Origin of the sequence: Pedobacter gandavensis (genome assembly GCF_032678745.1) — a bacterium.
GTDB lineage: Bacteria > Bacteroidota > Bacteroidia > Sphingobacteriales > Sphingobacteriaceae > Pedobacter > Pedobacter gandavensis_C.
Genome location: NZ_JAVTST010000002.1, coordinates 634386 through 865071, shown reverse-complemented (window position 1 = coordinate 865071; position 230686 = coordinate 634386). Strand labels below are relative to the sequence as shown.

At 39.5% G+C, this 230686-nt stretch carries 181 protein-coding genes and 4 tRNA genes (2 of these 185 only partly in view); 102 read left to right on the top strand and 83 right to left on the bottom strand.

The window, feature by feature from the left end; genetic code table 11:
• Nucleotides 1-3364 carry the 5' portion of a translocation/assembly module TamB domain-containing protein gene (locus R2S10_RS11405; protein ID WP_316840566.1) on the bottom strand. It extends 908 nt beyond the left edge of the window, so 3364 of the gene's 4272 nt are visible here — the first part of the coding sequence; the start codon lies at nucleotides 3362-3364; its stop codon lies beyond the left edge, outside the window.
• A gap of 224 nt (nucleotides 3365-3588) precedes the next feature.
• Between R2S10_RS11405 and tsaD the strand changes: the two genes are divergently transcribed.
• On the top strand, nucleotides 3589-4590 hold the full coding sequence (gene tsaD / locus R2S10_RS11400) for a tRNA (adenosine(37)-N6)-threonylcarbamoyltransferase complex transferase subunit TsaD (protein ID WP_316840565.1): 1002 nt from the start codon (nucleotides 3589-3591) through the stop codon (nucleotides 4588-4590).
• 17 nt (nucleotides 4591-4607) lie between these two features.
• Nucleotides 4608-4790, top strand: coding sequence for a hypothetical protein (locus R2S10_RS11395; RefSeq protein ID WP_182961856.1), 183 nt, complete (start codon nucleotides 4608-4610; stop codon nucleotides 4788-4790).
• Nucleotides 4791-4898: 108 nt separating this feature from the next.
• Here the strand turns inward: R2S10_RS11395 and recA are convergent, their stop codons facing one another.
• The 3 genes from recA to R2S10_RS11380 all read right to left on the bottom strand — a co-directional run bounded on the left by recA (nucleotide 4899) and on the right by R2S10_RS11380 (nucleotide 8164).
• Complete coding sequence (gene recA / locus R2S10_RS11390; RefSeq protein ID WP_316840564.1) at nucleotides 4899-5921, bottom strand: recombinase RecA; 1023 nt, start codon at nucleotides 5919-5921, stop codon at nucleotides 4899-4901.
• 137 nt (nucleotides 5922-6058) lie between these two features.
• Complete coding sequence (gene nth / locus R2S10_RS11385; protein WP_316840563.1) at nucleotides 6059-6721, bottom strand: endonuclease III; 663 nt, start codon at nucleotides 6719-6721, stop codon at nucleotides 6059-6061.
• 867 nt (nucleotides 6722-7588) lie between these two features.
• A complete protein-coding gene (locus tag R2S10_RS11380; RefSeq protein WP_316840562.1) occupies nucleotides 7589-8164 on the bottom strand; it encodes an RNA polymerase sigma factor in 576 nt (191 codons plus the stop codon).
• A gap of 258 nt (nucleotides 8165-8422) precedes the next feature.
• On the opposite strand from R2S10_RS11380, the gene uvrA reads away from it, so the two are divergent.
• Together uvrA and R2S10_RS11370 are read left to right on the top strand one after the other, a co-directional pair.
• The gene (uvrA, locus tag R2S10_RS11375) at nucleotides 8423-11224 is read left to right on the top strand and encodes an excinuclease ABC subunit UvrA (protein ID WP_316840561.1); all 2802 of its coding nucleotides are present in this window, start codon (nucleotides 8423-8425) and stop codon (nucleotides 11222-11224) included.
• Nucleotides 11225-11277: 53 nt separating this feature from the next.
• The gene (locus R2S10_RS11370) at nucleotides 11278-11859 is read left to right on the top strand and encodes a lysine transporter LysE (RefSeq protein ID WP_316840560.1); all 582 of its coding nucleotides are present in this window, start codon (nucleotides 11278-11280) and stop codon (nucleotides 11857-11859) included.
• A 158-nt stretch (nucleotides 11860-12017) separates the two neighbouring features.
• On the opposite strand, the gene R2S10_RS11365 is transcribed toward R2S10_RS11370, so the two are convergent.
• The 8 genes from R2S10_RS11365 to R2S10_RS11330 all read right to left on the bottom strand — a co-directional run bounded on the left by R2S10_RS11365 (nucleotide 12018) and on the right by R2S10_RS11330 (nucleotide 20896).
• A complete protein-coding gene (locus R2S10_RS11365) occupies nucleotides 12018-13187 on the bottom strand; it encodes a DUF2157 domain-containing protein (protein ID WP_316840559.1) in 1170 nt (389 codons plus the stop codon).
• A gap of 284 nt (nucleotides 13188-13471) precedes the next feature.
• Nucleotides 13472-15697 carry a cation:proton antiporter gene (locus tag R2S10_RS11360; RefSeq protein WP_316840558.1) on the bottom strand — a complete coding sequence of 742 codons (2226 nt, stop codon included), beginning with the start codon at nucleotides 15695-15697 and terminating at the stop codon, nucleotides 13472-13474.
• Between the two features lie 482 nt (nucleotides 15698-16179).
• Nucleotides 16180-17115, bottom strand: coding sequence for a bifunctional riboflavin kinase/FAD synthetase (locus R2S10_RS11355; protein WP_316840557.1), 936 nt, complete (start codon nucleotides 17113-17115; stop codon nucleotides 16180-16182).
• 74 nt (nucleotides 17116-17189) lie between these two features.
• Nucleotides 17190-18056, bottom strand: a complete 867-nt coding sequence (locus R2S10_RS11350; protein ID WP_316840556.1) for a YitT family protein — start codon at nucleotides 18054-18056, stop codon at nucleotides 17190-17192.
• A gap of 6 nt (nucleotides 18057-18062) precedes the next feature.
• Nucleotides 18063-18815 carry a tRNA pseudouridine(55) synthase TruB gene (gene truB / locus R2S10_RS11345; protein ID WP_316840555.1) on the bottom strand — a complete coding sequence of 251 codons (753 nt, stop codon included), beginning with the start codon at nucleotides 18813-18815 and terminating at the stop codon, nucleotides 18063-18065.
• A gap of 174 nt (nucleotides 18816-18989) precedes the next feature.
• The gene (locus R2S10_RS11340; RefSeq protein ID WP_316840554.1) at nucleotides 18990-19784 is read right to left on the bottom strand and encodes an undecaprenyl-diphosphate phosphatase; all 795 of its coding nucleotides are present in this window, start codon (nucleotides 19782-19784) and stop codon (nucleotides 18990-18992) included.
• 9 nt (nucleotides 19785-19793) lie between these two features.
• On the bottom strand, nucleotides 19794-20018 hold the full coding sequence (locus tag R2S10_RS11335) for a DUF3098 domain-containing protein (RefSeq protein ID WP_187667648.1): 225 nt from the start codon (nucleotides 20016-20018) through the stop codon (nucleotides 19794-19796).
• Nucleotides 20018-20896, bottom strand: a complete 879-nt coding sequence (locus tag R2S10_RS11330; RefSeq protein WP_316840553.1) for a cell division protein FtsX — start codon at nucleotides 20894-20896, stop codon at nucleotides 20018-20020. Before R2S10_RS11330 ends, R2S10_RS11335 begins: the two co-directional genes overlap by 1 nt.
• 340 nt (nucleotides 20897-21236) lie before the next feature.
• On the opposite strand from R2S10_RS11330, the gene R2S10_RS11325 reads away from it, so the two are divergent.
• The 4 genes from R2S10_RS11325 (at nucleotide 21237) to R2S10_RS11310 (ending at nucleotide 28912) form a co-directional block, all read left to right on the top strand.
• Nucleotides 21237-21653: a lipocalin family protein gene (locus tag R2S10_RS11325; protein WP_316840552.1), complete on the top strand. Its 417-nt coding sequence runs from the start codon at nucleotides 21237-21239 to the stop codon at nucleotides 21651-21653.
• A gap of 179 nt (nucleotides 21654-21832) precedes the next feature.
• Complete coding sequence (locus R2S10_RS11320; protein WP_316840551.1) at nucleotides 21833-23104, top strand: chloride channel protein; 1272 nt, start codon at nucleotides 21833-21835, stop codon at nucleotides 23102-23104.
• A gap of 103 nt (nucleotides 23105-23207) precedes the next feature.
• Nucleotides 23208-26015, top strand: a complete 2808-nt coding sequence (leuS, locus tag R2S10_RS11315) for a leucine--tRNA ligase (protein WP_316840550.1) — start codon at nucleotides 23208-23210, stop codon at nucleotides 26013-26015.
• A gap of 443 nt (nucleotides 26016-26458) precedes the next feature.
• Nucleotides 26459-28912 (top strand): outer membrane beta-barrel family protein, encoded by a 2454-nt coding sequence (locus tag R2S10_RS11310; RefSeq protein ID WP_316840549.1) that lies wholly within the window; start codon nucleotides 26459-26461, stop codon nucleotides 28910-28912.
• Nucleotides 28913-29009: 97 nt separating this feature from the next.
• Here R2S10_RS11310 and R2S10_RS11305 read toward each other — a convergent pair whose 3' ends face one another.
• A complete protein-coding gene (locus tag R2S10_RS11305) occupies nucleotides 29010-30668 on the bottom strand; it encodes an ABC transporter substrate-binding protein (protein WP_316840548.1) in 1659 nt (552 codons plus the stop codon).
• An 18-nt stretch (nucleotides 30669-30686) separates the two neighbouring features.
• On the opposite strand from R2S10_RS11305, the gene R2S10_RS11300 reads away from it, so the two are divergent.
• Nucleotides 30687-31142 (top strand): hypothetical protein, encoded by a 456-nt coding sequence (locus R2S10_RS11300; RefSeq protein ID WP_316840547.1) that lies wholly within the window; start codon nucleotides 30687-30689, stop codon nucleotides 31140-31142.
• Between the two features lie 3 nt (nucleotides 31143-31145).
• Here R2S10_RS11300 and R2S10_RS11295 read toward each other — a convergent pair whose 3' ends face one another.
• Nucleotides 31146-31667 (bottom strand): NAD(P)H-dependent oxidoreductase, encoded by a 522-nt coding sequence (locus R2S10_RS11295; RefSeq protein WP_316840546.1) that lies wholly within the window; start codon nucleotides 31665-31667, stop codon nucleotides 31146-31148.
• A 184-nt stretch (nucleotides 31668-31851) separates the two neighbouring features.
• Here R2S10_RS11295 and R2S10_RS11290 point away from each other — a divergent pair, with 184 nt between their 5' ends.
• From R2S10_RS11290 to R2S10_RS11255, 8 genes are all read left to right on the top strand, one after another.
• Nucleotides 31852-32655, top strand: a complete 804-nt coding sequence (locus R2S10_RS11290) for an AAA family ATPase (RefSeq protein ID WP_316840545.1) — start codon at nucleotides 31852-31854, stop codon at nucleotides 32653-32655.
• Nucleotides 32656-32665: 10 nt separating this feature from the next.
• On the top strand, nucleotides 32666-33586 hold the full coding sequence (locus R2S10_RS11285; RefSeq protein ID WP_316840544.1) for a ParB/RepB/Spo0J family partition protein: 921 nt from the start codon (nucleotides 32666-32668) through the stop codon (nucleotides 33584-33586).
• Nucleotides 33586-34266, top strand: a complete 681-nt coding sequence (locus tag R2S10_RS11280) for a DUF5683 domain-containing protein (RefSeq protein ID WP_316840543.1) — start codon at nucleotides 33586-33588, stop codon at nucleotides 34264-34266. Before R2S10_RS11285 ends, R2S10_RS11280 begins: the two co-directional genes overlap by 1 nt.
• Nucleotides 34267-34310: 44 nt before the next feature.
• Nucleotides 34311-35051, top strand: coding sequence for a 4-hydroxy-tetrahydrodipicolinate reductase (dapB, locus tag R2S10_RS11275; RefSeq protein ID WP_316840542.1), 741 nt, complete (start codon nucleotides 34311-34313; stop codon nucleotides 35049-35051).
• 6 nt (nucleotides 35052-35057) lie between these two features.
• Nucleotides 35058-36260: a signal peptidase I gene (gene lepB / locus R2S10_RS11270; protein ID WP_316840541.1), complete on the top strand. Its 1203-nt coding sequence runs from the start codon at nucleotides 35058-35060 to the stop codon at nucleotides 36258-36260.
• Between the two features lie 211 nt (nucleotides 36261-36471).
• Nucleotides 36472-37662, top strand: coding sequence for an ROK family protein (locus tag R2S10_RS11265; protein ID WP_316840540.1), 1191 nt, complete (start codon nucleotides 36472-36474; stop codon nucleotides 37660-37662).
• 101 nt (nucleotides 37663-37763) lie between these two features.
• Complete coding sequence (locus tag R2S10_RS11260) at nucleotides 37764-40874, top strand: SusC/RagA family TonB-linked outer membrane protein (protein WP_316840539.1); 3111 nt, start codon at nucleotides 37764-37766, stop codon at nucleotides 40872-40874.
• A gap of 69 nt (nucleotides 40875-40943) precedes the next feature.
• Nucleotides 40944-42827, top strand: coding sequence for a SusD/RagB family nutrient-binding outer membrane lipoprotein (locus R2S10_RS11255; protein ID WP_316840538.1), 1884 nt, complete (start codon nucleotides 40944-40946; stop codon nucleotides 42825-42827).
• Nucleotides 42828-42908: 81 nt separating this feature from the next.
• Here R2S10_RS11255 and R2S10_RS11250 read toward each other — a convergent pair whose 3' ends face one another.
• From R2S10_RS11250 to R2S10_RS11215, 8 genes are all read right to left on the bottom strand, one after another.
• On the bottom strand, nucleotides 42909-43994 hold the full coding sequence (locus tag R2S10_RS11250; protein WP_316840537.1) for an Ldh family oxidoreductase: 1086 nt from the start codon (nucleotides 43992-43994) through the stop codon (nucleotides 42909-42911).
• Nucleotides 43995-43997: 3 nt separating this feature from the next.
• Nucleotides 43998-45587: a bacillithiol biosynthesis cysteine-adding enzyme BshC gene (gene bshC / locus R2S10_RS11245; protein ID WP_316840536.1), complete on the bottom strand. Its 1590-nt coding sequence runs from the start codon at nucleotides 45585-45587 to the stop codon at nucleotides 43998-44000.
• Between the two features lie 46 nt (nucleotides 45588-45633).
• Nucleotides 45634-46968 (bottom strand): 30S ribosomal protein S12 methylthiotransferase RimO, encoded by a 1335-nt coding sequence (rimO, locus tag R2S10_RS11240; RefSeq protein WP_316840535.1) that lies wholly within the window; start codon nucleotides 46966-46968, stop codon nucleotides 45634-45636.
• 40 nt (nucleotides 46969-47008) lie between these two features.
• Nucleotides 47009-47971, bottom strand: coding sequence for a signal recognition particle-docking protein FtsY (ftsY, locus tag R2S10_RS11235; RefSeq protein WP_316840534.1), 963 nt, complete (start codon nucleotides 47969-47971; stop codon nucleotides 47009-47011).
• 71 nt (nucleotides 47972-48042) lie between these two features.
• Nucleotides 48043-48201, bottom strand: a complete 159-nt coding sequence (locus tag R2S10_RS11230) for a DUF4295 domain-containing protein (RefSeq protein ID WP_082461406.1) — start codon at nucleotides 48199-48201, stop codon at nucleotides 48043-48045.
• 38 nt (nucleotides 48202-48239) lie between these two features.
• Nucleotides 48240-48422: a 50S ribosomal protein L33 gene (gene rpmG / locus R2S10_RS11225; protein ID WP_008242799.1), complete on the bottom strand. Its 183-nt coding sequence runs from the start codon at nucleotides 48420-48422 to the stop codon at nucleotides 48240-48242.
• Nucleotides 48423-48462: 40 nt separating this feature from the next.
• A complete protein-coding gene (gene rpmB, locus R2S10_RS11220) occupies nucleotides 48463-48696 on the bottom strand; it encodes a 50S ribosomal protein L28 (RefSeq protein WP_039866682.1) in 234 nt (77 codons plus the stop codon).
• Nucleotides 48697-48882: 186 nt separating this feature from the next.
• Entirely contained in the window at nucleotides 48883-49320 is a 438-nt protein-coding gene (locus tag R2S10_RS11215) for a hypothetical protein (protein WP_316840533.1), read from the bottom strand.
• A 143-nt stretch (nucleotides 49321-49463) separates the two neighbouring features.
• On the opposite strand from R2S10_RS11215, the gene R2S10_RS11210 reads away from it, so the two are divergent.
• The 8 genes from R2S10_RS11210 (at nucleotide 49464) to acs (ending at nucleotide 64643) form a co-directional block, all read left to right on the top strand.
• Nucleotides 49464-50060 (top strand): RNA polymerase sigma factor, encoded by a 597-nt coding sequence (locus R2S10_RS11210; protein WP_316840574.1) that lies wholly within the window; start codon nucleotides 49464-49466, stop codon nucleotides 50058-50060.
• Between the two features lie 89 nt (nucleotides 50061-50149).
• Entirely contained in the window at nucleotides 50150-51361 is a 1212-nt protein-coding gene (locus tag R2S10_RS11205) for a FecR family protein (RefSeq protein WP_316840532.1), read from the top strand.
• Between the two features lie 230 nt (nucleotides 51362-51591).
• Complete coding sequence (locus R2S10_RS11200) at nucleotides 51592-54960, top strand: TonB-dependent receptor (protein WP_316840531.1); 3369 nt, start codon at nucleotides 51592-51594, stop codon at nucleotides 54958-54960.
• Nucleotides 54961-54967: 7 nt separating this feature from the next.
• Nucleotides 54968-56716 (top strand): RagB/SusD family nutrient uptake outer membrane protein, encoded by a 1749-nt coding sequence (locus tag R2S10_RS11195; protein ID WP_316840530.1) that lies wholly within the window; start codon nucleotides 54968-54970, stop codon nucleotides 56714-56716.
• A gap of 46 nt (nucleotides 56717-56762) precedes the next feature.
• Nucleotides 56763-59492 carry a SusC/RagA family TonB-linked outer membrane protein gene (locus R2S10_RS11190; RefSeq protein ID WP_316840529.1) on the top strand — a complete coding sequence of 910 codons (2730 nt, stop codon included), beginning with the start codon at nucleotides 56763-56765 and terminating at the stop codon, nucleotides 59490-59492.
• A gap of 56 nt (nucleotides 59493-59548) precedes the next feature.
• Entirely contained in the window at nucleotides 59549-61162 is a 1614-nt protein-coding gene (locus R2S10_RS11185) for a RagB/SusD family nutrient uptake outer membrane protein (RefSeq protein WP_316840528.1), read from the top strand.
• A gap of 52 nt (nucleotides 61163-61214) precedes the next feature.
• Complete coding sequence (locus R2S10_RS11180) at nucleotides 61215-62618, top strand: arylsulfatase (RefSeq protein ID WP_316840527.1); 1404 nt, start codon at nucleotides 61215-61217, stop codon at nucleotides 62616-62618.
• Between the two features lie 132 nt (nucleotides 62619-62750).
• Complete coding sequence (gene acs / locus R2S10_RS11175) at nucleotides 62751-64643, top strand: acetate--CoA ligase (protein WP_316840526.1); 1893 nt, start codon at nucleotides 62751-62753, stop codon at nucleotides 64641-64643.
• A gap of 100 nt (nucleotides 64644-64743) precedes the next feature.
• Here acs and R2S10_RS11170 read toward each other — a convergent pair whose 3' ends face one another.
• Nucleotides 64744-65430, bottom strand: a complete 687-nt coding sequence (locus tag R2S10_RS11170; protein WP_316840525.1) for a hypothetical protein — start codon at nucleotides 65428-65430, stop codon at nucleotides 64744-64746.
• A 174-nt stretch (nucleotides 65431-65604) separates the two neighbouring features.
• Between R2S10_RS11170 and R2S10_RS11165 the strand changes: the two genes are divergently transcribed.
• Nucleotides 65605-65790: a CsbD family protein gene (locus R2S10_RS11165; protein ID WP_182961655.1), complete on the top strand. Its 186-nt coding sequence runs from the start codon at nucleotides 65605-65607 to the stop codon at nucleotides 65788-65790.
• 115 nt (nucleotides 65791-65905) lie between these two features.
• Here R2S10_RS11165 and R2S10_RS11160 read toward each other — a convergent pair whose 3' ends face one another.
• Nucleotides 65906-68839 carry a M16 family metallopeptidase gene (locus R2S10_RS11160; RefSeq protein ID WP_316840524.1) on the bottom strand — a complete coding sequence of 978 codons (2934 nt, stop codon included), beginning with the start codon at nucleotides 68837-68839 and terminating at the stop codon, nucleotides 65906-65908.
• A gap of 81 nt (nucleotides 68840-68920) precedes the next feature.
• On the opposite strand from R2S10_RS11160, the gene surE reads away from it, so the two are divergent.
• The 5 genes from surE (at nucleotide 68921) to R2S10_RS11135 (ending at nucleotide 76326) form a co-directional block, all read left to right on the top strand.
• Nucleotides 68921-69700 carry a 5'/3'-nucleotidase SurE gene (gene surE / locus R2S10_RS11155; protein ID WP_316840523.1) on the top strand — a complete coding sequence of 260 codons (780 nt, stop codon included), beginning with the start codon at nucleotides 68921-68923 and terminating at the stop codon, nucleotides 69698-69700.
• Nucleotides 69693-69959 (top strand): stationary phase survival protein SurE, encoded by a 267-nt coding sequence (locus R2S10_RS11150; protein ID WP_316840522.1) that lies wholly within the window; start codon nucleotides 69693-69695, stop codon nucleotides 69957-69959. Before surE ends, R2S10_RS11150 begins: the two co-directional genes overlap by 8 nt.
• Nucleotides 69959-71065, top strand: coding sequence for a lipid-A-disaccharide synthase (gene lpxB / locus R2S10_RS11145; RefSeq protein WP_316840521.1), 1107 nt, complete (start codon nucleotides 69959-69961; stop codon nucleotides 71063-71065). The genes R2S10_RS11150 and lpxB overlap by 1 nt, the downstream gene beginning before the upstream one ends.
• A 495-nt stretch (nucleotides 71066-71560) precedes the next feature.
• Nucleotides 71561-74758: a TonB-dependent receptor gene (locus R2S10_RS11140; protein WP_316840520.1), complete on the top strand. Its 3198-nt coding sequence runs from the start codon at nucleotides 71561-71563 to the stop codon at nucleotides 74756-74758.
• A 32-nt stretch (nucleotides 74759-74790) separates the two neighbouring features.
• On the top strand, nucleotides 74791-76326 hold the full coding sequence (locus R2S10_RS11135) for a RagB/SusD family nutrient uptake outer membrane protein (protein WP_316840519.1): 1536 nt from the start codon (nucleotides 74791-74793) through the stop codon (nucleotides 76324-76326).
• Nucleotides 76327-76400: 74 nt separating this feature from the next.
• Here the strand turns inward: R2S10_RS11135 and R2S10_RS11130 are convergent, their stop codons facing one another.
• The 5 genes from R2S10_RS11130 to R2S10_RS11110 all read right to left on the bottom strand — a co-directional run bounded on the left by R2S10_RS11130 (nucleotide 76401) and on the right by R2S10_RS11110 (nucleotide 81777).
• On the bottom strand, nucleotides 76401-77819 hold the full coding sequence (locus R2S10_RS11130; protein WP_316840518.1) for an amidohydrolase family protein: 1419 nt from the start codon (nucleotides 77817-77819) through the stop codon (nucleotides 76401-76403).
• 3 nt (nucleotides 77820-77822) lie between these two features.
• A complete protein-coding gene (locus tag R2S10_RS11125) occupies nucleotides 77823-78428 on the bottom strand; it encodes an ankyrin repeat domain-containing protein (protein ID WP_316840517.1) in 606 nt (201 codons plus the stop codon).
• Between the two features lie 139 nt (nucleotides 78429-78567).
• Nucleotides 78568-79410 carry a helix-turn-helix domain-containing protein gene (locus R2S10_RS11120; protein WP_316840516.1) on the bottom strand — a complete coding sequence of 281 codons (843 nt, stop codon included), beginning with the start codon at nucleotides 79408-79410 and terminating at the stop codon, nucleotides 78568-78570.
• Nucleotides 79411-79656: 246 nt separating this feature from the next.
• Entirely contained in the window at nucleotides 79657-80508 is an 852-nt protein-coding gene (locus R2S10_RS11115) for a DUF4595 domain-containing protein (RefSeq protein ID WP_316840515.1), read from the bottom strand.
• A 438-nt stretch (nucleotides 80509-80946) separates the two neighbouring features.
• On the bottom strand, nucleotides 80947-81777 hold the full coding sequence (locus R2S10_RS11110; RefSeq protein WP_316840514.1) for a DUF6266 family protein: 831 nt from the start codon (nucleotides 81775-81777) through the stop codon (nucleotides 80947-80949).
• A 1147-nt stretch (nucleotides 81778-82924) separates the two neighbouring features.
• Between R2S10_RS11110 and R2S10_RS11105 the strand changes: the two genes are divergently transcribed.
• Entirely contained in the window at nucleotides 82925-83509 is a 585-nt protein-coding gene (locus R2S10_RS11105) for an SMI1/KNR4 family protein (RefSeq protein ID WP_316840513.1), read from the top strand.
• Between the two features lie 92 nt (nucleotides 83510-83601).
• Here the strand turns inward: R2S10_RS11105 and R2S10_RS11100 are convergent.
• The 3 genes from R2S10_RS11100 to R2S10_RS11090 all read right to left on the bottom strand — a co-directional run bounded on the left by R2S10_RS11100 (nucleotide 83602) and on the right by R2S10_RS11090 (nucleotide 84394).
• Nucleotides 83602-83684, bottom strand: a tRNA-Tyr gene (locus R2S10_RS11100).
• A 93-nt stretch (nucleotides 83685-83777) separates the two neighbouring features.
• Nucleotides 83778-83851: transfer RNA gene (locus R2S10_RS11095), tRNA-Ala, on the bottom strand.
• Nucleotides 83852-84121: 270 nt separating this feature from the next.
• Nucleotides 84122-84394, bottom strand: a complete 273-nt coding sequence (locus R2S10_RS11090) for a hypothetical protein (RefSeq protein ID WP_316840512.1) — start codon at nucleotides 84392-84394, stop codon at nucleotides 84122-84124.
• A gap of 796 nt (nucleotides 84395-85190) precedes the next feature.
• Between R2S10_RS11090 and R2S10_RS11085 the strand changes: the two genes are divergently transcribed.
• The 7 genes from R2S10_RS11085 (at nucleotide 85191) to R2S10_RS11055 (ending at nucleotide 95443) form a co-directional block, all read left to right on the top strand.
• Complete coding sequence (locus R2S10_RS11085) at nucleotides 85191-85985, top strand: DUF4595 domain-containing protein (protein ID WP_316840511.1); 795 nt, start codon at nucleotides 85191-85193, stop codon at nucleotides 85983-85985.
• A gap of 218 nt (nucleotides 85986-86203) precedes the next feature.
• Nucleotides 86204-86506, top strand: coding sequence for a hypothetical protein (locus R2S10_RS11080; protein WP_316840510.1), 303 nt, complete (start codon nucleotides 86204-86206; stop codon nucleotides 86504-86506).
• 67 nt (nucleotides 86507-86573) lie between these two features.
• Nucleotides 86574-87389, top strand: a complete 816-nt coding sequence (locus R2S10_RS11075; protein ID WP_316840509.1) for a DUF4595 domain-containing protein — start codon at nucleotides 86574-86576, stop codon at nucleotides 87387-87389.
• Nucleotides 87390-87547: 158 nt separating this feature from the next.
• Nucleotides 87548-88423, top strand: a complete 876-nt coding sequence (locus tag R2S10_RS11070) for an AraC family transcriptional regulator (RefSeq protein WP_316840508.1) — start codon at nucleotides 87548-87550, stop codon at nucleotides 88421-88423.
• Between the two features lie 509 nt (nucleotides 88424-88932).
• Entirely contained in the window at nucleotides 88933-91953 is a 3021-nt protein-coding gene (locus R2S10_RS11065) for a TonB-dependent receptor (protein ID WP_316840507.1), read from the top strand.
• A 27-nt stretch (nucleotides 91954-91980) separates the two neighbouring features.
• Nucleotides 91981-93606, top strand: a complete 1626-nt coding sequence (locus tag R2S10_RS11060; protein WP_316840506.1) for a RagB/SusD family nutrient uptake outer membrane protein — start codon at nucleotides 91981-91983, stop codon at nucleotides 93604-93606.
• Nucleotides 93607-93628: 22 nt separating this feature from the next.
• Nucleotides 93629-95443: an aryl-sulfate sulfotransferase gene (locus tag R2S10_RS11055; protein WP_316840505.1), complete on the top strand. Its 1815-nt coding sequence runs from the start codon at nucleotides 93629-93631 to the stop codon at nucleotides 95441-95443.
• Nucleotides 95444-95521: 78 nt separating this feature from the next.
• Here R2S10_RS11055 and R2S10_RS11050 read toward each other — a convergent pair whose 3' ends face one another.
• The gene (locus R2S10_RS11050) at nucleotides 95522-96484 is read right to left on the bottom strand and encodes a class I SAM-dependent methyltransferase (RefSeq protein WP_316840504.1); all 963 of its coding nucleotides are present in this window, start codon (nucleotides 96482-96484) and stop codon (nucleotides 95522-95524) included.
• Nucleotides 96485-96553: 69 nt separating this feature from the next.
• Between R2S10_RS11050 and R2S10_RS11045 the strand changes: the two genes are divergently transcribed.
• The 5 genes from R2S10_RS11045 (at nucleotide 96554) to R2S10_RS11025 (ending at nucleotide 104907) form a co-directional block, all read left to right on the top strand.
• A complete protein-coding gene (locus tag R2S10_RS11045) occupies nucleotides 96554-97360 on the top strand; it encodes a glutaminyl-peptide cyclotransferase (protein ID WP_316840503.1) in 807 nt (268 codons plus the stop codon).
• A gap of 10 nt (nucleotides 97361-97370) precedes the next feature.
• The gene (gene blaOXA, locus R2S10_RS11040; RefSeq protein ID WP_316840502.1) at nucleotides 97371-98165 is read left to right on the top strand and encodes a class D beta-lactamase; all 795 of its coding nucleotides are present in this window, start codon (nucleotides 97371-97373) and stop codon (nucleotides 98163-98165) included.
• A gap of 320 nt (nucleotides 98166-98485) precedes the next feature.
• Nucleotides 98486-101719, top strand: coding sequence for a TonB-dependent receptor (locus tag R2S10_RS11035; RefSeq protein WP_316840501.1), 3234 nt, complete (start codon nucleotides 98486-98488; stop codon nucleotides 101717-101719).
• Nucleotides 101720-101737: 18 nt separating this feature from the next.
• A complete protein-coding gene (locus tag R2S10_RS11030; protein WP_316840500.1) occupies nucleotides 101738-103447 on the top strand; it encodes a RagB/SusD family nutrient uptake outer membrane protein in 1710 nt (569 codons plus the stop codon).
• 143 nt (nucleotides 103448-103590) lie between these two features.
• The gene (locus R2S10_RS11025; protein WP_316840499.1) at nucleotides 103591-104907 is read left to right on the top strand and encodes a DUF3887 domain-containing protein; all 1317 of its coding nucleotides are present in this window, start codon (nucleotides 103591-103593) and stop codon (nucleotides 104905-104907) included.
• 13 nt (nucleotides 104908-104920) lie between these two features.
• On the opposite strand, the gene R2S10_RS11020 is transcribed toward R2S10_RS11025, so the two are convergent.
• The 3 genes from R2S10_RS11020 to R2S10_RS11010 all read right to left on the bottom strand — a co-directional run bounded on the left by R2S10_RS11020 (nucleotide 104921) and on the right by R2S10_RS11010 (nucleotide 106803).
• On the bottom strand, nucleotides 104921-105280 hold the full coding sequence (locus R2S10_RS11020) for a hypothetical protein (protein ID WP_316840498.1): 360 nt from the start codon (nucleotides 105278-105280) through the stop codon (nucleotides 104921-104923).
• A gap of 22 nt (nucleotides 105281-105302) precedes the next feature.
• Nucleotides 105303-106046, bottom strand: a complete 744-nt coding sequence (locus R2S10_RS11015) for a hypothetical protein (RefSeq protein ID WP_316840497.1) — start codon at nucleotides 106044-106046, stop codon at nucleotides 105303-105305.
• 100 nt (nucleotides 106047-106146) lie between these two features.
• Entirely contained in the window at nucleotides 106147-106803 is a 657-nt protein-coding gene (locus R2S10_RS11010; RefSeq protein WP_316840496.1) for a hypothetical protein, read from the bottom strand.
• A 144-nt stretch (nucleotides 106804-106947) separates the two neighbouring features.
• Between R2S10_RS11010 and R2S10_RS11005 the strand changes: the two genes are divergently transcribed.
• The 5 genes from R2S10_RS11005 (at nucleotide 106948) to R2S10_RS10985 (ending at nucleotide 110658) form a co-directional block, all read left to right on the top strand.
• On the top strand, nucleotides 106948-107172 hold the full coding sequence (locus R2S10_RS11005) for a helix-turn-helix transcriptional regulator (RefSeq protein ID WP_316840495.1): 225 nt from the start codon (nucleotides 106948-106950) through the stop codon (nucleotides 107170-107172).
• Between the two features lie 100 nt (nucleotides 107173-107272).
• The gene (locus tag R2S10_RS11000) at nucleotides 107273-107635 is read left to right on the top strand and encodes a response regulator transcription factor (protein WP_316840494.1); all 363 of its coding nucleotides are present in this window, start codon (nucleotides 107273-107275) and stop codon (nucleotides 107633-107635) included.
• A gap of 463 nt (nucleotides 107636-108098) precedes the next feature.
• Nucleotides 108099-108596 carry a phosphoheptose isomerase gene (locus tag R2S10_RS10995; RefSeq protein ID WP_316840493.1) on the top strand — a complete coding sequence of 166 codons (498 nt, stop codon included), beginning with the start codon at nucleotides 108099-108101 and terminating at the stop codon, nucleotides 108594-108596.
• Between the two features lie 119 nt (nucleotides 108597-108715).
• Nucleotides 108716-109444 (top strand): acyl-CoA desaturase, encoded by a 729-nt coding sequence (locus R2S10_RS10990; protein WP_316840492.1) that lies wholly within the window; start codon nucleotides 108716-108718, stop codon nucleotides 109442-109444.
• A 182-nt stretch (nucleotides 109445-109626) separates the two neighbouring features.
• Nucleotides 109627-110658, top strand: coding sequence for a cyclopropane-fatty-acyl-phospholipid synthase family protein (locus R2S10_RS10985; RefSeq protein ID WP_316840491.1), 1032 nt, complete (start codon nucleotides 109627-109629; stop codon nucleotides 110656-110658).
• Nucleotides 110659-110788: 130 nt separating this feature from the next.
• On the opposite strand, the gene R2S10_RS10980 is transcribed toward R2S10_RS10985, so the two are convergent.
• The 5 genes from R2S10_RS10980 to R2S10_RS10960 all read right to left on the bottom strand — a co-directional run bounded on the left by R2S10_RS10980 (nucleotide 110789) and on the right by R2S10_RS10960 (nucleotide 116375).
• Nucleotides 110789-111211, bottom strand: coding sequence for an SH3 domain-containing protein (locus tag R2S10_RS10980; protein WP_316840490.1), 423 nt, complete (start codon nucleotides 111209-111211; stop codon nucleotides 110789-110791).
• An 18-nt stretch (nucleotides 111212-111229) separates the two neighbouring features.
• A complete protein-coding gene (locus R2S10_RS10975) occupies nucleotides 111230-111778 on the bottom strand; it encodes a BON domain-containing protein (protein WP_316840489.1) in 549 nt (182 codons plus the stop codon).
• 340 nt (nucleotides 111779-112118) lie between these two features.
• Nucleotides 112119-113456 (bottom strand): DEAD/DEAH box helicase, encoded by a 1338-nt coding sequence (locus tag R2S10_RS10970; protein ID WP_316840488.1) that lies wholly within the window; start codon nucleotides 113454-113456, stop codon nucleotides 112119-112121.
• 110 nt (nucleotides 113457-113566) lie between these two features.
• Nucleotides 113567-114913, bottom strand: coding sequence for an MFS transporter (locus tag R2S10_RS10965; protein WP_316840487.1), 1347 nt, complete (start codon nucleotides 114911-114913; stop codon nucleotides 113567-113569).
• Nucleotides 114914-115013: 100 nt separating this feature from the next.
• A complete protein-coding gene (locus R2S10_RS10960; protein ID WP_316840486.1) occupies nucleotides 115014-116375 on the bottom strand; it encodes an APC family permease in 1362 nt (453 codons plus the stop codon).
• A gap of 110 nt (nucleotides 116376-116485) precedes the next feature.
• On the opposite strand from R2S10_RS10960, the gene R2S10_RS10955 reads away from it, so the two are divergent.
• On the top strand, nucleotides 116486-118423 hold the full coding sequence (locus tag R2S10_RS10955; protein ID WP_316840485.1) for a DNA topoisomerase IV subunit B: 1938 nt from the start codon (nucleotides 116486-116488) through the stop codon (nucleotides 118421-118423).
• A gap of 80 nt (nucleotides 118424-118503) precedes the next feature.
• Here R2S10_RS10955 and R2S10_RS10950 read toward each other — a convergent pair whose 3' ends face one another.
• Genes R2S10_RS10950 through R2S10_RS10940 form a run of 3 tightly spaced genes read right to left on the bottom strand, consistent with a single transcriptional unit; the run spans nucleotide 118504 to nucleotide 126956 of the window.
• A complete protein-coding gene (locus R2S10_RS10950; protein WP_316840484.1) occupies nucleotides 118504-119505 on the bottom strand; it encodes a YihY/virulence factor BrkB family protein in 1002 nt (333 codons plus the stop codon).
• Between the two features lie 7 nt (nucleotides 119506-119512).
• Nucleotides 119513-121798 carry a BamA/TamA family outer membrane protein gene (locus R2S10_RS10945; protein ID WP_316840483.1) on the bottom strand — a complete coding sequence of 762 codons (2286 nt, stop codon included), beginning with the start codon at nucleotides 121796-121798 and terminating at the stop codon, nucleotides 119513-119515.
• Nucleotides 121782-126956 (bottom strand): translocation/assembly module TamB domain-containing protein, encoded by a 5175-nt coding sequence (locus R2S10_RS10940; protein WP_316840482.1) that lies wholly within the window; start codon nucleotides 126954-126956, stop codon nucleotides 121782-121784. The genes R2S10_RS10945 and R2S10_RS10940 overlap by 17 nt, the downstream gene beginning before the upstream one ends.
• A gap of 165 nt (nucleotides 126957-127121) precedes the next feature.
• Here R2S10_RS10940 and R2S10_RS10935 point away from each other — a divergent pair, with 165 nt between their 5' ends.
• Nucleotides 127122-127610: a cytidine deaminase gene (locus tag R2S10_RS10935; RefSeq protein WP_316840481.1), complete on the top strand. Its 489-nt coding sequence runs from the start codon at nucleotides 127122-127124 to the stop codon at nucleotides 127608-127610.
• Nucleotides 127611-127756: 146 nt separating this feature from the next.
• On the top strand, nucleotides 127757-130957 hold the full coding sequence (locus R2S10_RS10930) for a DNA gyrase/topoisomerase IV subunit A (protein WP_410478967.1): 3201 nt from the start codon (nucleotides 127757-127759) through the stop codon (nucleotides 130955-130957).
• Nucleotides 130958-131065: 108 nt separating this feature from the next.
• Here R2S10_RS10930 and R2S10_RS10925 read toward each other — a convergent pair whose 3' ends face one another.
• Both R2S10_RS10925 and R2S10_RS10920 read right to left on the bottom strand, forming a co-directional pair.
• The gene (locus tag R2S10_RS10925) at nucleotides 131066-133393 is read right to left on the bottom strand and encodes a M1 family metallopeptidase (RefSeq protein WP_316840480.1); all 2328 of its coding nucleotides are present in this window, start codon (nucleotides 133391-133393) and stop codon (nucleotides 131066-131068) included.
• 49 nt (nucleotides 133394-133442) lie between these two features.
• Complete coding sequence (locus R2S10_RS10920; RefSeq protein WP_316840479.1) at nucleotides 133443-134027, bottom strand: HupE/UreJ family protein; 585 nt, start codon at nucleotides 134025-134027, stop codon at nucleotides 133443-133445.
• A 71-nt stretch (nucleotides 134028-134098) separates the two neighbouring features.
• Here R2S10_RS10920 and R2S10_RS10915 point away from each other — a divergent pair, with 71 nt between their 5' ends.
• A complete protein-coding gene (locus R2S10_RS10915) occupies nucleotides 134099-134575 on the top strand; it encodes a DUF6702 family protein (protein ID WP_316840478.1) in 477 nt (158 codons plus the stop codon).
• A gap of 523 nt (nucleotides 134576-135098) precedes the next feature.
• Here the strand turns inward: R2S10_RS10915 and R2S10_RS10910 are convergent.
• Nucleotides 135099-136151, bottom strand: coding sequence for a hypothetical protein (locus tag R2S10_RS10910; protein WP_316840477.1), 1053 nt, complete (start codon nucleotides 136149-136151; stop codon nucleotides 135099-135101).
• A 196-nt stretch (nucleotides 136152-136347) separates the two neighbouring features.
• On the opposite strand from R2S10_RS10910, the gene R2S10_RS10905 reads away from it, so the two are divergent.
• The 6 genes from R2S10_RS10905 to R2S10_RS10880 all read left to right on the top strand — a co-directional run bounded on the left by R2S10_RS10905 (nucleotide 136348) and on the right by R2S10_RS10880 (nucleotide 143877).
• The gene (locus tag R2S10_RS10905; protein ID WP_316840476.1) at nucleotides 136348-138624 is read left to right on the top strand and encodes a TonB-dependent receptor; all 2277 of its coding nucleotides are present in this window, start codon (nucleotides 136348-136350) and stop codon (nucleotides 138622-138624) included.
• Between the two features lie 22 nt (nucleotides 138625-138646).
• The gene (locus R2S10_RS10900) at nucleotides 138647-140068 is read left to right on the top strand and encodes an HmuY family protein (protein WP_316840475.1); all 1422 of its coding nucleotides are present in this window, start codon (nucleotides 138647-138649) and stop codon (nucleotides 140066-140068) included.
• 88 nt (nucleotides 140069-140156) lie between these two features.
• Nucleotides 140157-141017, top strand: a complete 861-nt coding sequence (locus R2S10_RS10895; RefSeq protein ID WP_316840474.1) for a hemin ABC transporter substrate-binding protein — start codon at nucleotides 140157-140159, stop codon at nucleotides 141015-141017.
• 53 nt (nucleotides 141018-141070) lie between these two features.
• Nucleotides 141071-142060, top strand: coding sequence for an iron ABC transporter permease (locus R2S10_RS10890; RefSeq protein ID WP_316840473.1), 990 nt, complete (start codon nucleotides 141071-141073; stop codon nucleotides 142058-142060).
• Nucleotides 142061-142843 (top strand): heme ABC transporter ATP-binding protein, encoded by a 783-nt coding sequence (locus tag R2S10_RS10885; protein ID WP_316840472.1) that lies wholly within the window; start codon nucleotides 142061-142063, stop codon nucleotides 142841-142843.
• 5 nt (nucleotides 142844-142848) lie between these two features.
• Nucleotides 142849-143877 (top strand): hemin-degrading factor, encoded by a 1029-nt coding sequence (locus R2S10_RS10880; RefSeq protein ID WP_316840471.1) that lies wholly within the window; start codon nucleotides 142849-142851, stop codon nucleotides 143875-143877.
• Between the two features lie 93 nt (nucleotides 143878-143970).
• Here R2S10_RS10880 and R2S10_RS10875 read toward each other — a convergent pair whose 3' ends face one another.
• From R2S10_RS10875 to R2S10_RS10865, 3 genes are read right to left on the bottom strand one after another with little or no spacing between them, the layout of a single operon-like run.
• A complete protein-coding gene (locus R2S10_RS10875; RefSeq protein ID WP_316840470.1) occupies nucleotides 143971-144858 on the bottom strand; it encodes a class I SAM-dependent methyltransferase in 888 nt (295 codons plus the stop codon).
• Nucleotides 144859-144871: 13 nt separating this feature from the next.
• Entirely contained in the window at nucleotides 144872-145624 is a 753-nt protein-coding gene (locus R2S10_RS10870; RefSeq protein ID WP_316840469.1) for an ABC transporter ATP-binding protein, read from the bottom strand.
• Nucleotides 145621-146355 (bottom strand): MlaE family ABC transporter permease, encoded by a 735-nt coding sequence (locus tag R2S10_RS10865; protein ID WP_062547023.1) that lies wholly within the window; start codon nucleotides 146353-146355, stop codon nucleotides 145621-145623. Before R2S10_RS10865 ends, R2S10_RS10870 begins: the two co-directional genes overlap by 4 nt.
• Before the next feature lie 185 nt (nucleotides 146356-146540).
• On the opposite strand from R2S10_RS10865, the gene R2S10_RS10860 reads away from it, so the two are divergent.
• From R2S10_RS10860 to R2S10_RS10835, 6 genes are all read left to right on the top strand, one after another.
• Nucleotides 146541-147230, top strand: coding sequence for an SDR family oxidoreductase (locus tag R2S10_RS10860; protein ID WP_316840468.1), 690 nt, complete (start codon nucleotides 146541-146543; stop codon nucleotides 147228-147230).
• A gap of 34 nt (nucleotides 147231-147264) precedes the next feature.
• Nucleotides 147265-148053 carry a PspC domain-containing protein gene (locus R2S10_RS10855; RefSeq protein ID WP_316840467.1) on the top strand — a complete coding sequence of 263 codons (789 nt, stop codon included), beginning with the start codon at nucleotides 147265-147267 and terminating at the stop codon, nucleotides 148051-148053.
• A 37-nt stretch (nucleotides 148054-148090) separates the two neighbouring features.
• The gene (locus R2S10_RS10850) at nucleotides 148091-149041 is read left to right on the top strand and encodes a LiaF transmembrane domain-containing protein (protein ID WP_316840466.1); all 951 of its coding nucleotides are present in this window, start codon (nucleotides 148091-148093) and stop codon (nucleotides 149039-149041) included.
• Between the two features lie 45 nt (nucleotides 149042-149086).
• Nucleotides 149087-149707 (top strand): RDD family protein, encoded by a 621-nt coding sequence (locus R2S10_RS10845; protein WP_316840465.1) that lies wholly within the window; start codon nucleotides 149087-149089, stop codon nucleotides 149705-149707.
• A gap of 63 nt (nucleotides 149708-149770) precedes the next feature.
• Nucleotides 149771-151738, top strand: coding sequence for a (E)-4-hydroxy-3-methylbut-2-enyl-diphosphate synthase (ispG, locus tag R2S10_RS10840; protein ID WP_316840464.1), 1968 nt, complete (start codon nucleotides 149771-149773; stop codon nucleotides 151736-151738).
• Between the two features lie 56 nt (nucleotides 151739-151794).
• Nucleotides 151795-152310 carry a DUF2911 domain-containing protein gene (locus R2S10_RS10835; RefSeq protein WP_410478966.1) on the top strand — a complete coding sequence of 172 codons (516 nt, stop codon included), beginning with the start codon at nucleotides 151795-151797 and terminating at the stop codon, nucleotides 152308-152310.
• Between the two features lie 159 nt (nucleotides 152311-152469).
• Here R2S10_RS10835 and R2S10_RS10830 read toward each other — a convergent pair whose 3' ends face one another.
• Complete coding sequence (locus R2S10_RS10830; RefSeq protein WP_316840463.1) at nucleotides 152470-153294, bottom strand: alpha/beta hydrolase family protein; 825 nt, start codon at nucleotides 153292-153294, stop codon at nucleotides 152470-152472.
• Between the two features lie 173 nt (nucleotides 153295-153467).
• On the opposite strand from R2S10_RS10830, the gene hemA reads away from it, so the two are divergent.
• From hemA to R2S10_RS10765, 13 genes are all read left to right on the top strand, one after another.
• Nucleotides 153468-154694, top strand: coding sequence for a glutamyl-tRNA reductase (gene hemA, locus R2S10_RS10825; RefSeq protein ID WP_316840462.1), 1227 nt, complete (start codon nucleotides 153468-153470; stop codon nucleotides 154692-154694).
• 24 nt (nucleotides 154695-154718) lie between these two features.
• Nucleotides 154719-156302, top strand: a complete 1584-nt coding sequence (gene hemC, locus R2S10_RS10820) for a hydroxymethylbilane synthase (protein ID WP_316840461.1) — start codon at nucleotides 154719-154721, stop codon at nucleotides 156300-156302.
• 12 nt (nucleotides 156303-156314) lie between these two features.
• A complete protein-coding gene (hemB, locus tag R2S10_RS10815) occupies nucleotides 156315-157283 on the top strand; it encodes a porphobilinogen synthase (RefSeq protein ID WP_316840460.1) in 969 nt (322 codons plus the stop codon).
• Nucleotides 157284-157294: 11 nt separating this feature from the next.
• Nucleotides 157295-158668 carry a glutamate-1-semialdehyde 2,1-aminomutase gene (gene hemL / locus R2S10_RS10810; RefSeq protein ID WP_316840459.1) on the top strand — a complete coding sequence of 458 codons (1374 nt, stop codon included), beginning with the start codon at nucleotides 157295-157297 and terminating at the stop codon, nucleotides 158666-158668.
• A 29-nt stretch (nucleotides 158669-158697) separates the two neighbouring features.
• Nucleotides 158698-159564, top strand: coding sequence for a sensor histidine kinase (locus R2S10_RS10805; RefSeq protein ID WP_182961740.1), 867 nt, complete (start codon nucleotides 158698-158700; stop codon nucleotides 159562-159564).
• 5 nt (nucleotides 159565-159569) lie between these two features.
• A complete protein-coding gene (locus tag R2S10_RS10800; protein ID WP_015809248.1) occupies nucleotides 159570-160274 on the top strand; it encodes a response regulator transcription factor in 705 nt (234 codons plus the stop codon).
• Nucleotides 160274-160789 (top strand): hypothetical protein, encoded by a 516-nt coding sequence (locus R2S10_RS10795; RefSeq protein ID WP_316840458.1) that lies wholly within the window; start codon nucleotides 160274-160276, stop codon nucleotides 160787-160789. The genes R2S10_RS10800 and R2S10_RS10795 overlap by 1 nt, the downstream gene beginning before the upstream one ends.
• Before the next feature lie 15 nt (nucleotides 160790-160804).
• Entirely contained in the window at nucleotides 160805-161827 is a 1023-nt protein-coding gene (gene hemE / locus R2S10_RS10790) for a uroporphyrinogen decarboxylase (RefSeq protein WP_316840457.1), read from the top strand.
• Between the two features lie 69 nt (nucleotides 161828-161896).
• A complete protein-coding gene (gene hemJ / locus R2S10_RS10785) occupies nucleotides 161897-162442 on the top strand; it encodes a protoporphyrinogen oxidase HemJ (RefSeq protein ID WP_316840456.1) in 546 nt (181 codons plus the stop codon).
• 88 nt (nucleotides 162443-162530) lie between these two features.
• Complete coding sequence (locus R2S10_RS10780; protein WP_316840455.1) at nucleotides 162531-163097, top strand: RNA polymerase sigma factor; 567 nt, start codon at nucleotides 162531-162533, stop codon at nucleotides 163095-163097.
• A complete protein-coding gene (locus R2S10_RS10775; RefSeq protein ID WP_316840454.1) occupies nucleotides 163078-163812 on the top strand; it encodes a hypothetical protein in 735 nt (244 codons plus the stop codon). The genes R2S10_RS10780 and R2S10_RS10775 overlap by 20 nt, the downstream gene beginning before the upstream one ends.
• Nucleotides 163813-163837: 25 nt before the next feature.
• Entirely contained in the window at nucleotides 163838-164632 is a 795-nt protein-coding gene (locus tag R2S10_RS10770; RefSeq protein WP_316840453.1) for an outer membrane beta-barrel protein, read from the top strand.
• An 89-nt stretch (nucleotides 164633-164721) separates the two neighbouring features.
• Complete coding sequence (locus R2S10_RS10765) at nucleotides 164722-165714, top strand: ABC transporter ATP-binding protein (RefSeq protein ID WP_316840452.1); 993 nt, start codon at nucleotides 164722-164724, stop codon at nucleotides 165712-165714.
• A gap of 36 nt (nucleotides 165715-165750) precedes the next feature.
• Here the strand turns inward: R2S10_RS10765 and R2S10_RS10760 are convergent, their stop codons facing one another.
• The 15 genes from R2S10_RS10760 to atpD all read right to left on the bottom strand — a co-directional run bounded on the left by R2S10_RS10760 (nucleotide 165751) and on the right by atpD (nucleotide 183792).
• Entirely contained in the window at nucleotides 165751-166170 is a 420-nt protein-coding gene (locus R2S10_RS10760) for a hypothetical protein (RefSeq protein ID WP_316840451.1), read from the bottom strand.
• 141 nt (nucleotides 166171-166311) lie between these two features.
• On the bottom strand, nucleotides 166312-166806 hold the full coding sequence (locus R2S10_RS10755; RefSeq protein WP_316840450.1) for a YdeI/OmpD-associated family protein: 495 nt from the start codon (nucleotides 166804-166806) through the stop codon (nucleotides 166312-166314).
• Nucleotides 166807-166989: 183 nt separating this feature from the next.
• On the bottom strand, nucleotides 166990-168240 hold the full coding sequence (gene ilvA / locus R2S10_RS10750) for a threonine ammonia-lyase IlvA (RefSeq protein ID WP_316840449.1): 1251 nt from the start codon (nucleotides 168238-168240) through the stop codon (nucleotides 166990-166992).
• A 1-nt stretch (nucleotide 168241) separates the two neighbouring features.
• Nucleotides 168242-169750, bottom strand: a complete 1509-nt coding sequence (locus R2S10_RS10745) for a 2-isopropylmalate synthase (protein ID WP_316840448.1) — start codon at nucleotides 169748-169750, stop codon at nucleotides 168242-168244.
• Nucleotides 169751-169762: 12 nt separating this feature from the next.
• Entirely contained in the window at nucleotides 169763-170854 is a 1092-nt protein-coding gene (leuB, locus tag R2S10_RS10740; RefSeq protein ID WP_316840447.1) for a 3-isopropylmalate dehydrogenase, read from the bottom strand.
• Between the two features lie 3 nt (nucleotides 170855-170857).
• Nucleotides 170858-172369: an ATP-binding cassette domain-containing protein gene (locus tag R2S10_RS10735; RefSeq protein WP_316840446.1), complete on the bottom strand. Its 1512-nt coding sequence runs from the start codon at nucleotides 172367-172369 to the stop codon at nucleotides 170858-170860.
• The gene (gene leuD, locus R2S10_RS10730; RefSeq protein ID WP_316840445.1) at nucleotides 172369-172953 is read right to left on the bottom strand and encodes a 3-isopropylmalate dehydratase small subunit; all 585 of its coding nucleotides are present in this window, start codon (nucleotides 172951-172953) and stop codon (nucleotides 172369-172371) included. Before leuD ends, R2S10_RS10735 begins: the two co-directional genes overlap by 1 nt.
• Before the next feature lie 12 nt (nucleotides 172954-172965).
• On the bottom strand, nucleotides 172966-174381 hold the full coding sequence (gene leuC, locus R2S10_RS10725) for a 3-isopropylmalate dehydratase large subunit (protein WP_316840444.1): 1416 nt from the start codon (nucleotides 174379-174381) through the stop codon (nucleotides 172966-172968).
• Nucleotides 174382-174433: 52 nt separating this feature from the next.
• Nucleotides 174434-175915, bottom strand: a complete 1482-nt coding sequence (ilvC, locus tag R2S10_RS10720) for a ketol-acid reductoisomerase (RefSeq protein WP_316840443.1) — start codon at nucleotides 175913-175915, stop codon at nucleotides 174434-174436.
• 81 nt (nucleotides 175916-175996) lie between these two features.
• The gene (ilvN, locus tag R2S10_RS10715; RefSeq protein WP_316840442.1) at nucleotides 175997-176614 is read right to left on the bottom strand and encodes an acetolactate synthase small subunit; all 618 of its coding nucleotides are present in this window, start codon (nucleotides 176612-176614) and stop codon (nucleotides 175997-175999) included.
• A gap of 9 nt (nucleotides 176615-176623) precedes the next feature.
• Nucleotides 176624-178363, bottom strand: a complete 1740-nt coding sequence (gene ilvB / locus R2S10_RS10710) for a biosynthetic-type acetolactate synthase large subunit (RefSeq protein WP_316840441.1) — start codon at nucleotides 178361-178363, stop codon at nucleotides 176624-176626.
• Nucleotides 178364-178397: 34 nt separating this feature from the next.
• Entirely contained in the window at nucleotides 178398-180095 is a 1698-nt protein-coding gene (gene ilvD, locus R2S10_RS10705; protein WP_316840440.1) for a dihydroxy-acid dehydratase, read from the bottom strand.
• 1 nt (nucleotide 180096) lies between these two features.
• Nucleotides 180097-180987 (bottom strand): branched-chain amino acid transaminase, encoded by an 891-nt coding sequence (locus R2S10_RS10700; RefSeq protein ID WP_316840439.1) that lies wholly within the window; start codon nucleotides 180985-180987, stop codon nucleotides 180097-180099.
• Nucleotides 180988-182021: 1034 nt separating this feature from the next.
• Nucleotides 182022-182264, bottom strand: coding sequence for an ATP synthase F1 subunit epsilon (gene atpC / locus R2S10_RS10695; RefSeq protein WP_316840438.1), 243 nt, complete (start codon nucleotides 182262-182264; stop codon nucleotides 182022-182024).
• A gap of 22 nt (nucleotides 182265-182286) precedes the next feature.
• Complete coding sequence (gene atpD, locus R2S10_RS10690) at nucleotides 182287-183792, bottom strand: F0F1 ATP synthase subunit beta (RefSeq protein ID WP_062547054.1); 1506 nt, start codon at nucleotides 183790-183792, stop codon at nucleotides 182287-182289.
• A 239-nt stretch (nucleotides 183793-184031) separates the two neighbouring features.
• Here atpD and R2S10_RS10685 point away from each other — a divergent pair, with 239 nt between their 5' ends.
• The 4 genes from R2S10_RS10685 to R2S10_RS10670 all read left to right on the top strand — a co-directional run bounded on the left by R2S10_RS10685 (nucleotide 184032) and on the right by R2S10_RS10670 (nucleotide 185775).
• A complete protein-coding gene (locus tag R2S10_RS10685; protein ID WP_316840437.1) occupies nucleotides 184032-184946 on the top strand; it encodes an SDR family oxidoreductase in 915 nt (304 codons plus the stop codon).
• Nucleotides 184947-184965: 19 nt separating this feature from the next.
• Nucleotides 184966-185430, top strand: coding sequence for a redoxin domain-containing protein (locus R2S10_RS10680; protein ID WP_316840436.1), 465 nt, complete (start codon nucleotides 184966-184968; stop codon nucleotides 185428-185430).
• A gap of 109 nt (nucleotides 185431-185539) precedes the next feature.
• Nucleotides 185540-185613 (top strand) — tRNA-Arg (locus R2S10_RS10675).
• Between the two features lie 88 nt (nucleotides 185614-185701).
• Nucleotides 185702-185775 (top strand) — tRNA-Arg (locus tag R2S10_RS10670).
• Between the two features lie 357 nt (nucleotides 185776-186132).
• On the opposite strand, the gene R2S10_RS10665 is transcribed toward R2S10_RS10670, so the two are convergent.
• From R2S10_RS10665 to R2S10_RS10645, 5 genes are all read right to left on the bottom strand, one after another.
• On the bottom strand, nucleotides 186133-186753 hold the full coding sequence (locus R2S10_RS10665; RefSeq protein WP_316840435.1) for a hypothetical protein: 621 nt from the start codon (nucleotides 186751-186753) through the stop codon (nucleotides 186133-186135).
• Nucleotides 186754-187155: 402 nt separating this feature from the next.
• Entirely contained in the window at nucleotides 187156-189099 is a 1944-nt protein-coding gene (locus R2S10_RS10660) for a DUF2207 domain-containing protein (protein WP_316840434.1), read from the bottom strand.
• Between the two features lie 9 nt (nucleotides 189100-189108).
• Nucleotides 189109-189657, bottom strand: a complete 549-nt coding sequence (locus tag R2S10_RS10655) for a LemA family protein (protein ID WP_316840433.1) — start codon at nucleotides 189655-189657, stop codon at nucleotides 189109-189111.
• 83 nt (nucleotides 189658-189740) lie between these two features.
• A complete protein-coding gene (locus tag R2S10_RS10650; RefSeq protein WP_316840432.1) occupies nucleotides 189741-191198 on the bottom strand; it encodes a serine hydrolase domain-containing protein in 1458 nt (485 codons plus the stop codon).
• 155 nt (nucleotides 191199-191353) lie between these two features.
• Complete coding sequence (locus tag R2S10_RS10645; RefSeq protein ID WP_316840431.1) at nucleotides 191354-192493, bottom strand: helix-turn-helix domain-containing protein; 1140 nt, start codon at nucleotides 192491-192493, stop codon at nucleotides 191354-191356.
• 268 nt (nucleotides 192494-192761) lie between these two features.
• On the opposite strand from R2S10_RS10645, the gene R2S10_RS10640 reads away from it, so the two are divergent.
• From R2S10_RS10640 to R2S10_RS10625, 4 genes are all read left to right on the top strand, one after another.
• On the top strand, nucleotides 192762-193061 hold the full coding sequence (locus R2S10_RS10640) for a hypothetical protein (RefSeq protein ID WP_316840430.1): 300 nt from the start codon (nucleotides 192762-192764) through the stop codon (nucleotides 193059-193061).
• 85 nt (nucleotides 193062-193146) lie between these two features.
• Nucleotides 193147-193695 (top strand): RNA 2'-phosphotransferase, encoded by a 549-nt coding sequence (locus R2S10_RS10635; RefSeq protein ID WP_316840429.1) that lies wholly within the window; start codon nucleotides 193147-193149, stop codon nucleotides 193693-193695.
• A 13-nt stretch (nucleotides 193696-193708) separates the two neighbouring features.
• On the top strand, nucleotides 193709-194908 hold the full coding sequence (locus R2S10_RS10630; RefSeq protein ID WP_316840428.1) for a winged helix-turn-helix domain-containing protein: 1200 nt from the start codon (nucleotides 193709-193711) through the stop codon (nucleotides 194906-194908).
• A 97-nt stretch (nucleotides 194909-195005) separates the two neighbouring features.
• Nucleotides 195006-197204 carry a B12-binding domain-containing radical SAM protein gene (locus tag R2S10_RS10625; RefSeq protein WP_316840427.1) on the top strand — a complete coding sequence of 733 codons (2199 nt, stop codon included), beginning with the start codon at nucleotides 195006-195008 and terminating at the stop codon, nucleotides 197202-197204.
• Between the two features lie 24 nt (nucleotides 197205-197228).
• Here the strand turns inward: R2S10_RS10625 and R2S10_RS10620 are convergent, their stop codons facing one another.
• Together R2S10_RS10620 and R2S10_RS10615 are read right to left on the bottom strand one after the other, a co-directional pair.
• A complete protein-coding gene (locus R2S10_RS10620; RefSeq protein ID WP_316840426.1) occupies nucleotides 197229-197417 on the bottom strand; it encodes a hypothetical protein in 189 nt (62 codons plus the stop codon).
• Nucleotides 197417-197590, bottom strand: a complete 174-nt coding sequence (locus tag R2S10_RS10615; RefSeq protein ID WP_316840425.1) for a hypothetical protein — start codon at nucleotides 197588-197590, stop codon at nucleotides 197417-197419. The genes R2S10_RS10620 and R2S10_RS10615 overlap by 1 nt, the downstream gene beginning before the upstream one ends.
• 302 nt (nucleotides 197591-197892) lie before the next feature.
• Here R2S10_RS10615 and R2S10_RS10610 point away from each other — a divergent pair, with 302 nt between their 5' ends.
• From R2S10_RS10610 to R2S10_RS10570, 9 genes are all read left to right on the top strand, one after another.
• Entirely contained in the window at nucleotides 197893-200229 is a 2337-nt protein-coding gene (locus tag R2S10_RS10610; protein WP_316840424.1) for a glycoside hydrolase family 3 N-terminal domain-containing protein, read from the top strand.
• Between the two features lie 117 nt (nucleotides 200230-200346).
• Nucleotides 200347-200928, top strand: coding sequence for an RNA polymerase sigma-70 factor (locus R2S10_RS10605; RefSeq protein ID WP_316840423.1), 582 nt, complete (start codon nucleotides 200347-200349; stop codon nucleotides 200926-200928).
• A 146-nt stretch (nucleotides 200929-201074) separates the two neighbouring features.
• Complete coding sequence (locus tag R2S10_RS10600; RefSeq protein ID WP_316840422.1) at nucleotides 201075-202364, top strand: FecR family protein; 1290 nt, start codon at nucleotides 201075-201077, stop codon at nucleotides 202362-202364.
• 216 nt (nucleotides 202365-202580) lie between these two features.
• A complete protein-coding gene (locus R2S10_RS10595; RefSeq protein ID WP_316840421.1) occupies nucleotides 202581-205970 on the top strand; it encodes a SusC/RagA family TonB-linked outer membrane protein in 3390 nt (1129 codons plus the stop codon).
• Between the two features lie 9 nt (nucleotides 205971-205979).
• On the top strand, nucleotides 205980-207383 hold the full coding sequence (locus R2S10_RS10590) for a RagB/SusD family nutrient uptake outer membrane protein (protein ID WP_316840420.1): 1404 nt from the start codon (nucleotides 205980-205982) through the stop codon (nucleotides 207381-207383).
• Nucleotides 207384-207393: 10 nt separating this feature from the next.
• Complete coding sequence (locus R2S10_RS10585; protein ID WP_316840419.1) at nucleotides 207394-208071, top strand: DUF4843 domain-containing protein; 678 nt, start codon at nucleotides 207394-207396, stop codon at nucleotides 208069-208071.
• A gap of 27 nt (nucleotides 208072-208098) precedes the next feature.
• Complete coding sequence (locus tag R2S10_RS10580) at nucleotides 208099-209532, top strand: PKD-like family lipoprotein (RefSeq protein ID WP_316840418.1); 1434 nt, start codon at nucleotides 208099-208101, stop codon at nucleotides 209530-209532.
• The gene (locus R2S10_RS10575; protein WP_316840417.1) at nucleotides 209532-210797 is read left to right on the top strand and encodes a TlpA disulfide reductase family protein; all 1266 of its coding nucleotides are present in this window, start codon (nucleotides 209532-209534) and stop codon (nucleotides 210795-210797) included. Before R2S10_RS10580 ends, R2S10_RS10575 begins: the two co-directional genes overlap by 1 nt.
• Nucleotides 210798-210918: 121 nt before the next feature.
• Nucleotides 210919-212250: a hypothetical protein gene (locus tag R2S10_RS10570; protein ID WP_316840416.1), complete on the top strand. Its 1332-nt coding sequence runs from the start codon at nucleotides 210919-210921 to the stop codon at nucleotides 212248-212250.
• Between the two features lie 120 nt (nucleotides 212251-212370).
• On the opposite strand, the gene R2S10_RS10565 is transcribed toward R2S10_RS10570, so the two are convergent.
• From R2S10_RS10565 to R2S10_RS10555, 3 genes are all read right to left on the bottom strand, one after another.
• A complete protein-coding gene (locus R2S10_RS10565; protein ID WP_316840415.1) occupies nucleotides 212371-214794 on the bottom strand; it encodes a TonB-dependent receptor domain-containing protein in 2424 nt (807 codons plus the stop codon).
• 85 nt (nucleotides 214795-214879) lie between these two features.
• Nucleotides 214880-215353: a DUF2147 domain-containing protein gene (locus R2S10_RS10560; protein ID WP_316840414.1), complete on the bottom strand. Its 474-nt coding sequence runs from the start codon at nucleotides 215351-215353 to the stop codon at nucleotides 214880-214882.
• Nucleotides 215354-215620: 267 nt separating this feature from the next.
• Entirely contained in the window at nucleotides 215621-216478 is an 858-nt protein-coding gene (locus R2S10_RS10555) for an AraC family transcriptional regulator (RefSeq protein WP_316840413.1), read from the bottom strand.
• A gap of 86 nt (nucleotides 216479-216564) precedes the next feature.
• Between R2S10_RS10555 and R2S10_RS10550 the strand changes: the two genes are divergently transcribed.
• The 3 genes from R2S10_RS10550 to obgE all read left to right on the top strand — a co-directional run bounded on the left by R2S10_RS10550 (nucleotide 216565) and on the right by obgE (nucleotide 219893).
• Complete coding sequence (locus R2S10_RS10550; protein WP_316840412.1) at nucleotides 216565-217767, top strand: MFS transporter; 1203 nt, start codon at nucleotides 216565-216567, stop codon at nucleotides 217765-217767.
• 435 nt (nucleotides 217768-218202) lie between these two features.
• Nucleotides 218203-218772 (top strand): adenylate kinase, encoded by a 570-nt coding sequence (locus R2S10_RS10545; protein WP_316840411.1) that lies wholly within the window; start codon nucleotides 218203-218205, stop codon nucleotides 218770-218772.
• A gap of 116 nt (nucleotides 218773-218888) precedes the next feature.
• Entirely contained in the window at nucleotides 218889-219893 is a 1005-nt protein-coding gene (obgE, locus tag R2S10_RS10540; protein WP_316840410.1) for a GTPase ObgE, read from the top strand.
• A gap of 38 nt (nucleotides 219894-219931) precedes the next feature.
• On the opposite strand, the gene R2S10_RS10535 is transcribed toward obgE, so the two are convergent.
• Both R2S10_RS10535 and R2S10_RS10530 read right to left on the bottom strand, forming a co-directional pair.
• On the bottom strand, nucleotides 219932-220411 hold the full coding sequence (locus R2S10_RS10535; protein WP_316840409.1) for a GNAT family N-acetyltransferase: 480 nt from the start codon (nucleotides 220409-220411) through the stop codon (nucleotides 219932-219934).
• A 70-nt stretch (nucleotides 220412-220481) separates the two neighbouring features.
• Nucleotides 220482-221387, bottom strand: a complete 906-nt coding sequence (locus R2S10_RS10530) for a class I SAM-dependent methyltransferase (RefSeq protein ID WP_316840408.1) — start codon at nucleotides 221385-221387, stop codon at nucleotides 220482-220484.
• A gap of 248 nt (nucleotides 221388-221635) precedes the next feature.
• On the opposite strand from R2S10_RS10530, the gene R2S10_RS10525 reads away from it, so the two are divergent.
• The 3 genes from R2S10_RS10525 (at nucleotide 221636) to R2S10_RS10515 (ending at nucleotide 225474) form a co-directional block, all read left to right on the top strand.
• Entirely contained in the window at nucleotides 221636-223216 is a 1581-nt protein-coding gene (locus R2S10_RS10525; protein WP_316840407.1) for a M1 family metallopeptidase, read from the top strand.
• A gap of 138 nt (nucleotides 223217-223354) precedes the next feature.
• On the top strand, nucleotides 223355-224779 hold the full coding sequence (locus tag R2S10_RS10520) for a PLP-dependent aminotransferase family protein (protein WP_316840406.1): 1425 nt from the start codon (nucleotides 223355-223357) through the stop codon (nucleotides 224777-224779).
• 167 nt (nucleotides 224780-224946) lie between these two features.
• Nucleotides 224947-225474 (top strand): GNAT family N-acetyltransferase, encoded by a 528-nt coding sequence (locus R2S10_RS10515; protein WP_316840405.1) that lies wholly within the window; start codon nucleotides 224947-224949, stop codon nucleotides 225472-225474.
• Nucleotides 225475-225484: 10 nt separating this feature from the next.
• Here R2S10_RS10515 and R2S10_RS10510 read toward each other — a convergent pair whose 3' ends face one another.
• The 5 genes from R2S10_RS10510 to R2S10_RS10490 form a co-directional block, all read right to left on the bottom strand.
• Nucleotides 225485-226711 carry a TCR/Tet family MFS transporter gene (locus R2S10_RS10510; RefSeq protein WP_316840404.1) on the bottom strand — a complete coding sequence of 409 codons (1227 nt, stop codon included), beginning with the start codon at nucleotides 226709-226711 and terminating at the stop codon, nucleotides 225485-225487.
• Nucleotides 226712-226780: 69 nt separating this feature from the next.
• Nucleotides 226781-227221 (bottom strand): SRPBCC domain-containing protein, encoded by a 441-nt coding sequence (locus tag R2S10_RS10505; protein WP_316840403.1) that lies wholly within the window; start codon nucleotides 227219-227221, stop codon nucleotides 226781-226783.
• Between the two features lie 108 nt (nucleotides 227222-227329).
• Nucleotides 227330-228166: a DUF6266 family protein gene (locus R2S10_RS10500; protein ID WP_316840402.1), complete on the bottom strand. Its 837-nt coding sequence runs from the start codon at nucleotides 228164-228166 to the stop codon at nucleotides 227330-227332.
• Between the two features lie 306 nt (nucleotides 228167-228472).
• Nucleotides 228473-229405: a hypothetical protein gene (locus R2S10_RS10495; RefSeq protein ID WP_316840401.1), complete on the bottom strand. Its 933-nt coding sequence runs from the start codon at nucleotides 229403-229405 to the stop codon at nucleotides 228473-228475.
• Between the two features lie 2 nt (nucleotides 229406-229407).
• Nucleotides 229408-230001 (bottom strand): HD domain-containing protein, encoded by a 594-nt coding sequence (locus tag R2S10_RS10490; RefSeq protein ID WP_316840400.1) that lies wholly within the window; start codon nucleotides 229999-230001, stop codon nucleotides 229408-229410.
• A gap of 303 nt (nucleotides 230002-230304) precedes the next feature.
• On the opposite strand from R2S10_RS10490, the gene R2S10_RS10485 reads away from it, so the two are divergent.
• Nucleotides 230305-230686, top strand: the start of a protein-coding gene (locus R2S10_RS10485; RefSeq protein ID WP_316840399.1) for a hypothetical protein. Its footprint extends 953 nt past the window's final position; only the first 382 of its 1335 coding nucleotides appear in the window; it begins with the start codon at nucleotides 230305-230307; its stop codon lies off the right edge, out of view.

Below are 230686 nucleotides of genomic sequence, written 5' to 3'. Positions count from 1 at the left end.
CTTGAGCAGTAAAATCAAAACTACCATTTTCAATAATATAGTCACCAGACATGTCAAAGTCTCCTTGACTATTGATCTTTAAAGTAAGGTCTGTGGCATTTCCTCTACCACTTAGGTTACCCAAGCTTGTAAATATATTTGCTACACTATTAGGATCCACATCTAGTTTCAAATTCATGGTAAGTCCATCAAAACTATTCTCTTTTTTTACTATTTTGGTGGTGTCTTTACTTACAAAAGTGATAAAATCTTTACTGGAAACCGTTTCAGAACTATTTAATGGTAGATTGAAAACTGTACCTTTTTCGGTCTTTGCATCAATATCTATATACATTCTGTTCGTTGGGCCTTTGAAAATAAAAGTCCCGGTACCATATGCCTGTCCGTAATAAACGGGGTTGTCTTTTTCCGTTGTATTTAGCGCCATAAAGTTTTTAGCTTTTATTACTGCGTCTATTGTGGGGTTATCAAGGTTATTTAAGTCCACAGTACCATTGGCGATGGCTTCATTGTTATCAAGGTCTAAGAGCTTCAAATTATGAACTTTTATCACACTATTGTCGATGGTTACTTGATCATTTAAGGTGTAGGCAGTTTGCAAGTAATTAATAGTCATTTTCCCTTTATCGAATGAGATCTCGCCATTAATAGCCGGTTTTTCAAAAGGGCCTTTTACAGCAAGATCTGCAGAGATATTTCCTTTTAATTTCGAAACTAGTTTTTTAACAAATGGCTCCAGTACGGCCATTTCTGTTTCATCCAGTTTAATATGAAGGTCGATTTCTTTTTTCTCCAGATCAAGACTTCCTCTTGCTTTTAATGTTTCTTTATCATGAGCTACAATACTGGTATAGATGTTAGCTACATTCTCAGCTTGGTGGAAAGATGAAGTATCTGTTAGACTTCCAATATAAGTATCATTAAAACTCAAGGAATCTATGGTGATATTATCAGAAATCTTAGGAGATTTTAGAAGGTGATGAAGTTTTGTTTCTCCGTTTAATTTTCCTGCGAGTTTAACGCCTAATGTCTTTACAAAAGGATTGATTGTTTTAAGATCAAATTGGCTAAAGCCAAGGAGTAAGACATCTGCTGGATCATTAGAAAGAATTCCATCTATTGTTAAGATTTGGGGCCCATTGCTGAGATCAAAATTATTGACTTGAGTTTTTCCGTCATGGAAGCTAATCCTGACTTTTTCTTGAATTTTCCAATCTTCATTATTAATTTTTAGAATAGAAGGTAGAATGGTAATACGACCAATAGTATCAGTAGCAAATTCAACCAGTCCATTTAAATCCAAAGAATTGGCATCATCAGCATTAGCCAATTTGACGTTGAGGCTTAAGCTATCATTTCTAAGGATATTTGAAATATTTACATTTTTGATATACAAACTATCGTTAAGGTCCACACGATCCGAAGTAATAATAGCTTGTAATTGGTCTGTAGAGGTGTTTTCATCTACAATAATGTTATTGACTATGATGCCTTTATATTTGAGTTTTTTCACAAAGCCATTGACGGTAGCGACATTCTTTTGGGAGTCAAAATTTCCAAGAAAAACAGCTTGATCTTCTATTTCTAAGCCAGGGACTAGTAGTTGTGCGACAGGTTCAAACTTTTTAATTCTTAGGTCAAATTTAAAAATCTGATCTTTATAATTAATAATGTCAGCTTTTAATGACGGTATATAGGTTTTTGCTAATGCCTTAAAATAGGAGGGCAGTGTGTTTAAGTCATACTGACCTTTGATACTTGCATCTAAGATATCAGAATTGATGGTTAAGTTTCGGTCTTTACCCATTCCACCAGCACTTAATTGTATCGAATCAATATGGTAAATACCTTTAACGTTATTGAGCTGAACATGCTGTACAAGAAGGTTACCCTGGATATTATCCAGATTGTTTCCGCTGAAGTTAGTGCTAAATATGGCATCAATTTGCAGAGAATCTTTGTATAACTTAAGTGCCTTAAGCCTTGCCTTTTTAATGTTAGCTTTAAAATTAAATTCAGGAAGTTTCCCATTTAAGTTTACGCCACCATCAAAAATCATGTTAAGGTTCTTATCATTAACCTTCAGACTACCGTCGAAATATTTCTTTTCAAAAGTTCCATCAATTTTAACGTTTCTATATCTATAATTATTAAAATCAATGTAGTCAATGTCGCCATCTAACCGCTCTGATAGGTTTTTTATTTCTGTGCCTCTACCTTTAATATTTAATGCAGCTGTAATTTTTCCTAAACTTTTTTCATTGATCAGATTACCTAAGTTGAAATCATAGGTTTTGACGTTTCCGGAATAGGAAGGAACTCCTTGCTTGTCAATTTTCATATTGACATCAGATACCAGGCGTCCTATTTTGGTCTTAAATTCCCCAAAGGCGATGAAATCATTTTGGAAGCCAGTAAAGGAACCATTAAAGTTTATATTGCCAAATTTGCTAACGATTTTAGGAATCTTTTTAGCTTTTTTTCCTGTTATACTTGTTAGTAACTGATCCAGATCTTTTTTGTTGGTTCCCGCCATTTCAATTTTAAGATCCATAAAGGTTTCTTTTAGAATAGGAAGGCCCTTAAGGTTAAAATCGCCTTTAATATGGGTTGCTTGACCAGCTTTTATGGAGAGTTTTTTTGCACGAAGGTTATTGACTAAACCAGTAATTTGCCCATCTACATTTAGTTCTAAATTCATTTGATCTAGTTCAGATGTAAAGAAGGATACATCACGGGAAGCAATATGACTATCTTTAAAGTTAGCCTTCATTCGAACTTTATTGACATAGTCTCTAAAGTCTTTGTATCGGTTAAAACTCATTTTGAAATAATCCTTCAACCGGGAATGATTAGTTTCTAATAGTAAGCGCTCTAGCTCTATTTTATTACTATCAATGGTGGCATATGTGCTTAGATTTTTAAGATAAAAGCCACTTTTTTCCTTGAATGTGAGGTTTTTTATTTCGGCTTGAAGGATATGGTCAGTTGTGTTTAACTTTTCGAGAATACCGTTCAGATTACTCAGGTGTACATCTTCAAAATTGACACCTTTCATCACTGTATCGTATTTGTAGTTTTTATACTTAAAGCCGAAATTATTCAGGATAACACGGTCGAAGGTTATTTTATAAGGTTTCTTCTTTTTAACAGTAGGTGGACCAGAATCAAAATAATCAATAATAAAGTCTAGGTTTGTTGATCCATCTTTATAGGTTTTAAGAAAGAAAGCGCCATTATTTAGTTGCACCGTATTGATATCAACAATTCTTCTTTTTATCGAAAGCAGGTTTAGATCTACTAAGAATTTTGGGGTATTTAACAGCGTATCCTTTTGTTGGTCGAGAACCAGTAAGTTCTCCAATACAAGGGATTTAAACGGTTTTATGTATATTCCTGATAAGGATATGGTTGTATTGAGTTCTTTTGATAAATAATCGGCAGTTTTTTTTGCGACAAAAGTCTGCACAGGCTTGAATTGAAGCGCGAATAATAGAATCGCAACTAGTAATAACACTGATGCAACAAACCAAAGAAGTATTTTTAATAGTTTTTTAATAGTTTTGTAGCTTAATAATATTAATCATTGTGCCAATAATCCTCGCTATAGAATCTTCTTGTGATGAAACTTCGGTTGCTATTTGTAACAACGGCAAAATTACTGCCAATGTTATTGCAAACCAAACAATTCATGAAAATTATGGAGGTGTAATCCCTGAACTTGCTTCAAGGGTACATCAACAAAATATCGTCCCTGTTATACAGCAAGCTTTAATTGATGCTAATGTAGACAAAAAGGAGCTAAATGGTGTCGCTTTTACACGTGGACCAGGCTTATTAGGTTCTTTACTGGTAGGTGTTTCATTTGCTAAGTCCTTTGCTTTGGCCTTAGATTTACCCTTAATTGCGGTAAATCATATGCATGCACATATTCTGGCTCATTTTATTGATGATCCTAAGCCTTCTTTTCCATTTTTATGTCTGACCGTTTCTGGTGGCCATACTCAAATTGTATTGGTAAAAGACTATTTTGACATGGAGATTGTAGGGGAGACCCTTGATGACGCAGCGGGTGAAGCATTTGATAAGACTGCAAAGATTTTAAATCTTCCTTATCCAGGTGGACCTTTAATAGATCGTCATGCTAAATCTGGAAATCCATTGGCATTTAAGTTTGGAGAACCTCAGATTAAAGATTTGAATTATAGCTTCAGCGGGTTAAAGACTTCTATCCTTTATTTCATCCGAAAGCAAGAAAAGGAAAATCCGGACTTTATATCGGAACATTTAGATGATATTTGCGCTTCGGTTCAATATAGCATAGTTCAGATTTTATTAAACAAACTGATAAAGGCAGCAAAACAATATGGAATTAAAGAAATTGCAATTGCTGGTGGAGTTTCTGCAAATAGTGGTTTGAGGGATACGTTACAAAGAACGGCTATGGACTTAGGTTGGAATGTTTACATCCCAGCTTTTGAGTATTGTACGGATAACGCAGCAATGATTGCTATTGCGGGTTATCAAAAATATTTAAATGGAGATTTTGTGGGACAAGATGTTGCACCAATATCCAGGATGAATTTTTAATATTAGAACAGCTAATTATGAGTGCTACGAGTTTTATTTTTTTCGGCTTAATGCTGATTCCCTTCATCATTTTTATCATATGGTTGGTAAAGCAAGATAAACAGAGAAATTATCTTGGCTTAGCCGTTTTACTTGCAGCAATTATTGTGGCCATCATTGTAGCGATCTACGTTGATGCAAAATATATGAAGCTTCAGTAACGATTACAAGATAGCATCAGTAGATCCTGAAAATAGAGATAAAAAAAGAAGGCGATCAATTTGATCGCCTTCTTTTTTTATCTCTATTTTACCCTTAATAGGCTAAAATTATGCTTGTGTAGGAAGTTCCTCCAATTTGTCGCCTGTTACTTCAGCTCTGATTTTTGCTTCAATTTCTTCAGACAACTCTGGGTTATCCAATAATAATTGTTTTACCGCATCTCTTCCCTGACCAAGTTTTGTCTCTCCATAAGAGAACCAAGAACCTGCTTTTTTAATGATGTTAAAATCAACACCTAAGTCGATGATCTCACCTACTTTGGAAATACCTTCACCGAACATAATGTCGAATTCAGCAATTCGGAAAGGTGGAGCAACTTTATTTTTTACGATTTTGACTTTTACCCTGTTTCCAGAAACTTCGTCAGAATCTTTAATTTGAGAAGTTCTGCGAATATCTAAACGTACAGATGCGTAGAATTTCAATGCATTACCACCAGTAGTTGTTTCCGGGTTACCGAACATCACACCAATTTTTTCACGTAATTGGTTAATGAAAATACAGCAACATCCTGTTTTAGCAATTGTTCCGGTTAGTTTACGTAATGCCTGAGACATTAAACGTGCTTGTAATCCCATTTTTGAATCACCCATTTCACCTTCAATCTCAGCCTTAGGTACTAATGCAGCTACAGAGTCAATCACAATAACATCAATTGCGCCTGATCTGATTAGGTTGTCAGCAATTTCTAAAGCCTGCTCACCATTGTCTGGTTGAGAGATCAATAGGTTGTCTACGTCAACGCCTAATTTCTTTGCGTAGTTTTTATCAAATGCATGTTCTGCATCGATAAAAGCAGCAATACCACCTTTTTTCTGTGCTTCTGCAATAATATGCGTTGCTAAAGTTGTTTTACCAGAGGATTCAGGACCGTATATTTCTATCACTCTTCCTTTTGGAACACCACCAATGCCTAAAGCAATGTCTAAACTGATTGATCCTGTGGAAATTGATTCAATAGGCTCTACAGCATTGTCGCCTAATTTCATTACGGTACCCTTACCATAAGACTTCTCTAACTTATCTAAAGTAAGTTGTAATGCTTTTAATTTGTCTGCGTTTACGCTCATATTGTTAAATTCTGGGAGTAAGATAAAATATTACCGTTGGAAGAACAAATAACCTTACTTACATGCTAATTATCTTAGCAAAGATAACGATTGTTTAATCTAAAGCAAGAAATAAAATAATTATTATTTGTCCCAGCCTATTTGTCACTAATTATTTTAGTTTTTTTGTTGTTTTGCTGAAAATATTTACAAATATTGGTGATTTCGCAAATGTTACATTTTGGCGATCTTGCCAGGCAAACATACCTTCCGTGTAAAATTAGCCAGTGATGCGCCACATGAATGGTGTGTTCTGGCAAATTTTTAACTAGGTCTTTTTCAACAGCAAGTGGAGTTTTACCTGCAGATAGACCGATTCTCCTGGAAACTCTAAAAACATGGGTGTCAACGGCCATTGCCGGAGCGTTGTAGATTACGGAAGCGATTACATTTGCTGTTTTCCGGCCTACACCAGGCATCTTTTGTAGTTGATCAATATCAGAAGGAACCACATTATTAAAATCATTTAATAACATTTGGGCCATTCCTACAAGATGTTTTGCTTTATTATTTGGGTAGCTGACACTTCTGATATAATCAAAAACAATATCAGGAGTTACCTCAGATAAGGCTTTAGCATTTGGAAAACGTTGAAAAAGTGCAGGAGTAACCTGATTGATTCGCTTATCTGTACATTGAGCGGAGAGAATTACTGCTACTAATAATTGGTATGGATTATTGTAATGTAATTCCGTTTCAGCATCTGGCTGTTTGGCTGCAAAGTGTTCGACAAAAAGTTTGTACCGGTCTTTTTTGAGCATTGGCAAATATAATGAGAAGAACTTAGGAAGGTTTAATAATTATTCAGGAAAAAATAGTGCTGCAGCGAATTTGGCCTCAATATGATAAATGGATTCAAAACCAGTTGAAAAGTATCGAAAATCAGCCGGTCTTTTCAAATTGATCTGAATCAATACTAGATCAGGGAATGGAATAAGTCTAGCTCAGCTCGTAATTGATTTGTTATTGAAAAACTATGAAAGGTCAGGAATTAACAACCCTGAAAGCAAAGAGATCAGTATTGGTGTTAAAATTAGTCTACTGATCTAATGATAAGTCCAGGAAATGAAATGTGGAAATGAAACATGGGAATGAAATCAGCTCATCTTCAGCATAAAAGGAGTAGGAAATCATTAAAAATGAAAAAGCTGCCATTAAATCTGGCAGCTTCAATTCGTTTTTAAATTACTTGGCTCTGGAGTAGGCTAAAATTATCGCGATGGTTTCATCGGAAGGATTTTTTCTTAAACCGTCCAGTTGGGGCCGAATGTGGTCATAGAACATCATGTCGAGCTCTATAACTGCATCTACAGCAGGTTTTTCCTGCTTTTGTATTGAGCAATTTAACTTGTTAAAAGAAGTAAAGGTTTCCATCATAAGCAACAATAAATGTTCGTTCACTAATAGAAACGTTATTGTTATACATTTATTTTAACCTAAACTACATTTTGTGTAACTAGTTTGTTGCATATTTTGTAAGCATTAACGCCTTGATTTAAGAAGGGAAGTATTGCTTGTAAAAAGGGCGAATTCTATATCATTTGACCACTTTTATTCTCAGTGATCAAATGATGTTTTTCTCTTTTAATTGATTTGAAATTTGGGGGATGCCTTTCTTGTCTTAAAAATCAGGAAATTTCTTTCACTTTCATCATTTTTCTAAGATTACTTAACGCATAGCGCATCCTACCTAAAGCGGTATTGATACTGACATCAGTGAGGTCTGCGATCTCTTTAAAGCTGAGGTCGGCATAGTGTCGCATGATGAGTACTTCTTTTTGATCATCTGGAAGCAAGTGGATCATTGCGCGAAGATCAAAATGAGTTTGTTCTCTCAGCATTTTTTCTTCTGCACTTTCTTCATGAATCTGAAGTAGGTTAAAGATATCGGTGCCATCGGCGCTGGTAATAACTGGTGCCCGTTTTTCACGTCTGAAATAATCGATTACCAGATTGTGCGCAATTCGCATTACCCATGGTAAAAATTTACCTTCTTCATTGTAACGACCAGATCTGAGCGTATTGATCACCTTAATAAAAGCATCCTGAAAAATATCCTCAGCGAGGTATTGATCTTTTACTAAAAGATAGATGGAGGTGTATATTTTTGACTTGTGTCTTTTGAGAAGTTCTTCTAAAACCGATTCCTCACCGGTAAGATATGACTTCACCAAGTCCTGATCACTATATAATTCTAATTTCATAGGAGTATCCGTACTAATAAGTTCCCTGCTAATTGCTATAAAATACTTAGTAGATGTTTTAATCGATAATTCTCTCCTGTTAGTTAGTGGTTTAGTTTGTTAGTTAGTTCCCCAAAAGAACCAATTTTTTATTAGAATCCAATAGAAAAACTGTTAAAAAAAAATAAAACCGGATGGAAGGCCTTATTTTTGCATGACTTCAAAAATGGCAATATTGCTTTTTTTGGGTTAACTTAGCAGTATTCTATCCAGAAGTCAATGAATAACGAAATCGATAAAGATCCACATCAACATATAATTATAAAGGGTGCCAGAGTCCATAATCTCAAAAATATAGACGTAGCTATCCCAAAGAATAAGCTGGTGGTAATCACCGGAATGTCTGGTTCAGGCAAATCATCCTTAGCATTTGATACACTATACGCTGAAGGGCAAAGACGTTATGTAGAAAGCCTTTCTTCTTATGCCCGACAATTTATGGGCAGGATGAATAAGCCAGATGTAGATTATATCAAAGGAATTGCACCTGCAATTGCTATTGAACAAAAGGTAATCACTTCAAATCCCAGGTCTACAGTAGGTACTTCAACGGAAATCTACGACTATCTGAAATTATTGTTTTCAAGAATAGGCAAGACATTTTCACCGGTATCTGGCGAAATCGTAAAAAAGGATACGGTTAGTACAGTGGTAGATTTCATCTCTGGTTTAGAGCCAGAAAGTGCAGTGACCATTTTTTGTCCACTATTCCCACACAACAATAGATCTATTAAAGAAGAACTGGCGGTATTACTTCAAAAAGGTTTTCTGAGGATCTTCTATAAAGGAGAGATTTTGAAAATTGAAGCAGTGCTTGAGGATGAATCATTTGAAGATTTTGAACTTTCCGATTCTGAAACAGTTAGAATATTGATCGACAGAATTGTGGTGAGCACGGAAGAGGAGACACTGAGTCGGATTGCTGATTCTGTACAAACTGCGTTTTTTGAAGGAAAGGGTGACCTGTATGTGGAGCATGATGGTAAATCGAATCATTTCTGCGATCGATTTGAACTGGATGGCCTGCGTTTCGATGAACCTACACCTAACTTTTTCAGTTTTAACAACCCTTATGGGGCTTGTAAAAGGTGTGAAGGTTATGGAAATGTAATTGGAATTGATGAAGATCTGGTGATTCCTGATAAGAGCAAGAGTTTATATGACAATGCAATTGCGCCATGGCGTGGAGAAAAAATGCGCGAATGGTTGAACAAACTGATCAAGAACGCCGATAAATTTAACTTTCCAATCCATCGTCCTTTTAATGAGCTGACAGAAGAGCAGCAGCAGTTAATCTGGACAGGGAACAAATATTTTGGAGGATTGGACGATTTCTTTAAAGAGCTGGAAGAGCAGACTTTTAAGATTCAATATCGGGTAATGTTGTCCAGATATCGTGGTAAAACGGTATGTCCGGACTGCAAAGGTTCCAGATTACGTAAAGATGCTTCTTATGTGAAAATCAATGGGCGGTCAATTATAGACGTAGTTTTAATGCCTTTGGCAACCATTCTTGATTTTTTCAATCATTTGGAACTCTCATCGAATGATGCAAAGATTGCGAAAAGACTATTGGCTGAAATTGTCAACCGCGTATTGTTCTTAAACAATGTTGGTTTAGGCTACCTGACCTTAAACAGGTTATCTAACACCCTATCTGGTGGAGAATCTCAAAGAATTAACCTGGCAACCTCTTTAGGAAGTAGTTTGGTGGGATCTATTTATGTTTTAGATGAGCCAAGTATTGGTTTACACCCAAGGGATACAAACAAACTGATCGAAGTACTGATTTCTTTGAGAAACGTTGGCAACACGGTTTTGGTGGTGGAGCATGAAGAAGAAATGATGAAGGCTGCTGATCATATTATAGATATCGGTCCGGAAGCAGGTACACATGGTGGTAACCTGGTTTTCAGTGGTACCTACAAAGAAATTATAAAAGATAAAAACAGCCTTACCGGGCGTTATTTGTCGGGGGTAGAAAAGATCGCGATCCCAGATAGAAGAAGGGCATGGAAAGACCATATCTTAATTAAAGGGGCTAGAGAAAATAACCTGAAAAACATTGATGTTAAATTTCCTTTAGGAGTTTTCACAGTGGTGAGTGGCGTTTCAGGGAGTGGAAAGACTAGTTTAATCAAAAAAATCCTTTACCCGGCCTTACAAAAAGCGATAGGGAATTATGCAGGTGAACAAACCGGTGCTTATGACGGAATTTATGGTGATTACGAATTGGTAAGTCAGGTGGAAATGGTGGATCAGAATCCGATTGGTAGATCATCCCGCTCCAACCCTGTTACCTATGTAAAAGCATGGGATGATGTACGGGCATTGTTTTCAGCCTTACCGGCATCAAAAGCAGCTGGATTAAAACCAGCAGCATTCTCATTCAACGTAGAAGGTGGTCGTTGCGATGTTTGTCAGGGTGAAGGGGAAGTGAAAATCGAAATGCAATTCATGGCTGATATTTATCTTCCATGCGAGGCTTGTGGAGGAAGAAGGTTTAAGCAGCAGGTGCTTGACATCACTTATAATGATAAAAATGTAGCGGATATCCTCGATTTCACCATTGATGAGGCAGTAGCATTTTTCAAAGGAGAGCCTAAGATCTTAACTAAACTACAGCCATTGGTAGATGTTGGTTTAGGGTATGTTCATTTGGGTCAATCTTCAAATACCTTATCCGGTGGAGAAGCACAGCGTATCAAACTAGCTTCGTTTTTGATCAAAGGAAACAATGCAAACAAGACATTATTCATCTTTGATGAACCAACTACCGGTTTGCATTTCCACGACATAAAGAAATTACTGATTGCTTTAAACACATTGATAGAACAAGGCAATACCATTCTAGTGATAGAGCATAATATGGATATGATTAAATCAGCAGATTGGATTATTGACATTGGTCCCGAGGGTGGTGATAAAGGTGGTAATGTTGTTTTTGAAGGTACACCAGAAGATATGGTTTCCGCTAATTCATCATATACTGCGAAGTATTTATTAGCACACATGAAATAATTGTATCTTCGCGCATGCTATTTTTAACACTCTTTTTAGGGATAATTTTGAACATGGTTGGATATATTCCTCCGGGAAATATCAACCTCACAGTAGTTCAGATCACGATTACCCGAGGAATCAGACAAGCACTTTATTTTATTGGGGCCTTTTCTGCGATAGAGATACTTTTCACTTTTGGTGTGATGAGATTTGTGCAATGGCTTTCCAGTGAGATCCAATTGGGGAATATTATTGATGTACTCATGGTCTTTATGTTTGGCATTCTGGGAGTGATCACCTGGAGGTCGAGAAAGGAGATGCCTAAGGCAGATTATTCAAAGAAAGACAGTATAAAATATGGGATGTTACTTGGGGTGGTCAACCCAATGCAGATTCCATATTGGTTATTTGTGGGAACTTATCTAATCTCTCATGAATGGATTGATATTGGTTACCTTTCTTTAACAATTTTCAGTATTGGATCTGGTATTGGTGCTGCACTGGCTTTATATGGTTTTGCGCGCTTTGCAAAGTACATACAGGAGAAATTCACTTTAAGTAGTTATATTGTTAATAAAAGTATAGCCTTGTTGTTTTTTGCATTGTCAGCGTATCATATTATTAAACTCATCTATATTCACTGTTTCAAATAGAATTTTTTTTGAAAAGGAATTGTTCTTCAGAACATACAAGTTGACTCAAAAAAAATGAGCCATAAAGCTTAACAACTTTATGGCTCATTTTTTTGAGTCAAAACCTTGTTTCAAATGAGGTTTTATATTTTTGAACTCCAAATGTTCAATAAGCGGCCTTATTGCTTTAGAAACTCCAGGTTCCATATCTTTTCTGCCTTTCTTCCGATGATCCAGAAGGAGGCTGCAAGAACGCAAAAGAATAATGCTTTATGCCAGCTGTCCCAGAAGTATTCGAAATAACGCGTATATAGGTTAATAAATAGAAAAGTGATGCCAAACTCTCTGGCAATATCATCCCTGTATTTCAACCCAATAAATATACTGATTACGCAGGCTGTAGCGGAGAGGATTGCCCAATAGAACAAGCTGATTTGTTTTACGCCATACCATTCCTCTAAGCTCCCGAAATTTCCAAATACAGAAAGGAACCAGAGGGAGATAAACAGGTACATCATTCCAATGATATAAGTAATCTGGAAAAAATGGGAGATGCTTCTATCAGTACTTGTAGCGGAGGCGGGCTGTTCCTGTAAATCTAGCTCAGCATTGCTTGTTGGGGTAACCTTTTTCTTTTCAACTCCTTTAACGGTCTTTTTGCGAAAAAAAGAAAAGTTTTTGATCGGGGTAGCAGAACCTTTCATTAAGAAAGAGAGTCCGGTGAGTACCAATCCAAAACATACAAAGCGCAATGGGTAATTCATGCCAATAAAATACCAGTTTCCTCTGGAAAGGTAACCACTTTCTGTTCCGAACCAGGCGCCGAGGGATATCAACACAAATGCCCAGATCAGTCTGGATTGAAAAATATAAGCAAGTATGCCATAAATAAATACAGCGATCAGTAATAACAGCGAAAAGTGTGTGCCAGCCGCATGTATGGCCTTCCCTAGATAGGCAATCGCATTTGCGGTGAACATGACCGCTGTAAATACCAATGCTTCATTGCTAAATACCTGTTGTGACTTTGTCTTTTTTCTCTTGAAACTGATGAAATAAAGATATCCTGCAGCAATGGCAGACAAGAGACTGATGATGCCGTCAGAAGTCTCATAAAGGCTTTCCAGATACTTTAGCACAGTATTGTCTACCAATAATGCGCCAAGGGAGATTACCCCACAAGCCATAGCAATCCAAAAAGAGTATTGTGCTAATCGTCTCCAGTCAAAATGTTTCGTTTCATAACTGTTGCGCAACCTTTCGACATCTTCCGGACTTAGCAATTTTTCTTCCTGCCAATGTTCCAGCATCTCTTCTAAAAACTCACTTTTTTCGGAATCTATCTTCATTAAAACGTATGTAGACTTTTAAAATATATTTCTGGTTTATAAAATCTATAAAGCTAAATTAAGCTTATAAATGGGTTGTTCCATTAATCGTTTGATTTAATTTTCAAAGAAATACTTAGCCTAAAGTAATTGTTATTCTATTTATAGACTATAAGCTGCAAAATAAAATCAGTACTTGAGTTGGTGAAATACGGCTATAAAAAATCCCCCAAATCTTAATTTTTGGGGGATTTGCAAAGCAATTTACAGATGCATTGTGATTAAGGTATGCTCATTTTTTCGGGCTAACTGAATAACTCGGGAACTTTTTTGCTGTTACCTACAATCCACACTATATCTTCATTTTCAAAGACCAGGTTAGAATCCGGGTTTAAAATTCTTTCTCCTTTTCTTTCCACGCCGACTACAAGTCCTTGGGTTTTTTCTCTGATACCAGAACTTCGGATACTTTGTCCGTATACAGGTGAACTGCTATTGATAACAATCTTTTGAAGCGTCATGTCTTTTTTAGGGAAATTGGATTCGTCTAGTAATTCCTCTTTTTGTCCCTCAAATAATGGCTTTATTGCGGCCAATTGGTCATCCGTACCGATCACCAGTACCTTATCATTCGGGTATAACCTTTCATCTCTGCCTGGTGTTGGAATCATAATTTTCCCACGTTCAATTAAAGCGATATTGATCCCATATTTTTCTCTAATTGATAAATCGATCAGCGTTTTTCCGACCAGTTCCGATTCCGGAGCCACCATTAATTCGGCAAGGTGGGTATCCCAAGGCAGGATCTCTGGTTGTTCATTTTGTTTTTCACGGGCATTCAGGTTCAATAGGAACCTGCTTTCCATTTTATTATAGAACCCTTGTAGTTTTCTGGAGAAAATAAACATGCCCAGGATGATCAATGCAATGGCCACCACTACCGCGATCCAATTGCTATAGAATTGATAGATTAAGAAGCCAACAAAGAACAAGGCCAATGAGATCCTTAATACCTCTAAAGCCACCAATGGGCCACGTGTATACTTCTTATTCAGCCATAAATGAGAATATGCTTTTTTCTCTATTTTTCTAATCGCCAACGCCCATAAGAAAGGCGTCATAATGATTAATGTCAGGATTAGACTGATGATAATTCCGTTATGGCCATTGATAATATTTTCCGTAATAAAAGGTTGCAGGTATTTAGAACCCAGAAACACAATGGCAATCAGGATTACGGAATGAATGATCGTATTGAAAGTATAAGACTTCAATAATACTTTCCAGTCGCTCATAGTGGTGATACCAGCCGTACTCGAGCTGTATCTATTGATGGCTTCCACCCATTTTTTCGGTAGCGTGCGCTCCAGAAAATTGTAAAACGGTTCAGAAGCCTGAATTAAATAAGGAGTCGTAAAAGTGGTAATTGCAGATACTGCTACTGCAATAGGATAAAGGAAATCACTGGTTACTTTTAGCGTTAAGCCAAGCGTGGCGATAATAAATGAAAACTCTCCGATTTGTGCCAGACTTAAACCTGTTTGTACAGAAGTTTTTAACGGCTGACCAGAAAGCAAAGCTCCCATACCCGAACTCAGGAACTTTCCTAAAATGGTAGCAATAGTAATCACCAGAATTGGAACGGCATAATCAATCAGAATACTTGGGTTGATCATCATCCCTACGGATACAAAAAATATCGCTGCAAATAGATCTTTTACTGATTTTGTTAAGTGTTCTATTCGTTCTGCCTGTGTCGTTTCTGCTAAGATGGACCCCATGATAAATGCACCAAGGGCAGGGGAGAACCCAACTTTGACCGCCAATAATACCATTAATAGACAAAGGGCGATAGAAACGATCAACATCGTCTCATCATTCATCAGTTTTTTTGTGGCCTTTAGGAAAGTAGGCACTAAGAAAATACCACCAATAAACCATAAAACCAGGAAGAAACTAAGTTTCAGAATAGAGATCAGCATATCTGCACCTGCAAACTGCTGACTTACGGCGAGGGTAGATAGCAATACCAATAATAAGATGGCCACTAAATCTTCTACAATCAAGACTCCGAAAACCAGTCCGGCGAACTTCTTATGTTTCACGCCAAGCTCTTCAAAAGCACGTATAATGATCGTTGTAGATGAAACAGAAAGGATACCCCCAAGAAAGATACTGTCCATCGTAGACCAGCCCATGGCCATTCCGGCGGCAAAACCAATCAGTAGCATAAACACAACCTCTACAATGGCGGTTATGGAAGCGGAACCTCCAACCTTGACTAGTTTTTTGAAACTGAATTCCAGTCCTAAGCTAAAAAGTAAAAAGATGACCCCGATTTCCGCCCATATGGTGATGCTGGCATTATCGGTAACGGTAGGAATAAAATTAATATGTGGACCAACCAATAATCCGGCAAGGATATAACCCAATACCAGTGGTTGTTTTATTTTTTTAAATAATAGAGTAGTGATCGCAGCTGCGGCAAGTATTAAACCTAAGTCAGTGATTAATACGGGTAAGTGTATCATATAAAATGTGTTTTTTTAAAGTTATAAAATAATATCGATCAGATTTCGACGATTTGATAACTACCAAAAAACATGTTTAGGATATAGAAAATTGAAAATATAGGAATATCCAAAATTCTGAAATACATGATAAGTCCTGAGAATAACCAGGGGGACATATAGCGTTTTATCCGTTCCTCTTAGAAAGAACCAAGGGTTTATGGATTGCTTTTGCGTTTGATGATGGAGGTAGGTAATGTCCTCTAAAAATGCCTTCTTTAAAGAAGTACGATCTTTAGACAGTGGATTGAGGTAATGCTGCTTGGTACTAAAATTAGATTTGCTAACATATGGGCTTACCTGGGATACCCCTTTTCCTTGTACAGTTTGCCAGGAGATTACCTGACTGAGAAAGAAAAATATAGCAGATAATAAAAGCCTCATTGAGGTAAATATAACAAAAAAAAGCCTTTTTTCCCAGTAAAAAGGCTTTTAAATGCGGATTACTTAATTTTTTCGAAGTAAGCGAGTGTATCTAACTTGTCCTGATGAAGCTGGATTTTAAGAGTTTCTAATCCAGTGAATTTTACATCATGACGTAGAAATTCCAGGAAAGTCATGGTGATATACTGGCCATAGATTTCTTTGTTGAAATCAAAAATATTTACCTCAATATTTCTGGTCATCCCATTGATCGTTGGGCGTTGCCCGATATAGGCCATTCCTTTATAAGATTCGCTGCCCATATCGATCGTTACCGCATAAATACCATCTGAGGGAATCAGTTTGTAAGTTTCTTCCAGGAAGATATTTGCGGTAGGGAAACCAATAGTACGGCCGATTTTGTCGCCTTTAATTACCCTGCCATGGATAGAAAAATTATAGCCTAAATAGTTTGCGGCTAGTGCCACTTCACCATTCAGCAATGCTTTTCTGATTTTTGTAGAGCTTACACCTACATCATCTACATCCTGTTCTGCGATTTCTTCGATTTTATAGTCGAATTGTTTAGACAACATTTCCAGTTCCTGCATTCCACCTTTACGGTCTTTCCCAAATCGATGGTCATAGCCTACAATCAGCTGCTTAATTCCTATCGTATCCACTAAAATATTCTTAATGTAGTCAGTAGGACTAAGGTTGGAAAAGTCTCTGGTAAAAGGAGTGATGATCAAATGATCAACTCCCAATTCCGAAAGTATCTTTATCTTTTCATCTATCGTATTAATCAATTTCAAATCCTGGTTTTCAGGATCAATAATCATCCTTGGATGCGGAAAAAAGGTGAGGATCACACTTTCGCCACCAGTAGATTTTGCCAGTTCACAAAGTCTCTTGATGATTTTCTGATGTCCATAATGTACACCATCAAATGTTCCAATGGTGGCAACGGCATTGTCTAATTTTTTAAACTCAGAAAGATGGTGATATGTTTTCATCAGCTTGTTTTATGGTTTTTGTTTTTGCTGCGGTTCTTATGAGGGTTCATGTTAATGAGGATACTGCGCTATCTCTAATGAAGGGATTGGCGTTTAAGAACCACCCCGCCTTTAATATCTGCAATCTGCTGCTGGACTACAAAAGCATCCGGATCAAGGTTCCTGATTTCTGTTTGAAGCTTTCCTATCTCCAGTTTGGTCAGTACTGTATACAGGATATCGATGTCTTTTTTCTCCCCGTAACCACCTTCGCCCTTATAAACGGTTACTCCCCGCTTCATCGTTTCAATAATGTATTCTTTAATCTCGTCACTTTTATCAGAGATGATCGTTACCCCGGTATATTGCTCCAGGCCATTGACTACAAAATCAATGGTATTGGTGGCCGACAGGTAGGTTAAAATTGCATACATCGCAGTTTCCATCCCTAAGAATATCGCTGCAAAAGAGAATATAATGATGTTTAATACCAGAATGATATTTCCTACAGTGAGCAGACTATTTCGGCTAATATATAACGCCAGTACTTCTGTACCATCGATTACACAACCGCCGCGCATGGCCATACCAATTCCTCCGCCAAGAAAGAACCCCCCAAAAAAGGCAATTAACAAAGGAACGTGAGTAACAGGTTTGAAGGGAAGAATCACCAGAAAAATAGCCAATGCAGCAATGGCAAGGGCAGTTTTTAAGGCAAATGCTTTTCCAATTTGTTTGTAACCGAGGATGATAAAAGGAATATTGATCAGCACAATCAGGTAGGAGAGTTTCCATCCGGTCAATGTGCTGATTAAAAGAGATATACCTGTAACCCCACCATCAATAAAATCATTGGGGATTAAAAAGCTTTTTAAGCCAAAACAGGCAGACACAACGCCACAAGTAATCAATAAGAAGTCTTTTAAAGACCTTGCATTCTTACTTTTTAAATGGCTTTGCATCACATATTAGATTTGAGGCGCTGCTGGAGCGACCGGTAATTCTTTTTTACTACGCAGGTGAGCTACTAAATCAGCCACTTCATACGCGTTTTCAAGTAGGAAGTTCCCACTACGTGTACGTGTTAATACCGATAAGTAAGCGCCATTGTTTAACTGTTTTCCAAAATCAGAGATCAACGAGCGGATATAAGTTCCTTTACTACAAACGATTCTGAAATCAACTTCTGGAAGTGCAATACGGGTAATTTCAAAAGCTGAAACCGTTACAAAACGCAAGCGAAGTTCTGTTTCTTCTCCGCGACGAGCCTTTACATATAAACGTTCGCCGTTTACTTTTACAGCAGAATGTGCTGGTGGATATTGTTGAATATCACCAGTAAAAGGAGCTGTAGCCGCGTAGATTGCTTCTTCTGTTAAGCCATCTAAAGGATATTCCTCATCTACAACCGTCTCCATATCGAAAGAAGGAGTGGAAGCACCCAGGATCATTGTTCCGGTATACTCTTTTTCTTCCGCTTGAAAAGTATCAATTTGCTTGGTTAATTTTCCGGTACACAAGATCAGTAATCCAGTGGCTAGCGGATCCAATGTGCCAGCATGACCTACCTTAACTTTTAAAGGCTTTAGCGAGTTCCTGATTTTTCCAACTACATCAAAGCTGGTCCATTGATATGGCTTATTGATGAGTAACAGTTCACCTTCAGCAAAATTAAAGTCTGGAAAGGTCTTCGTATTTAAGTTATTTTCACTCTCTGTCATTGCAATACACGCTATTTTTAATACGTTTTCTTTGTAATATTTTGTTCGGTTGCTCAGTTTTCACCTATCATTAGAAACACTCTTTGAAAAGCGGAAAACCGATCTTATCAACCTGATTTTGTAATTTATGTACCCTGCTATAAACAAGCAGTCTTAAATTACGGGTAATTATAATTAATGTACAGCCAGATCGATTCCCGAGAAATAAAGCGCGAGAATAACGATTCCTATTACAATCCTATAGTAACCAAAAACACGAAAGCCATGTTTTGATAAAAATCCGATAAATGATTTAATGGCGATAATGGCCACAATAAAAGCAATCAGATTTCCAAAAAGCAAGAGTTTGATGTTTTCTCCATTAAGCAAGTGTGCGCCTTTTAAAAGCTTATAACCTGTTGCAGCACACATGGTCGGTACCGCTAAAAAGAAAGAGAATTCTGCAGCAGCATGTCTGGTTAACTTCTGTTGCATACCACCAATAATAGTGGCTGCACTTCTACTTAAACCTGGGAATACTACGGCTAACACCTGGAAACACCCAATTTTAAATGCAGACATGTTGGTGATTTCTGCTTCATGATGGATCTCCGGGTTTTTAAACATCTTATCGATAAAGAGCAGTACAATACCACCTATTAATAAGATCACGGCAATAAACACCGGACTTCCCAATTTATCATCGATAAAATCATTTAGCAAATACCCGAATCCTAAGGCTGGAATTACTGCAATGAGCAATTTCACATAAAACTGCCATTTACTAAAGTCAAAAAACTTCTTCCAATACAGCACTACAACGGCCAGAATCGCACCTAGTTGTATCGCAATTTCAAATAGTTTAACAAATTCATCATTTCCAATTCCCATGACTGCACTGGCAATCACCATGTGACCAGTAGAAGAAACTGGCAAAAACTCCGTTAACCCCTCTATAATAGCGAGGATAAAAGCCTGTAAATAGTTCATCTAGGCTAATTATTTTTTAAGAATCGCATAAACTCCAAAAGCAAAGCCAAACAGCACAGTCATTGGTGCGAGCGTAGTTTTTCTGAAGTCGTAAATATCAGTAGTACCCATCATTAAGATAAAGCCTAATACTACAATTGCAATGCTGATCAAAAGCAATTGGTAGTTCTTTTTTGTAAAAACAAGTTCAGATTTGCTTTCCTGATTTACAGGAGCTGTTTTTTTCTCTGTCATTAGTTATAAAGGTCGTAAATTTTTAAACGTAAATATTTGCTGACTGCAAAAGCAGTGCTGATGGCCGTAATAAAGATACCAATGCCTACAAGGCTCACTAATACAATACCGAATTCTGTATAATTTCTTAGAATAATGATCTCAGGAATCTCTCTTTGCGCATAATACAAAATACCCAATAGAATTAGGATCGCGATAAATGCAGCGATTAAACCATGTAATGCGGCTAATAAAATGAAAGGCTTGCGGATAAAGTTTCTGGTAGCACCCACCAATTGCATACTTTTTATTAAAAAGCGTTGCGAATAAATGGCCAAACGAATGGTATTGTTGATCAGGGCAATGGATATGATCAATAAAATCGCAGCAAAAGCAAGGATAATCAAGCCAATGGTATTGATGTTTTTATTAACCATATCGATTAATGAGCTTTGATAAATCACCTCTTTAACCACCGGATTCTTTGCAATATTCGCTTTTAGCTCATCAATACTTTTGTTATTGGCATAATCCGCTTTCAAATAAACATCTACAGTAGAAAGCAATGGGTTATATCCTAAAAAGTTGACAAAATCTTCGCCCAGATCTGTGGTCAGGTTCTTTGCAGCCATCTCTTTATTCACATATTGCGTGTTTTTGATCGCCGGATTTGCATTTAACTCCTTTTGGAAAGCTAAAACCTCTGCTTCTTTTGCGCCTTCATCCACAATGATGTTCAATACGATATTTTCTTTAACGTAGTTGGAAAGATTTTTTGCATGTACTAAAATCAAACCCAACATGCCCAGCATCAATAGCACTAAAGCTATACTGAAAATCGTAGAAATATAAATGGTTTTTGTCTTCTTAGAAGCATCGCTAACTTCAAATTCTTCCATGTATGTGTTTTTATGTTGTGCGAAAATAAAAAAATATAAGCAACTAATTTAAAATTATAGCCTTTATCCCTTTTTAATCTTTAAAACTACAACGCCTGATCGGCCAAAATAGTTTAAAACCTTCAGTTTTGCCATAGCTTTTTATAGGGAAAATTTGAACTGAGGAGTAGTCTTGTGTAACATTTTTGTACCAAAAGGATTTTTTTAGCGTTATTTTCCTGTTGATTCCAAGGTAGGAAAAGTGGAGATTCTCTCTGAAGTATCTGATATCCACCTTGAAAATCAAAAGCTTAATCCAACTATTTGTGTCAAATTAAATTGAAAAACAACAACTCAACCTATGAAAAAACAACTTACTTTACTTACTATGCTCTTCCTTGTCATCGCAGGAATCACTGCAGGATGTAAAAAAGAAACCGGAGCAGCCAGACCATTAAAAAAGAAAATTGAAGGTAAATGGCAAGTCACTAAAATAGAGACCTCTATCGGAGGAGTAGCAAGCGCGCCCTATACTGGTTTGCCTGCAGATTATTTTGAATTCCGTAATAACGAAAATGATCAGGTGGAAGTGGAGATCAATGGGCTACGGACACTCGGAACCTATGCTACTTTGGCAAATGACGACCTTAACCTGTCTTTATCCGGCAAAGTATTCAACTGTGTAGTCAATACCATCACTGATAATAGCTTTGAATTTACGGCAACTCAGCAAGAGTCCAACCCGAAAGAGGTTAAAAAATATTACCTGCGCAGGTAAGCAGAAAAACAGGTACGCGAGCTATACGAACTCCTATAAAAGGAACCGTGCCAGATCTGGTAAAAGGCAATAGCATCCCTATTAGCTAAAAGCTGCCCTTTTGTTTTCAAAAGCAATATGGGCAGCTTTTTTTATATTTGCTTTAAGCCTTCCAATTTTGAAACTGGAAAGGCTGCTTTATGACGGAAAACAATCCCAACTTTTCAAACAAAATATTCCGATTTCTTAACCAGGATACCATTCTCAGCTATCTGTTAAAATGGACAATACTCAGTTTGTTGGTTGGAGCTGCTGCGGGGACACTCTCCGCGTTGTTTTTAAGTCTTTTAAATTTAGCAACAGATTTCCGAACCAGCCATCCTCAACTCATTTACCTCTTACCAGTAGCAGGATTTTTTATCGGTCTCCTCTATTACCATAAAGGGAAAACAGTAGAAAGGGGGAATAACCTGATTTTTGATACGATTCACAATCCTAAAGATATCATCCCATTTAAAATGATGCCTTTGGTGTTGTTTGGAACAATCATCACCCATTTGTTTGGGGGCTCGGCCGGGAGGGAGGGAACCGCTTTACAAATGGCTGCGGCTACAGCCGATCAATTACATAAACCTTTTCAACTCCATGCCGCAGACCGGAAAATTTTGCTCATTGCAGGATTAAGTGCAGGATTTGCCTCCGTTTTTGGTACACCATGGGCAGGAGCTATTTTTGGAATTGAAGTGCTATTAATGGGGAAAATTCCACATAAAGCCATCTTACCTGCGGTTTTATCGGCTTTTATTGGGACTTATGTCACCGGATTATGGGGCGTCGGACATACCCATTACCACATCGATCTTGTTCCCCCAATTTCTATGATGGCTGTGGTATATAGCATCCTGGCCGGACTCGCTTTCAGCATAGCCGCAATTTCCTTTGTCAGGATCACCGATTTGTTTTCCCTTGTTTTCAAAAAGATAAAATACGCCCCAATTCGTCCGGTTATAGGAGGTGTTGTTGTACTTGGTATCGTACTGATTCTGGGTAGCTATAAATACATTGGCTTAGGGATTCCGGTAATTGTTGATGCTTTTCAACAGGCTTCTCAGCCACAGGATTTCGCCTTTAAGATTTTGTTAACCGCCATCACACTTGCCGCCGGCTTTAAAGGTGGAGAGGTTACCCCTTTATTTTTTATTGGAGCAACCCTGGGCAGCGCACTGTCTATTTTTCTTCCTTTACCCCTCGGACTCCTTGCAGGAATGGGCTTTGTTGCGGTATTTTCCGGAGCAGCGAAAACACCAATCGCCTGTTGTATCATGGCTTTTGAATTGTTCGGTATTTCCTGCGGATGGTATGTGGCGATTGCTTGTACCGTCGCTTTTCTCGCTTCCGGTCACCATAGTATTTACAATGCAAGAGAAAATAAATTGCCGAAACATATGCTCTTTGGCAGCTTGGGAATTTAAGGTTCTTTATCCTCCCTTTAGCAGCTATTTTAGAAAGGGTTTCTAATCCAACCTTTATTTCCTTATTTTCGCGCTATATATAAGGATATAAGGCAAAGCTGTAATGGATTATCAATTTAAAGAAATAGAACAAAAGTGGCAAGAGTTTTGGGCTCAAAATCAAACGTTTAAAGCAGAAGATCATTCTGCAAAACCTAAGTTTTACGTACTCGATATGTTTCCTTATCCTTCGGGAGCAGGCTTACATGTTGGTCACCCACTCGGTTATATTGCTTCGGATATATTTGCAAGATATAAAAGGTTAAAAGGATACAATGTATTGCACCCGATGGGATACGATTCCTTCGGTTTGCCAGCAGAGCAATATGCCATTCAAACCGGACAACATCCGGCAGTAACAACGGAAGTAAACATCAATACTTACAGAAGACAATTAGATCAAATCGGTTTCTCTTTTGATTGGAGTAAAGAAGTGCGTACCAGTGAGCCTGAATATTATAAATGGACGCAATGGATCTTCATGCAATTGTTCAATTCCTGGTATAACAAGGAAACTGACCGTGCGGAAGACATCACCAGCCTGATCGAGAAATTTAATGCTTCGGGAAGCGCTGATGTAAATGCGGTTTGTGATGAAGATACCAAGTCTTTCCTACCTAGCGACTGGGCTACAATGACCCCGGAAGAAAAACAGGAAGAACTGTTAAAATACCGCTTAACTTACCTTAGAGAAAGTACGGTGAACTGGTGTGCAGCACTAGGAACCGTATTGGCTAATGATGAAGTGATCGGTGGCTACTCAGAACGTGGTGGTCATCCGGTAGAGCAAAAGAAAATGATGCAATGGAGCATGCGTATTTCTGCTTATGCAGAGCGATTGTTGCAAGGCTTAAACACGATCGACTGGCCAGAACCGGTAAAAGAAATGCAACGCAACTGGATCGGTAAAAGTGTTGGCGCAAGCGTTCGCTTTAAAATCGAAGGCGCGGCAGAGCTAAGTGGACTAAGTCAGGATTTCATCGAAGTGTTCACCACCCGTGTAGATACTATTTTTGGAGTATCCTACCTGGTATTGGCACCAGAGCATGAATTAGTAATTGCCCTGACCAAAGCAGAACAATTGGATGGCGTAAATAAATATATCGCTCAAACCAAGAAAAAAACGGAATTAGACCGCATGGCTGATGTAAAAACCGTTTCCGGTGCATTTACAGGTACTTATGTAATCAATCCGGTAAGTGGAGAGCGTGTACAATTATGGATTGCTGATTATGTATTGGCAGGATATGGAACAGGTGCCGTAATGGGCGTGCCTAGCGGTGATCAGCGCGACTGGTTGTTTGCAACGAATTTCAATTTGCCAATCGTACAGATCCTGGATAGTCAAAAAGATATCGAAACTCAGGCCGATTCGACCAAAGAAGGTAAATATATCAACTCTGGTTTCATCAACGGAATGACTTATGCCGAAGCTACTCAAACTTTAAATACCTGGTTGGAAGAGCAGGAAGTAGGAAAAGCAAAAATTAACTACCGTATGCGTGATGCGATCTTTGGTCGCCAGCGTTATTGGGGAGAGCCAATTCCAGTGTATTTCAAAAACGGCTTGCCATACCTGATCAATGAAGAGGAATTGCCTTTATTGCTTCCTGAAATCGATAAATATCTACCAACAGAAAGCGGCGAGCCACCATTGGCAAGAGCCGAAAACTGGAGTTATGACGATCAGTATGAATATGAATTGAGTACAATGCCAGGTTGGGCAGGTTCCAGCTGGTACTGGTACCGCTATATGGATGCCAAAAATAAATCTGCCTTTGCTTCGGAAGAGGCTATTGAATACTGGAAAGATGTAGATTTGTATATCGGTGGTTCAGAACATGCAACCGGACACTTATTATACAGCCGCTTCTGGAATAAATTCCTGAAAGACCTTGGACATGTAAAAGTGGAAGAGCCATTTAAAAAACTGATCAATCAGGGAATGATTCAGGGTAGATCTAACTTCGTATACCGTGTGGTGGATGAAGAAGGTAAAGGAACCAATACTTTAGTTTCTTACGGACTTAAAAAAGATTATAAAACTACGCCATTACACGTTGATGTGAACATCGTAGAAAATGAAATCCTAAATATTCCAGCTTTTAAATTGTTCAGACCTGAATTTGCAGATGCAGAATTTATCCTTGAAAATGGAAAATATATCTGTGGTGTAGAAGTAGAGAAAATGTCTAAATCTAAATTCAATGTTGTTAATCCTGATGTATTGATCGCCAGCTATGGTGCCGATACCTTAAGAATGTACGAAATGTTCTTAGGACCATTGGAGCAAAGTAAACCATGGAATACCAACGGAATTGAAGGCGTATTTAAATTCCTTCGAAAATTCTGGCGTTTATTCCATAATGATGCTTGGATATTCAATGTGAGTGATTCTGTGCCTTCAAAAGCAGAATTAAAAGCATTGCATAAAATCATTAAAAAGGTACAGGATGATGTAGAACGTTTCTCTTTCAACACTTCTGTTTCCAGCTTTATGATTGCTGTAAATGAATTGACCGAGCTGAAATGTAAAAACCGTCAGGTATTAGAAGACTTGGTAGTTGTACTTTCTCCTTATGCACCCCATATCTGTGAAGAACTTTGGGCAAGTCTGGGTCATGATGCAGGAAGTTTATCTTATGCAAAATATCCGGAATTCAACCCTGCATTTATGGTAGAAGATGAGTTCTCTTATCCAGTATCTGTAAATGGAAAAACAAGGTTAAACCTTAATCTAAGCCTGACTTTAGAAGCTAAAGAGATTGAAGAAATCGTATTGGCAGATGAGCAGGTACAAAAATACCTGGAAGGAAAAGCACCTAAAAAGGTGATTATCGTGAAAGGACGTATTGTAAATATTGTGATCTAAACACAGTATAAGAACAAATAATTGAAGGCTCCGGATCATGCGTCCGGAGCCTTTGTTGTTTAAAAGAATCCACTAGGCTGTCACAATAGTAACTTGCTGTTTAAACTAGGCAGAATAGAAAAGCTTAGGGAAAAGAGTGCTGAGATACTGCAAATACAGCAAGGCTTTGGGGAGGCTTTGAAGGGGGATTTTTAAGGTTCTGGGCCTACATAACCCCTAGCAGTACCTGCGTACAACTCCATTAACCCCCTGATCAGTAAGGCTTCATTTCCCCATAAATATTTTTCACCGGTCAAATCATACAATTCACCGTAAAAATATTGCCGGAAGTCTAAAATCTCTGGCCATAAATTGTAACAATATATACCTTCGTTAGACTAATTGAAAAACAGGAAAGTAATCCACGGACTTGTTCGACTATACTATTAAAAACTAAAACTGAAATGAAAAAACTTATACTCTTATTTTTTGGTCTGGTCCTGACGATTGGGGCAAATGCACAGTTTCCAATGGCAGGGGGACCTGCAAAAAAAATGGTGACGGGAAGAATAACAGCCATAATCCTTGACTCAATAAGCAAAAAGCCGATTGACTATGCAACAGTATCCTTAATTAAAAATAAAGACAACAAATCTGTAAACGGAGCAGTAACCGATGAGCGTGGCAAATTGACACTGTCTAACATCAGCCCTGAAGAATATAAACTTTCTATCGGTTTTATGGGCTATAAAACTAAAGTGATTACCCTGAAAACCACTCCTGGGAAACCAGATTTAAATGTGGGAACGATCTACCTTAGCCCAACCGCAAGCAACCTGAAAGAAGTGGAAATTAGTGGTCAGGCTGCATTGATTGAAAACAAAGTGGATAAAATCGTTTACAATGCAGAGCAGGATATCACCAATGCCGGTGGAGATGCAACAGATGTGATGCGTAAAGTTCCTATGCTATCCGTAGATATCAATGGAAACCTTCAAATGAGAGGTGCTGCGGTAAGGGTATTGATCAATGGGAAACCATCAGGAACTATGGCCAACAGCGTGGCTGATGCCTTGAAAATGATCCCTGCTGAGCAGATCAAAAGCGTAGAGGTGATCACCAGTCCATCAGCAAAATATGATGCGGAAGGATCTGGAGGTATCGTTAATATCATCACTAAAAAGAAATCGGCAGAAGGAACAAGTGGAAGTGTGAACACCTCAGTAGGTACACGTTCTAACAATGGCGCTTTCAATCTGAATGCTAAAACCGGTCGTTTATCGCTTACAGGAAGTCTAGGTGTAAACCATGCTTATCCTCAAAATTCATTGGTACGTTCCTTTAATCAATCTGTTTCATCAGACGGTATCTTGAATACCACCTCGCAGGATGGCTATTCAAAATGGTCTCGTTTAGGTTATAATGGTAGCGTTGGACTAGATTATGATTTTAACAATTACCATAACATCAGCAGTAATGTAAAGATCAACCGTTTTTCTAATGGTGGTCCGGGTAGTTCCAATGTGTTAAACAATGGTTTCCCATCCGTAAATATCAGAGATATGGATATGGGATTCAATAACCTGGATTGGAATATCGATTATAGGAAAACAAGTAAAAAAGAAGGTGAGGAGTTCAGTGTTTCTGCACAGCTTACCACCGGAAGAAATACCAGCGATTTCAGCAATAGAATAACATTTCCTGAGCTGTTTATCGAGAAACCGGGCGATCCGGGGATCATGCTTCCCGATATTATTAACAATGGAGCCAATACCGGAAAAAATAATGAATATACGTTGCAGTCGGATTATGTTTATCCGCTGAGTAAAACGACAACTTTAGAAACTGGTGTAAAGGGGATCTTTAGAAACATTCAGAGTAATTACGGAGAGAGTTTGCAGGATTTTGATTACGACCAGAATGTAGCTTCGGTTTATGGGGTTTTAGGTTTCAAAATTGGCAAGAAAATCACCGCTAAAGCTGGATTGAGAGGAGAATATACCGATATCAATTCCTTATCCGGACATAAAGATAAGTTCTCAAAAGATTACGCGAACCTTTTCCCTAGTGCGGTGATTTCTCAGGCATTAAAAGGAGGAGCTAGTGTTAAGCTGAGTTATAACAAAAGAATTCAACGCCCAAGTTTGTTCTATTTGAACCCTTTTGAAAACAAAAGTGATCCATTCAATATTATGCGTGGTAATCCGGGATTAGATCCGGAGATCACTCAAAACATGGAATTGGGCTATTCTACTTTCATTAAAGGATCGGTGATCAATGCTTCAGTTTTTTACCGTACCACAAAAGATGTGATTGAAAGTGCAACCTTACCGATCCCGGTAGAAAATAATGACCCTCAGCGCTTTTTAACCACTTACCTGAATATCGGGAGAAGTCAGTCTTATGGAATGAACGTGTTTGCGAGTTACAATCCTAAACCAAAATGGACTTTAATGACAAATCTTGGCTTGAATACCTATGAGGTCAGCAGTTCTAATAAAAACGTAAATACAGGCACATTTGTAAACTATACGGCCTTTTTACGCTCTGCTTATGCTTTGCCTGGTGGTTGGAATACTGAACTATGGGGAGTAGTCAATTCTCCAAAACGTACTTTCCAGGGTAAAACAGATGCCATGTACTTTTATGGTGCTGCGCTGAAAAAAGAGATCATGAACAAACAAGCAAGTATCGGACTGAATGTCTTGAATCCTTTTAGTCGTGATTTAGTGATCAACACCGTAAATAAAGGACCTAACTACGAGCAATCTACCAATATCCATTATCCATTGCGCTCTTTTGGTATCAATTTTAGCTATAAATTCGGTAAGCTGAAATTTACTCAATCTAAAAAAGGAGTGAAAAATGATGATGTGAAGAAAGAAGAAGAAGGTGGAATGGGAGGCGTTCAAAACTAAGGCTTCCAAAGAGAAAAGACTAAAAAAAGGTCTGAATAAACAACCAGACCTTGATAGCCATAAAAAGACCTTTCCCTTAAAAGAGGAAAGGTCTTTTTTATTGCTTTTTAACGCGCTTTAGAATCATAAGATTTAATGGGTTTAAAGGATAACCGCTAATGTTATTCTGCAACATGATCAAGGATTGATCGTAAAGTATCGGAACAATATTGGCATAGGTCATGACCATACTGTCCATCTTTTGATAAAGTTTAAATCTTTTCTGTGGATCGTTTTCATAATAACTGCTTTCAAATAAGCGGTCGTAGTCTTTGTTGAAATAACCCGTGTAATTTGGACCATTGGGTACTTTGTTTTTAGAGTAAAATACCGCAAGGTAGTTTTCAGCATCACCATAATCGGCAATCCAGGAACCCCGGAAAAAGTTAACCGCGTTTTTAGACATCATATCCCTTAAGCTCGCATTCGGACTAGCATCTACTTTTACTTTAATCCCAATTGCATTCAACTCACCCTGTATAAATTCCATCAGGTCTTTATAAGTAGTAGAGGTACTCAGGGTAATTTGTGGCATCCCTTTTCCATTTGGATAACCTGCCTCAGCCAATAACCGGGCTGCTTTTTCTGGTTCATAATGGTAGCCTTTCACTACGGTGCTATCGAACCCCGGCATCCCTTGAGGTACAAATCCAGCAGTCGCAGGAATACCAATGCTGTTTCTGAGGTATTTGATCAGCTTGGGCTTGTCAATCGCATAATTGATCGCTTGCCTCACTTTTAAATATTTTACCGGAGAGTTTTTGGCAATGCTTTTAGAGGTATCTACTAAAAAGCCCAGGTATTCTGTGCAGAGATAGGGACTTTTGATCAATTGAAAATCCCCTTTGTATTTCTTGGTCATCTTCCCACTCTTGGTCAGGATGTCATCCCGGTAGCTCCCATCCACTTTATCAAAGAAATCAAGGTCTTTTTTGATGAAATTCATGAAAGCACTTTGCTTATCGCTGATAAAAGTGACTTTTACTGCATCCAGGTAAGGCAATTGATGGCCATTGTCTTTTTCCCAGTATTTTTCATTTTTCAGGAATACCAGTACCTCATCTTCTTTCCAGTACTTAAATTTAAAAGGACCGGTGCCAATAGGATGGCTGCGGAAATCTTTACCATAATGCTCCACCACTTCTTTTGGCACTACCGAAGCATATTGGGCGGTCAGCAGACTTAAAAAGGGAGGGAAGGGCTTGATGAGCTTAATTTGAAAAGTAGAATCGTTGATGGCAAGGAAATTATGCTGGTCTTTTACTTTATCACTAAATATCCAACTCCCGGAAGAAGCGACTTTCGGGTCGATTAAGCGATAAAAACTGTAGACAAAATCATCCGCCACTACTTTTCTACCTTTTCCACCAGGAAATGTAGGGTCGTCATGGAAATAGACATCGCCTCTCAAATGAAAAGTATAGTTTAAGCCATCTTCAGATATTTCCCAGCTTTTCGCAATGCAGGGTAAGGTATTCAGGTTACTATCAATTTGTACCAATCCATTGAAAACTTGGTTCACCATCCACAGCGCATTTTGATTGCGCGCGAAGGCTGGATCGAGAGAGGTGAGGTTCTGATCAAGGTTCATATGGAACACTTTCTTTTCCTCCTCTTCGCCCTTTCTGCCGCAGGCTACAAAGACAAACAGTAATAATCCGTAAAAAATATGGGCGATAATACGACGCATCGGTGTAGGAATACTAATTTTGCACAAAGTAATAAATAAATCAATATGTCTTTTTTAAATGCAGTTATAAATAAGGTGGAAGATGAAGCGTTAAATGAAATGCTTCAGGAGCGTGTGGATCTTGTCCAGCATAAAATAAAATTTATGGAAAAGGTGTCTGTCGCTTGTTTGGATACTGAAAACCATTTAAACTGCGATCTGGAAGGTCTTATTAATGACGCTGGTGGTGTTTTGCAAGCCGATCTAAGCCAGGCAAGAGTGATCATCTATGTGGAACAGGGCGCAAGTATGCTGGGAATGATGGGAGTTGTCCCTTCCTTATTACAGAAAGAATGGCCGGCAGTAGAATACAACCGTGTTTATTTGCTGGATGATCAGGCTGCAGCCGCCTCAAGCCCCGAAGAATGGGTAGCCTTACTGGAAGATATCGCAGAAATGCTGTACCCGGGATACTTTGTTTTCGGAAATGAAGGTAAAAGCTGGAGCAGCTTCGGCGTATAAAAACTAAAACGCGATAAATTTGTCCATTTGCTGGTTGGTGAATTTTAAGGTGTCTTCCTTGAAAATCTCATCCAGCTCATTTAGTTCCGTTTTGACAATCGAAATATGAATCCTTAATGGGAGTACATTTAAGTGGAGGTAACTACATACGCCTCCGAAATGATCAATGCCCCTGATATTGCCATATTTTCCGGACGAAATCCCTACTAAAGCAGCCTTCTTATCGTAAAAACTATCTGGAAATTGACAAGCATCAATGAAGGTTTTTAGCACACCAGGGAAACTGCCATTGTATTCCGGAATCACAAACAGAAATTTGCTGGTGTTACTCATCATTTCCTGAATCGGTTCGAACTCCGGACTTCTCTTTCCATATAGATCGGAAGCGATCAAGTTGTCCGGTAACTGCTCCAGACTGAAGAGCTGCGTTTCTAATCCTTTTTCTGCCAGTACTTTTTGATAATATTTTGATATTTTCAGCGTATTACTTCCAGGTCTGTTTGTTCCAGAGATGATGGTGATCATGTAAAAAATTGTTAATAAGATGTGTAAAACACTATATTGGGGCTATGCAGTAAGTGTCAAATTGTTTGTATCTTAGCTAATCGTTAAAATGTGCCTAAATCAATACAAAAATAGCATTTTTTATAGATTTAATACAGGTAACAGCAAGCCTTCAGTAAATAATTGGTAATTATTAAAAAGATAAATGAGTAAAATTATTGCATTGGCAAATCAAAAAGGTGGTGTAGGTAAAACGACTTCATCTATAAACTTAGCCGCAAGTTTAGCCGTACTGGAATACAGAACTTTATTGGTTGACGCAGACCCGCAGGCTAACTCTACCTCAGGTATCGGTTTTGACCCAAGGAGTATCAAAAATAGCATCTACGAGTGTATCATCAATGATATCGAACCGATGGATGCCATCCAAAAAACAGAAACCCCTAATTTAGACCTGCTCCCTGCACATATCGATCTGGTAGGTGCGGAAATTGAGATGATCAATTTGAACAACAGGGAATATAAAATGAAAGCGGTGCTGGAGAAAGTGAAAGATCAATACGATTTTATTATCGTGGATTGTTCCCCATCTCTAGGCTTAATCACCATTAATGCATTGACCGCTGCGGATTCCGTAATCATTCCTGTTCAATGTGAATATTTTGCATTGGAAGGTCTAGGTAAGTTGCTGAACACCATTAAGATCGTGCAAAATCGCCTAAATCCAGAATTGGAAATCGAAGGGATTCTATTGACCATGTATGATGTGCGTTTACGCTTGTCAAACCAGGTAGTAGAAGAAGTAAGAACCCATTTCCAGGACCTGGTTTTTGAAACTATCATACAGAGAAATACACGCCTGAGTGAGGCGCCTAGTTATGGTATATCGGTCATCATGCATGATGCCAACTGTAAAGGGGCGATCAACTATTTGAACCTGGCACGTGAAATCGTTCGTAAAAACGGATTGGTAACAGAAGCGCAGGATGTAAATAAAGCAATTATATAAAACTATTTTAATGACATCTTTTCAGCGAAAAACAGGTTTAGGTAAAGGATTAAGTGCGCTTTTAGATGACAGCGACTCGGTTAATCCACCGAAAAACGGAGTCAATCCTGTAAGCGAAAACAGGCAGGAAAGTAGCAATAATAGTGCTATTGGACATATCAAAATTACTGATATTGATACCAATCCATACCAGCCACGTACGGAATTTGATGAGGTTGCGCTAATTGAACTTTCTGAGTCCATTAAAGTGCAAGGCCTGATTCAGCCAATTACCGTTAGAAAGCAAACAGGAAACAGGTATCAACTGATTTCGGGTGAACGTAGGTTAAGAGCTTCCAAATTGGCAGGGCTTACTGAAATTCCCGCTTATGTGCGCAATGCCAATGACCAGCAAATGCTGGAAATGGCGTTAATCGAGAACATTCAACGTGAAAACCTGAATGCCATCGAAGTCGCATTGTCTTTCCAAAGAATGCTCGAAGAGTGTAACTTAAAACAAGAACAACTCGGCGAACGTGTCGGTAAAAACAGAACTACCGTAACCAATTACCTGCGATTACTGAAATTGCCACCATCGATTCAAATCTCTATCAGAGACCAGAAAATATCTATGGGCCATGCCCGTGCATTAATCAATGTGGAAGATGTAGAGAAACAGCTTTTTATTCACAGAGAAATCATCGATAAAGGCCTATCCGTAAGAAAAGTAGAAGAGCTGGTAAGGAGCATCAATAGCATAGATCTACATGCAAAACGTCCTAAGCAGCCAAATGGCGTGTCTTTTGAATATCAAAAATTGCAGAAAGACCTCGCTACCAAGTTTTCTACGAAAGTGAAACTTAAAGTAGGCGAGAACGGTAAAGGTGCAATTGAAATTCCTTTTATGTCGGAAGATGACTTAAGCAGAATTTTAGAATTATTAGATTGGTAATGTCAAAGGCTTTTCTTTTGTCGGCTTTATTGTTTGGCGCTTCCATCGCAGCCAATGCGCAGGAAGTTACTCCCATTAAAAAAGACAGTGCCGTAGTAAATCCTCCGGTAAAAAATAAAGTAGATACTTTAAAACCTAAATATGTAAATCCTGGTAAAATTGCCGGTAGACGGGCATTGTTTCGCTCTGCGATCGTACCTGGATTGGGCCAGATAAGAAGCGGCCTGAATATTTATCGTGGTTTAAAAGTGGCCGGTCTCTATACCGGTGCAACTTTGCTGACGATCTCCTATATCGACAACAATAAGAACTACCACATCTTTCTGAAAGAATTGCAGGAACGGGAAAAAGCAGCTTTAAAACTTCAATTTCCAAATGATCCTAATTTGCCGGATGGGGACCCCGATGACCGTTATGCAAATGTGAGTACGCCGAATCTGATTACCGCAAAGGATACTTACAGAAGAAATAAGGATGTGATCCTATTCTCTTTTGTTGGGCTCTATCTTTTGAATATCGTAGACGCTTATGTAGATGCACGATTGAAATATTTTGATGTTGGCGATGTGTCGGTTAAAGTCGGGCCTACAATCATCAATAACAACAGCATGTATGGAAATAATACGATGTACGGGTTATATTTGCCAACACCAGGGCTAAAAATCGCAGTCAACTTTTAATCGCCCCGGCGAAACAATATAAATTACTAATTGAACCAACGAAAATGAAAATAGCACTATTGGGTTACGGTAAAATGGGTCAGATCATTGAACGTTTTGCTTTGGAAAGAGGCCATGAAGTGGTCCTGAAAATCAACTCAACTAATCAGGAAGACCTTAACATAGCTAACTTGTCTAAAGCAGATGTAGCCATTGATTTTAGTATTCCTGATGCAGCAATCGGTAACATTTACCTTTGCTTTGAAGCCAATGTGCCTATCGTTGTTGGTTCTACAGGTTGGTATGGACAGCTTCAGGAAGTCAAAAATGAGTGTTTAAGCAGTAACAATACCCTATTGTATGGATCAAACTTCAGCATCGGGGTTAATATCTTTTTCCATATCAATCAGGTCCTGGCAAAAGTAATGAACAATTATCCTGCTTATGATGTGCAAGTAGAGGAAATTCACCACACACAAAAACTGGATTCACCAAGTGGTACCGCAATGACCATCGCCGAAGGCATTATTGAAGAGCTGGACAGTAAAAAAGAATGGGTAAATGAACTGGTGGGTAATCCATTTGATGAAGTCATTAAAAAAGAACAGGTGTTGATTGAATCTCACCGCATTGAAAATGTTCCAGGAACACATACCGTAGTGTATAGTTCTGAAGTGGACGATATTGAGATAAAACATACCGCACATAACCGTGCTGGTTTTGCTTTGGGTGCTATAGTTGCAGCGGAGTGGTTGCAAAATAAACAAGGCTTTTATAACATAGCCGATATATTTAATTTTAAATAGAAAAGTATGAATTGGAAATTCTGGCAAAAGAACAAAGATGCCAAGCCAGGTAAGAAGAAAACCAAAAGCCGCGAATGGTTCGATGCCATTTTGTTTGCGGTTATAGCAGCCACCATTATCCGGGTGTTTTTTATTGAAGCCTATACCATCCCTACCGCCTCCATGGAAAGGTCGTTACTGGTAGGCGATTTCTTATTTGTAAGTAAAGTGAATTATGGTGCAAGGATTCCTATGACACCGGTTGCTTTCCCATTTGCTCACCATACAATGCCAATTACGGGTACTAAAGCATATTGGGATGGCGTACAGTGGAAGTTCCGTAGGTTACCAGGTCTTTCAGATATCAAAAGAAACGATGTTGTAGTATTCAATTATCCGCAAGGAGATACCGTTGCATTAGAATACCAGGATCAGGATTACTACCAAATGGTACGTTCACTGGGATGGAAACAGGTAAACAGTCAGTTTACAATTGTAAGTCGCCCGGTAGATAAAAGAGAAAACTATATCAAAAGATGTATTGGGATTGCCGGTGATACCATCAGCATGAAAAATGGACTGGTGTACCTAAATGGTAAAGCTGATGTTTTGAAAAACACTGGACAGATGACCTACAATGTAGTGTTTAAAACTGCCGATGTGAATTTTCAGGTCATTGAAGATATTGGATTTAAGGTGGCTAACAATGAAGAAGTGGTACCCATCAGTGAAAATACCTACCAATTTACAGGTACTGCTGAAATGTTAGACAAAGTACGCAAATTGAATTTCGTACAATCAGTACAGGAAATTACGGAACCTGCAGGTAAAAAAGATCCGGATATTTTCCCTTTTGATCAGAACAGTGACTGGAACGTAGATAACTTCGGACCAATTATTATCCCTAAAAGAGGCTGGACGGTTAAGTTAGATAGTGCAACTATGCCGCTTTATGAAAGAAGTATCCGCATTTATGAAGGAAACAAACTGGAGAAATCTGGTAAAGGTTGGTTGATCAATGGCGTTCCTGCCGATAGTTATACCTTTAAAATGGATTACTACTGGATGATGGGAGACAATCGTCACAAATCTGCAGATTCCCGTTACTGGGGTTTTGTACCAGAAGACCATATTGTTGGAAAAGCATTGTTTATCTGGATGAGCTATAATACCGACGGTTCTTTCTTTAGTAAAATCAGATGGAATAGATTGTTCAGAGGAATTAACTAAATATAATAACCTTGTAAAAACGGCTGATGCATCGCATCAGCCGTTTTTTTTTAACAAAGAATTTCTGGCTTGTAATCCCACTATCTATACGCTTAAGCCATAAATCTTTATGTGTTTTAAGTTCAAGTGCTGATTACTTAAAAAATAATTTAATAAGTATGATGGTTTTGTGATAAATATATTTTAAGTTTGAACTACTAAACCAAAAACTTTGACAGCCAGTATTAAAAAATATCGCCAGCTAAGGACTGATGTGATAAAGCACTTGTATTACGGGAAGATGTTAACCCTGACCGAATTGAGTAACCTTACACATAAGAGCCTGCCTCTAATCACCACTGTTGTGAATGATCTGGTTGCGGATGGATATGTATTGGAATCTGGTCTTGCCCCATCTACTGGGGGCAGAAGAGCTTTAACCTTTCTTTTAAATAAAAAGAAACAAAGATTTATCATCGCTGTTGCCATGGATCAATTGGTGACTCAGATAGCCATATATGATTTATTGAATCAAGTGCGCATCGAACCTCAACTGTTGCAGTTCAGCCTGAAAGATGATCCGGCTGTTACGCAAACTTTAATCAGCGTCCTTAAAAACTATATTTTAGAATCAGGTATTCCTCTACACCAAATATTAGGTGTAGGTATAGGTATGCCCGGCTTTGTGAATGCTGCAGAAGGGGTTAATCATACTTTCTTTAACGTACAAGGCGATGTGAATTTAAGGAAACATTTAACGGATGAACTGGGATTACCAGTATTCATCGACAATGATTCCAGTTTGATCGCACTCGCAGAACTAAAGTTTGGAGCTGGTAAAGGCTTGAATGATGTGATGGTCGTTAACGTAGGTTGGGGGATTGGCCTGGGGATGATCATCAACGGAAGCTTGTTTAGAGGCCACAGTGGATATGCTGGCGAGTTTAGCCATATTCCATTGTCGCAAAGCAATAAACTATGCTCCTGTGGTAAAAGAGGCTGTCTGGAAGTAGATACTTCTTTATTGGTATTGGTAGAAAGAGCAAAATTGCAAATTGAAGAGGGGATGAGTTCAAGTCTGGAGCAACGCTTCCTTGATACCAGCAAACTTCATGGTGATCACTTCTTGGAAGCAGCCAAAGCAGGAGATCCATTAGCGGTTTCGATCTTGGCAGATGCCGCTTTCCTCATCGGAAAAGGTCTGGCTACCCTAATTCATATCATTAATCCCGAATTAATTGTGTTGGGAGGAAGAGGAACTATCGCAGGAAAAATGATGATGGCGCCAATTCAACAAGCTATTCATGAGTTTTGTATCCCGCGATTAGCAGAACATACAGACGTAAAAGTATCTGAATTAGGTACTGAATCGGGACTTTTGGGTGCCGCGACACTGGTTATCGAGAACTGTAATTTTAATTAAATATATATGAAGTTTTTTAGTCTAGGGATAAGCTAAAAGCTTTTAAATGCAACAGGAGTATCAACAATTAACCTAAATTTTAACAATTAAATCTTTACAAGATGAAACAGATGTACTTAAAGTGTATGGCCGTTTTGTTATTAAGCGTAATAACAATAACTGCTTATGCGCAACAAAAGGTTACCGGAACGGTGACGGAAAAATCAGGGCTGCCCATCCCTGGCGTAAGTGTCACAGAAAAGGGCTCTAAAAATGGAACTTCAACTAACGCAGATGGAAAGTTTAGCATCACAGTAAAAGCAGGTGCAACCTTAGTTTTTTCTTCAGTAGGTTTAAGTTCTAAAGAGGTAAACGTAGGAAATACGACAAATATTAATGTCGTTCTTCAGGATGATGAGAATAAATTAAATGAGGTGGTCGTTACTGCATTAGGTATCAAAAGAGAAAAGAAATCTTTAGGATATGCCATGCAGGAACTTAAAGGTGAATCTCTGGTTGAAGCCAGAGAGCCAAACCTGGTAAACGCATTGTCAGGTAAGGTTGCTGGTTTACAAATTACGCGCTCAAGTAGCGGGCCGGCTGGTTCATCAAAAATTACCTTAAGAGGAAACAACTCACTTACAGGTGATAACCAACCTTTAATTGTGGTAGATGGTATTCCAATGGAAAATTTTACAGGTGCTAAAAATAACGATTTTTCTAATCCAGGTCTTGATATGGGTAACGGTTTAGCTGATATCAACCCGGAAGATATCGAAAGTATGTCGGTGCTTAAGGGACCTTCAGCCTCGGCACTTTATGGATCAAGAGCAGGTAATGGGGTAATCTTAATTACCACAAAATCAGGAAAGGCACAAAATGGCCTTGGTATTACTGTTACCTCTTCTCTGGGAATTGAGAGTATCTTAACAGGTCCTGATTTGCAAAATTCATTCGGACAAGGGGAAAACAGTATTTATAAGAATATCTCAAACGGAAGTTGGGGACCTAAAATTGAAGGTCAAATGGTGACCAAGTGGAACGGTGAGCAAGTACCGCTTCAAAGCTATGATAACATAGGGAATTATTTTCAGAATGGTATTTCCTTAAATAATGGAATTTCATTTCAACAGCAATTCAAAGGAACCTCTATTTATACTTCCTTAAATCGTGCAGACGATAGAAGCATTATTCCTGGCGTCAAACTAACCAGAACAAATATGACAGCTAGAGCTGTAAGTAAATTTGGAAAGGACGACCGTTGGACCACAGATACTAAGGTTCAGTACAGCAATACCAATGCAGAAAACAGACCAATATTAGGGTCAAGAAGCGAGAATGCCTTTTCAGCAATTTATAACTTGCCAAGATCAATCGATATTCGTGATTTTAGTGCGGCGACAAAAGAAGATGGTTCTATGTTATGGTACGGAGGTGGCAATCAGATCAACCCTTATTGGGCACGTCAATATAACTTGAATCAGGATATCAGAGATCGTTTCTTAATGAACGGATCATTAAAGTATCAATTCAATAACTGGTTAACTGCAGAAGTAAAAGGTGGTGCCGATATGTATACAACCAACACAGAGAATAAGGTGTATGGCGGTAGTCCGATTGTATCTACAGGAAGATACAGTACTGGTAAGAATGTCTTCAGTGAAACCAATTTTAGTACTTTAATTACTGCGAAACAAGATAATTTATTCAGTAAAGTTGGTGGTGTAATCACCTTGGGTGGAAACTTAATGTCTAGTAAACGTTCCGGCATAAGTGCAAATTCAGGTGAATTAGTTGTGCCAAACTTTTTCTCATTAAACAACGGTGTAAACAGAGCAACTATCGAGGAAGATTTCAATAGAAAAAAGATCAACTCGGTGTATGGATCAGGACAGCTTAACTGGGATCAGTATTTGTTCCTTGACCTGACCTTTAGAAATGACTGGACTTCTACTTTGAACAACAACAACCGTTCTTATTTTTATCCCTCAATTAGTACCTCTTTCGTGTTTTCTGATATGATTACTAAAACAGGTGGCACATTGCCTTCATGGATGAGCTACGGTAAAGTAAGAGCATCTTATGCTGAAGTAGGTAATGATCTTGGTGCTTATCAGTTGTACAATACTTATACGATCTCTAAGGATCCAAATGGAAATACAACAGCTTCAAGAGATAAAATTTTAAATGATCCTAATGTTAAAAGTGAGCTAATTAAAGCATTCGAAGTAGGTGCAGAGATGAGATTCTTCGATAGTAAATTCGGTTTTGATATTGCTTATTATAAGTCAAACGCAACGAGACAGTTATTAACGATCGGAATGGATCCACTAAGTGGTTATGAAAAAAGGAGAGTAAATGCCGGTGATATTCAAAATACTGGATTCGAAGCAATGGTGGACGCAAAAATGATGTCAAACCAGGATGGTTTGAATTGGAATATGATGCTAAACTTCTCAAGAAATAACAATACAATTAAAGCACTAACTCCTGAGTTAAAAGAGTATGGTCTAGGCGGTTTTGACGATGTATATGTATTAGCCGTGACAGGTCAGAAATTTGGTGAGATCTATGGAAGTAAATACCTTAGAGTAGAAGATGCTTCAAGTCCATTTAATGGCCAATTAATTCTTGATGCAGATGGTTTGCCTCAAAGAGGTTTACAAAAAACGAGACTTGGAAATCAACAGGCAACAGCTTTATTGGGCTTTACCAACAGTTTTGCTTACAAAGGATTTGGATTGTCATTCCTTGTTGACGCACGTTTTGGTGGTCAGATCTTCTCTGGAACCAATGCTGCAATGCAGGAAAATGGAACTGCAGCAATTACAGCTCCTAATGGTTTAAGAGAAAATATGGTAGTGAATGGTGTGATCTTAAATGGTAGCCAATATGTTCAGAATAGCATTCCGGTAACTCCAGAAAGATATTGGGCTAAAGTTCATAGCTATGGAAACCTTGGAATCGGGGAAGAAAACATCTATGATGCAACTAATATTCGCTTAAGAAATGTTCAGTTAAATTATTCTATTCCAACCAAATTCCTTTCTAAAACACCTATTCAACGCGCAAAAATTGGTATTTCCTGTAACAATGTATGGTTAATTTCAGGTGACATGAATGGTGTTGATCCAGAGTCTGTATATGCAACAGGTAGTAATGCTACTGGATTTGAAAACTTCAGCGCACCAACTACACGTACATTCTTATTTAACTTAACGCTAGGCTTCTAATTTTTTTAACAAAGGATATTTCCTTTATAAAACAAGATTCTGATGAAAACAATTATAAAAACCTCATGCATGCTTTTAACAACAACGTTGTTATTGGCATCATGTAAAAAATTCGAACAAATCAATGTCAGTCCTGTAGCCGCTACCGGTGATCAGGTACAAACAGAATATTTCATTAATGGCTCTATCATTGGCGCTCAGATGAACCCAGATGTAGCAGAGCGTTCATTTGTCCTTTATTGGAAAACGGCAGGACACCAGCATAGTAATGGTGGGCTTTCTTCAGGCAGTTATAATGATGGCTGGACTGGTGCTTATTATGATAAGATTGCTGCATGGCTAAATAGTGCAAATACAGCGATTCAAATTGGCGAGGACCAAATAGCTAAGGGAACAGCGAAAGCTTATACGCCTAACCTGATACAGGTAGCTAGAATCTGGAGAGCTTACTTGATGAGTGAATTGTCAGATAATTTTGGACCGATTCCTGCAAAGGCCTTTAATGGAACTAATCCTGAATTTTCAGATGTAAAAACTATTTATTATTACCTTTTGCTTGAATTAACTGAAGCAAGCGCTAAGCTTGATCTGAATGTTGCAAATACTGATGCTTTGAAAAAACTGGATCCGGCATATGCTTATGATTATGCAAAATGGAGAAAGTATGCAAACTCTATGCGTATGCGTTTGGCAATGAGATTATCTGAAGTAGATCCAGCAAAAGCTAAAACTGAGTTTGAACTGGCTGTGGCAGGAAGTGATTTCATTAAAGCAACCGATGAAACTTTCCAGGTTCAGGAGAGACCAGGATGGGATGACTTAACTGGTGTCATGAGTAGAGAATGGAATCCACAATTTATTTCAGCTTCATTAAATAATATTTATTTAGGCCTTGGTGGGATTAAAACAGAAACTCAGCTTGGAGCAAGTTATTTGTCGTCTATTAAGCCAGCAAATTATTTAGGCTTAAAATTTGATGATCACTTCACTTCTAAAACAAATAACCCATCTGCAGGATATTGGTTTGACGGTCTTCCAAATGTAATTGATCCACGTGCTTATAAAACGTTTATCATTCCTGGTGATTTCTCTGATCCTAATTTTAATTCTTATCCTTCATGGACGACTGATGCTAAAACGACTACGAGAAATCTATTGAGTGCAACCAATACAGTTGTAAAAACAATTGACGCGAAAAATACCTGGAATGCTTCTAATACTGGCGACTGGGGTGCAAAGGGAACTAAAAATGAGCTGAGAGCTTATGAAGGTACCATGCCACGTCTGTCTAACCAATTTAGAGCGAGTACAAGCAAACGTATTTTCTTTGCACCGTGGGAAACCTATTTCCTATTGGCTGAAGCAGCTGAGCGTGGATGGTCAACCCCAATGGGTGGAAAACTTGCTTATGAAGCAGGTATCAGAGCTAGTTTTGAATATTGGGGTGTATCCAATTCAGTTGGTAATTATCTGACATCTGAAGACTTCAATAGAGTAGGTACTTCAGTAAGCTGGGATCACGTAACTGAACCAGGTGCTAGCCATGCTATGAATTATATCGACGGATATACCAACGTAGCAGGTGTTGCTAATGTGTTGTACCCTGTTAATAACCTATATAAAAATGGTACGGTTAAAAATGATCGATTAACAAAAATCATCACTCAGAAATTCATTGCTCAGACACCTTGGCTTCCTTTAGAAGCATGGAATGACCAAAGACGTTTGGGATTACCATTCTTTGAGAATCCTGCGATTGAGAATGTATTGCCTAACTTACCGGCATTAAACAACAGTAATTACATGACTAGTAATGTTAAGTTCTTCCCTCAACGTTTGAGATATCCTTCAAGTTTGCAAATTACAAACAACCCAGGTTACCTGCAGGCAGTAAGTGCTTTAAATGGACCTGATGAAGTATTGACACCACTATGGTGGGCTAAAAAGAACTAATTTAGTTTGTCAGATAACAAAAAACCTGCTGATCAGATCTGATCAGCAGGTTTTTTTATTTAAAAACATGAGTCTTGCTATTTATGCAAGGCCTTCAATCCCTAGCTTTTCTGCCAGTTCATTCAGGTCTTTTACCACCACATCAATAATCGGAATCCCCTTAACTTTACGTTCCTGCTCGAAAGCATATTCAGGCTCTCCAGGAATAATCACCCTTTGACCTTCTTTTATCGTCTTTGCGGATTGAAAACGCTCAATCCAATTGTCCAGATGATCTTTAAAATCTGCTGCGGGACGAAAACCATCAATGCGCATGGCACCAAAGAAATGTCCGATGCCTTCGCCAACAGGATTTGCAGAAGGCTCCAGGAAAGCCACAAAAGGAGGGACCCAAGGGCCGTAATTTGCGCCAGAAAGCACAGCTGATAAGATGTCTACCGTTGCGCTTAATCCATAACCTTTATGACTGCCATGGTCTTTATCGCTGCCCAAAGGCAAAAGAGAACCGCCCTCTTTCAATTGATGGGGATTAGTCGAAGTGTTGCCATCTTTATCTTGTACCCATCCTTCAGGAATCGGTAGGTTTGCCCTTTGCGCAATCTCTAGTTTCCCATTTGCCGCCGCTGCGGTAGCCATATCCACCACTACTGGTGGGTATTTCCCAGCAGGAAAAGCATAACACATCGGGTTTGTTCCCAATAACCTTTCATTGGCATAAGTTGGTGCAACCAGCGGACTTGCATTGGTCATGCTCACACCGATCATATCTTGTTCTACCGCCATTAATGCATGGTATCCGGCAATCCCAAAATGATTAGAATTTTTAGCCGCTACCCATCCACTGCCATAAATTTTCGCTTTTTCTATGGCTACTTTCATGGCAAAGGGAGCAACAACTAATCCTAATCCGGCATCCCCATCTACAGTAGCAGTAGTTGGAGTTTCATGTACCACACGTACATTAGGGGTAGCATTGATGCGTTCTTTTTCCCATAACCTAACATAGCCGCTTAACCGGGCTACACCATGGGAATCTATTCCACGTAAGTCGGATTTTAGCAAAACATCTGCTGCTAATTGCGCATCTGCTATTGGACATCCCATTTTTAGGAATACCCTTTCCGTAAACTGACGTAGATTTTGTTCGGTAAAAGTGTGAAAAATCATTATTTATGAAGCAAATAGAACCGTAAACTGATGGTCCAATGGTTTGAAATTTAAAATTAAGGACTCGATGAACTCCTCACCATAGGCTACATATAAAGGGGCAATATTCAACACTCGCTCCTGTAGAACTCCTGTTGGAAAGAGTTTCCCTTTTAAATTGTCAATTTGTGATAAAGAAGTATCATGCTTGCGCTTTTCGGCCCTCAGCATTTTCTTTTCTAAATTAACAATTAGCTTTAATGCCTTTGTTTTAGCGGCATCAGTTGATTGAGAAAGGGTTTTGTCGATCTTGTAAGCATTCAGCTTGATTTGATCAAAAATAGCGCTCAGCGTACGCTGTTCATCAGCTAGAGAAAGCTGTAAATTAACATGAGCTTTGATCCAATCATTTTTAAGCGTTTCAGTTTTTTTAAAGAGATCCTTATGACTAATGCCAAGAATCTCCATCTTCTGCTCAGAACGTTTATCGATCACTAAAGCGGAGTTCCTAAGTAACAAGACAGGGAAATCAATCTTATAGTAGTCGAAATTTGCTTTCAACTGCAACCAGTAAGTTAACTCCGCACCTCCTCCAATATAGGCAAGGTTTGGCAGGATCACTTCCTGATATACCGGACGCATCACTACATTCGGACTAAAACGCTCCGGAAAATCAGTGATCTCCTGTTTCAATTCGGCCTCCGTAAACTGGATGTCAGTATTCATGACCTTATATACTTGATGCTCTTCTACAATCCTTTCTCTCAATTGATCGGTCATGTAAAAGAAATTGATCTCTCTGGGATTTACCTGAGTTTTATAGCCTTTAGCTTCCAGCAAGGCATTGCTTTCTGAAATATGCTCAAAGCTATGCTGGCCAATTATGTCGGCTTCGATAATACCTGCAAACTCCTTTTTTAACTCCTGCTCATCAGCGTCTACGCATACCAATCCATACTTCCCAAATAAGCCGTTAACCAGTTCTCTGGTGGCATCAGAAAGCTTTTCATGTGCTGCATATGCCTTTTCTACCAAGGCCGCCAATTCCAGACCATTCTCGGTAATACCAAGGTAGCCTTTATACGCCAATAAGGTTTCAGTGATGTCTTTGGTGCTTAATCTTCCAGTAGCTCCGGCTGCTTTTTTATTCCAGCTGAGTTTTTTATCCTCGATTTTCACATGGTTGATCTCTTCAAAATCATGATCCTCGGTAGCCATCCAATAAACAGGCACAAAGTTTTGATCAGGAAACTGTTCCTTTAACTCTTTTGCAAGGTTAATGGCAGTAACGATCTTGTAAATGAAATAAAGTGGACCGGTAAAGATATTAAGCTGATGACCGGTGGTAATGGTATAAGTCCGGTCATCAGCTAAAAGATGTATATTTTGTTCCACTAAAGCGGGAGCCTTAACGGTAGCATATTGCTTTTTGAGGATTTCGGTCAGTGTAGACCTGTTTCCTTTAAAATTACGGTTAGCGATGGCTTTAGCAAAGCCTTCAAAATCCGGTGTGTACTTATAAAAAGCACTTAACTGATCCTTTCCGTCGATGTAATCCAGTACAGCGGTGGAGAAGGCATTGGTTTCCTGGTAAGAGATGTATTTGGCCTGCATTGCTACGAATTTAAGTTAATAAACCAGAAGTCAATACATCACAAATTTATTTTACAATTTGTCCATATAGATCGAAATCCTCAGCCCTGTCAATCTTCACATTTACGAAGCTTCCATTGGCAGCATAACCTGTTGTTGCATCAATTAAAACCTCATTATCAACCTCTGGAGAGTCAAACTCAGTTCTTCCAATGAAGAAATCACCCTCTTTTCTATCTACCAATACTTTATAAGTATGACCTATTTTTTCCTGGTTGATCTCATAAGAAATTCCTTGTTGTAATTCCATAATGGCATCCACACGTTCCTGTTTTACTTCAGCAGGTACATCATCAACCAGGTCATGGGCATGAGTTTTTTCTTCATGAGAATAAGTGAAACAACCTAATCTATCGAATCTTGTTTCTTCAACCCAGCTCAACATCTCCTCGAAATCAGCTTCCGTTTCACCTGGGTAACCACAAATTAAAGTAGTACGCATAGCGATATTAGGCACTTTATCTCTGATCTGGTTTACAATATCAATGGTCTTCTGTTTTGTAATACCACGACGCATAGATTTCAACATGTTATCTGTGATGTGCTGTAATGGCATATCCAGATATTTACAGATGTTATCACGCTCGTTCATCGCATCTAAAATTTCCATCGGGAAACCTGAAGGATAAGCATATTGTAACCTGATCCACTCAATTCCATTTACATCAGAAAGACGTCTTAACAATTCATCAAGGTTACGTTTACCGTAAATGTCTAAACCGTAATAAGTCAGATCCTGTGCAATAAGAATTAATTCTTTTGTACCGTTAGCAGCAAGAATTTTTGCTTCATTCACCAATTCATTCATATCTCTGGAAACGTGTTTTCCACGCATCAAAGGAATGGCACAGAAAGAGCATGGGCGGTTACAGCCTTCAGCAATTTTAAAATAAGCAAAATGAGAAGGAGTGGTCAATAACCTTTCTCCAATCAGCTCATGCTTATAATTAGCACCTAATGAATGTAAAATGTTGCTTAAATCGTTGGTGCCAAAGAAAGCATCAACATTGGTGATTTCAGCTTCAAGTTCTGGCTTATATCTTTCAGATAAACAACCGGTCACAATTACTTTCGCAATTTTTCCAGCGTCTTTTAGCTCGCTATACTGTAGTATAGTATCAATTGATTCTTGCTTGGCATTATCGATAAAACCGCAGGTATTGATGACTACAATATCATCTTTTCCCATTTTATCTGATTCATGGACCACATCCATGCTATTGCCACGAAGCTGACCCATCAAAACTTCTGAATCGTAAAGATTTTTGGAACAACCCAAAGTAATTACATTGATTTTAGGTTTTTTAACGGGAATGATTTTAGATGTGGTTTTTGTATTCATGATTTTTTATTTGGAGTAGAATTCTTCGTTCAACTAATGATTAGTTAAACAAGCTGTCTACAAATGCTTTTTTGTCAAATAATTGCAGGTCGTTTACGCTTTCGCCAACACCTATATATTTTACCGGAATTTTAAACTGATCAGAAATTCCGATCACGACACCACCTTTAGCGGTACCATCCAGTTTGGTAATGGCCAATGCATTTACGTCGGTTGCCTCAGTAAACTGTTTGCATTGTTCAAAAGCATTTTGCCCTGTTGAACCATCCAATACCAATAAGATTTCGTGTGGGGCAGAAGGGATTACCTTTTCCATCACACTCTTGATTTTACCCAATTCATTCATCAGGCCAATTTTGTTGTGTAAACGTCCGGCAGTATCAATGATCACTACATCTTCGCCATTGGCGACTGCAGATTGCAAAGTGTCGAAAGCAACAGAAGCAGGATCTGAACCCATGGCTTGCGCGACTACGCGTACACCAACACGTTCTCCCCAAAGTTTGATCTGTTCAACTGCTGCGGCTCTGAAAGTATCAGCAGCACCTAAAACTACGCTCAGTCCTTCAGCTTTTAGTTTATGTGCCAGCTTACCAATGGTAGTCGTTTTACCAACACCATTCACGCCAACTACCATAATTACATAAGGCTTGTGCTGTCCGTATTCAAACTTGCGAAAATCATTACTATTGTTTTCAGAAAGCATCAGTTGTATTTCATCACGCAATAGGCGATGCAATTCTGATGTCGATAGATACTTGTCCTTAGCTACACGAGCTTGTATGCGGTCAATAATTTTTAAAGTGGTGGTCACACCAACATCGGAAGTCACTAATACCTCCTCAAGATTATCGAGCACATCATCATCTACTGTCGATTTACCCGCAACGGCCTTCGTGATTTTACTCAAAAAGCCCTCTTTAGTTTTCTCTAAACCCTTGTCTAGTGCTTCCTGCGCCTCGGGAGCAGTTTCCTTTTTCTTGAAAAAATCAAATAAACCCATACAATGTCTAACTAAACAAAAAAAGCCCTCCCATTTAAAAGGGACGGCTTTAATATAATTAAATATTAAAATTATTTTTTGGATGCAATAGCATCTTGAACGTGATCGTTGTGAACAATAACTTCTTTGAAAGAATAAGCACCAGTTCTTGGTGATTTAGTCATTGTAATAACTTTCGAATATTCTTTACCTTTTCCCGTTTTAAGGGTTGCAACTACCTTTTTTGCCATGATCTAAATAGATTGTATTTAGTTAAATACTAAATGTATTACTTAATTTCTTTATGTACAGTTACCTTTTTCAAAACTGGGTTGAATTTTTTCAATTCTAATCTCTCAGTAGTGTTTTTACGGTTTTTAGTAGAGATATATCTAGACATACCAGGCATGCCACTAGTTTTATGCTCCGTACACTCTAGAATAACTTGTACTCTGTTACCTTTTTTTGCCATTTTATTAATCTTAAGGTCGATTCACATCAACCAATGTTATTTACAAATATCCTTTTTTCATGAAGCGATTGATCGCCTCAGTAATACCAATTTTATTAATGGTTTTGATAGCTGAAGTAGAAACTTTCAGTGTTATCCAACGATCCTCATCAGGAATATAAAATTTCTGAAGTTGTAAGTTGGGATAAAACTTACGCTTAGTTTTAACGTTTGAGTGAGAAACATTAAAACCTGTCATTGCCATTTTTCCGGTTAAATCACAAACTCTAGACATGCCTTTAAATATAGTGTTAATTATGTTTTCTTAATTTTTTTAAGAGTGTGCAAATATCAATAAAATATTTGTAATCATCAAGTAGGTATCTAAAATATTTTGAATTTATTTACAGCGTGTTACGGACTGCTGCCCAGATTCCTACCATGGATGCTCTCGGGGCGCAATATACAACATTTATACGGATTACAAGGCCACAGATTCTTCTAAATCACCCAATAGGTTTTCAAATTGTAAGACAAATCTTCGCAAATCGTTGATATAATGTACCAGTTCCGGCTTTTCTTCGCTTTCTAAACAGGTTAACCAAACTGACTTATATTCTTCCATATGGTATAAAGTTGGTGTAACACCATAGGCCAACTGAAAAGTCTGGAGTTCAGGATGTAATACTTCATGTAAAATTAAATCATTTATTCCTGGAAGTTCAATCACCTGCATCATCAATACAATCGTCAAAGGAAGCCGTACCTCATAGATTTCTTTGAGTTCATTCCTGATTTCCTGATGTTCCGCCTTGTGCGGATCAAGGTTCCATTTTAAGGATTCCGTCTGGTAATGCTGGTTGGCCAGTTCAGCCCTTCTCAGTATTGAAGCAATCTGATCGTATAACTGTATACTCATAGTGTGTAAGCTTGGTATTAAAGGAGACAATCGGTCAGTGCCTAATGTTTAAAATCATACTATATAATATAGTGGGCGTTTGTAACAATCCGAATAAAATGTAACTTAAGCACGTTTTATAGAATGTAATATTATTGTTAATAGTGGGGGCGCAAACGAGTATTGAGAATAAGGAATTATTAGAACAGGTGGCTTCGGGGGACTGGGAGGCATTTGCGACTTTATATAATACCTATGTACCTAAGCTTTATCGTTTCATTTATCCATTCGCCAATCAGAATAAGGAAGATACAGAAGAAGTAATTCAGGATGTATTTCTTAAAGTGTGGATGAGAAAAGAAACGATTCCTGGATTACGGTCTTTTGAAGCTTATCTTTTTAGAATGGCTAAAAATCAATTGTTGGACCAAAGGGGGCGCCAGGATTCACAGCTGCGCTTAATTGATAAGTTCGGGGGGACTTCCAGCACAGAACTCGCTTCTGTCCATGATCAATTGGTGTATGAGGAGTATTATGAAATTGCAAAAGTAGCACTACAGGATTTATCTCCGCAAAGACGCCGGATCTTCGATATGCGCATGGAGCAGGAGATGTCTATAGATGAAATAGCGAAAGCGTTAAACATTTCCTCTTCCGCGGTGAAAAAGCAGCTTTACGAAGCGATTAATGCAATTAAACAGCAATTGCGCCATAAAACCGGCTGGCCTTTATTGTGCTGGTTTATACTTATTCTTTCCTAATCTCTTTTCTGTAGAATTTTATTTTAAGAATCTTCAGAAAAGGAGGTGTACTTTTTTCAAACGGCTCCGTCTTACAAGTAATGAAGGACATGGAAAGGCAGAAAATAGAAATCATCTTAGTTAAATTTGCCAGAGGAGAAGCCTCTGCGGAGGATCATATGGTATTTAATCAATATCTGGAACAATTAGATGATGATGCCTATGAAGATTTACTCTCTGCCTATCAGAAGCGGCTTAGCGATGCCCTGGATTATGACTTACCCGATCCATTATTACTGGCTAAAATAAAAGATAAAGCCTTCCCGGAAATCGCTAAAAGACACAAATTGAAAAGTATTTACCGATATGCAGCAGCAGCGATTGTTCTCATTAGCATGTCTGTTGGGCTATACCAGTACCGGAATTCTTTTGATGAAAGGCCGGTTACTTATGGAAACCACACCGACTATAGTATAAAAACTCCGGGTAATACAGCTGTGCTAACATTGGCTAATGGTACTGAAATTAGTCTTACCGATGCTAAAAACGGTAAAATTGCAGAGCAGTCTGGAATAAAAATCACTAAAACTTCCGATGGGCAATTGGTTTATGAAATAGAGGAGGGACAGCCTGCTAATCCTTCAAAAAAGCTTCTTGCCAGCAAGCCCGTGTTTAACCTTATTTCTACTCCTTTGGGAAGCAAATATCAGATCAACCTTCCCGATGGAACCAAAGTATGGTTGAATGCAGCTTCCAGCCTAAAATATGCACCCCAGTTTATGGGGAAAGAAAGAATAGTTACCCTAACAGGAGAAGCCTATTTTGAAGTGGCAAAACATGATGGTATGCCTTTTAAAGTAATGAGCCGTGGACAAGCAGTAGAAGTTTTGGGAACTCATTTTAACATCAATGCTTATCAAAATGAGTCGGCAGTAAAAACCACCCTGGCAGAGGGAAGTGTTCGGGTAAATGTTGATGCTGTAAATCAAAAACAACCATCCAGCAGCCAGCAAAAAATACTCGTACCTGGTGAACAGGCTATTTTAGAACATGCTGGATTGAGTGTAAAAAAAGTGGATTTGCAAGAAGTAATGGCCTGGAAAGACGGGTACTTCTCGCTTGATGAAGACCTGAAAACGATCATGAGAAAGATAGAACGCGTATACAATGTAGAAGTCGTTTATCAGGATGATATTGAAAATGTGGAACTCGGCGGGATAGTTTCTAAATCTAGAAACCTTGCTGATATCTTGAACATACTCGAATCAACAGAGAAATTTCGATTTAAAGTGGAAGGAAGGAGGATCATCGTTATGAAATAACCTTTACACCTCGAATCGTTGGACTGAATAAAACCAGGAGCGTTGGAGCGCTCCCGGTTTAAATCGTTCAGGCCCGTTCAATAATAAGATTGAGAATCAACTACTGATGAATTGCCGGCGCATTTTATTGTGACGGCTTTTGTCTTAAACCTAAACAAACCAAATGTATGAAATTTTACGATCCTAACTCGTATAGGGCGTCCTATGTCAAGGACAAGATATTACTAACCATGAAATTAACCCTGTTATTGAGTTTTACGGTGCTGCTGCAAGTCAGCGCCTCCACCTATGCTCAAAATAAAATTACGCTTTCCAGAACCAATGCATCCTTAGAGCGGGTATTAAAGGCAATTGGAAAACAAAGTGGATATGATTTGGTTTACATCTCAAATTCCATAAAAAACGCCAACCCTGTAAATATTAATGTCGATAAACTCTCTTTAGAAGAAACGCTGAAAAAAGTTTTTTTAAATCAGCCATTAGTTTATACCATTAAAAACAATATCATCACTGTCAAAGCCGGTAATGTTGTTCCTTCTTTTCCAGCACAAATGATCATCATGAATGATGCTTCCGGAAAAGTATTAGATGAGACTGAACAAGGCATTCCTGGAGCAACGGTAAAAGTAAAGCGCTCCGGACAGGGGGTCATTACAGATAGTCAGGGAAGATTCTCTCTGAAAGGGTTGTTAAATGACGACATCCTGATCATTACCTATGTTGGTTACCATACTCAGGAAGTTAAGGCGGCGAATAATCTGATGATTAAATTGGTTCCTTTTTCCAAAGAATTGGCCGGGGATGTGGTGATTGTTGGTTATGGCAAGCAAAAGAAAGCAAATGTAACTTCTTCCGTCGCCCAGGTAACCAGGGAAGAAATCAATAGCACACCAGGTGCAAGTTTACAGAATATGCTGACTGGCAAAGTGACCGGGCTAACCACCCTGCAACGAACCGGACAACCGGGAAATGATGCCGCACAGATTTATGTGAGGGGAGTGAGTACGCTTTCAGGCTTCTCCACAGCGCCATTGATCCTGGTAGATAACATCGAATATGAACTGAGTCAGTTCGCTATGATTGACCAGAATGAAATTGAAAATGTTTCCATTCTGAAAGACGCCGCTTCTACCTCCATTTATGGGATTAAAGGGGCAAATGGTGTGATTCTTGTAACCACCAGAAGAGGGAAGCTGGGTAAGCCAGTGATCAATGTCAGGTCGGAAATTGGGGCAAATCTAGCCATATCTCCATTTAAAGCGCTAGGGTCATATGATGCAGCGTTATTGCGTAATGAAGCACTGAAAAATGACAATCTTGACCCTCAGTTTACGCAGCAGGATCTGGATCTTTTTCAGTCAGGAGCTGACCCCTACGGGCATCCGGACATCAACTGGTACGATAAAGTTTTCGGGAAATCAGCGCTGCAAACAGACCATAATGTGGATATATCCGGCGGTACCGAAAAGGTGAAGTATTTTACTTCGGTTGGCTATCTGTTTCAGGATGGTTTATTCAATGATATTGAGTATAAAGGAGCAATGCCTGTTCCTGATAAATCGCCAATCAATACCAATTACTATTTTAAACGTTATAAGTTCAGGTCCAATTTAGATATTGATGCTACGCCATCCCTTAAGTTAAGCCTCGATTTAAACGGAACCTTTAGTGAAAAGAATGCGCCTGATGTTGGGAACTTAGGTTTCCAGATGACGCAATACGAATATGTGAACTCCTATGCTTACCCGGTATATAATCCTGATGGGAGCTTTGGCTTTGCCAACCCCGCGGTTTTCTCGCCAAGAGATGGGATGAACAGTGTAGCCGCGATCGTTGCCTTAAGCGGGTACAACAGAAATTTCAATAATTTCCTGAGTTCCAACTTTTCTGCGGTTCAGAAGTTAGATGCCATTACCAAAGGCCTTTCTTTGAAAGGGCTTTTTGCTTATTCAAATAACAATTCAGCCAGACGAACGCTAAGCAGAGGAGCAATCCCTTCATTTTATTACAACCCAGTAGATGGTAGCTATACCCCGAAAGACATTAATGTCTACAGGGTTTCTCCACTTAGCCTAGGCTATGCCGCAGCTGAAACAGATCTTCCAGCTAAAATTATTACTTATCAGGGGATGTTAACCTACCAGCGCACTTTTGGAAATCATGATGTTGCAGGGCTTTTACTTTATAACCGCTCCAGTAAAATTGTTGCCGCAAGGCCACCAAATAACTTCCTTGGCTATACTTTCAGAGGGACCTATAATTTTAAGGAAAAATACCTGTTTGAACTGAGTGGAGCCTATAATGGGTCCTCCAATTTTACCTCCCAAAAGCGATATACCTGGTTCCCTGCAGTCTCTGCCGGCTGGAACATTTCCAAAGAATCTTTTATGGAAAAAGCCTTGCCATTTGTAGAGATGTTTAAGTTCAGAGGATCTTATGGTTATACCGGAAGTGATGATATTGCGGGGTATCAATATGGCTATGAAAGTTTTTATAGCAATGGTCCAAACTACAATCTTGGAGAAACAGCCAATTCATTTCCTACCATATATGAAGGCAAGCTTGGAAATAATGATGTAACCTGGGCAACAGAGCGTAAAGCAAATATCGGATTGGATTTCTCTATGTTCAGTGGGAAACTGAGTGGAAGCTTTGATTACTTTGATAATTTCAGGGACAAGATTTTGATCAACCGCCGTACGGTACCTTCCTCTTTTGGTGTACCAACTTCAACTTTACCCCCGGTAAATTTGGGTGCAGTATCTAATAAAGGGTTTGAAATCGAGTTGACCCATAAATCCAAAATCGGCAACCTGGGCTATAGCATAAAGACAAATTTCAGCTATGCTAAAAATAAAATCGTCTTTATGGATGAGCCTGAGCCGGATGCTTCAAAACCATGGCAAAAGGGAACCGGCTTATCCGTAGGACTAGCTAAAAAATACATCTGGACCGGACAGTTTTATACACAAGATGAAGTGAACGATCCGGCAACACCAAAACCTTCAGGAACCATTAAAGCAGGTTGGCTAAAGTATAAGGATCTCGACGGAAATGGAATCATCAACGTCGAAGATATGGCATTTGTAGGCAATCCAAATGTCCCGAATACGGTTATAGGAACCACCATTGGCTTCGATTACAAAGGCTTTAGCATTTCCATGCTTTTCCAGTCTAACTTAAATGGCGAATCTTATACCGGTTTTGACTCTGCGGTTCCTTTCAAAACACAGTTGCAGGAATTCCACAAAGACAGATGGACCCAGGAAACTGCTACCACCGCAACATTCCCTGCTTTGACCACTACGTTTGCAGGAACTTACATGAATCCACAGGGGAATCTGTCCACTTTCTGGGCTACCAGCACCAATTTCCTGCGTCTGCGTTCTGCTGAGATCGGATATAGAGTCCCAAAAACATTTGCGGATAAATTAGGAATGAGCGCAGTTCGCATTTATGCCAACGGATACAACCTTTTTACCATCTCCGATTTTTACAAACGCTATCAGTTTGACCCTGAAGTGGCCAGTGATGTTTACGGATATGTTTATCCAACCACGCGATTAATAAACATTGGATTATCGGTAACGCTTAAATAGGACAATTATGAAAAAGATATATTATACACTTACGATAGGTATTGCCCTTATTCTGGGGCTCACAACAGGATGTAAAAAAGCAAATAGTTTCTTAGATAGTCAATCCACTAACGACCTGGATGAAGCATCGGTCTTTGCCGATAGTGCCAGAACTTCTTCTTTCCTGCTTGGGATTTATGGACGTATAGGTTTTGAATCGGATCCAGTAGAAGTAAATTCGCTCGGTGCCCCCTTCACTGCAGCAACTGACGAAGCGGAATCCCGTTGGCCAGGTGGACAAAATGTACCCATTCAAATGTTTCAAGGAAGCTTCGGAACAGGTTTTATCAATGCAAATAATCAAAACTGGACTTTTTTATATACCGGAATAAGAATGGTAAATATCTATCTTAAAAATGTAGATAACGCACCTTTATCCGCCAGTTTAAAGGCAAAGTCGAAAATGGAAGCAAGGTTCTTAAGGGCCTATTTTTATCATTTTCTGCTTAAATTTTATGGCGGTGTACAATTGGTTGGAGATCAGGTTAAAGGCCTCTCAGATGAGAATACCGATCCAAGAGCCAGTTTTGAAGCCACTGTCAATTATATTGTTTCTGAACTGGATGCAGTTGCTGCTCAGTTGCCGGAAAGAAATCAAGGTCTTGATTATGGAAGAATCACCAAAGGAGCAGCATTGGCACTTAAAGCAAGGGTGTTACTATCTGCCGCAAGTCCGCTGTTTAACGGAGGAAGCCTTTCTACTCAGGGAGATATTATTCCATTAACTGCCTACCCGAATGCTGATGCCAGCAGATGGCAGAAAGCAATGGACGCCAGCAAGGCCGTAATGGACCTGAATCAATATCAGTTGGTAGAAGACAATGTGACCAGACCTGGAAATGGTTTTTATAAAATGTTTCTGGATAGGGTGAATACCGAGGCGATTCTTCAAAGGATGAACGGGAATAATAAACTGTATGAGAGCAATTGGCTACCACCAACCAGAGGGGGGACGTTTTTAATTTATCCTTCTCAGCAGTTGGTGGATGCTTTCCCAATGAAAAACGGAAAACTCAAAGGAACACCAGGCTCAGGTTTTGATGCCACAAATCCATATGCAAACAGGGATCCTCGTCTGGACTATACGGTGATCTATAACGGAGCAATGTATTTTGATGGCCGCGTAAACGCAATGGCTCCGGTTTTTACCCATGTTGGTGCTGCACAAGATGGAATACAAGCTGCAACGGCTAATACCGCAACAAATACCGGGTATTATTGCCGCAAAATGTGTGATGAACTGGTTTATGGAAATAGTCCAGCCAACACCCAACGTTGTCAACCGCTGATTCGATATGCTGAAATTCTGTTGAACTATGCAGAAGCTGCAAATGAAAGCGGACAAACCAATATTGCCTTAGATCAGTTGATAGCCTTGCGCAAACGAGCAGGAATAGATGCAGGAGCAGACAGTCGTTATGGAATTCCATCCTCATTATCGGTAAATGAGGCCAGACTGCTAATTCAAAATGAACGATTTATTGAGCTGGCTTTCGAAGAGCATCGCTACTTCGATTTAAGAAGATGGAAGCTCGGTGCTGAATACGATGGTAAATTTCTGAAAGGAATGAGAATTACAAAAACAGGTAATACTTATACCTATGCGGAAATCAACGTAAGAACCGCCCGTTACTTCAAAGTAAACAGCTATTTATTCCCTATTCCTACTTCAGAAATTAGTATTAACAGGGAAATGAAACAAAATCCAGGATGGTAGTCCATCCGAATTTTGCTATTTATCAATCAATCTTAAACCCTAACTCATGATCTCATATTTATATCATACCATACAACGCCATAGGCAATCATTATTGCTGCAGACGGGCCTGGTTATTTTTTTAGTCAGCAACTTGAATGCGCAGGAAAAAACAGATAGCCTGAAGTTAAGACAGGTGAGCGCTGTTGCTGTTCTGGAAGGTGGAAAAGTATTCACTGCCAACCCAACGAGTTCAATTTATAATGCTTTATCAGGTAGAATGGCTGGATTGTACACCCTTCAGACGACTGGCCAACCTGGTCTTGATGCAGCAACTCCATTCCTTAGAGGAAGGGTGCCTTTGATAGTCGTGGATGGGATTCCCAGAGAGCTTACCGGGATTAATCCGGAGCAAATCGCTTCTGTAACCTTGTTGAAAGACGCTTTATCCACTGCAGTGTATGGCAATAGAGGCGCCAATGGTGTGCTGTTGATCAGTACAAAAAAAGGACAAAAAGAAGCAGGATATACCTTTGAAGCTAGCGCGCAAACGGGATTGAGTAGTAGTCTGAAAGAACGTAAAGCACTTTCTGCCGGCGACTATGCCACACTTTATAATGAAGCGCTCCGGAATGATGGTCGCCAGCCAATTTTTACGCCGGAAGCGATTGCCGGATATAAAAGCGGTGGCGATCCTTTCCTTTATCCCAATGTGAATTGGAAAGACCAGATTTTTAAAGACAATGCCCCCTTTTCCAGATTCAACCTGAACTCTGAAGGTGCCGATAAAAATGTCAATTACTTTATATCGCTGGACTACCTGAAGCAGGAAGGTCTATTGAGGCCACTTGCCCAAAACACCTATAATACCAATACAGATTATGAACGCTTTGTGTTCAGGACGAATCTGGAGATGCAGTTAACACCACGCCTAAAAGGAAGTCTTAATTTGTACTCCGGCATCGGAGATCAGAATTCACCAGGATCAACTGGCTTTGCAATTTATAACTCGATATTAAATACGCCTTCAAGTGCCTATCCTGTGTTTAATCCAGACGGATCTTTAGGAGGAAATGCCTTGTTCAGCAACAATATCTACGGCCAGTCGGTTTATAAAGGATACATGCGAACCACCAATAGTGATGGATTCGGGGATCTTAGCCTGACCAGGGAAATGGACGATGTACTGAAAGGACTATGGGTAAAAGCCAATGTATCTTTCTTTGCAAAATCAACACAGTTGATTGATCGGAGTAAGGCCTTTCAGACCTTTCAAACGCTGATCGATCCGGTTAGTGGACAAGCCATCTACCAACGCTATGGAACACAAACTTCTCAGGTAAATACTTCTGCTGTGATTTATAGAAGCCAACAGTTCTTTGCTGAAGGATCAGCAGGTTATCGCCACGATGCCAATGGAAATAAACTTGATGTGGTGATGGCTTATAATTTACAGAGTTATAGAAGTAATAGTCAGCTGCCTCAGAACTTTAACACGGGTAGAGTATCTGCAAACTATAGTATAAAAGATAAGTATATATTGGAGGCTACGGCTTCCTACAGTGGAAATAACTGGTATCAGAAAGGTAAACAATATGATTTTTACCCTGCTGCTGGATTTAGCTGGAATGTAAATAAAGAGGATTTCTTTGGTACTGATGGATTTCTGAATACCTTAAAACTGAGAACAACCTATGGTAAAGTGGGGATGATTGATCCACTTTATTACGCCTATTTGTATTCTTACATTAACACCGGAAATGTTTATTATTTCGGAACAGGCCCTTCAGCAGTACAAGGAAGTCAGGAAGTAGGCCTACCTACTTCAGTTACCGCTTCTAAATCAAATAAATTTGACGCCGGTCTGGATATGGAATTTGCCAGTAAAAGAGCTTACCTGCAAGCCGATTATTTCATCAACACCTTTTCAGATCTATTACAGGTCCGCGGACAAGCATCATCCTTGCTGGGGATTACCTATCCCCTGGAAAACCTAGGCAAATCAAAATTGTCAGGCCTGGAACTTACAGCCGGATGGAATGATAAAATTGGGGATTTTGGCTACCATCTGAGCGGTAATCTATCCCTTAACTATAGCAAGATTCTGGAAAATGATGAACCAAAAATGCCTTATAGCTGGATGTCCAGAAAAGGACAGCGAACAGAACAGCTCTATGGCTACCTGGCGGATGGTTACGTAGAAACGGCCGGTTCAGGTCCGGTTGTGGAAGGATACAAGTCTGTTCCCGGCGATATAAAATATAAGGATTTAAATAACGATGGCCTGATCAATCAATACGATGTAACTGCTATCGGAGGAAACAAACCCTTGGTCTATTATGGTTTTAGTTTGGGTTTTGATTTTAAGAATTTTGAGGTATCGGTTTTATTCCAGGGCATCACAAACCGGAATATGATGGTTACTGGTTTAGGAGAATGGGCTTTCCAGAATAATGGAACAGGAAATGCTTTTGAGCAACACCTGAACCGTTGGACAGCTGAAACCGCTACAACAGCTACTTACCCAAGACTATCAGTAGGGCCAAATATTAACAACAATGTCAGCTCTTCTTACTGGATTCAAAAAGCCAACTTTTTAAGATTGAAAAACGCCGAAATCGCGTACAAACTTGAAACTAGCTTCCTGAATAAAATTAAAGTGAAACAGGTTCGCCTGTTTGTAAATGGAGCCAACCTGCTCACTTTCTCTAAGATCAAGCGCTTTGATCCTGAAGGACTAAGTCTGGATTACCCTTTACAAAGGATGATTAACGGAGGTTTAACGGTTAAGTTTTAGTAGTTATAAACTGGAAAAAAATTATGAAAGCGACAAAAATTATAATCCTGTTATGTATGGGAATATTGGTTTCATCTTGCAAGAAATACGAAGAAGAGCCTAATGAATTGGTTAATCCGGATATCATTTACGATCAGTTTGATAAAAATGGTACTTTCGCCCAATGGGTAAGAAATGATCTTTATACCTATCTGCCGGATGGTTTCAATAGAATAGATAACGTAGTGCTGGATGCCGCAACTGACGATGCGGTAGCCTCGAGATACGGAAGTTCTATAGAATTATTGTCAAAATCCGGAATCACCGCCGGGACAAACCCAGACGATCGATGGGCCATTAGTTATGCATCCATTCGAAAAGTGAATATATTCCTGTCCAAGATAGATGTGGTGCCTTTTGATGCCGCATCGATTAAGTTCTGGAAGGCCGAAGCCCGTTTCATCAGAGCAATGAACTACTTTGAATTGCTGAAAAGATATGGTGCAGTTCCACTATTGGGAGATCAGGTGTTTGGATTGCATGATAACCTAAGCAATATTCCTAGAAATACTTTCGACGAATGTGTGCAATATATCCTGACAGAATGCGAAGCTGTTAAACCCCTTTTAAGAACAGAGCCAGTATTGGATACCTTCCTTGGAAGCATCACCAGAGGCGCAGCTTATGCTTTAAAATCAAGGTTATTGCTGTATGTGGCCAGCCCATTGAACAACCCTTCAAATGATCAGACAAAATGGCTCGCTGCGGCAAATGCAGCGAAAGACCTGATCAACCTAAATGTTTATAGCCTTACTCCAGCATTTACCAGTGCTTTTCTAAACAGGAAAAATTCAGAAGTAATTCTGGCTTATCAGAAAGGACAAAACAGAACGCTGGAAACTGCCAATGCACCGATCGGTTTTGCCGAACCAAATGCAAGTAATGGCTATGTAAATCCTTCCCAGAATCTGGTGGATGCATTCCCTATGAGCGACGGTAGGTCGATTGATGCGAGCAGTACAACAGTGCCTTATAACAGTCAGAATCCTTATGCCAATAGAGATCCAAGATTGGGATTAACCGTGTTCCATAATGGTGCAACCTGGTTAAACAGGCCTGTGGAAACATTTGATGGTGGTTTGGACAGACCAGGAGGGATGCGTTTACAAACACGAACAGGTTATTATATGCGTAAATTTCTGGGCGCTTTTGGTACTGCCACTGCCTATCAGGATCAAACGCATAACTTCCCGATTTTCAGATACGCGGAGATTTTGCTTAACTATGCCGAAGCGATTAATGAAACCGGAAATCAGGCTGAAGCATTGACCCAACTGAAGTTGATCAGAAACAGAGCAGGGATACCCTTAGGAACAGTTGTAGGTTATGCCCACGGATTAAGGACCGATCTTTCTCAGACTGAAATGCGCAAGGCGATTCAAAATGAAAGAAGGATTGAAATGGCCTTCGAAGAACAACGTTTCTGGGACATCAGACGATGGAAGATCGTTGATCAGGTAGGCAATGAAACAGTTAGAGGGATGAAGATTGTAAAACAAGGGAATACCTTTACCTATACGCCAATCGTGGTGGATCAGCTGCGGTTTATAGCGCCTAAAATGTATTTATATGCCATTCCATTGAAAGAAATACTGGCGGATCCTGCATTGACGCAGAATCCAGGTTATTAATATATACTAAGGGGGCAGCTTATCGCTGCTCCCTTTTAATGAAATCAAGAACATGAAAAAAGCAATTTTTACAGGACTGCTGACTGCCTTTACCCTGTTTTTACAAGCACAGCAAAAGCCAAATGTGGTGTTTATTCTGGCCGACGATATGGGCTATGGCGATTTGGGCGTATACGGTCAGCGGTTGATTGAAACCCCTAATATTGACCGCCTGGCAGCTGATGGAATGCGTTTCACACAATTTTATGCGGGAACATCTGTATGCGCACCTTCCAGAGCTTCCCTAATGACAGGCCTCCATACCGGACACAGCCCGATTAGAGGGAACTATGAAATTAAACCTGAAGGTCAATTGCCATTGCCTGATGCCACGTTTACCATGCCCGAAATGTTCAAAAAAGCAGGATATGTAACTGGCTGTTTTGGGAAATGGGGGATGGGATTCCCAGGTTCCGAAGGAGATCCTATAAAACAGGGAATTGATCAGTTTTATGGCTATAATTGCCAACGACAGTCCCATAATTTTTTTCCGGATCACCTTTGGGATAATGAAAAACGCGTAGAACTTAACAATACCGCAACACAACAAAATGATTACGCACCGGAAATGATTCAACAACGTGCGATGTCATTTATGGAAGCCAACCAGTCCAAACCGTTTTTTATGTACTTGTCCTATACTTTGCCACATGCGGCATTGCAATTGCCTGATGGTGATCCGTCATTAGAATACTATAAGAAAAAGTTTAATGAGCAGCCAAAGGCAGTAAAAAAAGAATGGGACGGAAAAGGGTACCAGCCGCAAGCTTATCCTCGTGCAGCTTATGCAGCAATGGTAAGCCGCCTGGATAACTATGTAGGCGCAGTAGTAGCTAAACTAAAAAAACTAGGCCTCGATAAAAATACCTTGATCGTCTTTACCAGCGATAATGGACCACATCGCGAAGGTGGAAATGATCCGGAGTTCTTTAACAGCAGTGCCGGATTTAAAGGAATCAAAAGACAATTAACAGAAGGAGGCATTAGGGAGCCAATGATTATTACCTGGCCAGGTAAGATTAAAAGAGGACAAGTATCCGATCATATTGGTGCTTTCTGGGACTTTCTACCCACTTTTTCAGCCCTCAGCGGACAACCAGGCCCCCCACAAACCGACGGCCTTTCTATCTTACCTACCTTACTTAAAAAAGGAAAACAGCAACAACACCCTTTTCTGTATTGGGAATTTCATGAAGATGGCGGCCGACAAGCAGTACGAATGGGAAAATGGAAAGCCATAAAAGAGCAGGTGATCCGGAACCCAAATGCTCAGGTTAAGTTATATGATCTTAACATAGATCCTCAGGAAACCAATGATTTATCGGCAACTTATCCGAATATCGCGAAACAAGCAGTGGAAATTATGCAAAGAGAACATGTAGAGCATAAAGATTTCCCTTTTATACCAAAAAAATAATAACGTAGGTAGGAATCGTAATGATTTTTCGTGAAATTTAAGCTCAAAACAAGAGGAAAACCTTGTATTAAAATTTTGATAGGGGCTGAATAAAGTTATATTTGAGTTTTAGTTGTTGACATAAACCAAATCATGCAAATTAATTCTATTGAAGAGTATCAAGAAACTTATAAGTTGAGCGTGGACCAACCTGAACAATTCTGGGCAGGTATCGCTGATAATTTCTTGTGGAGAAAGAAATGGGATAAAGTATTATCCTGGAACTTCTCAGAGCCAAACATCAAATGGTTCGAAGGCGCTAAGCTAAACATCACGGAAAACTGTCTTGACCGTCATTTAGCAGAAAATGGAGATAAACCAGCCATTATCTGGGAACCTAACGATCCTACAAAAGACAGTATTACCCTAAGTTATAAAATATTACATGAGCAAGTTTGCCGTTTCGCAAATGTGCTGAAGAAAAATGGTGTTAAAAAAGGCGACCGTGTGTGTATTTACATGCCAATGGTTCCTGAACTTGCCGTTGCAGTATTGGCCTGTGCCCGTATTGGTGCGGTACACTCTGTAGTTTTTGGTGGATTTTCTGCCAAATCTATTGCCGATAGGATCAATGATGCCGAATGTAAAGTAGTAATTACTGCCGATGGAGCATTCAGAGGAAACAAACAGATTCAATTGAAAGAAGTAATTGATGATGCCTTGATCGGTTGCCCGACAGTAGAAAGAGTAATCGTTCTAACACATACCAGAACACCGGTTTCCATGCTGAAAGGCCGCGACATTTGGTGGGAAGATGAAATTAAATTAGTAGATACCAATTGTCCGGCAGAAGAAATGGACGCCGAAGACTTGTTATTTATCTTATATACATCCGGTTCTACTGGTAAGCCAAAAGGGGTAGTACATACCATTGGCGGCTATATGGTGTATGCAGGCTATACTTTCTCTAACGTATTCAATTACCAGAAAGATGAAGTATTCTTCTGTACTGCTGATATCGGCTGGATTACCGGTCACTCTTATATCGTGTATGGCCCACTTTCTCAGGGAGCAACTACATTGATGTTCGAAGGTATTCCTACTTATCCTGATGCTTCAAGAATGTGGCAGGTAGTAGAAAAACATAAAGTAAATATCTTGTATACTGCGCCAACGGCAATTCGTTCTCTAATGAGTTTCGGATTAGAGCCTTTAAATGGCATCGATATGAGTTCTCTTCGCGTGTTAGGCTCCGTTGGAGAACCGATAAATGAAGAAGCATGGCACTGGTTTGATGAAAACATCGGAAAAGGAGAATGCCCAATCGTTGATACCTGGTGGCAAACAGAAACCGGTGGAATCATGATTTCTCCAATTGCTTTCGTAACGCCAACAAAACCAAGTTTCGCAACCTTACCTTTACCGGGGATTCAACCAATTCTGGTTGATGAAAAAGGGGTAGAAATTGAAGGTAATGGTGTAAATGGTAACCTTTGTATCAAATTCCCATGGCCAGGAATGCTGCGCACCACTTATGGCGATCATGAGCGTTGCAAGCTAACCTATTTCTCTACTTACGAAAACCTTTACTTTACTGGTGATGGTTGCTTAAGAGATGAAGATGGTTATTATAGAATCACCGGAAGGGTAGATGATGTAATCAATGTATCTGGTCACCGTATCGGTACTGCGGAGGTTGAAAATGCCATTAACATGCACGCAGGTGTAGTGGAAAGTGCAGTAGTAGGTTTCCCGCATGAGGTAAAAGGACAAGGTATTTATGCTTTCGTAATTTTCCCGAACATCCATAACGATGCTGACCTTACCCGCAAGGATATCCTGCAAACGGTAACTCGTGTAATTGGTGCGATCGCTAAACCGGATAAAATTCTTTTTGTAAGCGGATTACCTAAAACACGTTCAGGTAAAATCATGAGACGTATTTTAAGGAAAATCGCCGAAGGCGACATCAGCAATCTTGGTGACATCAGTACGCTGTTGGATCCAGCAGTTGTTGAAGAAATCATTGAGAAGTCTAAGAAATAGAAACCTTATAATTGCATCATACAAAAAGGCAGCTTTAGTAAAATACTAAAGCTGCCTTTTCTTTTAGCATCAAAATGAGTTCCTGTTTTTAGGAATTTGCTTACTGTGTAGAGGAAATACCGAATGATAATTTATCGATCTCCTTTACTTTAAAATGTTTCTTATACCAATCATTCAGCTCTTCTGTTTTGAACTTCTGCGCACTGTTCACACCCTTGATCAGTTTTTTTCCGGAAGCACTTCCATTTACGCCATCTCTAGCCTCATATAAAATGTAATCCACTACGATCTTATCCTGAGGTTTAGGGCCTTTAAAGGACAGGATCTTTCCATCCTTGCCAATAATGAAAGGAACCAGCGTGGAGCCTTCCAATGCATTTAGAAATGGATTGGAAATGTCGTTTTTAACTAAATAGTAGGAAGCTGTACCAGGATGTTTTTTTACAAAATCAAGCCATGATTTTTCATCTGTTCCAATAAATAAATCTGCAAAAACCACATCTGGATAGGCACTAAAGCGGGCCATCAGCTCTTTGTAATTCTTATCATTCGGTGGACGATTAGTAGTATCAGCCCAGGTATATAAATAAACAGTTTTTCCGGCTAGTAAATCCGCATAGGAATGCACCTTCCCATTTTTATCCTTTAACTGGAAATCTGAGACATTCATGTCGCTATGGTCGTCATATTTTTTGACCATTTTCTTAGCGATGCCTTTAATCATCATCGTACAGGATGATTGAGAAAGAAAGGCAGTAAATAATAATAAGTAGAGTAGTTTTTTCATCGGGTTCTGGTTAGTTTCAGGATTTTAATCTTAAGCTGAAGCTCATCCATTTTCCAGGAAAGCTTCCTATTAAAGATGATCAAAAGGGCCAAAACGTTACAGAAAATCAAACAAATAGTTTCAACAGCTGTTCTTTAGGTATCTATTTATTGTTAATCATTTAAAAAAGAAACTATGGATAAGTTGGAATTAAAAGGAAAATGGAATGAGATTAAAGGAAAAGTAAAACAAGCTTATGCCGATTTAACCGACGACGATTTGAAGTACGAAGAAGGTAAAGAAGATGAAATGTATGGTAAATTACAGCAGAAAACAGGAAAGACCCGTGATGAACTGGTGACCTGGATAAAGTCGCTATAGACATCATTAATTATAATTTAAAAAGGCGGATGACCATGGTCATCCGCCTTTTTAAATTAGAGAAAAACCTGATGCCTTTAGGAAAGGCTATTGGATCAGGTAAATTCAGGAATGGTTAATAACCAAAAATCTGTTCTAATGTCAACTTGTTGAACGTTCCGAATTTCTCCATATCTTCTAATTTCACCTTCTTATCAGAAGCAACGATACAGTAATTGTATGGCTTATTAGCCACACGTGCTGTATGGAAAGCTTTGATATCAGTAAATGTCAATGGTTTCAATTCATTGTATTCGTCAATTCTACCATCATGGTCGATACCTAGTTTTTTATTCGCAAAATAGGCTGCAATAATGCCATCCTTTGTGATTCTACTGGTTTCAATAGCATTCATAGCATTTGATTTCGAGGCTTCAAAAGATTTCTCTGATTCAGGAAGTTCATTTAACAACTCATTCATTCCTTTTACCGCATCATTCATTTTATCTGCCTGACTACCTACATAAGCAACCATCGCATATTGTTTGTCGTCGCGATCAGGGGCAGAGAAAACTGCGAAAGTCGAATAAGCCAAAGCTTTAGATTCTCTGATCGTCTGGAACACAATAGATCCCATACCACCACCAAAATAGCTATTGAAAAGGGTCACTTTACCTGCAAGATCTGCCTCATATTTACCGGCATTTCTTACCCAGCGAACCTCAGATTGTACCATGTCGTAATTCGCAAAATAAACCTGATTACCCGCATTATTAGTATAAACGAACTTTTTCGCCGATGGAGTAGCAACGAATGCTGCTGGCAACTGGTGTAACTTACTGATGTTTGTGCTGAAAGTATTCAGGTTCTCCGGACCATAATAAGTGATCGTATGCTGATAGTTTCTCAGGTTGTGTAAAATAGACAATAAATCAGCTGAGGTCATATTATTTACCTCCTGATTCGTCAAAGTAAAGTTGGTAGGATTCGTTGCACCAAATTGTGCATAGCTCATTAAACCACCTAAAATTGCCGCTTTATTTAACTTATTGTTTTCTCTTGATTTAAGGATTCTACTTTTCAATTCCGTTAAAGCTTGCTCATTGGCCTTACAATTGGTTAAAATGTGTTCCACTAAACTCACAGCTTTATCAAAATTCTCCTGTAAACCACTGATGTTAATAGTGGCAACTTCGTTGCTCACATTAAAAGTGTAATTACAAGCAATGTTATAGAATTCCTTGCTGATTTGTTCAGCACTATATTTATCTGTAGCTAAGAATGAAAGATATTGAGCTGCATAAGGCATCAATTGATTGTTATATGCACCCATATCAAAGCGATAGGACATACGGAAAATGCTATTTTCTTTATTCTCTACGCTGATCACTTCTGCAATACCTGCTTTACCGAAATTAAGATCCTTTTGGAAATCCAGGAATTTAGGCGCAATAGCTGCAGAGGGCACTGCTAATAAATTTTTAGCAAATGGAGAAGTCTCTGTGGCATTGGTTTGTACCGGAGTAATGGCCGGTTTTTCCACCTTAGCAATACTCTTATCTTCTCCTTTATGTTTGTAAGTCACCACATAGTTATCTTTGAAAAACTGATTAGCAAAGTCAATTACTTGTTTTTTAGTGATTTTTGCCATCGCATCCTGTCCGTTTAGAGACTTGTCCCATTTAGTCGCACGGTTTAGGATAAACTCATTTGTAACGGCTTCCACACGGAAACCATTGTCATCAAATGATTGCAATAAGCTCAGTTTTTGATTCGCAACAGTTGCTTTAATCAGGCTTTCATCGAATTCTCCTTTTTTAAGGATATTCAATTGATCCAATAACAATTGTTTGGCCTGCTCTAAAGTCTGCCCTTGTTTAGGCTGTGCGGTTAGGAAGAAAATACCATAATCTTTCATCTGTTGATAACCTGCAGATGCACGAAGAACTTTTTGTTGTTTATTTAAGTTGATGTCTAATAAACCTGCTTTACCATTAGAAAGAATGCTGGAAATCAAGTCTAGCAACATGCTTTGTTGCGTATTTTCTGCAAAACCTCTGTAAGATAACCTCACACTCTCCGCACTCGGACCATAAATGTCCAGTTTCTGGATTTTAGTTAATGGCTTTTCTGGAGCTGGTTGATACAATTCTACCGGTTTAGCTTTCATGAAAGAAAAAGCCTGATCAACTTTTTTGATCATCTCATCCGGGTTGAAATCTCCCGCCATGGCGATGGCCATATTATTTGGTACGTAATATTTATTATAATACTTTCTGATTTCTACCAAAGAAGGATTCTTTAAGTGTTCTACCGTACCAATTGTGGTCTGCTGACCATAATTATGCGTTGGGAACAACAACTCTGCAGTTTTCTCATTGATCTTCCAGGAATCATCATCTAAACCTCTGTTTTTCTCCTCATAAACTGCTTCCAGTTCGGTATGGAAAATACGGAAAATAGGGTTGCGGAAGCGCTCAGCTTGTAAAGCAAGGAATTTATCCGTCGCATTTGAAGGGAAATCCTCATTGTAAACTGTTTCTTCATACCAGGTATGTGCATTGGTAGATTGCCCACCAATTGCTTTCATCATCTTATCGTATTCATTTGCGATAGAATAATTGGAAGCTTCACCGGAAGTTTTATCAATCTGTGCATAGATTGCTTTACGCTTAGCCGGATCTGTAGTTTTGTTGTATTGCTCATAAAGCGCATCAATCTTATCCAATAATGGCTTTTCTTTTGCGAAATTCAAGGTGCCAAACTTATCGGTTCCTTTAAATAATAAATGCTCCAGGTAATGTGCTAATCCAGTTGCAGAACGAGGGTCGGTATTACTCCCAGCGCGTACACTCATACGGAATTCAATAGTTGGTTCTTTTGTATTTGGAGACAAAATCACAGTTAAACCATTTTTTAAGGTATAAAAACGTGATTTTGTCGGGTCATTGGTCACATACTTATAAGTATATCCACCCGAACTGGCTGTTTTCCACTGGAAACCGGATTGAGCCATTATACTCGATCCTGCAATTAAGAAGCAGACGAATAGTAGTAGTTTTTTTTTCATATTTAAATAAGTTATAATTCAAATATAGTTGGAATTAGATTAATCCTTAACATTCTATCTAATTCTCGTATTTTTGTACACATGAAGAAGCAAAATTCAAAACCTAACATATTAGTAGTAAATGACGATGGAATCACAGCACCGGGAATTAAGAACCTGATTGAAGTGATGAGAGAGCTGGGGAATGTGGTGGTAGTTGCACCAGATGGTCCGCAATCTGGAATGGGACATGCCATTACCATCGGAAAACCACTGCGTTTTGATCGCGTTGATCTTTATGAAGGCGTAGAAATGTACAAGTGTTCAGGAACTCCTGTAGACTGTGTAAAGCTGGCGGTAAATAAGATCTTTAAAGGTCAGAAACCGGATTTATGTGTGTCGGGGATTAACCATGGTTTGAACAACTCCATCAATGTGATCTATTCAGGAACAATGTCTGCTGCGGTAGAAGGCGCGATTGAAGGAATTCCTTCTATTGGGTTTTCTTTAGATGACTTTTCGGAAGGTGCCGACTTCAGTCACTGTAAGAAATTTATTAAAGTCATCTCTGAAGAAGTATTGAAAAACGGATTGCCACTGGCAACCTTACTCAATGTAAACTTCCCAAAAGGACCGGAATTAAAAGGAATAAAAATCTGCCGTCAGGCAAATGCAAAATGGGCAGAAGATTTCGACGAGCGTAAAGATCCTTACCAACGTCCTTATTACTGGTTAACCGGTGTGTTCCAGAATAACGATAAAGGAGAAGATACTGATGTATGGGCATTGGAACATGGTTTCGTATCCGTTGTCCCTGTACAATTCGATTTAACGGCACACCATGCCATCCCTGTATTGAACAGCTGGACATTTGATGTTTAGAAGAGTTAAAGATTCGGTATTTATAGGACTGGGAGTCGGTATTCTGGCTCCCGGTATTCTTGGTAGCATTTCCTGGTACCTCATGCAGCGTTATGCTTTTTTGGCCAAGGCGGATCTATTACTCATCGCCTCTATTGCCGTTAATGCTTTATTACTCCAATACTTTTTTAAACTTAACAAGGAAAATACCGGTAGGGGTATCATCAGTGCGACCTTCCTTTGGGCATTCCTTTTCTTTTTCTATAAAATCAACCAATAATGAGATACTATTTAGTAGCTGGAGAAGCCTCCGGAGATTTACACGGCGCCAACTTAATGAAAGCCTTAAAAGCCGAAGATTCAGCTGCGGAGTTTCGCTATTATGGGGGTGATAAAATGAAAGCAGAAGGAGGAGAGTTGAAAAAACATTATGCAGAAATGGCCTTTATGGGCTTTACTGAGGTGTTGATGAACTTAAGAACCATTTTCAGGAATATGAAAGCCTGTAAAGCGGATGTATTGGCTTACCAACCAGATGTATTGATTCTGATCGATTTCCCAGGTTTTAACCTGAAAATTGCTGAGTTTGCGAAAGAAAATGGCATTAAGGTCGCTTATTATATCTCTCCTAAAGTATGGGCATGGAACCAGAAAAGGGTGTTGAAAATCAAAAAGATTGTAGATAAACTATTCTGTATCCTTCCTTTTGAAGTCGATTTCTACAAAGAATGGGGCATGGAAGTGGATTATGTGGGCAATCCTTTACTGGATGAAATTGCACAGTTCAAACCAGATCCGGACTTTAAAACAAAATACCAGCTCCATAAAGATATTATCGCCTTATTGCCAGGCAGCAGGAAACAGGAAATCGAAAGATTACTTCCTGATATGTTAAGTGTAACCAGCGCTTTTCCTGATCAGCAGTTTGTAGTGGCTGCAGCACCTAGTTTTGAGGCCGCCTATTACCAGCAATTTATAAATACCGCTAATGTGACCCTTGTTTTCGGACAAACCTATCAGTTGCTTCATGTGGCCAAAGCAGCCATCGTAGCCTCCGGTACAGCAACCCTGGAAACGGCTTTATTTCATGTACCACAGGTAGTCGTATACCGTGGAGGGAAAATCTCAGTCGCCATTGCCCGTATGCTCGTTAAAATCCGCTTTATCTCCCTGGTAAACCTGATTATGGACCGAAAAGTAGTCACCGAATTAATCCAGGAAGACTGTAACACCCAACAAATCACAAGTAATGTAAAAGGCTTGCTCGAAGGGGAGGTTAGAACGACCATGTTGGCCGATTACGCAGAATTATCAGCGAAAATGGGAACAGCAGGTGCTTCCGAACGTACTGCAAAACTCATTATTTCCTACTTAAAAGGGCGTTAAACACCTCAAAAACCTGATTTACATTTAGTTTCACATATTATTTGATATTTAGGAATTATTCTTTATCATTGATTTAGTAAAACGTATTAGTACATTACTATGCTTTTAATAAAACGATCATTAACCAAAATATAACCAAATATGAATGATTCTACTTTTATTGCAGTTCCCGCCGATTATTATTTAAAACGTATTAGCTCAACTTTTTAGCGGAAATCCCACAATTATTAAATTGAATTGATCCCTTTTATCCAAGGGAACCTGATTTCAACATCGGGGAGGGAATCCTATGCTTTTTTAATAAAACGAATTACTAAAACCAAATAGATCAGATTGTTTCAATAAACCAATGTGTATGAATAAATAAGCTAACTAAAAAAAAATGCTAAATCGTTAAAATGATTTGGTTCCCTTCATCCATAAAATGCTTCGGCACTGGAATTTGCATATAGGGAATGCGAAACAACCAAATAACCAACCTAAATATAAATACTAATGAAGATTAAAAACTTAGTTTTTGCAGGGCTTCCTTTGCTCTGTTTAACGGGGATACAAGCGCATGCTACATCAGCAGAGTTCATGATAAGAGCAGCAAAATCCCACTCTACTTTTTTGTTTCCGACCAACACTGCGCAGAAAATATTAATCACCGGAATAGTAGTAGATGAAAATTCTCAGCCTATTCCTGGTGTAGGAGTTAAATCGTCAAAAAATAAATCCACAGTAACTGATGCTTCTGGTAGATTCAGCATTGAAGTAGAAAATGCAACAGATAAACTAACATTCAGCTATATCGGCTATGAGAGCCAAACACGTGAAGCAGGATCTGGTGCCAGCCCAATACAAATAAAACTGAAACCAGCATCTGGAGTAGATCTGGATGATGTAGTTGTAGTAGGATATGGTACAAGAAAAAAATCTGATTTAACAGGTGCAGTAGGTTCTGTAAAAGAAGCACAGCTGAAAGAACGTCCGGCAGCATCACTTAACCAGGCGCTTGCTGGCCGCCTTCCAGGCGTACAGGTGAACTCGAATTCGGGTCGCCCTGGTGGACAAACGAATATCCGTATTCGTGGATTCAGTTCCATCAAAACCACAAACAATCCTTTATATGTAGTGGATGGAGTAATCCTTCCAGTAGGCTCACAAACGCAAAGCAGTAATGCGATCGACTTCCTGAATCCTGGAGATATCGCTTCTGTTGAGGTATTAAAAGATGCTTCTTCAGTCGCTATTTACGGTGCCAGAGGAGCCAATGGTGTAATTATGATCACGACTAAAAAAGGTACGAATACTGGTAGCAGGATCAGCTACGACGTAGATTTTAGTGTCCCTACCATCGGACCCAAACGCGTGAAAATGCTAAATGCTCAGGAGTTTATTGATGTAGAGAATTTAGCCTATGATAATGCTAAAATATATGATCCGGTAGGATGGGCAGAGAATAAATATGAAGACCCAAGAATAAAAAGGAAATCACTGCCACTGCTTTTTGATGGCAATGGAAAACCTTTGTATGATACCGACTGGTTTAAAGAAGCGACTCAAAATAAGCTTTCACAAAATCATCAGCTTGGATTTACAGGTGGAAATGCGGAAAATAGCTATGGCTTATTCCTGAATTACAGAGATGACAACGGATTGCTGAAAAACTCTTATCTGAAACGTTATTCAGGAAGGTTTGTGATGGATAGCCAGATGAAAAAATGGTTAAAAGTAGGAGGTAGTTTAAACTATACCAATCAAACAGAAAACCTGGTAGATATCGGTACAGGTGGATTGAACTCAGTAAGGATGATCACGGAAAGTTTACCTTTCCTACCTATTAAATATCCTGATGGTTCATGGGCAGATAACGTGAATTACCCGGGTGCAGAAGGTGGTTCCAATCCTGTGCATATCCTGACAGATCGTAAATACCTTTTACAAACCCAGAATGTGTTAGGTAATACCTATGCGAATATGAACCTTGCAGAAGGATTAGAATTCCGTTCGGTATTAGGCGCAAACATAGTGACACGTGGCCGTTCAGAATTCAATGGACGTAGCCTTTACGGTATCGCTTATGACCAGAAAGGTACTGCCGTTTTAGACAATAACAGAGAGACTTATTGGTCATTTGAAAATTACCTGACCTATAACAAACGTTTTTCTAAAGACCATGCAATTACTGCATTATTAGGTTTGTCATGGCAGGAAACGAATATCTTTGGCTTTAGTGCAAGTGGAGAGAATTTCTCTACCGACTATTTACAGTACAATAATCTTGGTGCTGCGAGTAAGCCTAATCCTGGAACATCAAGAGCAGAACGCTTTTCATTCAACTCTTACTTCGGACGTTTAAACTATAGCTACAAAGATAAGTACCTGTTTACAGCTACTGGTCGTGCGGATGCTTCCTCTAAATTTGGAGCAAATAATAAATATTCCATCTTCCCTTCTGCAGCTGTGGCATGGAAAGTTTCTGAGGAAAATTTCATTAAAGAAAGCAATGTGGTTTCTAATTTAAAACTGCGTGCCAGTTATGGTGTAACTGGTAACTCGGAAATTCCTAGTTATTTATCATTAGGAGTATTAGGTACGGGTTATGCAGCCATTATTAACGATACCAGAGTAGGTGGTGTAGGTACAAATCGCCTGGCCAACCCGAACTTGAAATGGGAAAAAACAGCCCAATCAGATCTAGGTGTAGAATTAGGATTGTTTAACAACAGAATTAGCATGGAAGCCGATCTTTACTACCGTAAAACCACGGATATGCTCCTGGATGCACCGGTACCATTAAGTAGCGGCTATGGAGCAATTACCAGAAATGTTGGTAGCATGGAGAACAAAGGTCTGGAGTTTGCCATCAATACCATCAACGTTAGCACGGATGATTTTACCTGGAATACTAGCTTTAATATCTCTATGAACAGAAATAAAGTGCTTTCATTGGCTACACCAGCAGATATCTTTGGCGTAGGAAATCCTGGATTTACTAATGAAACAGGGATTATCCGTGTAGGTCAGCCAGTAGGTTCTTTCTGGGGTCTAACCCGCCTGGGTACATGGAGTGAAAGTGAGCGTGTCGAAGCAGCAAAATATAATTATAGAGCTGGTAAGCCAATCCTTCCTGGAGATATTAAATACCTGGATAAAAATGGCGATTACCAGATCAATGATGACGATCGTGGAATCATCGGTAATGGTAGTCCTAAAGCATGGGGTTCTTTCTCCAACACTTTTAAATATAAAAGCTTAGACCTGACCATCGAACTTCAATATTCTGCAGGAAATGATGTATTGGATATGACCAAGCACTCTGCAGAAGATCGCGTTGGAATTGCCAACAGTTATTCTACAGTGTTAAACGCATGGACACCTCAAAACCAAAATACTCCAATCGCAGCAATTCGTGATACTAGAGCAGGTTATGTAACCAATGTGGATAGCCACTGGGTAGAAGATGGTTCATTTATTCGCGGTAGAAACCTTTTATTGGGCTATACTTTCGGAGAAGGCATCACCAAAAAATTGAAAATAAGCAGAATGAGGGTTTATGGTAGTGTGCAAAACTTCTTCCTGGCCACTAAATTCTCTGGAAATGATCCGGAAGTAACCACGTATTCCAATGCTTTTGCACAGGGACAAACGTTCTTCGATTATCCTAAGCCAACCACTTTTATGCTGGGCTTAAATGTGAGTTTATAGTTGTAAAAATTGTCAATACTAATTAAGAAATCATGAAATTAAATATAAAATCTTCAAGTAAAATCCTCCTGATTGCGATGGTCGTATTTGGAACAGGATGTAAAAAATTCCTGGAAGAAAAAGATCTTTCAAACCTGGAGCCAAGTACCTATTATACCATTCCTGAACATGCCGAAGCTTCTATTGCTGCGGGATATGCACAGACACGTTTTATTGGGAATGGTGCAGGTATTTTTGCAGCCAATTTCTCTATGCTGGAATTGGTAACAGGTACTGCAAAGACAGAAACCGGACAAAATTCAGACTTGAATAACCTTGCTGGTTTATCCTTTACAGGAGAAAACCTATTGATCAGAAACTGGTGGGCAGGCTTATACAATGTGATTGCACAAACCAACCTAACCTTACAGAAGGTGCCTGGAATTAACCCAATGAATGAAGCCAGGAAAAAACAAGTACTAGGCGAAGCTAGATTTCTACGCGCATGGGCTTACTTCTATCTGGTAAGGTTATATGGAGATGTGCCTTTGATTCTATTGCCTCAAACTATTGAGTCAAGCGATTTCTATCCTACAAGAACAGGTACAGAAGCCGTTTATGCGCAAATTGTAGAAGATTTAACCGTTGCCGAAGCAGCAGGATTACCTTGGCAACAGGCAAATGGAACAGCAAGTAAAGGTGCTGCAAAAGCATTACTTTCTAAAGTTTATTTAACGATGGCTGGATTCCCTCTAAATAAAGGTGCCGCTTATTATAAACTGGCCGCTGATAAATCACTGGAAGTAATTACTGATGGTGGTTTCGGTTTGTTCGATACTTATGGAGAACTTCATAGTCTGGATACAGAGAACAAAAAAGAACACATGTTCGAAATTCAGTACCTGGCTTCAGTGTCGACAAATCCAATGCAACAGTTGTTATTACCGAACTTTAAAAATGTTTCTGCCTATAGTGATGAGGTAGGAAGTACGGTGCCAACTACTAATTTCTATAACTCTTATGAGGCTGGAGATTTAAGAGCAAAAGATAGAGAAGGATTTTTCTATACTTCTTATTATAATGGTGGTGATGGTGCCTTGAAACCATTAAATGCACCCTACATCTTTAAGCATTTTGATGTGATTGCTAATGGAACTTTTGGTCGTGTTGGTACAGCTCAAAGTAGTTTAAACTGGCCACAAATCCGTTATGCAGAAGTTTTATTAACGTATGCCGAAGCACAAAATCGTGCGGATGGAAGTCCTAATCAAGCGGCTTATGACGCTGTAAATGCCATCAGAAAACGTGCTTTATTAACGCCTCTTTCTGGCCTGGGACAAGCGCAGTTTGAAGAGTCAGTATGGCGTGAACGCTGGCATGAGCTATGCTACGAAGGCATTACCTGGTTCGATATGGTGCGCTTAAGAAAAGTGTACAATGAAACGAACAATGGTTTTAATAATTTCGTAGGACATGCTTTTGTGGCAACACCTAATGTGGTTTTGAAAGAAAAACATTTGTTGTTCCCAATCCCATCAGTGGATTATAAAAACAACCCTAACCTGAGACCTCAGAATCCAGGTTACTAATCGATTCAAACAATAAAAAAAACAGGCTGCCTTTTAAAAGGTAGCCTGTTTTTTTTATTGTTTTTTTGAAGAATTTATAGTTTATTTTTCTTTTCAACAGCTCTTAACATGCTGTCAAGGGTGTTGCGATCTAATACGGTTCCTTTTGCAACCACTGCATATATTTTTTGAGTAGCACTGATGTTTTGCAAAGGATTTTCATTCAGCAAAAGAAGATCTGCCTTTTTTCCTTTTTGAAGACTTCCATAGGCGGTCTTGTTGAGGAATGCAGGGGAGTTGATCACTGAGGCTTGCAATGCCTGCAATGGCGTTAAACCATATTTCACCATCAATTCCAGTTCTTTATGCAAACCAATGCCCGGATAGGTATAAGAATTCAGGTAACCCGCATCTGTTCCAGCCATAATTTTCACCCCTGCTTTCTGTAAAAGAGGCAGTGTTTGTACGGTTTTTTCAAATAGCTGATGTCTGAATGCTATAGCTTCAGCATTGTCCTGTTCTACTCTTTTCACACGCCCTACATACGTTTGCTGTAAGCCCTTACCAATGTATTTTAGGTAATCGTCATTTTTATGATTATCCTGTTCAAAATAAGTAAGAATATAACTTAGTGATAGGGTAGGAGTAAAATACATCCCATGCTTCGCCATGTTTTTATAGGTTGCTAAAGCTGCCTTTTCATCAAAAGTATCCATCACCTTTTGGTTGAACGCTTTTCCTTTTAGCTTGCCTTCGGCTACTTCTTTTGAAATTTCCTGCTCTACTTTAGAACCTGCTTTTAGCGCATAACCAAGGTGTTCTACTGAGCTTAACCCTGCTGCGGCAATTTGTTCCATGGTAATGGCATTTGGAATATGTGCGGATACCTTAAACCCTGCTTTTCGAGCAAGACGGATGCTTTTTAAAAATAGCGGCGGACTTAAGGTATTGTCTGTGATTTTTACAAAATCCACTTTCATTTTTTTCAAGGAATCCAGAGCAGCCAGGATTTCTTTAGTATTTCCTACTTCTATATCGCCAATCCAGCTGGAATTATAGCCTTCCAGCTTGGGGCCAGAAGTCAGGATGGTTGGCCCTTGCAGCTTTCCTTGTGCAATTTCATCTCTCCATAGCAATACACTCGGACTAATGTCTGCGGCTGCATCACGGATCGTAGTAATGCCATGAGCAAGGTATAATGGCAATAGGTTTTTATTCTCTTCAATCAGTTCAGTTCCACCACCAAAATGCATATGGTTGTCCCAAAGACCAGGCATGACAAATTTCCCGGTGGCATCCAGTACTTGTGGAGCCGAATATTTAGACAATTGACTTTCCGGGAATACGGCGGTAATCATCCCATCTTTTATCGCTATCCCTTGTTTTGGAATGAGCTTTCCCGTTTTGATGTCAATAATTGTAGCAGATTTGATTAATAAATCGGCTGTTATTTTTTGTGCAAAGGTGACCTGGGCGAAAACTAAGCCCAAAACGATCAGTTGTAATTTTTTCATGTGTTATTTTTTTGATGCTGCTTTTTCCAATACGTTCACAATCTCTTTAAAGTTTCTGTTTCTGGCATGTGCTAAAGAGGTAACGCCATCTTTGTCTTTAATGGCAATATTGGCACCAGCATCCACCAATAGTTGGATGATTTTTACTTGTTTTGGTCCACCATCACCTAAAATAACGGCTTCTAACAATGCAGTCCAGCCGAGGCGATTGATATGGTCAATAGGGTAAGTTTTATCCTTTAACAGCTCTTCCACAACGGCCACATGGCCTTTCTCGCAAGCAGGAATTAAAGCGGTTCCATTGTACCTATTGAAAACCCGATAATCGGCTCCGGCCTTTAAACACAACTTAACGATATCCAGATATCCGGAAGCGCCAGCGTATAAAAAAGGACTGTTCAACATATTATCCTGAGCATTTACATTGGCTCCGGCAGCAATTAATAGGCTAACCATAGGCATCTGATTAAGGTAGGTTGCCGCCATCAATGGCGTCTCGCCTTTTTTGTTTTTCAGCTCCAGATTTGGTTTCTTAGAAAGCCATAGCTCTAATTCCGGAAGGTTTTGTTTGGCAATAATCTGGAAGATCTCATTTGTAGGTTCGGTCATAGTTTTATCCTGGGAACAGGCGGTTAAAGTGTTTAAGCTGAGAAACAGCGAACACAGCAGTAAAATCATGCGATATTTCATACACAAATTTATCTTTCCAAAAAGAAATGGAGTAGGACAGGTTAGCACATCAAGGGTACTAATTATTCATTTTTCGGAATTCCTGAGGAGAAGTGTCGGTATATTTCTTGAAAAATCTCGAAAAATAGGAAGAATCATTAAAGCCAAGGGTATAGGCAATTTCTTTAATATCCAGTTGTGTTAAGCTGAGCAGCCTTTTTGCTTCCAGTAAAATGCGGTCTCTGATGAAATCACCAGCAGTAATTCCTGCTTTCTTACGACATACCTGATTCAGGTAATTTGCGGTCACGCTCATTTCATTGGCATAAAATCCAACTTCACTGTGTTCTGTGTAATGTTTTTCTAATAAAGCCAGGAAATTGTTGATAATGCGGTGATCAGGAGCGTATTCATGTACATCGAAATTATCAGAATACCATCTTTTTAGCAGTAAAAGTATGACCTGTAGTCTGGTTTGAATCAAGTCAATATGGAGGTCGTCTGCAATTTTCTCTTCCTTTTCTATTTGTTTCAACTCCAGAATTAAAGCCTGATATTGTTCCGTTTTAAGTGGGAGATAAGGTGCCGCCGATAAATTAAAATAGGGAAACCGCTGACTTCCGGATAACAAAAACTTCATGGAAAACATGATTTGATACCCTGAAGTATTTGGCGAAAGATCCCATTGATGGGCTTGTCCCGGAGCAAGGAAAAATAGCATCTGATCCTTTACCTCATGTTCTCTAAAATCTATGGTATGAGAACCACTTCCTTTTTCAATCAATAAGATCATATAGAAATCATGCTTATGCGCATGAGGAATAACAGTCTGATTGATCGGTTGGTGGTGGACAAGCTTAAAATCCTCCTTGGTATAGGGAAGGTTGAAAATTTGTTCAATGCCTACAGTTGGTAATAGCATTTTAAGGGCCAATGAATGGGATCAGGCAATTTAAAGATATAAATAATTGTAATATGCTTTAGAATTTTGCCAAACTATCTTTTTTTTATTCATTTTAAGAGCTCAATGACCTTGAGCTATTGCTTCAGGAATGTGGTCATTATAGGTTCAGGGAGAACCAGAGGCTAAGGAATTCGAAATTTAAATGAGCATCTCCTCTGGCTCAATAAACGCAGGAGGAGATGCTCTGAATCAGAATCCTAAATATTAATCACAATTGTAGGTAAACTTGAATTCTTCCTGGTATGGTGTTTCAACAGGGATTGAAGTCTGTGAAAGCTTTAAGCTGGTTACATTTTCTTTCGCATCTTTTTGGTAAGTAAACTGTATTGTGAAAGTTCTGTTATACTGAGGCATAGGAATGTAGTTTTCTACCGTTACAATTTGGGTAGGTAAATTTTTGGACCTTTTGCCCATGAAAGCAGTTAGGTCATCCATATCGTCAGGTATTACAACGGCATGTACTTTAGAAGAAACGACATCATTGTTAAGGAATTCGTTTGAGTAAGTGATAGTAGATGTATTTGTAAATTCTACCCCTGAAACACCTACTGTTTGATTCACAACTTTTGTTAGATTCCCATTAGTATAAGTGTAGGTTTTGGTATTAACAGTTTTGTCCTCTGGGTCAGTTTCCTTTGCCTCTGATAAAAATCCTTCTGCATTATAGCTGAAAAGAATTGTGGAACTCTGAGAAGCTTCGGTAATACTCACTACTCTTCCTTGTGCGTCAAGTTTATAAGTTAATTCTTCTGTTTCTTTTTCGCCATCTTCCAGGTGTTCGCTGTATTTTATGATTTTATCCTTAGCATAGCTGAAAGTTTGAAAATCCGTTGATTTCTCTATGGCAAAATCTATTCTGGTAACATTCTTATTTTGATCATAAGTGTAAAATCTCTTGTCTTCTGAGTTTCCGTTATTAGGAACGATATTTTCAATGGTTTTTACGGTACATCCTTTTACAATTGGTTCTTCAGGTGTAGGTTCATTTTTACTTTTTGAGCAGGAAGCAATGGTCAATACTCCGACCGCAGAAAGCATTAATAGTACTTTTTTCATGTGTTTGTTTTGTGATTTTTTAATCGAATGTCCCTATTCGATTAGTTTTAAGTTAAATTAGCTAAGGACATAAAGAAATCTGAAAAAATTCTATTCTATGCCAAGGATCGTAAAGCTAAGCTTTAACTCTTTGTGGCAGTCAAGTTTCTTTATTGCAGGGATTCTAGCTAATGTTGTGTGTATTGTAATTAAATATTTGGTATTTACATCAAATGTATGGATATGAAATATATAATAGAAATTTGTTTTCTATTAATTGCGTATTTGTGGTTTCTTTTGGAAAAGAGTTGATAATTTAATACAGAGGAAATAAAACTATAAATAGAATTGTAGGCGCTCATTTTGCATTGCTATCGCATAGCGCTGCGCTCCAAAGAAAAATTTCAATGAAAAATACAATTTGAAACTTCTAAACTGAACCTTAAATTGGTGTTATGGTCAGGAGGGAGGGGAAAAAATACTGTAATTATAAATTGTTGCTGAGGCCTTGAACTGACTGGAGGTCCATTGAATAGATTTGTACTGTGGTATGGGTTTTTGAGGAGCTGATACCTGGCTTGGTCTCGGTTTTTGACGAAGTACCTGATCTTCTCTTTTTTCCGGTTCAGGTATTTGTTGATTTTTTTGTTCCGGAAGGTTTAAGGAGCCAGCATGTATACTATCTGAAATCTCTGTTCCGTCTTCATTGACGAAGGAAATATAGGCTTCTATGCGGCTTCCAGCAAGGCTGGGATCGATAGCGACTACTTCTCCGCCCTCATGTCTTCTAGAGCCACTCATTACCGCAGTAGAGACTTTTGCCTCAGGGAAATGGATTAGTAGCATAGCACGATCGTTTCTATGTTCCCAGAGTAGATCAGCGGGGACTTCCCATTTGAATTCTATCCCATGTTCATGTTTGAAAATCTCAGTTTTACCTGCCGGTAAGAGGCTTCCCATGCTCACCAGCGCTTTAGGGTAGTCCATAGTAATGTTTGGATACGTGCCCTGTAAAGCATATTTTTTGTTATAGGAAACAGCTTCATTGTAGAAGTTTCTATCCGTTCCAGCAGTGATTAATCTAAATCCTGTGCGGATAAAGTTTAGGTGTGCTCTGAGGAACTCGTTCACGACCGTCATTTTCTCACAATTGGCTTTTCTAGCAGGGGTTAGTGCCTTGGTACTATGTCCAATTACCCTGACAACTGGCTTTCCATGTAATATATAACCGACCAGGTTGCCCACACGGCCAGAAAACCCTCCAAATAATCCATTGTTTAATTTTCCCATGATTGCGTTTTTAGTTGATTTACAGTGGTTTGTGATGGTAAGTTAAGTAATCTTTTCGAGGTAAGTCCATGTTGTTGATTAATATAATTAATAGTCAATAGGTCTTCAAGAAATATTTAATAGGTCAATTTGACCTATTAAGGACCTATCAACTACCTATAAAGGACCTAGAAATAATCAAGAGGATTTATCCTCAACTACTACTTATGTAGGAAGGATCAAGGATTGGAGCGCGTCCGATTTTCCTATCTGTGGCTTTGTTATGAACTTACAGGTGGAAGATAGTACGAATACTCGCAATATGGATTGTTGATGTTTTCTATACTACAGTATGCTATGCCTTGTAAAACAAAGACCGGACGTTGTTCTAGTTCTTACTAATAAGTAACCGATTAGTTTTCGTGTTTGCAGTACCCTAGATAGAAATGTGGAATGTTGACTTTCATGATTTTTGCTGACTTACCGATGTTATGTAAATACCCATCTTTGATAAGCAGCAGATCTCCAAAACGCTCAGACTTTTTATTATCATATTTAAGATGTATGGTATCGCCAATTCTATTCCATTGCCCTGTATACCATGTGTTCGCAAAAAAAGCTCCAGTTGAATGAAGTTCAAATGATTTGTCCTTTCTAAACTTTACTGTGGATTGATTCTGAGTGCCCTCGTAACAAGCTTGAAATTCAATATCACTCTCCAAACTTTGAGAGTCCAACCTATATGGACTCAAGACACTGTAGCATAAGGTAAATAGACAGACAATTGTTGATATATAATATTCGGTTGATAAGTTGTTTCGGTGACGAATGGAGTTAATAATACCTTGGGCGACGTAGGTACAAATTGCTATAAAACAAATAGGTATGAGAAGTGTTAAAATGAGGTAGACGGGCCCATTTAAATACTTATCAATATGGTGATAAAAGATAATAAGCATTAGATATGTGAAACACAATAACACCTTGATCTTACTTTGTCTGCTTATTTTATTCCTCATCTTTACTCCCATTACCTTCAATATAAGCAAAGGTATTTTAGATCCTATTATTGCTGGTAAATCTTCTAATATATTAGTATTGATCTCCCCATTCACTGCCTTTTGCTTTTATTCCTATCTTGGTTACAGACAGAAAACTTTAACAAGTTATGAATAGCATTACAGAAAGCTTCAAGATAATTCTTACCAAACAAAAGGATTTAAATTATCATTTTCCAAATATACTTAGGCAATCTGCCAGCTTGCAAGATATGCTAAAGATAGAAACGGCTTTGGGGCTAACATTTAATGCCGAATTGAAGGAGCTTTATTTGTTTGCTGACGGAACTGATATTGATAACGCAACACGATCGGGCCTTACAGGACTGATACCAATACACAACTTCTTATCATTGGAGGATGCTGTTAGCTATTACCATCAAAGTATGGATTTCGAAGAGAGTTTTCATAATTGGACTAAAGATTCTAAGCCGGGTAAACAATTGTTTCCATTCTTAGAGGATGGGGCGGGCAATTGTTATTGGGTTGATCTGAATGAGGAGACACCAAATTATGGCAGGATATTCTGGACAAATACTTTTGGTGCTGATCCTGAATATGTTTATAATTCCTTAACAGCGATGTTTGAGGTAATTGCTGAAGCATATCATACTAATGTTATGTTCTTAGACGACGATGGTTATCTAGACTGTGATTTCAAAGCATTTGACGATCTTTCTCATGCCAAGCTATAATATGGATTTATAAAATTTATGGTAGACACGATTTGATCTGCATTAAACCAAAAAACCTTCCAGGTTTCACTGAAAGGTTTTTGCTATTGGAGTGGGGGGAGAAGGATTCGAACCTTCGAAGTCTTGCGACAACAGAGTTACAGTCTGTCCCATTTGGCCACTCTGGTATCCCCCCATTTTGTCTTTCTGTCAAATAAACGAGAACGTTTATCTTCAGGAACCGACTCAGTATTACTAAAACTTTCAGATCCCTGAACGTTTTTAAGAGTGGAGAATAGCGGAGTCGAACCGCTGACCTCTTGCCTGCCAGGCAAGCGCTCTAGCCAGCTGAGCTAATCCCCCTCGTGGCTTGTGGGTGGCAAAAATAGTAATTAGTTCGTGTAAAGCAAATTAAAACATATAATGAGCTAAAAAACAGTCTGTTATTTTTTAAAGCCATTATCAGACATAAGAAATGTGTGTTAAAACCACTTATTAAACTTCAATTCATTAAGATGAATTTGATTCTCTACAGTGTGAGAACAGTGTGAAATCAGTGTGAGAAACTCATATCGCATCTAGCCATAACCAACAATTGTGATGGTTACGATTAAAGTCTTTTATTTTAAAATGCTATTCCGACTGTCTCCATACTCTATCTGCCCTGAATTTAATATGTTCATGGTCAAAACAATCAATAAGTGCGTTTATTGTTGCATAGCTATAGCCACACGAATCCGCGTCTACCGGGTGATAAGTTCCATCAGTAATTTCAAATGTTAACGGTATGGATTGATTTCTCAGACCAGCAAAATAACCTAGAAAGAAACGGAGTACTTTTTCTACTCCGGGTTTAGCACCCGTATCAAGAGGTAACTGTTTTTCTGTTAAATTCCAGATAATCATACTATTAATGTCTGAAGATGCGTACATTTTAATTCGAATGTGTCCGTACTTTGTGAATCCTAGATGAATGCCTTCCCCTTCAACAGGACTTAAATCCCAATTGGCCAAATAAGTATTTATATGATTAAATGCTTTAGTATTATATATTGACGGATAGATATTAATTATTTCCATTTTTCTCTTGATTATTTAAGGATTCATTAAAGTAGGTTTATTGTTTTGTATCGCAAAATAACGCTATTTATCCGAGCGGTTTTAGGTAATGAAAGGATACTTATAAGTTAGGATCTAAGATGTCCTAAAGTAAGTTGGGTAAACAATGTGGACACAACATGTTTTTTTGAATATATTCGGTTTCAAACTATTACGCTATTCAATGGATATAAAAATTATGTATGACCCTTGGTCATATATCTCGTATGGAACACATGGTATCTCAGCATTAAAATCACGTTGTGGTAAAGAACAGAAAGCCGACTTGACTGGTGCCAGTAAAACAGGGAATTCTGTGGTATTAAAATTAATTACACTATAATTCGATGTGCGTTATTATCTTTACAGGAAACATACAAGAAGCATGGTGTGTAGTTTGAATATACAGAATTAAACATATTAGCGTAAGCTATCGTTCTTGTCCTTGGGAATCGGTATAATTAAACTAAAGCAACAATATTAGGTTTGATTCTTTTCGAAATCCATAGATAGAGATATTGCTCATTTCCCTGCGCTTATTAATTAAAATCCATCGAACTGGGAATTCGATAACAACCTAAACTAAATGAATAAGGCGTTATTAATGCTCTCTGCAATCTCATTGCTGATCGTAGCTTCGTGTAAAAAAGACTTAGCTAAAGAAGAAACAAATGTAACCTGTCAAATGACAAGCTTTACAGTCAAATCTAACAATATTGGATACGAATTCAGTTCCAGCTACAGTCTCAGTTATGATGATAAAGGAAGAATTACAAAAATGAAAGAGAGCGGGGGTTATGAAATGAATTACAGTTACTCAAGCACTCAAATCATCGAAGAATCACCACTTAAAGACTCGTATGCCTACAAGACTATTTACCAGTTAGATGCAAGCGGTAAAATTGTAAGCGCCATTATGAAGTATACCAATGTCGGCACAGATGAGGTATCCAGCCTTAAATATTTTTATAATTCAGATGGTTATCTTTCAGAAATTCAAGATACTTATATGGGGGAGACAGGTACCAATGAAGGCGAGACTGATATTGATAAGTACAATTATACAAATGGTAATTTAACCTCAATCGTAAGAACAGACCCTAACCCTAATGGCGGCGTAAGCATAAGAACTACTCAATTCTCCTATAATAATGATTTAGCCCCAAGTAGTTTCTTTGGTACCTATGACCGCGAGCTGCCTAATGCAGGGGTTTTAAAGGCTTATTTTGGTAAGGCTTCAAAGAACCTGATCTCGGAGATATCAGATACAAAAAATAGTATTACAGCTCCAAGCGTACGATATACCTATCAAAAGAATGAGGAAAGTAACATCATCCACATGACCGAAACTGGAAAGTTAGTCTCAAATGTCTATGGGTTTGCTTATAACTGTAAATAGTACAATAGCATCTTTATGCGGATCTATTGCTCCATCTGCTAAGATAATTTGTAATAACCATTTTTCAAGAGCCATAGTAATGTGGCTCTTTTTTATGATAATATTAAACAACTACAATTCCAGTCATGTCTCAATTATTTACTGCTGGTTGTATTCTAATATTGATCGTTCTCTTAACTTATTTTTTTGTAGTTTTGCTGCTGCTCTAATTACTAAAAATGAAAAATTTTATATTATCGCTTGCTGTTTTACTTCTTGTAAGTTGTGCAGGAACTCACAAGCAAGCTTCTTATGTGTCCAGCAAATCTTATATCGGGATGCCACTCACTGAATTTAAGAAATTAGCAGGTAAAAAGGCAAACCTGGAAGTTTTAAAGTCTCGTTACACTGTCTATCGGATAAATGATTATGATGTTTGGACAGGAGCTTTATTAGATACTAAATTTTACTACTTTGACTCTACCGCTAAATTGGCCAAGATAGACGGGGGCGTAATTTCAAAAAAAGAAGATACCAATTAGAAGTCGTTAAGCAATAAATCTCATTTGAAATCTATCGAATCTTGTTTTCGATAACCACCTAAACTAAATGAATAAAGTTCAATTAATGCTCTCCGTAATCACTTTACTGATCGTAGCTTCATGTAAAAAAGAATCATCTAAAGAAGAAAAAGTAACGTGTCAAATGACAAGTGTGACTGTTGAATTGATCAGTAGTGAATATACTTCCAGTTCAACCAAAAACTACACTTATGATGACAAAGGAAGAATAACAAAGATGAAGGATGACCTCGGTAATGAAATGAGTTATAGCTATTCAAGCAATCAAATCATTGAAGAATCACCCCTTATCGGTTTTAATTCCAATTACTACAAGGGAGTTTACAAATTGGATGCAAGTGGTAAAATTATAAGCGCCCTCAAGACGCGTAGTTTAGATGGAGAAACAGAGAATTCTATTGTTAAATACCTATATGATTCAGATGGCTACCTATCTGAAATTCAGGAGACCAGTAAAGATGTTCCTGTTTTCTATTATTACTCTTATACAAATGGTAACTTAACTTCGATCAAAAGAACCGGTTCTGCAGATACTAGAACAAGATTTACGAAGATCTTGTATTATGCTAAAGACTTAGCCCCAAGTGATTTCTTTGCAAATTATAAACGTGAAATACTAAATACAGGCCTTTTGAAGGCTTACTTCGGTAAAGCATCAAAGAATCTTATCTCAGTAATAGAGGAAATAGGTTCATTAGCAAATTATGGCCCTTCATTACCTTCATTATGGGTATCCTATGATTATAAAAAAAATGCAGAAGGTAACGTTAGTCAAATGATAGAAAACGGGGAGATAGGGGGCATACCTTTAACTATAAACGAGTTTAATTTTAATTGTAAATAGGATTTGAACTCGATAGATCTGTTACCATTTGTTTTGGAAACATAGCCTAAGTCTGGTTGTTGTAGACTTGTTCAAAACACCTGCTTTTTATAAGTTTAATCATGAAAATGCTTGAAAATAGTTAGCTTAGAATCGCTAACCAAATTGAGCTTAAAAGAATGATGATATCAGATATATACAGGGAAAAATCTCCACTGTCAGAGAAAGATTGTTTTGTAGTTTTTGACCGTACCAAATCATCATTTACCTTCCCGGTACACGTTCATCCGGAATATGAATTGAACTTTGTGGAAGGGGCAGCTGGTGCCCAACGCATTGTTGGCGACTCCATAGAAACTATTGGAGATAAAGATCTGGTGTTTATCGCCAACCCGGAATTAAAACATGCCTGGAAAGATGGCGAAGGGATGGCCACGGATATTCACGAAATCACCCTTCAGTTTCACCCTTCTTTAATCGAACAATGTTTAGATAAAAAACAATTTCAAAGTATTCAGCAGCTGTTCAGCCGGGCAGCAAAAGGCGTTATTTTTGGCGCCGATACAATAGAAAAGATTCTCCCTCTTTTGAGAATCATTACGATGGAAAAAGATGGTTTTTATTCGGTAATGAAGTTATTTATCCTCTTGTATGAATTGTCAAAAGGAGAGGATGTAAGAGAACTTTCTAGTGCTTCCTCACCGGAAATGACCACTAATGAAATTATGCTCAACAAATTACATGGTTATATTTCTGGCAATATCTCTAAGATGATTTGTGTTTCCGATGCCGCTGCGGCTTTAAACATGAGCCGCTCTACCTTTGCCCGTTTCATAAAAAGCAATACCCAAATGAATTTTACCGATTACCTGTTCGACTTCAGGATAAATATGGCCATGCAAAAGCTGAAAAAATCTATTCCTATTGCAGATGTGGTGGCACATTGCGGATTCAACAGTATCTCCTATTTCTATCGGGTATTTAAAAAAGCGAAAGGAATTACTCCTGCGGAGTTTCGGGATAGTCATAAGCAACAACAACAACTCATTATCTAAGTGATATCCTCTTTCGGAATCAAATTGTTGTAACTGCCATGTACTTTGGAGTTTAAAAGCCTCTGGTTTGTAAGAATCAGTGGCTTTTTTCTGCAATCAGCAGTTGACAGCAGGTTAAAAAGAGCGCAAAGTTCAAGTCCATTGAGTCAATTGTGCAATTGTATTTGTCTAGTTTTTGATGTAATGTGTTGATTTTTAGCTGATTAATTTTAATTATCCTTTCGTGTTGAATTGCCTTATGGTCTGTTAATTACAGAAAGGATGGCTGCCATTTGACCAATATTGCTGCTTTTAGCCCTGTTTTGAACAATTCTTCCCTAAATAAAGAACGAAAAGTCCAATTCAAATGAGCAAATTATGCAATTTCTCAATTTCGTTTTCGGCTAACTTTATCCTATAAACCAAATCAATATAAACTGTATGAGATAGCGAAGCTTATTGCTTCCTTGCCGAAAGGTAATGGAGTGATTTCATGGCTCTGTTCCTAATAAACCAAATAAAAACCAAATATGAAAAGAATTGTACTAATGCTGTTTCTTGCAACATTAAGCCTGTGTTCATGGGCCCAGCAAGTGATGACTGTGAAAGGCACAGTGAAAGATGCGGATAAGAACCCGCTATCGGGGGTTTCCGTAGTGATAAAAGGATCTCCGGGTGGCACAATGACCAATACGGACGGAAACTTTAGTATTGAAGTCGCCAAGGGAAAGGTGCTTGTATTTTCTTATGTAGGCATGCAAAAAAACGAAGTTACGGTAGGGAACTCAACAACAATTCAGGTGGTATTGTCGGAGGATGACCAGTTGAATGAGGTGGTTGTGATCGGTTATGGTACGGTAAAAAGAAAAGACCTGACCGGTGCCATTGCTTCAATCACCGGTAAAGAAATGCAGGCTGATGTTGCAAAAAGTACTAGTGCTGCATTGCAGGGCCGTGTTGCCGGGGTGAGTGTTTCCAGTGTGAGCGGTCAGCCAGGAGCAGGCATGAGCATTGATATTCGTGGCTTGAGTTCATTAGGCTCAAATACACCTTTATACGTAATTGATGGGGTATATGGCGACATCAATATGGTAGATCCTTCGGATGTTGCGTCTTTAGAAGTTCTAAAAGATGCTGCTGCGGCAGCAATTTACGGTTCAAGAGCTGCTAATGGTGTGGTTTTAATCACCACAAAAGGAGGAAAAAGGAATACAGCTGCAACCATCAACACCAGCGTATATTCTGGTGTTCAGCAGATTCTAAAAAAACTGGATGTACTTGATGCGCAACAATGGAAAACCATCATGAACCAAAGTGGTTATCTGCCTGCAGAAGCGATAAATTTTCAAGGAGACGGAACAAATTGGCAGGATGAAGTTTACCGTACTGCAGCAATCACAAAGGCGAATATAGGCATCAGTGGAGGTTCAGAAACCAGTACCTATAATGTGTCTGCCGGTTACATCAATCAGGATGGTATTTTGATCAACTCAGGATATGAGGCATTCAATGTGCGTACAAAAAACACCTTCTCTTTCTTTAACAATCATTTCCGCATCGGTAATACTTTCTTATTAACCACAGCAGAGAAAAAGGACAATCGCTTAACCATCACCGATCCATTGCGTCAAAACCCTTTACTTCCTGTCTATGATCCAAATCAATTGGGTGGTTATGCTGGTATTTTGCCATGGATGAAAAATATGGACAATCCTGTAGGCTTTTCCAATATCTTCGATAATAAGTTCTATAAAACAGACATCTTATTGAATGCCTATGCAGAAGTAGATTTAGGTATTGAAGGGCTGAAATATAAACTCAATGTAGGTTTCAATAGAAATAATGGTCGTAATTATAATTTTAATTCGCCTTATAACTTCGGTTCAGGAGCAGTTCAATCCAGATTAGATGAATCTGCTTCTTTTAACAACCAGTGGCTAATAGAAAATACTTTACATTTTGACCGTACTTTCGGGAAACATACCATATCGGGATTGTTAGGCTATTCTTCTCAGGAAAATACAAACCGTTCTTTCGGTGCAGGTCGTTCCGACATTCCTTTCGGAACAAATTCTATTGGTGCAGGCTCTACCACTCAACAATCTACTTCCGGGGGCTTACAAGAGAATGCTTTAGTTTCTATGTTCTCCCGTGTGATGTATAGCTATGATTCAAAGTACTTGTTCTCGGCTTCGGTGCGTAGAGACGGTTCTTCCCGCTTTGCAAAAGGCTCCCAATATGGGGTCTTCCCTTCCGTTTCCCTGGGATGGAATGTAATGAATGAGAACTTTTTTGGAGATTTAAAGAATACAGTGAATGAATTGAAAATCCGTGCAAGTTATGGGGTATTAGGAAACCAGGAGATCGGTAACTATACTACCCAAAATATCAGCAGCAGCGGTATTAATTATATTCAAGGTGGACAATGGTGGATGGGTAGCAGTACCGGAATCGTATGGGTTTCTCCAAGAAACCTAACCTGGGAAGAAACTAAAACGAGTAACATCGGATTAGATGGTAGCTTCTTCAAAGGTAAATTATCACTTACAGCAGATTATTATGTTCAGGAAACAGATGATGTGTTGTTGGATATTGCCATGCCTGGTTCAAACGGAATCGATGGCAGTAGAACAATGAACGCTGGTATCATCACAAACAAAGGATTTGAGTTGTTGCTGAACCATAAAAATACTGTTGGGGAAGTCACTTATAGTGTTGGTGTAAATCTATCCACCGTCAAAAATAAAGTAAAAGCAATTACTGTTGGTAGTTCAAAACAAGAGTTCGGTGGTTATAACCCACAAGGGGAAGGAACAGTAACCTGGGCAAAAGTAGGAGATCCGATCGGTGCTTTCTACGCCATTAAAACTGCCGGTTTATTCCAAACTGATGCTGAAGCCCAGGCTTATAAAACTCCAGATGGAAAAGTCATTCAGCCAAAGGCTAAAGCAGGTGATATCCGCTTTATTGACTTTAATGGTGATGGACAAATTACTGACGACGACCGCCAATATGCAGGTAGTCCATTTCCTGATTTTAGCTACGGAATCCGTGGTAATGTTGCCTATAAAGGTTTCGATTTAGGAATTTTCTTTGATGGCTTGCAAGGTAATAAGATCTATAACTTTACCCGTGCCCGCATGGAATCTATGAATGAGTTTACCAATTTCGGTACAAACGTATTGAATGCCTGGACTCCGGATAATAAAAACACAGATGTTCCTCGCTTTACTCAACAAGATGAGAATAATAACAGACGTCGTGTGAGTGACCGTTGGTTAGAAGATGGATCTTTCTTCCGCCTGAAAACCGTAGAACTGGGTTATACTTTCTCTAATAAGCTGACCAGCAAAATCCATGTTAGAGATTTAAGGGTGTTTACTTCAATGGACAATGTATTCATTGCGACTAAATACAAAGGTTATACCCCAGATCTTGGTCAGAATGATGACCAGAATGGTGGTGGATCTAACACGATGACCAGAGGAACAGACCATGGTCGTTTCCCGGCTTCAAGAACACTAATCTTTGGCCTTCAATTAAATTTCTAATCATTAAAAGGAATTAAAAAAATTATTATGAAAACGAACATATGGAAGCAACTGTCTCTGGTTGCAATAATGACGATAGCTTTGGGAGGTTGTAAAAAGTCCTTTTTAGACCGTGTGAACCCAAATCAGGCCGTAGAGAAAACTTTCTGGGTTTCTGAGGCGAATGCACAATCTGCAATGGCTACTGTTTATTCTCCTATCCGCGGACAAATGTATGGCTATTATGGTGGTTTTACAGGCTGGCATACGATGAACCGTGCCGATGATGTCTGGTTCATTTTAGGTGAGGAGATCATGAACTGGGAGCCGGCTACTTATGCCAATACGGCCAATACCGCGGAAAGTGATTTTAGTAGATTATATAAAACGATCAACCGTGCCAATGTCTTCCTTACTAATGTGAAAAAGGTGCCAATGAGCCAGGAAAAAATCAATGAGCTTTCTGCCGAAGCAAGTTTCTTAAGAGGCTTCTCTTATTTTCTTTTGGCTACCAATTTTGGTGATGTGCCCCTTCGCTTAGTTTCAGCTAGTGAAGATCCTGATGAAGTAATGAAAGCATCTGCGCCGGAAGAATTAATCTGGAAACAAATTGAAGCAGATTTTAAAGCGGCGAAAGAATTTTTGCCGGTTACAAGACCTACAAAGGAAACTGGAAGGGTTACTAAAGGTGCTGCAATTGCCTATTTAGGGAAAACGTACAATTATAGAAAGATGTATGTAGAGGCGGAAGCTGAGTTGAGTATCATTATGAAAGCGCCTTATAGCTATGATCTGACCACTAAATTCGAAGATAATTTCACTGAAAACACCGAATTAAATAAAGAGTCTGTGTTTGAATTAATTTATGATGGAAGTTTTGGAAGTGGCTCATGGGGTTCGGAAAGTGCAACGAGTACTCAGGGTTTTGGGATTCCCAATTTTGTAGGTCCGCAAGGTACCGGTGGTTGGTTCAAATGGATGCCAACAGCTTCTATCGTAGCAGATTTTATCAAGGAAGAAAGACCAACAGGCTCCGATACCAGATTTGATAAGCGGATGTACACCAGTTTTTTCTGGAAACATTCGGATTTTGAAACTGCTACACCAGATGGTGCCTGGTTTGGAAATATGACTTTTGATCAGATTTGGGAGGCTTCGGCTACTAAACGCTTGAGAGGTGAACCAGATTTTCCAACCATTAACGGAAAAAAAGGCCGCTTCCTGATCAAGAAGTTTACTAATTTTTATAAAAATGAGGCTGATGCAAATAGTATGTATAGTCAGAAAAACCAAAATAATAACCTGCGTCTGATGCGCTTTTCAGAGGTACTCTTATTGCATGCAGAAGCAGCCATCAAAACAGGTAAGATTGGTGATGCTGCCAATGATTTGAAACGTATCCGCGACCGTGCCGGATTGGCCAACAAAACCTGGAGTGGCGCGGACGACTTATGGAAAGAAGTGATTCATCAGAATGAATTGGAGTTCTTCTTTGAAGGTCACCGTTTCTTCGATCTTAAGCGTTTTTATAACTATGCTCAAATGAAACAAGTGCTGGTAGATAATAAAAAGCAAGGTGCAGAAAACTTCCAGGCAAAACATTTTTACCTGCCTATTCCACAGAATGAACTGAATACCAATACTTCTATTCAGCAACATCCATTGTGGAGATAAGGTGATTTTAATAGATCATAACATGATAGGAAAAAGAAGAGGTTATACTTTAAAAACAGGGATGCTATGCTTAGCATTCCTGTTTTTTATAGCTTGCAAAAAAGATCAGGTACTGCCTTCGGCAGGGACTGAGTTCCAGAATTCACTGGAGAGCATGGTCAATAATGGTATTTTACTACAGCGCTATACCAAAGAAAAGGAAAACTATGTTTTTCATTTTGAAACTGCCGATATCACCGTTCCGGAGGCCTTGTTGTTAAATATTCAAGAGCAGCCTGACCTATGGAAAACAGTGGTCAATTTTAAAGATAAAACCAGCCTTTCCTTGCTTTCAAAGGGGAATTCCCTGGATTTTATCATTAAGGATAAAGCCTTAAATCCATCAGGATATAATCCTTTGTCGGCCACAGTAGAAGTGTTGTTGCCAGGTAGAGGGAGGGTACAGGTGATTGTAGAGGGGAAACCCGGTACAAAAGGTACAATTACACATTTATTAAGTGCATCAAATCCCCGGCAAGTTATTCCCATATTTGGGCTTTATGCCAATTATAATAATCAGGTGGATCTTGTTTTTACAGATATGGAGGGTAAAGAACGTGGTCGTACTCGTGTTCAAATACAAACGGCCGCACTGGATGTAAAGGCTTTCCCTACTTTTGAAACGGTTGTAGCGCAACAGGATCGCATGGAGCCAGGAGTAAATCTGGTGAGCTATCCCGGAGAAAGTGAACTGGATGTTTCTTGTCCGTATATGCTGGATGCTGATGGAGAAGTCCGTTGGATATTGCAGTTAAAAACCTCAGCGAAACTCCAGAGATTGGCCGCTTCAATCGGATTAAAACGAATGAAGAATGGGAATTTCCTAAGTGGAGATGGGCAGGATAGTCGCATTGTGGAAATCGATATGTTCGGTAATTTGGTTAAGGAATGGGATTTAAAGAAACTGGGTTATACTTTTCACCATGAGGTAACGGAAGCTTCAAACGGTAATTTCCTGATTACGGTTTCTAAATCTGCGGCGCGTTTGTTGAATGGAAAATCAAGAATCAACGACCATATTATAGAATTAAATCCCTTATCTGGTATGGTGATCAAAGAATGGGATTTAGTAAATATGTTGGACAGCGCTCGTTATGACCATGGGGGAGATCTTTCAGGACTGAACTTTTCGCAAACAGCGGGTAATTGGGCGCATAATAATTCCATTGCAGAACATGGTGCTAATTTTTTGGCTACGGTACGTTTTCAAGGGATCACATCCTTTACAAGGGGAGGAACCATGAAATGGATAATTTCTCCGCATAAAGGCTGGGCTGCGGCTTATCAGCAAAATTTATTATCGCCTTTAGATGCACAAGGAAATTTAATTACAGATGCGAGGGTGATTTCTGGTGAAATTGCACATCCGGATTTTGATTGGTCATGGGGACCACATACGCCTGTGTTGATGCCTAACGGCAATATCCTGGTTTTTGATAATGGATATAACCGCCATTTTAAGAACGTCACTTTGGGCAGTACGAATGCACATAGTCGGATTGTAGAATATAAGGTTGATGAGCTGAAACGGACGGTACAACAAGTATGGGCTTATGGAGAAAGTAGGGGAGCTAATGGTTTTTCTGCTGCACTTTCCGGGGTTCAGTATTTGTCGAAAACAGGGCATGTGATGTTCTGTCCGGGGATGGGAGTGAAAACGAATAAAGGTTTAGGAGGCCGGGTGGTAGAAATCGATCCGAAGACAAATGAGGTGATTTATGAGCTGGAGATTACTGCGCCAAGTATGTCGGCTTTTCATCGGGTAACCAGGATGTCTGTTTATCCGAATAATATGTAAGTATATAAAGGGTTGTATCAGTTTATTAAATGATACAACCCTTGGTTTATTGTTTTTACTACCAGCCTTGATTTTCTGTTATGGAAGCCAACTGTATTTAAATCCGGGTACTTCCCCCATATGGTAGTCAAAATTGATTTTACGGCCTGCATATTCCTGTGCATTGGCAATCGCTACGGGCATATTCAGGCTACTCTGGTAAATTCCCAGTCGCTCTTCTTCAAAAGTGGTGATCTCGGTTAGGAGCTGAAGCGAGTGCTCTTTAAGGACTTCCTGAGGAATTTGAATACACACTTGCTCATGTATTTTACAATTTGCTCTGCCAATAGAATATACATTCCCCAGATTGATTCTCTCTGGTACCAGATCGAATTGCGTAAGCCTGTCATTTTCCTGGCGCTTATTCAACAATTGTGCTGAAACGGTTATGTTATCAGGAATGAAAATTGCTTTTTCCTGCATTTGAGGAATAAGGTTCAGCATGATTTCTACCTGTGGTTCTTTTCTTAAGGCATTTAACATGGTTTCAGAGATGACCAGATGGATGGCCTGCTCTGTTGGAAATTTATATTGGGTAGCATCTGCACAAATCCATTCTGCTACATAGTCTTCAATGTTTAATGCTTCATATAGTTTCTTTGATGCTGCTATTGAATGTTCGTTGATATCCAGTAGGTGAAACCTGATTTCTTCCGGACTGAATAAAGTGGTAAATGGAGTTACTAAAGTGGCATAGGGACCGCAACCGGCATAAAGTATATGTAACTGCTGATCAGGAAATGACTGTTTAAGCTTTAGGATTGCTTTGTGGATCCCACGGATAAATACAGCCGTTCTCTGTATTTCTAGTAAGCAATGTGCCGCACCAGTAGGCGAAATCGCCTTTCCAGAAGGTAAAAGCAGATCCGTATCATCCATATTTCCTGCCGAAATTGAGGTGTGGGAGGCATAAAGTTGATGTAGCTCATGAAGATCATCATAGATCTCTTTAAAATTGTTGGGTTTGAATAATAGGGTTTCTGTAGACTGTTTTAAAATCATGTGGCGTTATATTTGATTTGAAATTACGTAAAAAGAGTTTACGTTATAAATTATCTATATATTCCTACCATGAAAAGAGCGATTATCTTTAGCTTGTTATTCTATGTCATTGCTGGTTGTCGGAATACCCAACAAGTTACGGTTCCTAAAAGCGAAGGTCTGCCGATCATCAGTCATTATGTAACCAATAACTTCCCTCACGATACGAACTTGTTTACAGAAGGATTTTTGTTTCATGCTGGTCGTTTAATGGAAAGTACAGGTGCGCCGTTAGACCTGGAGAATACACAGTCTTTAATTGGTGTACAGAATCTGGAAACAGGAAAGTTAAGCGTTAAGGTAACACTGGATAAGTCAAAGTATTTCGGAGAAGGAATCGCTGTACTGAATGGTAAGCTGTACCAGCTGACCTATAAGAACCAGTTGGGCTTTATTTATGATGCCAGCACATTTAAAAAGATTTCGGAATTTAAGTATGCTAATTTAGAGGGCTGGGGACTTACTACCGACGACAAGAGCTTAATCATGAGTGATGGGACTGATAATTTAACCTATATCAGTCCAAATACGATGTCGCCATTAAAAACAATTTCAGTAACAGAAAATGGCCAATCCTTAACACGGATCAATGAGCTGGAGTTTATTAAGGGCTATATCTATGCAAATGTTTATGGGACGAATTTCATAGTTAAAATTGATCCTTCCAATGGTGATGTAGTGGGTAAACTGGATTTGAGTAAAGTGTTTGTCACCGAGAAAAATATGAATCCTGCTGCATTGGAAATGAATGGAATTGCCTATGATCCTATTGCTGATAAAGTTTATATCACCGGTAAATTATGGAGCCATATCTATGAAATAGATTTCAATAAATAAATCAGATCACATGAAGATTAATACCTTATTGTTCTTTATGAGTTTTATGGCTGTATTTCAGCTGCAGGCTCAGGAGGAAAGAATAGATTTTAAGCAGTTTTATGACCAGCATCAGGTAAAAGGAACTTTCGTCTTGTACGATCAAAAGAATGACCGTTACCTTTATTATAATAAGGAGGAATCCAATAAAGAATTCCTTCCTGCCTCGACATTTAAAATCTGTAATTCTTTGATTGCCCTGGAAACAGGTGTGATTAAAGATGAGTATGAGGTTTTGAAATGGGATCAGCAACAGCGCAGGGTTCCGGAATGGAATGCAGATACAGATATGAAGCAGGCATTTAAGAATTCTACAGTTTGGTTTTATCAGCATCTGGCGGAAAAAATAGGTGCCGAGAAAATGGAATACTGGTTGCAGAAGCTGAAGTATGGCAATGAAGATATTTCTGGAGGAATTAATGGTTTTTGGCTTTGGGGTGGCTTGAGAATAACAGCCCTGCAACAGATTGATTTTTTAAGAAGGTTACAGGGAAATACACTCCCAGTTTCTCAACGTAGCATGGATAAGGTGAAGGAGATTATGATTTCATCAAATAAAGAGGGTAGGGTACTTCGTGCAAAAACTGGTGCAGCTAAACAAGATGGTCTTTATCTGGGTTGGCATGTAGGTTATGTAACGACTAAGGATAATGTATATTATTTTGCCAATTGTATTCAGTCAGCAAACAGAGCGGAGGGTTTTGAAGCGGCGAGAACTCAAATCAGCTTTCAGATCCTCGAGCAATTGAACATTTTAAAGAAATAGAAAAACACTTTGTAATTGTATCAGAAGGAAAACGGTTGCTCCTTCATAAGAGAATAAACACAGGTTATTAAACCTAATTAGAATAAATTTCCCTACGCCCTTCCTCCAGAAGGGCTTTTTCATTTTAAAGTAAAAATCTTGTAAAATAAATATGCCTAAGTCCTTGTGTATTAATTACACTATGATTATATTGGATTAACGGTATTTTTATAAACGTGCCAAAATACTGTAAGAAAAAGCCAAAATTATTTATTAAACCCTACAGCCTATGTAACGTAAACTAACTAACCTGACTATTAACTATCCTAACCAAATATCTTATGCTTAAAATCACACCAAATCTCAAAAAGAGGTCTCTCTTTTTGCTGGCTTGCTTGTTCCTAACTTTTGGAGCAGCTGCGCAAGTCAAAGTCACCGGTAAGGTTACCAGCAGTGACGACAAACTACCAATTATCGGCGCTACAGTAAAAGTCAAGAACACGGCCCAGGGAACATTGACAGACCCCAATGGAGCTTTTGCCCTCAATGTCAAACCTACAGATATCCTTACCTTCTCTTTTGTAGGGTACATTACCAAAGAAGTCACAGTAGGTAATCAAACCAGTTTAAATGTTGTATTAAATCCGGATGCCAGTAACCTGAACGAAATCGTTGTTACGGGCTATACCAGTCAGCGTAAAAAGGATTTGACCGGTGCAGTTTCCGTAGTTAATATTTCACAATTAAAAGAGCAACCCGCTGCAAGTGCTGTGGAAGCTTTACAAGGTAAAGCACCCGGTGTACAGATTGTGAATGATGGTGCGCCAGGTTCTACGCCACAAATACGTATCCGTGGTACAACTACTGTTGGTAACAATGATCCTTTATATGTGATTGATGGAGTGCCTTATGAAGGGAAATTGAGCTGGTTAAATCAGAATGATATAGAGTCTATGCAGGTGTTGAAAGATGCTTCTTCTGCGTCAATTTATGGTTCACGAGCGAATAATGGGGTTGTGATCATTACCACCAGAAAAGGAGTATTAGGTCCACCACGTATTACTTTTGATACTTATTATGGTTCTCAGGTACCTAGGAGGGGAACGTTCCCGAAAATGTTGAATCCAATGCAATACGCTGAATATATGTTTGCTGCTTATAAAAATGCAAATCTAAAAGTTGATGCGGGTACCAACTATGGTAATGGGCTAACGCCAACACTTCCGGAATACTTAATTGCAGGTACTAAATCTGGACAAATGATTACTCCCGCCGATGCGGATCCTGCTAAATATAATTACAGCAGGGATCCTGGTACCTTTTATCAAATTACCAAAGCCAATCAGGAAGGTACCAATTGGTTTGACGAAATCACTAAAAGCGCACCAATACAAAACTATCAGTTAAGTGCAGCAGGAGGTGGCGAGAATGCTACCTATAGCTTCGCGGCAGGTTACCTTAACCAACAGGGTACGATTAAGCATACTGGTTTTAAACGCTATAATGTACGCTCAAATACCAGTTTTTCTGCGCTTGATAAAAGATTGCGCTTTGGAGAAAATTTGCAATATTCCTACTCTGAAGGTTATGGAGTTGGGGTAAATCCCAATGTTTCCGGAGAGTACCAGGATGAGGGTAGTCCAATTGGATGGGCTTACCGGATGAACACGATTGTTCCTGTTTATGACATCATGGGGAATTTTGCGGGAACGAAAGGCAGTCAGTTGGGCAACTCAGAAAATCCATTGGCTACTTTATTCCGTGGTAAAGATAATGTCAATAAAAGTAACTTCTTCTTCGGAAACCTTTTCGCAGAGTTAGATCTGGTGGAAGGATTGACGGCTAGAACGAGTTTTGGTCTTCGCTATGAGAATTATAACGGACTAAGCATGCGTTATCCCAATCTGGAGTTCTCTGAAGGGAATAATTCCAATAACCTGAACGAGTATCAGGGCTATACCAGCGAGTGGACCTGGACAAATACCTTGGTTTATAACAAAATATTCGCTGAAAAACACCGTTTGAATCTCCTCCTGGGAACAGAAGCGATCAGCAATAGAAACCGACAGTTAAATGCCGGACGTAATGATTTCTTCCTTTTAGGGGATGTAGATTATTATTACCTGAATGTGGGTACCTCTAATATTAACAATGCGAGTACAGGTACAGTGGGTAGTTTATTCTCTCTGTTTGGACGTGCTGATTACTCCTTTAATGATCGTTACATAGCGAGTGTTACCCTTCGTAGAGATGGTTCTTCTAACTTCGGACCTGAAAATAAATACGGTTATTTCCCTGCGGCAAGTGTTGCCTGGAGACTTTCGGAAGAAGAATTTATCAAAGGTAAAGTGAAATGGATTGAAGATTTGAAATTAAGAGTGGGTTACGGGGAAACCGGAAATCAACGCATTACTTCTAATCAATACCTAAACAGATTCCAGTCTTCATTAGTTAGCTCTGCTTATGGCTTGGAGGGTGGTAATAAAGTAAATACAGGGGTATGGCAAAATGCTTATGCAAATCCAAGTATTAAATGGGAGTCTTTAAAGTCTTTAAACATCGGTTTAGATTTTAGTTTATTTAATTCCGCAATTGATGGATCATTAGATTGGTACAATAAGAAAACCAGCGATATGCTTTTCCCCGTACCACTGCCTGCTACGGCGGTTGGAATGGGTGCCTCTCCATTTGTGAATGCTGGAGATATGAGCAACAAAGGTGTGGAGTTTAACCTGGCTTATCATTATGGAAGAGTAGATAACAAGCCTTTTAAATTTGATGTAGGGGTAAATTTCTCTAAAAACACAAATAAAATTGTGAGTCTGGCCCCAGGAATTGATAATCAATTGTACGGTACTTTTAGAAGTATTACCACAAGTATCCTTCAAAAAGGTCAGCCATTTGGTTCTTTTTATGGTTATGATGTATCAGGAATTTATCAGAGTGCTGCCGATATAACCGGAAGTCCATCTTATACAGGTGCCAGAGTTGGGGGCTTGAAATTTAGGGATGTAAATGGCGATAATCAGATCACTCCAGAAGATCGGACGATTATTGGGAATCCAAACCCCGATTTTCTGTATGCCTTGAGCTTCAATGCTTCTTATAAGAATTTCGACATTTCTATGTTCTTCAATGGAGTGCAGGGAATTGATCTTTATGAAGCTACCAGGTATTTTACTGACTTCTCCACTTTTACCGGTGCGAAAAGTATTAGAATGCTCGATGCCTGGAGTCCTACCAATACCGGAAGCAAAATTCCATCACCGAATATCAGTGCTGGAGAATTGGAATATTCATCCTCTAGTTATTATGTGCAGGATGGTAGTTATTTACGTATGAAAAATCTTCAGATCGGCTATACTGTACCTGTTGAAAAAGTATTTGGACCAAAATGGGGTGTAAGTAAACTTAGGATTTATGCAAGTGCAACGAATCTGTTTACTATTACCAAATACAAAGGACTTGACCCAGAAGTAAGTCAGGAGACAGAAACTTATTCTGCAATAGGTGTAGATCGAGGGATTTATCCTAGTCCACGTCAGTTTCTGTTAGGTTTAAGTGTAGGCTTTTAATGATTAAATGAGAAACGTATGAAAAAGATTAACTATATCATATTCGCAATATGCATTCTTGCTGCAACAGGTTGTAGTAAGTCATTTTTAGATAAGAATCCCCAGGCGGAGTTAATTGTCCCTCAACTAACCACACAGGAAGGTGTAGAAGCAACACTGACCGGCGCATATGGGCTTTTAAATGGAAACACGAACGGTACCTGGGGAAACTACGGTGCCGCACCAAGTCAGTGGTTATTGGGTGAGGTGACCTCCGATAATGCGCACAAAGGAAGCGAAAACGGGGATCAACCCAATATGAATTTATTGGAAAGGCACTCGCCAACCAGTACCAACGATAATCTGGAAAACCTTTGGAACCGCTGTTTTGAGGGTATTCAACGTTGCAACAATACCCTGCAAATTCTAGCATTGGTACAGGCGACAGGGAAAAAATTTCCGGATGCAAGAGCCAATGAAATCATTGCAGAGGCCAGAATGCTGCGCGCTCATTATAATTTCTTATTAGTGAGAGCTTTTAAAAACGTGCCACTGATTACTGAGGCCACCACCGAACCTGCAGTAGACAATATGAAGGATATCTATCCTGCAATTGTAGATGACCTGAAATTTGCAGTGGCCAATCTTACGCCTGCTTCTCCTAAAGGACAGAAAGGTCGTGTTAATCAGATCGCCGCAAAGGCTTATTTAGGAAAAGTGTATTTGTATCAAAAGAACTACCTCGGAGCCTTACCTTTATTTGATGACGTAATCGCTTCAAGACCGGGTATTGAAAGTATTCCTTATGCGAATAATTTTGATGTGAACACGGAAGACGGACCGGAAGCCATATTTGCGGTGCAACATTCTGTAGGTACTGATGGGTCTGGTGGCGACAATGGTAATGTGGGGGATATGCTTAATTTCCCTTATAATGGTAGTCTACCTATCTCTTGTTGTGGTTTCTTCCAGCCTTCTATTGATTTGGCGAATTCTTTTAAGGTGAATGCCAATGGTTTACCTTATCTGGATGGGTCTTATATTATAAATCCTTATGTTTCTGATCGTGGATTGGATAGTGCTGGTAAAGCTAATTATCAAGTGGATAAAAGCATTCCTTTTGATCCCCGCATCGATTATACTCTTGGTAGAAGAGGAGTGCCATTTTTGGATTGGGGAGATATGGCAGGTGATGAATGGATCAGGGATTTCTCGAACGGAGGGCCTTTCATTGCCATGAAAAATGTGATTAAGAAGAAGGATATATCTGGTAATACCGGGCCCGGAAATACCAATATAAGCGGATTAAATGTGAATATCATCCGCCTTGCGGATGTATACCTGATGGCTGCGGAATGTGAAATAGAAGTAGGTAGTGTCCCAAAAGCCCTGATCCTGGTAAATAGGGTGAGAGATAGGGCTTCGAAATTACCTCCGATAAAAATAGGTGCTACAGATGCAGCCGCTTATAAAGTGAGTCCTTACCTGAGCTTTCCAGATCAGACTTATGCCAGGAACGCAGTGCGTTTTGAACGTCGATTGGAACTATCCCTGGAAGGTCATCGTTTTTATGATTTAGTGAGGTGGGGAATTGTGAAGCAAAGATTAAATGATTACTTCAGCTTTGAAGGTGGATTCTTCAATTATTTGCAAGGTATTGTGATGGAAGATCGTGATGCATATTTCCCGATTCCTCAAACACAGATCGACCGTAGTAAAGGGATATTAAAGCAAAATCCAGGCTATTAGCCAATATTTTTTACCTATAAACCGGGTGTTCCTTATCTAGGAACACCCGGTTTTTTTTGAATTAGAAATTCAGAAAAGGGAATCAAATAATGCTAACTTTGGTTTAGCACTACCTTAACCATCTATACAATCCATACAATTACATGAAGAAAGTTATTTTATTGTTTTTTGCCTTGTTGATCACGGTATCCGGATATTCACAAGGCGTATTATCGTTGTTTACACGTTCTCAGGAGTTCCTGAAAGCTATGGAACAGGAAAAGTTTCAGGAGGCACAAGGCTTTTTTGATGAAAGTGTAAAGTCTAAAATCTCGCCTGAAAATCTACAAACTATATGGACTACGCTTACCACAAACTATGGAAAGTATGTAGGGATGGATGTTGTGCAAAGTAAAGCCGAAGGTGATTATTTTACAGTAGCTGTAGATGCGGAATTTGAAAAAGACACCCAGGGATTTTTATTGGTTTTCAATAAAGGTGAAAAGTTAATGGGGCTATTCCCAAGACAGGTGAATAAAGTTTCTGCCTATGTAAAGCCGGCATATGTAGATACCACTGCATTTAAGGAAAAAGAAGTCTACATTGTAACCCCTGGTCACAGTTTAGTGGGTTTACTAACTACGCCTGCTAAAGGGACTAATTTCCCGATTGTGGTGTTTTTACATGGTTCAGGTCCAAGTGATATGGACGAAACCGTAGGACCAAATAAACCTTTTAAAGACCTGGCAGCAGGTTTAGCCAGTAAAGGAATTGCGAGCATCCGTTATGTAAAAAGAACATTGGCTTACTCAGGTGATTTTAACAAAGCATTTACAGTAAAAGAAGAGGTGATGGACGATGCATTAGCAGCGGTTGCATTGGCTAAAAATACCCCAGGTGTAGATAAGAGTAAAATCTTTGTATTCGGACACAGTATGGGCGGAATGCTAGCGCCAAAATTAGCGATACAAGCACCGGAAATTAAAGGAATTGTAATTGCTGCAGCTCCAGCAAGGAAATTAACTGACTTGATCGAAGAGCAGAATAAAAATTCAGTAGCGCAAGCCAAGGATACTACAGGTAACCTCCAAAAACAATTGGATGAAGTATTAAAGGAAACGGCAAAAACCAGGTTTACTACGTTAGGAAAAATGAAGCCGGATTCGGTAATATTAGGCTTACCAGCTTCCTATTGGGCAGATTTGAATCAATATGATCAGGTGGCTACCGCGAAGAAACTGGTTAAGCAAAAGATTTTTGTTGTTCAGGGAGCTTTTGATTTTCAAATAGCTCAGCAGGACTTTGACCTTTGGAAAGCAGGCTTAAGCAAGAAAAGCAATGTCAGCTTTAAGTTATATCCTGATTTAAACCATTTGTTTATTCCCCAAAAGGAAAAAGGAGACATGAGCCAGTATGCAATACCAGGCAGTGTTTCAGGAGTACTTGTAGAGGATGTGGCGAATTGGATAAAAGCAAAATAGGAAAAAGGGGGGATCATTCCCCCCTTTTTGCCATTACCTGTTTGTGCCATTGCTTCATCACTTTGCGGCCGGCAATCGCGGCTTTATCCGTGTTTTTTTGGCCAGTCTCCAGGTGTTTAAATACCACCTCTGCTAATTCAGTCATGAAGGGTTCGTGTTCCGCCATCTCCAGTTCATTGTCTTTCCCCTGCTGACCAAGATAGCAAAGGAAAAATAGCGTAGCCCAGCGCTGGTCGCCGTCTGGCTGACTATAATAAAAAGGGAAAGAAACCCGTTCAACAAATTTTTGTAGTAGCTCTTGTGGCTCCACTTTAAACAGGTCGCAGAGGATACTGAAATCTTCCGTGGGATTAATGGTTACATTCATTTTCATTAGCATATAGATTTGGTTAGTTTTAAATGGCGGCAAGAACCCGTTGATAGTACTGGTAATAGACCTCCTGATATTTCTTTACCCGTTTTTCGTAGTCTCTAATGATAAATAACCAGAGGTGGAGTTCCTGTATCTGGTCGATAAATTGTAATTGTAAGTTCTGAAAGGCATAATTGGTAGGATGCTTTATACCTACATCCAATGACTTGTAAAAAAAGCCCATCGCCTGATTTTCTACCACTCTTCCTAGTCCGATATTGGCATGAGTGATGGGTAAGGATATTTGCGACATAAAATATTGCAGGTATTCTTCGGGTGTACAGTTGTGGATCTCACACAACAAGCAATAATCCATAGTCAGTTCCAGGCTGATGTTTTCTTCTAGTAGGAGGCTTGTGTTTTGCGTCTTGGAGCGGTCCATGGCCTCATAGATTTTTTTGACAATAGGCGCACAGCGTTTTCTTTTTTTAGAATGCGCTTGTTCTGGTGTTACTGCAATCCGGATAATTTCCTGAATGTACTTTAAAATCGATTCCCTTTGTTTTAGAAAAGCTTTGGTACTCTCTCTACGTATGGAAATGGAGTAGTTTAACAGCGTATTTGTTGCGGCCCGGTAGAGGTCATCCGATTTCTGACTCAAGGAGTCATAAAAAGAAGCATGGTCTATGAAAAGTTGCAATAATTCTGCGATAGGCAGTTGATAGGTTGCACAGGCAATCTTAAATTCCAGAGGAATAGGTAGTAAACTAGGTGTTTTAGTATTCATGGTTTGAATTGTTCTAGGTCAGCGAGTTTTTTCATTCCGGTGATTTCAATTTCAGAAAGGATGCTTCCCTTCCGGTTTGGTTACCCAATATAGGGACGCATCACTCAAATACTTTTTCATACATACAACCATGATCTTTGGACTTGATTCTTTTCAGCTTTGGAAAATCCTTCTTTTTTGTTAAAGTAAGCAATGCGGTTTGAAGGTGTCTTGGCGCTATGTTTTCTGATAACGTACTGCGACAAGTCTGGTAAATTTGAAGCGGAGATTGTGGGGTATAAAACAAACGGCCTTCAAAAAGTACGTTTAGCATGGCGGCAAGCTCAGTTTCAGTTTCCTTTTCATCGACATTAGGGTTCATCGGGTTATTTTCTATCAGATGGAAGATTTGAGTTTCAGTTCCATCTTTTTCTAAGCGTACCATTTTAAGCTCTGTTTTTCTGGGGCTACCAATTTTTACCAGCTGGTATTCGCCAATGGTTTTTAGGTTTTCAAAGTTCGAAATCAAGCCAACCAGTGATTTTTCTTCTACGGCATGACGGAAACAATGCATGTCCTCAAATGTAAATCCAATGCTGATCAGCTCTTCTTTTTGTTTCATGTAATCATTGGTATATCCCATCAGAAAGGAAAGTTCTGAAGTGCTATAACCTTTAGCTATCCTTTTAATCATAAAGCTGTATAACATGCCTACATTTACTGAGCTAAGCATGGCTTTAGAGATGACTGGGTCTGGGTAATTGTTCTTTTTTTTCATACACAAGAGTCGTAAATTATAATGAACGTATAGATAATCAATACAAACGTATGTATAATATGACAAATTAACCAATTGGTGTATAGATTATCTTTCTCATTTATATATTTATCTGTACTAAGGACCCAAAAAACCATATTTGTCATGACCAAATTAGGAATATATTTAGCAAAAAGATCTGTGAATAAATCGCAGGTGGCTAAAAGAACAGGCTTAACAAAAGCCAGAATGAATGAGTTGACTTTAACGGAAACGTCTAAGTTGAGAGCAGAAGAATTGTATCTTATTGCTTTAGCGATCAATGTAAATCCTTGCGATATGCTGGGTGATATCTGCGAGGGCCTGGTACTACTATCAGAAAGCTATTGATCTTTTCTACGTATTTATAAGGTCATTATTGCTTTTTTTAAATCTGTGGCAAAATTGTTGCTAGTAATCAGCAGAAGTTCAATTTAAAAACAATTTAATTATGATCAAAAGAATACATGTGCTTGAAGATGATGAAGATATCAGGTATATCATTGGCGTTTTACTTAAAGATGAAGGATATGAATTGCAACTATCGTCTACTTTTTCAGAGCTAAAAGGGAAACTGAAAGATTCAGTGCCTGATTTATTCATTTTGGATGTAATGTTGCCTGATGGAGATGGAGCTGAAATCTGTAAAGATTTAAAAACGGATATGTTTACCAAACACATTCCTATTATTGTGATGTCGGCAAACGACCAGAATAAAGAACTAAGTATTACTGCGGGAGCTGATGATTATGTGAGCAAACCTTTTGATATCGATTATATCGTGAAAAGAATTAAAAAGTTACTGGTAAACTAGTACCAGAAACACAGCATAAAAATGGCCCCTGATATTTTTAAATATCAGGGGCCATTTTTTTTATAATCTATCGCAATTAGAACAACTGGCAATGCCTGCTACAATTTGCAAAGGTTATTAAATAGAAACAGGGATAAACCTTGGAGAGGTATCCCTGTTAATTGATAGTTGGCCCACCACAGACCAACCTAAACCAAACAAACTACGACTATAACGGATTTAATTCTGGGAAAGTTTTGAGTATTTGAAATTAAACATTTCTATGACAATAGGCGCTGTTTATCCTAATAAGAACTGATGTATAATAGCGCGCTGGAAAGGCCGTTCAGGCAGTAATTCGTCTAGCCTTTAATAGGGGTTTTTAATTGCTGTGTGTTGATTAACAGCTCTTTATGTTAATCCTTTTCTACAGCACTTATTTTACATCGATATATATTATATTTGGCCTAAATACGAGAATAAAATGTCAGATCAGAAAAAAGAAATATTTGATGGCGTAGCTCAACGCTTAAAGATTGAAGGATTTAATGTGGTTAATCGTGATGAAAGCCGTCCTTGGGGAGGTTTTTTCGTAATTGATGAAGACCAGGCACAACAATTTGCCAATGTTTATTTTGATGGATTAAATGTTGATGAATTGAAAATATCAGGTAAACTGAGCCCTAAAATATTAATCGTTGCGCCTAATACACGTTTATCGTGGCAATATCACCACCGCCGTGCAGAAATATGGAGAGTGGTAAATGGTACGATAGGTGTTTCTACTAGTGATACAGATGAGCAAGGTGAAGTACAACAACTTACTCCAGGCCAAACCATCAAATTGAAACAAGGCGAAAGACACCGTTTAATTGGTTTGGACGATTGGGGAATTGTTTCCGAAATCTGGCAACATACTGATCCAAGCAACCCATCTGATGAAAGCGATATTGTAAGAGTACAAGACGATTTCGGTAGATAAAACCAGATAGACACGATTTAATCCCGTATTGGTAAAACTTATACGGGATTTTTTTTGCTATTTTGCAACCCAAACATCCAGACCTACCAAAGGTCTCGTAAGTACGTACACATACAAATATGATTATTTTAGTTTTTTTTCTTTTACATTGGTTCCTCTCCCTATTTTCACAAACTTTCTTTTTACACCGTTATGCCTCGCATAAAATGTTTAAAATGAACAGCTTTTGGGAGAAGTTTTTTTATGCCATTACTTTCTTGTCTCAGGGATCCTCGTTTTTAAATCCAAGAGCCTATGCGATCCTTCACCGGATGCACCATGCTTTTAGTGATACTGAAAAAGATCCGCACTCTCCACATTTCGTTAAAGACGTATGGGGAATGATGATTAAGACCAAAAACATTTACCTGAATTACTCTAAGCACAACATTGAGCCAGAAGAGCAGTTCAGAGATAAATACCCTTCATGGCCGATCATCGATAAAATCGGTGATTCCTGGATCACAAGGATTGTCTTTATCTGCTTTTATGTATGGTTTTATGTGAGCTTCGCAACTGCCTGGTGGATGTTTCTTTTATTGCCAATCCATTTCTTAATGGGCCCTATTCATGGTGCCATTGTAAACTGGTGTGGCCATAAATACGGTTATTCTAACCATGATAATGACGACCACAGTAAAAACTCTTTGCCTTTGGATTTTCTTATGCTGGGCGAATTGTTTCAAAATAACCACCATAAAAAACCGAATAACCCGAACTTCGCTTCAAGATGGTTTGAGTTTGATCCTACTTATCCAGTGATGAAGGTGATGCACTGGTTGCATATCATCCGAATCAGGAAGGTTTAAAAACACCTTATTATGGCAACACCCTATCTTAATTTTTTTAGTAGCGTGTTGCCATAAAAAAAAACAAGTTTATACAAAAAAATAAAAACCAATAGCTCTTAAATAACGTATAGTTAAACGAGTAGGTTGATGTTCTTGATCAACTATCGCTTCGTTTTCCAAATACTTTAATAAGAGGATTCATGTGGTACGACAGTTTAATTGCACAAAATAGGTTGCCCGATTTTATATTGCGGATGGGGATCCGCAAGTTATTAAAGCAGCGTCTAGAGCATGAAACAGTAGGGGATGTAGAAGCACAGCAACATCGGCTCAATAAGTTAATCGCCAAACTGAAGACCGAACCCATCGCTATCCATACTGCAACAGCAAATCAACAGCATTATGAAGTGCCCAGCGCTTTTTATCAATATTGCCTGGGCAAACATCTAAAATATTCCAGTGGCTATTGGGGGCCGGGTACGACTTCCATCGACATAGCGGAGCAGGATATGCTGGAGCTGACCTGCAAACGCGCAGATTTAAAAAATGGACAGTATATCCTGGAACTCGGCTGCGGTTGGGGGGCTCTGACTTTGTTTATGGCTCAGAAATACCCGGAAAGTCCGATCACAGCACTTTCCAATTCTGCCACGCAGAAGGCTTTTATCGAACAGGCTGCTAAAGAAAGAAACTTAACGAACATTACGGTCATTACTCGGGACATCAATGTTTTCAATAGTACCATTCAGTTTGATCGGGTAGTGTCTGTCGAAATGTTCGAACACATGCGCAATTATGAACTGTTGCTGGCTAAGATCTCTTCCTTCCTGAAAGTAGATGGCCGACTGTTTGTCCACATCTTTAGTCATAAAAAACTGGCCTATAAATTTGAGGTAAAGAATGAAACGGACTGGATAAGCAAGTATTTTTTCACCGGTGGAATCATGCCTTCTAATCATTTACTGCTCTATTTTAACGAGCACCTGCAGACAGAAAAGCATTGGGTGGTTAATGGAACAAACTATGCTAAGACTGCTGAAGCATGGCTTAAAAACATGGATGCCCATAAATCCGAAATCATGCCTATTTTAAAAGAAATGTATGGTGGAGATCAAGCCCTTAAATGGTGGGCATATTGGCGCCTATTTTATATGTCCTGTGCAGAGTTATTTGGCTACAATGAAGGCAATGAATGGATGGTGTGTCATTACCTGTTTAAGAAAAGAGCTTAATTAGTATTGTTCAAAATCTACATCATTATTTTCAGTCTGAAATCTCTTGCCCTGAAGGAGGACAAAATTTTCTAGGTCTAAAAATAACGATATAGATTTTTTTGGGTAAAAAGCTTGGCTGCTTTTTCCTCTATTCTACTGGAGTGAGGTATTGGGTATAAGAATAGCCCTGTTCACCGGCATCCGTTTTGATCATCCACCATTGGTCATTTTCTTTTCCAACGAGTGTGACGATTTCATGGCGGGCAGCTTTACCAACGATGTCATCATTGGTACTTGGTCCTTTGCGAATATTGAGGTTCGAGCTATTGGTGGTTACCTTTAATTTTGCACCTTCAGGAACACCAGCAACACTATTGATATTCATAACGAGATCTCCTGAAGCATAGTTTGGATCAAGGCGTTCGTAAGTATCCCACAACTGTTGTTTTACTGTGCCACTGGTTGCACCATCAATGTACAGCACACCATCTTGTTCACGAACATTTAAATCGTTTACTCCTGCAGCGGTTGCAGCATCAACCAGTTCTTTATATTTTTCTTGTAAAGCCATTTTCTGAGTCCTCCTGAATTATTTAATCACCAATTGATTGTCTACCTTTTTAGGTTTTAACGCATTCAATGCCATCATTAACTTTTGAAGATCACCTTTGTTCAGTTCTCCTTTTAAAGTAACCACACCATCATTTACGGTTGCCGCAACAGTAGGGAAATCTTTTGTTGCATCTTTAACAGCAAGGGCTAATGGGGTATCTGCACTTACTTCAACTTTAGCCAGTTCTACGGTAAGGTTGTTCACTACAGATTTAACGCCTGGAACAGCTGCAGCAGCTTTACCTAAGGCATCTTTGCTGGCTTCATCAGTCACCTGACCGGTAATCGTTACGACTCCTTTATCAACAGCAACACCTGAAGCTGATAGGTTAGGACTGGACTGAATTGCAGTTTCTACCGCAGTTTTTAAGTCAGCATCTTTCGGCGTGCTTTTACATCCGGCAATTGTTGCCACCATAAAGGCGGTCAGCATAACCAGAGCCATCATTTTGCTCATTAGTTTTTTCATTTTCAGATAGATTTCGTTTAAACTATTGTTGCTCACCCGGTTCAGTTGAGGGTGCATATACAATATAGCTAAATTACTTAACGTCTGATGTTAAAAAATGTTTAGCAAAAATGTCTTTTTAAGGCGCTTAATTTTAAGAAGCTATGAGCTGATATCAAATCCAGGGAAAATACTTTAAGCTAATATTCTCTATACGCATAACGCTTCGCTATATGCATAATGTTTCCCTTTAAACCTCCTGTTGATGTTCTCCCCCAGGTATTTTTAGTATGCACAAAAAAAGCAAGCATACTAAGAGAAGACCTAGAAAATTTCAGCCTTTTCAGGCTGAAAGATTTCAGTATTCGAATAGTTGTGCTTGCTTTTTTAGAGGAACCAAAGTGCCCCCTCTTTTATTTTATTTTGAACTCCATCTGCGGCTACCGCTGCTTGGTGTTCTTTTCGCTCCGCTTAAGTTAGGCTCACGTTGACCGCCACCCTGGCCTTTACCGCCAGAAGGTCTGCCACCACCATTACCACCTCTGCTATTTCCACCACGAGAACCGCCACCACCTTTACCTTTAGGTTTTTCAGTAGTTGCGCTCATCAGGCTTTGCCAGCTCATCGCATACGGATGATCTTCCGTTACCGGAATACTCAATGCGATTAATTTCTCAATATCTTTCAAGAAGTCTCTTTCTTCTGCATCGCAGAAAGAAAGTGCCGTTCCGCTTAATCCAGCCCGACCAGTACGACCGATTCTGTGAACATAAGTTTCAGGAATGTTTGGCAATTCATAATTGATCACATGCGCCAATTCATCCACATCAATACCACGTGCTGCGATATCAGTAGCTACAAGAATCCTTGTTGCTTTTGCTTTGAAATTAGTCAATGCCCTTTGTCTGGCATTTTGTGATTTATTACCGTGAATTGCTTCTGCTTTAATACCTACTTTGATCAGGTCTTTAACGATACGGTCAGCACCATGTTTAGTTCTGGTGAAAACCAATGCCGTTTCAATTGCTTTATCTTGTAAGATGTGAATCAATAAGTTTTTCTTATCGTTTTTGCTTACAAAAAACATTTGCTGTTGGATCTTTTCAGCGGTAGATGATACTGGAGTAACTTCTACTTTTAAAGGATTTGTTAAAATCGTATCAGCAAGTTTCTGGATTTCCTGAGGCATAGTAGCCGAGAAAAACAAAGTCTGTCTTTTTACAGGTAGCTTGGCAATTACTTTTTTAACATCATGGATGAATCCCATGTCCAACATTCTGTCGGCCTCATCCAGAACAAAGATTTCAACTTCCTTCAGGTTGATAAACCCTTGGTTCATTAAATCTAATAGTCTACCTGGAGTGGCGATTAAAATATCTACACCACGGTTTAGTGCATCAGTTTGTGCTTTTTGGCCAACACCACCGAAGATCACTAAGTGACGAAGCGGAAGGTTTTTACCATACGCTTTAAAGCTTTCCTCAATCTGGATGGCTAATTCGCGTGTTGGTGTTAAAACCAATGCTTTGATGTGCTTATGAACTTTTGTGTTTTCGTGAGGCTTGCTTAGCAACTGGAGCATAGGGATTGCGAAAGCGGCAGTTTTACCTGTACCGGTTTGCGCGCAGCCTAATAAATCTCTGCCTTGAAGTATAGTTGGAATGGATTGTTCTTGTATAGGGGTAGGTTGTGTATAACCTTCTGTTTGGAGCGCTTTTAAAATTGGCTCAATCAGGTTTAATTCTTCGAATAACAATGTGTTTGTCTTTTAATTTATAATAATGAAACGAAAGAATATCGTTCCAGGCAAAGATACGTATAACTTTTGGCTTTTAGGTAATTCGCTGTTTAATAGGTAACTGGCTGTTAGTTAGTGGGTTTGTTTTCTTTAAAACGGCTGAAAAATAATAAGGCGAGTACACAGAGTACAAAGCCCACCACACCGTTTAATCGTAGGCCATAATCATGTCCGGGATCTTTTCCATAGACCGTCAACATGGCAAAAATTGCTATTCCTAAAGTCTGACCAAGCTTCACAAAGAGGTATTTTACGGCGAAAAACATCCCCTCATGGTTCTCACCGGTTTCCTCAGTGTCTTTTTGGGCGATATCGGCAAGGATGGCATTGGGTAGGATGCCCAAAGCGGCAAGTGGGAAGGAAGCACAGCAGACCAGGATATACATTTGCATGGTTGGAGAGAAGGGGAGTTGCCCAAGGAAAAAGATGGTGACAAATATGACACTCAGCACCCCAAAAGCGACCAGTACCAATGGCTTTTTTCCAAATCTTTTAGCTCCGTAATTGATGAAGGGGTAGAATACCAGGGAGAGTAGCACCATGATGCCCATAAACTTTCCACCGTCCGAATCGGGCAAGCCTAGTAAGACCGTCACAAAGAACAATAATCCACTGGAAATGATGCTTAGCGCGATGTAATAACTGAAATCTGAGATCAGGTAATACTTGAAATTAGCGTTTCTAAAGGTGTTTTTTATCGCAGGGAGCAGGGCAATGTGTGTTGGTTTAGCATTGGTATATTCCTTCTCATTGATGAAAATAATAGGCAGTGTCATGACTAGTCCTGATAAAATACTCAGACCGCATATCGTATGTTGTAAAGCCTCGGCACGTTCCATTCCCGGAAAAATGTCCTGGATCAGGTCGGCATAATTATTACAGAGTGCGGCAAGGATCATCCCCAATACAAAACCCACTTGCTGGTAGGTGGAAAGTCGGACTTTTTGATCGGCACTATGTGTCAGCTCTGCTAGCAAAGCATTGTATGGAATGATGTAGGTGGTGACCGAGATGAAAAATCCGGCCAGAACAATCGTCAGCCACCAGGCATTGGTGATGCTTTCTCCTTTAACCAATGGATAGAAAACCAAGGAACAAAAAACAACTGCAGGAACAATCGCATATTTCATAATGGGAATTCGCCTGCCTTTTGGGTGGGTACTGGCATCACTTAGCGAAGCGATAAAAGGATCGTACAGGGCATCAAACAGTCTGCCGGAAGCCGCAATGAGTGATAAGATGTTAAAAGCGCCAAATACTAAAAGTTGCGGTACCAGCGGATATAGCCCGGAATTGTTTGGTGGCAGGTAAAAGTAAGGTAGCATCACAATAATCAGATTGGTCATGATGCTCCAGCCCATCATTCCGGCAGCATAAGCGATTTCTTTTTTTAAAGGCAGTTGTTTTATCGGCATAATCTATAATTCGGGTTCTGGTTGTAATTTATCGCTTGGGATCATTTTATGGCTTGCTTCATGACAGCTCGGAGCGTAAAAACGAGCTAGGCTCCAGGGATTAGTTGTGGCCATTTTGTTGTTTCCGGACTAAGGTATTCACAAAATAGAGGACAATAAATCCGGCAAAGATGAGGAGACCGTTTCTTCCGGCTTCGGGATCATTGAAGTAAATGCTGACACCTACAAAAGTATAGGCGGCAATGAAAATTATAGGCAGGAGCGGATAAAGTTTCATGCTGTAAATACTGTTCTTATCCAGTCCCGCGGTTTTTTTCCTCAGGAAGAATATCGTTGCGGCCGAGCTGGCCATACCGATACAGTCTAAAAATATGGTGTAATTTAAAATCTTATCGAAGGTTTGAGCATAGAACAAAGTGAAAATAGAAATGATAGAAAACACACTGAGGCTTACAAACATCACATCGTTCTTAGCCGTTTTCTTACTGAATATTGAGGGCAGCGCTTTTTCTTCGCCCATGGCATACATCACTCTTGGGTTACTCAATAAATTCACATTTACATATCCTAGCACAGAGAAATACACCAGGCAGGAGAGGATAGTGAAGCCCATTGGACCGAACAGTTTTCCGGCGAGGATGGCAGCGATGCTTTCTGCAGTTTTCAATTGCTCAAAGCCGATCACTTTAACATAGGCATAATTGATGGCCATATACAAGATGATGATGATGGCCAGCCCGATCATGATTGCGCGGGGAATCACTTTGTTGGGTTCTTTCGTTTCTCCGCCAAAGTTGATGGATTGCTGGTAGCCGCCAAAAGTAAAGGAAATGGCAATCAGGCATATGCCGAGGGCTTTTCCATAGTCCATCCAGTCTGGCGCTACACCGGTGGTGGTTTTAAATTCAGGTAAGCTATGGCTGATGCTTGCTGCCCCCGGACCGGTAAAAATGGCGCAAATTAAAATCAATACCATCCCTATTTTTACCATCGACAAGACATTCTGTGTTTTCGCGCTTACTTTTAATCCGAATAAATTGAGCAGGTAAAACAGGAAAATAGTGACGGCTGCAATCACAATCCTATAAAATTCTGTCTGTAGTTCTACTGGAAGGATGATTTTACTCAGGTATTCTGCACCGATCAGGGAAACCCCGGCAACGGAAGCGGCATTAGAGACCACAACAATACAATTGATCGCAAAGGCAATAGAAGGGTGGTAAAAAGCAGAGAAAATTTTATAATAGCCACCGGTAACAGGAAATCTGGAACCGATCTCCGCATAAGTAAGTGCGCCACACAGCGCAACGAGTCCACCGATGATCCATGCCGAGAAAAACAACTCAGGAACCTGTGCCCCTGCTGCTACATTTACCGGCGTCCGGAAGATACCCATTCCGATCACCAAGCTGACCACAATCATAGATAAGTCGAAGAGGGAGAGCTGTTTCTTCTCAGCCATAAGGTCTCGGTTTTATTCCTTGAATATACACGAAAATGTGTATTTGTTGAAACTTTGTGGTTGATTCCCCGGCATATTAACTTAAATTTGTAATTCTACTCAATTACATCATGGCTGAACCGAATTATAACGAAGATAGTATACGCTCCCTCGATTGGAAGGAACACATCAGACTGCGTCCCGGTATGTATATCGGTAAACTTGGAGATGGTTCTGCTCAGGACGATGGGATTTATGTTTTGCTGAAGGAGATTGTCGACAACTCAATTGATGAGTTTGTAATGGGCGCCGGACGTACCATAGAAATTACCGTTTCTGATCAGAAAGTAAACGTCCGAGATTATGGCCGTGGAATTCCACTAGGTAAAGTGATCGACTGTGTCTCTAAAATTAATACCGGTGGTAAATACGATAGCAATGCCTTTCAGAAATCCGTAGGATTGAATGGGGTAGGTACAAAGGCTGTAAATGCCTTGTCTAATGCTTTCGTAGTACAATCCTACCGCGATAATAAAACGAAAAAGGTAGAGTTTTCAAGAGGAGAGGTGGTGATTGATAATCCAATTATTGATACTACTCAACGCAATGGTACTGCCATTACGTTTTATCCGGATGAAACCATTTTCAGAAACTATCATTACATCACGGATTTTGTGGAAAGCATGATCTGGAACTATGTGTTCCTGAATGCTGGATTGACCATCAACTTCAACGGACAAAAATATTTATCTGAACGCGGACTGTATGACTTGCTGCATAAACACGCAGGAGCAGAAACTATCCGTTATCCGATCATTCACCTGAAAGGGAATGATATTGAGATCGCCATGACTCACGGACAGCAATATGGAGAGGATTATCACTCTTTTGTAAACGGTCAGCATACTACCCAGGGAGGAACGCATCAGGCGGCATTCCGTGAAGCAGTAGTGAAAACCGTAAGAGAGTTTTATAAAAAGGAATACGATGCTGCCGATATCAGGGCATCCATCATTGCCGCCATCTCGATCAGGGTACAGGAACCTGTATTTGAATCGCAGACGAAGACAAAATTGGGTTCTCAGAACATGGGACCGGATGGACCTTCGGTAAGGACTTTTATCAATGATTTCGTAAAGAAAGAATTAGATGATTACCTACACAAACATACCGATGTAGCAGATGCTTTATTGAAAAGAATCTTACAGTCGGAAAGAGAACGTAAAGACATCGCTGGAATTAAAAAGTTGGCCAACGACAGGGCTAAAAAAGCATCGCTGCACAATAAAAAACTGAGAGATTGTAAGGTGCATTTCAACAGCACCCACGAGAAAAGATACGAAACTACACTGTTTATTACAGAGGGAGATTCTGCTTCCGGATCGATTACCAAATCCAGGGATGTGGATTGTCAGGCGGTATTCAGTTTAAAAGGAAAACCTTTAAACTGCTATGAGCTGACTAAAAAAGTAGTGTATGAAAACGAAGAGTTCAACCTGCTGCAACATGCCCTGAATATTGAAGATGGTCTGGATGGTTTACATTACAACAATATTGTTATCGCCACAGATGCCGACGTAGATGGAATGCACATCAGGTTGTTGATGATGACTTTCTTCCTGCAGTTTTTCCCGGATCTGGTACGCTCAGGACACGTATACATCCTGCAAACGCCTTTGTTCCGTGTTCGTAATAAAAAGGAAACCATTTATTGTTATAGCGATGAAGAGCGTAAAGCAGCGATTGCGAAACTGGGTAATAAACCGGAAATCACCCGATTTAAAGGGTTAGGAGAGATTTCTCCAGATGAGTTTGGTTTGTTTATCGGAAAAGACATCAGGTTAGATCCGGTGATCCTGAAAGATCAGACGATCAAAAGTCTATTGGAATACTATATGGGCAAGAACACGCCAGACAGACAACGTCACATCATCAAGAACTTAAGAATTGAAAAAGATACGCTAGAAGAGTTAGTCTCTCCAATTCAGGATGCTGCAACAGCTGCAGTAAGCCATGATTTGGTATCTGATGAACTGGCAGATGAAGAAATGATTGCAGAATCAGCCTAAGGCAAAATGAATACCTAAAAATGCCCCTGGATCAAATGATTCAGGGGCATTTTTTATAAAAAAGGAAGGTGTTCCTGAGGTTAAGGATTTTTCAAACGAACGGTATCTTCCGGATGTTGCGGTGGCAAAGCAGTTACTTCTTTCTCTACGACCACGACCTTGGTATGTACCGCATACTTGCTGGGTTTAATCCCTCCACTATATTTTTCTGCGTAGGCTTGGGTAAATTCTGCGCCGAAATAGAGAATAATCGCCGTATAATAAATCCATAACAGGATTACAATGATCGATCCTGCAGCACCGAATGCGGAGGCTGGATTGCCTACTTCTATATAAATGCCGATCGCATATTTACCAATACCAAATAGTAAAGCCGTAAATAATGCCCCAATAATTGCTGGTTTCCATTTCAGTTCTACATCCGGCAGGACCTTAAATATAATGGTGAAAATACTGGTGACCACCGCCAGCGTCACGGCATTGGTGACAATTAACATCATCAGTTCAGAAACTTCTGCGATGCTGATGTAGGCGGCGATCTTATGCCCGAGACCCACTACCACACTATTGACGACTAAGGATACCAGCATTAAAAAGCCCAGAGAAGCAATCAGTGAAAAAGAAAGCAGTCTGTTGACGATGAGTTTTTTCCAGCCCTTTTTTGGAACCGCTTTTACTTTCCAGATGAGGTTGATGCTGTCTTGGATTTCGATAAATACTGCCGTTGCACCAATGATTAAAGTACTAACTCCAATGATTAAGCCCAATGTGCTTTTTCCGCTATAATTGGCGTTGTTCACAAAGCTTCTCAATTGATTTGCTGCGTCCTTACCTACCATATCTGCGATCTCTGCAAAGAATTTCTCCCTTGGATTGATGGTGCTCAAGTCTCCGCCATCTCCTAAAAACAGACTGGCTGCGGAAAGGACAATGATAATCAAAGGGGTTAAAGAAAAGATCGTATAATAAGCGAGGGCTGCACTTAATTTCATGACCCGGTCTTCCATAAAACCTTTTCCAGCGGCAATAAACAAATGGCCGGTAGCTTTAAGAAAGCGGATGATCTTTTTGATAAAATTCATATTTCGTTTAGAAAGGGTAACCAATACCCAGGTTGAATGTTAAGTTTTGTTTTCTCCAGGCACTACTGCCAAAGTCAATGTCCTTCATGACCCATGCTGGTCCACCTGGTAAATCAGGTCTTCTGATCGGGAAGGCAAGGTCTAAACGAATCACAAAGAAGGAAGCATCAATTCTTAATCCTGCACCGGTACCTACAGCCATCTGATTCAGGAAGCTGTTAAATTTGAATTGCCCACCCGGTTTTAAAGGATCATTTTTCCTCAACCAGATATTCCCTGCATCGATAAAAGCAGCACCGTAAAGTACACTGACAATTTTGAAACGTAATTCCGTATTCAGCATGACCTTAATGTCACCACCCTGATCCTTGAACGTTACCGTGTCAGGAATTACATAGGTACCTGGCCCCAATATCCTGGAACCAAAAGCCCGGATGTCACTGCTTCCTCCTGCAAAAAACTGGCGGACAAAGGGAAGGGCCTTACTATTTCCATAAGCATAGCCGAAACCAACGTTAAACCGGTTTGCCCAGGTTACTTTTTTATTGATTTTATAATAGTTTCTGATGTCACCTTCCAATCTTATAAACTGAGAAAGGGCAGTACCCAATATGGATTTCTTTCCTGTATTGTCTGTTGGCGCCAATAAGCCCAGCACGGTGCCAGATGTTTCCAGGTCTGCGGAGAAGTAAATGTTATTTCTTTTATTCTGATTGACCTGGTCATTATAGGTGAAATTATAGTTTAAACCCACAATAAACTGGTTCTCTAAACTGGTCCTTAAAGAAGGGTTCTCCCTAAATAGTTTGGCAGAATCCATTACATTCGATTTCACATAATTGATGGAAATCGGATTGAAAATGTGCTCCTTATAAACATTTTCCTTCCAGTCGTAACCGAATTCTGCTTTCGCCGCCTTTAAGGTGTAATCTACCCGATCCAGAATCTGATAAGAGGCAAGTATATTTGTTTTAGGAATGAAAGCATTAGTGCTATTGAATTTAAACCATGGAATCAGAAAACGAGGGAAAATTAATTTGGCCTGACCCGTTAAGGAATATGAATTCCCCTGTGCCTGATTTGATCCCCTGATTTGTTTCTCAAAACCACCACTGGCACTGATTTCCAGTTTCTCTGCACCACGGAATACATTCCTGGTAGTCTGGGTTAGTTTCACTTCAGAACCGACAAAATTATTGGATTTACTGGTTCCTAAAACCTGGAATGATAAAGAGTTTTTCTTTAATGGAGTCAGGTAGAAGTTGACGTCCAGCTGGTTGTTTCTAAAGCTATCTACCGGAAGAAAATCTGCCTTTACCACCTTAAATGTTCCAATGTTCACCATTCTGTTTAAAGACTGGTTATGGTCTTTTCTATTGTAAAGTTCCCCTTTATTGAAAAACACCAGTCGGTCAAATACACCCAGCTTAAATGTGTTTTTAGGATCTTTAATGATGAAATCTTTATAAAGTACCGGTTTACTCGCCCGGATAGAAGAATCATTCCTTAGCGAGAAATTCGGGTAAATGGTGATGTTGTTGATGGTGTAAGGCTTCAGTGCAGCAGTAGGGGTAATCTCCTTAATTTTCACATAGACATTGACCTTGTTTTTTCCAATGGTACTGTCTACCTGAAGGATCAGGTAATCCGGGTTAAAATAGAAATAGCCACCTTGTTTCAGGTCGTTGTCTATTCTTTCCCGTTCTGCTTTGAAGGTGTCGAAATCATAAAAATCACCTGTTTTAATTAAAGATTTACCTGAGTTATGATTGATCAGTGAAGCGATCCCTGCACTGTCTTTTGGGAAATTGATCTGATTGATGGTATAACGATCTCCAGTTTCAGCGGTATAGATGGCTTTTGCCTTTCTGTTTTTAACGACGGTATCTCCGGTTACCTTCGCCTGTAAATACCCCTGAGAGATTAAATAACTGGCCAGTACGGCATTGTTATATGGGATTTTCACCTGACTTTGCAATACAGGAGGTTCTCCAACTTTATTGCGCAACCAATGGCGGATGCCTTTTGGCTTCTTAGGTTCTCCGGCAATGTTATAAATGTATAGTTTGATCCTTAATCCTAAAAATGAAGCATTGGGACGAGGTCGGGTTTTATCTTCCAAAATCCCCTTAATATTGCTTTCCTCATCAATCTTCCCTGTTGAGTCCGGATTGATCTTTACTGTTGCTCCAGTATATAGATTCTGTCCTGCGGGCAAATATTTTATATTGCTGCAGGCAGAAAATACCAGGCAAAGACTCATAAAAAATAAAGGTCTAATTCGCTTTCTCATTTTTGGGTTTCTGTTCTTTTTTAATCGTACGTCTGTCTTTAAATTGTCTGAATATCTCACGGAATCTATTGTAATCCACTACCAGGGCGAAACCAATGCCGGTTTCTATAATTTGGCCTTCAATAATTCCTTCTGTCTGATTTCGTCTATAAGCACGCAGACGGTAGCGGCCATCCTTAGATAACAGGTATTCTATATTTACGTTTCCTGCAATATTGCTGGAATTGTTATTGTTCTGACCTGAATTTCCTTCTAATCCGAAAGAACTACCTACAGTTACTGTGAGCCTATCGTCCAGAAGTTTCTTAGACAAACCAATTTCCAGTTCTGTGCGGTTTTCCAGTTTTCCGCTGGAATAATCTTCGGAGGTATTCAATCCGAAATTAATATCGACTCCTTTAACCAGATCTGAAGCCATATTGTTCAGTTGTTCGGTTAATAATTTACTCACACTCTGACGGGCATAATTAGCCACCAGACCATTTCCGCTTCCCGCCAGACTTTGGAAAGGGTTTTCTGCTATAAACCGTTCTAATGCCAATAATGCAAATACCTGTTTGTTCAATTCACTCTCATTTGTATTTATGGTCTGCAATTGGGCATAAACTAGTCCACCAATAATTCCACGTTCATTTTCCGGTAGATCCAGTTTGAAATTGATAATTGGTTTCATGATTTCACCGGTAATCATCAGGTACACCTGGAATGGGAACTTTTGTTTCGATTGGGCTCTGCTCAGTTCGTCGTTAACCTGGTTGGCAACAAGATCGATTGCAGGAGCATTCGCTTCATACAATGCCGTAATGTCTACATTTGCAGAGGTTGGCTCGCCAGTCCAGACAATACTGCTGCCTTGCTGTATCTTAAATTCTCTGGATACAATGCCACCAACGGAAAGTTTGTAAGAACCATCACTAAGTTCATATCGGCCGGTAAGGCTCATCTTCCCACTCGGATCCATCGTTGCATTTAAAGTACCTTCTCCTTTTACTTTCAGCTGGTCTCCATTTGAAGGATCTACCACCACCGTAAACTCTGCTTCTTTATCCATGTTGAGGTCTGCACTCAGATTGATGCCCATGATCGGAGCCTTAGTCACACTATCCGTAGATAAAGCTACTTTACCATTAAATGGTGCTGCATCTGCATCTATAAATTGAACCACACCTTCCTGATCTATGATCGAAGGATCAGAACTTGGCATTGCGAAGAAAAACTTAGTACCCTTATTCACGGTAATGTTCATATTGATCTGTGGCTGGTACATATCTCCACGGATTCTAAAGAAATTGGTGCTGACAAACACTTTACCATAGATCATGTCGTTATCAGCCTCTGTAGAATTCATTAATCTGAAGTTCCTGGCAGAGATATCCAGACCAAAACGGAAGTCTGTATAATTTGTGGTATAGATATTTCCATTCACTTTTAATGGCTGATTTAGGGAATCCAGTACCGTGAAGTTGTCAAATTTGATCCCTTCTTCATTGAAGCTAATGGTTTCATCCGGGATTCTGAAATAAGAGTTGACATAGGTCGCTGTAAATGCAGCCTGGTTAAATTTAACCTCTCCAATTACCTTTGGTGCGGTTAAAGCACCTTTTACCGACATTTGTCCGCTGATAGTTCCTGAGCCATTTTTAATCTGCCCCATGGAAACGCTTTCCAGCTGCTTCAAGTCTATCTTATCGATATTCAACGTTAAATCTAAAGCGCTTTCCGGTGAAGTGTAATAGAAACCATTGGCCCTAAGTTCATGAACACCGGATAGGGAAATATTCGTCTCAAAAGCATTTTCGGTATTGTTGTTTACTGCTACACGTAGTGTCCCCAGCTGATCTTTTTGGTAACGCAATTGATCAATGGTTAGGTTGGCTTCAAATTTTGGCGTTCCCATCAGGTCTTTTGCATCTACCGTTCCATTGATGGAGCCACCCAACAGCGAGCTGTCCTGCTCTGCAAATTTGGTTAAGGTCTCGATCTTAAAGTCCTTAAACAGGACTTTTAATGGGGCATTAGACTCATCACCCACACTGTTGACGCTTAGCAATTGGTTATCCCTGCTGATATCGAAATTCCGGGCCATAATTCCCGATTGGCCGAACTGGATGTAATTGTCGGGAGCTACCACCCATTTCTGATAGTTTAGCAGGAGTTTTTGTGGATCCAGATTAAAGCGGAAATCCTTATTAATCGATTGGAAGGTACCACCAAGCAGGTATTTGTCTTTGAGTTTACTATCTCTTAAATAAATGTTAATGCCTAAATTATTGGCTACCGCATCACCACTTATTTCTGTATTGTAAAGGTTGATCGAAGAACTCTGCAGGCTTTTTACCGTCAGCTTGTAATTGATTTTCTGGTTGGTATTGTCGATGCTCAACTTGGTGCTGTCTACTTTGTAATCGCCATAAACTACATGAGGAACCCATGCTTTCATGGTTAAACTATCTTTCTGGGTATCCAGTAATCCGTAGATGTATGAAGGAGAGAAAGTGGTTAATGAAGGCACGAAATCCTGTAAGAATTTAGGGTTATAAACCTTGGCGAAGAAACGAATCCGCTGATCCGGGATTGGTTTCACTTCTCCAAATTGATAGTATTTATTGAGTTGATTGGTGACTGCGGTAGCCAGATTCGACAATTGGTATTTTCCATCGATTCTAGCACTCATGAGTTCCGATTTTAAAGTCAGCAAGCTTTTCTCAGCTGTAGTTTCTGCATGAAGCTGAATCGTGTCTACATTGATTTTTTTACCTTCTTTTACCACTTGCAAGCCTTTGATAAATACATCGCCGTTTAGGTAATCCATATCTGCGGTACTTAAATCAGCATCAATGATACCGGCAACTTTAAATTCCGTCGGACTAAAGTTTAGGGCTTTCAGGTCTACCTGTGTCAGGTCCATTTTTGCTTTTACGGCCGGATATTTACCTGCTATATTTACAGCTGCAGTTAAGTTGAAATTCAAATTGCTGTCCGCCATATTGCTTTTCAAATCCAACTTTTGCTTTGCGTATGTACCGTTGATGTTTAGATTTTTATAGGTGTATTTATTATAGCCGGCACTCAACACCTGTCCATTGATTTTTAAACTGGCAGTTTTCGGATCTAAACCGGTTCCATTAACAGTCGCTTTGGCTGTTACTCTGCCCAATTGTGCCTGTTGTTTCAACAGTTTTCCTACATTAAAGTTGTTCAGGTTGATATTGGCCGTATACTGTTCTCTTCCTTTAGGCCCTTTCATATTGGCCAGTAATTTGGCCGATCCCATATCGGTATTGATGTTGAAACCAGTATTGAAATTGGTTAATGAACCTGTAAACTTACCATTAGCTTGAATCCTGTTCGGGAGTTCTATGTTTGTGGGTAAGGTGTTCTTAGGAATCACTACCAGCAGATCCGGCTTGGTTAATGAAAACTGCTTAATGTTCAAATCCATATAGAGTTTGTTCATATCCGGTAAGCCTTTGATTTTACCGTTAAGGTCTATATTGGTACTTTTTAAACCAGATATCTGCACACGGGGGATATTCAGGTTATTGAGGTAACCATTTACATTCCCGTTGATCTTTAGTTTTTCATTTCTATAAGCTGCGGGTACAGCATCAGAAAAATAACCAGCATCTTTCAAGCCTATCGTAGAGTTTTTGACCACCATATTGATCTTTACTCTTTCCGGATGTTTCGTCAGGTCATCCATAGAAGTATAAGTCAATGCGGTTGCATTTTCAATAGAAGTATTGGGTGTTTTTAAGATGAAGTTTTTAACATGAATAGCTTTATCTGTATATAAAACGTCTCCCTGTAAGCGCGACAACTGGAAACCGCTTTTCTCTTTCATGAAACCTTTTTTTACGATCACTTTGATGCCCTCCGGACCGTAACCCAGTCCTTCAGCGATGACATCCAGATCGCTTATTTTTAGGTGATTGAAATCCATTCCTTTCGTGGGTTTAGCACTCAGATTATCGTATTGTATGTTGTTTTTTGAAAGGTTTAGTTTGTTTAGCAAGAGAGAGATTGGGGCATCAGCTGTCGCTGCTGCTCCTTTATCCGCTGTCTCGGTTTTGCCGACTGTCCCGGATTTTGTAGCGGGCGCTGCTGCAGGTTTAAAGGCAAAAAGCACATCAGAATTGTTTAAATTGGCTTCTTCTAACTGGTATTTACTTTTAGTAAGGTCGGCCATCAATTTGCTCATGGAAAACTCTTTGAGATTTACTTTTGCCTTCATTTGCGAGGCAGCGGCCAGGTAATTCACCGTAGAATTATTGATTTTTCCTGTGGCAACATTGTATTTGTTGTTGGTTAGGTCGGCCACTAATTGTGTCAATACCACTTCATTTAAATTCAAATCTGCGCTCATTTGCGATAGCTGATCATCAAAATTGACCTTCACATTGTTGAAAGCGAAGTCCTGGATCTCTACCAAAGGCAGTTTTCCGGATTCCGTTTTTGCGGTATCGATGCTTTCTTCCAGGTGTGCTTTTAACTGCGTAAGTGGTTTTTTCTGAGCGTATTTTAAGTCGGTGTTTTTTAAGGAAAGAGATTTGATGACGTACTTTTGCTGGTCCATATCAAAGTCTTTGATATCGGTCTTAAATTCACCAAGGTGTAGGTTTACCTCATTTCCTGCCACATCATCACGATATACAATACCAATATCATCTAAACTGATTTTGCTAACAGAAAATTTAAGTGTTGAAGTCGTATCTTTTTCCACCTGATCTTCTGGTTTCTTTTGATCAGACATAAATGCGTCTACTAAAAAGGAGAAGTTGAAGGTGGTATCCGGATTGATCCGGGTGACATTGGCTCTGATTTTTTCTAAAGAGATGTTATTGATTTCTACTTTATTGTTCAATATTTTGAACAGGTTCAGGTCTACTGCCAATTTCTGCGCATAAAGTAGTGTGTCTCCTTTTTTGTCTTCCAGATAGAATTTGTTGAGGACAATATCTTTTGGAAAGGCGATATGGATGCTTTCCAGGCTAACTTCCGTCTTTGTCTTGTTTTTCAAATAGCTGATCGCCTGATCTTTTACGAAGTTTTGGACGGCAGGAATATTAAGAGAAAGGGCAAGTAGGACAACGAGCATAATGATGCTGGCGATGATCCATAAAAGGACTTTAAAACTTTTGCGTATATATTTATTCAATTGACTTAAATTGATAGTTTGTATGATTATAGGTTAACTAAAACCATGCCACCGGGCTGATTTTGACAGGTTATCCCTATAAGTACAATCAATATAATAAAATTGTTTATGACCTGGGGCAAAATTTGATTTTAAGGGGAACCTCGAAATTTGTATGTTTAGCCCATGGAAGAAAGAAATTTCACAATCAGCTACCAGTCATTTCAGGGGCCGGAAGAATTAAATGAGCAGGATAGGGCATTGTGCTTAAAGGCGGTAGAAGCGTTAAAAACGTCTTATTCTCCTTATTCTGGATTTAAAGTGGGGACGGCTGTACAGTTAAAAGGTGGAAGTGTGGTACTGGGTAGTAACCAGGAGAATGTTGCTTATCCGTCCGGATTATGTGCGGAAAGGGTGGCATTATTTAAGATCGGTTCAGATGATCCGAATGCAGTGATTGAAAGTATGGCAATTACCGCAAAAACTGATAACTTTGTGATTGAAAAACCCGTGACTTGCTGCGGTGCCTGTTTACAGGTGATGGCAGAGTTTGAACAGAAACAAAAACAGGAAATTGAAGTCTTGTTTTATTGTATCAACGGGGAAATTTTAAAAGTTAAAGGGATAAAAAATCTGTTGCCTTTCGTATTTGTGGAATCGCGATTATCAGTATAATTCCTTTTGCTATTCGGGGTATCCCGTTTTAAAAAGCATGCGAATCTCATGGCTCATAAAGCTGGTTCTTAACAGGAACTGTTGGGAAATCGTTGCTTAAAATTTCGTTTTCAACCCTTATATTTACAGAATCCAATCCATTTTTGATGAGCGACGAAATAGAAAAAAACATAAACGAAGAAAGCAAACATACCGTAATTCCTATCAATGGACTTTATGAAAACTGGTTCCTCGATTATGCTTCTTATGTAATCCTAGATCGGGCTGTACCACACATTAACGACGGTTTGAAACCTGTTCAGCGACGTATTTTACACTCGTTGAAAGAGATGGACGATGGACGTTTCAATAAAGCAGCAAACGTTATCGGGAATACCATGAAGTATCACCCACACGGGGATGCTTCCATTGGTGATGCCATGGTGCAAATCGGACAAAAAGATCTGCTGATCGATTGTCAGGGTAACTGGGGAGACCCGATTACCGGTGATAGTGCCGCTGCCCCACGTTATATTGAAGCCCGTTTGTCTAAATTTGCCAATGAAGTGGTATTCAATGGTGATACTACAGTATGGCAGTTGAGTTATGATGGTCGTAACAATGAACCCGTAACTTTACCGGTAAAGTTTCCTTTGCTATTGGCACAAGGTGCAGAAGGTATTGCGGTTGGTTTAGCGACGAAAGTAATGCCCCACAATTTTATCGAATTGCTGGAAGCTTCCATAGAGGTTTTAAAAGGTCAACGCCCAAATATTTTACCTGATTTCTTTACCGGTGGGATGGCAGATTTCTCTGCTTATAACGAAGGTATGCGTGGTGGTAAGATAAGGGTAAGGGCTAAAATCACGGAAAAAGACAAGAAAACTTTAGTCATCACCGAGATTCCTTTCAGTACCACTACCGGTTCTGTAATTGATAGTATCCTTTCTGCAAATGATAAGGGAAAGATCAAAATCAAGAAGATTGAAGACAATACCGCCGCTCATGTGGAGATTGTAGTGCAGCTGGCGCCCGGAATTTCTCCGGATGTGACCATCGATGCATTGTATGCCTTCACTTCCTGCGAGGTATCTATTTCACCAAATACCTGTATCATTAAAGGAGATAAACCTCATTTCCTAAGTGTAAACGATATTCTGATCGAGAATACGAACAACACCAAGGCTTTACTGAAACTGGAATTAGAGATTAAATTGAATGAACTTCAAGAGAAGATTTTCTTCAGCTCATTGCTGAAAATCTTTATTCAGGAGGGAATGTATAAAAATGCAGCATACGAAAACTCGGCAAACTTTGATGGCGTAGTAGAGGTGTTGAACGGTTTGTTCGAACCATTTATGTCGCAATTGTACCGGGCAATCCTTCCGGAAGATTTCAAAAAGCTAATTGATAAACCAATGAGCAGCATCACGCGCTTCGATGTGAAGAAAGCGGATGATCAAATGAAAACACTGGCGGATGAGATCAAAGTGGTGAAAAACCATTTACGCCATTTAACGGATTATGCCATTGCCTGGTTCCAGAGGTTATTGGATAAATACGGTAAAGGAAGAGAAAGAAAAACAGAGATCCGTTTATTTGACAGGGTAGAAGCTTCGAAAGTAGCTTTGGCCAATGTGAAATTATACCTGAACAGAGAAGAAGGTTTTATTGGTACCGGACTTCGTAAAGATGAGTTTATCGCCGATTGTTCGGATATCGATGAAGTGATCGTATTCAGGGAAGATGGAAAATGTATCATCACTAAAGTAGCTGATAAGACATTTGTGGGTAAAGGAATCCTGCACGCACAGGTGTTTAAAAAGGGCGATGAACGGACGATTTATAACTTGATCTATAAAGATGGAGCGAGTGGGATTTCTTACGTAAAACGATTCGCAGTAGTCGGCATTACCCGTGATAAGGAATACGACCTGACTAAAGGAAGTAAAGGCTCTAAAGTTCTTTATTTCACGGCCAACCCTAATGGGGAAGCGGAAATCGTGACGGTTATGTTGAAGCCGCATACTAAATTAAAGAAACTGCAGTTCGACCTGGATTTCGCAGAAATTGCGATTAAAGGACGTGGCTCACAAGGAAATATTGTATCTAAATACCCAATCAAGAAGATCTTACTGAAAAGCAAAGGTGTGTCTACCTTAGCAGGATTGAAAATCTGGTATGATGAATTGTTGAGAAGATTGAATGTAGATGGCAGAGGCAAATATCTTGGTGAATTTGATGGAGACGATAAGATCCTTCAGGTGCATAAAGATGGCTGGTATGAGCTGAGTACCTTTGATTTGACGAACCATTTTGATGCAGACCTGATCCTGATTCAGAAGTTTGATCCTGAAAAACCGTTTACAGTAGTTCAGTATGAAGGTAAAGCGAAAAATCATTTTGTGAAGCGCTTTGTATTTGAACCGATCGGTGTAGGAAAGAAACTAAGTCTGATCTCAGAAGAAAACGGTTCTAAGTTCCTTTATTTAACCAGCAATCCTGAAGCTATGCTAAAGGTAGATGTGTTAAAAGGTAAAACACAGACACCGGAGACGCTGGAAATTCTGCTTTCTGAATTTATTGATGTGAAAGGAATCCGTGCAAATGGAAACCGTTTAACACAACATGATGTGCGACACATCGAAATCTTTAACCATGAAGAGGATGAGTTAGAAGAAGTAGGAAAAGTAGAGCAAAACACTGAAGAAGATGCTGGGGAAGAATCAGAAGATTCGGAATCAACAAATGAAGAAGCTACTGTTGTCGAAGACAGCGATGTAGATGATGATGACGAAAGTTCTGATGATGAAGCTGATTCTACAGATGAAGATGAGGATCCAATTCCACCTGTTCCAGAAAGTCCTGTACAAGATCCGGAAGTAGCAGAACAGCCTGAAGAGGCAATAGAAGCCACTGAAAGCGCCATAGAACCAGCCGTAAAAGAAACAAAAGGGAAAGTTAAGCAGGTTCTGGTGGAAGAACCGGCTCCAACGGAAGCTGTTGTGGAAAAGCTGTTGGTAAAAGAGGATAATGAGGACACTAATGTTGATAACTCTGTTGATAAGGCTGTGGAGAAGAAAGAAAAGGTAATCGTTAAGAAGCCTTTTAATACTACTAAGAAAGAGGTGATTAGTCCTGTTGTTGTTGATGTGGAAAAGCCAAAAGAGGTGATTTCAGCTCCGGTTGTGGAAAAAAGCGCTGAACTGGAGGGAAATACAAATACAGCAACTGAGGAAGCATTTTCGGCAACGCCAGTAGTAAAAGATAAACCTAAAAAGGCCTGGAGTACTTCAAAAGCAGATAAAGAGGCTGCTAAGAAGATCACCTTAGAGATTACCAATCCGGACCAACTGGATTTGTTTTAATGCTCTTGAGATAAAAAGAATACTTAAAATAGCAGGCATAAAAAATGGCCCCATAAAGCATTCACTTTTTGGGGCCATTTTTTATGCCTGCTAAAATAAAGCTAAGCCTTATTTTTGTCGCGCTTGCTGCATTGGGTTGCCACCTGTAGCGCTGCCTCTAGGCGCTTGTTGTTGCTTGAACAGCTCAAACCTTGAAGGTTGGGCTTTCCTTGGCCAGGAGTTATTGCTTTCGTCTATATCAGCAGTTTCGCGATAAGGGTCTAGTTGAACCGAGATGACTTCCTTGTCTTTTGCAAAAACCTTGGTCACCTGGTTTTCATTCTTTCTCCATATGTAAGCCGGAATGCGGTCTATTTCTTTACTGCCATCTTTGAAAGTCCATTCTATGATGATAGGCATCACCAAGCCACCTTCATTAGAGAATTCCAGCTCATAAAAGTTCTTTTTGCTTTCATAAAGCTTTTTCTCGTCATCAGTAAGTGAGCTATAGTATTTTTGGAATTGCTCATCTGCAGTTTTAGTCACCTCAAAACGATCAAACTTATTGTAGAAATCCAATAAGCTGGTGTCCTGTTCTACAGCAAACTTTATCCCTTCTTTTCTGTTGCGGGCCTTGCTGATGTTGTCATTGTTTTTATCATAGGATTTTTGATTTTCCTTATTTTCTATCTTTTGATCCTTGCTGTCTATACGGTAATAGCGAACCTCATTTAAGGCGATATCTACCGGGTCTGTTCCAAAGAACCAGCCTCTCCAAAACCAATCCAGATCAACTGCAGAAGCATCTTCCAGCGTGCGGAACAGATCAGCAGGGGTAGGGTGTTTGAAAGCCCATCTCTTCGCATATTCTTTAAAAGCATAATCGAACAGTTCTCTGCCCATTACGGTTTCTCTCAGTATGTTTAAAGCGGTTGCAGGTTTCGCATAAGCATTTGGGCCAAAGTTGATGATGTTTTCAGAATTCGTCATGATCGGTTCTAACTGATCTTTAGGCATCTTCATATAATCCACTATTTTATGTGCCGGACCACGCTGTGAAGGGTAATTGATGTCCCATTCCTGCTCTGCCAGATATTGACAGAAAGTATTCAATCCTTCATCCATCCATGACCATTGTCTTTCGTCAGAGTTGACAATCATCGGGAAAAAGTTGTGACCAACCTCATGAATGATCACACCAATCATTCCATACTTGGTTGATTCTGTATAAGTGCCGTCTTTTTCTGCACGACCATGGTTGAAACAGATCATTGGATATTCCATTCCATTTGCCGCTTCTACAGAAATGGCTACCGGATAAGGGTAAGGGATGGTGTGTTTTGAGTATACCTTTAAGGTATGGTCAATTACTTTCGTAGAATATTTACTGTAAATCGGGTAGGCTTCTGGTCCATAGTACGACATCGACATGATTTTCTTGCCGTTAATATGAGTGGCCATTGCATCCCATACCAATCTGCGGGAGGATACCCAGGCAAAATCTCTTACGTTTTCTGCAAGGTAGGTCCAGGTTTTGGTACCTGTAGCTTTTTTAGCTAAAGCTGCCTTCGCCTCTTGTAGGTCTACAATCTCTATTGGTGATTTGGCTGTTTGAGCAGCATTCCATCTTTTTAAACTGTTGCCGTTCAATACTTGTGCGTAGTTCTGACATTCGCCGGTGGCGCCCACTACGTGGTCTGCCGGGACAGTCATATTTACTTTATAGTTTCCAAATACCAGTGCAAACTCGCCTCTTCCTTCGAATTGCTTGTTTTGCCAACCCTGGTAATCTGAATAGACAGCCATTCTTGGAAACCATTGAGTGATCGTGAACAGGTAATTGTCGTCCTCTGGAAAGTATTCATAGCCACCTCTGCCATGAACGGTCATTCTGTTGGAAATGTTATAAGTCCAGGAGATGTTCAACTTGTACTTTCCTTTAGGTTGAAGTACCGCAGGAAGGTCGATTCTCATCATGGTATTGTTGATGGTATAAGGAAGGGATTTCCCTTTTTCATCAGTTACCTTAATGATTTTAACACCCAGGTCGTTCGGACTGTTGATGATGCCTGCCAGGTCTTCATAATTCATTTTATTGGAGACTTTACTGGTTTCTGTCAGCTTGTTGTCGCTGGTAGATTTATGTTCATTTTCATCCAGCTGTACCCATAAGTAACTCAATGGATCAGGGGAATTGTTATAATAAGTAATAGATTCCGAACCTTTTAGACGCAGGTTTTTTTCATCTAGTTCAGCATTGATTTCATAATCTGCGCGTTGTTGCCAATATGCTGGCCCAGGGGCACCTGAAGCGGAGCGGTAAATATTAGGATCTGTGATGATGGTTCCCAATTGCTCAAACTTGTTGCCGTGATTAGATCCTGGATTGTTCAGGTATTGTGCCGAACCATGGAAACTGATGAAGAGTAAAGAAAGGAAGAGTAGATTTCTTTTCATTTGATGATTATGTGGTGTGGGTAGTTTGTACAAGGTGTTGTTTTTTCATTTAAAAGGCAGCAGCATATCTTTCAGCAGCCATGATAAAGGATATCCCAAATATAGCGGATGAAACAAAGAAATTCCAGTCCCAGCGTTTAATTTTAAAGACGCCAGTCAGTATAGCGGAAAATATAAGGATACCGACTACAATGATCACTTGTCCGAATTCTAATCCAAGGTTAAAAGCTAAAAGCTCAGGAACGATATTGTTGCTTTTGCCGAGTAGACTCCTTAGATAATTGGAGAATCCCAATCCATGGATCAAGCCAAAAAATAAAGCCAGGAAGTATTTTAAATAGGTTCCTCCTTTTTTAGGTCTTTTATTAAGAATATTACCCGCAGCAGTAATCAGAATGGTTACCGGAATTAAAAATTCGATCAGCGGGGTGTGGATATTGATTAGTTTAAAAACGCTTAAAGCGAGGGTAATGCTGTGACCTACAGTGAATGCGGTAACTAAGATCAGGACTTTTTTCCAGTCGCTGAGGGCGTAGGTTACGCAGAGTACTACTACAAAAAGGATATGATCGTATCCTTGCCAGTCTAAAATGTGTTGCCAGCCTAACTGGAAATAAAGCCAAAAATCTTGCATTGTTAATTGAATTCGTAATTTTGAATTAATTATACAAACATTTTTCTAATTTCGGTTCATTCCGGGCACCTATGTTACATATTCTACTGATTTATCTGCTTCCTATCTTTCATCCTTTTTATGTAAGTGTGACGGAGGTTACGCAAGATCCGAAGTCAAAAACGGTACAAGTAAGTGTGCGTGTTTTCTTTGATGATTTTGAAAAAGCACTGGATCGTCAGTATAAAGAAAAGGTAAATATTCTTAAGCCGGTAGACCGTAAAAAGGTGGATTTGTTAATTGCGGACTACCTCAAAAAACATTTGCAACTGAAGGTCAACCAACAGCTTGTTGTGTATAAATATCTGGGTTATGAAATCGAAGAAGATGCGGCATGGTGTTATTTTGAAACTGCCCCTTTACCAGCCATAAAGAACATCGAAATTAAAAATGATGTGCTATTTGCAGAACATGAATCGCAATCCAATATGATCCATGTAACGGTGAATGGGAAAAGAAAAAGCACCAAACTTGATAATCCTAAGAATACTGCAAGCCTGGCATTTTAAATTCAGGAATGATCCTTTTCTTCTTCTCCTGAACCGCTTAGATTTCTCTTTCTCCTGTATGCAGAAAGGATAGGAAGCAGCATCTTTGGATTTACATGTTAATTAACTGCAGGTTAATTAATGCAGGCGCCATACACGCTCGTTTTCTTTCTTTACTATTGTTTTGACAGAGTTCTGCTTTTGTTTTGCTTGCGCAAAACTGGAGCAAAAGAAAAGCAAAAGAAGAGCAAAACAAGAGCAAAACAGATAGCGTATTTTGGCCTCTTTTTGTGGCCCTGAAATCCGGCAGAATTGCCTGTATTTTACGGTTTTTTTTGAGCGAAAATTTCGGACTTACCCTTAATTTTATTTGAATTTCTTCAAAATTCACCTGGAAAAATAAGTTTCTAATATAGCGTATTTTGTTAAGGATGGTGACATTGTTTAAGGAAAGGTCATGCAGGAAATAGTTGATCGGAGATTGCGGCATAAAAAAAGAGGTCTTTACAGACCTCTTTTAAGAATATTTAGAATAGCAGCGCTATTATTGGTACTGAATATAAAGCGGTACTGGTTTCAGTTTTAATAACTCTTCAGGTGTCATCAGTCTGTTTGGTGCTTTCTTCAAATCATTTTTATAGAATAATTTAAAACCTGTAAACTGAACTGGTTCAGGGAAGATAAAGTGACGGTATGTTCCTTTTTTAAGTTCTGGCTCGCCCCATCCATCCATGTGCATTACCACTTGAACCTCTGGACGAAGTTTAATATTTTGGTAATTGGTCACCATTTTACGGGTGAAACGGTGTACTACAAATACTTTAGGAGGAAGGTTGTGTGTTTTAACTAGTTTAGCCAGGTAATCTGTGCAGTAGTTGATATCTGCTGCATCATAAGTACCGATTCTTTTTCCTGGTTTGCTACCATCTTTCATTGAGAACTCAGGATCAATCCCTAAATGCACTTGTGGCATTTGCAGATATTTCTCTAATCTTGGCAATTCCTTTTGAATCGTGCTTAAGCCTACTTGTATATCTAAGAATACAATCGCATTTTGCATTTTAGCGATTTTCAACACAGAGTCGATTTGTTTATCACCCATGCGGTTGATGTACATTCCGTCTTTTCCTGGCGTACCGCTTGCTACTGAAGCAATGTAGTGTACACCCGCTTGAACAGGCGTACTTGGGTCTGCCTTTTCCCAGTGTTTAATTTCTTTGTTTAATCGGCTCCACATTTCTTTAGGTGCATATTCTCCTAACGCACCCATCTTTTTAGAGTGAAGGTTTCCGTAATAAACTACGATACGTTTAAATGGTAAAATTGCACCTGCCAATGGATATGGTCCTTTTTTAACCGGCCATCTACCTGTAGTGTCACCATTGGCCATCTTAGCCATCAATGCATTATATTTTGCAGTATCCACTGGTTCACGTACGCTACCTACCTCCGGTTCCGGAGTGGCTACTGTATCGCCAGCGGCAGTAACTGTTTTTGTCTTGTCGTTCGTTTTCTTTGCGTCAGAAGTACAACTGATGAATACACCTAGCGATGCCATTCCAATCAATACTCTTCCTGCTAATTGAGGTATTTTCATATAATAGGTAATTGTTTTTTAAAGATAAATATTGTTACAAGTATACCAACTTTAAAGTAAGAAAAAAGCAGTTTAATAGAACAGTATGCTTCTGTTTACTGTCTTTGTTAGAATTATTCTAAATAATATTTGGAATAATTCTAAATAAGTCCTTATACTTGCATCACTATTTGAAATCATTCTAAATAATTAAACAATGAGACAATTGCTGTTGCTGCTTATTTTGCTATTTATTTCCGTAATCACGGCTAATGCACAGGAAAAAGGTGGATTTATCTCAGGAACTGTAAATACAGCAGAGGGCAGGCCGGCAGCAAACGTGCTGGTATTCATCAAAGGACAAAAAAGCATTACTTATACTAACGATAAAGGGGCTTTTAAAATTTTTGCAGCCGAGGGACCACAAATCTTGATTTTTCAATCGGTTACTAAAAAGCAAATAGAAACACCGCTACAGGTAGTCAGCAATCAACATCAGGAACTACCAGCGATCAGATTAAAGGAAAATGCCTACGAATTAAATGAGGTAGTCATCACCGGACAATATGAGCCGCAATCTTTAAGAAATTCAGTTTATAATGTACGAACCATCAGCGCTGAAATGATCCGCCTTCGGGGGGCAACAGAGCTGAAAAACATTTTAAATACGGAATTGGGCATTCGTTTTTCTACCGATAGACCTACCGGGATCACTAGTCCGGAGTTGATGGGGGTATCTGGTGCGGGAATTAAAATTTTACTGGATGGGGTTCCAATGATGGATCGCGGAACAGGAAAAGAGAGCCTCGGACAAATTGATGTGAATACCGTTGAACGTATAGAAATTGTAGAAGGGCCGATGTCTGTGATTTATGGTACCGATGCGATGGCAGGGGTGATCAATATCATTACTAAAAGAGGTGGTCAGGATCAGTTTTCTGTAACGGTAAGGGCTCAGGAAGAGAGTGCAGGAAAAGAATATGATGCCTTTAGTGGCAAAGGAATACATAATGAATTTATTGGGTTGAACTGGCAGAAAAAAGGATGGCAGCTTGCTGCTTCCGGGAGTCGTAATAATTTTGGCGGATGGCAGGGTCTTAAAACCGGTCGCGAGCAAGAATGGTTGCCAAAAGACCAATGGCTGACTTCGGCTACTGCCGGATATAAAAACGGAAAATTCGATATCTGGTACCGATTTAATGGTGCGGATGAAAGTTTAAAACTATTAGGCCCAATCAGCAATTCACCTAGAGTATCAGATAAAGAGTATATTTCTAAGCGCTGGTTCCACCAATTGCAAGGATCAGTATATGTAAATGATCAGCTGAGCATTGATGCCGCAGCAGCTTATACTGATTATAGTCGCCGAACATTATCTACAGATTTGGAACTGGCTACAGGAAAAGAAACGCTATCTACAGAATTAGGGGCACAAGACCTGGATGAACTCGGAACGATATTTTTTAGAAGTACTGTTCAATATAAAATATTACCGGAACTGAGCTTACAGCCAGGAATTGAATTCAATCGCAACTCCGGACAGGGGCAGCGAATCAGTGGGTCACCAGTGATCAATGATTATTCATTTTTCCTGTCTACACAATGGCAGTTGAATGATGCGATTCAATTGAAACCAGGTTTTAGGCTGACTAAAAATTCGGTTTATTCGGCACCGCCAATCATTCCATCCCTACATACTAAAATTAAGCTGAATAAAGATCTTGACCTTCGTTTGTCGTATGCCAGGGGCTTTAGAGCTCCAATGTTAAGGGAGCTGTATTTTTATTACAAAGATACCAACCATGACATTGCAGGTAACCTGGATTTGAAAGCTGAATATTCTAATAGCTTTCACGGATCTCTTGCCTGGGCGGTAAAAACAAGTCCTGATTTACGCTTCAATACCATATTAAGCGGTTTTTTTAATGACTATAAAAACAAGATTGATTTAGGTCTGGTGGAAGGTACGACGAATGTAAATACCTACCTCAACATCGCTAAAAATAAAACTACAGGTGGGGAGTGGAACAATACCCTATACTGGAAAGGTTTACAGGCAAGTGTAGGATTCGCTTATATCGGTCAGTATAATATGTATTCTGAAGATAAAGAAACACTAGGTGACACGCCAAAATTTGTATGGACACCGGAATTGAATTCCAATATTTCTTATCTGGTTCCGAAAATCAACACGAATGTGAGCTTGTTCTACAAATTCACAGGAGAGAAATCAGCCTATATCCTGACGAATGGTAGCCAGGGCACTACAGCAAGATTGAGCAAAGTGGCCGCTTATCACATGGCAGACATGACCTTAAACAAAACCATTAACAAATATTTAAGCATCAATGCTGGCGTAAGAAACCTATTAGATGTAACGAGGGTACGTATTTCCGGCGAAGAAGCCGGTGCGCATACCAATGATGGCAATAGCCCTATGGGCTATGGAAGATCTTATTTCCTGGGATTAACCATGAATTGGGCTAAAAAGTAATCAATTATAAAATCAAAATATTATGAAAAAAGTTTTCCATTTCCTTTTAATGATTTCGCTAATGGCGACGGCTGTTTCCTGCAAAAAGTCGGATCCGCCAATGCCAGACAATACCATCAATTTTGAAGCTGCAAAGCAAGGTCTTGAGGCGGCATCAACAGAAGCGGTATTGAAAATAAACTTAGCGAGAGCAGCAGATGCTGCAGTAGCGGTAACAGTTAATCTTCAGGGAACTGGCTTAACTTACGGAACAGAATATACTACCGAACCTGCTGCAACAGCAAATGCAATTACATTGAGCATTCCAGCTGGAGCAACCAGTGTTTCATTTAAAGTGAAAAAGGTTGCCAATGCAGTGATCAATGGTACAGAAAGCATCGCTTTTAACATTAGCGCTGCCGGAAGTCCGATTGTAATGGGTAGCACGTTAAAAACAGAATTGAGTTTTTCTTCAATTACTTCTGAAGGCTCGCAGCTAACACTAAAAGGAATTTTTGCTGCTGAAGCTGGAAGTAGTGCATTGAATACGGTGTATGTAGATTTAAGCAGTAACTCCACTGTCAATGTAAAGAGAGATAGTTGGGTACTTGGTTTCTCTTCAGGAACAGATTTCAGAGTAAGATTGAACAATACCAATGGAACATCGGCAATTAAACTTGCTGGTAAAACAGATTTAAATACGGTAACTACAGCGGATGTGGTACTGGACGACCTGGCTATTGCTTTAGGTGTTTCGGAATCTGCTACTGACCATCCTTTTGTAAATATTGACAACGTGAATGGTGATGTAAGCAAGGATGTGATTGCCAGTGTTTCTGCTACTGATGCAGACAATAAAGTATTTATTGTGAATCCTTCGGGAGGTAGCCATACTTCAGTATTGTCTTTAGACAACTTATTGAAAATTCGTATCCTGAGAAAAGGAACGGGTTATACTTTACAGTATGCTAAATTAAAAGAAACAACTTTCAAAACTATCGACCTGGTTAAGGATGCAGCAAACAACTATGTGTTTGTCAACTTTAACGATGTGGCAACTGTAGTGAATGTGGAGCCTGCAAAAGCGAAATGGGATCTGGTATGGACCTGGTCTATTTACTATGGTGCAGCAGGCGGAACGACTTATCCTTATGGATTCTCCGACATTGTTTTTGTGAATAATCTAGGTGGTACGCAGGTGGCACAAGTGGCTACAACCACGGTTTCTTTTGCAAACTTTAATGAGAGTAATATTGCTGCAACAGTTTTCAAAGCAGATCGTAATGTAATTGGTTCAGACTGGCGTTCTACTAGTCCGGCAACAGGAGTAAAATCGGATCGTTTTTATGTAGTTAAAGATGGTTCAGGAAATGTATATAAACTGAGATTTATTTCAATGGGTGCTGGTGATGGCGGTAAACGCGGTGAGCCGGTGATTGAGTATGTACTCGTTAAGAAGGGCTAAAATTTGGTTAGTTTAGGTTGTAGGAAGCTTCCGGTGGATGCCGGAAGCTCATCCTTTTTTCCCTCCTTCTGATTTTAAAAAAAGAGATATGAAATATAAAATAATGATTTTGTTATGCGGGGTAATGGCACTAGGGGCCTGTAATTCCAATGCAGACAAAAATAAACAGGATCAATCGCTGGACAGTATCAAAATTGTTTCCCTTAATGGAACGATTTCTGAGATTGTTGCCGGTCTTGGCCTGGAGAAAAATATTGTAGGGACAGATATCACCAGCAATTACCCGGAGAGCCTGAAAAGCAAGCCTAAATTAGGACACAACCGGAGAATTAATGCAGAAGGTGTGTTATCCCTACAACCAAATATCGTTGTCGGTTTGGCGAAAGAAATGAGTCCACAACTGGCTACGCAATTTAAAGCAGCAGGGATCCGCTTGATTCTTTTCGATCAGGAGTTTACTGCGGAGGGAACGAAAAAGCTGATTCATGCGGTGGCAGATAGCCTTCAGTATACTGCTAAAGCAGACTCTTTGTCGAAAGCTTTCGAAACACAATTGGCAGCGGCACAAGCCCATGTTAATAATGTTAAAAAACCTAAAGTACTGTTCATTTATGCACGTGGTACAGGAACAATGATGGTGGGTGGTACAGGTACCCCAGTAGAAAAGGTAATTGAAATGGCGGGTGGCATTAATGCCATCACTGAATTTGAAGAATATAAACCTCTTACCTCTGAAGCGTTGGTGAAAGCAAACCCTGATGTGTTGCTGTTATTTGATGACGGATTGGAAAGTTTAGGTGGGATTCCCGGTTTATTAGAGGTGCAGGGTGTAGCCCAAACCAATGCAGGGAAAAATAAAAGAGTGGTGACCATGCCTGGCGAAATGCTGACCAGTTTTGGTCCGCGATTAGGGCAGGCGGTAACTTCATTAGCAGAAAAGATAAAGTGATCAAAAAAACAGGATATATCCTTTTAAGTTTAACCATCGTTTTGATTTTAACGATGGTTATTTCATCTTGTGTGGGGGCGGTGCCCATCAGTTTTTCGGAACTGATGTCCATCATTGCCTATCAGACCGGTTTATCTGGGGAACAGAATTTTGCCACTCAGCAGGCGGCGGTATTTTTAAACCTGCGTTTGCCGAGGGTGGTATTGGGCGTTTTGATTGGAGCAGCATTAGGGATTTCCGGTGCAGCCATTCAGGGGCTTTTCAGAAACCCATTGGCTGAGCCTGGATTGATCGGTATTTCTTCAGGAGCCACTTTATTTGCGGTTGTAATGATTGTTTTAGAAACTAAAATATTTAAGCAATTAACGGGACTTCTAGGATTTTACGCGTTGTCGGTGGCCGCATTTATTGGGGCTGCGTTAACCACTATGTTGGTTTATCGCATTGCGATGAGAAATGGAAAAACCATCATCACTACTTTATTGCTGGCTGGGATAGCGATTAATGCATTGGCCGGTGCTTTTACCGGACTCTTAACTTATATGGCTACGGACGCGCAACTCCGCAACATTACTTTCTGGAGTTTAGGAAGTTTAGGTGGGGCAAGCTGGCCAACGGTGACTGCTTTATTGCCTTTTGTATTGATTCCGGTGATTGGCTTGCCTTTTTTGTCTAAATCTCTAAATGCATTGGCATTGGGTGAAGCTCAGGCGATGCACATGGGGATAAACGTGAAGGTGGTAAAATTGTTGGTGATTGGTTTGGCTACGATGGCTGTTGGTGCTTCAGTAGCAGTGGCAGGGATTATCGCCTTTATTGGACTGATTATTCCGCATATTTTAAGGATGATGTTTACTGCTGATCATCGTTTGGTTATTCCGGGTTCGGCATTGCTGGGCGCAGCTTTGTTAACCCTGGCAGATTTAATTGCAAGAACAGTAGTGGCGCCGGCAGAATTGCCAATTGGTATTTTAACAGCCATGATTGGTGCGCCTGTGTTTATTTATATCATCATTACGGAAAGAAATAAAACTAACTCATAAATGATCAAGGTAAGAGAATTGAGTTTTAAGGTAGGAGAGAAGAAACTATTGGATAACCTGAGCTTTGACGCCCATAAGGGAGAGTTACTGGCGATATTAGGTGCCAATGGTGCAGGGAAAAGCACGTTGATGAAATTGCTTTGTCGCGAGCTGCGCCCTTCTACTGGAACGATTGCGATCAATGATAAAGCATTGAATGCTTATCGTCTGGATGATCTGGCAAAAACAAGAGCAGTATTGTCGCAACACAATACGCTGTCTGTTTCTTTTCTGGTGAATGAGCTGGTGCTGATGGGGAGGTATCCTCATTTTAAACAAAAACCTACTGAAGAAGATTTTAAGATTGTCCGCGAGGCGATGGAAGAAACGGGGATTACGCACCTGGCATCCAGAGATTACAACACGCTTTCTGGTGGGGAGCAGCAAAGGGTACAGCTGGCAAGGGTGATCGCACAGATTTACGACAGTCCGAATGCTTGTTTATTTTTAGATGAACCCACCAATGGATTGGATTTACTCTACCAGCAACAGATTATGGAGCTGGCCAGGAAACTGGCAGACCGCGGGTATTGCGTGGTTTGTATCCTCCATGATATTAATTTTGCCTCCCGTTTTGCAGACCGCATCATGATGCTGAAGCAGGGGAAAAAGGTGGCCGAAGGCTTACCAATAGAAGTGATCAATTGTGAAAATATACACGAAACCTTCAGTATAAAAGTAAAACTGATGGAATGTGAAGGTTATAACTGTCCGCTGGTAGTACCAGCAACGATATTAAAGTAAGAATTATGGAAAAGACATTAGATTTAAAACAGCAATGGGAAGCTTTCAAAGTAGAGCAGCCTAAACTTAGAATCAGAGATGCAGCCAGAGCACTAGGTACTGCAGAAGCAGCATTGATTGCCACTACGGTAGGAGATACGGCCATTCGTTTAAAGGATGAGTTTCCAGAAATCCTGCAAGGAGTAGAGGCTTTAGGAAAAGTAATGGCTTTAACGCGTAATGACAATTGCGTTCATGAGCGTAAGGGCGTATATAAGAAAGTAACTTTCCGTGGATCCATGGGACTTGCGGTGAATCCTGATATTGACCTGAGGTTGTTCATGAGCCAATGGGCATCCGGCTTTGCCGTAAATGAAAACAATAGGAAAAGTCTGCAGTTCTTCGGAAAAGATGGAGAGGCTGTACATAAAGTTTACCTGACGGAGGATAGCGATGAATCTGCTTACGAAGCTTTAGTGGCTAAATATACTGCAGCAGATCAGAAAGTGCCATTAGAGATGGTTGTGGCTAAACCTGCGACTGAGGAAGTTCCGGATGCAGCAGTGGAGGTAGATAGCTTCCAGAAAGCCTGGTTGGCATTAGAAGATACGCATGATTTCCATGGTCTATTGAAAACTTTTGGTTTAAGTAGAACTCAGGCACTTCGTTTGGCCCCTGAAGGTCATGCCTTCTCTATTACCTTGGATTCATTGAAAGCGATATTGCATAAAGCTTCTGAAACGGATCTGCAGATCATGGTATTTACGAGTAGTGCAGGTTGTATTCAGATCCACACTGGATTGGTGAAAAAATTAGTAGAAACAGGACCTTGGTTTAATGTACTTGATCCGGACTTTAACCTGCATTTGAGAATGGATGCGATTGCCTCCATTTGGTTGGTTAAAAAACCTACAAAAGATGGCATTGTAACCAGTATAGAGGTTTTTGATGATAAAGGCGAGATTATCGTTCAGTTTTTTGGAAAGCGTAAACCAGGCATTCCAGAAGATGAAAACTGGAGATTTATTGCAAATGAATTAGCTGTAGTTAGCTAAAGAACTATCCCCTCCTAATTAGGTTGCTTGGGTTTAGGTGTGTTTAAAGCGTCGGATTAGGCCCCGACGCTTTGTTTTTTTATAGCTGATGTGTTATTTGCCGAAATGATTGAACTTTCCGAATACACCCAATGGCAATTTAATGCCAGAAGTAGCTTGTAAGAACAATTCTCCAGTCTCCAGGTTTTGAACCTGTGGGAAGGAAGTCTTGATCAGGTTTTCTACAATCACAGAAGAGAATCCTAAAGAGTAAGTGTTTAAGATTAAGAAGTGTTCTTCTTCATCCAATAATTGCACTACATCTTGCATCATTTCCTGAATATGGTCTTCCAGTTTCCATTTTTCGCCATTTGGTCCATGACCAAAAGCTGGTGGATCTAAAATGATACCATTGTATTTTTTACCGCGTTTAAGTTCTCTTTTTACGAACTTCAAGGCATCTTCTACTACCCATCGTACATCTTTAAGGTTAGAAAGTTCCTGGTTTTCGTTGGCCCAGTTGACTACCTGTTTGATAGAATCTACGTGAGTGGTGTCTGCACCTGCCGCTTTCGCGATCAGTGATGCGGCGCCGGTATAAGCAAAAAGATTAAGTACTTTCGGTACTGGTGTTTTAAACTTTTTAACGCAGGAAGAGATGTAGTCCCAGTTTACAGCCTGCTCAGGAAATACACCAACGTGTTTGAAGGAAGTTAAACCTAAACGTAGGTTGATGCTTACTTCATCGTTTTTGTAGTTCACATTCCAGCGGTCTGGCAGGTGTGCAGAGCTTTTCGTCCATTCGCCGGTAGTTGCCGAGCGACCTTTGAATCTGATATGGGTTAATTTTTTCCATTCTTGTTCAGACATCATCTTTTTCCATACAGCCTGAGGTTCAGGTCTGCATAAAATCAGGTTTCCAAAGCGTTCTAATTTTTCAAAATCACCACAATCAATCAACTCGTAATCTTTCCAGTGTGTGGGTGTTAACAGGCTTATCATAAAAATATGGGTATTAAAATTTGTCTTTTGCAGCTTTCATAAAACGGCTGGCAAACACAAAATCATTTAGTTCTTGAATGTCAGTATGGGCGATCTCTTTGTTGGATCCTTCCCAGAATTTTTTTCCTTCGTGTAAGAATAGGATGTAATCTCCAATTCCCATTACGGAGTTCATATCGTGGGTAACCACAACAGTAGTTGTATTGTATTCTTCGGTAAGTTCTTTGATCAGCTCATCGATTACGATGGATGTTTTGGGATCTAAACCAGAGTTTGGCTCATCTACGAACAGGTATTTAGGGTTCATAGCGATGGCACGGGCGATACCCACCCGTTTTTTCATCCCTCCGGAAAGTTCCGCAGGAAATAAGGCGTTTTTACCAACCAGGTTTACTCTTTCCAGACAGAAGTTTACGCGATCCAGTTTTTCAGAACGAGGCTGGTCGGTGAACATATTCAAAGGAAACATAATGTTTTCTTCTACCGTCATCGAGTCAAAAAGTGCGGAGCCCTGAAAGAGCATGCCGATTTCTTTTCTAATCTCAATCTTTTCCTCAAAGTTCATGCTGGTGAACTCACGTCCATCATATTCTACACTTCCTTTTTCAGGATGGTGTAAACCAATCATACACTTTAATAAGGTGGTTTTTCCGGAACCGGAACCCCCAATGATCAGGTTGGTTACTCCGGGTTTGAATGTGGCCGAAATCCCTTTTAGAACATCATTGCTGCCGAATGATTTGTAAATATCTTTGATTTCGATCATAGTAATAACTGGGTTACGATGTAATCACATGCCAGAATGGTAATACAACTTACTACTACCGCTCTGGTACTTGCCTGAGCTACTTCCAATGCGCCGCCTTTAACATAAAACCCTTCATAAGCAGGAACCGAGGTAATGATAAAGCCAAATACAAAAGCTTTAACCAGGGCTACTACAATGGTATATGGGTTGAAGTCGGTCGTGATACCTTGAATATATTCAGCTGCAGAAACTGCTCCTGATAAAGTACCACCAATAAATCCACCACCAATACTCAATACCATAGAAATGATCACCAACAGGGGAACCATTGTGATTCCGGCAAGTATTTTTGGTAAGATCAGGTATCCTGGAGAGTTGATGCCCATAATTTCTAAAGCATCGATTTGCTCACTTACACGCATGGTACCAATCTCTGAAGAGATGGCAGAGCCGATTTTTCCTGCCAATACAATTGCGGTAATCGTTGGACTTAATTCCAGAATACTGGAGTCTCTGTTTACAGAACCGATAATGGTTTTAGGAATGAAATCGCTTACTAATTGGAAGGCAATCTGCAAGGTCATTACCGCACCAATAAAGGTAGAAATGATAGAAATCAGACCGAGTGAACCTACGCCGATAAAGTCCATTTGCTTGAAAATGGCCTTCATATATATGCTTAACTTCTCAGGCTTTCTGAATACGGCCTTTAATAAGAGTATGTATCTGCCAAAATTGGTGAAATTCATTTAATGAAAAATTAGCTATGGTAATAATGCAATATTACTACAAAGAAACAACAAAAATTGTTGGGTCATTGCTTTATTTATTAAATAAATATTTCGTTTACTGCTCGTTTAGTGCCGGTTTAAGTATCGATATGGCTATATACTATAGGGCATTTTATGTAATATTGCTGACAAATTTAGAGGAGATGAATGCTGTAATTACAGGAGCTACCAAGGGAATTGGAAGAGCCATTGCCATTAAACTGGCCGAAAGTGGGTATAACGTTGCGATCTGCGCAAGGAATGCCGTTGAATTAGAGGCTTTTAAAACAGAGTTGAGTGTTAGCGGTCTTTCTGTTTTTACTTATGTTGCGGATCTGGAACAAAAAGAAGAGGTCCTTGCTTTTTGTAATGCGGTGACTGGATCCTTCGCCAGGATCGATGTTTTAGTGAACAATGCAGGGGTGTTTTTGCCAGGATCAATGTTCGATGAAGCGGATGAGGCCTTTGAGAAACAGTTGAATTTGAACCTGTTGGCTCCTTATTATCTTTCTAAATACTTCGGTAAAATCATGCGTAATCAGCAATCAGGGCATATTTTCAATATATGCTCCATAGCAAGTAAAGAAATCGTACCAAATGCTGGTGGTTATAGTGTAACTAAATCAGCCTTGCTTAGTCTTAATGATGTATGCCGGGAGGAGTTATCGAAATACAATGTTAAAGTGACCGCAATTTTGCCAGGTTCCACCTTAACGTCTTCATGGGAAGGGACAGAAATCCCTGCGGAGCGTTTTGTACAACCAGAAGATATTGCCAATACAATTCACACTATTTTAAATTTAAGTACCGGTGTAAATGTTGATGAAGTAACCTTAAAACCGTTACAGTTTTAAAGAAAAAAATAAATAAGAAAAGGAGGATATAATTATGGACAAGCGATTATTTAGAAATGAACACGATAAAGTTTTAGCAGGTGTTTCCTCTGGGATTGCGGAGTATATGGAGGTGGATGTAACTATTATCAGATTATTGTTTGTGCTTTCAACTATATTTTTGGTGGGTACAGGAGTACTGGTTTATATAGTGATGTGGATTGTTGTTCCAGTAAATAACGACCCGACATTGAGGTTCTCCAAATTCAACGATTTTTTCAAAGGGCAACAGAATAACCCCTTTGGTACGCCAGGGAGTTTTTCTCAACCAGCATCACCGGCTCAGCCAAAAACAGCGCCATCTGATTCCTGGAGTAACTGGAATGCATCTACTAAGGCTGAAGATCCATTTCAAGCTGCGCCTAATATGGATGAGTTTAACAAACCATTTCCTAAAGCAAATAATGAAACCGGTAGGACGGTAGGTGGTTTATTTCTGCTTGTAATCGGGATTTACTTCCTGATGAATGAGTTTAATATCATTCCATTCTGGTTCAGCCTGCATAAATTATGGCCATTGGTATTTGTTGCGATCGGCGCGAGTTTCATTATGAAAGGCAAGAATAAAACGGCCTGGGACAAATGGAAAGAACAGCAGGGCGATGGTTTTGGTCCAAACCCAGCTAACCCGGTAAACCCGGTTCCGCCAACAGCACCTACAGATGCCCCGGTATCTCCGGTAAGCCCATTGCCAAATGATGCGGCTCAGCCTACAGACAGTTCAACACCTGATGGAGAAGGGACTGTACCACCTGCAGACGACAGGTTTACGAAACGTGATTAATTAAAGGAATAGCTATTTATAATATAAATCTATACAGATGAAGACAGATAGAATAATGTGGGGTATTGTGCTGTTGTTTATCGGCGGCGTATTACTGTTAGAAAACTTTCATTTCATTGAATTTTACTGGCGCAACGTAATCCGTTTTTGGCCAATCTTTCTGATTATTGCAGGTATAAACATCCTATTTAGCAGGAGCAAATCGCAGGTAGGTGGCATGGTTTCCATCGGTGTTTTGGTGATCACTTTATCGATGTTGTTTGTTAAAGGACAACAGAGACCTGAGAACAGAAACAATTGGTTCGGAGACACGCTGAATGAAGAAATGAATACCGACTCAAATAACTCGAATGATAAGGATTATGATGAACTGAATTTCTCTGAACCTTATCAGGATACATTGAGTAAAACGGTGCAACTGAATATCTCTGGTGGAGGAACTTCATTTGAGCTAAAAGGAGAAACGGATAGCTTGTTACAAGCCCATGTAGAACGAAAAGCTGGAGAATTTAGCCTAACTAAAAGCACGACTGATAGCGCTACTGTGGTTAATTTTAAAATGAAAGGTAAGTCTGGCTGGTCGATGAATGAGGGTGGTAATGATGTAGACTTTCATTTGAATAAAAATCCGGAATGGAATGTCCAGATGAATGTAGGAGCAGGTGAAGTAGATTTCGATTTTAGTGACTATAAAGTACGTACATTCAGTTTTGATGGTGGTGCTGCGGCATTAGACATTAAATTGGGTAGCAAGTTGCCGATCACTGATGTGAATGTAAAAACAGGGATTGCTGATGTAAAAATCAATATCCCTACAGAATCTGGTTGCAGAATAAAAACCAAAACCGGACTTTCTGCGAAAGATTTCACTGGATTTACAAAAATGAAAGACGGAACGTATGAGACGCCGAATTACAGTACTTCAACCAACAAGATTTTTATTAATTTTGATGGTGGACTGAGTAATTTTGAAGTAACGCGTTACTAAGGAATGGTTCGCCATTTTATGGAGCGCAGATTAATATATTAAAGCATGGAAAACGGGGTTAGCCCAAAATATACCGTTGTGATCAATGGAAAACCAACGGGACCTTATCCCTTAGAAGTGTTGAAGACCTTAACGATCCTCCCGGGAACATTTGTTCGAAAGCCCGGAATGGACGATTATAAAGAAGCTCATGAGTTCCCGGAACTGCGTGAGCTTCTTGGTTTTACTTACCTCAAAACCGCACCCCAGTATTTTGCTTCTTTCGACCAGAGGTTGCTGGCCAGCGTAATTGATTATTTCATCATCACTATAGGCTATGCAGTGCTGATTCTGCTAACCTTCATTTTCATTTCTGAAAAAACAGAACGGATTGGAGCAATCGTAATTGGCCTTCCATTGATTCCTCTGGCTAAATTTTTCTATAGTAGTATTGCAGAAGCAGGCCTTAAACAGGCAACAATTGGTAAAGCTTTGCTGAATATCCGGGTAACGGATATGGAAGGCAATCGGATTGGTCTGGGGAACTCTTTTGGCAGAAATGCTGCTAAAATCTTATCGACACTTCCGGTATTCTTTGGTTACCTGTATAGTTTCCTCAACCGGAAACAACAATGCTTTCATGACCTGATTGCAGAGACGCTTGTGATCAAGGATAGACTGATTTAACCAACATAATCTTTATCTTTGTCTCATATTTACATCGTCAGTTGATGTTGATATCTTAAATTGATGGAAGAAGTATTTGTTCAAAAAGAGTTAAATGGTGGGTATTGCAATAGTTTAACCCAATATTCAAGGTTCCTTACCCGTGAGGTGAACATCGGTGATGTGCCTATGGGGGGATTAAATCCAATCCGGATTCAATCGATGACTACCACCGATACCATGGATACCATTGGTACCGTTGAACAAACCATTCGCATGGTAAATTCTGGTTGTGAATACGTACGTATTACTGCACCAAGTATCAAAGAAGCCGAAAACCTGGCCAACATCAAGAAAGAATTGCGTTATCGTGGCTACAACGTGCCATTGGTTGCCGATATCCATTTCACACCTAATGCAGCAGAATCAGCGGCCAGGATTGTAGAAAAGGTAAGGGTAAATCCAGGTAATTACGCAGATAAGAAGAAATTTGAAAGCATAGAATATACCCAGCATGCCTATCAGGCAGAGCTGGACAGGATTTATAAGAAATTCATCCCATTGGTAAAAATCTGTAAAGAGTATGGTACTGCCATGAGAATTGGCACCAATCACGGCTCTTTATCCGATCGCATCATGAGCCATTATGGCGATACCCCAAGGGGGATGGTGGAATCCGCAATGGAGTTTATCCGCATGTGCGAAGACCAGAATTATTATAACCTGGTGATCTCGATGAAAGCGAGTAATACACAGGTAATGGTACAAGCTTACCGTTTGTTGGTGGAAACCATGGTGAAAGAGGGGATGAATTATCCTTTGCACCTCGGTGTAACTGAAGCTGGCGATGGGGAAGATGGCAGAATTAAATCGGCTGTCGGCATTGGTACACTATTGGAAGATGGTTTAGGAGATACGATTCGTGTTTCTCTGACGGAAGATCCTGAATTTGAAGCGCCGGTAGCGAAAGCGATGGCATTACGCTATGAAAAAAGAGCTTTAACTTCGGATGTAAACCCTGATCGCGAACAAATTACCATCAAAAACCTGCCTTACCAACCTTATGAGTACAACCGCAGAATCACTGCTCCTGTACAACATATCGGTGGGCATGAGCATCCAATCGTTATGTTGGATGTATCAAAAGAAAACTTAAAAGACCCTTACTTTTTAACTGCTGTAGGCTATAAATATAGCGCCGGACTGGATAAATACAATATGGCCGATCAGGCTTGCGATCTTGTTTATCTAGGAGATGCGCTTCCTTCGTTTTCATTTCCTGGAAACTTAAAGCAAATTTATAACTACCAGACTTGGTTAAATCTAAAAGATAAAAACAATTGTCACCCTTTGATGAGCTATGCGGAATACCATGCTGCTGTAGTAAAAGACGCGCAATTGAACCTAGTACATATCGATGCCAATGAAGCTGTAGACTTGTCGCGGTTAAAAGATAAAGACAATGTAGTTCTGGTATTGGAAACCTTTGCCGAACATGGTATGGCTGCACAGCGTGCTTTCTTTGTGCGCTTGTTAAATGATAAAATTCAACTGCCGGTAATTATCAAAAGGACCTATCCTGACTTGAATGCAGACAACTTAATGTTATATGCTGCTACCGATCTCGGTGCCCTATTTACTGACGGCCTGGGTGATGGGACTTGGATTAGTGCTGCTGAAAATGTTGGTTTGGCACTTGTAAACTCTACCAGCTTTGGGATTCTACAAGCTACCCGTACCCGGATCTCCAAAACAGAATATATCTCTTGCCCTAGCTGTGGACGTACTTTGTTCGATTTACAGGAAACGACTCAGTTGATCAGATCGCGTACCGATCATTTGAAAGGTATTAAGATTGGCATCATGGGCTGTATCGTAAATGGACCTGGTGAAATGGCAGATGCTGATTACGGTTATGTTGGTACTGGTCCGGGGAAAATTACCTTGTACCGTGGTAAAGAAGTGGTAAAGAAAAACGTAAATGCAGACCGTGCCCTCGATGATTTAATCGACTTGATTAAAGAAGATGGCAAATGGGTGTATGTAAGTTAATTGTTGCTCTTAATTCTTTAAATTTTCATCATCTTAGAGGGATCAAAACCCAAAAGATGATGAAAAGAAACACTTTATTAGCATTAACCCTATTTATGGGCTTCTTTACCCTTTCGGCAACTGCTCAGGAAAAGAAGAAAGCGAGTCCAGCAGCAAGCGTTAAAGAAACTATTAACTCTGGTGCAACAATTGGCATTGATTACAGTCAGCCTTCTGTAAAAGGCAGGAAAATCGGTGAAGAAATTGCCCCTTATGGTAAAGTATGGCGTACCGGAGCCAATGATGCCACTACTTTTGAAGTCAGCAAAGACGTAAAAGTAGAAGGTAAAAACCTTCCTGCTGGTAAGTACAGTGTGTACACCATCCCTGGAGAAAAAGAATGGACCATTATCTTCAATAAAACCTGGAAACAATGGGGAACAAAATATGCCGAAGCAGATGATGCTTTACGCGTGACTGTAAAACCTGAAAAATCTCCGGCATTCACAGAACAAATGACTTTCAAAATTGAGAAATCTGGTAAAGTAACCTTGTTATGGGGTGATAAATCAGTTTCTTTCCGTGTAAAATAAATGGAATCTGAGAACAGGTGTTGAATCTGTTTTTATGAATATTTATAAAAAAAGAGATAGATGAAGGAAAAGGCCTAGGAATTTTGCCCCCTTCAGGGCAAAGGTTCCAGCCTTAGATTCAGCTATCTCTTTTTTTTATTTAAGATCCAAAATATTGATCTAATTCCGTTTCAAAAATTCCAACGTTTTATTACAGACTTCATTTAAATGCAGCGGTAATTCCCTGCTTTGGTAAGGGTGACTCGCACCAAATACATGGTTTGCTCCCTCAATTTTATGAATTTCTGCTTTTAGTTGTTTTTGAGCAAGTTCCTGTGCTACGCTGAATTTCACATTGACATCTTCATCCCCATGTAAGATGAGCCAGGGAACGCTGATCCGCTCTGCTGCATGTAGAATGTTAAAGCTTTCTTCATTCGCTTTAAAATCCTTAAGTAATGTGCTGTTTAATGGCATTTTTTCCTTTGTTCTTGCATTTTCTACATAGATTTTACCCTTTTTTTTCCATTCTTCTTCCTGCTCTGTTTTCCATAAACTGGAGAAATCAGAGATAGCTGCCCAGGTGATGAGTTTAGAAATCCGGGGATCCTGGGCAGTTTTTATAATGACCAATCCGCCGCCTCGGCTGTGGCCAATCAGGTAGATTTTTTCTGGATGATAAGTTTGTTCTACGTAATTGACCACTGTATTCAAATCCGCTAATTCCATGCTGATTGTATTGCTTGCAAAAGCTTCCATATCTGTCACATCATTTGGCTTTTCCAGACTAACTCCGCTGTGCGACAGGTTAAATTTTAGATAAGGGTACCCGTTTTCAGCAAAATATCGGGCAACAAGGTGATGCGCGCCCCAATCTTTAAAGCCTTTAAAGCCGTGAACGAAAATAATAATGGCCGATTTTGGCTGCTGATCATCAATGGTGTAATCTCCTAATATAGGTTTCCCCGATGATCCCGTTAGGGTAAATTGCTCGTTTTTAATCATGTAGGCGTGTATTCTTTGTGTATAACCTCTATAACAAATTTAAAGAAAAGATGTTTCCAATGTCTTGGTTTATTTGGAATCGTTTTAAATAGCTCTTAATTACTCCATAATGACAGTGAAATAAGCTTCGGTTGTTACTTTTGTTACACTAAAAAAAAACAGAATACGACATTTTGGAATATTTAAAAATCATTGCTTTTACGCATAAACATATTGACCTAAAAGCATTGGGTAAATTGGTGATATGTGAGCAGACATTAGACGACAGATTGAGAAGTATTCAATCGGAGTTAGGTGTTAAAGAAATATTCTACATCGGAACCTGCAACAGGGTGGAATTTGTGTTTACTTCTGCCCATCATCTGGATAAAGACTTCATTACACGTTTCCTTACGGTATTGGATATGGGCTTACCTGAAGAGTACATGGATAAGTTTGTAGAAAACGTTTCTGTGTATGAACAACTGGCAGCTTTTAACCATTTATTACGTACGTCCTGCTCTTTAGAGAGTTTAGTAGTTGGCGAGAAAGAAATTCTTGCGCAGATCAGAAGAGCTTATGAAGCTTGTCGCGTAGCAGGATTTACTGCTGATTATATGCGAATGATCATGAACAGGGTTGTGAAAACAGCGAAAGAGGTATACACACATACCAATATTTCGAAAAACCCGGTTTCTGTTGTATCTCTTGCTTACCGTAAATTGCGTGATCTTAAGATGTGCGCCAATTCAAGGCTGCTGATTATCGGCGCTGGTGAGACCAACAAAAATATTGCTCAGTACCTTAAAAAACATAAGTACTCCAATTTCTCAGTTTTCAACAGAACGTTGGAAAAAGCAGAGGTATTGGCTAAAGAATTAAACGGTACAGCATACCCGCTGTCCGAACTGGAAAACTTCAACCAGGGATTTGATGCGATCATCACCTGTACAGGTGCTACTGAGCCCATCATTACAAAAGAAATCTATACAAAACTTCTAAATGGGGAAACTGGCAAAAAGGTAATTGTCGATTTAGCAATTCCTAATGATACCGCTGCTGAAGTGGTGGCAGAGTTCCCAATCCATTTTATAGAAGTCGAATCTCTTAAAGAGATTGCACGCAAAAATATTCAGGAACGTTATGATGAGCTGGTGAATGCCGAGCATATCATAGAAGAAAATATCAAGGAATTTGAATTGGTATTACGTCAACGCAAGATAGAGATTGCAATGAGTAGTGTTCCTCAGAAAATCAAGGAAATTAAGCATACTGCTATCAATGGTGTCTTTGCCGAGGAGATCAGCGGTCTTGATGAAAACTCAAGATTGGTATTGGAAAAAGTGATGAATTACATGGAAAAAAAATGTATCAGCATTCCAATGGTTATGGCAAAGGAGATATTGGTAAAGAATAGCTAGATTTGCCCAAAAATTATCATTAACGTGAAAAGACTTATTATTGGTACGCGAGGTAGCGACCTGGCTTTATGGCAAGCCAATTTTATTAAAGATAGACTTGCAGAAATTGGTGCCGAGGCCGAACTAAAGATCATCAAAACTCAAGGAGACAAAATTCTAAACCTTAGGCTGGACAAGCTGGAAGGCAAAGGTTTTTTTACCAAAGAGCTGGAAGAAGAACTTTTAGGTGGTACCATTGATATAGCTGTACACTCCCATAAAGATTTACCAACCACACATCCTGCAGGATTAACCATTGCGGCGGTAACAGAGCGTGAGGATCCCTCAGAGCTGTTATTGATTCTGAAAGACTGTGTAGACATCAAGCAAAAGCTTTCCCTGAAAACGGGAGCGATGGTGGGTACTTCTTCTAACAGACGTAAAGCACAAATGCTTTCCCTGCGTTCTGACCTGAACATTGAAGATTTAAGAGGTAATGTGCCTACAAGAATTCAAAAGTTAAGAGATGAGGATTATGATGCGATTCTACTGGCTAAAGCTGGTGTGAACCGTTTAAACATAGACCTTTCAGAATTTCATGTGGAAGTAGTAGATACAACGGAATTAGTTCCGGCGCCTGCACAAGGTGCTTTAGCCATCCAGATCAGAGAAGATGATGCGGAATTGGCGGAATTGTTGAAACAATTAAACCATCAGGAAACGATCGACGCCATTGGTGTGGAACGTAAGGTATTGAACCTTTTTGAAGGTGGTTGTCATATGCCTTTGGGTTGCTACTGCAAAAAAGAAGATGGAATGTATGAAATCTGGACTTCCAAAGCGGAGACTGATGAACATTTTCCTGATCGTTTCTTTTGCAGGGAGGAAAGCCTGGAAGGTGTTGCTGAAAAGATTGTTGCCAAGTTTAATCCGGATAGAAAATTACCTGGAAAGGTGTTTATCTCCAGAGAAATTGGCGAACACAGTTATTTTAGAAAAGCATTAGAAAAGCATAAGATAGAAATTGAAGGCAGATCTCTGATCCGTACTTTCCCAATCGTAACAGTATTGGATCCTTTTTATCTGAAACATATCAACTGGATTTTCTTTACCAGTCGCAATAGCGTAGAATACTTCTTTGCATTGAAACCGTATTTATCTAAGCATGTGAAGTTCGCAGTAGCAGGTAGAGGTTCTGAAGATTCATTAAGAAAAGCCGGTCATTTGGCAGACTTTGTTGGTGAAGGTGGTGATATTGAAGAGGTAGCTGAAGATTTTGCCAAATTGGTAGCCGGACAAACGGTATTGTTCCCAAGAGCGCAAGATTCATTACAGACTATACAAAAAGCGTTAACACCGGATACGAAAGTGGTGGATCTGCCAATTTATGAGACTGTAATTGAAGAGGATGTAGACCAGACTTATGCAGAAGTACTGATCTTTACAAGTCCTTCTAATGTTGATGCTTATTTTGTAGAAAACTTATTAGAACCGGGACAGCATGTGATTGCTATCGGAAACTCTACAGGAAAGAAATTTGATGAGATGGGCGTAAGCTATACTCAGCCTTATTCTCCTGATGAGATCGGATTGGCAGAAGCTGTATTCGGATTAGATATAAAACAATAAAGTAATTTTAATATGGTGCATCGTCCGCGTAGATTGAGAAAGAATCCTTTAGTGAGGGAAATGGTAGCTGAAACGAGGTTATCTAAAGACATGTTCATTTTTCCGTACTTTGTAGTACCAGGAAAGAATGTAGTACATCCTTTAGGAGCAATGCCAGGCATCAGCCACTTTTCTGAAGATACTTTATTGAAGGATGTGGAGAAAGGATTGAAACTAGGTGTGAACAAAATCATGCTGTTTGGTGTTGGAGATGAGAAATCAGAAGATGCCGCATCAGCATATCATGATCATTCCCTGGTTCCTTCGGCAGTTCGCCTGTTAAAGAAAAACTTTGGAGAAGATTTGTACGTAGTTACCGATGTTTGCGTTTGTTCTTATACCACTCATGGGCATTGTGGGATTATGAAGGACGATTACGTTCAAAATGACCCTACGGTAGAGGTGATTGCTAAAATGGGACTGGCACATGCGGAAGCAGGTGCGGATATGTTGGCACCATCAGATATGATGGACGGCAGAATTTCTGCGATGAGATATTTATTGGATGGACAAGGTTTTGTAAATACCGCGATCATGTCGCATGCTACAAAATTTGCTTCTGCTTATTACGGTCCTTTCCGTGAAGCTGCAGACTGTGCGCCTAGCAAGGGCGATAGAAAAGCTTATCAGATGGACTTTAGAAACGGTAACGAAGCACTTAGAGAGGCTTTACTGGATGAGAGTGAGGGCGCAGACGTATTGATGGTGAAGCCAGCTTTGGCTTACCTGGATGTGATGCACAACCTGAAACAACATACAGATTTGCCAATCGCTTGTTATAACGTGTCGGGGGAATATTCGATGGTGAAAGCCGCTGCGGAAAAAGGATGGATTGATGAGCAGAAAGTAGTGATGGAAACCATGCATGCCTTTGCGCGTGCTGGTGCAAGTATCATTACTACTTATCACATCAGGGATATGGTTGAAAAGAATTGGTTGTAAGTAAAAAATATATGTTAGAATCTTTAAAAAAAATGTTTTCAGGAAATGAAGGCGAAGTACCAGTGAATACTGGTAGTAAACCAGATATTTCGAGAGAAAAGTCGGCAGAACTGTATGAAAAAGCAAAAAACTATTTCCCAGGAGGGGTAAATTCTCCGGTGAGAGCTTTTAAATCAGTATATGGCACTCCTTTGTTCATTCAAAAAGGAGATGGCTGTTTTGTATGGGATGCCGATGGTAATCAATTTATAGATTTTTGCGGAAGCTGGGGTCCATTAATTTTGGGTCATAACAACGCTAAGGTTAGGGAAAAAGTGACGGAAGTAATGCAGAGTGGTATGAGCTTCGGCGCACCAACAGCATTGGAAAACGAGCTTGCGGAACTGATCATTAAAAACAACAAATTCGTAGAGAAAATCCGTTTCACCAGCTCGGGTACTGAGGCAGTAATGTCTGCAATCAGACTGGCACGCGGTTATACCGGAAAAGATAAAATCATCAAATTTGAAGGTTGCTATCACGGTCATACCGATTCTCTATTGGTAAAAGCAGGTTCAGGCCTGGTTACTTTCGGTGAAACTTCTTCTGCAGGTGTACCTAAATCATTTGCTCAGGAAACGATTGTAATTCCTTTGAATGATAAAGAAGCGATCAAAGCGGCTTTCGAGCAGTTTAAAGATGAAGTAGCTGCGGTAATTATTGAAGGTATTCCCGCAAATAACGGTTTGTTAATGCAGGATGCTGAATATGTTAAATTCCTGGAAGAAATCTGTAAAGAAAACAAAGCCTTATTAATTTTTGATGAGGTGATTACTGGATTCAGAATCGGTTTTGAAGGTGCTGCTGCTTATTATGGGGTTAAACCGGATATTGTTACTTATGGTAAGATTATCGGTGGTGGATTGCCTGTAGGAATGTACGGTGCTTCTGCTGAGATTATGGGGCATATTTCTCCGGAGGGTGGCGTTTATCAGGCAGGTACTTTATCGGGGAATCCGGTGGCGATGGCTGCGGGTATCGCACAGTTAACTGAACTATTGCGTTCAGGTTTCTACAAAGAATTAAACAATAAGGCAACAGAATTTGCAGAGAGCATCCAACGCTTTGCAACAGCCAGAAACTACAAGTTGAAAGTATTCCACGTAGGTTCTATCTTCTGGATGGCCTTTACAGATAAAGATAAAATCCAGTCGGCCGATGATATTGATCCGGCAAGCATGGAGAAATTTAAACTGATGCACAGAGAATTGCTGAACAGAGGCATTTACTTAGGTCCTTCTGGATATGAGGTAGGTTTTGTTTCTGCAGCACATACTAAAATCGAGCTGGAGAAAGCAAAAAGAGCAATCTTCGATAGTCTTGACCTGGTTTTCAGAAACAAATAAATATATTTAAATAGTAATCACAAGCTGCTTTGAAGAAATCAATCGTCATCTTTTATTTTATGTTACTGTACTCTTTAGTACAGTTGATCTCCTGGGGAGCATTGGTAGTAAGATTGGAACCTGCCAGAATGGCCATGGTGATGGGAGAGGGATCTGTATTCCTTTTTCTACTGTGTGTGGGCGCCTATTTTTTACACCAGTCGATTAAAAAAGAAGACCGATTGAGAGAGCAACAGCAGAATTTTTTACTTTCTGTAACGCATGAACTAAAATCGCCTTTGGCAGCGATCAAATTGTCAGTTCAAACGATCATTAAACGCGACCTTGATAAAGCCAGACAAACTTCCTTACTAAACAATTCCCTAAAGGATATTGAGCGTTTGGACGACCTGGTAGAAAATATGCTATTGGCTACAAAAATTGAAAATGGCTCTCTATCTTTTCCGAAAGAGGAGTTTGATTTCTCAGAGCTGGTAAGTAAGGTAACGGACCGTTTGCAAATCCATTCTTGCGGATGCGAACAGGTGATCACGGTAGCGATAACTCCTGGTATAAAGGTAGTTGGAGATCAGTTTTCTTTATCATCGGTAGTCACTAATCTGATCGAGAATGCTGTCAAATATTCAGGCCCATGTGCGGAAATAGATGTCGAATTGACAGTAAAGGACGGTCACCCGTTTTTAAAGGTCTCCGATAAGGGTCCAGGTATTCCAGATCAGGAAAAAATGTTGATTTTTGACAAATTTTATCGCGTTGGTAATGAGAATGTAAGAAAATCAAAAGGAACAGGATTAGGCCTGTTTATTGTTAAGGAAGTATTACAAATGCACGACGCTGATATTAGCGTTAGAGATAACGTACCGCATGGTGCTATTTTTGAAATTACATTTAGTTGATCATTATGCAACAGAAATTAAGAATATTACTGGTCGAAGATGAAGACCACTTGTTAGATGCTATAAAATTGAACCTTGAACTGGAAGGTTATAAAGTTCATGCAGTAAAAGACGGTAAGACGGCTTTAAAAGTTTTTAAAGAAGAACGTTTTAACCTGATTATTCTGGATGTAATGCTTCCTGAAATGGATGGATTCCAGGTTTGTGAGACCATCAGATTAGAAAATACTGAAGTACCTATCCTTTTCTTAACGGCCAAAAACACTAGTGAAGACCGTGTTATGGGATTGAAAAAAGGTGCTGATGATTATTTAGTGAAGCCTTTCAACTTAGAAGAGTTAATCCTTAGAGTTGGTATTTTGGTGAAACGCAGTATGAAAGCTGATGACCTGAAAGAAATCAATTCTTATAAAATTGGCGATAAAACGATCTATTTCAACTCTTTCGAATTGAAACAGGATGATGGGGTGATTGTTCCTCTAACGAAGAAAGAAACCATGTTACTGAAATTACTGATCGAACGTAAGAACGAAGCAGTATCTCGTGAGCAGATTCTGGAAACAGTATGGAACTATGATGTTTATCCATCTACACGTACGATTGACAACTTTATCTTGACTTTCCGTAAGTATTTCGAACCAGATCAGAAGAACCCGGTTTATTTCCATTCCATCAGAGGTGTAGGTTATAAATTCACAGATATCCATTAATGTATAATAATAAAGGCAGGTATGCCCTCATGGCACTCTTTCTGATTGCCGCGGGAGTGTGCCTTTTTTACGATCAAATTCAACTGGCTGTATTGGCCGGTTTTTTCTTTGCCTTTGTGATTTGGAGCCATTTCAAACACAGTTCGATATTATTGGCTTCCAAGTATTTTAAGAACGGAGATTACGAAAGGACAGAGAAGATACTTGCAGAGGTGCCCAACCCGGATCGTTTAGCGAGAAACAGGAGGGGATATTACGAATTTATGCGCGCCAATATTGCGCTGAAAAGAGAAGAATATGAAGATGCCGAGCGTCATTTTCAAATCGCCAGTCGCTTTCCATTAGGTGGAAAGAATGACAAGGCTTTTGTGATGATTCACCTGGCCAATCTCGCCCTGCGGAAAAAAGATCTGGAACGTACAAGGGCATATATTGAGCGGGCTAAAGAGCTGGCTACAACCCCAAGGGCGCAAGAGATCATTAGTAAAATTGAGCAAGAAGCAAATCGATTATAAACAAACACAATATAGATGAACACGTTATTTTTAGATGCCGCATTTTCGAAGCAAACAGAACGTCCACCGGTATGGATGATGCGCCAGGCTGGCCGTTTTATGCCTGAGTACTGGGAAATCAAAAACAAATACTCTTTCCTGGAGATGTGCAAAACGCCAGAAATTGCAGCGGATGTAACGATGTTACCTGTTGATTTACTGGGTATCGATGCTGCCATCCTTTTCTCTGATATTTTAGTAACCGGAGAAGCTATGGGCGGTGACCTGAGCTTTACGCAAGGTGTAGGCCCTAAATTTGCCAATCCTGTACGTTCAGCGAAAGATGTAGATAACTTAAATGTAGACTGTTTGGATAAGTTACAATATGTAGCAGATGCCATTAAAGTGATTCAGCAACGTTTAAATGGAAGTATTCCATTGATCGGTTTTGCTGGTGCCCCATTTACAGTAATGAGCTACCTGGTTGAAGGTGGTTCTTCTAAAGATTTCAAGTTAACGAAATTGTTGATGCACAACAATCCTGAAATTGCTCACCGTTTACTAGCTAAAATTGCGAAGGTAACTGCTGATTATTTGAATCTTCAAATCGCTGCAGGTGTTAACGCAATTCAGATTTTTGATAGCTGGGCAATGGCATTATCATGGAACGATTATCAGGAATTTTCTCACCGTTATATCCAGGAAATCATTGCTAATCTGGATAGAAAAGATATCCCTGTGATCTCTTTCTGTAAAGGTAGTTCTGTATTCGCACCGATCATGGCTCAGGCTAATCCTGATGTGATCTCTGTAGATTGGAACGCAGATTTATTAAACATTAAACAAAGCCTGCCTTCGGGTATTGCCGTTCAAGGTAACCTTGATCCATTTATCTTATACGCAGACAAGCCAGTAATTAAGAAAACCATTCTTCAATTATTTGAGCGTATGCGTGGCGAAAAAGGGTTTATCTTTAACCTTGGTCATGGTATTATGCCAGACATTCCATTCGATAATGTGAAATATGCAATCGAAGTAGTTAAAGAATTCAGATACTAATATATAATCTAGGCCATCTCTAAAGCTTGCTTTTCAGATGGCCTTTTTAAAGATCAAAAAAGAAACAAAATGGAATACTATTATTACGTACTCTCTGTGCATATCATCTTTGTGGTTAGCTGGATGGCGGGGTTGTTTTATAGTGTTCGCTTGTTTATCTACCATGTAGAGGCGGAAACCAGACCAGAGCTGGAACGCAATATTCTTCAAAGGGAATATGAACGCATGGAAGCAAAGCTTTGGCACATCATTACTACACCCGCAATGGCACTAACCGTGGCAGCAGGGTTAACGATGATTTTCCTCAAACCAGGTTTGATGTCTCAGGGCTGGTTCCATGTGAAGCTTGCTTTCGTAGTTCTTCTATTGATCTATCATTTCATTTGCCAGCGGATCATGAATCAATTGAAATATGGCAAATGCAAAATCAGCTCTTTTCAGCTGCGTTTATGGAATGAAGTAGCGACAGTCCTATTGGTTGCTATTGTTTTCACTGTGGTGCTTAAAAGTGCAGTAAATTGGATCTATGGGCTGATTGGCCTGATCGTTTTCTCTTGTGTCATCATGATGGCCGTAAAATGGTACAAATCTTACCGTAAAAAGCACGACTGCTAATCCCTTAATTTTATTATTTTTCTTTATTTTTCATGCTGCGTGCAACCTTTAGGTGGCGATGCTCATCTTCTATATACCAAACAAACAGATGATTTTGACGCAGTATACGATAAATGAACTCATGGAAGGCTGTAAAGCTGGCACACGAAAGATGCAGGAAGCGCTTTACCAGCAAACCGCATCCAAAATGCTGGTGGTTTGCATGCGCTATGCGAAGGACCGGATGGAGGCGGAAGATGTTTTGCAAATGGGTTTTATCAAGATTTTTCAAAAGATTGCTGAGTATAGAGGAGATGGCTCTTTTGAAGGATGGATGAGAAGAGTCATGGTAAACACCGCAATTGAGAGTTATAGAAAAAATTTACGCAGCCTGAATGTAGTGCCAATTGAAGATGCTTACGAGCAACCGGGAACTGGATTCGATTTTAGCAGATTAGGGATGCAGGATTTATTAAAACTGATTCAAAAGCTTTCAGATGGCTACAGAATGGTATTTAATATGTACATCATAGAAGGATATTCTCACAAGGAAATTGCCGCAATATTGGGGATTTCTGAAGGAGCAAGTAAATCGCAGTTGTCGAGAGCAAGGGCGATCTTAAGAGAGGAGATTATAAAAATGGAGGGTATAGATTATGCAAGCTATGCAGGATAAAGATTTTGATCAGTTGTTTAAAGATAAATTTGAAGGGGCAGAGATCAGGCCTTCAGCAAATTTATGGAGTAATATTGAAAAGGAACTGACACCAAAGAAAAACAACGTTTTCCCGGTTTATTGGTTGGCAGCGGCTGCAGTGGCAGTAATTGCGATATCGGTAGGATTGTTGTCTCCGGAAGCAGAAAAGATACAGTTGCAAGGAAAAACAAAAGAGGTTGCAGTTGTAGAAAGCAGTTCTTCAAACCTTACTGAAGGCACAACTGTAGCGAACAGATTAGAGGATGCTATTACTGAGGAAGGTACTCCTTTGGTACTCGCTCCGAAAACGAAGCTCAGAAATCTGGTTCAGGAAAATAATTTAGTAGCGCTGCAACGTAATGAAAGAATCAAGCGTCATCAAATAAAAGCAGTTGAGGTAAAGATTCCTTTGAAAGAAGAAATTGCAACCATAGCTCAGGTGCCAACTGAAAATGTGATCGCTAACGTAACGATACCAAATGTTGAGGAAGCGGACAATGTGATCACAGAAACAGAAGGTAGGGAAGAAAGAAGAGGCATTAGAAATGTAGGCGATGTGATCAATTTTGTAGTGGATAAGCTGGATAAAAGAGAGAAGAAATTGATACAATTTAAAACGGATGATGATGATAATTCTTCTTTAGTAGCGCTAAATATTGGCATTTTAAAATTCAATCCTAAAAGGAACAAATAGAAAACACACAGCTTAAACCAACAATATGAAGAAATTATTATGGACAACACTTTTGGTAAGCGGGCTTGCCAGTGTTATGGCAACAGGTGCATTTGCACAACAGGATAGCGTTAAAAGGAAATCGAAATTTGGGATAGACAACGGCCTGATCTCTATCAGCATCAATGGTAGTGACAGTTTAGGTAAGTCAAAGAAAGGTCGTTTTATGGGAGGCATTACCTTGACTCGTCTGGACATTGGTTTCTCAAGGTTGGTCGACAATGGAAGTTTTTCTTTATCAAAAGAAAATGAGTTCCTGGACTACACAGGTGGGAAAACAAGTACTGTTTCATTTGATGTTCTACAGTTTGGCTATCGCTTTAATCCTAATTTTAAGATTTATATGGCGGGTGGTTTCGACTGGACAATGATCCGTCTGAAACAAAATATCACCCTGAAAAAGAATAGTCCGACTTTAGATTATGATCAGGAATCGATAGAATTTTCTAAAAACAGATTGTCTAATAGCTATGTGCATATTCCCTTGAACTTTGAATTTCGTACTAAAGAAAACACTCGTGGTAAACGTTTTTACTTTGTAGTAGGACCAGAAGTGGCTTTCCTTTTAAATGGAAAAGTGAAACAGATCAGCAAAGAGAATGGAAAAGAGAAGTTTAAAGACGATTATAACTTTGAGCCATTCCGCTATGGCGGTACTTTACGCCTGGGTTATGGTGGCTTTGGTGTCTTTACTAAGTACTATTTCAATGATATGTTCACCACAACCGTACAAAAAGGCCTTAAAAATATGTCTTTTGGTGTCACCTTCGGATTGAATTAATCAATACACACACAAATATATCTGATCCCGTAACCTGCATAGGTTACGGGATTTTTTTTTGGCAAGACTAAATACTTTATCTTTACGACGTGAAGGAAAATATCATCAGCGTTAAAAACATCAGTAAGCAGTACCAACAGGAACAGGCATCAGGGATTCGTAACATTAGCTTCGACATCAATAAAGGGGATATCATCGCCATTATTGGAGAAAGTGGTAGTGGTAAATCGACCTTGCTGAAATGTATTTACGGCTTATTGAAGTTAGATGAAGGCGAAGTTTTCTACCACAATGAAAGGGTGTTGGGACCAGACGAACTCCTGATTCCCGGACACAAGGAAATGAAAATGGTTACGCAGGATTTTTCCTTAAACATTTATGCCAAGGTATATGATAACATCGCTGCAATGATGGCCAATACGGATGTTCATCATAAACATCAAAAAACGATGGAGATGATGGATCATTTGCATATTGATCACCTGAAAGATAAAAAAATCACTCAATTGAGTGGGGGAGAGCAGCAAAGAGTAGCGATTGCCAAAGCTTTGGTAACTGATACTTCTGTTTTATTGCTGGATGAACCTTTTAGCCAGGTGGATGCATTGCTTAAAAATCAACTTCGTGCTGACATTAAAAGAATTGCTGCGGAAACAGGGGTAACGGTAATTATGGTTTCTCATGATCCCGCGGATGGTTTGTTTCTTGCAGATGAGTTATTGATCATGAAAGATGGTCATTTGATGGAGCGTGGCAAACCTGCAGATATCTATCAGCAACCAAAGCACATCTATACGGCTAGAATGCTCGGAAATGCCGTGGTTTTAAATCCTGAAGAAGCACATAAACTTGGTTTAGAAGTAAAAGAAGGTAATGCAGTATTTTATCCGGAATGGGTAGAATTGAACAATTCCTGGAATAGTCGCAGATTTGAAGTGAAAGATGTGTATTACAAAGGATTTTATGAAGAACTCTTGCTGGAAAGAAATGGAGTGAAAATCAGAGCAATTCAATTGAACAGGGGCGTCCATAAAAAAAACGACCACGTTCAGGCGAACATTGGTCGTTTCTTGTCTTTATAAACGGCTTAAGTTTTGAACAATAAGCCGTATGGAATCTTAGTTTCTTAAGGTCGAAGTCACAATGGTTACCCTTAATCCAATTGGAACTACTGGTCTGGTTGGAATTAAATTGTTATCTCCACTGGTTTCAATATCAACCGTAATAGATCCTCTTCTTGCTGTGTAACTGTAGGCCAAACCGTTATAAGTAAATGGCATACCTCTATATTCAGCTACTGAATTATCAGGGTAAAGGGCAACAATTAGACCGTCATTTAAAAATGTAGATGCATCAAGTTCCGGAAAAGAGATCGTTGTGGTTAAGGTTTCTCCACCATTAGTAGACACCCAGGCACTTGGTGCAATAATTGTTTCAATCGTTTCATTTGGAAGTCCTGGATCAACGATGACTTCTTTCTTACACGAAGACAGACCCACTGCGGCCGTGCAAAGTAATAATAGTAATATCTTTCTCATGTGATTTGTGTGTTTGATGTTCGTATAGCAAATCTTTTGCCATAAAAATACAATTCTGTTTTTACTTATACTGTAATTAAAATGCGATACAAAACATTGTATGGTAATGTAGTTATAATTCAGCTAATAAACGATTTGTAATTAGCGTTTGCTGGAATGAAATGGAAGTCCTGAAGCCAGATTGGTGATGGCATCTGCCATCCGTTGGATTCGGGTTTGCAGCACTGGAGAGTCCAGCAACCAGGTAAAACACTCTTCTTGTTTGCTTGCTGGTAGTTTTTTAAACGCTGCCCATGCTGCCGGCTCATCTTTCAGACAATCGATAAAATCTTCATTGGCGATTTCCAGCTTAGGATCACTGTCTGGATATAAACACACCCTTACGTGTTCTCCTTCTTGTTTTTTAATTTCCTTACGGATTGCCGCTTTTACCGGAAGAAACAGTACCCCTTTTTTCATGGGCATCAGGGTCGCTTTATTGATTTCATAGCCGTCGATAAAGCCCTTTACTTTTTGCCAGCTAAAGTAATTATACTTACCGGCTTCTATGTCAGGAAAGCGCACATAAGTCCAGCCACCTTTCCCTGGAAAGCGTTCCAATAGTAAATCCTGGTCAATCAATGGTAATTCTTCCATAAATAGCTGCCGCGTCTGTCCTGTTTATCGCAGCTATAAAATTATAGATATTTTGGCAGATTTAAGACATTACAAAATATAAGGATGGGGGATTGGAAATCTCCTAAAAACAAACGGCCGATCAGAGGAGACTGATACGGCCGTTTGTTATCGTTTATAAGGGGTATTCGGGTATAAAACGGATTATACTAGATATTCAAATAAAGTCTGATCGTTATTCAGTTCAATAATTTCAAACTTAAACTCTTTCATCCTTTGTAATAAAGCATCATAATCTGTAGGTTCTGCCAGTTCAATACCAACCAATGCAGGCCCATTTTCACGGTTTGTTTTTTTAATAAACTCAAACCTGGTGATGTCATCATGCGGACCTAAAACATTGTTTACAAACAGTTTTAAGGCTCCTGGTCGCTGTGGGAAACGTACGATGAAATAATGTTTCAATCCTTCAAAAAGCAATGACTTCTCTTTGATCTCCTGCATTCTTTCGATATCATTGTTACCACCACTCACCACGCAAACTACTGTTTTACCAATGATTTGATCTTTGATCTGTTCTAAAGAGGCTACAGCTAAGGCTCCAGCAGGTTCTACCACTATCGCATCCTCGTTATAAAGCTTTAAAATCGTTGTACAGATCTTTCCTTCAGGGATCAATAACATTTGGTCTAGTAGTTCGTTACAATAAGCAAAAGTAAGGTTACCTACTCTCTTTACTGCAGCACCATCTACGAAGCGGTCGATATCAGCCAATAAAACAGGGGCACCACTATTTAGTGCTTGTTTCATGGAAGGCGCACCTTCAGGTTCAACACCAATCAGTTCAATTGATGGTTTCAGGTTTCTCAAATAACTACCAACACCTGAAGCCAGGCCACCACCACCAATCGGCATGATCACCATGTCCAGTTCAGGAAGGTCTTCGAAAATCTCTACACCTACTGTTCCTTGTCCTTCGATAACCTTTGTATTGTCAAAAGGAGGGACGAAAGTCATCCCATGTTCTGCAGTATAAGCCAGTGCTTCTCTTAAACAATCGTCAAAAGTATCACCAACCAGAACAATCTGAATATGGTCGCCACCAAACATCTCTGTTTGTTTAACCTTTTGCTTAGGGGTAATTTCCGGCATAAAAATAACCCCTTTAATGTTCAGTTTTTTGCAGGAATGTGCAACACCTTGTGCATGATTTCCAGCACTGGCACAAACCACACCCTTGGCTACCTGTTCAGGTTCAAGGGTGCTGATCATGTTGTAAGCACCCCTTAATTTATAAGAGCGTACCAATTGCAAATCTTCTCTTTTCAGGTAAATACTTGCCTGGTATGTTTTAGAAAGTCCTGCATTATACTCCAAAGGAGTACGTTTTACCGTACCTTTTAATCGTTCTGCTGCCGCCAGAAAATCCAGTATCACTTCTTTTTCTACACTCATTTTAGATAAATTTATTCATTGCATCCAGATAAGCATTGGCCGAAGCTTTTACGATATCTGTACTAAAACCATAGCCTACATAAGATTTTCCTTCGTAAGAAACCTTCATGTTTACCTTGCTCACATCATCGCTACCACCATGCATCGCCTGAATGGTGAATTCATTTAATGAAATATCCTTGCCAACAATGCTCTGAATCGCTTTTATCGTTGCATTAACCGGACCGTTACCAGTAGCCATTGCTTCTTTTTCCACACCTTCATGTTCTAATCTGATGCTGGCAGTTGGGCTTAATGGATCACCACAAAGTACTTGTAACAAGTTCAGTTTGTAACCATTTTTTACCGCACCTTCTTCGCCATCACTCATTAAGAAAAGAATGTCATCATCGCAGATCGTTTTCTTCTCATCAGCCATGATCAAAAAGCGCTCATAAACCTGATCCAGATTTAAACGATCAATCTCATAACCTAAACGCTCTAAATGGTGTTTCAAGGCATGGCGACCGCTACGGGCCGTTAAGATGATATCTGCTGAGTTCAAACCAACATCTTCCGGATTGATGATCTCATAGTTTTCTCTGTGTTTCAAGAAACCATCCTGGTGAATTCCAGAGCTGTGTGCAAAGGCATTCTGACCAATGATCGCTTTATTTGGTTGAACCGGCATGTGCATCATACGGCTCACCATACCACTGATTTCAGTGAAATGTTTACTGTTGATGTTTGTGGTTAAATTCAAGGCATGGTGTGTTTTCAAAACCATAGCAATTTCTTCCAATGCCGTGTTACCAGCGCGCTCACCGATGCCGTTAATGGTACATTCTACCTGACGGGCACCGTTGATCAGACCTGCAAGACTATTTGCAGTCGCTAAACCTAAGTCATTGTGACAATGAACAGAGATGATCGCCTGATCTATATTCTTTACGTTTTCTTTTAGGTAAAGGATTTTTGACCCATATTGATCCGGTAAACAGTAGCCATTCGTATCTGGAATATTTACTACAGTAGCACCTGCAGCAATTACTGCCTCAATCATTTGCGCTAAATAAGCATTGTCTGCACGACCAGCATCTTCTGCAAAGAACTCAATGTCTTCTACAAATTGCTTTGCATACTTTACTGCTGCAACCGCTCTTTCCAGAATTTCTTCTCTCGTGCTGTTGAACTTATATTTAATGTGCATATCGGAAGCACCAATTCCAGTGTGGATCCTTGGTCTCTTTGCATATTGTAATGCCGCAACTGCGGAATCAATGTCTTTTCTATTGGCACGTGTTAATGCACAAATGATCGGTTCTCTTATCGCTTTTGATAAGTCTACAACGCTCTGGAAATCTCCAGGGCTGGAAATAGGGAAACCTGCTTCAATCACATCTACTCCAAGTGCTTCGAGTGCTTTTGCAATTTGAATTTTCTCTGGGCTTGACAACTGGCAGCCCGGTACTTGTTCACCATCACGCAAGGTGGTGTCAAATACATAGACTCTATTAGGATCGTGTAACATAATTCTTGGAGTTTAGTTAGATTTGATATGTTGTGCAATATATTTTAAGACCAATTGTCCCATTTCTTTAGTTCCAAGAATCTGGTCTGGATTGGTTGTTTCATCGGCAATGTCGCCTGTTCTGTAACCTTCTTTCAATACCTGATCTACGGTATCGATAATCACTTTCGCTTCTGCTAATAGTCCGAAGCCGATTTCCAGCATCAGAGAAACAGATAGGATAGAAGCTAGAGGGTTCGCCAGGTTTTTTCCAGTGATGTCATGTGCTGAGCCATGGATCGGTTCAAAGAAACCAGTACTTTCTCCAACAGAGGCTGAAGCTAGCATACCCATAGAACCAGCAATTTGTGAAGCCTCATCAGTTAAAATGTCACCAAACAAGTTGGCAGTTAATACCACGTCGAACTGCTTAGGATCTTTGATCAATTGCATTGCTGCATTGTCAATGAACATATGACTAGTTTCTACCTCCGGGTATTGTTTTGCTATATTCTGTACGGTTTCTCTCCATAATCTAGAGCTTTCCAATACATTGGCTTTATCTACAGAACATAGTTTTTTTCTACGTTTCATTGCAGCTTCAAACGCTTTGTGTGCAATTCTTTCTACCTCATAACGGTGGTAGATCATTAAGTCAGAAGCTGTGTTTTTGTCTTCAGAACGGGTTTTCTCACCGAAATAAACATCTCCGGTTAGCTCTCTGAAAAACAGGATATCTGTACCTTTTAATATATTAGCTTTGATGCTGGACGCATTTAACAACTCATCAAATAATAAAATCGGACGTAGGTTAGCATACAAGCCTAATTCCTTACGGATTTTAAGCAAGCCTTGTTCTGGACGAACTTGCAAAGAAGGATCATTGTCATATTTCGCATGACCAACTGCACCAAAAAGAATCGCATCACTTTTCTGTGCTTTCTCTAAAGTTTCATCAGGTAGAGGGTTACCCGTTACTTCAATTGCAGCATGGCCCATTAGCGCTTCATCATAGCTAAAATCATGTCCGAAACCTTTGGCAATCTCTTCTAATACGGCTTTACCCCAGGTAGTAACCTCAGGCCCGATACCATCACCAGGAATGACTAATATATTTTTCTTCATTTTCTAAATGCTTTGTAATAAGTGTTCAACGGATTTTACTGCACCGTCTTCTAATAATATTCTTTTCTCTATACATTCCGGAAGTTGCGATTCAAAGTGGCCAACGTAAATTAACGTGGTGCCATCCTTACACAATTCATCTACCAGTCTGTTGAAATGTTGTGTTTGTTGCTGATCTAAACCCTGACAAGGTTCATCCAGGATCAGTATCGCTGGTTTTTTAACAATCGTTCTGGCCAGTAAGGTTAAGCGTTGCTTACCTAAAGGTAGTTCGTTCATCAGGGTGTTTTTGTAGGCAGTTAATCCGAAATACTGGACCAACTCATCTACCTGGGCGTGTTTTGTAGAACCCGGACTGCAATACAATCCTGAGCTGTCATAAAAGCCAGAGGCGATGCTTTGCCAAACGGTGGCAGAGGCGTCAAAATACCAGTGTAATTCCGGTGAGATTAAACCAATGCGTTCTTTGATCTCCCAGATACTTTCGCCAGTCCCTCTTTTATTCCCGAAAAGGTAAAAGTTGTTGGCATAGGCCTGAGGATGATCTCCACTGATTAAGCTCAATAAAGTAGATTTTCCAGAACCATTATGACCTTGTAAAAGCCATTTTTCACCTGATTTTACTTCCCAGTTGATGTTCTTCAAAACCTGCTTATCTCCATATCTGATGTTCACATCTATCATTTTGATGATATGATCTGCTGAACTGGAAACTTCTTTTGAAACAGAAGATGAAACCTTATCTGATGTAGAAACCCAGTCTTTTTGAAGAAAAGAAGGTAAGGGCTTAATATTTTCTTCCAATTCCCTGATATTTAATTCAGGGGAAGAAAGTACTTGTAATTTGCCTTCTTTTAAAACTGCAAAGCGATTGATAGTAGCTGGCAATTCTGTTTCATTACCAATAATGATCAATTGAGTTCCATTTTCCGATACTTCGGTTAATAAATCGTTCAGATTTGCACGGGAAAGTTTATCTAAACCATTGTAAGGTTGATCTAAGATCAATAATTGAGGTTTAGACCATAAAGCCTTAACCAATTGCAATTTCTTATGCTCTCCGCTAGACAATTGCAAAAGCGCAGCGTTTTTTAAAGCAGCAAAACCTAAGGCGGTTAAAAGCTGCTCTAAAGTATCAAATGATAGTTGCTGATCATTGCCAAAGCGCGTTAACTCTGCGATAACCGTAGCGGTAATTGCAGTAGCTAAACTCTGGTAACGCTGTTGATAATAGAAATTGGAAGCCCCTTCAAGATCTTTAAACTGGTACCAGTTGGCCACATAATAGGCCTTTGCCGGTAATGCAGAAGAAAGATCAAAATTGACTTGAATATCGCCCTCCAGGCTAGGGATTAAACCTGCTATTGCTTTCGCTAAAGTAGTTTTACCGCTGCCACTTTCACCTCCTAACCACCAATTTTCATTGGAATTTATCGTCCAGCACAAGTTCTGTAACACAGGCTGTTGCTGATACTTTAAATTAAGGTTGGAGATATGGACGACGGGATTTGACATTATCTTGTTTGTTCGAATTCTTCAATTAATTGCTTTTGGTTTAAGATGAAATCGATGTCATCATAACCGTTTATTAAGCAAGATTTTTTATAGGCATTAATCTCAAAACCTTCTTTAGCACCAGTAGCAACGATAGTTACCGTTTGATTTTCTAAATCTACTTCCAGTGTTGCATTATGATCTTTTTCAACCGTGTTAAAGATTTCTGCTAAGAACGCATCAGTTACCTGAATAGGCAATAAACCATTGTTCAAGGCATTGCCTTTAAAAATGTCGGCAAAAAAACTGCTGATCACCACATCGAAACCTGCATCCTGAATTGCCCAGGCCGCATGCTCGCGACTACTGCCACAACCGAAGTTCTTTCCTGCAACCAGGATTCTTCCATTGTACAAAGGGTTATTCATTACGAAATCAGCTTTCTGCGTATGGTCACCATTGTAACGCCAATCGCGGAATAAGTTCTCACCAAAACCTTCGCGGGTAGTTGCTTTTAGAAATCTTGCCGGAATGATCTGATCCGTATCGATATTCTCTATGTTTAAAGGCACAACTGCCGAGGTTAACTTTTCAAATTTTCTCATGATTTCTTCGGATTAAGCGTGTGTAGGTTCGTTCAATAAAGTTCTTACATCGGTTACCTTACCCGTAATTGCAGCTGCTGCTGCGGTTAGCGGACTGGCTAAAAAGGTGCGGGAATCCGGACCTTGTCTGCCTTCAAAGTTTCTGTTAGAAGTAGACACGCAGTATTTTCCTGCCGGAATCTTATCCTCATTCATCCCTAAACAAGCACTACATCCTGGTTCACGCAATTGAAAACCTGCAGATTCAAAGATCTTATCCAGACCTTCAGCAATCGCCTGTTGTTCCACTTGTTTAGAACCCGGTACGATCCAGGCAATCACATTTTCTGCTTTCTGGCGACCTTTTACAAACTCAGCCACTTCACGTAAATCCTCGATTCTTGAATTGGTACAGCTGCCGATAAATACATAATCAATAGCTTTTCCTACCAATTCAGTATCTCCTTCAATGCCCATATAATCCAAAGCTTTCTGGAAAGAAGCTTGTTCCGAAGCTGCCTGATCAGCCGTAGCTGGGATATGTGCATCAATACCCATACCCATACCCGGATTAGTTCCATAAGTAATCATTGGGCTGATGTCTGCTGCGTCAAACGTTAAAACGCTATCAAATTTCGCATCAGCATCACTATATAATGTTTTCCAATAAGCAAGAGCTTTATCCCACTCTTCACCTGCCGGAGCAAATTCTCTTCCTTTGATATAATCGTAAGTGATCTGGTCAGGGGCAATTAAACCTCCTCTGGCACCCATCTCAATACTCATGTTACAGATCGTCATTCTCGCTTCCATACTTAAAGCTTCAATGGCCGAACCTGCATATTCGATAAAATAACCTGTACCACCGGCAGCAGATATCTTAGCGATAATGTATAGAATAATGTCTTTAGCAGAAACACCAGTACCTAATTCACCATTCACCTCGATCTTCATCGTTTTAGGTCGCTGTTGCAATAAACACTGTGTCGCAAAAACCTGCTCCACCTGTGAAGTACCGATACCAAAAGCAATCGCACCAAAAGCGCCATGTGTAGAAGTATGACTATCGCCACAAACCATCGTTTTTCCTGGAAGGGTGATCCCTAATTCCGGACCTATTACATGGACAATTCCTTGAAAAGGATGACCTAAACCATACAGCTCAATACCGAATTCAGCACAGTTTTTAGTCAGCATATCTACCTGAAAACGGGAAAGTTCCTCTTTAATCGGTTGTAACTGATTTAAAGTTGGAACGTTATGATCAGCGGTAGCAACAGTTTGCTGCGGACGGAAAACAGGTAAACCTCTTTTGCGTAAACCATCAAATGCCTGAGGCGAAGTCACCTCATGAATCAAATGGGTATCGATATATAAAATATCAGGGAATCCAGCTTCGCTTTTTACAACATGCGCATCCCAAATCTTTTCTACTAATGTTTTTGACATCTTTTATTCTTTTTAAATGGCTGAGGTTAATAAAACCTCAGCCGCTTTATAATTAGGCAGTTTTAATTGATTTCATTGCAGTCATCGCTTTTCTCAGCTCAGCACCAACAAGTTCCACCTGATGTGAACGAATCACCTCATTTACTGCGATTAATGCTCTGTTATCCACAGCACCATCTTTACCTGTATTAAAGTTTTTACCTACCAATTCAGTATCTACTGTTTTCATGAAATCAGCAAGTAATGGTTTACAAGCGTAATCAAATAAGTAGCAACCATATTCAGCAGTATCAGAAATTACGCGGTTCATTTCGAACAATTTCTTACGTGCAATCGTGTTTGCGATTAGTGGAGTTTCGTGTAATGACTCGTAGTATGCCGACTCAGGTTTGATACCTGCTTCAACCATTGTTTCAAAAGCCAATTCAACACCAGCTCTAACGAAAGCAACCATTAAAGTATAGTTGTCGAAATATTCCTGCTCACCAATTTTAACATCACCTGCTGGTGTTTTCTCAAAAGCAGTTTCGCCGGTTGCAGCACGCCAAGCCAATAGGTTTTTATCACCATTCGCCCAGTCTTCCATCATGATGCGGCTAAATTCACCACTCATGATATCATCCTGATGCTTTTGGAACAATGGACGCATGATCGTTTTCAATTCTTCAGAAATTTCAAAAGCTTTGATTTTAGCGATATTGCTCAATCTGTCCATCATAGCAGTGATACCACCTTGTTTCAAGGCTTCCGTGATCACTTCTACACCATATTGAACCAATTTAGAAGCGTAAGCTGGATCGATTCCTTTTTCTACCATTTTATCAAATGATAAGATAGATCCTGTTTGTAATAAACCACATAGAATGGTTTGCTCCCCCATTAAATCAGATTTCACTTCCGCAACGAAAGATGATTTTAATACACCTGCTTTATGACCACCAGTACCAACGCAATAAGCTTTTGCCTGTAATAATCCTTTTCCTTCCGGATCATTCTCAGGGTGTACTGCGATTAGTGTAGGAACACCAAAACCACGTACATATTCAGCTCTTACTTCAGAACCTGGACATTTTGGAGCCACCATAATTACCGTAAGGTCTTTACGGATTTGCATGCCTTCTTCTACAATGTTGAAACCATGTGAGTACAATAAAGTAGCACCTGATTTCATCAATGGCATTACAGCAGTAACTACTGCAGTATGTTGTTTATCTGGAGTAAGGTTGATCACTACATCTGCTGTAGGAATTAATTCTTCGTAAGTACCAACTGTAAAATTGTTTTCCGTAGCATTTTTCCAGGAATCTCTTTTACCTTCGATAGCTTCTTTACGTAAAGTATAAGAAACATCTAAACCGCTATCTCTTAAATTTAAACCTTGGTTTAACCCTTGCGCACCGCAACCGATCACTACCAGTTTCTTTCCTTTAAGCGCATTTACGCCATCCAGAAACTCTGAACTGTCCATGAAATCGCATACACCCAGTTGGTTTAATTTTTCTCTAAGAGGTAACGTGTTGAAATAATTTGACATCTTTTTATAGTTATTTTGTTGTAAAGGTTCTTTTTAAATTATGTTTATTTTAATGAAGATGCCTAAGCATCATTCTGGTCATTACATGCTAAATACATTTTTCTCTGCATCCAGGAATTCATTTTCAATCACATCCTGACCTGGTTCTCTGCGTTCAAACTCTCTAAGTTTGCGGTTAAAACCATCACTGTTCTTGATGATCGCTACTCTAGCGCTTCTCACAAACTCGATCAAGCCAAAAGGTTGTAAAACCTCGATCAGCTTATCTGTTTCTTCGCGGTGACCGGTAGTTTCAAAAACCGTATAATCTTTACGGATCACTACCGCTCTAGCACCGTTTTCACGAAGTAAACGCTCTACAGAAACCAATTCTGCGATCGTATCTGTAGGCACTTTATAAAGCGCCATTTCCTGCCAGATGATATCCTCATTCGTATTGAAATACACTTTCAATACTTCAACTTGCTTCTCTATCTGACGAGCCAGCTTACGTACCACCTCTTCTGTTTCAGTAATCAAGATATTGAAACGGTGAATATGCTCAATCTCCGAAGGAGAAGTATTTAAGCTTTCAATATTGATCTTTCTTCTTGAAAATATAATTGCAATACGATTCAATAAGCCGATTTGATTCTCGGTATATACAGTAATCGTAAATTCCTGTTTTTCATTTATTTCTATATCCTGGGAATTGCTCATGATCTTTAATTATTTAAGTCTGATTTCACTTACACTGCTACCTTGAGGAACCATAGGGAACACATTGTGCTCCTGGGCTACCATTACTTCTAAAAGGAAAGAACCTTTGTGGTTTAACATTTCCTCTAATGAACTCACTAAATCTTCACGTTCTGAAACTTTTTTACCAGCGATATAATAAGAATCCGCAAGTTTCACGAAATCAGGACTCGTAATGTCCACGAAAGAATAGCGTTTCTCATGGAATAATTGTTGCCATTGGCGAACCATGCCCAGGAATCTGTTATTTAAGATCATGATCTTCACATCAATGCCACTTTGCATGATGGTACCCAACTCCTGACAAGTCATTTGAAAACCTCCATCACCAATTACTGCAACCACAGTACGGTCTGGCGCGCCAAATTTAGCACCGATAGCAGCAGGTAAGCCGAAGCCCATAGTACCTAATCCACCACTCGTTACATTACTTCTGGTATGGTTGAATTTTGCATAACGACAAGCCACCATTTGATGCTGACCAACGTCAGTTACCACAACAGCTTCTCCTTTAGTTAAGATGTTCAATTGATTGATCACCTCACCCATAGTCAATTCTCCTGTACCAGGATTCAATTCCGGCTGAATGACTACTTCTTGCTCCGTTTTATCGAAAGCTCTGAACTCTGCCAGCCATTCTGTATGTTTTTTCTCTTCAACTAAGGCAGTTAAAAGCGGTAAAGTTTCTTTACAGTCTCCCCAAACCGGAACATCTGCTTTCACGTTTTTATCAATCTCAGCAGGATCAATGTCTAAATGAATTACTTTCGCTTGTTTCGCATATTTGTCTAAACGGCCAGTTACACGGTCATCAAAACGCATCCCGATTGCGATCAATACATCACAAGAATTGGTCTGTACATTCGGACCGTAGTTACCATGCATGCCCAACATTCCAACGTTTAAAGGGTGGTCAGTAGGAATCGCGCCAGCACCTAAAATCGTCCATGCTGCAGGGATACCACTTTTCTCTACAAAAGCTTTAAATTCCTGCTCTGCATATCCTAAGGAAACACCTTGACCGAACAATATAAATGGCTTTTTAGCAGAATTGATCAAGGTTGCTGCTTGCTCAATATATTCTTTACGAACATTTGGTTTCGGACGGTAGCTACGTACGTGATCACAAGGAACATATCCTGCATAATCAAACATCTGTAACTGCGCGTTTTTGGTGATATCAATCAATACCGGACCTGGTCTGCCACTACGAGCAATGTAAAAAGCTTTCGCTAATACAGCTGGAATCTCAGTTGCATCTGTAATCTGGTAGTTCCATTTTGTAACCGGAGTAGTAATATTAATCACATCCGTTTCCTGGAAAGCATCAGTACCTAATAAGTGTGCATACACCTGACCGGTGATACAAACCATCGGCGTACTGTCGATTTGTGCATCTGCCAAACCTGTTACCAGGTTGGTAGCACCCGGGCCACTGGTGGCAAATACAACACCCACTTTTCCGGAAGTACGTGCATAACCCTGACCAGCATGTGTGCCGCCTTGCTCATGACGTACTAAAATATGTTTTAATTTTTCTTTGTAATCGTATAATGCATCATAAATAGGCATGATGGCACCACCTGGATAACCAAAAATGGTATCGGTACCTTCCGCTATTAATCCTTCCAATAAAGCCACAGAACCAGAAACATTTACTGTTTTCTTCGGTTCCGTTAAGGTGGTTGCTTCCTCTTGTGCTGTGTCCATTGTTTTAATTTAAGTATGGGGTTTCTTAAGTTGATTAGTGAGTGTAGGCATCAGTTACACAGCCTTCGCTGGCATCGCTTACTTGTTTCAGGTATTTGTAAAGCACACCTCCTTTGACGGGTGGTGGTAATTGTTTCCAAACCGCTTTACGGTTTTCCATTTCTTCTTCAGTAATCTGAAGGTTTAAAGTGTTGTTTACCGCGTCAATAACGATGATGTCATTGTCATGTACAAAAGCGATATTTCCACCGTCCCAGGCTTCAGGAGTGATGTGACCTACTACAAAACCATGTGTACCACCAGAGAAACGACCATCGGTAATCAAGGCAACTGATTTTCCTAATCCTGCACCAATAATGGCAGAGGTTGGTTTCAACATTTCTGGCATACCAGGAGCGCCCTTTGGACCTACTTGTCTGATCACCACTACATCACCTTTTTTTACTTTACCACTTTGAATTCCAGCGATCAATGATTTTTCACCATCAAATACACGCGCCGGGCCTTCAAATCTTTCTCCTTCTTTACCAGAGATCTTTGCTACTGAACCTTTTTCTGCGATGTTACCATACAGCATTTGAAGGTGACCAGTTGCTTTGATCGGGTTAGTTACCGGAAGGATTACTTTTTGAGTATCAAAATCTAAGTCTAAAGCTTGTTCAACGTTTTCAGCAAGCGTTTTTCCGGTTACTGTGATACAGTCGCCATGAATCAATCCTACTTTCAAAAGATATTTTAAGATCGCAGGAACACCACCAATCTCATGAACATCTTCCATTAAGTAATTACCACTAGGTTTCAAATCAGCCAATACAGGAGTGGAATCACTTACCGCTTGGAAATCTGCTAAATTTAAAGTCAATCCTACTGATTTCGCCATTGCGATTAAATGCAATACAGCATTTGTAGAACCACCCAATACCATTACGGTAACAATCGCATTGTGAAATGCTTTCTCCGTCATGATGTCTGATGGAAGGATGTTTTTCTCTAATAAAACACGGATGGCTTTACCAGCATGTAAACATTCTTCTTTCTTCTCTGCACTTAATGCAGGGTAAGAAGAACTATAAGGTAAGCTCATTCCCAAAGCTTCGATTGCCGAAGCCATCGTGTTTGCCGTGTACATACCGCCACAAGCACCAGCGCCCGGACAAGTATTACGAATGATACCCTGGAAATCTTCTTCATCTAAATTTCCTGCTAATTTCTCACCAAGGGCTTCAAAAGCAGAAACGATGTTTAAAGTTTTTCCTTTATATTTTCCAGAGTGGATACTACCACCATATACCATAATCGCAGGGCGATTTAATCTGCCCATAGCCATGATAGAACCTGGCATATTTTTATCACAACCTGGCAATGCAATCACACCGTCGTAATATTGTCCACCACAAATGGTTTCAATTGAATCTGCAATCACATCTCTGGAAACCAAAGAATAGCGCATTCCATCTGTACCGTTAGACATACCATCGCTTACACCGATAGTGCTGAAGGTTAAACCGACCATTCCATTATCCCAGACCCCTTCTTTAACGATTTTTGCTAAATCATTTAGGTGCATGTTGCAGGTGTTCCCATCGTATCCCATACTTGCAATGCCGACCTGGGCTTTGTCCATATCTTCTTTGGTCAAGCCAATTCCATATAACATGGCTTGTGCAGCAGGCTGGGTTGGGTCCTGCGTGAATACTTTACTGTAGCGGTTTAATTCTGGTGATTGTGACATATTATATGATTACTTCGTAATTTTGTTTTTCTAACACTAAACATTTGTAAGTGCGTTGTATAGTAGCGCCAACACTATCGTTCCATTTGATTGGGAACTGATATTCGTCTACTGATTTGATGCCTGCGATTTCTGCAGCAGTACCACAGAAGAAAGCGCTGTCTGCATGTTTCAAGTCGGCTACCGTCAGGTTCTTTTCGATAACTTCAATCTCCAAAATATGACACAGCTCAATAACCGTAGCACGGGTGATTCCTGCGAAAATATTACCCAATGATGGGGTATATAATTTTCCGTTTTTCTCGATAAAGATGTTCGAACCTGGGCCTTCAGCAAGATTGCCATCCACATCTAACAATAACGCCTCGTCAAATCCATTGCGTTTTGCTTCAATAGTAGCTAAGGTGGTATTTCCATCTGTGCCGGTTACTTTAGCGGCTATTGGGTAAGCGTTTGAATTCGGGCGTTCATAGCTGGATACGCCAACTTTCAATTGCTCGTCGCCAGGATAGGCGTCCCATTCCCAGGCACAGATCATGATAGATACTTCTGTAGCGGAAACCATCGACATATTAGGCGCACAGTATACTAAGGGACGGATGTATGCATCTTTTAAATTATTCAATTGAAGTAATTTATAGGTTTGCTTGATTAAATCGCTTACCTCCCATGGGAAAGGTAAGTTTACCAATTCGGCAGATCTTTTTAACCTTTCGAAATGTTCTCTAGCCTTAAATACACGAGTTCCATTATGTGTTTGATATGCCCTGATTCCTTCAAATACAGCATAGCCATAGTGGAGCGATTGCTCATATATTTCGGCGGTTGCGCTGGCGGCTTTCTGAAACTTGCCGTCTAAGTATAACACTGTATTTGAATTGAAGTATTTCATTGGTTTAGGCTCTAGGTGTTGTGTTGGTACTGGTATTGGTTCATTAAAAAAGCGCCACTTGTGGGGGGCGCTTGAGTTTATTTTTGTATTTAAAATATTCTATTGCAGCGCCTTATCCTTCTGAATTACCAGCAGAAGAATCACATTAATAATGACAATAATTAAGGCGGTGATGTTAAGGTTCATTTTAGGTCTTTATTAGCAGGTTGTATTTGTTGTTGCTTTATAAATCCAATTTAGGTCTTGTGATCTATACTATCAATAGCTAGTTAAAAATAAATGAAAAAAAATATAATTCTTGTTTTTAGTTAAAAAAGCAAATAAAGTATCTTAAAATAGGGGTTTTTAACTTCTTTACGTGGATGGTACTATACCAAATATGAAATCGGTATTCGGTATGTGTATTATGCTTGCATTGTATTTTTTCTCATTTTCTGCCTAAAACAAGGGAATGCCCAAAAAAGTTGAAGAAAATACGACTAAAATATAGGGAGGTCACCAAATAAAATGTGGTCTATTTTTTAGACAAAATTTGAGTAGAAAGACCATGTTTTTTTTATATAGTAGGCTTAGGCTGAAATAATGAAGATTATAGGAGAAAAAAAAGGGAAATTTTAAATATATAAAACACCTGACTACATTGTGCAAAAATCACGTTCGCTATTTTGGCTAAATTCCGGAAATGGATCAGTAAATATGACCAATATTTGGCTCTTTGTCGGAATAAAATATGGTAACGGTTTTATCGGGATCGTTCTCAACAAATTAATGAGCTTAGGGAAATGTAGGTCAATAGGGGCTTAGATCATACGAATACTTATATCGGGTGATAAGAATGAAAGAGAGTTGGAGAGGGACAGGAAGATCATCAAAGAAACTGAAGCAGGCAATCGGGAGGGAGCTGTGAGAACTCTGTACAGCATTTAGTTGGATTCGCCTGGATGAGCGCACAGCTTTTAGGATCAATGTTGGAAAGTAAGGTGCAAAAAAAAGGATGCTCTTTCGAACATCCTTTTTTTATTATGCTTTAAATATTAAGCAACCCCTTCGGCTAGAACAATAATCTTGTTTTTCAAAACTTCTACTACGCCACCTTTAATTGTAAAGGTTTGAGTACCTGTATTCGTTTTAACAATTACTGGTCCGTCTTCTAAGGTTGAGATAATAGGAGCATGGTCATGCAAAATTTGAAATGAACCCATGGTACCTGGTACAGTAACAGCTGTTACTTCGCCTTCAAAGACTTTTTTATCTGGTGTTAATATTTCTAGTGTCATATTCAAAGTGTATGCGCTTTAATTAAGCGTTTGCTTCAGCTAATAGTTTTTTACCTTTTTCGATTGCATCTTCGATACCACCTACTAAGTTAAATGCAGCCTCTGGATATTCATCAACTTCACCATCCATAATCATGTTAAATGCTTTGATGGTATCTTTAATGTCAACTAGCACACCTTTTAAGCCTGTAAACTGCTCAGCTACGTGGAATGGTTGAGATAAGAAACGTTGAACACGACGCGCACGGTGAACGATTAATTTATCCTCTTCAGATAACTCGTCCATACCTAAGATCGCGATAATATCCTGTAACTCTTTGTAACGTTGTAAGATTTCTTTCACACGTTGTGCAGTGTTATAGTGCTCGTCACCTAATACAGCTGGAGATAAGATTCTTGAAGTTGAATCCAATGGATCCACCGCAGGATAAATACCTAGCTCAGAGATTTTACGAGACAATACTGTAGTTGCATCTAAGTGGGCAAACGTTGTAGCCGGAGCTGGATCCGTTAAATCATCCGCAGGTACATAAACCGCCTGTACAGATGTAATTGATCCACGTTTAGTTGAAGTAATACGTTCCTGCATTAATCCCATCTCTGTTGCCAAAGTTGGTTGGTAACCTACCGCAGAAGGCATACGACCTAAAAGTGCCGATACTTCAGAACCTGCCTGAGTGAAACGGAAAATGTTGTCAACGAAGAAAAGGATGTCTTTTCCAGCGCCTTCGCCATCACCATCACGGAAGTATTCTGCAACTGTTAATCCTGATAATGCTACACGAGCACGAGCTCCAGGAGGTTCGTTCATCTGACCGAATACCAAGGTTGCTTTAGAATCTTTTAGTTTTTCTGTGTCAACTTTGCTTAAGTCCCATCCGCCTTTTTCCATCGAATGTAAGAACTCTTCACCATAGTTGATTACACCAGATTCGATAAACTCACGTAAAAGGTCATTACCTTCACGTGTACGCTCACCTACACCAGCAAATACTGATAAACCAGCATACGCTTTCGCGATGTTGTTTACCAACTCCATGATCAATACAGTTTTACCAACACCAGCACCACCGAATAAACCGATTTTACCACCTTTAGCGTAAGGCTCTAATAAATCGATTACTTTGATACCAGTAAATAGTACTTCTGATTCAGTTGATAGCTCGTCAAATTTTGGCGGAGCATTGTGGATTGGTCTACCGTTAGTTTTATCAATCGTGTTGATACCATCGATAGCATCACCAACAACATTGAATAGACGACCTTTAATCTGATCACCAACAGGCATTTTGATAGGCGCGCCAGTATCTACTGCTTTCATGCCACGAACTAAACCGTCGGTCGAGTCCATTGCGATTGCACGTACGCGGTCTTCACCAAGATGTTGTTGAACTTCTAAAACGACCTTTTGACCGTTTTCTTTTTCAATCTCTAATGCAGAGAAAATTTGAGGTAAATGAGCATCGTCAGCAAAACTCACGTCAACTACCGGTCCTATAATCTGCGCTATTTTTCCAATGTTAGGCATATATTGTTTTGGGTAAAATTATAAATATCAAAATGTTAAAGGCCGTTTTTAGAGCCCACAATTCGGTTTGCAAAGTTAAGATTTTTCAACATAAATTGCATATATAAATAAAAAGTTTTTCCACAGTTTTTAAATCAATATTTTAGCCGGTATAAAACAAGGTACGAACAAGCCCTTTTTGACGTTAAAAAGAGAGTTTTTGACTCGGTACATTCATCTTAAGGAAACAGAAGAAATTCATGAAAACAATACTAGTAACGGGTAGCAACGGCCTTCTGGGGCAGAAAATCACAGAAAGAGTACTCGCAACAAAACAGTTTAATCTGATTGCGACCTCAAAAGGAGCGAACCGTTATCCAATTAAAGAAGGATACGTTTACGCGGAAATGGATATTCTCAATGCCTCAAATGTGGAAGAAATTGTAGGGAAATATAAACCCGATGCCATCATTCATACGGCAGCAATGACAAATGTGGACACTTGCGAAGCGCAAAAAGAGCTGGCTTATGAGCTAAATGTGAAAGCTGTCGAGACCCTGATTAAAGAATCTGAAAAGCTCGATGTTCAGTTGATTCATTTGTCCACAGACTTTGTTTTTGATGGTGAAAATGGCCCATACGATGAAGAAGCACCAACTTGCCCTGTAAGTTACTACGGAGAAACCAAAGTAGCCGCCGAAGAAGCACTGAAAAAATCAAACTGCAAATGGGCCGTGTTAAGAACCATTATAGTATATGGTATTGTGAGCGACATGAGTCGTAGTAATATCATATTATGGGCAAAAGCTGCTTTAGAAAAAGGAGAGTCTATCAATGTAGTGAACGACCAGTGGCGCATGCCAACACTCGCAGAAGATCTGGCAGATTGTTGTCTGCTTGCCGTAGCTAAAAATGCACAAGGCATATACAATGCATCAGGAAAAGATATGATGAGTATCTCTGAACTGGTGTATAAAGTCGCAGATTTCTGGAACCTTGATAAAGGACTGATTAAAGAGGTCTCTGCCGCAACTTTAAACCAAACAGCTAAACGTCCGGCAAGAACGGGCTTCATCCTGGATAAAACCATCCACGATCTGGGTTATAACCCCCACAGCTTTGAACAAGGCCTGGAATTATTGAATCAACAATTACTATCACTAGAAACCGTTTAAATTCTAAAACATATATATTATGGCATTACAAGTTGGCGATCAAGCCCCGGATTTTAAATTATTCAGCTCAGACCTGAAAGAAGTATCCCTATCTGATTATAAAGGAAGAAAATTGGTGATCCATTTCTTCCCATTGGCTTTCACAGGCGTATGTACTGCCCAGTTGTGTACCATGAGAGATAGCTTTGGTTATTATGAAGGAATGAACGCAGATGTAGTAGGTATTTCTGTAGATTCTCCTTTTACGCTGGCTAAATTTAAAGAAGATCAAAGCTACCAGTTCCCTTTACTTTCTGATTTTAATAAAGAAGTATCGCAAGCTTACGGTGCTTTTTATGAAGATTTCGTATTTAATATGAAAGGAATTTCAAAAAGAGCAGCTTTTGTAGTTAATGAAGAAGGAAAAATTATCCATGCAGAAGTATTAGAAGATGCAGGGAATATGCCTGATTTTGACGCAATTAAACGCTCAATTGAAGCCTAATCGCAGTTTTTAAGCAGTAGTGTTTGAAATTTTTTTTAAATAAAGTTTGTATTTTCAATTTCAAACACTACTTTTGCAGTCCAATAACGAAACAACGTTAAAAGGAAATGCATTTGTAGCTCAATTGGATAGAGCATCTCACTACGGATGAGAAGGTTTGGGGTTCGAATCCCTACAAGTGCACGAAAACCTTAGAGAAATCTAAGGTTTTTTTGTTAAAATGTCGAACATCGATTGCAAAACCGATCAAGATACCACACAAATGAAACACGCATTTGTAGCTCAATTGGATAGAGCATCTCACTACGGATGAGAAGGTTTGGGGTTCGAATCCCTACAAGTGCACTCTGGAAAGAGGGAATTTCAGTAATGAGATTCCCTCTTTTTTTATTTACATGCCTGATATTCACATTCTTAAAATTTCTTGGAATTGACTGATTTTTAAAGTCTAAATGGCCCCATTGGCTCGTTTTAAAGTTGTCAAGTAAAAGGATATATTGATTAAGCCACGAAGCGTGTACATTAATAATACTGATTGATTTGATGATTGAATAGGTTAAGGCTCAGAATGCGATGTACAACTATCTGCCAAAGGGGTGCAGAAAAATATTCTTCAATTAGTATCTGTTGCATGCCATAAAAATAGGATTTTCTGAAACGGACTCCATTTCTTTTATTTTCTGAATGTCCAATAGTAGCGAATTAACGATTCAGTTTGGGTGGAGCAATCATCCGTTTAATTTTCATGGTTTTGGGAACTCTGAAAAAATTGACTGGGACGTTGACCTGTTTGATTTCCTTTGCTTCTATGCCTTCAAGTAAGGTGTTTGCCTCATTTTTTTTGTATAAACCCAAAAATCCAGTAGGCACCTGGTCCATGAATGTATAAGGGCGCCAGGGAATTTTGGGTATATTATCCGATAGATAGACCTCATATATGGCATCTACAAGTTTTTTTTGAGGATGAAAAACAACTTTACTACATGCCATTCCCATGAGCTCAAAATTTCCTTCAGCTTTCAGCATCTTGTAATCATTAGCCCATAAGATGATTGGAAATTCATCATTTGAAAGTTCATAAATTTCTGGCATTTGCTGTACGGCTGAAAGTCCTTCTCTGGCCAGATTGTTATGAATACTATAGCGATGAGGGGCGCTAAAGTCTCCAATTTCCCAGTGATCTGCTGCGTATTGGAGCCGATAGGCTGAATCTGTGTAATATAGTATTGCCCTTCCATAGGTTGCTATACCAGCAAATTTTGCATCTGGCTTAATAAGTGTATCAGATGAATTGTACAGGTATTGGTACTCGATTTTCCACACTGATAGGGAATCCTGAGCGTTTAAGGCTGTACTTCCTGATATGAGACACAGGAAAAGAATAATCAGTCGCTTTCTATTCATGGTTTGATATTATAATATTTGTCTGCCTCCGACACCTAGATTAATTTAAACAGTTACAACCTCAGTGCAAATCTGATTTTTGAACCATATTTCGACCAGAAAGTTACTTATTTTCCACTTGCCAGCCTCAACCCCATAATCAAAACTGCCAAAGCTTTTTGGCAAGCCGATCATCTGTTCAATTTCTGATATAGAAAGACCTTTAAAAAGTCTATTGTTCTTTTGCTTATAATCATAAAAATGATGATGGTAAAAAGGGGAATCATTGCTGAAACTGTATGCCTATTTAGATGGATGTTTTTCAGTAATATGGCTCAGTGCTTACCAGCCACCGCCGCCACCACCACCACCGCCTCCACCAGAAGAACCACCACCACTACTTCCTGAACTCCAGCTTGAACTTCCTGATGATCCAGACGAAGAGCCTGTATCTGGTTTACTATCACTGACTGCAGTACTAAATGGTACAATAAAGCTTTTTGCAATATGAGGATAATAAAACCTGTCGCCTTCATACCAATCAGGACTGTAATCTGCCTCATTGAGTAGCGCTTCAAATTTGGCTCCCCAGGCATTCTCTACATCAAGCGCAAGCGCATAAGGCAAGAATTTCTCAAACAATTCTGGCGTATGTTCTGGTGGATTGAGCATGTTCAACCGATGTTCTTCTGCTGTTTCCAAATACATTTTAAAACCTTTAATCTTACTGATCACATCAGACCCTGCTGCTGTAGGTGCCCTGATCAGGAAAACATACCATCCATACATGAGGATACTGGCAACAATAAATACAAGCGAAACTATGGGTAGTTTGCTCAAATTAGAAAGGAGCATAAACAGTGGAACTCCACCGAAACCAGCTCCCCAGATGATCAGGAAAACCCCTACAGGAATAGATTCTCGTATCATTTTGAATCCTCCAAAGAAGCAAAATCCCCCAATCACAATAAATGGACAGAGAAACAGCACTAGCAAAGGAGTACCGGTTTCTACAAAAAACATGAACACCCCAAATGCTGCGAGCGTAACTAGCGTTGATGTGATTAAATGTTTTTTATGGCTAATGAAGAAACTTTTTAAGTCAAGCTGCGGTTTCAATCGATCACTATGTGCATTCTTTGCTGCATTAATCGTTGAACCATTTGATTTATTGATGTATATTCTATTTCTTTTATTGAAAAAGCGGACATAAATCGCATCCTCTTCTTTTGACAATACACTTGTTGAACCAGTTGATTTTTCAACAGCATAATCTTCTTCCTTGAGACCTGCTCCTTTACTGATTTTTATGACTTTTTTAACGGCCATATTGATGATCGAAATGGCAAAAGACTTATCATCTATTTTCTTGATGTAAAAATAGCGGAGTAGGGCCGGGGACCAGTCATTTGGAACATTAAAGCTGGGAATGATCACTGGTTCCTCTGGGTCACGTCCATAACGAGACCAGCTGATGTAATAGTAAATTCCAAGCCCAATTAGCAACAGCGCTGTCAAGGTTATTTTCAGGTAGTCCTGGTAAAAAAGATCGAAATTTGATGGCCTCTTTATTATCCCCTTGGTAAAAGCGGAGGCTACAGTCAATCCACTTCCTGATGGCAGAACTTGCGTAGTTTGAAAACTTATAGATTGGTCTGGATTTATGCTGATGTTACAGTCTTTACTGGTTGAACCAGAAGGACCGGTATAACAAGCTGTGTTTCCAGGTAAGGCTCCATTAGGAAGTACAATGGTGGCAGAGGCTTTCTCTATTTCGAAATCCCAGTCACTACCAGTAACATTCCAGTAAATTTCATCATAGGTTTTATAGAAACCGACTTGTCCTTTAGTCTGGTATTTGATTTCATAGGTGTAGACACCTGGATTAAGAATTATATCTTCATCACCTATATATATACTGCGGACGCTACCATCGTTTTTTGTCTTATAGTTTTCCTTCTTCCCATCCTTTAAAATGCTCGTTATTTCAAAATCTGCGGACTTTTTGTCGCCAAATATATCTTTCCGATAAATTGGGATATTCCTAACAATCCCGCGTTTAATCTGATCGCCAGATGCATAAACCTTAATTTTTTCAGATAAGTACATCATCCCCGAGGTATCAATCCTGATGTCGGTGTGAAAAGAAATGATTCTTTCAGATCGGTTATCCTGCTCAGTTTGTGCTGTAAGTGGTTCCTGTGCTATAGTTCTTATGAACAAAGCAGGAATGAGCACTAATATAAGCAACAGCCCAAGAGAGGCAAATAGCTGTTTTAATTTCATATTGCTGATTTAAAAAGAAACCTTTACAGGCTCTCGTTCTGTAGAATTATTGATTTCGAAGAAAATGCCGTTTTGGAATCCAAATAAAGAAGCGACAAGATTGGAAGGAAAGGATTGAACCTGAATGTTATTCTCCCTCACTGTACCATTGTAATATCTTCTGGATTGTTCAATTTCAGTTTCTATGGTTTCCAATTGAGTTTGGAGCTGTTGAAAATTGGTATTTGCCTTCAAATCGGGATAACCTTCTGCAATGAACATCAGCTTGCCGATGTTTTCTGAAAGACGGTTTTCAGCGTTAATTTTATCTTGGTTTGCTTGGGACTGGATGGCTTCATTACGTAACCGAACCAGGTCCTGCATCAGTTTTTGTTCATGACTGGCATAACCTTTAACCGTTTCAATGAGGTTGGGGATCAATTCATAACGTTTTTTTAAATAAACATCAATCCCACTCCAGGCTTCTTTCATCCTGTTTTTCTTGATCACAAGAGAGTTGTAATAAAATATGCTGCCAACTATTAGCAGGCAGATTAGCGCGATTAAGAGGTATAACATAGGTAGGAGAAAGATAGCAAAAAATCCAACAAAAGAACGCTATGTCAATAGCGTTCTTTTGTTCAGCTCTCCGGTTATTGTGCTTAATTGCTGAGTTGAACTTTGGTACTCAGATTCCCTCTTGTCAAGGTCACCTCAGTTAGTTTTCCATCATTGAAATCGAACTTTAACAAGTTGGGGTAATCGATAATTCTAAACAAGCCATTTTTCAGGTATACCAGCTCATTTTCATTTTTTCCTTTAAAATGTGCTAAAAGTGGAGATTCTACATATAGACGGTTATTCCTTTCTACTATTTTAGTTTCCATTTTCTGGCCATATAGGAAGTCATCATAAGTTCCGATCAGTTGCGCTTTAAGGCTTGAAGGAATTTCCTGAACCTCTTCCTGTGCTTTTTTCTCCCAGTTCATCAGGGTAAGAATCTTTCTTTGGGTTTGAGTCATCACAGGAAAACGGTTCTTTTTTTCACCATTGGCAAGAAATGCGAATCCGTTCCCATCTGTCATCGTTGCAAAAATACTGCCTCCAACTCCGGTATTGGAACCATTGCATGCAAACCAATCGTAGTTGTTATAACCAAAAGACTTTTGCCATCCGGAAGCCCATCCACCAGCCGCATTTTTTAAAGCGCTAACCTCCGTTATTTTTTTTGCCACCTGATGCGAAATGACCTTGTTGTTTTTATTACGCAATGCATTTTGGATCTCCATAGCAAGCTTAGCTAAATCAGTAGGGGTAGACCATAAACCGGATGCGGCAACCTGAGGGATAATTGGCAAACCTGTTCTAATAACTTTTCCGTTTTCATCATGCACAAGCGCAACATTAGTTGGAAATCCAGGTTCATTAGGCTGTATCATTGTAGTGTTTTTTAAGCCAAGAGGGGAAAAAATATATTCTTCAGCAAGTTTTGCAATAGGCTGGTTAAGCGTGTCTTCTAATGCCATTTGAACGATGGCAAAACCGCCACCACTGTATTCAAAACTCGTTCCTGGACTAAATAGGAATTCAATCTCTTTCTTATACCTTGGAATTTGTCCTAGAAGACTCTGCTTTATTGTAGGTAGGGTATCTCCCTCATAATGGTCGGCAAAGCCACCCTGACTAGTGCCAGAAGTATGGTTAAGGAATTGTTTCCAGGTTGGGCTGTTGTTTTCAGTAAACTTGCTCTTTGGTAAATGCCAGCGCTTTAAATATTTATCTATTGGGTCGTTTAAATTGATTAAGCCTTTCTCTTCAAGTATATGACAAAGAAGCGCAGTAATCGGTTTTGAAATGGATGCAGTTGAAAAAGCAGTGTTTTCATCTATCTTTTCTGTAGAATTATTTGATTTTACACCGAATTGTTTTGAATAAACCAGCTCATAGTTTTGAAAAACAACTACACTAAAACCTGCAAGTTTGTACTTTTCTAATTGCTGGTCGATCTTTAAACTGTCGCTGATATAGCTATATTCTCTTTTTTTTGATACTAGGTTTTTGCTAGTTTGACAACTCGAAATTAGTCCTGTAAGAATTAGTAAATAGATAATGCTTTTCATTGTATCGCTTTTTTTAGATTAAAAAATTATTTCGATACAAATATCTGGGGGAAATTATGGCTAGGCGACCGACTGAAAAAAGTCGAACCCTTTTTATGAAAATAATGAGTTCGATTTTTTCAGATAGGAAGTACGACTTTTTACAAAATACTGTTTTACAGTTGTTTGCGATATAATGTAGGCGTAAGACCTGTATGCTTTTTAAAGGCAGTATTAAAAGAAGATTTTGAATTAAAACCAACTTCATACAATATTTCAAGAATGGTCAGCCTACTTTTTGTTGCATCTTTCAAGATGTCCTTCGCATTTTCTATCCGATAGGTATTTATAAAATCAAAAAAGTGTTGTCCTAACTTATGATTTATTAAAAGCGAAAGGTCTCGAACAGGAACTTTAATTTCATTAGAAACTTCCTGGATCGTTAAGGAAGGATTAAGAAATGGTTTTTCTTCAACCATGTACTGCTTTAGTTTCAATAGCTCTTCGTTATACTCTTCTTCACTTACTACCAATTGCTCGGTCTTTTTCTCTTCCGAAATGATATGCTTTACCAGTTTTAATTTTGAATCGACGCTTCTAAATAAACCCGGATTATTTAATGCCTTAAATAAGTACCAGCAAACAATAGGGAGTTGAAATAGCAGAAGCCCTATTTTTATCGATTCAGAGATATTGGGATAATCCGAAAATTTAAAAATGTTTTTAAAAAGGGCTATCAAATAAAAAATAGTCAGCAGCGTCGTAAACTGAAACAGCCAATTGTAGGATTGGATATTGGTTCCCGTATAGTTTTCCTGATAGAGTTTTTTAGCTTTTCTTAATATCATAAAAACAGCAACCAGGTATACCAGGAGTTGAACATGTATAAGTATATGATTGAATTGCAGTTCTATCATATGCTGACGGTTTTGAAGAAAATTAATTTTAGAAGCCAGGTCTACGGTATAAAAGCGAGGCAATAGTAACAGGTTCCCAATTAAAAATGGAAGCAGGTGTAATAGATGTTTGGCGCTGAGCTTAAAATCTGAATAACAAACAGATAATACGTAGAGATAAAAAACAGGAATTTGTAAGTAAGCAAAGGTATTTCTTAGCATTCCCAGATTTGATGGACCATCAACCATCGAATTAAACAAAGGTTCACAGACATCTATAGAAGTAATGATGAGAAAAAGTGCAAAGAGTACATTGCTTGTTTTGTGTTCCGACTTGACTGTGAGTAGAAAAAACGCAAGAAATAGGGAGATAAATAAGGATATTACAGTTACAATAATCAATAAATTAATCTCAGTCATTCTTTTTCTCTTTTATTTTAGCAAAGTTGGTTTTCAGTTTGTTCGTAACATTAGGTTTCTAAGAACATAAGTTTTGTTTTTAGACACAATGTGGGTTTAAATATAATCGATTTAAGCGATTAAAAAGGGCTTTTCTTGATAATTTTGGATTAGTTTTTGGCAAAAAAGATAGCCTTCCTGAAGCATGGATAGAAGTTCAGGCCAGAATTTATACCTTCGTTAGGTATCTGTTTAAATATTAAATTGCCAATAGGATTATTTTTAAAGTATGATGAAAAGTAAGATCGATGAAATGTTGTCTACCTATGGGCTGACTGGAGAAAACAGCATTTTACCTATGCTGGATGAGTTTAAGGAAGAAGAAATCAGAGTATATTGCAAGCAAGTATTGCGCACTTACCCAGACCTGAAAAAAGAAGACTGGCTTGTTGGTTTGGAAGGAGGAGACTTTATTTACAGTTTTGACGGCCACTATGTTTTTATCACAGATGATATCTGGAGTTTTGATTTGATCGCTAAACCCTCCGTCTTGACGTTACTGGCTGAAAAGATAAAGGCATTAAAGTAAATAAGCCATAAATTAAAAGCATTAGATTTGATCATCAGGTTTTTTTACCATAAGACCTCGTATGATGATGTAATTATTTTGTGAAATGATGAGTAGTAAAGAGCTGACCAAGATCAGTAAAGTTTTAAGCCTGGTACTTAGGCATCAGCCTGAATTGATTGGTATTGAACTAGACCAGCATGGCTGGGTAGATGTTAAGGTGTTAATTCAACAGATGAATTCACATGATATCCCCATTGATCAGGCACTGTTGGATGAGGTTGTGGAAACCAATAGTAAAAAACGCTTTGCTTTTAATGAAAGCAGGGAACAGATACGCGCCAGTCAGGGCCACTCGATTGTCGTAGAGCTGGGTTATGTAGCACAGATCCCACCTGATTTTCTTTTTCATGGTACAGCAGCTAAATCTGTAGAATCAATTTTGAATACCGGCTTAGAAAAGCGTGAAAGACAACACGTACACCTGAGTCAGGATCAACAAACCGCAATACAGGTAGGAGGACGACATGGGAAACCGGTTGTTCTTACCGTGCAGGCGGGAATGATGCATCAGGCTGGCCATTTGTTCTATTTATCAGAAAATAACGTCTGGCTTACAGACCATGTTCCTGTTCAATTTCTAGAGATAGGTTAAAAACTGGCTGAAAATGGAACCTATCATCCTGACGAAATCACAAGCAAGGAAAATCATCATTGAAGCTGCTGGACTTGCTCGAGAAGCTCAATTTGGTACGGGAATCGAAGCTGTTTATCGGCTGATTGATCATTTAGGATTTGTACAGCTGGATACAAATTATGTCGTGGAACGCGCTCATCACCATGTGATGGCTGCGCGTGTACCGGGTTATCAAACGGAATGGCTAACCGAACTTTGCGAAGAAGGACGTATATATGAGTATTTCAGTTCTGATGCAGGTTATCTTCCCATGCGCGACTTCCGCTTCTCCTTACCTGTAAAACAAGCTTTTGAAACACAAGGCAAAGTACTAAGCAAGCCGGAAGGTAATTTAATGAAGCAGATCATGGATCAGGTGGAACGTGAGGGAGCAAAGATGGTTGGGGATTTTGAGAACGACCGTTTTGAAGCCAGTTCAGGCTGGTGGGACTGGCGACCAGCCAAAGTGGCACTGGAAAGGCTTTACCTGGAAGGAAAGCTGATGATCAGTCGCGGTAAAAGTTTCCAGAAAGTGTACGATCTGCCACTCAATCTAGTGCCGGAAGACATAGACTTAAGTATGCCTACAGCGGAAGAATACGCTCGTTTTATCATTTGCCAAACTTTAGCTGCATTGGGTATTGCCTCTATTAAGGAAATAAACTGGCGATCCCGTCGGGTAAAAGGTAACCTTGTTAAAAAGGAGTTGGAGAAAATGGCTCAGACTGGTCAGGTCAACATGGTCACTGTTGAGGGATTGAAGACACCTTTCTATATGCTGCCCAATCAGAAAATTAAGATTGAACTGTCCAACGATGTATTCATCCTTTCCCCATTCGATATCCTCAACGTTTTCCGCCACCGACTTAAAGACTTCTTTAATTTTGATTACCAGATCGAATGTTTTGTGCCTGCGCCCAAACGTCTTTACGGATATTTTTCATTACCGGTACTCGCAGGGGAAACTTTTATCGCAAGAATGGACGCAAAAGCCGATCGCAAACAAAAGCTGCTGATCGTTCATAACATACATTTTGAAGCCATTGATCTCGACCAAACCACAATAGAGAAGTTTATTGAAAGCCTGAAAACGTTTGCCCAATTCAATAAATGTTTGGATGTTATTTTCAAACAATCCAACAATGAATATTATCTGAAAGCCATCAGAAAAAGTTTTCTTGAAAAAGTTTAAATCCTAGCTGCTATTCCTCTCAGCAGAGCAGCCTCCTTTTTGTTTTAATGGCATGTTAAAGTATTATTGTATTTTTGCAGCGTAATACTATTCCATTTTGAAAACAGATCTGTTCCTTGTTACCCCTCCTTTTACCCAGCTGAATACCCCGTATCCTGCAACTGCCTATATTAAAGGTTTTTTAAATACTAAAAATATCTCTTCCACTCAGGCAGATTTAGGTATTGAAGTGATCCTGGCTTTATTCTCCAGGAAAGGATTAACGGAGCTTTTCTCTCATGCGGAGAAAAAAGCTACTCAGCCAAAAGGCTTAAATGCAAAACGGATCTTAGCTTTAAAAGACGAGTATATCAAGACCATTGATGCGGTAATTGCTTTTTTACAAGGTAAAAACCCAACCCTGGCATTGCAAATTTGTCAGGAGGACTTTTTGCCAGAAGCTTCAAGGTTTGAGCAGTTGGATGAACTGGATTGGGCATTTGGTACCATGGGAACGCAAGATAAAGGGAAACACTTGGCTACCCTGTATCTCGAGGATATCTCGGATTTCATCATTGAATGTATTGACCCTAATTTTGGTTTTAGTCGTTACGCCGAAAGATTGGGTAGAAGTGCGAACTCATTTGATGAGCTTTATGGAGCATTAAATCAGGAATATACCTATATGGATAAACTCCTGATGGATATTCTGGAAGAGAAAATTGCTCGTATTCAACCTAAATTATTCTTAATCTCAGTTCCCTTTCCAGGGAATTTATATGCCGCCTTCAGATCTGCGCAATATGTAAAAAGAAACTATCCTGATATTAAAATATCAATGGGTGGTGGTTTCCCTAATACAGAACTACGATCCCTTTCGGATAAAAGAGTATTTGAATTCTTCGATTTTATATCCTTAGATGATGGAGAACTCCCGGTGGAACTGATTTATGATTCCATCACAAAAAAAGGAAATTTCCATCTATATAAAAGAACCTTCCTATTAGAGAATGGAGAAGTAGTTTATAAAAATGATGCCCTAAGAACCGACTATAAGCAATTTGATGTAGGAACACCAGATTATAGCGATCTAAAACTCGACCAATACATTTCGGTGATAGAAATTGTAAACCCAATGCACCGGATGTGGAGTGACGGCCGCTGGAATAAGCTAACAATGGCCCATGGCTGTTATTGGGGGAAATGTACTTTCTGTGACATCTCATTAGATTATATTAAAGTCTACGAACCTGTTGCCGCTAAACTGATTGTAGATCGGATTGAAGAGCTAAGTGAAAAAACTGGTCAGAATGGTTTTCACTTTGTGGACGAGGCAGCACCACCAGCATTGATGCGAGAGGTAGCCCTGGAAATCCTAAGAAGAAAAATCTCCGTAACCTGGTGGACAAACATTCGATTCGAAAAAAGTTTTACCAGAGATCTGTGTATCCTGCTCAAAGCCTCAGGCTGTATCGCCGTTTCTGGTGGTTTAGAAGTCGCATCAGATCGCTTATTAAAGCTAATTGATAAAGGAGTGACAGTTGAGCAAGTTGCTCGTGTGACAAGGAACCTTACTGAAGCAGGAATATTGGTTCATGCTTATCTGATGTATGGCTACCCAACGCAAACGATTCAGGAAACTGTAGACAGTCTGGAGATGGTCAGACAATTGTTCGAAGCAGGGGTGTTACAATCTGGCTTCTGGCACCAGTTTGCCATGACCGCACATAGCCCAGTTGGCCTATATCCTGAGAAATTTGGCGTGGTCAAAGAAACCGAAGAAATAGGAACCTTTGCCAATAATGACATCAACTACATTGATAAAACTGGAATAGACCACAATAAATTTAGTTTCGGCCTAAAGAAATCGTTGTTTAACTTCATGCATGGCATCTGCTTCGAATATAAGCTGCAGGATTGGTTTGACTTTAAGATTCCTAAAACAGAGATTCCTGCCGATTTTATTGAGAAAGCGATAAAAGAAGAGAGTAAGCTCAATACCAAGCCAACGGCTAAGATCGTGTGGTTAGGAGGGAAGCCAAGTACAGAAATCTTTACCAAGTATAAAAAGAACAAACCTTTGGAAACAATGGTCCTAACTTTTCATGATAAAAAAGACAGTTTTACTGTACAGACCAATAAAAATGAGGGAGAATGGCTGGTGTCTATCTTACAGAAAATAGCAGTTTCCAATACACAAGTGTATACCTTCCAGGAAATTAAAGCGGATTATGAAAAGTCAATGGAACTTTTTGAACTGTTCTGGTATTCAGAACCTGTTTATAATTTAAGAGATGCCGGGCTATTGGTTTTATAGTCCAAAATCTTTAAACCTCTTTACTTATTTCCCTGGTAGATGAGCAACAGGTTGACCGTTCATATTTTCTCTAACGAGATAGGCCATGAATTTTGCAAAAGCACTGATGTCTTGTGTCACACTGGCAATTTCCAATGATTTCATGTACTCCTCTCTTTTTTCTACAGGGATAACTGTCCATGGATAACCTCCGGAGGCCAGCATAATGTTCATCAAGAAGAGATATACCAGCCTTTAGATACTTCCTTTATGAAGCCATTTTTTACCAGAATCTCTCGCTGTGACCGATTAGGAATTTCTGCAGTATATATTGCGGATCCGCCTTTTTCCTGCAATTCCTTTAACGTTAATAATGCTTCTGCGAATTTTTCCTGCGGTGTTGCCATTTCCTGCTGTTGTTTAACGGTATTTATATTATTAAACTACGTCGGACTATTTCTATTGAATGCTGCAAATATATGATTGTTATTTAGTTATATCTATTTTTCCCTCTTTTTTGTTCACTGGAGAACCACTGTTTTTCGGAAATTTCCTTCATAATCCCATAAAATGTGATGACATAAAAGGTGGCTTCTGTTATAATTTTGCCTTTAATTTTCATTAAAAAGTGCATTACTCCATTTTATTGGCGATACTTATAATGAACTATTTGCATCTAGCCTATCCATTGAGTCAAAATAAACCCCTTATGAATAAAGCTTCCCTTTCTATTTCTTTGATGATCTTATTGCTAGGAATAAATGTATCCGCACAAAAAGTAATCTACAAGGATCCAAAGCAATCTGTAGCTGCCCGTATAAACGACCTGATCAGTAAAATGACTATCGAAGAGAAAATCGGACAACTCTTATGTCCACTGGGCTGGGAAATGTATGATAGAAAAGGAAATGAAATCAGTGTCTCTCAAAAATTCAAGAATATAGTTAAACAAAAAAATATTGGCATGTTATGGGCCACCTATCGTGCAGATCCCTGGACCCAGAAAACCATAGCCAACGGACTGAACCCGCAATTGGCAGCAAAGGCTGGCAATGCCTTACAGCGTTATGTGATAGAAAATACGAGATTAGGCATCCCTATTTTTCTGGCAGAAGAAGCGCCACATGGACACATGGCCATCGGCACGACTGTTTTTCCAACAGGAATTGGACAGGCCTCGACCTGGAATCCAGCGGTCCTGGAAAAAATGGGCAACGTCATGGGAAAGGAAGTACGCCTGCAAGGTGCCCATATAAGTTACGGACCAGTATTAGACCTTAGTCGCGATCCAAGATGGTCAAGAGTAGAAGAAAGTTATGGCGAAGATCCTATCCTGACAAGCAGTATGGCGGTTGCTATCGTCAAAGGCCTGGGTGCAGGGAAATTAAACCATCCTTATTCAACCATTGCTACCTTAAAACACTTTGTAGCCTATGGAATTCCTGAAAGTGGACAAAATGGAAGTGCTGCCAGTATAGGAGAACGCGATTTAAGGGCAGATTTCTTGCCCCCATTTCAAGCGGCCATTGATGCTGGTGCCCAATCCATAATGGCGGCTTATAATTCCATTGATGGAATCCCCTGTTCCGCTAATCAATTCCTGCTAAAAGATATCCTTCGTAAAGAATGGGGATTTCAAGGGTTCAGCGTCTCGGATCTCGGAAGTATAGAAGGCATTAAAGGAAGTCATCGCATTGCGAAAGATCATAAACAAGCCGCATTATTAGCCATAAAAGCCGGTCTGGATGCCGATTTAGGAGGGAACGCTTATCCAAATCTCATAGAGGCTGTCAGAAATGGAGCATTGGAAGAAAGTAGAATTAATGAGGCTGTATACCGCATACTGGCACTGAAATTTGAAATGGGTTTATTTGAAAACCCTTATGTAGACATCAGCAAAGCGGAAAAGGGAGTAAAGACCAAAGAGAATATCGCAGTAACCAAACAACTTGCCCTCGAATCAATCGTCCTGCTTGAAAATAAAACACAGACACTTCCGCTTAAAAAATCAATGAAAATAGCGGTAGTAGGACCTAATGCTGATAACATTTATAATATGCTCGGGGATTATACGGCTCCGCAAAGGGAAGGAGAGGTCATCACAGTACTCAAAGGAATCAAAGCAAAACTACCAGAAGCAAACGTTACCTATGTAAAGGGTTGTGCCATCCGCGATACCACTAACCTGAGCATTAGGGAAGCTGTTAAGGCGGCAACACAAGCTGATGTGGTGGTCGCAGTTGTTGGAGGTTCCAGCGCTCGTGATTTCAAAACAGAATACTTAAATACAGGAGCAGCAGTCACTTCAAAAGAAAATACTTCAGACATGGAAAGCGGAGAAGGATTTGATCGCTCCAATTTAGATCTTCTGGGAAAACAGCTGGAATTACTTAAAGAATTGAAGAAAACAGGTAAACCGCTTGTCGTAATTTACATCCAGGGACGTCCTTTAAATATGAATTGGGCCGCCCAAAATGCCGATGCGCTATTGTGCGCCTGGTACCCCGGACAAGAAGGCGGAACAGCAATTGCCGATGTGTTGTTCGGAGATTACAACCCTGCTGGAAGAATGCCGATCTCCGTACCTAGAAATGTAGGACAAATCCCGGTTCACTACAATAAAAAAAGCACTCAGGATCATAATTATGTAGAAGAATTGGCCAGGCCACTCTACCCATTTGGATATGGGAAAAGCTATACTACTTTCGAATATAAAGCACTAAAAATAGTCAAAGCACAAGATCAGGAATCTTTTATAGTCTCTTTTCAGCTGAGCAACACTGGCAAATATGATGGTGATGAGGTGGTACAGTTGTACCTTAATAATCAATATGCTTCCGTGTCTCAACCCTTAAAGCAATTAAAGAAATTCGAACGTGTACACCTGAAAACTGGTGAATCAAAAACAATGGAATTTCAACTATCAAAATCGGATTTGTCCATTGTTAACCTAGAAATGAAGCGCGTTTTTGAGCCAGAAAGTAAGTTTAACATTTTTATTGGAGGAAGTTCTGATGAACAGAAATTAAAAGCGGAGCTGCCTTAAGAGTTTAACTAAAAAAGATCTGCTTAGATTTTAGGTTAATCACATATTTATCTATTTTTAAAGCGGGATACCTTTCAACTCAACTAACAACCGCCTTTAACCTCCGCTTCCTGAACCATGAACCAAGACTTAGAGCTGCAATCGCCTATACCCATAGATTTGGGAAATAAAGAGGAATTCACCAGTATCTATAATCTTTATTATGAACCTCTTTGTTTTTTCGCAGAGCGATATGTGAGGGATGCCGACCAGGCTGAAGATATTATTGCAGGACTCTTTTCGAGACTATGGCAACAAAGTACTGCCTTTAATGATGCAGAACATCTAAAAGCTTATTTATATCGTGCTGCGGCTAATGCCTGTTATACCCATGCCAAATCATTAGAAAATCTTAAAGCTAGAGAAGACCACTATGCGATCGAAAATGATCCTATTGAAAATACCTTCTTTAACAATATGATTAAGGCAGGTATATGGGCCGAAATTTATCGTGCCATTGATAAACTGCCTTCGCAATGTGCGCAGGTGATCAAAATGTCATTTGTGGAAGACTTGAAAAATCCTGAAATAGCCGATAAATTAGGGATATCCTTACAAACGGTTAAAAATCACAAACATCGTGGACTCTCTATTTTAAGAGGAACAGTATCAAAAGATGCATTCTACTTCCTCTTACTTTACGCCTATCTCTTGAAATAAATACCCCCCTAAATCCTAGCTGGAAATCATAAATTATTGAACTGATCTCAAAATTAATTCATTGAACTTCAGGTTTTTGTAATTAATTGTTTTTTTGGCTGGTACTTTTTATCTCTTGCTCAGTGTTATTAGAAAACACAAGGAGCATGGAGCGCCATAAAGTAAGCGAAGCAACCTATATCACTTATTTAATTAATCGTCACCGGGAAGGAATACTTACTGCAGCCGAGCAGCAAGACCTAATGGAATGGTTAAACCGTAAGGAAGAGCATAAACAGCTGCTGAGGGAAATAATGGATCCTGAGCAACAAATGAAGGCCATCATCGCAATTGGCAATTATACCAGAAAGCAGGAAACACTCGAAAAGATCTATAAATTGCCTAAAGCAATTACTTCCGGAGCGCAGGCCTTGCAGGATATTTCAAAAGAGAATTTCTCAGGCAGCAATGTCTCAAATGATATTGACTCAAATAGCACATCCAGGTCAACACATTTAAAAAAATGGAGCAATAGTTTCGTTTTTAGGGCTGCTGCGGCAATTCTGATCATTTTAACCCTGGGCATTTATTTTTATCAGCAACAGGAAGACACGCTGAAAAATAAAACCTCAGTGGTTTATGACGCTGTTCCCGGAGGGAATCGTGCCCTGCTTATCTTAGCAGATGGCCGTCGTATACATTTAAATGAAAGCAAAGAAGCGGTCGTGATTACTGCCAATCAATTGAGCTATAATGATGGGACTAAAATCATGGCAAGCCCTGGAACAAGGGATGCGAAAGAAGGAGTAAAAGTTAAACAACTCAACACCATTAGCACTCCTAAAGGCGGACAATACCAGATCATCTTATCCGATGGTACAAAAGTATGGCTCAACGCAGCATCAACTTTAAAATACCCGGAACAATTTAAGGGAAACCAACGGTTAGTGGAATTAAGCGGAGAAGCTTATTTTGAAGTCAGCCACCAGCCCAAAAAACCTTTCCTCGTTAAATCCGGACAACAGACGATAAAAGTGCTTGGAACGCATTTTAATGTGAATGCCTACCCTGAGGAATCAAGGCTTAAAACCACGCTGTTGAAAGGTTCTGTAATGGTTTTAGTAAACCATACCAGCTATTCAAAAATCTTAATCCCCGGACAACAAAGTGTAATGGAGTCCAATTCAATTCAATTACAAAAGGCAGATGTCGAAGAAGCTACCGCCTGGAAAAACGGATACTTTAAGTTCAATGATGAACCTTTAGAAAGTATCATGAGAAAACTCAGCAGATGGTATAATGTAGAGATCAGCTATCGCGATCGGATCAGCCCTGATCAGGTGTTTTCCGGCCGTGTGTCCCGATTTGAAGCAGTATCCAGTGTATTGGAAGCCCTGGAATTAACCGGAGGTGTCCATTTTAAAATTGAAGAAAGGAGAATCATCGTCATGAAATAAAACTACCCAAGCAACATGAGGATATAGTGAACCGGAGATGCGACTAACATCCCCGGTTCAGATTTTCATGTTTACCTATCCGTTTCGAACCAATAAGTTTTACAATTCAACCTAAACAAATATATGAAATTTTGTGATCTGCGTAGCTGGAGGCAATTCGCCTGCCTTCCTGTCGCGTCATTGCGTATTGAACCAATACTAAAACGGCAAATAATTATGAGGCTTAGCCTGATTGCTTTCATCATGACTTTCTTTTTGGCGCAGGTAGGAGCCAGCAGTTTTGCACAAGAACTGACCTATACCAAACAGAACGCCTCACTAAAGGAGGTCTTTGATGAAATAACTAAACAAACGGGGTTTTATGTGCTTTACCAATCCTCCAAAGTTAAGGATGCACAAAAAATGAATGTGAATTTTAAAAAGAAACCACTTCATGAAGTACTAGTTCAAATCCTCGCAGAACAAAACCTGACCTATGTCCGAAAAGATAAAAATATCGTCATCAGCCCAAAGTCAATCCCGGGAAACGCTACAGAAACCAAGGCCGCAGACCCCGTAACGATACAGGGAAAAGTAACCGATTTTTCTGGAAAGCCTATACCCGGGGTTACAGTAAAAGTTAAAGGGAGTAACCTGATGAAAACCACCGATAGCAAAGGTGAGTATGCGATTGTGGTGCCCAAAGCAGGAGAAATCTTAGTATTTAGTTTCATCGGTTATAAAACGAAAGAAGAAAAAGCAGGGAATAAAACCACGATCAATGTGAAATTGGAGGAGTCGGTATCAGAACTTACCAGTGTAGTCGTAACCGGACTATACTCCCGACCAACGGAGAACTTTACCGGCGCTGCAACCACTATCAAAGGTGCCGACCTCCGTACTGTAAATGCAATGAATGTTTTTGATGCCATTAAAGTATTTGATCCGGCGATCCGCGTTCCTGATAATATGGAGTTCGGTAGTGATCCTAACCGATTGCCAAAAATCAGTTTGAGAGGTACAAACAATTTCCCCGGACAGGCAGTAGGTGAAAATGGAGAAATTCCTTCTTCCGGAGCAGATTTTATGGCCGCCTATCAATCTAATCCCAGCATGCCATTATTCATGTTGGATGGTTTTGAAGTCAGCCTTCAGAAAATATATGATCTGGACATTACCCGAATCGATAAAATCACCATCCTGAAAGATGCTGTGGCCACTTCTGCCTATGGCGCGCGTGCAGCAAATGGGGTAATTGTGGTAGAAACCAAACAACCTCAGGCAGGAAAAATGACCATCAATTACAGCAGTACCCTCCAGTTAACCGCGCCCGACCTTAGTTCTTATCATCTGCTCAATGCAAAAGATAAATTAGAATTGGAAAGGGTAGGTGGATTGTATTTCAGTGCCGTTCCTCAGGCTCAAACCGTACTCGATCAACGTTATGCCAATAGAAGAGCAGAAATCGCGAGAGGCGTAGATACTTACTGGTTGTCTCAACCTCTGCAAACAGGAGTTGGAACCAGACAAGGTTTGTATGTGGAAGGTGGAGATCAGTTTGTCAGGTATGGTGTCAACTTTGGTTATGGCAATAATAAAGGCGTAATGAAAGGTTCTGGCAGACAAACCTACGATGGAGGGATGTCGCTTTCCTATCGTAAAAATAAATTTATGGTGAGGAACCAACTCAATGTAACCGCCAATAAATCAGACAACTCTCCTTATGGAAGTTTTGGAGATTATTCCAGATTAAATCCTTACTGGAATCCATATGAGGCCAATGGAAACATTAAAAAATCATTGGAAGATATTGTAGATCCTAGTTTTAATACCAGCTCTCCAATTGGAAACCCATTGTACAATGCCAATCTGGGTACAGTGAGCAATTCTAAATACTCGGGTATCAGCAACAATACCTTTTTGGAATGGCGATTTGACAGTGGCTTAAGACTGACCGGTAAATTCGGGTTTTCAAGTCAAAAGGACGAAAGCAATAATTTCCTTCCGGCAGATCATACTTCCTTTGCCAAAATCAGCGACTATAATTCTGATGAATACAACACCAGGGGAAGTTATAGCAAGAATAATAGCACCTTCTTTAACTATGATGGTAGCCTGACCGCTGATTACAACAAGTCTTTCGGTAAACATATGATTTATGCAACTATAGGCGCATCTGCTGCGGAACAACATAGTGAATCCACAGGAATTTTAGTAAGGGGATTTCCAAATAACAGATTGGATGAAATATTTTTTGGAAAAGAATACCAGAAAGGTAGCCGTCCCAGTGGACAAGATAACATCACCAGAAGAATCTCTTCTTTTGCAAGTTTCAACTATACTTTCGATAGACGTTTCCTTTTTGACCTGGCGCTTAACGTAGATGGCTCCACACAATTTGGAGAAATGAACAGATTTGCACCCTTTTGGGCAATTGGCCTTGGATGGAACCTACATGAAGAAGCCTTCATGGCGAGTCTGAAACCAGTTGTTAACCGTTTCAAATTGCGCGGTGGCATAGGAACTACAGGAAGTCAGCAGTTCTCGCCATTTATGGCCATCACCACCTATACTTACAATACGGGACAGGATTATCTGGGCATGTATGGCGCTAACCTGATGAGCTATGGAAATCCCAATCTAAAATGGCAGCAGACCAATAAAACGAACCTAGGTGCAGATATTTCCCTTTTTCAGGATCGCTTCCAGCTGAGGTTAGATGCTTATTTCGAAACCACAGATAACCTGTTACTCGATGTCAGCACCCCACCATCTTTAGGTGTCAGTTCCTATAAAGAAAATATGGGTAAGCTAGGCAATAGAGGTATTGAAGGTAGCCTGACCGCCTTTTTAATAAAACCTGGTGCCAGCGCTCTTTCCTGGAGCATGTTTGTTAACGCTATTAATAACCGAAATAAAATCCTCAAGATCTCCAATTCATTAAAGAAAATGAATGAAGAGAGTGATGCCATGGCGGATCAGAATAAGCAAACTAAACCGCAACCAAGATATCAGGAAGGACGCTCTGTAAATGCGATCTGGGCAGTACGTTCCGCAGGTATTGATCCAAGTACGGGTAAGGAAGTATACTACGACCGCAACGGAGAACTGACCTATATCTGGAATCCTGCGGATAAAGTAGTTGTAGGCGATGAATTACCGAAAATCAGCGGAAATCTGGGGACAAACCTAACCTATAAAGGATTCCAGTTTGGTGCTTACTTCAGTTACCAGTTGGGGGGTAAACAGTACAACAGCACCCTGGCCAGTAGTGTAGAGAATGCGAATATCTCAATGAATGTTGATGAGAGGGTGTTTTTAGAGCGATGGAAACAGCCGGGAGATGTTACTTTTTTCAAAGGCCTTGCTACCCTGGAAGGTAGAGCGGTGACCAGTAATACCAATGCCACCTCCAGGTTTATGCAAAAAAACAACTACCTGAACTTTACCAGTATCTCTTTTGGATATATTCTTCCAGATAAAATCAGCTCTAAATGGAACCTTAAAAATACAAGGTTTGGCTTACAGGCAAATAACATCCTGCAACTCTCTACCATTCAGATTGAACGCGGATTATCCTATCCATTTGCCAGGAATTTCACCTTTAGTTTAAACACCACTTTTTAATTCAGGACCATGACCACTATAAAACAAATGACAACTGCCCTATGCATCGTTTTTATTGCCTGTACCGGTTGTAAAAAATGGCTGGACGTAAAGCCGAAAACGAATGTCAGTGAAAGTGTGCTATTTCAGGATGAACAGGGATTTAAAGATGCCTTAACCGGGGTATACCTCCAACTGGCCTCCCCTTCTTTATATGCCAAAGAGTTTACCATGGGCACAATGGATGTGTTCGCACAATATTATGACGTTTCCGCATCCACCCATAATTACAATAAAGCAGGTTTATACGAATATACAGATGCCAGAGTCCAGGGAACCATTGATGCCTTTTGGCGGAATTCTTATAATGCCATCGCAAATGTCAATAACCTATTGGAAGGTATAGAAGCCAAAAGAAATGTGTTTACAGGAAATAATTATGAACTGGTAAAAGGAGAAGCACTCGGTTTAAGAGCCTTTTTACACTTCGATTTATTGCGCGCCTTTGGTCCAATTCCCGAAGAGGGCTTAGGTCAGAAATCCATCCCTTATGTAAGCGGTTTTAATATGAAAGTCAGACCTGCAATTTCAGGAACGGCACTCATTGATTCCTGTATAAAAGACCTGAAGGAAGCTACAAGCTTGTTATCAGTCCATAAATCGGTGGTGTATGGAGTAGCCGATCCTTTCCTTTCCCATACCCGAAACCATTTTAATTATTGGGCCGCAAATGGACTATTGGCCAGGATATATTTGTACAAAGGCGATAAAATAAATGCTTATGAAAAAGCAATGCTGATCGTTAACAACAGTAAATTGTTCCCATTTGTAGATCGTGGTACACTGGCTGGCAGTACACCGAGTCGTACTTTCGTTTCAGAACACTTGTTCGGTATTTATGTGTCCGATTTAAAAGGTATCAATGACCAATTGTTCATAGCAGCAGCTGATCATAACGTCCTGACCAACAAAGCGACCTTTATCAGCGAGCTTTTTGAAGGGAGTAGTACTGATTTTCGAAGGATCTTTCTATGGAAAAATTATGGTGGAACCGTACCTGATCTTCCTGTGAAATATCTGCAGGATGACATCCAGACCAGTGGAATGTTTATCAAAAGAATTCCATTAATCCGCCTTTCCGAAATGTATTATATCGCTGCTGAAACTGCCACAAATCCTGGAGAACAAATTAGTTTGCTCAATACCATCAGGAAAAACAGAGGCGTTGCGGAACTCAGCCAAAGCTTTAATCCGATGGAGATAAAGACGGAGATTTTTAAAGAATACCGGAAGGAATTTTGTCAGGAAGGACAACTGTTTTTTTATTACAAACGTACAAATACAGCCCGGATTGCAGGATATGGGAAAGCACTCAACTCAGCCGTTTATGTGTTCCCTAAACCTTTAGATGAAATTGAATTTAACCCTCAATAAACCCTGAACGATGAAAAAAATGATATACCTGTTTCTTTTTGTTTTTGCTGTTTTTCAAACAGCCTGCAAGAAAGAAAAATTAATGCCTTACGAATTGGATGCTAAAATTAACATGTATAAACAGAATGGGGATAGCACCTTATACTCTTTTGCTGTTAAAGAAACAAGCGTAGCTTATGATACCATTAAGATTCCACTAAGAATTATGGGACTTCCTAGTCCTCGGGACAGGAGCGTCAACTATGGGGTGATTCCTGAAAAAACGACCCTAGGCACAGCAAATTATGAACTGCTTCCAGTAGTGATTCCTGCAAATAGCTATGTAGGTACTTTAATGGTAAAGGTGATTAAAACCGAAGAACTGCGAAAAACCGAAGGAAGAATCTGGATTAAACTGGGGACCTCTAGTGATTTTAAACCCGGAACTACAGAGCTTCAAAGTTTTCTCATTAAACTGAATAATTTCTTATCAAAACCAAATCCATGGGATGAAATTAGGTTTGGACCCTATAGTCAGGTGAAATATGGACTGATCATCCGCGAAACTGGTTTTTCTCAATTCGCCAATATTGGTGTGGAAAACCTCATCTACATACGTGGAATAGGTCGGAATTATGTAGCAAAGTACCTTTTGGAAAATGGAAAGGAACTGCTCGACGAAAATGAAGTTCCGGTTAGATTCCCATAATCATTCACCCTTAAATTTATGCTAACAATGAAAAGATATATTTTAAGTCTGATTCTCCTGGCGGGTATCGCCATAACAGGCTGTTACAAGGATAAAGGTAATTACGACCTTCATGAGATCAACAAAATCAGCATGAAAAGTAATACCAAAGATACCATCAATGTATTACAATTTGATACCGCAAAGATGAGTCCTGTAATTACGCAAACTACGCCTATTCCAGAAACAAGGCTCATTTATAAATGGTCAGCCTACTTGTATACTGCACCTATTGGCAATTCCAGTTCACAAGTATTAAGCACTCAGAAAGATCTGAATGTGGCGATCGGTTTGAAACCAGATAAGTATACTTTACTCTATACAGTAACAGATACGGAAACCGGAGTTTCTTATTTTAAGAAGTTCTTTATGGAAGTGAGTAGTAAACTTAGTGAAGGATGGATGGTGATTAATGAAAAAGCAGATAAGAGCCGCGATATAGACTTGTTAAATGCAAATGGAACAATTGTACGTGATATTTACCGTACCGCAAATTCAGAAAATTTACCGGATGGGGCCCATTCCATCAAAGTTCTGGCTACCTTTTTTAACTCCGCTCAGAACATCATTATCTTATCAGAAAAAGACGCTGTTCGGGTAAATTATGCAAGCTTTATAAAGATTCAAAATGCGAAGGATTGGTTTGTTGCAAAACCTGAGCAATTGCATCCGGAGAATTATGCCTATAATACCTTTGGATCAGCCACATTTATGGTAACCAACGGTAGTTTTTATGGCGGACAAGTTGACCTTAGATTTGGCGCTCCTTTAGGTGGAGATCATAAGATCTCTAAGTTCATCTATTCCCCTGGTTCTAATGATGCAGGAATCCTTTATGATACGAAAAATCAACGCTTCCTGAATTATTCAAATAATGCGGTGTTCACTTTTTCTATCCCTGCAAATGCAGCTTTTAACATGAATCAGATCGGTAAGGAATTGATTGCCGCAGGAAAAGCACCTGGGGATAATTACAATTACCTGATGAAAGACAATGGATCAGATGCATTTTATATCTATAGGGTAAGCAACGGTGGAGCTGCCGGACTTCATAATGTGAGCGCGGCCCCAGAACTGAAAAATGCAAAATTATTTGCTTTTTCTGGGATGTATATGCATATATATTATGCCATAGGGAATAGTATTTACCTCCTGGATATTGAAAAGAATAGTGCCAAAATAGTTTATACTTTTCCTGCCGGAGAAGAAATTACTGCATTGTGCCTAAAACAAAGTCAAAGTACCTGGGTAAGCTTTTCAGATAACAACAGAACCCTCGCTGTTGGAACCTTTCAGAATAATGTGGGGAAAGTATATACCTTTTCTATCGATGGATTGGGCGGTTTTACCAACGATACCTTTACTAAAGAATATAAGAACCTGGATAAACCCGTGTTTCTGGAATTTAAAAATAGAAAATAATGAGGAAACAATGGATCATATGGTCGCTGATGGGAATCATCAGCGGCAATATATACGCACAGAATAACCTGCCAGGTAAAGAAAATAAGACCAAATCAGGTTTGCAGGGGTTAATGAGTATTGGCGCTCAGGATTCTGCCGAGGCAACCAAATTGGCTTTTGAAAAAAGCATGAAAAGCTTTGCTCAGATGAACAATTCAGGTCTATCTTTTTTTCAGGATCTGGCAATACAGGACGCCGCCAATCAGCTGATTAAATTTAAAGATGAGACCGCATTGGAATATGTTGCTCAGATTCAGGATGCCAACCTGAGACATAAAGGTTACGCTGCTTTGCCGAAAACAGTTTTCGATCCCCAGAATGTGAGTAGGGCTGAAGAGGTGTTAAAAAAGAAAATAGCCGAAAATAAACCAAACCTGACTTCTGGAAAGGTAAATGATAAAGGAAAGGAAAATGCTTACTATGCGTATCAAACGGCTTATGCAAACTTGTTGTACCGTGCAGGCCAATATAAAGATGCACTTCGTTTTATCGAACCGATTAGTAAGCCAGGCCTGATGAAAAATTCCGACTTGCAAACCTATGCGCTAATTCTTCAAAAGAATGGGAAGTACGCCGACGCAACGCTGATCCTGGAAGATGTCATTAAACAGGGGCTAGCCGACGATGAATTGAAACAAGCACTAAAAGATAGCTGGGTAGGTTTAGGAAAAAAAGAAAAGGATTTTCCTGGGCACCTGGAAAGTCTGTATCAACAGCTGAGAAAAGAAAAAGAAAGCAGTTTAGCTGCACAACAGGTCAATTACCCGGCACCCTTATTTTCACTAAGCGATCTGAACGGAAAAACCGTAGCTCTGGAAGAATTAAAAGGAAAAGTAGTGTTTATTGATTTTTGGGCAACCTGGTGTGGCCCTTGTGTTCGCTCTTTTCCAGCAATGCAAAAGGCAGTCGATAAATACAAAAACCATCCAGATGTCGTATTCCTTTTTATCAACAGCATTGAGAAAGAAACAGATCCGGAAAAAAGAACAAAACAAGTGTCCAGCTTCATTAAAGAAAAAGGCTTCTCTTTCCAGATCCTAATGGACGAACAAAAAGCCGGTGCTTATGAAGTGATTAAGAAATATAAAGTGTCTGGTATTCCCGCTAAATTCGTCATCGATAAAGCAGGAAATGTCAGGTATGCACTCAGTGGTTTTACCGGAGGAACTGATGCCGCTTTTGAAAAGGTTACCGTATTGATAGAAAGTGCCTTGAGCTTATAAAGCAATGGTGTTTTTAAACCTATTTGTCTTATCCATTTAATTAAAGCATAATCAATAAGAAATTAATTGATTTTGAATCATCAATTTTTAATGCCAGATTTTAACAACCCTTAACCACAATATGAAACTCAATAAATATATCCTACTCCTGGCTTTTAGCGCTGGAAATGCGCAAATCGCCAATGCAGAGAAAGTCATCCCTTCTGATAGCCTCACCCTGAATTATTTTAAGAAAAATATCCAACAACATGAGAAGTCAGTGATGGGATACCCAAGTCAAGGCAATCCGGTTAAAATTTCTATGCTGGATCAGTCCACTAAGAAAGTCTGGGAGCTTTGGAAAAAGGCCAATACAGACCTAAGCGAATTGCCGGAACCAACCCTTGCGAAGCCCGAAATCAAAACTTATCCGGTTCATCAATGGTTGATGAAAGAGGAAGACCCGATGCCTTTTTATTATTTCAGTAAAGAGAGCCAACCAGCTACAGGCTATCCATTGTTTTTAAACCTGCATGGTTCAGGTCCAAAAATAGGGGAATTTAATGCCACCATCGGATGGAGTTTAAGATACAAAGATGCGCCGGCCATTTACTTTATTCCCCAAATTCCAAATGAACGACGCTACCGTTGGTGGTTTAAACCCGAACAGTACGCCTGGGAAAAATTGTTCCGTTTAGCAATGATCAGTGGGAAAGTAGATGTCAACAAAATCTATGTCATGGGGATTTCTGAAGGCGGTTATGGCAGTCAGCGTTTAGGCGCATTTTATGCAGATTACCTGGCAGGAGCCGGTCCGATGGCAGGAGGAGAGCCCCTAAGAAATGCCCCTGTGCTAAACTATAGAAACATTGCTTTCTCTTTTCAAACCGGTGAAAATGACAATGGATTCGGTAGAAACAAATTAACAAAAAGGGCAAAGCTGGTATTTGATAGTTTACAAACGGTTTATAAAGGAGGATTTACCCATAAAATAGAATTGCAAACCGCCAAAGGGCATGCCATTGATTATACTAAAACTACCCCTTATTTAATTCAATATGCAAGAAACCCTCAGCCTTCGGCAATAAGCTGGGTCTTGTTTCCGATGGACGGCAGGTACCGCAATGGATTTTACAACATCAGCATTAACAAAGCCCTTGGATTAAAAGAAGGAGAGGAGTTCGACCGCGCGGTATTTGATGTCAACATGGATAAAAGTAAAAATACCATTTATCTGGATGTAAAATTAGAGGATGCCGAAGGCCAGAAATCAGCTGCGGTTAAACAAGGAGAGATCTCGATCTTTCTAAGCCCGAAATTGATGGACCTCTCGAAAAAGGTAAAGTTGATGTATAAAGGGAAAGTGGTTTTCAATGATAAAGTCAAACTCTCAGATGCAGTGTTAGCAGAAAGCTGCGCACTGTTTGGTGATCCTGAGCGCTTGTTCCCGGCAAAAATCACACTGAGTTTATAAGCAATATTGCGCGCTCAATTCCTGTTGATTGCTGACACTCCATGATGTCCTTATTAGCAGCAGGCTGTTTCTAATTTTGAAACAGCCTGAATATTTTCCTGAATAAATAACTATTCGTAGTTACAGACTATTGTCAAACTGTAAGTCTTTCTTTTTCTTTGGCACAGTTCCAAAATTATAGCTCAATCCCAGGAAAAACATGCTGGAATTACTGACAGTCTTTACATGTTGAACAAGGTATGGTCCTTGTAGCTCAACCTCCTGGCGCTGGGATTTGAAAAGGTCCGTACCAGTGATATAAACCGATCCTTTTTTCGAGAAAATATCTTTCCTAACTGCAGCATTCATCACAAAGCTGGATAGGAATGTCCCTTGTGGTGTTAATCTCGATGATTTGTATATTGAATTTAGCTGAAAGCTCAGCGTATTTGAAATCAAATAACCTGTATTGAAATTCGCCGACCAGGTCAGTGTCGATTTCTTGTTAGAATAGCCAAGGTTAGCAGCATCGATTTGATTATAGAAAAGATTGGGCGTCAGACTAAGATTCAGCTTATTACCGATACTTCCAGAGATGACCACATCTGCGCCCATTGCTTTATCATTGGCTAAATTCTGCTGTTTGGTCACCAATACAGAGTCATTTAATGGACTGGTGATAGAGGTAAACCGATTGGCAGTATACCGATAATAAATACCAGGTAAAATACTTAAGCCCTTCATTCTCCATAAATAGCCTGCCTCCACAGAATGAATGATTTCCGGTAATAAATAGGGATTTCCTACTCTGATGTTCGTTGGGTCTGCATATTCCGCAAAGGGGTTTAAGTCATCAGCTTCAGGTCTTCTTACCCGTCTACTGTAATTGAACTGCAATTCTTTATGGTCATTTAGCTTGTAGCTGAAATGCAGGGTAGGGTAGACTTTAAAATAATGGTTTGGGATGGAGGTCCCAGCACTGATCAGTGCGGAGTTGAGGTCAGTATACTCTGCCCTCAGTCCAACCATTACTTCAATTTTGTTCAAGGAATGAGAAAATGTGCTATAAAAGGCATGAATGCGCTCTTTAAAAAGGAAACGATTCGTTTTTTGGACATCAGTTACAAATTCTCCTTTTTCCGGTTGAAAACTAGCTCCATAAAAATCAAGGTCTTCTTTGTTAAACTGACCATCATAACCCGCTTCTAACTTACTGTTTTCGGAGATTGGATTTTCATAGTTCAGTGTCAGGTTTTTGACATCTGAAATCTGTTTTATGAGCGTGTAGTCCAGTTGCTCAGCTTGATTCGGGTGGCGGAAAATATTCCTGAAATGGTTCTTTTCTGTTTCAGGAGCATGTGCAATATTGAACTCTATCCTGAGCTTATGATTTTCTTTTGCGAAATTATGCTCAAAGTAAAGTAATGCGCCAGTATTGCTCTCCTCTTCCGAATTAGCCCTCAGGCGATCATAGTCTTGTGTTAAGCCGGTCGAATTGCTAACCTTCTTAAGCGTCAGGTCATTTTTATGCTGATTCCTGAGGTAGAAATCACCGGAAATACCGAAACTGTTCTGATCATCTATCATATAGTCCATTCCCAAGGTAGCAATGTTGGAGAAAGGCCGCGTCTTAGTGGTTAGTTGATCCTGAAAGTAACTTACCGAATTGGTATTCGGATCTGTTTGGGTTCTATCGCTATTAGTGGTCCTTACCCGGTCATCCTGACGGATACTGTAACTGCCAAAAAGATTCATCCGGCCAGGATTATAGCTGAAGGTGCCACTGGCATTGTACCGTTCCCTATTGCCAATATTCCCTGTCAGATTCCCATTCCAGCCTCTTTTAGTAGTCTTTTTTAAAACGATATTGATGATTCCTCCCGTACCGTCTGGTTTGTATTTAGCAGAAGGATTGGTGATTACCTCAATTTTTTCAATGCTGTTTGCCGGAAGTTGCTGTAGTACCGCTGCTGCATTTTTGCCCATCAAGGGCGAGATTTTTCCATTGATCAAAATTGTAGCACTGGAATTTCTCAGGCTTACATTGCCATCCACATCTACCTGTACGAGGGGGACATTTTGTAATACCTCCGATGCGGATCCTGATTTTGCCATTAAATCCATATCTACCTGATATACTTTTCGATCAATTGCATTGCTGAAAATGGCTTTCTTAGCACTTACTTGCACTTCATTTAAGGTCTGCTTCGAGTCGTCCATAAACAAAGGGAAAACTTTAAATCCCTCCAGGTTAAAAACCGGCGTCTTCACATCCTCAAAACCTATAAAACTGGCCTGTAAGAAATACCTTCCTAACGGGATGTTTTTGAGGTTAAAACTACCTTTACTATCTGTGACTTCATGAAGAACTACCGCACTATCTTTTGCAGATTTAAGGACAATGTTCACGAATTCCATAGGTAGTTTGGAAGATTTAATAGATATTTTTCCAGTCACGTTTCCCTTAGATTGTCCAAGAACAGTGATGTTGCCGCAAAAAAGGCAAATAAAGAGGAGCAGAAAGGCGAGAGAATATATAGGTTTCAATGGATTCGTTTTTTGCATAATTACGAATCAATTCTGTATTCTTTCTGGAGTTGCTGAATTAAGTATCAAATGACTATTTGTTCAAATGATCAAAGGAGGATTCTTATTTAACCGGCATAAAATCAACGCTTTTTGAGAAGATTTTGAAATGCCAGTAACCTTTAACCCTTAACAAACCTTTGTTGGTGATGAACGCATAGGAACTCCATTCTTTACCAGTCAATGCATCATAAATAACACCATCTTCCCAGCTATTGGTTTTCTTATTAAAGGCTAATAGTTTCAGAATTTCCAGACCCAGTATTTTTCGCTTCCTCAAAGCAGGATCTGGATTTTGATCATCCCTTCTCATTTCTGCCGGTCTACTTAAATCGTCAGTATCATCAAACCAGACAATCCTCGCTTTGTACTGATGGTCATGCTTGAAAACTTCTACAATTAAATTCTTTTTCTCAGTCATCCATTTACCCAAAATCCGGTCCCCATGTGGCGAGCTGTCTTGTGAGAAAACAGGTAATGCAGATAATCCAGAGAGAATAACAACAACCAGGACAGTTAAAAAAAGTATTCTGCGCATAGAAGGATCTTTAATTGAGTCTTTTGTTCTTTATGGAGAAGGCTTAGTAATACCTAGAAGGTAGCAATTTTAATCCAAGTTTGAATGCAATATTTAATCCTACCAACTGAATTGAGCTGGGTTTCAATCAGCTTATACTTACAATCTTCAATCTACAGCTTAATAGATATTTTAATCTGTCGCTTAAACAGACTGCTTTTGTTCTGGTCATATCAGATAACATTCACTTAATAAAGCTCAGCTTTATGAGTATATGAAAACAACTATTTAATCAGACAAAGTTCCATTATCATTCCTGCTCAGTACCGCTGCTCCGCCATTCGCATACTTTTTCAAAAACTTAAGGAAGTGACTCAAATCATTAAAGCCAAAATCATTACTGATTTCTTTTTTAATCTTGCCACCAGAATTGAGCTGGGTTTCAATTAGCTTATACTTATAATCGTCAATATACTGCTTAATAGATACTTTAACCTGTCGCTTAAACAGACTGCTCAAATAATTCGGAGAGAAATTGAAATGAAGTGCCAGCACATTCAGCTTCAATGCTTCAGGTTGTTGAATGTGTGCATGAATAAATTCAATAATAGAAATGACCAGATCGCCATTGGAAGAGGGAGTAGGAATGATATTTCCAATAGCATTTCTTTTGAGTATGCTAAACACTGCACGTATCAAATGAAACATGACCTCGTTACCAGATCCAGAATTCCCTTCCCATTCCTGTACAATCAGCCGCATCAGTTGCTCAACCTTCAACAGATCTTCTTCCGATTTCAGTAAACAAGTATCATATGTAGCCGCAATGGCCAGTAAATGATCCACTAACTTCTTCCAGGCAGCAGAACCCTTTTCATTTGAACCCCCTTCCAGATAAAGATTGTTGAATTTCAAAACACTGAATTCCGTTAGCGCTTCAATCTCAAAAATATGCGCATCCTGTGGCGCCAGCAGAAATAAACTCCTTCCCGAATAACTCTGGTCTACCTGATTATGGGAATGAACTCCCTTTCCTGAATGAATAAACACCAGTTCATAATGGTCGTGATTGTGCAAAGGAAAAGGCCATTTTTCCGTTTCAAAATGTCTCACAAATAGGGCCTCATGTTGAATAAATCTTTTCAATTGATTTTTACAAGTATAGGATGAATATTTACCATTTATAGGATCGCCTGGGTGATAGCTTTGCAACATTCATCAAATGATCAATTATGCTACCCAATCAAAGTACAAAGATACGCGCTGGAGTGATTCCTTTAATGGCAGTTTCTGCAGGTATAATAGTAGCAAACGTGTATTATAACCAACCTATTCTTAGAGAAATCGGAATAACCATGCAGGCTTCAGAAAGCGAAATCGGCAAAATCTCCATGATTTCCCAACTGGGTTATGGCTTAGGTATGTTTTTTCTGCTACCGCTTGGCGACAAAGTAAACCGGAAAAACCTGATCATTTTACTCTCTTGTTTGTTATGCCTGACGCTGATTTTAACCAGCTTTTCAAATACACTCCTGCAAATTTCCATCCTTAGTTTCTTTGTAGGATTATTTTCTACCCCAGCACAAATCATACTGCCAATGGCCGCAACTTTAGGAAAGGAAAACAGAGGGGCAAACGTAGGGAAAGTATTTAGCGGAATACTGGTGGGGATTCTAGGGGCAAGAGTCATGGCTGGCCTTTTGACCGAATGGTTTGGCTGGCGTACGGTATTTGGACTTTCTGCGGTAATGGTATTGCTGGTGAGTGTGTTGTTGAAAATATACCTCCCCGAAGCACCGGCTAAGTTCAAGGGGAATTATGGAAGTCTGCTCAAATCCACGCTGTCACTGATCAAAGAATATCGGGTCCTCCGACAAGCGGCAATCCTTGGTGCCTTTACCTTTGGCGTGTTCTGTTCCTTCTGGACCACCCTTACTTTTCATTTGAGCGCCCCACCCTTGAATTTCCATGCCGGAACGATCGGAATGTTTGGATTAATTGCCATCGGAGGTGCTCTAGTGGCCCCATATTTTGGAAAGCTGGCGGATAAGGGAAGTGTGTATAAATCGCTGTTCATTACCGTTTCCATGATTATTGGAAGCATCATACTGATCAAATTGTTCCCTTTTTCTGTAGCCGTACTGATTATCAGTGTTTTTTTTCTCGATATCGGGGTCCAGGCTACACAAATCACCAATTTTACCAGAATATACAGTTTGGATGAACAGGCCCACAGTCGACTGAACACCATTTACATGACCACCTATTTTATTGGTGCTGCGGTTGGGACTTATGCCGGTTTGCTGGCCTGGAAATTTGGAGGCTGGGAAGGGGCCACCTGGCAGATGCTCGCCTGGAGTAGTATGGCTCTGATTATTGTCATGCTTTCTGCTAAAGTAAGGCGCTTAATTCCAGTCAAAACATCAGCCGGATGAGTTTTTTTTAAACAGTTTTTTAGAGGCTGAACACCATAGTGTTATATTTACACGATGTTTCCTGCTAAAATTAACATAAACATCAAATTCATGGCTAAGAATTTGTCAAAAATTAACTATACTAAATTAATAATTATATATTTGCAACCTCAAAAGGACTTTACTTGTTTTGAACTTTAAAACAGGTAATTCGAGCTAAAATTGCTGAATTCTTTAAGAAATCTTCAGTTTATACCTTGAATCCTCTAGAAATAGTCTCCAAAATGATAGGCTGGTTTTGAAGACTGAATTAACAGATGATTTGATATCTTTTTGTTTACCAGGTGGATTTGCCGGGTAGGAATTTAGGGCTGGGATCATTGGATATTATACTAAACATGAAACTAAAGTTGTACTGCGAAAGCAGGAGGCTTTCTAATTTTAAAGACAAACCAAATGCTTAATTTTGTTCTCTTTGGCCCACCGGGTGCAGGCAAAGGCACTCAATCTCAGAAATTGATCGACCAGTATCAATTGATTCACATTTCAACAGGTGACCTTTTTAGGGCTCACATTAAAAATCAATCGCCACTAGGGCAGAAAGTAAGTGAGTTAATCGCGGACGGACAATTAGTCCCTGATGAGATTACCATCGCTATGCTGGAAGAAGAAGTGGATAAAAACCCGGAAGCCAAAGGCTTTATTTTTGACGGGTTTCCACGTACAGTTCCACAAGCTATTGCGCTGGACGAATTTTTAGAGAGCAAAGGCAGTAGCATTGCAGGTGTAATTGCTTTAGATGTTGATCAGGACGAATTAACCAAACGTATCGCACAACGTCAGTTGGAAAGCGGTCGTGCGGATGATCAGGCAGATAAACTGCAAAAAAGAATCGACGAGTATTTTAGCAAAACCATTCATGTTTTGCCATATTACGAAGCACAAGGTAAACTAAGTAAAGTAAACGGTATCGGTAATATCGATGCAATCTTTACAGAGTTACGTGCGGTTGTTGATCAGTACTAGTAAAAAAGATGTGCCGGAAAACCGGCATATTTATCATAAATTTGATGCTGTTTTAAACCAGTATCGCAAAAGCCCGACTTTATAAGTCGGCTTTTTTATTTTTAAAAAAGAAGGTTATGTCACAAGGTTCAAATTTTGTAGATTATGTTAAAATATGCTGTCGCTCAGGTAAGGGCGGAGCAGGGTCTTCACACTTGCACCGTGATATACGCACTTCTACAGGTGGTCCTGATGGTGGTGATGGTGGACGCGGTGGACACATCATACTGAGAGGAAACTCACAATTCTGGACTTTACTCCACTTAAAATATCGTAAGCACATCATCGCTCAAGATGGTCAGCCAGGATCTAGTGGTACTTCTTCCGGTAAATTTGGTAAGGACGAAATCTTAGATGTACCCCTTGGAACCATCGCTAAAGATGCAGAAACAGGAGAAGTAATTTTCGAAATCACTAAAGAAGGAGAAACTAAAATTCTAACCCCAGGTGGTCGTGGTGGATTAGGTAACTGGCACTTTAAAACGCCAACCTTACAAACTCCACGTTTCGCACAACCAGGTGAATCAGGTAAAGAACAGTGGATGGTACTGGAATTAAAAGTACTTGCCGATGTAGGTTTAGTAGGCTTCCCTAACGCAGGGAAATCAACTTTGCTATCCGTTTTATCAGCAGCGAAACCAGAAATCGCAGATTATCCTTTTACTACTTTAGTTCCTAACCTGGGTATTGTAGCCTACCGTGGCGGTAAGTCATTTGTAATGGCTGATATTCCTGGAATCATTGAAGGTGCCTCAAAAGGTAAAGGATTAGGATTCCGTTTCCTTCGCCATATCGAAAGAAATTCTGTATTGCTATTTATGGTACCTGCAGATACTCATCGTACCATTTCTGAAGAATATGAGATTCTTAAAGCAGAGCTGAAGGATTACAACCCGGAATTGATGCAAAAACCTCATTTATTGGCAATCACTAAATCCGATATGTTGGATGAAGAATTGATGGCTGAAATGAAAAAAGAAATCCCTAAACATGTTCCATCTATCTTTATCTCTTCTGTAGCCCAAAAAGGCCTAACAGAATTGAAAGACATGCTGTGGGAATCAATCAATGAAGAAGCATAATTAACAATCATAAAAGGATTAATGGACCTTTCTTTAGCCTAAACAGCAGAAGAAAGGTCTTTTAGTTTCTTCTCCATACAAACGCTACCCACAATATTTTCATATTGACCATAGTTCGATATCCGCTGATAGCCTCTTTTCTCATATAAGATTACCGCTTCTTTCTGTTTCTCGCCAGTCTCCAGAATACACCTTTCATAACCCATTTCATGCGCCCATCTTTCCAGGTGAACCAGGATTTTTGAGGCAATTCCTGCATTTCGGAACTCAGGATGCACAAACATACGTTTCAGCTCCATGGTTCCCGGGGCAAATTCCTTGATGGAGCCACAACCGATGGCAACACCCTCCATATATGCGATGATCACATGTTTGATCTCGTCAGTTTTATTGAACTGATTGAAAAAGGACTGATCCTCCCCATTGCTCTCAGCCAGGTTTTCGTCTAAAAGCTCGATGAGTTTCCTGAAATCTAAATGATCAGGATTCGTTCTGCTCAGGTGTACGTTGCTATTCATAACATGCTTTCCCTAAAATTATTTACTTCAGCAAGCGCTGGTTAAGCCTTCAAAAGGCGTTAATTATCCTTTAATTAAGATATGGATTTTTTGGAATATTCAATAGTTTATATCCCTCTTTTTTAAGTTGTATCAATTCTTCTGCTGCAGGTATTTCTTTGAAAACAATGGCCGATAAGACTTGTCCTGGGATGATGTTTAACTTCGATAAGACATCCAAAACAGACTTTTTTAAGTAGATAGACCTGAATTTTTTACTCTTTTTATCCGCAGTAATCCCCTCTGCACCACTAAAATAGAAGTTAGGATTGATACGCTTAAAAGCAACCAATGGCAGATTCAGCCCCGCCGCAAATTTCTCAAATTCGCGTTCCGAGACTTTATAAACGAAATTGCCCACCGGTTCAAAAGAAAAGCGGTTTTTCCATACTTTAGAACCAAGATTACTTTTAATGGAATTTAAGGTGTTCACCATGAAAAGTAACAAAGGCATTTTGGAAATGGGGTCTTGAGGCTCTATGATCACAATCCCCTTTTTGCAAACCCGAATCATTTCATATAAGGCAGAATAAGGCCTTGGAAAATGATGGTAAGATTCTTTACAAAGTACAAAATCATAGCTGTTGTCTTCAAAACTGAGCCTTTCCGCGTTTTCCGATCGGTAATCATCCACTATTCCTTCCTGATGAGCAATGCTTAGAAAATCGGTATTAAGGTCGGTAGCCGTCGCCTGATTGCCATTCTTTAGGATATATCGGGCATCAAAACCATATGCATCACCAACAGTCAGCCATTTTTGATCTTTATTTTTCAGCAGCGGATTCAAGCAATTAAAAAACAAATTTTGTAACCATGATCCGATGCTAGTGGTATCTTCGTATCTGCTTTTTTTAAAATAAGCAGATTTAGCTTCAGGAGTTGGAAACTTCTCATTGTACCATTTTTCATGGAGTTCATAGCTTTCTTTGTGGAACATTCGGTTGATATGGGTTAGGTTGTATTAAAGCTAATTATTTTTTTCCTTAAGAATTAAACGTAAATGTTAAATTGTGTTAATATTAGATTGATGCTCATCTTGTTACCGTTTTTGAATGAGAGAACGGAAGAAAAGGCTTGATCTTTGCCTCCCTGAAACCAATAAAGCTATTTCCAGGAGAAATAGAATAAAATAATGAATGATTGATTGCTGAAAGCAACACTATTACCCTTAAAAAAATGATAAGAATGAAGAAATGCTTGATAATCCTATTTGTATGCTTTAGCAGTTTTGGTTTTGCGCAGGATAAATATTGGCAACAAGAGGTTAGTTATAACATCGATGTTGCCCTAAATGATCAGACAAAGACCCTCAAAGGTTCGGAACAGATCGTTTACAAAAACAACTCTCCAAATACCCTGGATTTTATCTGGTTCCACATCTGGCCGAATGCCTATAAGCAGGAATCTACAGCCTTGTTCCAGCAATTGAAAAGTGATACCAGCAGAGTGAAGAAAATGGAAAAGTATAGTTTCGGTAGTATTGATGGCTTAAATTTCAAGGTAAATGGACAGCTGGCCACAACGGAAGCCCATCCAAATCCACAATACATCGATGTGATCAAAGTAAAATTGCCAACACCTCTAAAGTCTGGTGAATCGGTCAACATCAGCACCGATTTTAACGTAAAATTACCTTCTTACTTCTCCAGATCTGGTTTTGCCGATGGAGAATTTATGATTTGTCAGTGGTATCCAAAACCCGCTGTATTTGATAAAAATGGCTGGCATGAATTCCCATACCTGGATATGGGAGAGTTCTACAGTGAATATGCTTCCTTTAAAGTAAATATTACCTTGCCTTCGGATTATGTAGTAGGGGCTACTGGTGTATTGCAAACTGCAGATGAACTGGCTTTGTATAAAAAGCTGGGTGCTGCAAATACGGCCAATAGAAAAGGAAAACCTGCCTTGTATAAACCGACTCATAAATCTCCAACGAAAACACTCAGGTATGAAATCGCTAACGTCCCTGATTTCGCCTGGTTTGCTGCAAAGAATTTCGTGATCCAGTACGATACCGCAAGACTGGCTTCGGGTAAAGTAGTAGATGCTTTTACCTATTACCACGATAAAAAAGAAACGTTATGGAGCAACAGCATCGATTATACAAAGGATGCGGTAAAACACTACAGCAAATGGATTGGTGAGTACGAGTATCCGGTAGTACAAGTAGTAGAAGGTCCGGCGAATAATTCAAGTGGCGGAATGGAATACCCGACCATCACCTTGATCACTAGTCCGGATGCTAAAAAAGAAACGCTGGATGCGGTCATAGCACATGAAATTGGGCACAACTGGTTCATGAGTATGTTGGGTAGCAATGAACGTCAGCATGCCTGGTTGGATGAAGGACTGAATACGTATTTTCAATTCAGGTATGAAGCGGAAAAGTACCGCTCAAACAGTCTCTTTGGAGATGCCATTCCTGAGCAAGTGAAGAAACTTCCGGAAAATGAGTTTTTAAATAGCATTTACAATGCCCTGAGTTCTATTCCGATGAAATCTGCCATAGAAACCCCATCTGATAAATTTAGCAGCTCTGATGAGTACAGTATGGCTTCTTATGTGAAAACAGCTTTATGGCTTTTTATCCTGGAAAATGAAGTAGGCAGAGAGAAAATGGATAAAGCTTTCCAGTATTATTTCAGCTTATGGAAGAATAAACACCCACAGCCGCAAGATTTGAAATCCGCATTGGAAACTTCTTTAGGCGCAAATCTGGATGAGTATTTTAAGCTGACCAACAAGGAAGGAAGCTTCAAATAGCAAGTTATCCACAAGGTTGTTCACAGAGTTCTCCACTTGTTATCCACCCTTTATCCACAAGGTTGTTCACATTCTGGCCTGAATTTTTGCTATTGGAAAATTGATCGAAATATGTAAATTCGATGCCTAAATTTTCCTATGAACAAGTATAGATATGAAGAGATCGCTGCGGAGATCGCGCTTAACATTACCGAAGGAAGGTTAAAACCAGGACATAAACTTCCTTCGGTGAGGAGCTTAAAAAAGCAATATCAGGCCGGATTAAGCACTATTCAGAAAGCTTACGAGCTTTTAATTATTACGGGTTTAGTAGAAAGTATTCCTAAATCCGGATTTTATGTGGCGTTGGCGAAAGGCTGGCATAGCACTAAACAGATCCCTGTTCCGAGTCAAATTCGGTTGAGAGATGAACTGTTTAGAAATAATTTGCTGGCCATTACCTCCAATAGGGACCCATTGAAGCGCCACCGTCTTCAGGAGTTTAATGTGGCCACTCCAGATGATACTTTTATCCCCCAAAAGATGATCCTGAGAAATATGCAGCAAGTCATCAGAGAAAATGGGACGCAATTGCTCAGGTATTATCCTTCAAATGGCTCCGAACCGCTAAAAGAACACATTACCAAAAGGGCCGCCTTAAACCATGGGAATTTTGACGCAGATGGATTGATCATCACCGATGGTGCATTACAAGCATTTTATATTGCCATGGCTACGGTTACCAGCCCCGGAGATGCAGTAGCCATAGAAAGCCCATGTGTGTTTTCTATGTTGCAGGTATTGACCTCTCTGAAACTTAAAATTGTAGAAATCCCAGTGTTGGAACCGGAAGGATTTGACCTGAATTTTTTAGAGGAAAGCCTAAAAATGATTCCCATAAAAGCCATTGCACTGACGCCAAATTTTCATAATCCAACAGGATATCTGATGTCGGATGAAAACAAACGGAGGTTGCTGGAAATCGCTAAAGCGAAAGACATTCCCATCATAGAAAATGATGTATACGGAGACCTTAATTTTTCTGATCATCGTCCCGGAAATATCAGCTCCATGGACGATAGCGGACTGGTCATGACCTTCTCCTCTTATTCCAAAACCCTGGCCTCAGGAATTCGCCTGGGCTGGTTGTTTACAGGTAGATTTTTTAAAGTTGCGGAGCAGATTAAATTCGCATTGGGCAGTACGGTATCTCCGATTTATCAGGAAACCATGTTGAAAATCCTGGCGACCACCAGTTATGAGCGACATATTCATTCCTTCCGGATGAAATTGGCCAGCCAATGCTACCAAACTATCGAATTGATTTCTACCCATTTTCCTGAAAAAACGCTGATTTCTACCCCTAAAGGTGGCTATAGCATCTGGTTGAAAATGGATAAGGATATCGATATGGCCAAATTTCATGCGCATTGCGGAGAAATTGGCGTTCGCTTTACACCTGGTTACACGTTCTCCTATAGCAATGCTTTTGAACAATATTTCAGGATCGTTTTTGCCATTAGGTATACCGGACAAAGCATGGATGTCTTGCGACAGGCGGGAATCCTGGCAGGAAAGTCTTAATTTTTATGTCATCTGTACCCTATGGATTTTAGGATACTGACCCCCTTTTCGCAGCGTTGTAGTGCTTAGTTTTGGCCTTTAAATAAGGAGGTTGTTGAGCCCCGAGAATTTATGATCATGAATAAACATGAACCTTAATGGGATCAATCCTAAATTAAACTAAGCACATGGAAAATAAGATAAAAACAAAGTTCAGTGTAGCCTCAGAAGAAGGAATAGCTGTATTGCAAATGCTTGGAGAAAAACGTGGACAGGAAAAATATACTGGGCTACTCAACACCAGTCAGCTAGAGGAATACCTGTTTGAGAAATTCAATACGCCCACTATCATTAGCAACCTAAACACCTTTTCCAATCAACTGATTATTGTTTATGTGGAAGATCAACCTGCCGGATATGCCTACCTCAGTGGAAACGGAACTGTTCCGGAGGCTTTTAAAGATAAACGCCTGATTCATCTGGAGGATTTTGAAGTGCTGGATGCCTATAAAAGTACTGGCGCCAGGGAAATCCTATTGGAAAAATGCCTGAACGTCTGCAAATCCTATGAGGCTTTGAAAATCATTGAAAATGCCGAGGCCGGAGACAATATTGCTTTCTATGAACAATACGGTTTCCAGCAAAGCGGATCCGCAGTGATCAATATTGCGGGGTTTAACCTTCCATCGCTAATACTGATCAAAACAAACTTTTAAATCCCGACGATTATTTTCTATTGATAAAGGATTCCTTTTTCATCGTATTCCGACAAATCCATAAGCTGATCATCATAAATACTGCTGCGGCAAGGAAAGGGGCACCGGAAAATTTAAAAGGAGCCTTGGGGTTGGTAAACCAGGCGAATAAATTGGTCATCAACAAGGGCCCTACAATGGAAGTAGCACTCATCAGACTGGTTAAAGCGCCTTGCAGTTCTCCCTGTTCATTCTGAGGTACGTTTTCTGAGATCGTAGCCTGAAGTGCAGGGCCTGCAATTCCGCCCAGACAATAAGGGACTAAAAAGGCAAACATCATCCAGCTTTGATTGGCAAATGCAAATAAAAGCATTCCAATAACGGAAAAGGCAAGACCGATATAAATGCTTTTTTCATTGCCCAAGCGCGGACTCGTATACCTGATTAAGCCACCCTGAACCAGGGCAACCAGCACTCCGGCAGTAGCAAGCGAAATGCCGATTAGAAAAGTATTCCATTGAAAACGTTCGATATTGATGAAAGTCCAGGTGCTTTGTAAGGCCTGACCAGCGATGTAAATAAAGATTAAAGCCACGATTAAACCACCCACTCCCTTATATTTTTTAAGGCAGAGTAAGGAACCGATTGGATTTGCTCTGGACCATTCAAAAGAACGTCGGTGTGCTTTGTCCAGGGATTCAGGCAATACAAAATAACCGTAAATTACATTGATAAAAGTGAGGACGGCAGCAGCAATAAAAGGAACTCTAGGACCGAGTTCACCCAATAAACCACCTAAAGCAGGGCCAACCACAAAGCCTAAGCCGAATGCTGCACCAATTAAACCGAAATTTTGTGCCCTGTTTGCTGGCGTACTGATATCGGCAATATAGGCCGTAGCAGTAGTCATACTAGCACCAAAAATCCCCGCAATGATACGTCCAAGGAATAACCACCAGATGGTAGGAGCTACAGCCAGGAAAATATAATCTATGCCGAAGCCAAATAAAGAAACCAGTAAAACTGGTCTTCTACCATATTTGTCGCTCAGGTTACCTATAATCGGGGCACATACGAATTGCATAATGGCATAAGCAAACATCAGTAAACCACTCCACTGAGAAGCCTCACTGATATTGCCATGAATCAATTGTTCTATCAATTGAGGGAAAACCGGAATAATCAGCCCAATGCCAATCACGTCCAATAACATGGTGATGAAAATGAAGCTTAACGCCGCTTTTCTGGATGATGCCATAAAAATTTCTGGATTTGAAGGCGCAAGTTATTCATTTTTTATAGATTCCCTTTTCAGATCTCCTACATATTAAACTTGGTTTGAACTGTTTTCTATAAAATTCTTCAACGATGTGCCTAGAATATAGGTCCAGCCTTGCTCAAATGAGGCGCGGGAAAGATCAGGATTTTCGGTTCCAAAAGATTCTATTCCCGTATGACTCAGTTTTAACCTGGTTTTTCCTTCCTGTTCAAATAGCTCAAAGCTTACCTCAGTCTCGCCAGGATGGTTTTCATATTTCCAGCTGTAAGCGATTTTCTTTTCCGGAATAACTGCAGTTACCTTACAGAGGTGCAAATATCTCCTATCGTCTTTTGAACCATAAAATTGAAAGTCAAAACCGATTTCAGGTTTAAATTCTGCCAGATCAAAATACCATTTTTTTAGCTGATCATTATTGGTCAATGCGGCCCAGACACTGGAAACCGGTGCATCCAGGATTTGTTCTACTTCAAGTGCTGCTGTTTTCATCTTTTGATTGCTTTCCTTTTTTTTGCCTATTATAATGGCTGATTTCACCTTGTAAAGGCTACATTTGGTAGGATTTATAAATGAAATAATGGATTAATTCCGGGGAATTCAGCCGGGTTTTCCAGGGGTTCTATCCAGTTTTTCTTTTAATACCTCATATTCCTTTTGCAGATGCCGGAAGGCTTTATTATTTGTAGGCTCAGAATTTGTTCCTTTGCACTGATCCAGGTACATTTTGGCTACCCGATCAAATCTTTCCTTTACCGACTCGTATTTATATTGGTTGTGAAGCTCTTCCTTAGTTGGTTTCTGACCATTCAAATTGCCCAGATAAACACTATCTGATATCTGCTCCCCATCAGCAGATCTGAAAGCGATATATACCTCCATTTGTTGCTCTAATTGCTGTTCCATGAATCCCAGGAAACATTTTCCTTCGGATCTTCTGGCAATATTCAGGTAATCGCGACTAGTATTAGATTCAGGGAAATGAACCATAATCATAACGCTGTCATCATAATTCCGCTTTCCTTGCTGAAAGTCTGGATTCCAGCTGATCTCCAGTCCCGCTTCAGTTTTTACGATTTTCAAATCTTCCGCAACTGATAGGGTACCTTCACTCAACACCACCTTGCTGTAATCGATCTTAATATTGGGGTATTCACCGATTAAAGCGTGTTTTTTATGATAAGAGGTGGCTAGATTATGTGCGTTTCTGGTGGTACCTTTTGCTTGTAAACCATAACCTAATTTGATGAAGTCCTTCATCGTACCCAAGAACCTGGAAGTCACAGACATGGTCGAATGATTGGCTAATTGCGCTTTGCTTGGTTTTCCCGGCCGACCAATAAGACGCACCACGGGAACGCCATTTAACATATAGAAAACGAGTTTTCCTATTTTTCCATTGAAATGTCCTTGAGGACCGTTTAAAGCTTTAGCCATACGAGAGAGGTTAATGGGTTAGGGTTGAGTAGCTTAGTCCTTTGTAGAGGATTCATGAAGATAAGGAAAAGAATCCACTATGCATTCGAAATGAGACCCTAATTTTTAAGGATTAATGGGAAGTCCAATACAGTCTTAAACCCTAGTTGATAGGCTAATATGTTGGCTAAGGTCCTACCAACCTCCCTGAAAACACCAAGTAAAGTTGAAGAAACTTAGGGAGCATTACGAAGGCAGTTGCAGCTCATCAGGAGCTAAGTGAGGAAGCAATAGGGAAAGAAGTAGGAAGAAGCTGGTAGGAGTTGACTACTTACAGGAGTCTAAGGTGCTGCTCATCAGGCGTTCATTTTCATTATATACATAGGAGCGAAGGGTACAATTATCGGTCTTTTCTTTGATATGCCTAAATGAAGGCTGTAAATTGGCGGTTTTACCAACCAGAATCTGACGGTTATTGTCCCAGGTTATTTCATTGATACTGATTAGCTTTCTAGGATTTAAGCGATAATAACTGAATTTTGAATAAACATCTTCCTCATCATTAGGGTATTCATAAATTAATTCAGCTTCCCTGGTGGTTTCTTTGGTTAAGCGACCTAGCTGATCGTAGTTAAAGCTATGGCTTATTGCTGGTATGAGCTCGGTTTGTATGGCAGATCTCCTGATCACTTGTTTCAAGTCACTTAAAAAGAAGGTCTCATAGGCTGCCGGAACATCATCTTGTAGGGTCACTTTATGGAAACGGTCCTTTTCATAGATGAACCAGGTCAGGAACTTTCCATACTGATTTATGGTCCGGATTTTTTGAATCAGTCCATGGTCATCCCTGGTATAGCTCAATTTGCTAGTCAGCTGGCCATCATTTAAATGCGTAGATTCCAGTAGCTGCTGGTCATCATTATAGATATAACGGACTTTCACAGATAAAGGTTGCTGCATCAGGCTATCCTGGAATTCCTGATAGATCCTTTCCCGGCAGTCGCAGGGAAGATGCTGTTCTCTTTTGTAAACTATTGGGTAATCTAAAGTATTAGCATTCTTAAGGAGCAGATCCGCATAAGTTTGATCCGGTTCAAAGGTCGAATACAAGAGCTTTTCCATCTCCTTCTGATAGGGCGTCATTTTTGCCGATGATATTTTTCTGGTATATCGAGGTGTATGGGCAGTTTTCTTTTGGTAATTGAAATAACCAGCACAGAAAATGGCCATCACAAGCAATGCTAATCCGATTCTTTTCAATTTTAATTTTTCTTCAGGATGCCTTTTGCAATACTCTCTTCAAATAAGTTAGTCGTATGGTCCCATAATACCTCGGAGCCCTCCTTCATTTTACTTGTTTTCTGGATCACGGTATCATATTTCACCTCATATTCCATCCAGGTTCCACCCTCATTTGAGACATTTTGAAGGACCGGTTCCAGTCGGTCTATGGATTTTGCAAACTTCGATTCTGCGGTGATTCCGGCTTCGAATTCTTCCCATAGTGAAATAAATTCTTCTGCCTGATGATCTGGTAAAAGACCAAAAATTCGTACTGCTGCCCGCTGTTCTTCGACAGTATTGTCGTGATTTGCCTGGCTATCATATAAAAAAATATCTCCCGAATCTATCTCTACAATATCATGGATCAACAACATTTTGACCACTTTCATAATGTCTACTTTTTCATTGGCATGTTCGGCAAGAACGAGGGCCATCATCGCGAGATGCCAGCTGTGTTCCGCATCGTTTTCATGACGCATACTGTTGAACAGGCGGGTTTTTCGCTGTATATATTTGAGTTTGTCAATTTCATGGATGAAGGCCATTTGTTTGGCAAGATCTGTTAAATTCATAGGATGCAAAAATAAGGTTTTATTCCCCCTTTTCTATCATATTGAAGTCAGGTGTATCCCCATTCCTAAGGGCCTGATTTGGTGGGCGACTTGGATTTTAGGGTTATTTTTCTTACCTTTGTCATGTTTTTAATTTAAACCTCAGCGAATTCATCGCAATTTGCGCGTTATTTTCTTTTAAAGAAACAGATGAAAATCTGTTTAAATGTCTAAGGGGATTGCCCCCCGATTTTCATTTTAATGTTTTATTTAAAGCATTTTATTACAAGCAGTAATTAAGCTGACTTGTATTAAACTATTATTATGGTAAAACTCACACAGCTCATAGGCTGTTTAATGCTATTTTTTGTCGTCCCTTTGACGACTTTGGCCCAGGATCGAATACCCATACCACCAGATATTGCTGCCCTTTCATTTGGCGCAGATCAGGCGGCTCGGATAGTTCAGCCGGATTCAAACTTAATGGCAGCAAGAGCAGGCCGGGCAAAAAAGGCCGCTCCGACAAATAAGTCAGACACCACAAATAAAGCAGATACTACAACAAAGAACCTTCCAGCAAAGCAGTTAGATTCCACAAAATACCCTGCCAAGCCTCAGCTTAAAATTGGAGGCGCATTAAGGTTCAACTACAACCTTTCCTCCTGGAAAAAAGAACAAGTAAAAAGAGGCGGAGATTTCGGACTGG

Bases quoted from the DNA above. Each gene is read 5' to 3' on its own strand.
- R2S10_RS11285 (WP_316840544.1), top strand. From the start codon at position 32,666: ATGACATCTTTTCAGCGAAAAACAGGTTTAGGTAAAGGATTAAGTGCG.
- R2S10_RS11335 (WP_187667648.1), bottom strand. From the start codon at position 20,018: ATGACAGAGAAAAAAACAGCTCCTGTAAATCAGGAAAGCAAATCTGAA.
- R2S10_RS10560 (WP_316840414.1), bottom strand. From the start codon at position 215,353: ATGCGCAGAATACTTTTTTTAACTGTCCTGGTTGTTGTTATTCTCTCT.
- R2S10_RS11075 (WP_316840509.1), top strand. From the start codon at position 86,574: ATGAATAAAGTTCAATTAATGCTCTCCGTAATCACTTTACTGATCGTA.
- hemJ (WP_316840456.1), top strand. From the start codon at position 161,897: ATGGAATACTATTATTACGTACTCTCTGTGCATATCATCTTTGTGGTT.
- R2S10_RS11190 (WP_316840529.1), top strand. From the start codon at position 56,763: ATGATCTCATATTTATATCATACCATACAACGCCATAGGCAATCATTA.
- atpD (WP_062547054.1), bottom strand. From the start codon at position 183,792: ATGCCTAACATTGGAAAAATAGCGCAGATTATAGGACCGGTAGTTGAC.
- R2S10_RS11300 (WP_316840547.1), top strand. From the start codon at position 30,687: ATGTCTTTTTTAAATGCAGTTATAAATAAGGTGGAAGATGAAGCGTTA.
- R2S10_RS10850 (WP_316840466.1), top strand. From the start codon at position 148,091: ATGAAGACAGATAGAATAATGTGGGGTATTGTGCTGTTGTTTATCGGC.
- acs (WP_316840526.1), top strand. From the start codon at position 62,751: ATGCAAATTAATTCTATTGAAGAGTATCAAGAAACTTATAAGTTGAGC.
- R2S10_RS10925 (WP_316840480.1), bottom strand. From the start codon at position 133,393: ATGAAAAGAAATCTACTCTTCCTTTCTTTACTCTTCATCAGTTTCCAT.
- R2S10_RS10600 (WP_316840422.1), top strand. From the start codon at position 201,075: ATGGAGCGCCATAAAGTAAGCGAAGCAACCTATATCACTTATTTAATT.
- R2S10_RS11320 (WP_316840551.1), top strand. From the start codon at position 21,833: ATGACGGAAAACAATCCCAACTTTTCAAACAAAATATTCCGATTTCTT.
- R2S10_RS10980 (WP_316840490.1), bottom strand. From the start codon at position 111,211: ATGGCTTTACAAGAAAAATATAAAGAACTGGTTGATGCTGCAACCGCT.
- R2S10_RS10965 (WP_316840487.1), bottom strand. From the start codon at position 114,913: ATGCCGATAAAACAACTGCCTTTAAAAAAAGAAATCGCTTATGCTGCC.
- R2S10_RS10895 (WP_316840474.1), top strand. From the start codon at position 140,157: ATGAAATATAAAATAATGATTTTGTTATGCGGGGTAATGGCACTAGGG.
- R2S10_RS11090 (WP_316840512.1), bottom strand. From the start codon at position 84,394: ATGATTATCTGGAATTTAACAGAAAAACAGTTACCTCTTGATACGGGT.
- R2S10_RS10570 (WP_316840416.1), top strand. From the start codon at position 210,919: ATGAAACTCAATAAATATATCCTACTCCTGGCTTTTAGCGCTGGAAAT.
- R2S10_RS11230 (WP_082461406.1), bottom strand. From the start codon at position 48,201: ATGGCAAAAAAGGTAGTTGCAACCCTTAAAACGGGAAAAGGTAAAGAA.
- R2S10_RS10770 (WP_316840453.1), top strand. From the start codon at position 163,838: ATGAAGAAATTATTATGGACAACACTTTTGGTAAGCGGGCTTGCCAGT.
- R2S10_RS11030 (WP_316840500.1), top strand. From the start codon at position 101,738: ATGAAAAAGATTAACTATATCATATTCGCAATATGCATTCTTGCTGCA.
- leuS (WP_316840550.1), top strand. From the start codon at position 23,208: ATGGATTATCAATTTAAAGAAATAGAACAAAAGTGGCAAGAGTTTTGG.
- R2S10_RS10490 (WP_316840400.1), bottom strand. From the start codon at position 230,001: ATGAATTTAACAGATCTTGCCAAACAAATGGCCTTCATCCATGAAATT.
- R2S10_RS10935 (WP_316840481.1), top strand. From the start codon at position 127,122: ATGGAAGAAAGAAATTTCACAATCAGCTACCAGTCATTTCAGGGGCCG.
- R2S10_RS10775 (WP_316840454.1), top strand. From the start codon at position 163,078: ATGCAAGCTATGCAGGATAAAGATTTTGATCAGTTGTTTAAAGATAAA.
- R2S10_RS10500 (WP_316840402.1), bottom strand. From the start codon at position 228,166: ATGGCTAAAGCTTTAAACGGTCCTCAAGGACATTTCAATGGAAAAATA.
- R2S10_RS10545 (WP_316840411.1), top strand. From the start codon at position 218,203: ATGCTTAATTTTGTTCTCTTTGGCCCACCGGGTGCAGGCAAAGGCACT.
- R2S10_RS10835 (WP_410478966.1), top strand. From the start codon at position 151,795: ATGATGAAAAGAAACACTTTATTAGCATTAACCCTATTTATGGGCTTC.
- R2S10_RS11360 (WP_316840558.1), bottom strand. From the start codon at position 15,697: ATGATACACTTACCCGTATTAATCACTGACTTAGGTTTAATACTTGCC.
- R2S10_RS10595 (WP_316840421.1), top strand. From the start codon at position 202,581: ATGAGGCTTAGCCTGATTGCTTTCATCATGACTTTCTTTTTGGCGCAG.
- R2S10_RS10900 (WP_316840475.1), top strand. From the start codon at position 138,647: ATGAAAAAAGTTTTCCATTTCCTTTTAATGATTTCGCTAATGGCGACG.
- R2S10_RS11020 (WP_316840498.1), bottom strand. From the start codon at position 105,280: ATGAAAATGAATGTAACCATTAATCCCACGGAAGATTTCAGTATCCTC.
- R2S10_RS11370 (WP_316840560.1), top strand. From the start codon at position 11,278: ATGGTTGGATATATTCCTCCGGGAAATATCAACCTCACAGTAGTTCAG.
- atpC (WP_316840438.1), bottom strand. From the start codon at position 182,264: ATGACACTAGAAATATTAACACCAGATAAAAAAGTCTTTGAAGGCGAA.
- rpmB (WP_039866682.1), bottom strand. From the start codon at position 48,696: ATGTCTAGAGTTTGTGATTTAACCGGAAAAATGGCAATGACAGGTTTT.
- ilvA (WP_316840449.1), bottom strand. From the start codon at position 168,240: ATGAGTGTAGAAAAAGAAGTGATACTGGATTTTCTGGCGGCAGCAGAA.
- R2S10_RS10585 (WP_316840419.1), top strand. From the start codon at position 207,394: ATGAAAAAAATGATATACCTGTTTCTTTTTGTTTTTGCTGTTTTTCAA.
- R2S10_RS10630 (WP_316840428.1), top strand. From the start codon at position 193,709: ATGGAACCTATCATCCTGACGAAATCACAAGCAAGGAAAATCATCATT.
- R2S10_RS11355 (WP_316840557.1), bottom strand. From the start codon at position 17,115: ATGAAAACATATCACCATCTTTCTGAGTTTAAAAAATTAGACAATGCC.
- R2S10_RS10795 (WP_316840458.1), top strand. From the start codon at position 160,274: ATGTATAATAATAAAGGCAGGTATGCCCTCATGGCACTCTTTCTGATT.
- hemL (WP_316840459.1), top strand. From the start codon at position 157,295: ATGTTAGAATCTTTAAAAAAAATGTTTTCAGGAAATGAAGGCGAAGTA.
- surE (WP_316840523.1), top strand. From the start codon at position 68,921: ATGAAGAAGCAAAATTCAAAACCTAACATATTAGTAGTAAATGACGAT.
- R2S10_RS11115 (WP_316840515.1), bottom strand. From the start codon at position 80,508: ATGAAAAAAGTACTATTAATGCTTTCTGCGGTCGGAGTATTGACCATT.
- obgE (WP_316840410.1), top strand. From the start codon at position 218,889: ATGTCACAAGGTTCAAATTTTGTAGATTATGTTAAAATATGCTGTCGC.
- R2S10_RS11160 (WP_316840524.1), bottom strand. From the start codon at position 68,839: ATGAAAAAAAAACTACTACTATTCGTCTGCTTCTTAATTGCAGGATCG.
- R2S10_RS11250 (WP_316840537.1), bottom strand. From the start codon at position 43,994: ATGATTTTTCACACTTTTACCGAACAAAATCTACGTCAGTTTACGGAA.
- R2S10_RS10830 (WP_316840463.1), bottom strand. From the start codon at position 153,294: ATGATTAAAAACGAGCAATTTACCCTAACGGGATCATCGGGGAAACCT.
- R2S10_RS11135 (WP_316840519.1), top strand. From the start codon at position 74,791: ATGAAATTAAATATAAAATCTTCAAGTAAAATCCTCCTGATTGCGATG.
- R2S10_RS11295 (WP_316840546.1), bottom strand. From the start codon at position 31,667: ATGATCACCATCATCTCTGGAACAAACAGACCTGGAAGTAATACGCTG.
- R2S10_RS11130 (WP_316840518.1), bottom strand. From the start codon at position 77,819: ATGAAAAAATTACAACTGATCGTTTTGGGCTTAGTTTTCGCCCAGGTC.
- R2S10_RS10685 (WP_316840437.1), top strand. From the start codon at position 184,032: ATGAAAACAATACTAGTAACGGGTAGCAACGGCCTTCTGGGGCAGAAA.
- R2S10_RS11180 (WP_316840527.1), top strand. From the start codon at position 61,215: ATGAAAAAAGCAATTTTTACAGGACTGCTGACTGCCTTTACCCTGTTT.
- R2S10_RS10865 (WP_062547023.1), bottom strand. From the start codon at position 146,355: ATGAATTTCACCAATTTTGGCAGATACATACTCTTATTAAAGGCCGTA.
- lepB (WP_316840541.1), top strand. From the start codon at position 35,058: ATGAATTGGAAATTCTGGCAAAAGAACAAAGATGCCAAGCCAGGTAAG.
- R2S10_RS11195 (WP_316840530.1), top strand. From the start codon at position 54,968: ATGAAAAAGATATATTATACACTTACGATAGGTATTGCCCTTATTCTG.
- R2S10_RS10880 (WP_316840471.1), top strand. From the start codon at position 142,849: ATGGAAAAGACATTAGATTTAAAACAGCAATGGGAAGCTTTCAAAGTA.
- R2S10_RS11060 (WP_316840506.1), top strand. From the start codon at position 91,981: ATGAAAACGAACATATGGAAGCAACTGTCTCTGGTTGCAATAATGACG.
- R2S10_RS11170 (WP_316840525.1), bottom strand. From the start codon at position 65,430: ATGAAAAAACTACTCTACTTATTATTATTTACTGCCTTTCTTTCTCAA.
- R2S10_RS10930 (WP_410478967.1), top strand. From the start codon at position 127,757: ATGAGCGACGAAATAGAAAAAAACATAAACGAAGAAAGCAAACATACC.
- R2S10_RS11380 (WP_316840562.1), bottom strand. From the start codon at position 8,164: ATGAAATTAGAATTATATAGTGATCAGGACTTGGTGAAGTCATATCTT.
- R2S10_RS10580 (WP_316840418.1), top strand. From the start codon at position 208,099: ATGAAAAGATATATTTTAAGTCTGATTCTCCTGGCGGGTATCGCCATA.
- R2S10_RS11255 (WP_316840538.1), top strand. From the start codon at position 40,944: ATGCTTTTAACAACAACGTTGTTATTGGCATCATGTAAAAAATTCGAA.
- R2S10_RS10660 (WP_316840434.1), bottom strand. From the start codon at position 189,099: ATGAAATTAAAACAGCTATTTGCCTCTCTTGGGCTGTTGCTTATATTA.
- R2S10_RS11000 (WP_316840494.1), top strand. From the start codon at position 107,273: ATGATCAAAAGAATACATGTGCTTGAAGATGATGAAGATATCAGGTAT.
- R2S10_RS10920 (WP_316840479.1), bottom strand. From the start codon at position 134,027: ATGCAAGATTTTTGGCTTTATTTCCAGTTAGGCTGGCAACACATTTTA.
- R2S10_RS11365 (WP_316840559.1), bottom strand. From the start codon at position 13,187: ATGAAGATAGATTCCGAAAAAAGTGAGTTTTTAGAAGAGATGCTGGAA.
- R2S10_RS10985 (WP_316840491.1), top strand. From the start codon at position 109,627: ATGTGGTACGACAGTTTAATTGCACAAAATAGGTTGCCCGATTTTATA.
- lpxB (WP_316840521.1), top strand. From the start codon at position 69,959: ATGAGATACTATTTAGTAGCTGGAGAAGCCTCCGGAGATTTACACGGC.
- R2S10_RS10915 (WP_316840478.1), top strand. From the start codon at position 134,099: ATGTTACATATTCTACTGATTTATCTGCTTCCTATCTTTCATCCTTTT.
- R2S10_RS10510 (WP_316840404.1), bottom strand. From the start codon at position 226,711: ATGGCATCATCCAGAAAAGCGGCGTTAAGCTTCATTTTCATCACCATG.
- R2S10_RS11340 (WP_316840554.1), bottom strand. From the start codon at position 19,784: ATGAACTATTTACAGGCTTTTATCCTCGCTATTATAGAGGGGTTAACG.
- R2S10_RS10535 (WP_316840409.1), bottom strand. From the start codon at position 220,411: ATGAATAGCAACGTACACCTGAGCAGAACGAATCCTGATCATTTAGAT.
- R2S10_RS11025 (WP_316840499.1), top strand. From the start codon at position 103,591: ATGAAGAAAGTTATTTTATTGTTTTTTGCCTTGTTGATCACGGTATCC.
- R2S10_RS11085 (WP_316840511.1), top strand. From the start codon at position 85,191: ATGCTCTCTGCAATCTCATTGCTGATCGTAGCTTCGTGTAAAAAAGAC.
- R2S10_RS11165 (WP_182961655.1), top strand. From the start codon at position 65,605: ATGGATAAGTTGGAATTAAAAGGAAAATGGAATGAGATTAAAGGAAAA.
- R2S10_RS10635 (WP_316840429.1), top strand. From the start codon at position 193,147: ATGATGAGTAGTAAAGAGCTGACCAAGATCAGTAAAGTTTTAAGCCTG.
- R2S10_RS11310 (WP_316840549.1), top strand. From the start codon at position 26,459: ATGAAAAAACTTATACTCTTATTTTTTGGTCTGGTCCTGACGATTGGG.
- hemB (WP_316840460.1), top strand. From the start codon at position 156,315: ATGGTGCATCGTCCGCGTAGATTGAGAAAGAATCCTTTAGTGAGGGAA.
- R2S10_RS11055 (WP_316840505.1), top strand. From the start codon at position 93,629: ATGATAGGAAAAAGAAGAGGTTATACTTTAAAAACAGGGATGCTATGC.
- R2S10_RS10995 (WP_316840493.1), top strand. From the start codon at position 108,099: ATGTCAGATCAGAAAAAAGAAATATTTGATGGCGTAGCTCAACGCTTA.
- R2S10_RS10800 (WP_015809248.1), top strand. From the start codon at position 159,570: ATGCAACAGAAATTAAGAATATTACTGGTCGAAGATGAAGACCACTTG.
- nth (WP_316840563.1), bottom strand. From the start codon at position 6,721: ATGCTCAAAAAAGACCGGTACAAACTTTTTGTCGAACACTTTGCAGCC.
- R2S10_RS10680 (WP_316840436.1), top strand. From the start codon at position 184,966: ATGGCATTACAAGTTGGCGATCAAGCCCCGGATTTTAAATTATTCAGC.
- R2S10_RS10890 (WP_316840473.1), top strand. From the start codon at position 141,071: ATGGTTATTTCATCTTGTGTGGGGGCGGTGCCCATCAGTTTTTCGGAA.
- recA (WP_316840564.1), bottom strand. From the start codon at position 5,921: ATGAGCGTAAACGCAGACAAATTAAAAGCATTACAACTTACTTTAGAT.
- R2S10_RS10615 (WP_316840425.1), bottom strand. From the start codon at position 197,590: ATGGCAACACCGCAGGAAAAATTCGCAGAAGCATTATTAACGTTAAAG.
- leuC (WP_316840444.1), bottom strand. From the start codon at position 174,381: ATGTCAAAAACATTAGTAGAAAAGATTTGGGATGCGCATGTTGTAAAA.
- R2S10_RS11350 (WP_316840556.1), bottom strand. From the start codon at position 18,056: ATGCAAAGCCATTTAAAAAGTAAGAATGCAAGGTCTTTAAAAGACTTC.
- R2S10_RS11260 (WP_316840539.1), top strand. From the start codon at position 37,764: ATGAAACAGATGTACTTAAAGTGTATGGCCGTTTTGTTATTAAGCGTA.
- R2S10_RS11110 (WP_316840514.1), bottom strand. From the start codon at position 81,777: ATGGGAAAATTAAACAATGGATTATTTGGAGGGTTTTCTGGCCGTGTG.
- R2S10_RS11205 (WP_316840532.1), top strand. From the start codon at position 50,150: ATGGAAAGGCAGAAAATAGAAATCATCTTAGTTAAATTTGCCAGAGGA.
- R2S10_RS10885 (WP_316840472.1), top strand. From the start codon at position 142,061: ATGATCAAGGTAAGAGAATTGAGTTTTAAGGTAGGAGAGAAGAAACTA.
- R2S10_RS11200 (WP_316840531.1), top strand. From the start codon at position 51,592: ATGAAATTAACCCTGTTATTGAGTTTTACGGTGCTGCTGCAAGTCAGC.
- dapB (WP_316840542.1), top strand. From the start codon at position 34,311: ATGAAAATAGCACTATTGGGTTACGGTAAAATGGGTCAGATCATTGAA.
- ispG (WP_316840464.1), top strand. From the start codon at position 149,771: ATGGAAGAAGTATTTGTTCAAAAAGAGTTAAATGGTGGGTATTGCAAT.
- R2S10_RS10745 (WP_316840448.1), bottom strand. From the start codon at position 169,750: ATGTTACACGATCCTAATAGAGTCTATGTATTTGACACCACCTTGCGT.
- ilvD (WP_316840440.1), bottom strand. From the start codon at position 180,095: ATGTCACAATCACCAGAATTAAACCGCTACAGTAAAGTATTCACGCAG.
- R2S10_RS11215 (WP_316840533.1), bottom strand. From the start codon at position 49,320: ATGAGTATACAGTTATACGATCAGATTGCTTCAATACTGAGAAGGGCT.
- ftsY (WP_316840534.1), bottom strand. From the start codon at position 47,971: ATGGGTTTATTTGATTTTTTCAAGAAAAAGGAAACTGCTCCCGAGGCG.
- R2S10_RS11330 (WP_316840553.1), bottom strand. From the start codon at position 20,896: ATGGAAGAATTTGAAGTTAGCGATGCTTCTAAGAAGACAAAAACCATT.
- blaOXA (WP_316840502.1), top strand. From the start codon at position 97,371: ATGAAGATTAATACCTTATTGTTCTTTATGAGTTTTATGGCTGTATTT.
- R2S10_RS11010 (WP_316840496.1), bottom strand. From the start codon at position 106,803: ATGAAAAAAAAGAACAATTACCCAGACCCAGTCATCTCTAAAGCCATG.
- R2S10_RS11065 (WP_316840507.1), top strand. From the start codon at position 88,933: ATGAAAAGAATTGTACTAATGCTGTTTCTTGCAACATTAAGCCTGTGT.
- R2S10_RS10565 (WP_316840415.1), bottom strand. From the start codon at position 214,794: ATGCAAAAAACGAATCCATTGAAACCTATATATTCTCTCGCCTTTCTG.
- R2S10_RS10990 (WP_316840492.1), top strand. From the start codon at position 108,716: ATGATTATTTTAGTTTTTTTTCTTTTACATTGGTTCCTCTCCCTATTT.
- R2S10_RS10760 (WP_316840451.1), bottom strand. From the start codon at position 166,170: ATGAGAAAGATATTACTATTATTACTTTGCACGGCCGCAGTGGGTCTG.
- R2S10_RS11005 (WP_316840495.1), top strand. From the start codon at position 106,948: ATGACCAAATTAGGAATATATTTAGCAAAAAGATCTGTGAATAAATCG.
- R2S10_RS10955 (WP_316840485.1), top strand. From the start codon at position 116,486: ATGGCTGAACCGAATTATAACGAAGATAGTATACGCTCCCTCGATTGG.
- ilvN (WP_316840442.1), bottom strand. From the start codon at position 176,614: ATGAGCAATTCCCAGGATATAGAAATAAATGAAAAACAGGAATTTACG.
- R2S10_RS11080 (WP_316840510.1), top strand. From the start codon at position 86,204: ATGAAAAATTTTATATTATCGCTTGCTGTTTTACTTCTTGTAAGTTGT.
- rimO (WP_316840535.1), bottom strand. From the start codon at position 46,968: ATGAATACAAAAACCACATCTAAAATCATTCCCGTTAAAAAACCTAAA.
- R2S10_RS11045 (WP_316840503.1), top strand. From the start codon at position 96,554: ATGAAAAGAGCGATTATCTTTAGCTTGTTATTCTATGTCATTGCTGGT.
- R2S10_RS10860 (WP_316840468.1), top strand. From the start codon at position 146,541: ATGAATGCTGTAATTACAGGAGCTACCAAGGGAATTGGAAGAGCCATT.
- R2S10_RS11105 (WP_316840513.1), top strand. From the start codon at position 82,925: ATGAATAGCATTACAGAAAGCTTCAAGATAATTCTTACCAAACAAAAG.
- R2S10_RS10910 (WP_316840477.1), bottom strand. From the start codon at position 136,151: ATGAAAATACCTCAATTAGCAGGAAGAGTATTGATTGGAATGGCATCG.
- R2S10_RS11070 (WP_316840508.1), top strand. From the start codon at position 87,548: ATGATGATATCAGATATATACAGGGAAAAATCTCCACTGTCAGAGAAA.
- rpmG (WP_008242799.1), bottom strand. From the start codon at position 48,422: ATGGCAAAAAAAGGTAACAGAGTACAAGTTATTCTAGAGTGTACGGAG.
- uvrA (WP_316840561.1), top strand. From the start codon at position 8,423: ATGAATAACGAAATCGATAAAGATCCACATCAACATATAATTATAAAG.
- leuD (WP_316840445.1), bottom strand. From the start codon at position 172,953: ATGAGAAAATTTGAAAAGTTAACCTCGGCAGTTGTGCCTTTAAACATA.
- R2S10_RS10870 (WP_316840469.1), bottom strand. From the start codon at position 145,624: ATGATCGAAATCAAAGATATTTACAAATCATTCGGCAGCAATGATGTT.
- R2S10_RS10960 (WP_316840486.1), bottom strand. From the start codon at position 116,375: ATGGCTGAGAAGAAACAGCTCTCCCTCTTCGACTTATCTATGATTGTG.
- R2S10_RS11185 (WP_316840528.1), top strand. From the start codon at position 59,549: ATGGGAATATTGGTTTCATCTTGCAAGAAATACGAAGAAGAGCCTAAT.
- R2S10_RS11150 (WP_316840522.1), top strand. From the start codon at position 69,693: ATGTTTAGAAGAGTTAAAGATTCGGTATTTATAGGACTGGGAGTCGGT.
- leuB (WP_316840447.1), bottom strand. From the start codon at position 170,854: ATGAAGAAAAATATATTAGTCATTCCTGGTGATGGTATCGGGCCTGAG.
- R2S10_RS10905 (WP_316840476.1), top strand. From the start codon at position 136,348: ATGAGACAATTGCTGTTGCTGCTTATTTTGCTATTTATTTCCGTAATC.
- R2S10_RS10590 (WP_316840420.1), top strand. From the start codon at position 205,980: ATGACCACTATAAAACAAATGACAACTGCCCTATGCATCGTTTTTATT.
- R2S10_RS10755 (WP_316840450.1), bottom strand. From the start codon at position 166,806: ATGGAAGAATTACCATTGATTGACCAGGATTTACTATTGGAACGCTTT.
- R2S10_RS11325 (WP_316840552.1), top strand. From the start codon at position 21,237: ATGAAAAAACAACTTACTTTACTTACTATGCTCTTCCTTGTCATCGCA.
- R2S10_RS10650 (WP_316840432.1), bottom strand. From the start codon at position 191,198: ATGAAAAGCATTATCTATTTACTAATTCTTACAGGACTAATTTCGAGT.
- R2S10_RS10525 (WP_316840407.1), top strand. From the start codon at position 221,636: ATGAAGAAATGCTTGATAATCCTATTTGTATGCTTTAGCAGTTTTGGT.
- R2S10_RS10655 (WP_316840433.1), bottom strand. From the start codon at position 189,657: ATGTTATACCTCTTAATCGCGCTAATCTGCCTGCTAATAGTTGGCAGC.
- R2S10_RS11015 (WP_316840497.1), bottom strand. From the start codon at position 106,046: ATGAATACTAAAACACCTAGTTTACTACCTATTCCTCTGGAATTTAAG.
- R2S10_RS10610 (WP_316840424.1), top strand. From the start codon at position 197,893: ATGAATAAAGCTTCCCTTTCTATTTCTTTGATGATCTTATTGCTAGGA.
- R2S10_RS10780 (WP_316840455.1), top strand. From the start codon at position 162,531: ATGATTTTGACGCAGTATACGATAAATGAACTCATGGAAGGCTGTAAA.
- R2S10_RS11050 (WP_316840504.1), bottom strand. From the start codon at position 96,484: ATGATTTTAAAACAGTCTACAGAAACCCTATTATTCAAACCCAACAAT.
- R2S10_RS11125 (WP_316840517.1), bottom strand. From the start codon at position 78,428: ATGACCGAACCTACAAATGAGATCTTCCAGATTATTGCCAAACAAAAC.
- R2S10_RS10845 (WP_316840465.1), top strand. From the start codon at position 149,087: ATGGAAAACGGGGTTAGCCCAAAATATACCGTTGTGATCAATGGAAAA.
- bshC (WP_316840536.1), bottom strand. From the start codon at position 45,587: ATGCAGGCCAAATACATCTCTTACCAGGAAACCAATGCCTTCTCCACC.
- ilvC (WP_316840443.1), bottom strand. From the start codon at position 175,915: ATGTCAAATTATTTCAACACGTTACCTCTTAGAGAAAAATTAAACCAA.
- R2S10_RS10945 (WP_316840483.1), bottom strand. From the start codon at position 121,798: ATGAGAAAGCGAATTAGACCTTTATTTTTTATGAGTCTTTGCCTGGTA.
- R2S10_RS11395 (WP_182961856.1), top strand. From the start codon at position 4,608: ATGAGTGCTACGAGTTTTATTTTTTTCGGCTTAATGCTGATTCCCTTC.
- R2S10_RS11035 (WP_316840501.1), top strand. From the start codon at position 98,486: ATGCTTAAAATCACACCAAATCTCAAAAAGAGGTCTCTCTTTTTGCTG.
- R2S10_RS10620 (WP_316840426.1), bottom strand. From the start codon at position 197,417: ATGAACATTATGCTGGCCTCCGGAGGTTATCCATGGACAGTTATCCCT.
- R2S10_RS10735 (WP_316840446.1), bottom strand. From the start codon at position 172,369: ATGTCAAATCCCGTCGTCCATATCTCCAACCTTAATTTAAAGTATCAG.
- R2S10_RS10520 (WP_316840406.1), top strand. From the start codon at position 223,355: ATGAACAAGTATAGATATGAAGAGATCGCTGCGGAGATCGCGCTTAAC.
- truB (WP_316840555.1), bottom strand. From the start codon at position 18,815: ATGACAGAGAGTGAAAATAACTTAAATACGAAGACCTTTCCAGACTTT.
- R2S10_RS10505 (WP_316840403.1), bottom strand. From the start codon at position 227,221: ATGAAAACAGCAGCACTTGAAGTAGAACAAATCCTGGATGCACCGGTT.
- R2S10_RS10645 (WP_316840431.1), bottom strand. From the start codon at position 192,493: ATGACTGAGATTAATTTATTGATTATTGTAACTGTAATATCCTTATTT.
- R2S10_RS10605 (WP_316840423.1), top strand. From the start codon at position 200,347: ATGAACCAAGACTTAGAGCTGCAATCGCCTATACCCATAGATTTGGGA.
- R2S10_RS10855 (WP_316840467.1), top strand. From the start codon at position 147,265: ATGGACAAGCGATTATTTAGAAATGAACACGATAAAGTTTTAGCAGGT.
- R2S10_RS10950 (WP_316840484.1), bottom strand. From the start codon at position 119,505: ATGAATTTTATCAAAAAGATCATCCGCTTTCTTAAAGCTACCGGCCAT.
- R2S10_RS10530 (WP_316840408.1), bottom strand. From the start codon at position 221,387: ATGTTCCACAAAGAAAGCTATGAACTCCATGAAAAATGGTACAATGAG.
- R2S10_RS11140 (WP_316840520.1), top strand. From the start codon at position 71,561: ATGAAGATTAAAAACTTAGTTTTTGCAGGGCTTCCTTTGCTCTGTTTA.
- R2S10_RS10700 (WP_316840439.1), bottom strand. From the start codon at position 180,987: ATGAAATACTTCAATTCAAATACAGTGTTATACTTAGACGGCAAGTTT.
- R2S10_RS10875 (WP_316840470.1), bottom strand. From the start codon at position 144,858: ATGATAAGCCTGTTAACACCCACACACTGGAAAGATTACGAGTTGATT.
- R2S10_RS10550 (WP_316840412.1), top strand. From the start codon at position 216,565: ATGCTACCCAATCAAAGTACAAAGATACGCGCTGGAGTGATTCCTTTA.
- R2S10_RS11120 (WP_316840516.1), bottom strand. From the start codon at position 79,410: ATGCTATTACCAACTGTAGGCATTGAACAAATTTTCAACCTTCCCTAT.
- ilvB (WP_316840441.1), bottom strand. From the start codon at position 178,363: ATGGACACAGCACAAGAGGAAGCAACCACCTTAACGGAACCGAAGAAA.
- R2S10_RS11280 (WP_316840543.1), top strand. From the start codon at position 33,586: ATGTCAAAGGCTTTTCTTTTGTCGGCTTTATTGTTTGGCGCTTCCATC.
- R2S10_RS10975 (WP_316840489.1), bottom strand. From the start codon at position 111,778: ATGCACCCTCAACTGAACCGGGTGAGCAACAATAGTTTAAACGAAATC.
- hemE (WP_316840457.1), top strand. From the start codon at position 160,805: ATGAACACGTTATTTTTAGATGCCGCATTTTCGAAGCAAACAGAACGT.
- R2S10_RS10575 (WP_316840417.1), top strand. From the start codon at position 209,532: ATGAGGAAACAATGGATCATATGGTCGCTGATGGGAATCATCAGCGGC.
- R2S10_RS10515 (WP_316840405.1), top strand. From the start codon at position 224,947: ATGGAAAATAAGATAAAAACAAAGTTCAGTGTAGCCTCAGAAGAAGGA.
- R2S10_RS11290 (WP_316840545.1), top strand. From the start codon at position 31,852: ATGAGTAAAATTATTGCATTGGCAAATCAAAAAGGTGGTGTAGGTAAA.
- R2S10_RS10640 (WP_316840430.1), top strand. From the start codon at position 192,762: ATGATGAAAAGTAAGATCGATGAAATGTTGTCTACCTATGGGCTGACT.